This is a genomic window from Pseudomonas sp. GW821-FHT05D12 (genome assembly GCF_059419825.1).
Genome location: NZ_JBWKSN010000004.1, coordinates 1 through 227580 on the forward strand (window position 1 = coordinate 1; position 227580 = coordinate 227580).

Consider the following 227580-nt stretch of genomic DNA (forward strand, 5'->3'; position numbering starts at 1 on the left):
GTCATCGTCAAGATTAAATTCCAGAACCCCTGTTTGCTAACGCAGACAGGGGTTTTGTTTTGGGCGGTCGAAAAGTACGCCCGGTAGAGGACACCGCGTTCCCCGGTCACGAATAGACGTCCTGATCTGAAAGTCTTGCTGAGGCTTGATCCCACACTTTCATGACAAAAAGTCGCTATCGGCATGCCGTTCGGGGAAATCGATGCAAAGTGTTTCTGCATTTTTGGTATGGTGCAGCACATTTTCACAAGGACTGATCTTTATCCGCAGGATGCGGCGTCGACCTTCTTCAACGAGATGCTGTAGAAATGCCTGAACCAATACCCATCAAGGATCACGAAAAAGAAAACCGCCTGGTCAACAAGCGCCTGCTCGCCTGCGCGCTGCTGGTGATCGGCATCACCTGTGCCCTGGTGGGCCGCATGTATTTCCTGCAGGTGGTGCAGTACGACTATCACTCGACGATTTCCGAGAATAATCGGGTCCACGTCCTGCCGATAACACCGACTCGCGGGTTGATCTACGACCGGAATGGCGTGGTGCTCGCCGACAATCGTCCCAGCTACAACCTGACCATCACCCGGGAGCGCACCACAGACCTCAAGGGTGAGCTGGACGCCATCGTCAACCTGCTGCACCTGCCTGCTGAAGACCGTGCGGTGTTCGACAAGGCCTTGAAGCAGGCACGCCATCCTTTCGTCCCGGTGACATTGTTTTACGAGCTGACCGAAGAGCAGATCGCGGTCCTGGCCGTGAACGAGTTTCGCTTGCCTGGCGTCGACGTAGAGCCGCAGTTTGTCCGGCACTACCCGCTGGGTGCACACTTTGCGCACTCCATCGGCTATGTCGGGCGCATCAACGAGAAAGAGTCCAAGGCTCTCGACTCGGTGGAGTACCGCGGTACACAGTCCATCGGCAAGACCGGCATCGAGCGTTTCTACGAGTCCGAACTGCACGGCCACGTCGGTTACGAAGAGGTCGAGACCAACGCCCAGGGGCGTGTGCTGCGCGTGCTCAAGCATACCGACCCGATCCCTGGCAAAAATATCGTGCTCAGCCTCGACGTCCACCTTCAGGAAGCCGCCGAGGAAGCCCTGGGCGATCGCCGTGGCTCGGTGGTCGCACTCGACCCGCAAACCGGCGAAGTCCTGGCCATGGTCAGCAAGCCGAGTTTCGACCCGAACCTGTTTGTCACCGGCATCAGCTTCAAGGAATATGCCGCGCTGCACGATTCCATCGACCGGCCGCTGTTCAACCGCGTCCTGCGCGGGCTCTATGCGCCGGGTTCGACGATCAAACCTGAGGTGGCCATTGCCGGGCTCGACAGCGGTGTGGTGACCGCCCAGACCCGCGTGTTCGACCCGGGTTACTACCAGCTCCCCGATTTTGATCACAAATACCGCAACTGGAACCACAGCGGTGACGGCTGGGTCGACATGGACGCCGCCATCATGCGTTCCAACGACACCTACTTTTACGACCTGGCCCACAAACTCGGCATCGACCGCCTGCACGACTACCTGGCGGAGTTCGGCCTGGGCCAGAAAGTCTCCCTGGACATGTTCGAAGAGTCAGCCGGCCTGATGCCATCCCAGGCCTGGAAACGTGCGACCCGCCGCCAGCCATGGTTCCCAGGCGAAACTGTGATCCTCGGTATCGGCCAGGGCTATATGCAGGTCACGCCATTGCAATTGGCCCAGGCGACAGCGTTGATCGCCAACAAGGGCGTGTGGAATCGCCCGCACCTGGCCAAGACCATCAACGGCGTGCCGCCCGTCGACGAGAACCCGATGCCGAATGTGGTCCTCAAGGACCCGCGTGACTGGGAGCAGGTGAACCATGGCATGCAGTTGGTGATGCATGACCCGCGCGGCATCGCTCGGGCCGCCGCGCAAGGTGCGCAATATCGCATCGCCGGCAAGAGTGGTACTGCGCAAGTGGTCGCGATCAAACAAGGTGAGCGCTACAACCGCGACAAGACTCTGGAGCGGCATCGCGACAACGCCTTGTTCGTCGGCTTTGCCCCGGCCGAGCATCCGAAAATCGTGATCTCGGTCATGATCGAAAACGGCGAAGCCGGTGGCCGGGTGGCAGGCCCGGTGGTGCGGCAGATCATGGACGCCTGGCTGCTCGACCAGGAAGGTCACCTCAAGCCGCAGTATGCGACCCCGGCTAAAGCACCGGGTGACCCGCACGTCTGAGTCACACCTGCCACTCGTCCCACTGGTCTACGCCCGTGTAGGCCAGCCAGGGCACGTCATGCGCCTTCCAGATGTGCGCGGTGGGCCGCACGCCCGGATCATCGTCCAGCGTCGCCACCCGCACAATCACATGCGGCTGGTGCCCACGCTCGGCCATCAGGTGTGAGCCGCAGCGCGAGCAGAAATGCCTGAGCTTGCCCGGCGAAGACTCGAATGACGACAACAGACCCTCGCCTTGCGTCCAGCGAAAATGCTCACGCATCACCCCGGCTGTCGCTACAAACGCGGCCGCGTGCACCTTGCGGCAGCTGTCGCAGTGGCAGTGGCTGATGGGCATGTCCAGGCGCTCCACCTGGTAGCGGACGGCCTTGCAGAAGCAACTTCCATTCAACGCGTCAGTCATAACGTAAATGCCGGGTCAAGGATGGGGTCATCATCATCGCGCACAACCCAAGGTTGCGCATTGTTCGATGTCGCCTACTGTCAATGGAGGAGGTGACTTATGCACGTATTAGATCGCATAGAACGAAAAGTCCTGCTTAACGTTTCACGCAAACACGTCTGGGAAGCACTCACCGATGCCGAGCAATTCGGCAACTGGTTTGGAATTGCCCTGAAGGGCAAAACCTTTGCAGCGGGGGAAACCATCAAGGCACCGATCACTTATCCGGGGTACGAGCATGTGATCTGGAATGCCAAAATCGAACGTATCCTGCCGCAGACACTGTTCTCTTTCTGGTGGCACCCCTTTGCGGTGGACGAGGGCGTCGACTACGACCAGGAAACCCCGACACTGGTGGAGTTCACGATCGAGGATCGCGCGCCGGGCATTTTGCTGCGGGTCGTCGAATCCGGTTTCGATAAAGTGCCCGAAGCCCGTCGGCAGAAAGCCTTCAAGATGAACTCCCGGGGCTGGGACGAGCAGATGAACAACATCGAAAACTATTTGACCCAGGCCCGCCAGGCCTGACCCCAACGGGCATCATCACTGATGCCCGCGTTGATAACTGTCAGCCTTCGTGAGCGGTGGTGATTTCCAGGGTGTCGGTAAACGTCACCAGCACACTCTGACCGACCTTGAGGTTCTTGAGGCCCGCACGAATCTCCGGTTTCTCGACATTCAACACTTTGCTCGCACCGGCTGGGTTTTCCAGGGTGACCTGGTTTTTCTTCAAGTCGATGTGCGTGATCTTCAGTTGCACCTGTACCTGACGGAACGCTGCGCCGCCGGGGCTGGGATTATCGGCGGTCGCGCGGATCACACCGGTTTTTTCGCTGGCATCCGGCGCACTTTTGTCCACGTCGGTGTCCAGCACGGCGGCGACGGAGTGCGTGGTCAGCACTTTGACCTGGTCGCCGACCTTGAGATTACCCAGGTCCTTGGCGGCGTCGGTAAGTTGCACATGCACCTCGCCACCGTCGGCGCCTTGCAGCACCACCTGGTGCTTGGCGGCATCCACGGCCAGCACTTTGGTGGTGACTTCGTCGGCTTCCAGGGTCTTGGACAGCGGGATATCGGCAGCGAAGGCCGTGAGGTTGCCGGCGGCCAGCAGTGTGACCAGGGCGATGACGTGGCGAAGAGGGCGCGTTACTTTCATTTAAGGCACTTCCATGTAAGAGGAACTCCTGAGTCTAGTGGAGGGGCGCAGATACACAAATGCGCTGCAGGTTGGGTGTTTTAACGATTGCAATGTGCCAGAGTCTGCGCAGATAATGAGATGAATTATCATTAGCGTCTGGCAGTGTTGCGTGTCCACATCTACTGATCCCAAGGCCCTTTTAGCCGCGCTCTACGACGATAACCATCGGTGGTTGCGTGCGTGGTTGTATCGTCAGTTGAAGTGCCCCCAGGATGCCGCAGACCTGACCCAGGACACCTTCATCCGCGTGCTCGATGCGCGCCAGCTCACCCAACTTGAGGAGCCGCGGGCGTTTTTGAGCACGGTTGCACGCCGACTGTTGTTCAGTTTCTGGCGGCGCAAGCGCCTGGAACAAAGCTACCTAGACAGCCTGGCTTTACTGCCGGAGTGCTACAGCCCTTCCGAAGAAGACCTTGCATTGGTTCGCGAAGCGTTGGAAAGCATTGACCGGCTGCTCAACGGCCTGCCGGCGCGGGTACGCCAGATCTTTATCCTGAGTCGTCTCGAAGGCTTGACCCAACCTCTGATCGCGCAGCAACTGAATGTCTCCCTGGCGACTGTCGAGCGCGATTTGCGCAGGGCGTTCCTGCATTGCCTCGCGGAATCGGCGGAGCTGGCATGACGCAGCCCAAGGTGGATGCCTGTACCCGCGAGGCCGTCGATTGGCTGCTGCGCCTCGAGGCGGCTGGCGAGGACCGCGACCTGCGCCAGGCTTTCGACGCCTGGTTGCACGCCAGCCCCGAGCATGCGGCGGCCTGGCAGCGGGTGGGCAACCTGTTGCAGCAACCGATTGCCGCGCTGCACCGGGTCGAGGCGCACAGCCCTGGCCAATTGCGTGCGGCGTCCCACGCACTGATGACGCCCGACACCGTGTCGCGTCGCAAGGTGCTGCGTGGCGGCTTGGCCCTGGTGTTGTTTGGAGTCAGTGGCGCTGCGCTGCTCGACCGTGCCCAACCGCTCAACGGGTTGTGGGCCGACCGGCGTACCGCCACCGGCGAGCGCAGTACCTTCACGTTGGCCGACGGCAGCCGCTTGAGCCTCAACGCGCGCAGCTCGGTGGATATCCAGTTCACTGAGCAACGCCGCGTCGTGCATCTGCGTGAAGGCCAGGTGTTTGTCGATGTCGCCGCCGATGCCCGCCGGCCGTTTGTCATCACCACCGCGCAGGGCGAAGTCCAGGCCCTCGGCACGCAGTTCATGGTCAGCCAGGAAGCCGCCGGCAGCCTGACCTCGGTGCAACTGCACAGTGTGAAAGTCACCACTCAGGGCGGTCACCAGCGGCGCGTGGAAGCGGGGCAGGCGGCGTGGTTCAGCGAGGAATGGGTGCGGCCGGTACCGTTGTCGGCAGCCGGGCGGGTGGATTGGCGCGACGGTCGGGTCGACATTCGCGACGAGCCGCTGGGCTCGCTGATCGATGCCTTGCGCCCGTATCGCCGGGGCGTGCTGCGCATCAGCCCGCAAGCGGCGGCGCTGCGTGTGTACGGGGTGTACCCGCTGGATGATGCCGAGCAGACGCTGCAATCGCTTGCCCAGACATTCCCGTTGCGCATTCGTCGCTATGGGCCGTGGTTGACGATGATTGACGTGCAATAAACGATTATTTTCACAGGCCGTGAGGGGATCGCACGTCTCGCGAGTCAGGGTTAGAGAACGCCAACCTGACAACGAGTATCCACCCCTATGGCACCCTTGATGATTCGTCCTTGCCTGCTGACGCTGGCCATTACGCTGGCCGTCATCGGCCAACCTGCGATGGCCCAGGACACCACCCATTATTTCGACCTGCCTGCGGCCGCGCTGGGTGACACCCTCAGCCGTTTGTCCCGCGAAAGCGGGCGCACGCTGTCGGTGACCCCGGCCTTGCTGCAAGGTCGCCGGGCTGCTGCCGTCCAGGGCCAATTGACGCCGGAGCAGGCCGTGCAACAGGCGCTGGCCGGCAGCGGGCTGGGCTTGATCATTACCGACAACGGCACCTGGAGCCTGTACCTGCTGCCCGAAGGCAATTCGCTGAACCTGAGCCCCACCACCGTGACCGGGTCGGCCACGGAAAATGCCTGGGGCCCGGTAGACGGTTACGTCGCCACGCGCAGCGGCACCGCGACCAAGACCGATACGCCGATTCTGGAAATCCCGCAGACGGTCAACGTGGTCACTGCCGACCAGGTCGCGGTCCAGGGTGCACGCAACCTCACGCAGGCCCTGCGCTACACGCCGGGCATCGACACCAACGGTTATACCGACCGCAACACCATCGCCGATGAAGTCGCCAGCCGTGGCTTCGCGCCAACCCTGTTGTACCTCGACGGCGCCTACCTGCCGTACGCCGGCAGCCTGGGCGGCGCCCCGCAAATCGATCCGTACACCCTCGAGCGTATCGAAGTGCTCAAGGGCCCGGCATCCGTGTTGTACGGGCAAAACCAGCCGGGCGGGATGATCAACATGGTTTCCAAGCGGCCGACCACAGAGGCGCGGCACCAGGTCAAGTTCGGCATCGGCAGTTATGACCGGGTCAACGGTGCGCTGGATTTCAGCGGGCCAATCGATCAGGCCAAGACCTTGAGCTATCGCCTGATTGCCCTGGCCCGTGACGGCAACGAGATGGTCGACCACGCCACCGACAGCCGCACCTTGCTCGCGCCCAGCCTCACCTGGGCGCCGACCGACGAGACGGCGCTGACGGTCTACGCGCAGCTGCAGCGCGACAAGTCCCTGGCCGACTACCAGGCGCTGCCCGCCATTGGCACGCTGTACCGCAGCGCCGAGGGCCGGCATATCGACCGCGACACCTTCCTGGGCGACTCGGACTGGAACGACTACATCCGCGACCAGTACGTGCTCGGCTTCGATTTCTCCCACGCCTTCAACGACAACCTCGAATACCACTCGACGGCGCGCTACACCGACGTCAACGACCGCTACAAAGGCTTCTACCTGAACCGGTTCGTCACGCTCCCGGATAACAGCATCGACGACACCCGCGCCACCCGCACCAAGCTCGACTGGCGCCAGCACAATTCTGCCTACACGATTGATAACAACCTGCAGTTCAAATTCGCCACCGGCGCGCTGGACCATACGCTGCTGACCGGCGTCGATTACCGCCAGTTCACCCGCAAGTACCAGGGCTACAACCTGTACGGCGCAGAAATCATCGAGCTGTATAAACCCAGCAACTACCACACCCTGGGCCAGCCGACCCTCACCACCAAGTGGGACAACACCATCAAGCAGACCGGCCTGTACGCCCAGGACCAAATCAAGCTTGACCGCTTTATCCTCACCGTCGGCCTGCGTGAAGACTGGGCCGAAGTCGAGAACCGCGACCTGCTGGCCGACAGCACGGTCAGCCAGAAAGACAAGAAACTCACCCGGCGAATCGGCTTGACCTACCTCACTGATTTCGGCCTGGCGCCCTATGTCAGTTACGCCGAGTCGTTCTTCCCCAGCATCGGCAGCCAGGCCCCACAGCGCGGGGCCTCGGCGTTCAAGCCGGTGGAGGGCGAGCAGTACGAGGCGGGGGTCAAATACCAGCCCAACGACAGCTCATTGCTGACGTTGTCGGTGTACCAGATCAAGCAGAAGAACGTGCTGACCGGCGACATTGAGTACCCGGAGTATCAGCTGCAGGAAGGCGAGGTGCGCTCGCGGGGTGTCGAGTTCGAAGGCAAGACGCGTGTTGGTCAGTTCGAGGTGATTGGCGCGGTGGCCTACCTGGACTCGTTCTACACCAAGAGTAATTATGGCGATAAAGGCAACCGCAACGAGTCCCAGGCACCGTGGACCGCCAGTACCTGGGTCGACTACCACTTCGCGAGCAATGCCCTGGCAGGCCTGACCGTCGGTGGGGGCGCTCGTTACACCGGCAAGAAATACGGCGATTCGGGCAACACCTTCAAAACTCCTTCGTTTGTGGTGTACGACACGACCATCCGCTACGACCTGGGCCGTGTCAGCCCCACGCTCAAAGGCGCTGAAGCCAGCCTGAACGTGCAGAACCTGTTTGATCGCGAGTACGTTTCGGCATGCAACTATGCCTTTGGCTGCTATTACGGGCAGGAGCGCACGGCATCGTTGGCCGTGTCCTACGACTGGTAGCCTGCAACGGGTGGCAGCCCAGGCTGCCACCCGTTGACGTTTAGAAGTCCACCGTCGCCGACAACTTCGCCACGCGCGGATCGCCCTGGGTCAGGTAGCCGCCCAATGCCGATTCCCAGTACTTGGTATTGGCGACGTTCTCCACTGTGGCGCCCAGCGTCACATCCCGCTGATCGACCTTGAAGTTATAGCGCGCACCCACGTCGAACCGGTTCCAGGTCGGCAGGCTGAGGTTGTTGGCCGCGTCGGCGTACTGGCCGCCGGTGCGCAACATGCGGCCATTCACGCTCACGCCTTGCAGGCCCGGCACATCCCAATCCACCCCGGCATTGAGCTGGAACGAAGGCACGCCGATAGCGCGGTTGCCGTCGTTGGTGCCGTTGGCCGTACCGCTGACCTCGGTGTTTATCAGAGTGGCGCCGCCCAGCAGGCGCAGGCCTGGGACAGGTTCACCGAAGACATTCAGCTCCACGCCCTTGTTGACCTGGTCACCCTGGAACACATAGGTCGCGGTGCCGTCCGAATTCAGCTGGGAATAGCCCTGGGTCGGCTGCTCGATGCGATACACACCGAGTGTCGCCCCGTAGGTGCCCATGTCGACTTTGACGCCGGCTTCGGTCTGTTTCGAACGCGCGGGGGCGAAGGTCTGGCCGTTGTTGGTGACCCTGGCGTTATTGGCCGCGGTTTCCGGGGCGGTCGGTCCGGATGCCAGTCCTTCAATGTGGTTGGCGTAGAACGACACGTGGTCCCACGGCTTGAACACCAGGCCATACACCGGCGTGGTGATGCCCTTGGCGTAGTTGGCGTTGCGTGAGCCGGTGCCGTATTCATAACCCTGGACCACCAGCTCCTGGCGACGCAGGCCGGCGGTGAACAGCAAGCGGTCATCCATGAAACCGAGGGTGTCCGACACCGCCGCGCTGCGCGCGAAGGTCTTGGCGGTGATGCCCGGGTCGTTCAGGTCGCTGCCGGAGGTGAAGCCACCCTTGGCTGGCGCTGTCACATCGACGGGGTTGTAGAGGTTGGTCGCTTGCGTGCCCGAGGCAAAGTCGAAGGCGTTGCGCGCCTGGGTCCAGGTGCCGGTCAGGCCGAGGTTCAGCTTGTGGCTGACGGCGCCGGTCTGGAACTTGCCATTCAGGCCGGCCATCAGGCTGGTGTTGTCTTCTTGGTGGGCGATATTGGAGCCGCTCACGGTGGCATTGCCCTGCGCGTCGATCACGGTGAGCGACGAATAGCGGCCGATTTCGCGGGTGTGCTTGGCGCCGCCCGCGACATACGCGGTCCAATTGTCATTGAGGTCGTACTCGCCGCGCAGCATGCCAAAGGTGTCTTCCAGGCTGGTGTTGTCCCACTTCGGCGCGTAGTTGGTGTCCGCCGAGGGCGCGTTGGGGATGCTGGTCAGGCCCGGGCCGAGAAACACCGAGTTACGCCCGCCGTTGACTTGCTGCTTCTGATACACAAAGTCACCGGACAGGCGCAGGGCATCACCGCGATAATCCAGGCCGACCGAAAACAGCTTCGAACGCTGGCTCTCGTCGTCCACACCGGTATCGCCTTCGCGCTGGGAAATATTCACCCGTGCGCCAAACCGATTGTCTTCGCCAAAACGCTGGCCGATGTCCAGGTGTTCGCCGATGCGGCCATCGTTGCTGATATCGGTGCTGAAGCGGCGCAAAGGCACGTCATCGGCACGCTTGGGTTGCAGGTTCACACCGCCGCCGATGCCCGAGCCACTCGGCGTCACGCCGTTGATAAAGGCGTTGGGGCCCTTGAATACTTCGACCCGCTCCAGGGCGTCGGTGGACATCAACTGGCGCGGCAGGATGCCGTACAAACCGTTGAAGGAAATATCGTCGCCGTTGAGCGGCAGGCCACGAATCACGAACGCCTGGGATTGGTTTGCAAAGCCTGACGCCTGGCGCACGGACGAGTCATTGAGCAGGACATCACCAACCGTCTCGGCCTGCTGGTCACGGATCAGTTTCTCGGTGTAGGAGGACATGCTGAACGGCACATCCATGATGTCCTGGTTGCCCAGCACACCCAACTGGCCGCCGCGTGCCACCTGGCCGCCGGCATATACCGGGGGCAGGGCGCCGGGCGATGGGGCGTCGGCGTTGATGTTGGTGGCGCCCAGTTCCAGCGTGTTGCCATCCTGACTGTGGTTCGCATCCTGCGGGGTGGCTGGGGCTGCGGCGTGGGCGGCAAGGCTCAGGGAGCAGCAAAGGGCGAGCAGGGTCGGGCGAAACGGCACGGCGAATGGGGTACGGGTGGGCATGGTCGATCCGGACGGTGAACCGTCAGTGGTGAGGAAAAGGGCAACAACGTTGCGCGTCCTCGCTGCGCGGATACGACTCCGGTGCGAATGATAGTTATTGTTATTAATGTTCTGCAACAAAATTGTGAAGCGCGTGAGCGTGCCTGCGCGGACGGCCGACCAGCGGCCCGCGCAGTGTCCCGCTGCGCGGGTTGGCGGATAAATGCCATCGCCCATCGCGTTTGCCCGGATGCCGAGTAGAATCACGCCCTGAAAGTGATTCCTGAGGTGCGGTACGGTGGATTTACAGCAGGGTTTTGTCCTGACCCGGCATTGGCGCGATACCCCGGCGGGCACGGAGGTCAGTTTCTGGCTGGCCACCGACCACGGGCCACGGTGTATCCGCCTACCCGTGCAGACCTCGGTGATGTTTATCCCCGAGGCCCATCGCAAGCCGCTGGATTGGCTGCTCAAGGGCGAGCGCGATATCGAGTTGCGCCCGCTGCAGTTGTGCGACTTCCACCACCGCCCGGTGCTGGGCCTGTACACGCGCCAGCACCGCCAGGCGATGGACCTGGAAAAACGCCTGCGTGCCGCCGGGGTGGATGTCTACGAAGGCGACGTGCGCCCGCCCGAGCGCTACATGATGGAGCGCTTCATCACCGCCCCGGTGTGGTTCGGCGGCGTCGCCGATGCCGACGGCACGCTGCTTGAGGCGCAGATGAAACCCGCACCCGATTACCGTCCGCCGCTGAAACTGGTGTCGCTGGACATCGAGACCACCGCCCAGGGCGATCTCTATTCCATCGCCCTCGAAGGCTGCGGCGAGCGCCAGGTGTACATGCTCGGCCCGCCGAATAAAACCGACGCGGTGGACTTCAAGCTCGACTACTGCGACACCCGCGCCCAACTGCTCGAGCGCCTCAACCAATGGCTCGCCCTCCATGACCCCGATGCAATCATCGGCTGGAACGTGGTGCAGTTCGACCTGCGCGTGCTCCACGAACATGCCCAGCGCCTGGGCGTGCCGCTGTTGCTCGGGCGCGGCGGTGAACCAATGGCCTGGCGCGAGCATGGCAGCCGTAACCACTACTTCGCCGCCGCGGCCGGGCGGCTGATCATCGACGGCATCGAGGCCCTGCGCTCGGCCACCTGGAGCTTCGAATCCTTCAGCCTGGAAAACGTCGCGCAGACCCTGCTGGGCGAGGGCAAGGACATCTCCACGCCGTACCAGCGCATGGACGAAATCAACCGCATGTTCGCCGAGGACAAGCCCGCCCTGGCGCGCTACAACCTCAAGGACTGTGAACTGGTCACGCGGATTTTCGCCAAGACCGAGCTGCTCAAGTTCCTCCTCGAACGCGCCAGCGTCACCGGGCTGCCGGCTGACCGCAACGGCGGCTCCGTCGCCGCGTTCACCCACCTGTACATGCCGCTGATGCACCGCCAGGGCTTCGTTGCGCCGAACCTCGGCGACAAGCCGCCCGAGGCCAGCCCCGGCGGTTTTGTCATGGACTCGCGCCCCGGCCTCTACGAATCGGTGCTGGTGCTCGACTACAAAAGCCTCTACCCGTCGATCATCCGCAGTTTCCTGATCGACCCGGTGGGCCTGATCGAAGGCCTCAAGCATCCCGACGACAGCACCTCTGTGGAAGGCTTTCGTGGTGCGCGTTTCTCGCGTACTCGCCATTGCCTGCCGGCCATCGTCGCGCGGGTGTCCGAAGGCCGCGAAGAGGCCAAGCGCGAACATAACGCGCCGCTCTCGCAAGCGCTGAAGATCATCATGAACGCCTTTTACGGCGTGCTCGGCTCCAGTGGTTGCCGGTTTTTCGATACGCGGCTGGCGTCGTCCATCACGATGCGCGGCCACCAGATCATGCGCCAGACCCGCGAGCTGGTCGAAGCGCAGGGCTATGAAGTGATCTACGGCGACACCGACTCCACCTTCGTCTGGCTCGGCGGTGCGCATACCCAAGAGGACGCCAGCCGCATCGGCCACGCGCTGGTGCAGCACGTCAACGCCTGGTGGCGCGAGCACCTGCGCACGGCATACGGCCTGCAAAGCGCGCTGGAACTGCAGTACGAAACCCACTTCACCCGGTTTCTGATGCCGACCATTCGCGGCGCGGAGGAGGGCAGCAAGAAACGCTACGCCGGCCTGGTGGTGCGCAGCGACGGCAGCGAAGAGATGGTCTACAAAGGCCTGGAGACCGTGCGCAGCGACTGGTCGCCCCTGGCCCGGCAGTTCCAGCAGGAGTTGTACCAGCGCATTTTCCATCGCCAGCCCCATCAGGACTACATTCGCGACTACGTACGCCGTACCCTCAGCGGCGAATTCGATGAGCTGCTGATCTACCGCAAGCGCCTGCGCCGCCAGTTGGATGACTACGAGCGCAACGTGCCGCCGCATGTGCGTGCCGCGCGCCTGGCCGATGAATACAACGACCGCCTCGGGCGTCCGCGCCAGTACCAGCGCGGCGGCTGGATCAGCTACGTAATCAGCGTCAACGGCCCCGAGCCGCTGGAGGTGCGCCAGGCGCCGATTGACTACGACCACTACGTCACCCGGCAATTGCAGCCGGTGGCCGATGCGATCCTGCCGTTCGTGAATGACGATTTCGGCACCCTGGTCGGCGGGCAAATGGGCCTGTTCTAAAACACTTGCCGAGGCACTGCGCGAGCCTGCACTCTTGGTCACTGACGACCACCCGACGGCGCAGCTCCCATGACTCACATTACCTTGACCGGCACTACAGTCGAACTCCAGCCCCTGCAACCCGAACACAAGGCCGCCTTGCTCGACGCCGCCGCCGATGGCGAGCTGTGGAACCTCAAGGTCACCAACGTGCCGGGCCCCGGCACCGTCGACCAGTACATCGATACCGCGCTGGCCGGGCGTGCTGCGGGCAGCGTGATCCCGTTCACCATCGTGCGCCGCGACACCGGCCAGGTGGTCGGCAGCACGCGGTTCTGGAAGGTCGACCGGGTCAATCGCAAGCTGGAGATCGGTCACACCTGGCTGGCGCTGTCGACGCAAAAAAGTGCGATCAACACCGAAGCCAAGCTCCTGCTGCTGACCTACGCTTTCGAGGTGCTGGACTGCGTGCGGGTGCAGTTCACCACGGATGAACTCAACGAAAAATCCCGTGCTGCGATTCTGCGCCTGGGCGCCGTGCAGGAAGGCATCGTGCGCCATGAACGCATCATGCCCGACGGGCGCAAGCGCAACTCGGTGCGTTTCAGCATCATCGATTCGGAATGGCCGCAGGTGAAAGCCAACCTGCAGGCGAAGCTGCGGCGATAGGAGGAAAGGCCCATGTACACGCTCTACGGTACCGACGAGTCCGGCTCCTGCATGATCGAAATCGCCCTGGCGCGTTGCGCGGTCGAGTGGCACCGCGTGGATGCCAGTTCCTGGCAGGAAGGCCCGGGCACCGACGCCCTGGCCCGCATCAACCCGCTCAAGCAGATCCCCACGCTGGTCACCCCTGATGGCCAGGTGTTGACGGAGAGTGCGGCAATCCTGATCCACCTGGGCCTGGAATACCCCGACGCCAACCTGCTGGTGGGCAACCGTGGGCAGATCCTGCGCGGCCTGGTGTACATCGCCGCCAACTGTTATTCGGCCATTGGCATCATCGACTATCCGCAACGCTGGCTGGGCGAGGCCGAACCCGTGGTGCAGAACCAGTTGATCACCGGCACGCGGCGCTATCTGCACCAGGCCTGGGTGGTGTTTGCCGACCAGTTTGCCGACCAGTTGTTTGCGCCCAGCGGCGAGCCGAATGCGCTGGGCATCATGGCGGCGGCGGTGTCGCGCTGGGACGCGGCGCGCGAAGCGCTGGCCGCCCTGGCGCCGGGTTTTGCCCAGAGCCTTGCGCAAGTGGATGCCGATCCCGTCGTGGCCCCCGTATTCGCGCGGCATTGGCCCGCGCAATGACCGCGCTGCGGCCTGTCGCGTGGCACGTCACGCGCTGGTGCGATGACCCCTTCAGCCAGGGCGCCTACAGCGCGTTGTTGCCAGGTGGCGAGCCGAGCCTGCGGCGCCTGCTGTCAACGCCGATTGATAATCGTCTGTTTCTCGCCGGCGAAGCCTTCAACCACGATCACTCGGCCATGACCCACAGCGCCTGGGACAGCGGGCTGCGCGCCGCCAATGCGGTGATCGCGACCTCGGCTCGAACGGTGATTGTCATCGGTGCCGGTTTTGCCGGCCTCGGCGCTGCCCGCGCCTTGCAGGCGCAGGGCGTGGCGGTGCGCGTACTCGAGGCGCGTAACCGCATCGGCGGGCGAGTGCACAGCGTAGCCCTCGGTGGGCAAATGGTGGATGTGGGCGCCGCCTGGTTGCAGCAGTATGCGATCAACCCGCTGGCGCGGCGTGCCGAGCAGTTGGGCCTGGAGCGGCGCCCGACGGACTTCTCGCAGCCATTGGCCGCCGCGTGGGACGGCCCGTTGCCGGACATCAACCGCGCCTATGCCCGACTCAAACAGGCCATCGACCGTCAGCAACCGTTGGCGCCCGGCGTCGACCGCTACCTGGCCACCTTGACCACCAGCGAGCGCCGCGCGGCATGCTATGCCATCGACGCGAACCTGATCCTCGAAGCCGGTTTGCCCCTGGACCAGCTGTCGACCCAGACGCTTGACGAGGAGGGCGTCGGCCATGGCGACCAGTTTTTGCCGCGCGGTTACGGGCAACTGCTGGCAGACGCCGCCAGCGGCCTGGATATCCACCTCAACCACCCTGTGCAGCACATCAGTTGGGACGAGCACGGTGTGCGCGTGGATGATCGGGATGCCGATGCCTGCATCTGCACGGTGCCGATACCGGTGCTCAAGCAACTGAGCTTTACCCCGGACTTGCCGGCGACGTATCGCCACGCCCTGGAGCGGTTCACCATGGGCCGGCTGGAAAAAGTCGTGCTGCAGTTCGATCAGCGTTGGTGGCCGGCGTCCGAGGACGGCTACCTGCGCTGGTACGACGCGCCCGCCAATTGGGGCGAGTGGCTGGATTTGACCGATGCGGTGGGCACGCCGCTGATTGCCGGGCTGATCGCCGCAGACGCCGTGGACCGCCACTATCCAGGCAAGACCGATGAGCAGATCGCGCTGGCAGCCTGCGAAAAACTCAGCGCCTGGGCTTCCGCAATCAGAAGAAACAATGACTCCTGAACCTACCCAAACCCTTGCGTAGCGGGCGTCCTGGCCTACGCTTTCTTAAAGTGGTGTAGGAATCATCCTTGAATTTGACTGTCGCAGACATGAAACTCAAGAACCCTGCATGGAATTAAAAGGAGGTGCGCATGCTCATCCGGTCGCTGACCCTGGCTACCTTGATGGCTTTTACGGGGCCGCTGTTGGCTGCTGATGATATCAACCCGCTCAAGCAGGACTTGGGCAAGTCCCGGCCGCTGGTGGTGGTGGAGTTGGACTCCGGCAACGCCGCGCTGACGGACCTGAAGAAACAGCTGGAAGAGCCGGCCACCAAGCAAGCCTTTGAAGAGCGCAGCATGGTGTTCTACACCGTGAAGTTCGGCAGCATTGGGGCCGAGGGCGAGAAGTTCGCCAAGGACCCCAAGGACAACAAGAAACTCACGCCGCCTGAAACCAATGCGCTGATCCGTGCCCTCAAGCTGGGCGCCGGCAGCGGCACCAAGGTGATCCTGGTTGGCAAGGATGGCGAGAAGAAAGTCGAGAAGACCGTACCCCCGGATACCCTCGACCTGAAGGAATTCTTCAGCGCGATCGACCAGATGCCGATGGCCGAGAAAGAAATGGCCGCCCCGGCCGAGCCTGAACCCGCTGCCGCGCCGGCCGCGAAGCCAGGCGCCAAGGCGGCTAAGCCGGCCAAGCATGCCGCGCCGCAACAGCAACTGGATGATTGACCTGCGCCCAAGGCGCTGGCTGACCCCGCGCTGATCGAAGCGCTTAGGTAGGGAGGGAGCTTGCTCCCGCTCGACTGCGTAGCAGTCGCAAGCGTTTTGGCGGCGCTGAGTACCTCGGCCGGAGCAAGCTTCCTTGTCAAACAGGCTTCAGGTGCGCGGTTCAGAGACTTTGCGCTGCGGAAACGGAAAGTAGAAAAACCGCAAGAACGCCACGCGCTTGATCACTTCTCCGATCAACAACGGCACCCCAACCCCCACCACAAAACCGATGCAGGCCGCGACAAATGGCGGCAGGCCCAGGCGCTCCATCAGGTCAAACGTCTTGTGCTGGATCTCCCCATGGAAGATCAACAGGATCAGGGTCGACTGGCCGATATAGGTCATCACCCGCGTGATCAGCGCCGACACCATCAGCACCCGCGCCAGCGCCCAGCACACGTACACGCCAATCACCGCCAGCAGGCTGGTCCACAGCCAGTGGTCGTAGCGACGCTGCGCCAGGTCCATGGTGTCGCCCCGATAGAGGAACACGGCGGCGAACAACACCACCGACACCAGCAAGGTCAGCAGCGACCCCGCATGGGTGCGCAGCCAATTGCGCAGCAGGTAGCCGTAGATGAAACAGGCGCTGCTGATCAGGGTGATATCCAGGCTGAAGGGCAGGCCGGGCAGCACCCAGGTTTGCCCGCCCAGGGTCACCGGCAGTTGCCAGAAAAACGGCAGCATCCAGATGCCCACCAGCAACGGCACCAGGGTCAGCGCGCAACTCACCGCCAGCGGCAGGCGCTGGATCAGGCGCAACACCGCCCAACTGAACAGGATCGCCACCCAGAAGTGCGGCAGGAACCACATTGCTTGCCACGGGATGGTGTCCACCGAGGCATACAGCACGCCACCGATGTCTGGCAGCAGCGGTTGGCCACGCAGCACATCGCGCACGATCACATACACCAGCATGGTGAAGAAAAACGGCTTGAGCAGGCCATCCGCCTTGCGCACGGCCATCTCCCCGAAGGGCTGCTCCGGCTTGAACAGCACCCCGGACAGAAAGAAGAACAATGGCAGCACGAACGACGCCAGGATCGGGTACATCAGGTCCGGGGACGTCGCGACAAACCAACTGTGGGCATACACGATCACCAGGATGCCGATGCCTTTGGCGATATCCATTTGAATCCAACGATGTTTCACCTGTTCATCCTCCCTCTGTGAACCGCACAGCCCCTGGCAGGAACTGGCACGCCGTCATGCCTTGCGCCACGGCTTGAGCCATAGTCCCATCCCCAGCAACACCAGGATGCCGGCCAAGGTGCTCAACCCCAGTTGCAGCCACACGCCTTCAATACGAAACAGTGCCAGCGCCGCCAACCCCATCATCAGTGCACTGAGCAGCCATTGCCGCATCCAGGGCAGGGCGTCGAGCAATGACTGGCGCTGCATCAGCAGCAACGCGGTGCAGATCACCCCGGCCAGCGCGGCCAGCGGGATTCCGGCCAGGCCAAACACAAAGGGCAGGGCACCCAGCAGCAACACGTTGACCAGGCTCCCGAGCAACTCGCAGCGCAACGGCTGGCGCGTGTCGCCGGCGGCATAGGCGTAGCGGGCGAGCAAGGCGTTCCAGGCGCCGAATACCAACGGTACGGCGAACCAGGCCAACAGCAGCGGCAATGGCGAATCCGCCGATTGCTTGGGCAGCAGCAGCGCCACCAGGCTCGGCGCTGCCGCCACCAGGCCGACGCCGGCGGGCAGGGTCAGCACGCTGGCGGTTTCCAGGCCGCGCTTGAGCAGGGCCAGGCGCTCATCGCCCTGGCGCCGGCTCATCATGCCCAGCAGCACCTGATTGAGGCTCATCAGCGCAATCAGCGGCAGGTTCATCAGTTTGCGGGCCAGGTTGACCCAGGTCACCGCGCCTTCGCCCAACAGCGACGCCACCAGGCGCTCGATCAGGGCCAGGCCCTGGCTGGCGCCGTTGCTCAGCAACAGCGGGCCGATGCGCTGGCCCAGCTCCCGCAGCGGCGCGAAGGTCAGCTGCCAACGCCACGGCCGCCAGCCTTGGCGCCACACCGACGGCAGCAACGCCAGCGGCATCAGCAAGCTGCCCGCCAGGCAAGCCAGGGCCAGCGAGTGCGGTTGAGTCGCGGTGCCGGCGAGGGCGAGGTAGGTCACGGGCGGCAGGTTGAACAGCAACGAGCCCAGCCCCGCCAGCACAAAACGCTCGCCCGCCTGCAACGGAATGCTGAACAGCGCATGCAGCATCAACCCCGGCACGCACCAGGCGACGATCTGCAAATTGCTCGCGGCGAGGGCGGTGGCGCTGGCCGCCAAGCCGGGGCCGAGCAGCTGCACCAGCCATGGCGCGAGCAGCGTCAGCAGCAGGCTGGTGACCAGCGCGATCAGCATCAACGCCGGGAACAACACGGCCAGCCAATCCAGGCGCTCACCGTCCTTGCGCTGCAGGTACAGCGGCAGCGCGGCGGCACTCAGCACGCCACCCGCCAGGGACATGCGCAGCGCTTCCGGCAAAAACAGCGCGATCAGAAACGCATCGCTGCGCTCACCCGCGCCCCACGCCGCCACCAGCAACCATTCACGCGCAAACCCCAGGCACAGGCCCAGCAGGGTCGCCAGGGTCAGCCAAACGGCCGAGCCCAGCATCAGGGACGCGCGCCATCAAGCAGCGGCTTGCGAAACACCACTGTCTTGACCTGCGGCAGGCGCGCCGGAAACAGGCGCCGCGCCTCCAGCACATTGATGCCGACCATCAACCAGAACAGCGCCACCATCACCACTGCGAAGCTGAAGTAGTGGTCAAACAAACCGCTGACCAGCGCCGACAGAATCCCACCGGTGGTGCCCAGCCACAGGGCGTTGTCCTTGGTCAGGCGAATCGGGCCTTTTTCCGGACGGGCCTCACGCCACCAACGCACGGTCACCGCCACGAAGAACAGCATGCCGACGATGCCGATCTTGTAGATGTAGTTCAGCCACAGGTTGGAAATCCCCAGGAAATGCGTGCCCGGCACCGGCGGATCGACCTTGAAGCCGATGCCGAACGGGTAGGCCGCCACCGCCTGCGGGAACATGCGGTATTCGTCGAAACGCACTTCGGTACTGGCGTTGTCCGAAGAGAAAATCGTTGCCAGGCGCTCCTGCAACGGCGGGTAGGCAATCACCAGCGCCACGGTCAGCGCCGCGCCGATCATCAACAGGCGCCCGGTGTACGGCACGCGCCGCGTGGCCATCCACATCAGCACCAACGCCAGGCTGACCATCGCGCCGCGGCTGCTCGCCAACAGCAAGGCGGCCGCTCCCAGGCACGCCACGCCCAGGCCGAGAGCGCGTTTCCAGCCTTGTTCGGTCATGCCAAAACAGAACGCCAACGGCAGCAGCAGCGCCATGATCCCGCCGATGGCATTCGGGTGCGTCCACGGCGAGCCCATGCGCGAGGACATCGCCTCCAGGCCGAATTTGAGCATGTCGAAGTTGGCGTAGTTGAACAGCGCCAGGATCGGCGCAATCCCGGCGCCGGAGCGGGTGCGCACAAACACCGCGATCGACAGCACCAGCATCGCCAGGGTACCCAGCAGCAGGGCGATCACCAGCGCTTCCCGGTGCTTGTGGTCCACCAGCAGTTTGGCCGCGATAAACACCCCGGACAGGTTCAGCAACCAGCGCAGCCAGTTGGCCACGCCGCTGGTGTCGGCATGGATAGTGACTTGGCCGACAATGAACGGGACCACGCTGAACAGCATCAGCCACAACAGCATCTGGTCGGTGGGGCGCCGCGCCAGGCCTGGTGTATCGGGCAGGCGCGCGAGAAAGCTGTGCCACAGGATGGCGCCCCAGGTCAGTGCCAGGATCGCTTCGCTGACGGTACTGCGGATGCCCAGGTTGATCGTCGAAAACGGCATGAACGTCGCCACCAGGGCAAACAGCAACAGGCCCCAGAACGGAAAGCGCAGGATCGTCACCGCGCCCGCCAGGCCGACCACGGCGAGGAAGGCCTTGGCCGGTGACAGCAGCAGGGCGAGGGCGCCGAACAGCAGGCCGAAGAGCACCGCCACGAGGCTTGCCAGATTCACTCTCACTTCAGTTCCTCGATCAGTTCGGCCAGGCGTCGACGGTAGGCGTGATGGTTGAAACGCTCCGCCCACTGGCGCCGTTGCGCGGCGGATTCTTCAATAGGCTGCTGCGCCAGGCTGACCATCAACTGCACCAGCGCCGGGCCGTCGGTAGGCGAAAAACGTGGCGCCGACGGCGGGGTGATTTCATCCAGCGAGGTGCCGCTGGCCACGGCCACTGCCGTGCCGACGCTCAGGGCTTCGATCACCGGCAGGCCAAAGCCCTCGGCGTAAGACGGTTGCCACAGGCGCGACGCCTGCCGGTACAGCGCATGCAACTCGGCATCCGACACGCCGCTCAGCGCCCGAATCCCCGGCAGCGTGCGCTGGGATTCGGGCAGGTGTTCCAGGCTGCCCACCAGCACCAACTCCGGCACGCCGGGGGCCTGGCGTCGCGCCTGCTGCCAGGCATCGACCAGAAACGGCACGTTCTTGCGCAGCTCGCGCGTGCCCACCAGCAACCAGTAGCGCTCCGGCAGTTGGCGCGCCGACAGGTCCGCTGCCAGCTCGGCAAAGGCGTCGACCTGATTGGGCAACACGCGAATCTTGCCCGCAGCCTTGGGAAACAGCCGCGCGGTCTCATCAGCGCTGTACTGCGACGGCGTCCACACGCGGTCGGCGCTGTGCACCGCGTAGGCAATCGACAGGCGATCGCTGGTCTTGTAGATCAGCGCCTTGAGGCGGTTGGCGTGGTAGTTGTCCAAGGTGATCTGGAACAGGTCATGCAACAGCACCACGCTGCGCAGGCCCTTGGGCTTGGGCGGCAACGGCAGGCCCATATTGAAGGTGCTGATGTACAGGTCGATGTGCTGCTCACGCAAGGCGTGCGGCAAAAAACCAGCCTCGAAACGCAGGCGATTCTGCGGTTGGTGCATGGCGGTCTTGGCACAGCCCCAGGCCGGGCAATGGGCCTTCAAGCGGGTTTCGTCGCCCAGCGGCGCCACGGTAAAGCGCTCAAGCTCGATGCCTGGGAAGGTGCGCAGGGCGCTTTCCAGCGCATACACCTGGCGGCTGATGCCCGATTGCGGCGACGTGCCGACGGTGCGGTAATCCAGGCCTACACGCATGCGGGCTCCTTGTATGTGAGCGGTAAAAGGCTCGCGTACACCTGCTCCAACTGGCTGGCGGCAACGCTCCAGTCATGGGCGCGGCGTACATAGGCGCGGCCGGCTTCACCCATCGGTTCGGCGGCATCGGGGAACTGCAACAGGCGCACCACCGCGTCCGCCAAGGCGGTAGCGGTTTGCCCGCCGAGGTAGTCCAGGCCTTCCACCAGGTCCAGCCCCGACACGCCCTGTGCGGTGCTCGCCAGCGGCAGGCCGGCGGCCAGGGCTTCCAGCACCTTGAGCTTGGAGCCGCCGCCATGGCGCAACGGTGCGAGGAACACCGAACAGCTCGATTGCAGCGCCAGCAGGTTGGGCACGAAGCCTTGCCATTCGATACGCGGGTCCTGCCAGCGTTCACGCCAACTGGCCGGCATGCCGAAGCCGCAGACACTCATGCGCGCCTGCGGGCAGCGCTCCCAGACCTTGGGCAGGATGTCATCCAGGGCCCACTCGATGGCGTCCACGTTCGGCGCGTATTCGTAGTTGCCAAGGAACAGCACGCGGCGTGTCGACGGATCGGGCCGGGCGGCGGCGAAGTGGTCGCAGTCCACGCCATTGACCACCACCGGCACCGGCTTGCCGGCGATTTTTTCCAGCACCTGGGCATCGCTGTCGGTCACTGCGATTACCTGTGTGGCCTGGCGCATGACCCGGCGCTCCCAACGTGCATAGCGCCATTGATCGTAGCGAATGAACGGCAGCGCCCAGCGCGGCAGACGGTCGTAGGTGGCGGCGCCGAGGGCCGATTCGACGTTGTGCTCAGTCAGCACGAACGGTTGGGATTTGCGTGCCAGCGCATCTTCGTAAGGTTGGAAGGTGTAGGTGTGCTCGATCTGCACCACATCCCAGTGCTCATCCAGCAACCTGTTGAAGGTGTCCTGCAAGGCGCCCGACAGGCCATTCACACTGGCGAGCAGCGGGTAGGGCGCAAACAGCCCGGCCAACAGGGTCGTGGCGCTGCGCAGCGGGCGGCGCGGCAGGACGATCAGTTGCTCGAGAAACGCCTCCAGCACCTGGCGGTCGGCGAGCGACACCGGGTGCTTGTCATGCAGCAGCAAGGTGATCCGGTGCCCCCGCGCGGCGAGGCTGCGCAGCAGATGGAACTGGCGCGTCTTACCGCCGCTGGTGGCGGGCCAGGGCGAGTAGGGCAGGATCCATAAAATGCGCATGGCAGGCCTCAGTCCCATAACAGGATTTGCAGGTTCGGCTTGACCGGTACGGTCAGGCCGTTGGTGCCGCTTACCGGGGTTTGCGTACCGCGCAACGGGTCGTACAGGGTGGCGCTGGCCAGGTTGGGCAAGTGCGCGTTACCGCCTTCGGCCGACCAGAAGAACCACACCTTGCGCCCATCGGCACGCGTCCAGCCAATGCTGAACAGGCCGTCGGGCAAGGCGTCGGCGACCGGCGGGTCACCCGGGGTGAGCGACGGCCCGCTGACGTCGAGGAAATACTTCAGCGCGGTGTAGACCGGCTTGGGGTTGGCGTCGATGTCCAGCAGCCCGTAGAACTGGTCGCGCACGCTGGCGCGCTGGTCGAGGTCGCTCAAGGTGAACAGGAAGATGCGGTCGTAATCCAGCGCGCTCATCAGCGCCAGGCGCCGCACCACGTAATCGGCCTGGCCCTGCTGGGTGATGATGTCCTGGGCGTCCTTGGGCCCGGGGTAGGTCGACCAGCCCCACTCGGTGCTCCACAAGGTTTGCACGCCGCCGTTGCGCAGGGCCTGGTTGAGCTGGGTGGTCTTGGCGATAAAGTCGAGGTTGGCCGGATCGTTGCCTTCGGGCAATTGGGTGTAGGGGTGATAGGACACGACGGTGTTCAGGCTGGCCACGCCCAGCGCGGCAAGGGCGTCGAACATGGTCTGGCCGTTGGGCATTTCGCTGAAGAACGCCATGCCGGCCGCCACCACCGGGGTATTCGGGGCGACCGCGCGCAGTGCGGCGGCGCTGGCGGTGAGCAGCGTGGCGTAGCCGGCCGGGTCTGCCACCGGGCGCCAGAAGCCCAGCAGGTTCGGTTCGTTCCACACCTGCCAGGCGTTGACGCTGGGGTAACGCTGGGCCAGCAGCGCCATGCGGTTGGCGAACACGTTCGGGTCTTTGGGCGGGTACTGGTCCTGATAGGGCGCACCGGCCGGCGCGGTGGTGGCGAAGGGCGCCGAACCCACCAGGTAGAACACCGACTTGAGTTGATTGTCTTGCAGCTTGCCGACCAGTTGATCGAGGGTGGCCACCTGATACTGGTTCTGCGCCGGCTCCAACTGATCCCAATGCAGGTCCAGGCGCACCCACTCCAGGCCCAAGTCCTTGAGACGGTCGATCTGCATCTGGTATCGCTGGGGGCTGAACCACAGGAACTGTGCGTTCACGCCCAAAAAGTCCTTCCACACCACGGTCTTGTTGCCCTTGAGCACATGGCTTTCGGCATCCGCCTGGCGCCCCCACAAAACGGCGGTCAGGCCCAGCACGGCGACCACCGCAAGGCTGGCAAGGAACGTTTGTCTACGCGCCATGGCGGGCTCCTGCGATGGCCTCGGCAAACACTTCGGTGAACTTCTGCGCGGTCAGCGGCCACAGGCGTTCGCGGCCGATCTCGCCGGCGCGTTCGGCCCAGTCCCTGGCCAGCGCCGGCGTGCGGGCCAGGCGCAGCAATTGTTCGGCCAGCGCCGCCACATCGCCTTCGGGGTAGATGGCGCCATTGCCACTGGCAACTTCCTCGGCAAACGCGCGTGCGTCGGAGGTGATTGCTCCGCGCCCACAGGCGGCGGCCCAGGACAGCGCGCCACTGGTGCCGCGCTGGCGCCCGAGCAGGCCGAGTTTTTTCGATTCGCGGTAGGGCAGCACCATCACATGATGGGCCTGGATGGTCTGGGCAATCTCGTCGGCCGGCAGGTTCAGCCGCCAGTCGATGGCGTCGGTCAGGCCGAGTGCGGCGATCTGGCTGTTGAGTTGCTCCAGGTAGTTGCCGCCGGCGCCAAAGGCCATTTCCGCCGCCGTGCCGCCGGCCAGCGTCAGGCGCACGTGGCCGCGCAGTTCAGGGGCCTGTGCGAAGACATCGGCCAGCGCCTGCACCAGGTCTTCGATGCCTTTGCCGCGGTAGATGAACCCGAAATACAGCAGGCGCAGGGTGTCGAGCGCGGGCAGCGGTGCCGGTGGCACGGCGAGGTTGGCATGGTTGATCACGGCCACCTTGCCGGGCGGCAGTTGCATGCGCAGGCGCAGGCAATCGGCGCCCAGGCGAGTCAGCGTCACCAGGCGGGTCAGGCCCTTGGCGACCTGGCGTTCCTCACGCAGGGTCAATGGGTCGGCCAGCACCACGGCCGCCTGCGGCAAGGGGCTGGGCAAGCGCTCCAGCAGGTTCAGCGGAAACGGCAGGCGCTCACGGCGCCACACAATGCGCTCCGGGTCGTGCACGGTGGCGGTCAGCGGCAAGTGCGAGTAGGCCTTGCGCAACTCGCGCAGGGCCAGGAACTCACCCAGGCGCCCGCCGCCCAGCTCGGCGTGGACCAGGTCCACGGTCTGCCAGTTGAACGTCGCGACCGCGTGCTTGATCGCCTCGGAAGTGCCCGCCACCCCGGCCAACGGCGTCAGCACCGTCACCCCAAGCTGCTCCAGCGCCGTGCGAAAGTGGTTCGCGTAGTCGGCGATGCCGTTTTTTTCCGGCGGCAAGGGTGCAAGCAGGGCGATACGCATCAGAACGCTCCCCGGTACTTGGCGATGGTCTGCAGCACTTTGCTCGGCACTTCGAACTTGCGACGGTTGATGATGATGCCGTCGACCTTGCCAAACGCGGTATTGAGGATCGACAGCGCATGCTCGACCACCGGCACGGTACTTTTGCGTGCTTCCACCACCAGGCCGATCAGGTCGGCGCGGCGCAAGGTGATAAAGGCTTCGCGGTTGTCGAGCAAGGCCGAGGCGTCGAGCAGCACCACTTCGCCCGGAGCGGCGGCTTCAAGCCCGCCGACCCGTACATTGATGCCGTTCTCGCGCAACAACAGGCGCAGTTGTTCCACCACAAAGGTCACGCCTTCGCCATGCCGCGCCGACGTCAGCCCCAGGGTCAGGCCGCGTTCGGCAATGCGGTCGGGCTGCAACAGGCTGTACAGCCGGTAGATACTTGCGTTGAAGGCGTTGGCGCTTTGCGCGGTGGTGGTGTCCAGCTCCGGCAGGGTGGTCCACAGCGGCAAGCCGAACTTGCGTTCCACCAGGCCACCGTCGTGAATGCGCTGGTCGAGCAGGTAGCAGAGGTAGATCACCAGCAGGCCGACGACGATTGCAAACGGAATCGCCAACACCAGCATCAACAGGGTTTTCGGGAAGATCCGACCCGGGTTCAGGGTGGCTTCTTCGATCACCGCGATGTTGCTGATCTGGCTGTTGTCCAGCTCGCGGTCGATGCGCGATTTTTCCAGGTTGTCCACGTACAGCGCGTAGTTGCGCTCGGTGGCGCTGAGCTCACGGGACAGGCGCGCCAGCTCCGGCTCGATCTCCAGGGCCTGCTTGCGTTGGTCCTCGAGGTTGACCAGTTGCTTCTGCTGTTGAACCAGTTGGGTGCGCAGGGCCAGGTTGTTGCTCGACTCATCCAGCAGCACCCGCTGCAGGTGGATTTCCAGGGTGTTCGGCGCACGGTTCTCCGAGGCCTGCACGGTGTTGCTCTCGTTGGCGACCTGGGCCTGCATGGCGCGAATCGATGCATCCAGCGCTTTGACCGGCGGCGCGTTGTCGGTGTAGGTGCGCATCATGTCGGCGCGTTCCAGCAGCTTCTGGTTGAGCAGGCGACGCAAGTCCTGCTGCTGTGGGTTCAATGCGATCTGGCGCACCGTGGTGACTTCCTTGGGCTGCCCCTTGAGCTGGTTGCGCGTGCTCTCGATGGCGCTGTCGGACGAGGCGATAAGGCGGGTGGTATTGAAGGTCTCGCCGCGCAGCACGTTGATGCGCTCGGACAAGTCTTCCAGGCGGTCGGTGATGCTCGCCGCGCCGATCTCGTTCAGGTGCTTGAGGATCTGCTCCTTGTAGCTCTTGATCTCGGTGGCACTGGTATTCACCTGGCCTTCGTAGAAGGCATACAGGCTCTTGCGCCCCAGGGCCTGGGTGCGTTCGTTGATGTAGGTCTCGACCCAGTCCTTGACCACCGCCTGGGCAATTTCCGGGTCGCCCCAGGTAAAACTGATGTCCATCACCGTGGAGCCGGCGGCGTGGCTCACCTCAAAGCTCTTTTCCAGGCCGGCGGCAAGGCGTTCCACCGGGGTGGTTTTTTCCACCACACCGAGGGTTTCCAGGACCACGCGCAGGCCATCGAAGACTGCGCCCACGCCTTCCTTGAGGTAATGCTTGGCGCTTTTGAAAAAGCCTTGGGGCGGCGGCGCATTGTTGATCACTTCCAGGTAGTGCTCGGCCACCGCACGCACGATCGGACGCCCGGTGAGCAGGCGCTCCTCATCGACGATCGGGTCGCGCTGGGTGCTGGGCATCACCAGCGCCTGGCGGTTGCTGATCTCGATCGGCAGGGTCGAATCACGCCCCGGTTTGACCAGCAGGCGGGCGGTGGACTCGTACTTGGCCGGCAGCAGGAAAGCGCCGAGCAGGATAATCACCAGCGCTGCGATGGCCGCCAGCTTGAACTCGTGGCGGAAGATGAAAAACAGGCGCAGAAGATCACGAAAAGAACGGATCTCGATCATGGGATGTCGCTCCTTTAGTTATTGCCGCCGCTGGTTCTGGTGTAGTTGTAGCCAACCCCAATGGATTTGGTGAACGGGATCAGTTGGTTCAGGTAGGTATCCACGCCCTGGATGCGCTCGCCCACGTTGGATTTGGGCACGAACACCACGTCACCGCGTTGCAGCGGCACTTGTTTGCGCCCGTTGGGGCCGGTCTTGAGGTACTGGCTGAAGTCCAGAAAGTAGGCGTGGTAGGCGCCTTGGGCATCTTCACGCAGCAAGGCGACCATGCTCGCGTTGCCCGAGGGGTTGACCCCGCCGGCGCCGACGATTGCCTGCTCGAGTGTGTTGGCCGTGGCGATCTGGACCGCTGTCGGGTTGTTCACCGCGCCACCGACAATCACCGAGTTGCCCGGTGCCTGGTTGATGTTCACCGTCACGCGTGGCTCGCGGTACACCGGGGCGAGGCTCTTGGTCAGGTCGGCGGCGACCTCGGCGGGGGTGCGATGCGCCACCTGGATCGGCCCCAGGAAGGGGTAGTTGATCTTGCCGTCGTTCTGCACCGTATACAGCGTCAGCTCGTAGATGGTGCTGACGTTGAACGCCGACAGCGTCGGCATCTCGCCGGCATCGCGGACGATACGCAACTGGTCGCCGATGCGGATGCGTTCCACCGCCGGCGGCAGTTGGGCGAGTTGGTCGAGGGCGCGCTTGCCGTCCTCGACAGTCTGGTCGTCGGGCGGGGCGATGCGTGCCGGCGTATTGCAGGCGGACAGGGCCAGCATGGCCAAGGCGAGCACGGCGGGTTTGATCAAGCGGGACTTCCTGTGGGTCATGCTGCTCACCTCCAATAACCGGGAAACATGCTGATGCGCCGCTTGAGGGCCAGCGGCAGGCGGCGCTCAAGATGGCCCAGGCGGTAGCCGAGCAACTTGAACGCGCTGCGCACCAGCACTTCGGGTACGCGGTGCAAGGCACCGGCTTTGCGCAAGGCCGCGAGTTCGGCCAGCACGTAGCGTTTGCCTTCACCGCCGGCGTCACCAAAGGCCTGTCTGATCCACGGCTCGCGACCGTAGAACACGCCAATGTCGAAGTAGCGATGAAACTCATCCATGAGTTTGTAATCGTGGGAGTGATGCACCAGCGCCGTGGCGGCGTAGCGCACCTTGTAGCCTTCGAGCAGCATGCGCGCCGCAACGTAGGCGTCTTCGCTGCCGATCACGTCGGCGGGAAAACCGCCGACCGCCTGCAGCACGCTGCGCCGGTACACTGAAAACGAGTCGGAGCTGAAGCAGGTCTTGATCCCCAGCACGGGCGCATCGGCCAGGCTTTTGCTGCGGCTCTGCTCCGGGTAGTTGAAGTGCCGCGACTGCGCGCCCAGCACCCCGGCATCGGGGTGCGGCAGCTGGCGACCATAAGCCACGCCGTTGAGCGGGTCCTGCTGCAATTCATCCAGCAGGTTGGCGAAGGTCTGCGGGGTCGCGGGGATGGCGTCCTGGGTCATGACGATCAGCGCGTCGCCACCCACCTGTTCGCTGGCCCAGCGGCGCGTGCCGCCGTGGTTGAAATCACGCGCGTCGATGACCTCGACCCGCGCACCGAACTCGCGAAAACGCGCCACGGTGTCATCGCTGGAGGCGCTGTCGACTACCAGCATCTCGTCCGGTTGCAGGGTTTGCATCTTCAGCGCCGGCAGCAAGCGCGCCAGGTGGCTGGAGGCGTTTCGGGTCGGGATGATCAGCGAAGTGCGCATGTCATTTCTTCGCCTCGAGAGGGGCGCGCCCGTAGATGTCGTCGAAGCGCACGATGTCGTCTTCGCCCAAATACTCGCCGCTCTGCACCTCGATCATCACCAGGTCGATGATGCCGGGGTTGGTCAGCCGGTGTTTGTGCCCGGCAGGGATGTACGTGGACTCGTTGGCGTTGATCAGGAATTCACGCTCGCCGTTGGTGATCTGCGCCGCGCCGCTGACCACCACCCAGTGTTCGCTGCGATGGTGGTGCATCTGCAATGACAGCGAGGCCTGGGGCTTGACCACGATGCGCTTGATCTTGAAGCGGCTGCTTTCTTCGAGCACGGTGTAGGTGCCCCACGGCCGCGTGACGGTACGGTGCAGGCTGTACGCCGGGTGGTTCTGGCGCTTGAGTTCGGCGACGATGTAGCGCACGTCCTGGCTGCGGTTGGCGTCGGCGATCAGCAGCGCATCCGGGGTGTCGACGATGATCAGGTCACGCACGCCCACCGCGCCCAATACACGCTTGGGCGAGTCGATGTAGCAGTTGTGCACGTCATGCAGGATCGCTTCGCCGTTGACCTGGTTGCCGTGCGCATCGCTGGGCGTGAGCTGGCGCAGCGCTTCCCAGGAGCCGATGTCGCTCCAGCCGATATCGCAGGGCACCACGGCGACCTGCTGGGACTTTTCCATCAGGGCCACGTCGATGGAAATATCCGGCGCGCTGCCAAAGGCATCGGCGTCCAGCTCACGCTGGCGCGAGGTTTTGTTCTGCAGGCTCTGGCTGTGTTCCAGCGCGGCGCGCGCGGCCTCCAGCACGTCGGGGGCATGGGTGGCCAGTTCCTCCACCAGGGTGCTGGCCTTGAAGCAGAACATGCCGGCGTTCCACAGGTGCTTGCCGCCATCAAGGTAGGCCTGGGCGGTGGCCAGGTCGGGCTTCTCGACGAAGCGTTTGACCCGGTTGCCGGTGCTCAGCGGCTCACCTTGTTCGATATAGCCGAAGCCGGTTTCCGGGTGGTCGGGCTGGATGCCGAAGGTCACCAGGTAGCCGGCCTCGGCCAGGTCGCGGGCCTGGGTCACCGCCGCGGCGAACGCGACTTCATTGAGGATCAAGTGGTCGGCAGGCATCACCAGCAATTGCGCATCGCCGCCGAAATGCTCCTGCACATGCAGCGCCGCCACGGCAATCGCCGCGGCCGTGTTGCGGCCGAACGGCTCCAGCAGCAAATCCAGCGGCAGGTGCGCCTTGTTGACCAGGCGGTAGTCATCCAGGGTGCGAAACAGCAGGTCGCGGTTGGTCACCGTCAACACGCTTTCCACGCCGGGCAGCTTGGCGGCGCGCTGGAAGGTCTTTTGCAGCAGGCTCTGGCCATCGCGCATGCGCATGAACGGCTTGGGCATGTTCTGCCGGGACACCGGCCACAGCCGCGTGCCCGAACCACCGGAAATGATGCAGGGAATTAATCCGTTGAGGGTATTCATCAATAGACTTCCTTGGTGGAAAGGACGGCCGGGACCGTCATGAAGACGATGTACAAGTCAAACCACACCGACCACTTGGAGATGTACTCCAGGTCGTACTCGACACGTTTCTGGATTTTGAACAGGGTGTCGGTCTCACCCCGGTAACCATTGATTTGCGCCCAGCCGGTGATGCCGGGCTTGACCCGGTGCCGCGAGCTGTACTCGCTCACCGCCACTTCGAAGGGAATGCCCGCGGCCTTGGTGGCGGTGGCGTGCGGGCGCGGGCCGACCATGGACATGTTGCCCAGCAGCACGTTGAACAGCTGCGGCAACTCGTCGATGCTGGTCTTGCGGATGATGCGACCCACGCGGGTGATGCGCGGGTCCTGGCGGGTGGTCTGGCGCTCGGCAGTGAAGTCGCTCTGGTCGGTGAACATCGAGCGGAACTTGAACACGCGGATTTCGTTGTCGTTATAGCCGTAGCGGTTCTGGCGAAACAGCACCGGCCCCTTGGAATCGAGTTTGATCGCAATCGCGGTCGCCAGCATCACCGGTGACAACGCCACCAGGGCCAGGCTCGCCAGGAGGAAATCCTCACAGCGCTTGATCACCGGCGACCAGCCGCGCAAGGGCAATTGCGAGGTGTTGAACATCAGGATCCCGCCCACGTCGGTGATGCGGCTGTGGCCGTAGCGCAGGGCGGCCATGTCGGGCACCAGCATCACGTTCACCGACATCTGCCGCAGACGGTTGACCAGCCCGTGGATGCGTTGCTCGGCGGCCCACGGCAGGCAGATCATGACCTGGTTGACCTGCTCGGCGCGGATCAGTTTTTCCAGGTCGCGAGTGTTGCCGAGCAAGGGCAGGTTGCTCAGCTCCTTGGGGATCCGCTCGGTGCGGTCGTCGATAAAACCGATCAGGCCGGAACGGATATCGCCGTTGCGCTGCAGGTGGTCGGCAACGTGCACGGCCGTGTCGGTAAAGCCCAGGATCACCGTGCGTTGCAGGTACTTGCCGGCGCTCATCAGCCGGCGGTACAGGCGCAGCATGACCAGGCGTTCGAGGCACAGCAGGCCCAGGCTGGCGACGTACCACGCGGCCAGGTTGCGCGGGCTCAACTGCGGGAAAAACTGCAGGATCTGGTACATGAACAGCAGGATGCAAAACGCTGCGGTCCAGGCCTTGATCTTGGCTTTGAGACGCAGGCGGTTGCTGAACAGCTCCTCGGAATAGATGCCCAGGGCCTGGAACAGAATGATGGTCAGCACTGCGAAAAATACCAGCAGGCCGATGAAATGCGGGCGCAACTCAGGGGCCAACGGGTCCAGGAAAAGCACCAGGACCAGCGGCGGCAGAATGGCCGTGAGGCCATGGATCAATTTGACGAAAACGACAAAGAACTCAACAAAACCGGCGCGCGTTAAAAACAGGCTGTCGACGGACGACTTTTCTCGCATAAAACATCCCTCATTGCACTCCAGTTGCTGTTGTTCGTTGTCGCTTCAATAAAGCCGCGATGGCGTTAGAGGGCACTTCGAACTACGGCTACTCTGGGTAATACGCAACTACCAATCCAAATGCACATATCAGTGAAGCTATCCATTTGAAGGGATTTTGCGGCGATAGTGACTAAAGGAGTGTTCCCTTTTCGTGCTTAGTCAACGAATTGACGATGGTGCGGAGGTGGCGTGCTAGACAGGTTAATCAGTCTTTTTAGTGGCATTTTATTGACATTCCTTGTCCGAACACTCGGTAAATGGGTGTGTTTTTGAGTGTAGGAACAAATGTGAGATTTTTCCTGTTTAAAGGACAAACCTTTTTCCAGCGGCAGTAGGAAGGGGGGACAAAGAGGGCGTGGCAGGGCGCACTAAGTGCCCTGCCACTGGGGGTTTCGCGGGATCAGAAGTTGCCTTTCAAACTAACGGTGAAATTGCGCGGTTCACCGTAGAAGTTGCCCCATGATGCAGTTCCGACGGTGTTGTAATAGGTTTTGTCGAAGAGATTGTTGCCATTGACCGCCACGGTCCAGGTGTCGTCGAGACGGTAGGCCAGGCGCGCGCTCCAGGTCGCGTAGCCGGGCTGTTCCAGCTTGATGGTCTGTACGCGGTAATTGCTGCTCTGGGCATTGACCCCGGCACCCACGCTCCATTTCGACAGCGCGCCGTCGAGCTGGTAGTCGCCCCACATCCGCAGCATGTGGCGCGGTACGTAGCTGTTGGAAACACCGCCTTCTGCGGCGCTGTCGATGTTCTTCAGGGTCTTGGTCTGGGTGTACGTGTAGCCGCCGGACACCTGCAGGCGCTCGAGCAGTTCGCCGCTGACTTCGGCCTCCACGCCCTGGGCGCGGACCTTGCCGGTATCGGTGTAGCAATAACCATCGGCGGAGGTCGGGCAGAAACTCAGGTAGTCGGTTTCGGCGGCGTTTTTCTCGATGGAGCGAAACAGCGCCAGGGAGCTGTTGAGGCGCCCCTCGAACCACTCGCCCTTGATGCCCAGCTCATAGTTGTCGCCGATTTTCGGCTTGAGCGCGGCGCCGTCGGCGGTGGCGTAGGCGCTTTGCGGTTGGAAGATATCCGCGTAGCTGGCGTACACCGACAGGTGCTCGTTGAGGTCATAGATCAGTGCGGCAAACGGTGTGACCTCGCCGGTTTCCTTCGTGCGAGCATCCTGCAGCGACCATTCGCCCCAACCAAGGCTGTAGGACTGGCGACGGTTTTCGTACCAGCTCACGCGGCTGCCCACGATGAACATCAAGGGCTCGGCCAGGCGCAGGCGCAAGGTCGCGTAAGTGCCGTACTGGGTCGCGGTCTCCTTGATGGTGCTGCCACGGTACATGTTGGGCCAGAAGGTGTTGTCGGCCGGTTCCGGGAAGTGATGGTTGGGTTGGTAGATGCTCTGGCGCGTGGGCAGGTTCTGGATCGCGTAGATGTCGTCCTGGGTGCCACGGCTGCCGTTGGCGCCGAGGATCAGTTCGTGCTGCAGGCCGAAGGCTTCGAATTTGCCGTCGAGGTAGGCGTCGAGGCCGAAGTCCTTGTGGTCGTAATCCATCAGCGCCGCGTAGGAGACGGCGGTCGGAGCTGGGTTGTCGTAGGCAATGGTGCCTTCGCTGGCGGCGTACTTGATGTCTTGCAGGTTGCGGCTGTGCACGGCCGCGACCTTGAGTTTCCAGTCGTCGTTGAGCTGCTGCGTGAGGTCGGCGAAGTACGTGGCGCGTCGGCTCTGCCAGTCGTTCCAGGATTGGCCCAGGCAGGTCGAGCGGCTGAGCTTGGCACTCTTGCCATCGGCGTAGCGCGGCAGGCCGCCCCAGCACGGGGTGGCATCGACATCTTCATAACTGGCGCCGAGGCCGAGGGTGGTGTCGGCGCTGAGGTCGATGTCGAGGGCGCCGTAGAAGGCCTGGTCCTGGCGCTTGGCGATGTCCATGTAGGAGCCACGATTCTGCTGGCTGACCGCCGCACGACCGCGCACCGTGCCGCTGTCATTCAGCGGGCCGCCGGTGTCGACGTCGGCGCGGTAATTGTCCCAGGTGCCGGCGGACAGCGACAGGCTGGTGGTGGGGCTGGCCTGTGGCCGCTTGCGCACGAAGTTCACCGCGCCGCTGGCCGTGCCGGCGCCCTTGAGCATGCCGGCGGCCCCCTTGAGCACTTCCACACGGTCATAGATCGCCATGTTGGCGCTGAAACTGTCGGCCTGTGCGTAGTCCTTGCCCATGTCCAGCGGCACGCCGTCGTACTGGTACTGGCCGAGCATCTTGAAACCACGGGAATAGAAATACTTGCCGCCCATCGGCGATTCATAGGAGGTGATGCCGGGCGTGCGCTCCATCACGTCGTCGATGGTGGTGAGGTTCTGGTCATCCATCAATTGGCGGGTCATCACACTCACCGATTGCGGCGTTTCGCGCAGGCTGTGTTGACCTTTACCGATGGTGACTGCGCCGGTGGTGTAGGACCCGGTGCCATCGGTGGTTGCCCCCAGGCGGTCGCCGGTGACGGTGGTGGCGCCCAGGTTGAGTGCGCCGGTGTCGGCCACTTGCGGCAACAGCAGCCAGTTGCTGCTGCCCTGGCGCTGGGCTTGCAGGCCCTGGCCGCGCAGCAACTGGCCGAGGGCTTGCTCGCGGTCGAAGCGGCCACTCAGGCCCGGGCTGGCCTTGCCGGCCACGCTGGTGGCGTCGTACGACAGGCTGATCCCGGCCTGGCGGGCGAACTGGTCCAGCGCACTGGCGAGGGAGCCGGCGGCGATGTTCCAGTCGCGGGCCTGGGTGTCACTCGCCAAGGTGTCGGCCAGCACGGCCAGCGGCACGGCGCCGCCACTGAGGCAGGCACCGAGCAAGGCGGCCTGTACCGCGCGCTTGAGTGGAGAACGTTGTGAGGGGAACGCTTGCATGACCGCGGGATGCTCCTGAAGGAAGTGGACAGAACCGGCCTGTTGATCGGCCTTTCCTTACAGGTCGAGCGGCAATGAGAATTCACCTCATTTATTTTTCGAAGCGTTAAACGCGAGGGCTGACGGTCACCCAATAACGGCTGCGGTAGGTGACGTCGACCGGCAGCGATTGCGCCACCAGGCTCAGCACCTGATCGGTATCGTTCAACTGATAAGTCCCCGACACGCGCAACCCGGCCACCGCTTCACTGCAACGCAGCAGGCCATTGCGGTAGCGGCTCAACTCGCTGAGGAAGTCGTCCAGGCGCATATTGTGGGCACTGATCACGCCGTCACTCCAACCCCAGGGATCGAGGCCGTTGGCGATGGGCGCATGAACGCCGGTGTGGTCGAACAGCACCTGCTCGCCGGGCTTGAGTACTTGGCGCGCGTTGGCCTCCCGGCTGTTGGCAAATAACGCCACGGCGCCCTGTTGGACGGCGAGCAGCGTGCCCTGGGCTTCTTCACGCACCAGGAAGCGGCTGCCGAGGGCGCGCAGGTATCCGTCGCGGGTCTGTACCCACAGTGGCCGGTCGTCGACGCCCGTGTTCACCAGCATTTCGCCCCGGTGCAGGTGCACCAGGCGGCGCTCGGCACTGAACGTGGCGTCGAAGGCGCTGGCGCTGTTGAGCTGGATCTTGCTGCCGTCGTCCAACGCCACCCAACGCCGCTCACCCGTGGCGGTGCGGTAGTCGGCCATCAAGCCGGGCAGCGGTGTGTAGTCGCGACCGAGCCAGGTCAAGCCCGCTGCCCCGGCCACCAGCCCGAGCAGCTTCAAGCCTTCGCGGCGGCTGATGCGTTGACGCGCACCTTGCAGGGCATGGCGGCCGACCTGGGCCGGCAGCTGGTTGAAATCATCGTTCATGGTCGCCACCCGCTGCCACACCTGCTGGTGCTCGGCGCTGGTGTGCAGCCAGCGATCGAACGCGGCGGTGCTGGCGTCGTCGGCCACGTTGAAACGCAGCTTGATCATCCATTGAATGGCCTGGTCCACCAGGCGCGGGTCAGAGTTCGGCATAGCGCAACCGATAACAGGCGTGCAGCGCCTTGGCCAGGTCGCGCTCCACGGTAGCCTTGGACACGCCCAGGCGCAGGGCGATCTGCGCGCAGGTCAGGCCATCCAGTTGCGCCAGCAGGAAGGCTTCGCGCACCCGTGGCTTGAGCTGGTCGAGCAGGCGGTCGATGCGTTCCAGGCTGTCGAGGATCAGCCACCGGGTTTCTTCCGACGGCACCTCGACCTCGGGGAAGTGGGCGAGGCTTTCGAGGTAGGCGCGTTCCAATTCGCGGCGCCGGTATTGGTCGATCATCAGACTGCGCGCGATGCTGCTCAGGTAGGCGCGAGGCTGTTGCAAGGTCTGCTGCTTGCGCGCGTTGAGCAAGCGCACGAAGGTTTCCTGCGCCAGGTCGGCGGCATGTTCACGGCAACCGGTGCGGCGGTTCAGCCAGCCACGCAGCCAGGAATGATGGGCGTGGTACAGCTGGCCGATGGCGGCATGGTCCAGTGGGTGGTCGCTCGACATGGGCATCCTGGCGCAGCAGTCTTAATTGATAATGTTTCGCATTCTAGACGGTGGTCGTGGCCATTCGCAATTCCCGGCACGCAATGTATCCAGCACAATTTTTTGTTCGGCCGGGGTGAGCCGACTAATCTGCAGGCTTTTCCTCATGGACGGCGCGAGCATGATCGACCTTGCAACCCTGGCGGTGTTTTCCGGTGCTGTGCTGCTGTTGCTGTTATCGCCGGGGCCGAACATGGCGTTTGTCATCACCCATGGCGTGACCCATGGCTGGCGCGGGGGAATGGCCTCGGCGCTGGGCATTGGCGTGGCAGACCTGCTGTTGACCGGGTTGACCGCCTCGGGGGTCACTGCGGTGGTCGCGAGTTGGCCGCCGTCGTTCGACTTGATCCGCTTTGCCGGGGTGATCTATCTGCTGTGGCTGGTGTTCAAGACGCTGCAGAAACGTCCGGGTGGGGCGCAGGCCCAAGTCGAGCGGGTGCCGCTGGGCCGAGTGTTTTTGCAGGCCATGCTCAATAGCCTGCTGAATCCCAAGGCGCTGCTGTTCTTTGTGGTATTCCTGCCGCAATTCGTGCGCCCTGAGACGGGGTCGATCGCGATACAACTGCTGGTGCTGGGCGGCGTACTGACGGTGATCGCCGCGGTGTTTCACCTGCTGCTGGGGATTTTCGGCGGCGCAGTCAGCCGGTTTTTTGCCGGCCGTTCAGCGGGTGCGGCGTTGCAGAAATGGGGCCTGGCGACGGTGTTGACCGTGCTGGCCGTGCGCCTGGCGCTGATGTCTCGTCCGGCCTGAGCCTGTTGTGGCGAGCAAGCTCGCCACAGGTACCGCCAGCTCGCCAGGCTCAACCTCAGCCCAACCGTGCTGCCGCCCGTGCGACGATTTCCCCCCGGGTCTTGCGCGACTCGGCGGTGCGTTTGTGGGCTTCTTCCAGCACGTGCTTCGGCGCGGTGTCGGGGCTGCCCGAATCAAACGGCGGCGCCGGCGCGTATTCGATCTGCAGTTGCACCAGTTGCGCCGCCGCTTCGCTGTACAGCTCGGCCGCCAGGGTCAGGGCGAAGTCGATACCGGCGGTGATCCCGCCACCGGTGAACAGGTTGCCGTCGCGCACGACACGCGCCTGGACCGGGATCGCGCCAAGCGGGGCGAGCAGGTCGTGGTAGGCCCAGTGAGTCGTGGCCTTGCGCCCGCGCAGCAAACCCGCTGCGCCGAGCACCAGCGAGCCGGTGCACACCGAAGTCACGTAGCGCGCGGTGTGCGCCTGGGCCTTGAGGAAGTCCAGGGTGGACGGGTCTTCCATCAATGCGCCCACGCCGGAACCGCCGGGCACGCAAATCACATCCAGGGCAGGGCAGTCGGCATAAGTCATGGTCGGGGTGAACACCAGGCCGGTGCTGGACGTGACCGGTGCGAGGTCTTTCCATATCAGGTGCAGCTTCACCTCCGGCAGCGAGCCCAGCACGTCATAAGGGCCGGTCAGGTCCAGTTGCTGGATGCCGGGGAACAACAGAAAGCCAATCTGCAAGGTCATGAATGAAGCTCCGCTAAAGGGGTGGACGACTTCACTCTAGAGGCCTAGGCTTTGGCGAATACGCCATTGAGCCCACCAATCACGCCAATCATGCCCAGAATCATCCACGTCCTCGCTTTCGATAACGCCCAGGTCCTCGACGTGACCGGGCCGTTGCAGGTGTTCGCCTCGGCCAATGACCTGGCGCGCCAACGCGGCTTGCCGTTGCCGTACGCCGTCAGCGTGATCGCCGACCAGGCAGAGCCGGTCATGACCTCGGCGGGCCTGGCGTTGGTGGCGCAGCCGCTGCCCCCTGTTGACGCACCTTGCGACACCTTGGTGATCGCCGGTGGCTGGGGCGTGTATGGCGTCGCCGAAGACGCCGCGCTGGTGCAGTGGGTGCGTGAAAAATCCCGTCATACCCGGCGCATGACGTCGGTGTGCACCGGGGCTTTCCTGCTGGCCGCCAGCGGCTTGCTCGACGGTTGCCGCGTCGCTACCCACTGGACCCGCTGCGAGGAACTGGCGCGCAAGTTTCCCGCGCTGACGGTGGAGTCCAACCCGATCTTTATCCAGCAAGGCTCAGTGTGGACGTCCGCCGGTGTCACGGCCGGCATCGACTTGTGCCTGGCCCTGGTCGAGGAAGACCTGGGCCGCGCCGTGGCCCTGGAAGTGGCGCGGCACCTGGTGGTGTTCCTCAAGCGCCCCGGCGGCCAATCGCAGTTCAGCGTGACCCTGTCGCTGCAAAAAGCCGGCAGCCGCTTTGCCGAGCTGCACGCCTGGATCGCCGACAACCTCACCCTCGACCTCAACATCGCGACGCTCGCCGCCCAGGCGGGTATGAGCGAGCGCAGTTTCGTGCGTCACTACCGCGCCGAAACTGGCCAGACGCCCGCGCGCGCCGTCGAGTTGATCCGGGTTGAAACCGCACGCCGGCAACTGGCCGACAGCAGCGCATCGATCAAGCGCATCGCCGTGCACTGCGGTTTTGGCTGTGAAGAAACGCTGCGCCGCAGCTTTTTGCGCGCCCTGCAAGTCACGCCCCAGGCCTACCGTGAGCGGTTCTACGATCCGGTTTGAATGAAAACGTACACATTTGTACTGTTTCTCGAACTGGAGCGCGCCGTGACACCCCGGCACGCCGCCGCGCTGCATGTCGCCCGTGCCCTGCGTCTTCAGCTTCCGGCTTGCAGCTGCGCCCTAGCGTCGGTCGAGCAACTCAATGATCGCTGCCAGAGTCGCCTGCGGGGCTTCCTGGGGAATATTGTGGCCGACGCCGGGCAACACTTCGCGCCGGTAAAAGCCGCTGAAGTGCTCCACATCGTCGTCCTCTTCCGGCGGTGGTCCGACGCCATCATCGGCACCACACAGCGAAATGCTCGGCACCGAAATCGGCGGTTGCAGGGCCAGGGCCACTTCGATGGGCTCCAACGCCGGGTCGCCGGGTGCGTACATGAAGCGATGGCGATAGGAGTGAATCACCACCTCGACAAAGTCCGGATTGTCGAACGACGGCGCCGTCTGGTCATACAGGCTCGGCCCCTCGGCCCAGGACGGCGACCACAGTGACCAGAGCAACTTGCACAACTGCGTGCGATTGGCGGTCAGCCCATCCACGCCGCGCTGGGTATGAAAGTAGAACTGGTACCACAACCGATGCTCCGTCACGGGCGAACGCGGCTTGAGCGACTTGGCGATGTCCTGGATGTTGTAGCCGTCCCCGGTCACCAACCCCCGCACCCGCTGCGGCCACAGCGCCGCGACAATACACGCGGCGCGGCCACCCCAGTCATACCCGGCAAGCGTGGCCTGCGGGATCGACAACGCATCCATGAACTCGAGCAAGTCCTTGGCCAGCGCCGCCTGTTGCCCGGAGCGCAGCACTTGCTCATTGATAAACCGCGTCGGGCCATAACCGCGCAGGTACGGCACCAGCACCCGACACCCGCGCGCGGCCAGCACCGGCGCGATCGCGTCGTAGCCGCGCGGGTCGTAGGGAAAGCCATGCAACAGGATCACCGGGGTACCGTCGGCGGGGCCATGGGCTTCATAAGCCACGTCGAGCATGGAGGTACGTATATAGAGCAGTGCGGTCATGGGGGCTCCTGTCTGTGGGTCAGCGGTGTTGCAACTGTAGTCCACGGGCGTGACGGGATAGGGCGCACTTGAAGGCAGTAGGGTTACTTGTCCAGGTCCAGCTCGGCGCTGCTGCGCACCTGTTTGAAGTGGTGCCGCCACAGATCCACGCCCAGCTTGCCCGAGCGATCCAGCGACGAGCCGACCGTCAAGTCGCTGATCAAGGTCGGCTGCAGCCCGGCATCGAACAACGCAAACCCCGCCGCCAATACGCAGGTGTCGGTCTGGATACCGCACACCAGCACGCGCTCGGGGGCGAGGCTTTTCAGGTAGGCGATGGTTTCGGGTGTCGGCGCATAGCCGTGCTTGATGAAGACGCGATCTGCCGCGATCAGGCTGCGGTCATCCGGTGCCGGTTGCCAGCCGAGCTGGCGGGTGAAGGGCGTGATGCTTTCGTCATGGCGCTCTACGGTGGCCACTGACGGCAATCGCCCGAGCAGGGCATTGATGCCGTCCACCAGCCATTCGGGAGGGTTGAAGGAAGGTTGCACATCGATGATCAGCAGTACCTGGCGCATGGGGCTCCCGTGACGGGTCGAGGGGCGCCCCATTGTGCACAGCCCACCTTAGGGTTGCCAGGTGGTCTTCTCCCCGCTGAGCTTGCGGTCCAGGAAGGTGGCCGCGCTGATCAACGCCAGATGGCTCAAGGCCTGGGGTGTATTGCCGAGGTGGTGGGCCTGGCTGTCGAACTCTTCGGCGTACAACCCCAGCGGGTTGGCGTAGCGCAGCAGTTGCTCGAACTCCAGGTGGGCCTTCTCCACTTGCCCGGCGCGGGCCAGGCATTCGACGTACCAGAACGAGCAGGCGGCAAACGCGCCTTCGGTGCCTTGCAGGCCGTCGATCTGGCTGTCGTCGTTGCGGTAGCGGTAGACCATGCCATCGCGCACCAGGCTTTTCTGGATGGCTTCCAGGGTCGAGAGCCAGCGCGGGTCGGTGGCGGCAACGAAGCGCACCAGCGGCATCAGCAGCATCGAGCCGTCGAGCGCCGTGCTGCCGATGTGCTGCACGAAGTGTCCGCGCTCCTCGTTCCAGAAGTTGCTCCAGATGTCGGCGTAGATGGCCTGGCGCGTCTGGTCCCAGCGTGCGAACGGCGCCGGCAGCGAGCGCTTGGACGCCAGGCGGATCGCCCGGTCCAGGGCCACCCAGCACATCAGCCGCGAATGCAGGAAGTGATGCTGCTCGCCGCGCATCTCCCAGATGCCCACGTCTTTGCGGTTCCAGATCTCGCAGACCTGATCGGTGACTTCCACCGTGTGTTTCCAGCCCTCGTGGGAGATGGCCTCGCCGTACTTGTTGACCAGGTACACCGCGTCCATCAGTTCGCCATAGATATCCAGCTGGATCTGGTCGACCGCCTCATTGCCGATGCGCACCGGTTTGGCGCCACCGTGGCCGCTCAAATGCTCCAGCTGGGTTTCGGGCAGCTCCTGGCGACCGTCGATGCCGTAGAGGATATTGATCTTGGTCGGCTGGCCGCAGCAGTCGCTGACCCGGCCTTTGAGCCAACGCATATAGGCGTTGGCTTCTTCGACAAAGCCCAGGCGCATGAAGGCGTAGACAGTGAACGAGGCGTCGCGGATCCAGGTGTAGCGGTAGTCCCAATTGCGCTCGCCGCCTGGGGTTTCCGGCAGTCCGAAGGTCGCGGCGGCAATGATTGCGCCGTGTTTGCGCGAGGTCAGCAGCTTGAGCGCCAGGGCCGAGCGGTTGACCATCTCGCGCCAGCGCCCGCGATAGTTCGACTGCGCGATCCAGCCGCGCCAGAACTTCAAGGTATGGGCCAGTGCAAGGTCGGTGCAGCCGCTGTCCACGCGCTCATCGTCCTGGCCGCCGAGCACGAACTCGGCGCCTTCTTCCTGGCCCAGCTCAAAGTGCGCCACGGCGGCGTCGTTTTCGATCTGCAGCGGGTGGCTGCCGGCCAGGCGCAGGCCTGGCTGGCCATCGGCGGTGAAACACACGGTGCCGTTATCGAGGGCGGCGTGGGTGGACGCGCGCGCGTAATCATGGCGCACGGCGCAACGCAGGTGGAGGGTGGCCTTGCCGCTGACCACACGCACGCGGCGGATCAGCAGGGGCAGGTCGTCGATTTCTTCGCTGATGGTCAGCAGGTCGGTGACTTCGACCACGGCTTCGTCGCTGAGCCAGCGGGTTTGCAGCACATTGGTATCAGGCAGGTAGATCTGCTCGCGTCGCGCGTTGGGCAGGTCGGGGGTGAGTTGGAAAATCCCGGCACCGGGGGTGTCCAGCAGCGAGCAGAAGATCGACGGGCTGTCGAATTCCGGCCAGCAGAAGAAATCGATGCTGCCTTTGTCATTCACCAGGGCGGCACTGCGCATGTCGCCAATGATGCCGTGGGCATCGATGGCGCTTTGTTGCTCGTCATTCAAATCAACCATTGCCACGAAACTCCGGATAAAGGCTCATGCCGCCGTCAATAAACAAGGTGCTGCCCACTACATAGTCGGAGGCATCACTGGCCAGCCACACCACCGCGTTGGCCACGTCCTCCACATCGCCGATACGGCCGTAGGGAATCAGCTTCAGCAGCTCCTTCGCTGCCGCGCCTTCAGTGGCAGCGCGGTTGATTGCGGTGCGGATCGCGCCGGGCGCAATGCCGTTGATGCGGATGCGCTGTTCGCTGACTTCCTGGGCGAGGGTGCGCATCAACATTTCCACGCCGCCCTTGGACGCCGCGTAATTCACATGCCCGGCCCAGGGAATGAGCTGGTGCACCGAACTCATGTGGATGATCTTGCCGGCCGCCCGCGACACGCCTTCACGCAGGCCCTGGCGATTGAAGATACGCACGGCCGCGCGTGCACACAGGAACTGCCCGGTGAGGTTGACGCCGATCACGCTGTTCCAGTCGTCCAGGCTCATGTCGACCAGGTTGGCGTCCTTTTGCATACCGGAATTGGCCACCAGGATGTCGAGGTGACCGAAAGCCTCGAGGGTCTGGGCGAATAAACGTTCTACGTCGGCCTCTTTGGACACATCGGCGCCAATGGCAATCGCCCGGCCGCCTTCTGCATTAATCTCGGCCGCCAGGGCTTCGGCCGGTGCGGCCTGGGCGTTGTAATTGAGCACGACGGCGGCGCCGGCCTGGGCCAACGCCTTGGCCGCGCCGGCGCCGATTCCGGAACTGGCGCCTGTCACCAGTGCCACTTGTTGCTCCAACGAGATGTGCATTGCCCACCCGACCTTAAATTCGTGAGTTCAAGTAGCTGACTGACGCCGCGCAACGGAAGTTCATCCGTGTGATTTTAGCGACTACAACCATGGTGATAAATGGAATAAAAGAATAATAAGAAATAACCATAAGATACTAAAAAACCGCTCAAAAGCGTTTGACAGGATTTTTTGTCGCGTGTCTTATAGGCACACCTCAACCCGCTCCGTTGGTAGTTCGGATGTCATCGCGGGGCCACCTATAAGAGAAATGTATGTGCCTGTCGGCCGTTATAGGGGAACTACCAGAGCAGGAAAAACGGGCTGCGTTATTACGCGCTCCCAAGTTGATTATCTTCGATTGCGACGGTGTCTTAGTTCACAGTGAAGAAATCACCCTGTCTGTGTTGATTACCCTGCTGAATGCCCAAGTAACGGGCAGTTTCAAACTGGATGAAGAAACGTATATCGAGCGCTTCCGCGGTCGTCGCATCGCTGAGTGTTTGCGCGAGGCGCAAGGGTTATTAAACATCGAGTTGGACAGTCAGTTCGAAGCACACTTTCGACACCAGGCCCTGGCGGCACTGACACTCAACTTGAAAGCCACTGATGGAATGGTTGAAGTCCTGCAGTCCTTGACGGTGCCTTATTGCGTAGCGTCGAGTGCGCCGCGCAACAAGATAGAACATTGCCTGCGCATTACCGGGCTGTTGCCTTACTTCGAGGGGCGGATATTCAGTTGTTATGAGTTGGGCCGTTGGAAACCCGATCCGCTGGTGTTTTTAACCGCTTGTGCAACTTACAACATTGACACCGCTGACGCCTGGGTAGTTGAAGACAGTGTCACCGGCGTCCAGGCGGCGATGGCAGCGCATATAAAAGTGCTGGGGTTTGGCCCGCCCAGTCGCCACGCACAGTTGGCAGCGGCCGGGGCATTACCGTTTTCCGATATGCGTGAAGTGTTGTCCCTTATTAATCATTGACCTTACTCAGGGAGGAGGCGTTGTGAGCGTATACGGTTATAGAGAACGGCTTAAGGCCAATGACCCCGGTTCAGAAGTGTGGTGGGATTCATCGCCGGTGGTGTACGCGCCTTTTAAAAGTCACTTGCTGGACAAGTACCCGGCGGCGATTGCGCATATCGAGCAGGTGATGCCCGATGAGTTCTCGCAGGGCAGCGGCTTCAGCAGTGTGACCACCAACCCCCGGCTGGTGACCGCAGCGATTCTCGACAAGCGCGAGTATTGGTCGTCGCGCTTCAACCTGGCGAGCCTGTCGCCCGCAGAGTTGCGCAAGAAGCTCTACAACGAAGTGATAGCCGAGGGCGCCGCAGCGCTCCAGGCGCTCTGGGTGCAGTCGGGCCAGGTCGAAGGCTGGATGTGCGCGCAGGTCGACCCGGTGGATGTGCGTTGTATCGAACGCATGACGGCCCGCGGGCTGGAGCTGCAGCAGCTGGCGCCGAACGTGATGGTCAAGGTGCCCGGCAGCCTGGAGGGCATGGCTACCGTCGAATACCTGGTGGCCCGGGGCGGTTCGGTGAATATCACCTTCTGCTTCACGGTCTCGCAGTTCCAGGCCGGCCTGCAGGCCATCGAGCGGGGCATGGCGACCGCACGCAGTCACGGTATCGACACCCGTCACTGCCGGCACGTGATTACCTTCATGATCGGACGTTTTGCCTGTCAGCCGGAATTTGCGTTGCAGGCGGCGGAGCGCGGCCTGGCGCTGAGCCCGGAGGAACTGCGCTGGGCCGAACTGATGGTCTACGAGCAGATCCAGGCGCTGGTCGCGGCGTCGACGGTGCCGGTCAAGACCCTGCTGTCCAGCATCAAGATCGATGTCGACGAGCGCGGTAACAAGCATTGCTGGCACCTGGAAAAAACCGGGCTGAAGGCGACCTGCTACACGCTGACGCCGGACGTGGTGGAGTTCCTGATCGAGCGTGAGAGCCACGGCAAGCCGGTTGGCCCGGCGACGCAGCCGTTGACGCCGCCGGCGTCGATCTTCGCCAAGCTGATCCGGATTCCGTACTTCTGCGAAGCCTATTTCATCGACAGTATCGAGGCGTACGACTTCGGCAACCATGAGGCGTTTATCAACGCCTGCAACGAGGCCAACAGCGCGCACCGGCGGCTGGCCGATTACTGCGTGCGACTCTGCCCGGTGGCGAAGCCGTTCAAGCGGTCGCTCACCGCGCTGCTCGCTGCCGAATTCGGGGTGATCGCATGAACAAGATGATCGGATTGTGGGCCCACCCGCGCTCGCGCTCCACCGTGCTGGAACGGGTGTTCATCGAGCGTGGAGATTTTGAAGTGTTCCACGAGCCTTTTGCGCACATGGCGTTTACCGAGGCGTCGGCGATCCCCTCGGATGAATGGGACCACAGTTTGCCCACCACGTACGAGGGCATCAAAGAGCACCTGCTGGCGGCTAAAGAGCGCAGCAATGTGTTTCATAAAGACATGTGCTACCACTGCCTGGATGACTTGAAAGTTGATCTTGGGTTCCTCGCACAACAAGCCAACATCTTTCTTATTCGTGAACCGGCCAGCAGCATTATTTCCCATCATCGCGTCCATCCCGATATGCCTGTCCAGGCCATTGGGCATAAAGCGTTATATGACATCTTTTGCGTGGTCACCAAACTGACCGGAACAGTGCCCTATGTGATCAATGCCGATGATCTGGCGGCTGAGCCGGAACGGGTAATACGCAAACTCTGTGATTACCTGGAGATTGAATTCCTGCCTCACGCCATGACGTGGAAACGTGAATGCCCGCCCCAGTGGAAAACCTGGAGAAGTTGGCACGTGGCGGCAGAAAACAGTGAGCGGATTATTTCACCGGCTAAACATCAAGTTGATATGACAGTACTCGATCAATTTCCGAAGTTGCGGGAATTGTACGAATACCACCGCACGTTTTATGCGCGCATGAATGAATTTTGCCAATAAGGATTGTGGTATGAAGAAGTTGATTATTACCGGCGCGGCCAATGGCATCGGCCGGGCGACTGTCGAACAGGCGATTAAAGACGGTTACTTCGTTATTGCGGCCGACAAGGATCGACAGGGCCTGGAACGGCTGCAGGGGCTTCATGGCCGCGAGGTCCTGGAGACCCACGTCGCCGACTTCTCCGACCCCGCCGTTATCAAGGGGTTTATCCCCGCGCTGTATGAGCGCCATACAACGATCTACGGGCTGGTCAATAACGCCGGGATCTACCACGGCAAAAGCGTCTACGCCTATTCCGATGAGCAGATCGACGAAATCCTCAATGTGAACCTCAAGGCGCTGGTGTATCTGTCCAAGGATTTTGCCGAGCGCGAGATGAAGCACGAGGCCCCGCGCGCCATCGTCAATATTTCCTCGGTAGCGGGCGAGGTCGGCAGCTGTGACGCACTCTACGGTGCGACCAAGGCCGCGGTCATCGGCCTGACCAAGGCCAATGCCTGGAATTTCGCGCCGTTTGTGCGGGTCAACGCGGTCTCGCCGGCGCTGATCCATGAGACCGCGATCTACGACACCATCCCCGAGTACCGCCGTGTGGAGTACGCACGCCAGGAGATCCTCAAGGATCCCATCCTGCCCAGCGGCGTGGCCGAGGTGATTTTGCTGCTGATCGGTGAGGGCTTCCGGCACATGACCGGCAAGGTCATCCCCGTGGACAACGGAGCCTACCCACGGTGAGCCAGTCCCTGCGCAAGAAAAAACTGCTGCTGGTGGGCGCCGGCAACCTGTGCCTGCAGATCCTGAAGATTCTCGGGCCAAAAAACGCCTTCGAATTTGTGGTGCTGGGGCGCAACGAAGAGTCGACTGTCCGGCTGTGCAACCTGGTGGCGCTGTCCTGCGCCCAGTTGGGCCAGTACATCGCAATCAAGCCGGTGATCGCCGACCTGACGGACATCCCCAAGGTGACGCGAGTGCTGCGTGAAGAAGCGCCGGACATGCTGGTGAACTGCGCGTCGTTGCAATCGTGGCGGGTGATTACCGGCTTGCCGAGGTTATCGTTCGAACAACTCGACCAGGCGCAATTCGGTCCCTGGTTGCCTATGCACCTGACGTTGATGCATTGCCTGATGCAGGCGGTAAAAGCCTCCGGCATCTCGGCCAGGACCGTGAATGCGGCCTTCCCCGATGCCGTCAATCCGATTCTGGCCAGGGTCGGTCTGGCGCCGGATATCGGCGTAGGCAACGTGGCCAACCTGATCCCGGCCACGCAGCTTTCCATCGCGCGGTTGCTCGAATGCGCGCCTGCCGACGTGCAGGTGCAGTTGTATACCCAGCACTACTTCAGCCACTACGTGCCGCGCGGTGGGTTGCCGCCGCGTGCCAGCTACCGCTTGTTATACGAGGTGCGCGACCGGCCGCCAGTAACGCACCTGTCAGACGCAGAGATCTTCTCCACGGTGAAATCCGAGTTCCGCCGCCTGGGCGGGATCGATGGGCAGTTCCTGACGGCCTGCTCTGCGGTCACCGTCATCGAGGGCCTGTTTTCCCCCACGCCGGTGTGGGTGCATGCACCGGGCCCGCTTGGGCTGCCGGGTGGCTATCCGGTGAAGCTGCACGAGGGGCGGATCGACGTGCAGTTCAGCGAGGCCTGCCCCCAGGACGAGGCGGTGCGCATCAATAGCATCTGCCAGGGCCAGGATGGCATCGACGAAATCCACTGTGACGGATCGGTCACCTACAACCCGCAATGCATGGCCGTCATGCAGGCGCTGCTGGGGTACTCCAAGCAAACCATGTCCATCGAGCAGTCCGCCGACTTTGCCCGGGAATTGGCGAGCAAGTACCTGGCCTTCAAAAATTCAACTTGGTAGGTGTGTGATGAATCAGATGTCAGGGCGCAAACACAGCGAAGTCGCCAGTTATGCCACGCAATACTCCGCAGACTTCGTGGAGCGTTGGGACGAGTTGATCGATTGGGAAAAACGAAAGGCCGGGGAGGGCGGCTTTTTTGAAGAGCTGTTGCGCCAGCACGGTGTGCGCTCGGTGATCGATGTGTCGACGGGCAGCGGCTTCCACGCGGTCCAGCTCAAGGAAGCAGGGTTTGAGGTAGTGGCCACGGACGGCAGCAGCACCATGCTGACCAAGGCGCGGGAAAACTTCCGGCAACGCGGCCTGGAGATCGAATCGCACTACATGGATTGGCTCGCGCTGGATCCTACCGTGCTGGGCAAGTTCGACGCGGTGGTGTGCCTGGGCAGTTCGCTGTGCCACGTCTTTGAAGCCCATGATCGATTGCGGGTGCTGGAGAAGTTCAGGGCACTGCTCAAGCCGGGCGGCCTGCTGATTGTGGATCAGCGCAATTTCTTCGCGATTCGCGCGGGCAACTTCAAGGCGAGCGGCAATTACTACTATTGCGGCACCAACGCCTGCGTGACCCTGGGGCACGTCGATCAACACCTATGTGAGTTCATCTACACCTTCGATGAGACCGAACAGTATCGCTTGAAGGTGTATCCGTTGTTGCCGGGCAAGTTGGCCACCGAAGTGCTTGCGTCCGGGTTTGGCGCGCATGAGAGCTACGGTGATTTCCAGCGCGACTACGACATGATGACCTGTGATTTTGTCATCCACACCGCGCGCGCCGTCTGAGGGTCAGAGCATGAGTACACTCGTACAGAGCAACCCCCGCACCCTCGACAGTGTGGTGCTGGCGGTGGTCTTGACCGGCTTCGTGGCCAGCACCTATGGGTTCGGCGTCTACCTGTTCGCCAACCTCGTGGTGGACATGCGCCGGGACATCGGCTTCGACTACACCACGGTCGGCGTGATCACCGGCGGCGCGCAGGTCGGCTTCCTGCTGTTTTCCTCGGTCACCAGCTATATCAGCCGGTTTTTCGAGGGCTGGAAAATCAGCCTGGTGTCCACCGTGATGACCTCCCTGGCGCTGCTGGGCTTGAGTATCAGCGACAACATCTGGCTGTCCGGCGCGCTGCTGATTCTGCTCGGTGGCTGTTCCGCCTCGGTGTATATCCCGTTGGCCGAGATCGTCACCAAGGGCTTCAGCCCGGGAAATCGCTCGCGGGTCATGGGGCTGATTTCCAGCGGCACCAGCTACGGGGTGTTTATCAATGGATTGCTGGTCTCGTTTCTCACCTTGAACGGCGGCTGGCGTTCGATCTGGCTCACCGCCGGCCTGATCTCCGTGGCGTTGTGCCTGGTGGCCTGGTTTCTGTTGCGTAACCTGGGGGCGAGCCAGGATGTCGGCTTTGCCGGGGAGCACTCGGCAGTGGCGGGCGGTGATCGGCCCTGGCTGAGTCGTTCGCTGTACCTGACCTGGGCCATCGCTTTTCTCAACGGCATGGCACTGTTGCCGTTCCAGACATACCTGGCGCCTTTTCTTCGCGATGAGCTGGGTGTTTCGGTGCAGGATGCCGGGTTTATCTGGACCACCATCGGTGCCGTGGGCATGGCGTCAGGGTTTCTGGTCGGGTGGATCGCCGACAAGGTCGGCGTGCGGGCATCCCTGGCGATGTGCTTTTTGAGCGCGGGGCTTGCCGCCACCCTGGTGTTCAGTTTCAACAGCCTTCCACTGTTCTACCTCGCGGCCTTTTTGTTCGCTTTGGCGTTCTACCCGATCTTCGGGCTTGTCCCCAGTTACATCGGGCAAATCGTCCCGGTCAGCCGCCTGACCCAGGCCTTTGGCATCGCCAATGTCCTGATCGGCCTGGGGGGCGTGTGCGGTAACTTCCTCGGCGGGTTTTCCAAGGACCTGACGGGGTCGTTCTCAAGCGTCTATTGGGTGGTTGCGCTCTTGTTGTTCGCGCAATGCGTAATGGTGTTCATGTTGGGTAAACAGCCTGTTTCGATGACGGCGGGAGAGCAGCCATGAGCTATGTTGCGCAAGGTCCAGGCCAGAACCTGCATGCGTTTGCGTTCAGCCATCTACGCGCCGAACACCCGCGCATGAAGCAACGGCCGTTGGTCATCTGGATGACCGGCATCTCTGCCTCCGGCAAGTCGACCATTGCCGATGCGCTGGACATTGCCCTGCAGGCCCAGGGGCGATTTACCTGCATCGTGGACGGCGACTCCGTGCGAGGCGGGCTGTGCCGGGACCTGGGATTTACCGACAACGACCGCGAGGAGAATATCCGGCGCGTCGCCGAAGTGGCGCGGCTGATGCTGGAGGCGGGGCTGATCGTGATCGTCGCGCTGATCTCGCCGTCGGCGGCCAGCCGGCACTACGCGCGCTCGATCATCGGCAATGAGTCGTTTGTGGAAGTGCATGTGGATGCGCCGTTGGAAACCGCCGAACAACGCGACCCCAAGGGCCTGTATAAAAAGGCCCGCGCCGGGCTGATCAAGAACTTCACCGGTATTGATTCGCGGTATGACCTGCCGATCTTTCCGGAAGTCCACTTGAATACCCAGGCGCTGTCGGTCGAGCAGTCCGTCGAGGCGATCCTCGATTGGGTCGCACGTAACGACGCGCGCACGTAGCCGTTGGTCTTTGCGTCGGTATCACACTGTCAGCCTTTTCAGAAAACAAGGTAATCTGCGGCATCGCCGCAAGACCGCGTTTTCTAAGGAGCAGACATGACGCATTTTACGGGCACTGCAAAATCGATCCGTCTGATTGGCGGGGCCCGGGTGTTGGACTTTATCAATACCACCAATGGCCGGCGTCCCGGCACCACCCTCAAGGTGATCGAAGAGCGGCTGACCAGTTTTCAGTTCTTCTTCGAATGGGCGCTCCATGCCTCGTTGATCTCGGCGCAAGAGTTCGATGACTACAAGCCCATGGTGTTTGAGTCGCCGATTTCGTATCAGCCCGACCTGGACGCGATCATCGCGTTCAGGGAGTGCCTGTACGCCGTGTTCTATCCGTTGTCATTGCAACAGGCCGCGCCCGATGCGCCATTGCAGCAGATCAACCTGGCATTCCAGCAGGGCGTTGCCTGGCGACTGCTGCGCTCGGTGGATGGCAAGCCTGCCTGGGAGTGGAAACCCTGCACCACCGCGCAGGAACTCACCACCATGGTGTTGGGCCGCCTTGCCATCGAGGCCACGCACATGCTGGTGTCCGGTGATCTTCAGGCATTGAGGAGTTGCACGGCCACCGACTGCGATTGGGTGTTCCTGGACATCTCCAAGAACAAACTGCGCAAGTGGTGCCAGATGAGCGTCTGCGGCAGCCGAGAGAAGCTTAGCCGTCTCCGGCAGGTGGCCAGCCAGCCATAGCGAGTGCCACGGGCGACGGGTAGCAATTGCTCGACTTAATAGGAAGCATTACTATTCACGCCCCGCCTCCCCAGTGCTCCCGCGATGATCCCTCAGCCGCCCCGCAGAACAGGCTTTTTCGAACACTACGAAGAGTTGGTCGGGACGTGGACGCGCCGCCTGAGAAACCGTCAGCAGGCCGAAGACCTGGCCCATGACACCTTTGTGCGGGTGCTTGAGTCAAAATCTTCCGAGGTCGAGCAACCGCGCGCCTACCTGCACCAGACCGCGCGCAATATTGCAGTGGACGCTTATCGGCGCGAAGACCGTCGCGAAGCCATGGCCCTGCAAACCTGTGATCAGAGCTCGCCCCACAGCGGCGACCCGGAGCATTTCATGCACGCGATCCAGTTGGCGGACTCCATAGAACGGGCCTTGGCCGAGCTGCCCCTCAACTGCCGCAAGATTTTCATCTGGCAGAAAATCGAGGGCCTGACCCAGCAAGAAATCGCCGAACGCCTGGGGTTGTCTAAAAACATGGTGGAAAAGTATATGATCCGCACCCTGCGGCATTTGCGTGACCGCCTGGACGCGATGGCCCCATGACCCACGCCCGCTTTTTACAGGACCTTCCATGATGGATAACGTTGAACGTGCCTGCGGCAGTGAGGAGGCTCGCGATGCAGCTGCGCAATGGTTCGTACGTCTTCAAGACGCCGACCTGAGCCCTGAAGAGCGCCAACGATTCGACGCCTGGCGCAATGAGCGCGCCGAGCATCAATACGAGTTCGATGTGCTGCAGGGATTGTGGAGCGCCACCGACTTGCTGCCCAGGGCGCGCCTGCAGGCATTGTGCGAAGCACCCGCCGAGCGCCCCAAGCGCCGCGCCGTGTTGCGTTATGCGGTGGCGGCCAGTGTGGTCGCCGTGGCCGTGGGGCTGGGGCTGTTCAGCGGCCTCGACCATCCAAAACCCTACACTGCCGAGTTCAGCACCCGCCTGGGTGAGCATCGCCAGGTGGCCTTGCCGGATGGTTCCGTGATGGACCTCAACAGCCGCAGCATCGTCTCCGTGCATTTTGAAAAAGGCCTGCGCGGCGTGGAGCTCAAGCAGGGCGAGGCGATGTTCAGCGTCGAGCACGACACCAGCCGGCCCTTTGTGGTGGCCGCCGGGGCAGGGCAGGTGACGGTCACCGGCACGCGGTTCGATGTGCGTCGCGATGACGACCAGACCCGCGTAGCGGTCGAGGCCGGTACCGTGAAGGTGCAAGGGCAGGCTGCAGACACCGTGGTGACACTGACGGCGGGCCTGGGTACGCATGTCGACCGCAAGGGACAGGTGGCAACGGCCTACGCGGTGAACGCCGAGGAGCTGACAGCCTGGCGTACGGGCAAGCTGGTGTTCAACAACGCCCCGCTGGGCGAAGTCGCACGCGAAGTCTCGCGTTATCGCGAGCAGCCACTGCGGGTCAGCACACCGGCAGTCGGCAACCTGCGCCTGACCAGTGTGTTCAAGGCCAACGACACCGACGCCTTGCTCAAGGCCTTGCCACATATCCTGCCGGTGGCCTTGCGCACCTTGCCGGACGGCAGCCAGGAAATTATTTCACGCTGACATTCAGGTTTTTTCCGAGTTCTTCGTCTTCTCCTGCAACTGCAACTGGTTTGCATTAACAGCCGCGTACTTTTGCGATCACAGGACTAGGTTCGACGTGAAAAAACTTGCCGTGAACAACAATAAAATCTCTCGCTGGGCGCCACTCGCGCTGGCGCTTGCTGTCAGCGCTGCGCTGCCGGCCGCCTACGCCGCCGAGGGCATCCACATCCAGGCCCAGCCCCTGGGCGCAGCGCTGAGCCAATTGGGCCAGCAGACGTCCCTGCAAGTGTTTTTCAGCCCGGACATGGTCGCCGGCAAGCAGGCTCCGGCGGTCGACGGCAACCTTTCCCCTGAACAAGCCTTGCGCCAATTGTTGCAAGGCAGCGGCCTGGACTACCAGATCGACGCCGGTTCCGTGACCTTGCGCCCGTTGAACAGCGGCACTGGTGAAGCCGGCTCGCCGCTGGAACTGGGTGCCACCGACATCAAGGTGGTCGGTGACTGGCTCGGCGATGCCAACGCCGAAGTGGTGCAGAACCACCCCGGCGCGCGTACGGTGATCCGCCGCGAAGCCATGGTCGAGCAGGGCGCGATGAACGTTGGTGACGTGTTGCGCCGCGTGCCCGGCGTGCAGGTGCAGGAATCCAACGGCACCGGCGGCAGTGATATTTCCCTCAACGTCGGTGTACGTGGCCTGACGTCGCGCCTGTCGCCGCGCTCCACGGTGCTGATCGACGGCGTACCGGCGGCGTTCGCGCCCTATGGCCAGCCGCAGCTGTCGATGGCGCCGATTTCCGCCGGCAACCTGGACAGCATCGACGTGGTGCGCGGCGCCGGCTCCGTACGTTATGGGCCGCAGAACGTCGGCGGCGTGATCAACTTCGTGACCCGCGCGATCCCCGAGAAATTCTCCGGGGAAGTCGGCAGCACCCTGCAAACGTCCGCCCATGGCGGCTGGAAACACATCGATAACGCCTTCATCGGTGGCACCGCCGACAATGGCATCGGCGTGGCATTGCTGTATTCCGGGGTGAATGGCAACGGCTATCGCAACAGCAACAACTCCAATGACATCGACGACGTGATCTTCAAGACCCACTGGGCGCCGACCGATCAAGACGACTTCTCGCTGAACTTCCACTACTACGACGCCAGCGCCGATATGCCCGGCGGCCTGACCCAGAAGCAGTTCGACGCCAACCCGTATCAATCGGTACGTGACTGGGACAACTTCAGCGGCCGCCGCAAGGACGTGTCCTTCAAGTACATCCGCCAGATCGATGACCGTACCCAGGCCGAAGTCCTCACTTACTATTCCGACAGTTTCCGTGGCAGCAACATCGCCAACCGCGACCTGGGAAGCATCGGCTCCTACCCGCGCACCTACTACACCTTTGGCATCGAGCCGCGGGTGTCTCATGTGTTCGACGTGGGCCCGAGCACCCAGGAAGTCAGCCTGGGTTATCGCTACCTCAAGGAAGGCATGCACGAGCAAGCCACCAGCCTGAAACTGGTCGACAACGTACCGACGCCGGTCGGCTTCAATGATGGCCACGTCTATCAGGATCGCACCGGTGGCACCGAGGCCAATGCTTTCTATATCGACAACAAAATCGATATCGGCAAGTGGACCATCACCCCGGGCATTCGCTTTGAAGACATTCGTACCGAATGGCACGACCGGCCGGTGGTCGGGCTCAAGGGCGAGGCGGTGGCGGAAAAGCGCCGCGAGGTTAACAACAACGAGCCGTTGCCGGCCCTGAGCGTGATGTACCACGTGTCCGATGCCTGGAAACTGTTCGCCAACTACGAAACCTCGTTCGGCAGCCTGCAATACTTCCAGTTGGGCCAGGGCGGCACGGGCGACCAGACCGCCAACGGCCTGAACCCGGAAAAGGCCAAGACCTACGAGGTGGGGACGCGCTACAACGACAACGTGTGGGGCGGCGAGCTGACGTTCTTCTACATCGACTTCTCGGATGAGCTGCAATACGTCAGCAACGACGTGGGCTGGACCAACCTGGGTGCCACCAAGCACACCGGTATCGAAGCGTCGGCCCACTATGACCTGTCGAACCTCGACCCGCGCCTCGACGGCCTGACCGCCAACGCCGGCTTCACCTACACCAAAGCCACCTCGGAAGGTGACGTGCCGTTCAAGGGCCGCGACCTGCCGCTGTACTCCCGTGAAGTGGCGACCCTCGGCCTGCGCTACGACATCAACCACTGGACCCACAACCTGGATGTGTACGCCCAGTCCGGGCAGCGCGCACCGGGGACCACCAGTACCTATATCACCCAGGGCACGGCGGACGGCCAGTACGGTGATATCCCAGGTTATGTCTCGGTCAACGTGCGCAGTGGTTATGACTTCGGCGAGCAATTGTCGAACCTCAAACTGGGCGTCGGCGTGAAGAACGTTTTCGACCAGCAGCACTACACCCGTTCCAGTGATAACAACTCCGGGTTGTACCTGGGCGAGCCACGTACGTTCTTTGTGCAAGCCAGCGTCGGCTTCTGATCCGCATCGGTGGAGGAAAATCGCAGCTCCCTGAGGCTGCGATTTTTTTTGCCTGTTTTTCCTACACCGACACAGCGCATGTTGCTGCTCGCTCAGGAACCAATTCCGACACAGCGCCACACATGGGCTAGCTGATGGGCTTCGACATTGTGGTTGGAGCGACAGGCTGAAAATCGCGCCCACCGTAACGGAGGAACCTATGTCGGTATCGATGCTCGATAAACCCACACCTGCTTCATCAGGCCCTGAACTTTCTCAGGCCAAGTCCAGCCCCCAGGCCAAAGCCCGTGGCCCGGCGCCTGCCGCGCCAACCTTCATGGGGCAAAGCGCTGCAAGCGTCAGCTTCCAGTCTCGAGAAAGCCACGCCGGACCGGTATTCGGCGCGCCTCAGTCGGCCACGGCTACAACGACGTCTGCGGCTGACTCGAGTCGCCATGGCGGCGCAGTGGCGACGTCGAGCGCCTTGGGCCAGATCAAGCATTGGGTGGGCCAATGGTTTGGCGGGCATCGTCCACCCCTGCATCCAGGCTGGGGTAACCCACCACCGAGGCCGCATCCTGGTTGGAGCAATCCACCGCCACGCCCGATGCCGGTCATCAGTAATCCGCCACCCAGGCCTTTTCCCACCGTGCCCGGCGGGCCAGGCCTGGACTACTCGTTAATGAGTCGTAATGAGTTGGCTGCACAGTTGAGTGCCAAATACGGCGCCTTCAGGGACCCCAGGAACCCTGGGTATGTCAGCGTTGACAGTATTCGAGCCATGGCCAATAAGGGCTGGTCGCCTAACCCAGCCGTCAACGAGAACATTCGCCTGGCAAAAGCATTGCTACGGGACCCGGGGCTGATGAGTGCGCTTGATCGTCATGGTTCCACCGGTGCACTCGATGGGCTGATCGACCGGACCAGTCTCAACGCCGTCATCAATGGAACCAACTACTTCCAATTCAAGACTGACAAAGACCTGTTCGGTGAAATGCTCGAACACTACAACCAGCTCAAAGGCCGATTCGGGCGAGACCTGACCGTCAGCGATCTGCGAGAACTGGCTGGCCAAAGCCTTACCGGCGATTCCCCCAAGGATCACCTCATCCAACTGGCCCAGGAAATGTTCAAGCGTACCAATGCGCTCAACCTGGCGAGCTCCGGTAACCGTATCACCCAGGCCATGCTGCGTTATCTATCCCGCTGACCCATGTCCAGGCGCCGCACGCCGGATGCGGTGCCTGGTTCAATTGTTTCAGGAACTGTTTGCGCCAATTTGCCACACAGGCTGTACCTACCGGTTTCAATCAGGCCGGTCGCTTTCAGATTCACAGTGAGGGCTCGCCAATGACATCAACCTCGTTTCGTTCTCCCCAGCCCGGCTGCCAAGAGCTTTTTCGTACCCCGCCTGCAGAGGCGCTGACGGGGGCAGAAACGGATGCCGCAGCGCGGGATCCCATCATTGCATCGAATGCACACGCGGTCGAAACCCAGCGGATGAAAGCTTTTGTCGACCAGCGCAAATTCCAGGCACCCGTCGCGGATGATTTTTCCAGGGGCATGCAGGTCGAGGAAAAGCGCGCCCATGCTGATGCCTCCTCGCTGAAAAACACCGGCCTGCTCAATAGCCTGGCCGCTTGGTGGCGCAAGCAGAAAACCAGTTGATCTGCCGGGTCGACTGACGCCCCTTCGACGGCTCCTTCCCGATCGTTACAAACAATCAAGGTTTACTCGGGTCGATTTGGTCTTTCTCCGGAACCACTGTCTTGCGACCACCACTTAATCGCTGGCTGTTGATTTCGCGGTGTTTTCACCGATCGAACAACCAGAAGCCGATCCGTGGAATCTAACTATGCTGGAGATGAACTATGAGTTTCAGTATCAATAATCCAGGGGGCTTCTTGCCCGGGGTGAATATACCGACGGGGAATGGCCACGCCCGACCAGGGGTAGACGCGCGGGCGCTGGGCAAATCGCTGCCCACTGCACAACCTTACGATAATAAGTTCGCGAACGGTGCCCAGCGGCATTTCGACGGCCAAAACCTCTACGGCGGCATGTCGAGCGCGGGGAACCCTTATGTCAGCTCGGACGACCACCTGTTGGCGACCCAACTGAGTAACGTTTATTCGATGTTGGGTGATTTCAAGAAAGATGGTCGCCTGACCCTGAGCTCATTGACGGACATAGCTAAAGAACAACCCGGCGAGAGTAAGGTCCACGATCGGACAATCATGCTGGCCCGGGAGATACTCAATCGCCCGCGACTGGGCGAGGGCATTGTTGGCAAGGGCGGTGAAATCACCCTGGACAGCCTTGAAAAAGCCACCAGTTTGATTATTGGTAATACCAACCCCAACACCCAGAGCCTCGACCCCTTCCATGCGAAAACCAACGCGCAGGTTGTAGAGGCATTCAGGGGCATGTTTGATGATCTGCGGGACACGTCGGAAGACCGCACCTTCTTTTTCGAGAAGCACCGGTATGTGAAGAAAGATACGATCATCGAGATGAGCAAGGACCCTGACGAAATCGACAAAAATGGTCAGGTGGTGCGGGACATGGCCACTGGGTTCCCGAAGAAAAAATACAGCGAACAGCAAGTATATGTGGCCAAAAACCTGGTCGAACGACCAGGATTGTTGGCCTCGCTGGACAGCACCAAGGCTAACGGAACCAACATCTTCGGCAGCCATAACGATGATGGCTGGTTGAAGAACTACAGCCTCGATCGCTGGTTGAAGAACGACAAGGAAGAAAAGGGCAGATAAATCATGCATGGGCTTCCTGACAGACTCGGGAAGCTCATGTTTTCTTCCTTCATACCCGCAGTATTTTGCCGCTGACCGCCACCACGACCAGCAATCCTCCGATCAACAGGAACGCCGTTGCCAGGCTGCTGCCATGCGCAATGAACCCGATCACGGCAGGCCCGGTCAGAATACCGGCATACCCCAGGGTGGTAATGGCCGGTACGGCAATGTGCTCCGGCATGACGTTCTGCTTGCCGACGGCGGTGTAGAGCACCGGAACGATATTTGAACACCCGGCGCCGACAAGGGCGTAGCCCAGCAACGCCATTTCCCAGGCGGGGGACAGCGTGGCGATAAAGATACCGGCCGCCGCCAGCGCGCCACCGGCGACGATCACCCAGGTCGCGCCCAGGCGCCGCACGATGGCGTCACCGGTCAAGCGCCCGGCCGTCATCGTCAAGGCGAAAGCCGCGTAGCCCAGGCCGGCGTAGGCTTCATCCAGGTCGCGCTCGGCGCTGAGGAACACCGCGCTCCAGTCGAGCACCGCGCCCTCGGCCAGAAACACGATAAAACACAGGCAGCCGATAAACAGCACCACGCCATGGGGAACCGCAAAGGCCGGCCCTGAGCTTTCACTGCCATAGGGCAACAGGTGTGGGCCGGCCTTGAGCAGCGCCACCACCATCACCGCGATCACCACCCAGGTCGCCTGCAAGGGTGACAGGCCGAGCCCGAGCAACCCGGCGACACCGGCCGCACCGACGATCCCTCCCAGGCTGAACAACCCGTGAAACCCCGACATCATGGTTTTTCCGCTGGCTCGCTCGACAATCACCGCCTGCAGGTTGACCGTGGAATCTACCGTGCCCAGGCCGGCACCGAACAGGAACAAGCCAGCCATCAGCAACGGAATCGAAGTGACCGTGGCCAGCATCGGCAGGGCCAGGCAGATCATGATGGTGCCGGCTGTCAGCACCCGCCGGCAGCCAAAGCGCGACGCCAGTGCGCCCGCTGCCGGCATGGCGATGATCGAGCCCACCCCCAGGCACAACAGCAACAGCCCCAGCGTGCCTTCGCTCAGTTGCGCGCGCGCCTTGGCATACGGCACCAAGGGGGCCCAGGCGGCGATACCGAAACCGGCGATGAAGAAGGCGATACGGGTCGACATTTGCTCCAGTCGCCCGGGAACCACGGGCGCTGAGGTGGGGATGGCAGTCATGAAAAATCCTTGGTTTTGCGTTCAACGAACGATGTCCGGCGTGACATCGTTGCACATCAGGCCTTGAGGAGCGAGCCGGGTTCCGTTGGGATGGGCGGTTGGGAATTTTCTTTTTACAGTCGCGGAACGCAATCAAGGTGGGTAACCACACAGGGATTATCGAGTGCGTAGGAGACGGCCTTGAAGGTGTGTAATCCCTGCGGGAACTGGTGAACCCCGGGTCTCTTGCGGTGGATTACCACCTTCCAGGCCGTCTCCCACAAACGTCAGGTTCTGTAATACGCTGCCGAGCGTATAAGCAGGCAACCAGACGGATAAACCGATGAACATTCTCAGGCACGCAGCGCTATGACGCTGTTCTACGACGCACGCGGCAACATCTATGCCGTGGTCAGCCCGGCCTTTTTACGTACCCGAGGCGTGGATGTACCCGACAGTGCGGGCCAGGCAGCGGCTGCGCGCACGGGGTGGACGGCGGCGGCTATCGCGTCCGAGTGTGGCTGGGGGGCGAGTCCCAAGCCTGCGCACGCCAAGGCCCACCGTTGCGATGGCCTGCTGGTCGGGCCGTTTCAGGCTGACCCGCCGTTCGATCTGTTGATCGTCAACACCGATGGCTCGCTAGCCGAGCGCAGTGGCAACGGCTTGACGATCTTCGGCCAGGCGCTCACGGATCAGGGCTTGATGACGCAAGCCTGTGAGTTGCGCGTGCATCACGATAAGTCGGATGTGCCGACGCCCACCGCGACCCGAATCGAACCTGCAGTCCATGAGCAGAAGGCGGGGTTCTGGCTGGCGTTGGGGCTGCCCGAGTTCGGGCCATCGGCCGTGGGCGCGCAGGGGGTTGAATCGACCTTTTTGAATGGCGCTGAAATGAGCCACGTGAGCGAGTTGTCGGCACTCAATGCGCAGTGGGCACGCAGTCAGTTTGTGCGGGTGGGCAATCCCCATTGTGTGACCCTGGTCGAGCAGGTGTCGGGCTTGCCGGACAATCTGCAGATGCAACAGCCAGGGTTGTTCCAGGCGCTGAAGGCGATTGCCTTCGCGCCCCCTGCGGGAGGCGGGCAGCCGTGTGCGGCCGGGGTCAACTTGCAATGGGTTGTACGCGAATCCGCCAATCGGCTTATCGCACGGGTATTCGAGCGGGGCGAAGGGCCTACCGCGTCCTCCGGGACCAGCGCGAGCGCGGTCGCATGTGCGGCGTGGCGTGCGGGGTGGGTCGGGAGTGGTGATGTCACGGTGGTGATGCCGGGTGGCACCGCGCCAGTGCGTTTGCAGGCTCAGGCTGAAACGTTGCTGAGCGTCAGCCTCTTCGGGACGGCCCGCGTGCAGACGTAAGTTTTTCAAACGCCCGACATAGGCATAAGGTGTCGGGCGTTTCTCTATTGCTTAGTTATGCGGGCTAAGTTGTTGTAGGGCATTTCTTGATATTAAGAAGTGGCCATTTGGCTCATGTTTTTATCTTGTAAAAGATACTTCCAGATTCATTGTGCGAAACTTCTTTTTTGTTTTCGCATGGTCTGTCTTTCCCCCGAAATCGCTAAGCTTCAAGGCGTTCAGGTACTTTTTCTCGGCGATCATTCGGCCTTTTGAAGAGAGAAAGTCTTTCAGCGCATGAGTGGATGGCGGGTAACAGCGGATGGTCGAGGCGTTTGTCGAATCACGTTTCAAATTGATTCTTTCAGGTATGAATACCGACTTCCAGGTGCTGGCGTTTAAAGGCACTGAAGTCCTGGATCAGCCGTTTTTCATCCATGTGGAGTTGATCAGTGAAAATCCTTCGGTCGACCTGGAGGAGCTGCTTCACCAGCCAGCCTATCTGGACTTCGCACAGGAGAGCGCAGGCTTGCACGGGCAGGTCTATGCCATTGGCCGGGATGATCCGGGTCGGCGGCTCACCCGCTACCACCTGACCCTTGCACCGCGCCTGGCCAATCTCGCCCATCGGTTCGACCAGCGAATTTTCCAGCACCGCAGCGTGCCGCAGATCATTGCAGCCGTTCTCGAACACCACGGCATCCTGGCGGACGCCTACGTGTTCGAGCTGGGCCCCGTGGTGTATCCGCCACGCACGTTCTGTGTGCAATACGCGGAAAGCGACCTGCACTTCATCCAGCGACTGTGTGAGGAGGAGGGCATTCACTATCATTTTCGCCACAGCGCCGACGCTCACCTCTTGGTATTCGGCGATGACCAGACGGTATTTCGCCGCTTGCCCGCGCAGCGCTACAGCGCGGCCGGCGGGCCACAGGCCGAGGCGCAGGTTATCCAGCGTTTCGATAGGCGCCTGGCCACACGCAGCCAGAAAACCGTGCGCCGCGATCGCGACTTCGAACACCCTGCACTGCGCCTGCAGGAGTACGCGGGGCCAGCCTCGGCGAACCCCCTCGAGGACTATCGCTACCCGGCGGGGTTTACCGGGTATGCCCACGGCCGACGATTGGCGCGTCGGGGGCTGGAGCGTCAGCAACGCGACCGCCATCGGGTGCTCGGCAAGAGCGATCAACCAGCGTTGCGCAGTGGGCATTTCCTCGAGTTGCGCGATCATCCCGATCCCGTGTGCAATGACCTGTGGCTGATCACGTCGGTACGTCATGAGGGGCGTCAACCGCAGGTACTGGAGGAGGCGACCTCAGAGGCTGAGCAATTTACGGGCTACCGCAATCGCTTCACCGCGACACCTTGGCGAGCGGTGCACCGGCCGCCCCTCAACCATTCCAAACCGCTCCTTAACGGCAGCCAGACGGCAACTGTTACCGGGCCTGCCGGTGAAGAGGTCCACTGCGACATGTATGGCCGGGTGAAAGTACGCTTTCATTGGGACCGGCTGGACAAGAACGATGACAAGAGCAGTTGCTGGGTCCGGGTAGCGTCCAGTTGGGCCGGTGACGGATTTGGCGCCATGATGATCCCGCGAGTCGGCATGGAAGTGCTGGTGACGTTTCTTGAAGGTGACCCGGACCAGCCCTTGATCAGCGGTTGCCTGCCGAATGCGGCGAACAGGCCGGCCTATCCGTTGCCGCAGCACAAGACCCGCAGTGTGCTGCGCAGCCGCAGCGTCGTCGGCGACTCAGGTTCCAACGAGCTGTACCTCGAAGACCGGCGTGGCGAAGAACTTATCTACCTGCGGGCCCAGCGCGACCTGGAGCAGCAGGTTGGCCATGACAGCCGTCTGGAGGTGGCGGGGGAGCGACATGAAATCATCCGGGGCTTAAGCACCACTCAGCTGGAAAGCGAGGAGCATCGTCACGTTACCGGTGATCGCAAGGTTGTCCTCAAAGCGAGCGATCACCTGGAGGTGCAGGGTGATAGCCGCACTCACATTGGCCGGACCGTGGTGATCGAAGCTGGGCAACAACTGCAACTGAAGGCGGGTGCCAGTCTGGTTATCCAAGCCGGCGCACAGCTGAGCTTCCAGGCAGGTGGGGAGCACCTGGTGATTCAGGCGGGCGGCATTTTCAGCAGTCGCCCGATCACCCTCGGCGGCTCGCCGTCCGCGATTCAGTCGGCGGCTTCTGGAGAGCACGTGGACGCGCCGAAAGCCAGTGCGGAGCAGGGCGTGATGATGGCCTTGGCGCGCCAGTTGGGGGCCGATTTCTGCCCCGTCTGCGAATGTTGCCGTGAAAGCCCGTGTGATGTTCCGGGGAGGGCTGCTTGATGTCGAGCATCCCAGGCCAATGGATCGCCGAACAGCAGCAGGCCGGACGCCGGCTGTGCCTGATTCTCGAGGGCGACCACACGGCGCATCAACCCCTGCTATCAGTGCGCAGCCTGTTGCAGTATCGCCGCGTCTACGCCGAGACCACCGTGGCGCAATTGGCGCAGACAGGTCCGGTGATCGTGCTGCTGGAGTACATGGACGAGCCCGCCTTACTCAACCTTCTACAAACGCCTGAAACGAACTGGGGCTGGCTGGGCAGCTTGCCGGACGAGGACTTGGTGTGCGTGACAGCCCATTGGCGCGAGCGCCTGTTGATCGGACCGAAGGCCGCCCAGGCGTTGTATCGCTTTCACGACAACCGCACGCTGGCACGCGCATTGGATCATTTGCCGGCGGAGGACTGGCCGGCATTCCTCGGCCCAGTGGTCAGCCTGTGCTACTGGCACGAAGGCGGCTGGCGCTGCCGCGACAATCCAGCCCCCGGTGACTACCTGGTACCCGATCCAGCCCCTTGGCTGAACACGCCAAATCCAAACATCAGGGCCATCCTCCACGCCAATATCCTGCGCTACCTGTTGGCTGAACACAGTGAAGACCTGGCGGCATTGGTGGAATTCCACGACCCGAAAGACTGGTTGAGCCAAGTGCTTGAGCAAGCACGCGCATGGCAGTGGGACAGGCCGCAACAGCTGGAATTTCTCGTCGTGAGGCGCTTGGCAGAAACCATTCGTAGCAGCGTTTTCCAATGGTCGCCAAGGGTGGGTGAAACGCCCGTCGAGCACTTTGACCGCATGGTGAATCAGTGGCGTTTGATGGAGCAGCAGGATGTTTAGGCAAATCTGCAGGGCAGGGCTGGCGCTCTGTGTGATGGGGCTTTGGGGGTGTACGGCGAGGCCGGTGGACAGTTTCACGCTGGAGGTGGACTTGCCGGCGGAATTTGAACTTAAAACGGCCGCCAACTATAGGCCTGCCACAGGAGAGCTCTGCACCTTGCCACGGCGTCGAGGCAAGAGGCCGGAGCGAAAGGTGTTCTTTACCGAGTTCACGCCCGTGGCCAGTCGTGTGAGCTACCAGCTTCCCCTTACTGAAACGGTCGACGGTTGCCCACTGGTATTGCGCAATGTGGCGTTTGATTTCAATGCGAAGTGGGGGAAGCGCAGTACGGATGTCGGCGGGGCTTTTGGCGGCATTTCCATCCGCGATCACTCGGAGAGGGATAGGCCGGGGATGCCGGAATCGGGCGTCCAGGAGCTGTCCGGGCAATGCCAATGGTTGTTTCGAACGGCAGGGCCACAGCACGCGATTATCAAGGTTCTTAAATGCGACCCTTTGAGTGCAGTCGATCCACCGGATAAATCCCGCACGGGCGGTGGTTTGGTACGAGGTGAGCTGGCAGGGAAAAAGGTACGGGTAAAGATAGGCCTGGCCGCCGAGGAACTGCCTTACATGGGCGACAATTGGGTTCGCTTTCCTAATGGATGGAAACGCTGCCTGGGAGACAATTTTGAGGACCTGTACGCTTTCTGCAACGGCAATACCGTCGACTTCAAACCCATAAAAATGCCCGATGGGCGAATTTGCGAGCTATATCCAACTTGTACTGAATAAGGATATCCAGTCATGGTGATAGAACGATCGAAGCACTCTTTTTTCAATGAAAAAATGCCCGTTTGCGCACTGAGTGGCGCTTGGCTGAGCTTCTGTCTGGTGGATGAGTCAGGGGATGGAAAACCCTACGGAGGACTCAGGTATGAAGTTTTTGACAGTGCCGGGGGATGTTACAAAGGGCGTTTGACTGAAGGGGGAGTTGCTAAGTTAGAGGGGCTTTGTAAAGGACCCGTCGTGTTGGTTTTTGATGCTTCATCCGAAACGCGAGTTGGCTATTATTCGACATTGCAGCAGCGTAAAACCTACCCATTACCCATCACTGACTTGCAGATCCGCGCTGAACAAACACGCTTCTCAAACACGAATGGCCGCCCAACCGAGCGTCACCCTGCCGGGAATAAAGCAGACCAGTTTTATCAGGTAGAAGTCAGCGATCTGGTTCGGCATATCGCGCATCTTCCCCCGGTGACACCCACGCCCCACCGCCCCAAGCGTCACGCACTGAAAATGATGGCCGACCTGGGCTTCGGCCCACCCCAGCCTAGCTTCGCGGGAGTCGTGCTGTTCCCCGACAGGCACACTGTCCTCGAAGTGCGCCCGTTGCGAGCCCTGCGCCCGATCCTGTCCACGCAAGACGAATTCTGTGCCTTGAACCTGTATCAATTGGCCTTGTTCGCGGCGTTGAGTTACTGCGATTTCGGTCAGGCACCGCCGAATCATCCCGTGGATGAAGTTCATTTTCCACTCGATCCCAGTGTCGGAAATCTATTCGCCGAGCAGTTGGCGGGCTACCAGGAAGCCTGGCGGATCGACCCGGACCACCCGCAGCGCTTTTATCCGCTCTATGAGGACGTACCTTATTCCCGGCGATTCGAGATCCTGCCTTTTGATCCTGAGTTGTACCCACAAAATCGTCCGGCGCTTGGGGACGAGCAGGAGCACCCCGCGCGCTTACACTTTTTCGATGATGAAAAATTCGGCACTGACACCCAGGCCTTCATCACTCACCACGAGGAGGTGATCCTGATTTCCGTGCGAGGCACCGTCAGCAATGCAGACGTACTGCGGGATGCGAACGCCCATCAGGTGGCGTTCGCCGATGGTGTCGGCAAGGCCCATGAAGGTTTTTATCAGGCTTATCGGGCCATGCGTGATTTCGTGCTGCATTACCTCGGCCAATTTCACATCGGGCAACGCGTGATCATTTGCGGCCATAGCCTTGGAGGGGCAATAGCGTTGCTGCTGGCAGAAGGGCTGCGCCGTACTCCCGATCGTACCTACAACATCCTTCTCTACACCTACGGCGCCCCCCGTGCCGCGGATGCCGAGTTCACCCACGGCGCTTCGACCCTCGTCCACCACCGTATCGTCAACCACAACGACCCGGTGCCCAGCGTCCCGGCACCGTGGATGAACACCACCGCAAAACTCTGGGTTCCCGGCGCCATCACGCTATTCAGCCTGCCCACACCGGGCGGGCTGCTGTTCGCGGCTGGCCTGGTGCGTTTTGGCGGTAACCCCTACCAGCACCATGGTGAGCAGCAACACTTCATGCCGATCGTGCTGCCGGATGGCACGCACTCTTCCGTGTTGTGGAAGCCGGGTTGCGAGTCGATCCAGGAAGCCGGCTGCAATCGTGCGCTGCAACTTCATGGCGACATGCCTGATCGTGACAACCTGTTAAAACAGCTGTTCCAGGCCAGTCAGCACTTCATGACCGCAAGCTACATTCCTGCCGCTTGGGCGACGTTGCGCCGCTGGCAACAAGCCGTCGACAGCAATAGCCCGCTGGTGACCGCGCGGGAGTTCGAATGGCTCGACCATGCGCTGGAGACCATGCGTCAGCAACTGCGCGACAAACGCCGCGAGCTCGCCCGTCGCCAGCCGATCAACGCCCGTGCCTATGAGCACCACGAGCCGTTGAACGCCGAGATCGACCGTTTGCACACCAGCCGCGAGCGCCTCGAAACCCTGCGCTGGCGACGCCTGGAAGCGCGCGATGTCTACGGCAGTCAGGCCCAGGCCGCCCACTTGCAACCCAGCCTCAAGCGTTGGTTCAGCCACCGTGAAAACCACGCGCTGCCGCAAGTCGCGAGCATCCCTGCTCCCACGCAAACTGAGTGGGGCAGGGCGCAGCCGCTGGATATCGACGCCATCGTTTGAGCCGGGCCTTTACATAAACTCCACTTGGGCGGGCTGACGTTTCATCAACACTTGGCCATTGCGAATCGAGTACAGCGGCAGGCCCTGGCTGCGAATGACTTCGTAGTCGCTGTTGGCCGAGAGGATCAACAGGTTGGCCGAGCGCCCCGCTTCAAGGCCGTAACGGTCACCCAGGGCCATGGCCTTGGCGCTGTTGTCGGTCACCAGGTCGAGTGCGCTCTGCAGGTTACGGTAGCCGAGCATATGGCAGATATGCAGCCCGGCTTCCAGCACGCGCAGGATATTGCCGTTGCCCAGCGGGTACCACGGATCGACGATGGAGTCCTGGCCGAAACACACGTTCATGCCGGCTTCCAGCAGCTCGTTGACCCGGGTCACGCCACGACGTTTCGGGAAGGTGTCGAAGCGGCCTTGCAGATGGATGCTCTCGGTGGGACAGGAGACGAAGCTGATGCCCGAGTGCCCCAGCAGGCGGAAAAGTTTGGCGCAGTAGGCGTTGTCGTAGGAGCCCATGGCCGTGGTGTGACTGGCGGTGACGCGGGCGCCCATGTCGCGGCTGCGGGCTTCTTCGGCCAGCACCTCGAGAAAGCGCGAGTGCGGGTCGTCGGTTTCGTCGCAGTGCACATCCACCAGGCAACCCGTGCGTTCGGCCAGGTCCATCAGGAACTTCACCGAGCTCACACCCTGGTCGCGGGTGTATTCAAAGTGCGGGATGCCGCCGATTACGTCAGCGCCGAGGCGAATGGCTTCTTCCATCAGCTCGCGGCCATTGCGATACGACTCGATGCCTTCCTGGGGAAAGGCGACGATCTGCAGGTCGATCAGGTGCGTGCTTTCTTCGCGCACTTCGAGCATGGCCTGGAGCGCGGTGAGATCCGGGTCGGTGACGTCGACGTGCGTGCGCACGTGCTGGATACCGTGGGCGGCCAGGGCCTGAATGGTCTTTTTGGCGCGAGTCTTGGTGTCTTCCTGGGTGATGGTGGCTTTGCGCTCACCCCAGCATTCGATGCCCTCGAACAGGGTGCCGCTCATGTTCCAGCGCGGCTCGCCAGCGGTCAGGGTGGCATCGAGGTGAATGTGCGGTTCGACAAAGGGCGGGATCACCAGGTTGCCGCCGGCGTCGAGGTCGTCGACGCCGACTGCGGGCACGCTGGTTTGCGCGGTGATGCTGGCGATCCGGCCGTGTTCCAGGTGCAGATCATGCAGGCCTTCACGGTTGCGCAGGCGGGCGTTGATGATGTGCATGGGCAAGTTCCTCTTGGATAACAACAATCAGGCAGACAGCCGCCAGATCATCAGGGCGATACCGATGTCCAGGCGGTCGTAGGCATTCTCCAGCGTCAGGCCACACAGGGCTTCGATTCGCTGGACGCGGTGTGTCAGGGTATTGCGGTGCACGGCGAGGCGCTGGGCCGCGGCCACAAGGTTACCATTCTCATGAAACCAGGCCTCCAGGGTCGGCATCAGGCTGGGGCCATGGTGCAGGTCGTGGCGCAGCAGCGGGCCCAGGCGTTCATTCAGGAACTGGTCGAGCAGCGCGCGATCACGCACACCGCTGAGCAGCTTGAGCACCCCCAGTTCGTCATACACGCAGAGCCCGGCGCGTTCGCTGAACCGGCGTGCCGCCGTCAACGCCTGGCGCGCCTCATCGTGAGCCTGGGCCAGGCGAGCAGGTGGGTGCGCGGCAGCGCTCAGGCCGATAAACACTTTCAGCGGCGCCAGGCGCAGGTTCAGCGGGTTCAGCCAGTTGACCAGTTGCTGGCGATTGGCCAAGGCGGCGACGGCATCCGCGGCCGGCAGCAGCAGCGTCCACTGTCCGGCGCGGCCGAGTACCGGCAACACCGGCGACAGCTGGCGCAAGCGTCGACTGATGGCGTCGTGCTGCCGGGCCAACTGGGCCTCCACCTGCGCCGCGTCGTCCTGGGCAAACAGCAACTCGCTGCCTTCGAGCTGCAGTTGGGCCACCTGCCAGTGCCCGGCCAGCGACATGCCCAATTGCACGGCGCGGTGCAGCAATAGATCCAGGGATTGGTAATCGCCGGTCAGCAAACGCTCGAGTACATCGTGGCGCGAGCGGCCCAATTGTTCGGATTGAATCAACGCCGAACCGATCGCCTGGGTGACCAGCACCATCTTCAGCGAGTAGGGCTGCTCGATCAGCGGCATACCGGCGGCCTCGGCGGCGTCGAGTAAGCGCTGGGGTATCGCCTGGATATACGCCGGCCCCGTCAGGATCACCAAGCCGGCCACCTGCCGCTGACAGGCTTCATCCAGCAGTTGCAGCAAGTTGGCTTCATCCCGAGGGTGATTGATACCGGTGACGAACACCAGCTCACCGCCCAGCACCCACTCGGCGATCCCGCTGTTTTCCGCCACATACGGCCAGCGTACGACGTTGTCCAGGCCTGCCTCTGCGGCGCGCAGACGCATGGACGCAAGACCCGGCAAGGCCAGTACATCGGCAATCGTCAGGCTCATGCCGGGGCATCAGCCAGCGGTGCGCGAGCGCGCAGCACGGAGGTCAGCAGCATGTAAGTCAGCGATGCGGCCACGATGCCCACCAACGGCGCGACCCACGGCGAATTGAACGCCAGCACGGTGCCCACCGCATACGCGGCCAGCCCCGGCCAATTGAAAGCCGGCAGGCGTGCATCTGCCAGGCGCGGGTAGTGGCCGCGCCAGCGGTAGAAGAAGTCCGCCATGATGACCCCGCCGATCGGTGGAATCACGGTGCCCAGCAGAATCAGGTAGGGCACCAGCATGTCGTACATGCCCAGCAGCGCCAGCAGGGTGCCGATCACTGCTCCCGCCAGGGTCACGGTCTTGCGGCGTTTGGTGCGCAACAGGTTGCAGCCGGCCACGGCGAAGTTGTAGATGGTGTTGTCCTGGGTGCTCCAGATATTCAGCAACAGCATGGCCATTGCTGCCATGGCGAAGCCTTGCAGCAGCAACACTTCCACCACGTCGGGCTGTTGGTAGACGATCGCGCCATAGGCACCGATCAGCACCATCAAGCCATTGCCGACGAAGAAACCGATCAGGCTGGCCAGCACCGCGACCCGGGCCGAGCGCGAGAACCGCGTCCAATTGGTCGCCTGCGTCGCGCCGCTGACAAAAGTGCCGAATACCAGCGTGATCGCGGTGGACAGGTCCAGCTCAGCGGTCGGCACCACCGCCAGCAGTCCGTCCAACCCGCCGACTTTTACCGTGGCCACCCACATCGACAGAAACAGCAGGATGCCCATGGCCGGTACCGCGATGTAGGAAAGAATCTCCAACCCGCGATAACCCACGTAGGCGGTGGCACAAAACACCAGGCCGAACAGCACCATCAATGCCAGCACACTGCCCTGGCTCAGTTCGAAATACTTGCCAAGCACCACGGCGGCGGTGGCGGTGCCCCAGGCATACCAGCCAATCTGAGTGAAACCGAGGATCAAGTCGCTGAGTTTGCTGCCCACTTCGCCAAAGCAGAAGCGCCCCATCAACACGGAGTTCAACCCGCTCTTGAACGCGATGTAACCCAGGCCTGCGGCGTAAATACCCAGCAGCAGGTTACCCAGCGCCACCACGCCGAGCATATCGGTGAAGCTGAACGCGACCCCCAGCTTGCCGCCGGCGAACATGGTCGCGGTAAAAAAGGTGAAGCCCAGCAGCACCATGGCGGTAGACGCCAGGCCTTTGCGCGCATGCATGGGGACTTCGCTTAAGGGGTAGTCGTTGCCCGGTTCTTGCTGCGTCATGTCGGTACTCCCTGAATGAGTGACGCAGGCGTATTGCACCGCGCGTGCCAAATCACTCCCAGTGACAGGCGCACGGTCTGCACTGTGCAGCATGCACAGTATTTATAGCCAAACAGGCATAAAAAGCGGGCGAGGGTGTTCGCTGTGCCCAGTCAGGCACGAAAGCGGTGCAGCCGTGATACAAATTGGATCAGTCGAACAGCGTGTGGGTGGTTTCGCCGCGATGAAAGGCAAATGCCGCCGCCAGATCACTCTCGATGGTGCGCCCCCGGGACAGCGGCGGCAGATCATCCAGGGCGAAAAAGCCCACGTCGGTGGTCTCGAACCCGGCCATTGGCGCCGCTTGGTCCACCCGTTCACACAGGAAATACAGCTTGTAGAAGTCGCGCACATCCGGCCGATACAAACCCTTGGCCTTGTGGGTGACGCTGTACAGTGCCCGCGCGGTAACGCTCAAGCCGGCTTCCTCGCGGATTTCCTTGATGATGTTTTCCGCTGCCGACAAGCCGATATCGGCATAACCGCCCGGCAGCGCCCAGCAGCCATCGGTCAGTTCGCGCACCAGCAGAATCCGGTCGCCCTCAATGACCGCGCCGCGCACGTCGATCATTGGCGTGGAATAGCGCTGGGCAAAATCCGACACCAAGCCGGTGATGCGCTCCAGCGGCACGTTACCGAGTTGCGCCAACATGCTGTGGGCAATCTCGGCGATTTCCTCCAGGCGCTCGCGTTCGAAATCATCGGTGCAAAAATGCAGGCCCGTGGAGGCCAGCGCCTGCAGGCGTTTGGCTTGGGCCAGCCAGGTGTTTTCCATGCCTGTCTCCTAAAGGTGCTTGGCCATGTACACCCGGCGCAGGCCCTGTTCCTCGGCCCGGTGGGTTTCCACGTAACCCCGGCGGGTGTACAGCGCAAGGTTCTCGGTCATGGCTTCATTGGTGTAGAGGCGTATGGCGCTGTAACCCGCGTCGATGGCCTGGCGTTCGGCGAAGTCCATCAATACGCGGCTAAGACCAAGGCCCTGGGCCTGCGGGGCGACCGCCAGGTTATCCAGCAGCAGGGCGCTGTCGGTGTCTTGCAGGATGATAAAACCCTGGATCTGCCCGTCGTTGTCCAGTACATGCACACCACCGACCTCGACTCGCCGGCCGTAGTCTTCAAGCATCGGCCCGGGTTTGCGGCCGATACGCTCGATGTACGGTGAATAAGCGGCCTCGACGATGGCTTCAATGGCGGCAACATCATGGGGCGTGGCGGGGCGCAGCATTGCGGCGTGCTCCTGGTCGGCTGGAGCCACGACTGTAAGGGAGCAGGGCATAAAAAAACCACCGCCAGGGTGGTTTTTTCATCTCGCCGGCTTACTCGCCGCGATAGATGCAGCCGCTGGTGCAGGTTTCATGGATGCGGATCGCACTGAGTTCCGGCAGCAGGGGTTTGAGCTCATTCCAGATCCATTTGGCCAACACTTCGCTGGTCGGGTTTTCCAGGCCGGGGATGTCGTTGAGGTAGTTGTGGTCGAGGCGTTCGTAGAGCGGCTTGAAAATCGCCTTGATCTCCGAGAAGTCGCGAATCCAGCCGGTATGCGGATCCAGGTCGCCGCTCAGGTGGATCGCCACCTTGAACGAATGCCCGTGCAGGCGCCCGCATTTGTGGCCTTCGGGTACGTGGGGCAGGCGGTGGGCGGACTCGAAGGTAAACTCTTTGAAGATTTCCACAGTATTTTCAGCTCGGTCAGTATCTGGCAGGCGGCGAGTTTAACAGTTTGATTCGCCGCCGCGCATACCGCTGGGTCAAAGTGGCTGCAGGTGTTCGCCCAGCTCGCCGTTATCGGCCAAGCGCAGAAACTCATCGCCGAGCCGCCGGCTCTCGCTCATTGCGGTTTGCCAGTATTTGTTGCGGCTCGGGTCGTCGCCCATGAAACGCTTGAAGTCGCTGCGGTCCGGCAGTTTGCCGTGGGGCAGGCGTGCCAGGTAATCCCGGGACGGCGCCAGCAGCAACACATCCTGCAAGCCTTGTTGATTGCTGCGCCGCCACGGCAGGCCCTTGTCGAACCAGCCGGGGATGACCCGGTCGGTGAAGTGCGGGTACAGCACAATGTCGTCGCCGTGGTAGGGCAGGTCGAGGTGGTAGTCCAGCAGGCCGCCGTCGCGGAAAGTGCCGGCACCCGCGCCGGGCAGGTCGCGCACGCCTTGCATGACCATAGGGATGGAGCCCGACGCCAGCAGCGCCTGGCGCAGGTTGCCGAGTTCCAGGTTGACGAAGCGCGACGGGAAATCCTTCAACGCATGCACCGGCGGCGCCTGGCGTGGGTCGTGGATGATCAGCCGCTCGAAGTGCCGCGCCAGCCGCGCCCGCCCGCGCAGATTGTCGGCAATCACCGACGACAGGCCCAGGCCCAGCCGTCCGCGATGGTCATCGGCGAGCAGGCCATGGCTCTTGACCACCATGATGTTCAGGCGATAGTCGGGGTTGTCCAGCACCCGCGCGTCGCGGCCGGCCAGCAGGTCGTCGAGCATGCGCTGGCAACTGCGGCTGACCTCGGCCATGGTCACGCCCTTGGCAAAGCGCTGTTCGTTGTAGAGGCGGCCAAGGTCCAGCAGGCCTTGCACCGGGTCGGGCAGGCAGGCACTGGCAAACCGCCAGGAGCCAATCGACGCACCGATCAGCGCGCGCTCGCGAGGCGCGCGTGGCAGCCAGTCGCCGAACAGCGCCAGGTCCAGGCCCTGGATTCCGAGCGCCTTGGGCCCGCCGGCCGCACCGGGGAGGATGCCCACATCCGCAGGCGCCAGGCCCCGTTCACGAATGCGCGCAAAGGCGCGGGTGCCGGCCTTGAGCGTCAGGGCGGGGAATTTGATGTGGATGGCTGTCATACCGGTCTCTGTTGAAGCAAGCAGGGCATTATAGGAAATCTCAGCCGATGTGGGAAAAACGCAGTCCGGCGAAATTGCCATGGTGGCAATTCAGTTTCAGTTAAGTTGCAGCAGGTACCGTTACCGGCGTAGGAAAAACATCGTGTAACGGAGACTCCTCATGAAGCGCCTCACAGCTCTGGCCGCCGCCGTTATCATCGCCATCGCGGCGAGCCGGGCCGGAGCCGTGGACCCGGACAAACCACTGACCGTGCCCGCCACTGTTACAATTGTCGCTTTCGATCAACTCGACGCCACGGCGCTGGCCCTGCACCCCGGCTCGACGCTGCTGGACACCGATCTGGACGAGGCCTACGGCAAGTTTGTCTACGAGGTCGAACTCAAAGATGCCGACGGCATTGAATGGGATATTGAATTGGACGCGCTCACCGGGCAGGTTCTCAAGAATCATCAGGATACGTAATGAAGGTAAATTTACCCGCCGGCAGTCGAGTGGCACTGGTGCTCATGGTTTTCTGCTCGAGCCTGGCGGCCCGCGACCTCAATCAGGATGAAGCCCTGGCGCTGCGCCAGCAGGGCGTGATCCTGCCGCTGGAGCAACTGTTGCAGCAGGCCATGGCGCGCTACCCCGGCTCGCGGCTGCTGGAGGCTGAGCTGGAGAAAAAGCATGGCAAATATGCCTATGAAGTCGAACTGGTGACCACCGAAGGGGTGGTACGCGAGATCAAGCTGGACGCAAGTACCGGTGTGCTGATCAAAGACGAGGAAGACTGATGCGCCTGCTCCTGGTGGAAGACAACGTACCCCTGGCCGATGAACTGCTCGCCGGCCTGCAGCGCCAGGGCTATGCCGTCGATTGGCTGGCCGATGGCCGCGACGCCGCCTATCAGGGCCGTAGCGAACCCTATGACTTGATCATCCTCGACCTCGGCCTGCCGGGGCTGCCCGGGCTTGAAGTACTGGCGCAATGGCGTGCCGCCGCGCTGGCTACCCCGGTGTTGATTCTCACCGCCCGTGATTCCTGGGCCGAGCGTATCGAAGGGCTCAAGGCCGGCGCCGACGATTACCTGAGCAAACCTTTTCACCCCGAAGAGTTGCACCTGCGCATCCAGGCACTGTTGCGCCGTTCCCATGGGCAGGCCAACCAACCGACCTTGCAAGCCGCCGGCCTGCATCTGGATGAAGGCCGTCAATGCGTGCTGCGCGATGGCGACGAGATCCAGCTGACCGCCGCCGAATTCCGCTTGTTGCGCTACTTCATGCTGCACCCCGAACAGATCCTCTCGAAAAGCCACCTGGCCGAGCACTTGTATGACGGCGAAACCGAGCGCGACTCCAACGTGCTGGAAGTGCACGTCAACCACCTGCGCCGCAAGTTGGGGCGCAGCGTGATTGAAACCCGGCGTGGCCAGGGTTATCGATTTGGCGCCAGCCCTGCATGAAGTCGATCCAGCGACGCCTGAGCCTGGGCTTGATCAGCGTGATGGTGATCGTCGGCGTAGTGCTGGCGCAGACCAGCCTGTGGTTGTTCGAAGCCGGCTTGCAGCGCTACCTGGAAGCGGGCCTGCGCAACGACGCCGAGAACCTGCTGGTGGCGCTGGTGCGTGGGCCCAACGGCGTGCAGCTGGATGAACAGCGCCTGTCGCCGGCTTACCAACGGCCGTTTTCCGGGCATTACTTTCGGATCGACTTTGCCGATGTCCACTGGCGTTCGCGCTCGTTGTGGGACCAGGAACTGCCCCAACTGCCCGAGGCCGGACTCAAGGGCAATCTGCAACTGGGGCCGGAAGGCCAGCAACTGCTGGTGCTGCGTTCGGACTACAAACGCTTTGGCCAGCCGATTTCCATCAGCGTGGCCCAGGACTACACGCCGGTGCGCGAAAGCTTTCGCCTGATGCGTCAGATCGGCCTGGTACTCGGGCTGGCGGCGCTGCTGCTGGTGTTGATCCTGCAACGCGTCACCGTACGTCGCGCCTTGCGCCCGCTGGAAACCGCGCGCAACCAGATCGCGCAATTGCAGCAAGGCCAGCGTTCGCAGCTCGACACCCAGGTGCCGCTGGAGCTGGAGCCCCTGGTGGCGCAGATCAACCACCTGCTGGCGCATACCGAAGACAGCCTCAAGCGTTCGCGCAACGCCCTTGGCAACCTTGGGCACGCCCTGAAAACCCCGTTGGCGGTGCTGTTGAGTGCCGCTTCAAGCGAGGCGCTCAAGGATCATCCCGAACTGAGCAAGCTGCTGCGTGACCAGTTGGAGCAGGTGCAGCAACGTCTGAATCGTGAACTCAATCGCGCGCGCCTGGCGGGTGAAACCCTGCCCGGTGCGTTGTTCGACTGTGAAAAAGAACTGCCCGGCCTGCTCGCCACCCTCAACATGATCCACGGCGAGCACCTGGACCTCAGCTACCAGGTGGCCCCAGGCCTGCATTTGCCCTGGGACCGTGAGGACCTGCTCGAACTGCTCGGCAATTTGCTGGACAACGCCTGTAAATGGGCGGATGCCGAAGTGCGGCTGAGCATCAGTGAGACTCCGCAGAGTTACCTGCTGGCGGTCGAAGATGACGGCCCCGGCATTCCGGAAACCCAGCGTGACCAGGTGTTCAGTCGTGGCGCGCGCCTGGATGAGCAGATTGACGGCCATGGCCTGGGGCTGGGGATCGTGCGCGATATCGTCGAGGTGTGGGGTGGGGTGTTGCAACTGCAGGAGTCTGAGCTTGGCGGGCTCAAGGCGCTGATCGAATTGCCCAGACGCCAGGGCTGAGGCATACCCAGGATCCTCCTGTGGGAGCGGGCTTGCCCGCGAAGGCGGTGTGTCAGGTGATGCATTCGGTGGCTGACCCACCGCTTTCGCAGGCAAGCCAGCTCCCACATTTGATCTTCATACACCCGGGACCCCGAGTCATATCCGGATCCCCTGTGGGAGCGGGCTTGCCCGCGAAGGCGGTGTGTCAGTGGATGGATTCGGTGGCTGACCCACCGCTTTCGCAGGCAAGCCAGCTCCTACCTTTGATCTTCATACACCCGAGAACCCCGAGTCATACCCCACAGCGGATCTACTTCAACCTTCAGACCCGGAATTGATCCATCAACCCCTGCTGCTGGTTCGCCAGGCTGTTCAGTGCCTGGCTGACGCGCGCGGATTCATTGGCCTGCTCGGACAGCGACTCGGTCACATCGCGAATCGTCGCCACGTTGCTGTTGATCTCCTCGGCCACCGCGCTTTGCTCTTCGGCGGCGCTGGCGATCTGCAGGTTCATGTCGCTGATCACCGTGACCGCCTCGCCAATCTGGCGCAGGGCGGTGACGGCCTCGCCGACTTGTTCGACGCTGCCCTGGGCCTGGCGATAGCTGTTGCCCATGGCGCCGACCACATCGGTGGTGCCGCTCTGCAATTGCTCGATGACCAGGCGGGTTTCTTCCACCGATTCCTGGGTGCGGCGTGCGAGGTTTCGCACTTCATCGGCGACCACGGCAAATCCGCGACCGGCCTCACCGGCGCGGGCGGCTTCGATGGCGGCGTTGAGCGCCAGCAGGTTGGTCTGCTCGGCAATGCCGCGAATCACTTCCAGCACCGAGCCGATTTTCTCGCTGTTGGCGGCCAGGCCTTCGACCTGGGTCATGGCGGTGCTCATGTCTGCCGCCAGGTGCCCGATATTGGTGGTGGTGCGGTCGATCACCGTCAGGCCTTCGCGGGTCGCCTGGTCGGCATCGCGTGCGGCCTGGGCGGCCTGGGCAGCGCTGCGGGCGACGTCCTGGGCGGTGGCGCTCATCTCATGGGAGGCAGTGGCCACCTGGTCGACCTGGCGGTATTGCTGCTCCATGCCGGCGCTGGTTTCGGTGGCGATTGCGGCGGACTGGTCGGCCGTGCCACGTGCATCCTGCACCGAGCGTTTGACCTCGGCGATGATCGGCTGCAGCTTGTCGAGAAAGCGGTTGAACCAGCCCGCCAGTTGGCCCAGTTCATCTTTCTTGTCGTAGGCCAGGCGCCGGGTCAGGTCGCCTTCGCCACTGGCGATGTCTTCGAGCATGTGCGCTACGCCGAGGATCGGGCGAGTCACGCTGCGGGCCATCAGCCACACCAGGATCAGGCCGAGCACGGCGGCGAGCAGTCCCAGGCTCAGTTCCAGCAAGGTGCCCCGGGTGTTGTCGGCGTCCATCTGGGCTTTCAGCGCTTCGGCAGGGCCGACCAGGACTTTTTCCGGCACATCCAGCAACACACCCGACGGCTTGCCGTCGGGAATCGGTGCAAACGTTGCCAGTACCTTGAGTTGGTGGTCGGTACGCAGGCTGCGGATCTGCGTGCTGCTGGCCAGGGCGCTGATCAGTTGCGCACCGCTGGCGCTGTCGACCTGGTCCAGGCGCTGGCTGAGTTTGCTGGCGTCCGCGCTGTAGCCGGCGAGCAGGCCGGTCGGGCTGAGGATGCTGACTTGGGTCTGGCCGTCGTAGAGCTTCTGGCTGGCGCGTTGGCTGATGGCCTGCAGGCTATTGAGGTTGATGTCCACCGACAACGAGGCGATGACTTTGCCGTTGACCATCAAGGGGAACACGATGCTGGTCATCAGCACGTTCTGCCCGTCGATCACATAGAAGTAGGGCTCGATCACGCAGGGCTTGAGCGTGGTGCGCGGGCAGGTGAACCAGGCGTTGGCCTTTTCACCGCTGGGGCCGACGGAGGTGTCGGACATGTCGCTTTCCGGCAGCGGCATCGAGGTCAGCTTGCCGGGCGTCGGTTGCGACCAATACAGGGCAAAGCGGCCCTTGTCGTTGCTGCCCAGTTCAGCCTGGTTGGCGAACAGTTCGTCCTTGCCGTCCAGCGCATTGGCTTCAAACACCAGCGACAGGCCGAGCAGGTCCGGGTTGGCCTGTAGCGCGGCCTTGACCTGGCGGGTCAGGTCTTCGCGGGTGTCGAAGGCGTCGAGGAAGCGCTTTTCGGCCTGCTCGCGCAAAAACAGTACCTGACGGGAAAAACCATGGCCGTATTGATAGGCGTCCATGAATTGCTGGCGGATGCCCAGCGCCTGCACTTCACCCTGAGCCTCGATGCGCGCCTGGGCGGCCTCATCGAGCATTTGCATGCTGGAGGCTTTGACCTGCTCGGAGCTCTGCGCCATGCGATACAGCGACAGACCCACCAGCAGGGTCACGATCCCCAACAGGCAAAGGCCGGCGAGCAGGGTGATTTTCCATTGAATGGACAGCTGTCTGAGGGACATCGAGGAGCATCCTTAACCTGAAAACACAGAGAGCCTTTGTATCGGCCGCCGTGGAACTTTCTTTATTCAAACGTTCAATTTAAACCTTAAACCGGCGTCGTTTTTTGACATGCAGCCCTGCCTGCTGCAAAGTGCGCGCCCTCTAATAAGACCTCCTTCAAGCCTGCACGCTGGCAGCCATCCCTTGGCCGCCCGGGCGCGGGCATGCCTGTTTTTTATGTTTCTGCTTGAGGTAACCATGATTAACGCAGTCATCGCCGCGGTCGGCACCATGCTGGTGCTCAGCTTGTCCCGCGTGCATGTGGTCATCGCCATCATCGTCGGCGCCCTGGTTGGCGGGCTTACCGGTGGCCTGGGTATCGAGGCCACCCTCAAGGCCTTCAATGGCGGCTTGGGCGGCGGCGCGACTGTGGCGTTGTCCTACGCCTTGCTCGGCGCTTTCGCGGTGGCGATTGCCAAATCCGGCCTGGCCCACGCCTTGGCAGACAAGGCCCTGCTGCTGGTCGACCGCCAGGAAGCCACCGGCGGCAGTCACGTCAAATGGCTGTTGATCGGCCTGCTGTGGGTGGTGGCGATTGCCTCGCAGAATATTCTGCCGATCCACATCGCGTTTATCCCGCTGCTGGTGCCGCCGCTGCTCTACGTGTTGACCAAGCTGCAACTGGACCGCCGCCTGATCGCCTGCGTGATGACTTTCGGCCTGATCACCCCGTATATGTTCCTGCCGGTGGGCTTCGGCAATATTTTCCTCAACCAGATCCTGCTGGCCAATGTGGCCAAGAGCGGCGTGGATATCAGCCAGGTCAACGTCACCCACGCCATGGGCTTGCCCGCGCTGGGCATGGTCGTTGGCCTGCTGGTGGCGGTGTTTGTCAGCTACCGCAAGAAGCGCGTGTATGACCTGGAGAAAATCGAGCGGGTCGAGCAGGTCGCGGTGCAGTACAACCCGCTGACCCTGCTGGTGGCTGGCCTGGCGATTGCCGCGGCGTTCATCATCCAGCTGTGGCTGGACTCGATGATCATCGGCGCCCTGGCCGGGTTCCTGATTTTCTCGGTGTCGGGCATCGTGCGCTGGCGCGACACCGACGACCTGTTTACCGAAGGCATGAAGATGATGGCCATGATCGGCTTCATCATGATCGCCTCGTCGGGGTTTGCCGAAGTGCTCAAGGCCACCGGCGACGTGCGTTCGCTGGTGGAAGCCTCGGCGGCGTTCATCGGCCATAGTCGTGGCGTCGGCGCGTTGTTGATGTTGCTGGTGGGGCTGCTGGTGACCATGGGCATCGGCTCGTCGTTTTCCACGGTGCCGATCCTGGCCGCGATCTTCGTGCCTCTGTGTGTGCAACTGGGCTTCAGCCCGCTGGCCATCGTGTGCATCGTCGGCACCGCCGGGGCCCTGGGCGATGCCGGTTCGCCTGCCTCGGATTCAACCCTCGGCCCGACCTCCGGCCTGAACATCGACGGCCAGCACCACCATATCTGGGACACCGTGGTGCCGACGTTCCTGCACTACAACATCCCGCTGCTGGCGTTCGGCTGGCTGGCCGCGATGACCCTCTGACACACCGCCGTTCCGTAGGAGCCGGCTCCTACAGATCCCAGGCGCATGGCCGATAACCTCTCAAGTCGCCACTAATAAGAGAGAAAAGCCATGCGTCTGAGTTTGAAGGCCAAAGTCCTGTCCCTCGCCGTTGTGCCGGTGTTGCTGTTTGCCGTGGTGATCAGCCTGACCACCGTGTGGATCCTGCAAGGCCAGGCACGCAACGAAGTGGATGAAACCCGCCAGCGCCTGCTCAACGACGCCAAGGCGACCCTGCAGAGCTACGTCGAAGTGGCCATGACCACCATCAAGCCGCTCTACGACGCGGCGGCTCCCGGCGACACGGCCGCGCGGGCCCAAGTGGTCAAGCTGCTGTCCAACACCAGCTACGGCAAGGACGGCTACTTCTTCGGCTACGACTCCGAGACCATTCGCCTGTTCAAGGGCAACAGCCCCGACGGCGTGGGCAAGAGCTTCAAGGACAACCGCGACCCCAACGGTGTCTACGTCAACCGCGACCTGGTCAAGGTCGGCAAGGACGGCACGCACTACCTGCAATACAGCTCGACCCAGCCCGGCCAGACCGAACTGGTGCCCAAGCTCGGCTACACCGAATACCTGCCGAAGTGGGACATGGTCATCGGTACTTCGGTGAACCTGGACGGCATCGAGGCCCAGGTGGCGGTGGTCGAGGCCAAGGTGAAAACGCGCATGGAAGGCGTATTGCTGAGCATCCTCGGCGTGGCCGTGGTGGTGCTGCTGGTGATCGCTGCCGTCGGCATGCTGCTGGCCAACGCTATCCTGCGCCCGCTGCACTTGATGAAAGCCAACCTCGACGACATCGCCGCCGGTGAGGGCGACCTGACCCGCCGCCTGGCCATCACCAGCCAGGATGAACTGGGCGACCTGGCCGGCGCGTTCAACCGCTTTGTCGACAAGATCCACGGCCTGGTGCGCCAGATCACCGAGATGACCAGCCAACTCACCGGCCTGGTCAGTCAGGTCTCCGACCAGGCCCAACGCTCGGAACAGGCCATGGAGCGCCAGCGTCACGAGACTGACCAGGTCGCCACCGCGATCAATCAGATGTCATCCGCCGCCCAGGAAGTCGCGCGCAGTGCCCAGGGCGCCTCGGTGGCCGCGCAGCAGACCGATGTCGAAGGCCAGGCCGCCAAGCGCGTGGTGGATGGCAGCATTGCGCAGATCCATGCGCTGGTGAGCGACATCCGCAGCAGCGGCGTATCCCTCGACAGCCTGCAGCAGGACGTGTCGTCGATTGTCAGCGTGCTCGGCGTGATCCGCTCAATCGCCGAACAGACCAACCTGTTGGCGCTCAACGCAGCGATTGAAGCCGCGCGAGCAGGCGAGGCTGGGCGCGGGTTTGCGGTGGTCGCCGACGAAGTGCGTGCACTCGCCAGTCGCACCCAGACCAGCACCCAGGAAATCCAGGGCATGATCGACCGTCTGCAAAAAGGCACCGTGGCTGCCGTCGACGCCATGCGCCGCTCCAGCGATGCGGGCGACGGCACCTCGGCCCAGGCCAATGAAGCCGGGGCGTCGCTGGACACCATGGCCCAGTTGATCGGCACCATCAATTCGATGAACGCGCAGATTGCCAGCGCCGCCGAAGAACAGACCGCCGTGGCCGAGGAGATCAACCGCAGCGTGCATCAGATTGCCGTGGCAGTCGACAGCGTGGCCGATGAAACCCAGCGGGGCGCCCAGACCTCGCGCAGCCTGGCGGATTTGGGCCAGCGCCTGGGGCAACTGGTGGGGCAGTTCCGCATCTGAGCAACCATAGCTTGGGCGTATGTCTGCCTAACGTTAATACGAATATACCCATCACAGCGCCTCAGTGAGACTTGAGCCCCAACCACAACAGGGGCTCATCTCATGTCACCTCTCGACCCGCTTCAGCGCCTGGCTGAACTCGACACCAACACCGTCTCCGACGCCCTCGACTTCCTGCAACTGCCGGGCGCCGTGGTGGGCATCCGCCCGTTGTGGGACTGCCCAAAGGTGGTCGGCCGCGCCAGCACGGTCAAACTGGCACCCAAGACCGACGCCGTGCCCGGCGTGCACCTGATCTCGCCGGTGATCGACGCAATCACTACGGATGATCGCGTGCTGGTGATCGCCGGGGGCCTCGATGGCATCTCGTGCTGGGGTGACATCATCGCCAATGCCGCCGTGACCAAGGGCATTCGCGGCTCGGTGATCGACGGTTTCAGCCGCGATATCGACGGCAGCGCGTCCATCGGCTACCCGGTCTACGGACGTGGAGTGACCATGATGAGCGCGCGCAATCGCGTGGTGCAGGTCGATTCCGGCGTGACCATCCGCGTCGGCGGCGTGGACGTTGCGCAGGATGACTACGTGATCGCCGACCGCTGCGGCAGCGTGTTTATCCCGGCTGCGGTGATCGACCAGGTGCTGGCGTTGAGCGAGCGCATTGCCGCCCGTGAGGCGGGGATGATCGATGCCGTGCGCAGCGGTCGGTCGGTCGCCGACGTGATGCATGACCGCCAATTTGAAGCCATCCGCGTGGAGCCTGCCCAATGAACGATCAACAGCTTGTCGCCCTGTTCGAGGGGCTCGACACCCCGGGCGTCTCGGATGCCATGGACAAACTGGGCATCGCCGGCCAATGCCTGGGAATCGCACCGCTGGATAATTACCCCGGCACCGTGGTGGGCCCGGCGTTCACCGTGCAATACGTACCGGCCAGCATGCCGCCGGGTTCGGTGGGCGACTTTATCGAGGACGTGTTGCCGGGGGATGTGGTGGTGATCGCCAACGCCGGTCGCACTGACTGCACTGTGTGGGGCGACATCATGACCCAGTACGCCGGCAGCCGTGGCATCGCGGCGACGGTGATCGATGGCGTGTGCCGCGACGTCAGCAAGGCCTTGGGCGACGGTTACCCGCTGTTTACCCGAGGCCGCTACATGCGCACCGGTAAGGACCGTGTGCAAGTCCTGGCGGTGAACCAGCCGGTGGCTATCAGCGGCGCCCGCGTGTGTTCGCGAGACATCGTGGTGGCCGATGCCAATGGCGTGCTGGTGGTGCCCCGGGCGCGTGCCGAGGAAGTCGCGCGTACCGCCCGCCAGATCGAGGCCGTCGAGTCGCAGATCCGGGCGCAGATCGAAGCCGGCAAGACCCTCAGGCAGGCCCGTGAATCCCTGGGCTATCACACCTTGCAGAGGAAGGACGCGTGAATACACTGAACAAGCGCCTGGCCCAGGCCAAGCCTTCCGCCACGTACCGCATCATCGACCGCGTGGCCGCCCGCCGTGCCGAAGGTGCGAAGATCATCTCGCTGTGCACCGGTGAGCCGGATTTCGACACGCCGGAGCACATTCGCCAGGCCGGTATCGACGCGATCCGCAACGGCCAGACGCGCTACACCCAGGTCGCCGGTGTACGCGCCTTGCGTGAAGCCGTGGCGGATAAATTCCGCCGTGAAAATGGCCTGGACGTGAACTGGCAGGACACCCTGGTGAGCAACGGCGGCAAGCATGTGATCTACAACGCGCTGGCGGCCACGCTGAACGAAGGCGACGAGGTGATCGTGCCCGCGCCGTATTGGGTCAGTTACCCGGAAATGGTCGAGTTGTGCGGCGGCACGGCGAAGATCGTGGCGTGCAGTGCCGAAGACGCTTTCAAGTTGACGCCCGCCGCGCTGGACCAGGCGATCACCCCCAGCACGCGCTGGCTGATCCTCAATTCGCCGTCCAATCCGACCGGCGCGGTGTACAGCCGCGAGGAGCTGCAGGCCCTGGCGCAGGTGGTGTTGCAGCATCCCCATGTGCTGGTGTTGGCGGACGATATCTACGAGCACTTGCTGTTCGACGGGCAAACCTTCCACACCCTGGCGCAAGTGGAACCTCGGTTGGCACCGCGCGTGCTGACCATGAACGGCGTGTCCAAGGCCTACGCCATGACCGGCTGGCGCATCGGTTTCGCCACCGGGCCGCGCTGGTTGCTGGAGGCCATGGAAAAACTCCAGGGCCAGCAGACCTCGGGAGCCTGTGCGATTTCCCAGCAGGCCGCCATCGCGGCATTGAACGGCCCGCAGGCTTTTATCCAGCAGTCGCGGGCGGTGTTCGAGGCGCGTCGGGACTGGGTGGTGGCTTTTCTGAATGCCACACCGGGTTTGGAGTGCCTGAAACCCTCGGGTGCGTTCTACGCCTTCGCGTCCTGCGCCGGCCTGCTCGGTCGTACCACACCTGCCGGCACGCTGCTGCGCACCGATGAAGACGTGGCGCACGCGCTGCTCGACGAAGCCAATGTGGCGGTGGTACACGGCAGTGCGTTCGGCCTGGCGCCGTACCTGCGCATTGCCTATGCGCTGGATGAGGATTCCTTGCGCCAGGCGTGCGAAGCGATCCGCCGATTTTGCCTGGCGACCCGCTAGAGGTCGCGCATCAGCAGGCCAAACTGCAGGTCCATCTCGGCGGGCAGGGGCACATACACCGTGTGCCCATCCCCCGGCGCTACTTCGATGGCTTCGCCCTGGGCGTTGTGCAGGGTGGCCAGGTCAAAGTGAAAGTTGCCGGTGGGCGTCATCAATTCCAGGTGGTTGCCCACGGCAAAGCGATTCTTGACCTTGACCTCGGCCAGTTCGCCGCGCCGCTCGCCGGTCAACTCGCCGACAAACTGCTGGCGTTCCGAGACTGAGCTGCCGTTCTGGTAGTTCTGGTATTCGTCGTGCACGTGGCGGCGCAGGAAACCTTCGGTGTAGCCGCGCTGGGCCAGCGACTCCAGGTCGGTCATCAGGCTGCGGTCGAATTCACGGCCGGCCACCGCATCATCAATGGCGCGGCGATACACCTGGGTGGTGCGCGCGCAGTAGAAGTGGGATTTGGTCCGGCCTTCGATCTTCAGCGAATGCACGCCCATCCGGGTCAGGCGCGCCACATGCTGCACCGCGCGCAAATCCTTGGCGTTCATGATGTAGGTGCCGTGTTCGTCTTCGAAAGCGGGCATCTGCTCATCCGGACGGTTAGCTTCCTGCAGCAGGAAGACCTGGTCGGTCGGGGTGCCGATCCCCAGCGTCGGTTCGAATGCCTGGACGATATCGCCGGTGGTATTTTCCACGGCCGGCGTGGCCTGGTACTTCCAGCGGCAGGCATTGGTGCAGGTGCCCTGGTTGGCGTCGCGTTTATTCATGTAGCCCGAGAGCAGGCAGCGCCCGGAATAGGCCATGCACAGGGCACCGTGGACGAACACTTCCAGCTCCATGGCTGGCACCTGCTGGCGGATTTCGTCAATTTCCTCCAGGGAAAGCTCACGCGACAAAATGATCCGGCTGATGCCTTGCTGCTGCCAGAACTCCACGCTGGCCCAATTCACTGTGTTCGCCTGCACCGACAGGTGGATCGGCATCCACGGGTAGTTGCGGCGCACCAGCATGATCAGCCCCGGGTCGGACATGATCAGCGCATCCGGGCGCATGGCGATCACGGGCGCGAGGTCCTTGAGGAAGGTCTTCAGCTTGGCGTTGTGCGGCGCGATATTCACCACCACGTAGAAGCGCTTGCCCAGCGCGTGGGCTTCCTCGATACCCAGGGCCAGGTTGGGGTGATCGAACTCGTTGTTGCGCACGCGCAGGCTGTAGCGCGGCTGGCCGGCATAGACCGCATCGGCGCCGTAGGCGAAGGCGTAGCGCATGTTTTTCAGGCTGCCCGCGGGGGCGAGCAGTTCAGGGGCTGGCAGTGGGGAGGCAATCGCAGGGAGCATGGGCGTGGGTCGCAAAAGGGCGCGAGGGTAGTGCAGGTGGGCCGGCGGTTTATTGATCCAGGTCGTCCTTTGGCGATTTTGTATCGCTGTGTATCGCCAGCTGGGTGTGGACACAGACCTGATACCTCAGGGGCGTTCAATGGCGCTCCCCATCTCCACAAGGTCATCCCCATGCGACTTATCACGGCCGTGTTTGCCGGCCTGCTGCTGGCTTTTGCGCTGATTTCCAGCCAGGTGGCAGGTAATGAGAGCAACGAGCCCCAGGGCGCCATGCCGTCGCTGGCCGGGGCGGTCGAATGGCTCAACTCACCGCCGCTGACACCCGAGATGCTCAAGGGCAAAGTGGTGCTGGTGGATTTCTGGACCTATGACTGCGTCAACTGCCGCCGGGCGCTGCCGCACGTCAAGGCCTGGGCCCAGCGGTATGCACGGGACGGCCTGGTGGTCATTGGCGTGCACACCCCGGAATATGCCCACGAGCACATCATCACGAATGTCAGGGAGCAGGTGCGCAAGCTGGGCATCACCTACCCGGTCGCGATCGACAATAACTATGCGATCTGGCGCAATTTCGATAATCAGTATTGGCCCGCGCATTACCTGATCGATGCCCAGGGCCAGGTGCGCTACAGCCACTTCGGCGAGGGCCGGTATGACGCGCAGGAGGCCATGATCCAGGCGCTGTTGCGTGAGGCGGCGGGTCATTGAAGATTGCGGTCTATGCTGGTGGGATAAAGGATGGCACTCCCAGGTTTCGCAGTGGACTAAGCAACAGGGCCTACACAGGCCCTCTGCTTTTCTGACATGGACCGGACATGAATCAATCCAACCTGCAATTCAAAACCCTGCTGTTACTGCTGGTCCTGGTGACCATCGCCTTCATCTGGATATTGCTGCCGTTCTACGGCGCAGTGTTCTGGGCGATCATCCTCGGCATCATCTTCGCCCCGATGCAGCGCCGCCTGCAGCAGCGCTTCGGCTGGAACCGCAACCTGACGTCCCTGACCACCTTGGCGGTGTGCCTGGTGATCGCGATTTTGCCGGTGATCATCACCAGTGCCTTGCTGGTGCAAGAGGGCGCCACGCTGTACAAAAACGTCGAGAGCGGCAAGCTCGACGTGGCCGGCTATATCGAGCAGTTCAAGAACTTTTTGCCGCCGTACTTCCAGCACCTGCTCGACCGCTTCGGCATGGGCAACCTTGAAGGGCTGCGCGAGAAGATCGTCAAGAGTGCGATGCAGGGCAGCCAGTTCTTTGCGTCCCAGGCATTCAGTTTTGGCCAGGGCACGTTTGATTTCCTGGTGAGCTTTTTCATCATGCTGTACTTGCTGTTTTTCCTGCTGCGCGACGGCCCTGATCTGGTGCGCAAGGTGCGCACGGCAGTGCCGTTGGCCGAACCGCAGAAGCGCCGCCTGCAGCTCAAGTTCAATCGGGTGGTGCGCGCGACGGTCAAGGGCAACGTGTTGGTGGCCGTGACCCAGGGCGCGCTGGGTGGCCTGATCTTCTGGTTCCTGGACATTCCCAGCGCGTTGCTCTGGGCGGTGCTGATGGCGTTTTTGTCACTGCTGCCGGCAGTCGGTGCCGGGATTGTCTGGGGGCCGGTGGCCGTGTACTTCCTGCTGAGTGGTTCGATCTGGCAGGGCGTGGTGCTGGGCTTGTTTGGCGTATTTGTCATCGGCCTGGTGGACAACGTGCTGCGCCCGATCCTGGTGGGCAAGGACACGCGGATGCCGGACTACCTGATCTTGATCTCGACCCTTGGCGGCCTGTCGGTATTTGGCCTGAACGGCTTTGTGATCGGCCCGCTGGTGGCGGCGCTGTTCATGTCGACCTGGGCGCTGTTTGTCGAAAGCAAGCCGCGGGTCAAGCTGCCCTTGCCTTGAGTTTCAGGCGTGGAGCCTGAAGCTCGACGCCTGTCGCAGTTGCTGTTCGGCGGCGGACAACGAGGTGAGCGGGCCGCTGATGGCCTCGCCATCGCGTACCAGGTACCAGCAGGCGAGCAACCCCAGTTCCCGCAGAGGGGCGGGGACGGCGCTGCCGATAACGGACATGATTTGAACAGTGGGCATAAGAACCTCCAATCGCTATGGAGGTCACCTTACGGTGCCGGGAGCCGTAGGAAAAATCACCTGGCTCGATAGTCGACATCGACGTGAGGCGTCAGTCCACTACCTGATCGAGCATGTTCACCACTTCCTGTTCACTGAGCAGACCCTTGTGCACCAGGTTTTCAGCCAGCAGCGCGAGGAACTTGGCGCTGCGATGGCCCTCCAGGTGCTTGAGCTCGGTGAGGGCGCTATAGACCTTGCTGGACGTGCACAGGCCAGCGGTGCGATGTGGGTTTTGCGTGGGCATGGTCAGCCGTCCTTGTTGTTATTGAGTGGACAGGATCGATAGTGAGAGTGTGTCGTGACACAAACATGACAGCGCGAGGCCCCATCAAGCAAGTAGACATTGGCCTCAATCATGTGCGATTTCACCCACGTCATTGTCCTCAGAGCGACCTTGGCCGCATAAATTCGGACGTTGCACGCAAAAAAAAGGCCCCGCGTATAAGCGAGGCCTGTTTCAGACAGGACGATTGGCCGTTACCAGCCGCGGCCGTAATAGCCGTGGGGAGGGCCGTAGTAACCACGCGGTGGACCGTAGTAGACCGGTGCCGGGCGGTAGTAAACCTGCTGTTGCACATACACCGGCGGTGGCGGTGCGTAGTAGACGGGCGGTGGGGCGGCATACACCGGTTGAGGTTGCACATATACCGGTTGCTGCACATAGACTTCGCGGGGCTGGCTGGCAACCACGGAGCCTACGACGGCTGCGCCGACTAACGCACCCAAGACAGCCGGGCCACCCCATCCACCACCGTGGGCGGAGGCTTGGCCGGCCATAGCGAGTGCACCGATAAGCAAGGCGATCTTGGGGATTTTACGAATCATGGTCATTCCTCGGTTAGCCCCTGCGCTTGTGGTCTGCAATCAATAGACTCAAGTAATGTCGCGGGGATACTTTTAAGACAACGTATTTCTGAAAAACAGCACGGCCGCTAGGTAAAGGTTGTGTAAGGTCTGTACCGATTTGCTTACTCAAAGGAGTTTTCCATGCAGATGCACCCCAACAAGGACACCCAGCTGTGCATGTCACTGTCGGCGCGTCCCGGGAATTTTGGCCTGCGATTCCATAACCACCTGTACGAACAGCTGGGTCTGAACTTCTACTATAAAGCTTTCAGCAGCCATGATTTGCCCGGCGCGATAGGTGGTATTCGCGCGTTGGGCATACGTGGTTGCGGGGTTTCCATGCCGTTCAAGGAAGCCGCCATTGCCTTGGTGGACGAACTCGACGATTCGGTTCAAGCCATCGACTCTCTGAACACCATCGTCAACACCGACGGCCATCTCAAGGCCTACAACACTGACTACATCGCCATTGAACAACTGCTGAAAAAGCATGCGGTGCCGAAAGCATCGACCTTCGCCCTGCGCGGCAGCGGCGGTATGGCCAAGGCCGTTGCCAGTGCCTTGCGCGACGGCGGTTATGCCAATGGCGTGATCGTGGCGCGCAACGCTGCAGCCGGCCAGGCATTGGCCCGCAACCTTGGGTACGAATGGCAAGCCGACCTGGGTGACCTGCGCCCCCAGATGCTGATCAACGTGACGCCGATCGGCATGACCGGCGGGGCCGAGGCGGATGCGCTGGCGTTCGCGGCGCAAGCGGTGGATGCCGCGCAAACGCTGTTCGATGTCGTGGCGATCCCCGCCGAAACGCCGCTGATCGTGCGCGGTCGGGCACAAGGCAAGCAAGTGATCACGGGCTTGGAAGTCATCGCCATTCAGGCGTTGGAGCAGTTTGTGCTCTACACCGGCGTGCGGCCTACGCAGGAGCAGTTTGAGGCGGCCGTAGCCTTCGCCCGAAGCTGAAAGCTGGCGCCGAGCCAAGTGTGGGGTCGGGATTGCTCGCGAATGCGGAGTATCCGTTAAGCATTCATTGACCGACACACCGCCTTCGCGGGCAAGCCCGCTTCCACAGGGGATCGTGGTATGGCTCGGGTTCCCGGGTGTATGGAGATCAAATGTGGGAGCTGGCTTGCCTGCGAAAGCGGTGGGTCAGCCGCCGAATGCATCAACTGACACACCACCTTCGCGAGCAAGCCCGCTCCCACAGGGGAGTCCGGGTATGACTCGGATTCCCGGGTGTATGGAGATCAAATGTGGGAGCTGGCTTGCCTGCGAAAGCGGTGCATCAGCCACCAAATGCATCAACTGACACACCGCCTTCGCGAGCAAGCCCGCTCCCACAGGGGGATCCTGGTATGGCTCGGGTATGCGGGGGGTATGGAGATCAAATGTGGGAGCTGGCTTGCCTGAGAAAGCAGTGCGTCAGCCACCGAATGCATCACCTGACACACCGCCTTCGCGAGCAAGCCCGCTCCCACAGGGGATCGTGGTATGGCTCGGGTATACGGGTGTATGGAGATCAAATGTGGGAGCTGGCTTGCCTGCGAAAGCGGTGGATCAGCCACCAAATGCATCAACTGACACACCGCCGCCTTCGCGAGCAATCCCGGGTATTCACATTCTAGATGGGTTCAGCCCTGTTCGAGCTGGCCCAGACGCTCTTCCAGTGCTGCAATTCGTGCTTCCAGCTCTTCTATTCGCTCTGCAGAAACCCCCGTACTGCGCTCCACCGGATTCCCGCGGGCCGCGATGATCGCTTCAATATCCGCAGGATCTCCCAGTGCATGGGTATAGCGGTCTTCCCGCTGCCCTGCCTGACGTGGCACCAATACCGCCAGCCCGCGCGCAATCAGGCGTTCGAGCTGATGCACGACCTGCTCGGCATCTTCAAAGTCATGCATGCGCCCGCTGCGCGTCAGCAGTTCGTTGACCGTCTGCGGCCCGCGCAAAAACAACAGCCCGGTGAGGATCACCTGGGCGGGCACCAGTTCCAGCGCCTTGTCCACGCGATGCTCCCAGCGATCGGCGCGGCTGCCCATCACCAGGCGGGTGAAGCCCTGACCCTCGAGCACCCGCAGGCTCTGGCCGACCTGGCCCTGGCTGAGGTTCATCACCGGCTCGCGGCTGGTCTTCTGGTTGCAGGCCAGCACCAGGGCATTGAGGGTCAGGGGGTAGGTTTCCGGGTTGGTCGCCTGTTTTTCGATCAGGCAGCCCAGGACGCGGATTTCCGTGCTGTTCAGGCGCGGCTCAGGGGTGTCGGTGTCGTGCTCGGCGGTCATCGCGCTTTCCCTATGCAGTGAGCGCTCTAGCCTAATCCTGAAAAAATAAAAGACAAGCCGCGCGCGCGGCTGGCGTGTCTATAATCGCCGCTGGTTCAAACCGTGCCATTACCCATGAGACTGCCATGACTATTTCCCTGTACGCCGCTTCCGTCCCGGTCTTCAAGCAAATGCTCACCGCCCTGAGCGATGTGCTGAACAAAGCCGAAGCCCACGCCACCGCCAAGAACATCGAGCCCAACGCCTTGCTGCAGGCACGTCTGTTCCCGGACATGTTCCAGCTGGTGCGCCAGGTGCAGATCGCCGTCGACTTCGCCAAGGGCGTTTCCGCGCGCCTGGCCGAGATCGAAGTGCCTAAATACGAAGACTCCGAAGTGACCTTCGCCGACCTGCAGGCGCTGATCGCCAAGGTCCTGGCTTTTGTCGACAGCATCAAGCCCGAGCAAATCGACGGCAAGGAAGGCATCGAAATCATCACCCGTCCAGGCACGCCGAAAGAGAAGCGCTTCAGCGGCCAGTCCTACCTGCTGACCTACGGCCTGCCGCAGTTCTTCTTCCACGTCACCACCGCCTACGCCTTGCTGCGTCACAACGGTGTGGAAGTGGGCAAGCGCGACTACATGGGCGCGTTCTAAGTCGTAACGCCGCAAAGCCCGGTCGATGCCTGCAGGCGTCGCCGGGCTTTTTCATGGGCTACACCGACACACTCTGTTAAGATTCAGCATCCTTTTTTCATCCTATCTGCCAGCGAACCTTCGGGTTGTCGTTGGTGTTGCTGTTTCTGGAGTTTTTGATGCTGTTTCCCATCCTGCTGCTGTCGGCCGCCGGCTTTACCGTGCTGACCACAGAATTCGTCATCGTCGGCCTGCTGCCGTCCATCGCCCGGGACCTGAATGTCAGCGTGTCCCAGGCCGGGCTGCTGGTGACCCTGTTCGCGTTTACCGTGGCGGCATTCGGCCCGTTCCTGACCGCCTACTTCGCGCGTTTCCCACGCAAGCGCCTGTTTATCAGCATCCTGATCCTGTTCGGCGTCGCCAACACCGTGGCCGCGCTGGCGCCGAACATCTGGGTGATGGCATTGGCGCGCTTGATCCCGGCCTTGGGCCTGCCGGTGTTCTGGGCGCTGGCCAGTGAAACGGCAGTGGATATCGTCGGCCCCGAATACGCCGGGCGCGCCATCGAGAAAATCGGCTTTGGCATCGTCTGCGCCACGGTGTTCGGCATTCCGGTGGGTACGCTGATTTCGGATATGTTCGGCTGGCGCACCGCCTTTGCCATTCTTGCCGTGGTCGCGCTGGCCAAGGCCGTGCTGCTGTTCATCTACCTGCCGGTGACGCAGCCGAAGAACGACCAGGTGACGTTGCGCTCGCAGTTCAAGATCCTGCGCAACCCGCTGATGCAGGGCCACATCCTGCTGTCGATCCTGGTGTTCAGTGGCATGTTCACCGCCTACACCTACCTGGCCGACATCCTTGAGCGCCTGGCCGGCTTCGAAGGCACCCTGGTGGGTTGGTGCCTGATGGGCTTTGGCGCGGTCGGGTTGCTCGGCAACTCACTGGGCGGGCGTGCGGTGGATCGGCACCCGCTGATTGCCTCCATGGTGTTCTGCGGCTTCATGATCGCGGGCATGGTTGCGCTGGTGCCGGCGATTCATTCCACCGTTGGCCTGGCCGCGGCGATGGCCGTGTGGGGTGTGACCCAGGCGGCGATGTTCCTGGTCAGCCATGTGCGGCTGATGAAGGCCGCGCCCCATGCGCCGGCGTTTGCGGCGTCGCTGAATATCGCCGGGGCCAATCTCGGGATCGGCCTGGGGGCGATGGTCGGCGGGCACGTGATCGACACCCTCGGCCTGGGCAGCCTGGGTTTCGCGGCTTCCGGCTTTATCCTGGTGTCGATCCTGCTGGCGTTGTGGCTGATGACCGCCAAGCCGGCAGCGACCTGCAGCTGACTCAGGTGGGCGCGGGCAGGGCGGTAAACAGCTCGCGCCGTGCCCCTTCGGTGATTGCCACGATGCCGGGGTGCTTGACCTTGCGCTCCACCGAGATCGCATAGAACGACTCGGTGACCGCGTCGGTCTGGCCCATCAACACCACGCCGTACTGGCGCACCACCTCATCGGCGATCACGCTGGGCGCGATGAAGATCCCGCTGCCGGATTGGCCAAAGGCCTGCATCAAGGCGCTGTCATCGAACTCGCCGATGATCTTTGGCTGAATCTGCTGTTCGGCAAACCAGCGTTGCAAACGGCTGCGCACCACGGTTTCCGCACCCGGAATCAACAGCGGCGCACCGTGCAGGCACTGTGGGAAATCTCCCGCATACCGGTCAGCCAACGCCCGGGTGGCGAAAAAGCTGATGCCACATTCCCCCAGTCTCTGGCTGTAGCCTTTAATGTCCAGGTGCGTAGGCATAGGGCTGTCGGAGATCACCAAGTCCAAGCGCTGGATCGCCAGATCGGCCAATAACCGTTCGAGTTTGTCTTCACGGCAGGTGATGCGGATCGGCTCGCTCAATTCCATGGTCGGCGCAATCAAGCGATAGACGATGGACTTGGGCACCACATCCGCCACCCCGACCCGGAACAGGATCTGCTGCTCATTCGGTTGCGCACGCAGCATCGTCTCCAATTCATTGCCGGTCTGGAACATCTGCTCGGCATAGGGCAGGGCGCGGCGCCCGGCTTCGGTCAGCTCCAGCTGGCGGCCGACCCGCTGAAACAGCGCGATGCCGAAGGTCTGTTCGAGCAGGCTGATCTGCCCGCTGATGGTCTGGGGTGTGAGGTTCAGTTGCTCGCAAGCGCGCACGATGCTGCCGGTCTTGGCCACGACCCAGAAATAATGCAATTGACGATAATTGAGCATGCTGTGCGTCACTTCGTAAAAATCGAAGTATACGGGAGAAAAATACGAATTTTCCTGAACTGTTCGCCTGCATAGAATGCCTCGCTATCGAGGGGCCAGTATTTGGACCCAATGGTTCTAACGAGGAATACATCATGAAACTCAATTCCCTGGGCGCGGCGGCGGTGCTTGCGCTTTCATTGGTGATGATCAGTGGTTGCGATCAAGTCGAAAAAAGCGCGCAGCAAGTGATCGGCAAAGCCACCGAGTCGGCCAAGCAGGCCATCGATGACACGCACAAGGCCGCCGAGCAGGCATTGAGTGAAGCAACCCAAGGCTTGATCAGTCCTGAAAAGCAGGAAGACGAGCAAGAAGAATCGAACAGTAACAAAGAAGCCTAATTTCCCAGCACAACGTCAGGACTGACCTATGGACTACCTTTTACAACTGGCCGCCAGCCCCACCGCCTGGGTCGCCCTGGCGACCTTGATCGTGATGGAAATCGTGCTGGGTATCGATAACCTGATCTTCATCTCGATCCTCACCAACAAATTGCCGGAAAAGCATCGTGCCAAGGCGCGTCGCATCGGCATCAGCATGGCGTTGGTGTTGCGCCTGGGCCTGTTGAGTACCATCGCGTTTATCGTGCAGTTGACCACGCCGGTGTTCGAAGTCCTCGGCCAGGCATTTTCGTGGAAGGACATGATCCTGATCGCCGGTGGTCTGTTCCTGGTGTGGAAGGCCACTACCGAGATCCACCACAGCATGGACCCTGAGCCGGAAGAAAAGGAGACCACCGGTAATGTCGTGTCCATCGGTTTTGCCGCGGCGATCGGCCAGATCCTGATGCTCGACCTGGTGTTCTCCATCGACAGCATCATTACGGCCGTGGGCATGACCGAGCACCTGCCGATCATGATCATTGCCGTGGTGACCTCGGTGATCGTGATGCTGGTGGCGGCCGAGCCGCTGGCCAAGTTCATCAACGACAACCCGACCGTGGTGATGCTGGCCCTGGGCTTCCTGATCATGATCGGCATGACCCTGATCGCCGAAGGCTTCGGTGCCCATGTGCCTAAAGGCTACGTGTATGCAGCCATGGCGTTCTCGGCCGTGATCGAGTGCCTGAACATCGCCCGACGCAACCGCCACAAGCGTTTGCTCGCTGCCCGCCAGTAATCGCTGAAACAAACCGGCCGGCTGTGCTCACCAGAGCCCAGCCGGCCTTTTGCTGTCTGCTAGAATCCGCCCACTTGATAGATTGAGGTCCACCATGAACGAGCCGATTCGCCTTACCCAGTACAGCCACGGCGCCGGGTGTGGCTGCAAGATTTCGCCGCAGGTGCTGGAAGTGATCCTCGCCGGGAGCGGTGCGCAGAACCTCGACCCCAACCTGTGGGTGGGCAACGCCTCCCGCGACGACGCGGCGGTGTATGCCATCGACGACGAGCGCGGCGTAGTGTCCACCACCGACTTTTTCATGCCGATTGTCGATGACCCCTTCGACTTCGGCCGGATCGCCGCGACCAACGCGATCAGCGACATCTACGCCATGGGCGGCGATCCGTTGATGGCTATCGCGATTCTTGGCTGGCCAGTGAATGTGCTGGCGCCGGAGATCGCCCGCGAAGTGATCCGTGGCGGTCGCTCGGTGTGCGACGAAGCCGGGATTCCGCTGGCGGGTGGACACTCCATCGACGCACCTGAGCCGATCTTCGGCCTGGCCGTGACCGGCCTCGTGCAAAAACGCCACATGAAACGCAATGACACCGCCACCGTCGGCTGCCGCCTGTACCTGACCAAGCCGCTGGGCATCGGCATCCTCACCACTGCCGAAAAGAAGGGCAAGTTGCGCGACGCGGATATCGGCCTGGCCCGTGACTGGATGTGCACGCTGAACAAGCCGGGCAGCCGCTTCGGCAAGTTGGCGGGAGTGACCGCCATGACCGATGTCACCGGTTTCGGCCTGTTGGGCCACTTGGTGGAAATGGCTGACGGCAGCGGCGTAACGGCGCGCATCGAATACGCCAAAGTCCCCCGCCTGCCGGGGATCGAGGACTACCTGGACCAGGGCTGCATGCCCGGCGGCACCTTGCGTAACTTCGACAGCTACTCAAGCAAGATCGGACGCTTGCAGGAGTTGCACAAGCGCGTGCTGTGCGACCCGCAGACCAGCGGCGGCCTGCTGATCGCGGTAACCCCGGAAGGTGACGCGCAATTCCACACCGTGGCCGCCGAACTGGGCCTGAGCCTTGAGCCGATCGGTACACTGGTTGAGCGACAGACCCACGCGGTAGAGGTGTTTTGATGGCGACTGACATCACCGACTACCGCGACATCTTCCTCAACGACCGGCCGATGATGGACACCCGCGCACCGGTTGAATTCGTCAAGGGTGCCTTTCCCGGCGTGATCAACCTGCCGCTGATGACCGATGACGAGCGCCAGCGCGTCGGCACCTGCTACAAGCAGCAGGGCCAGCAAGCCGCCATCGTGCTGGGGCATGAGCTGGTATCGGGCGCGATCAAGGCCGAGCGCATCGAGCACTGGGCGCGGTTTGCCCAGGCCAATCCTGACGGCTACCTGTATTGCTTTCGTGGCGGGCTGCGCTCGCAGATCGTGCAGCAATGGCTGAAAACCGACGCTGGCATCGATTACCCGCGCGTCGGCGGTGGCTACAAGGCCATGCGCACCTTTCTGCTGGAGACCCTTGACCAGGCGGCGGCCCAGTGTGATTTCGTGTTGCTCGGCGGCATGACCGGCACCGGCAAGACCGAAGTCCTCGGCCAATTACGCAATGCACTGGACCTGGAAGGCCACGCCAACCACCGGGGCTCGAGCTTCGGCAAGCGGGCCACGGCGCAACCGTCCAACATTGACTTCGAAAACCGCCTGGCAGTCGACCTGCTGAAAAAACGTGCGGCGGGCATCGAGCAATTTGTCGTCGAGGACGAAAGCCGCATGATCGGCAGTTGCGCGCTGCCATTACCGTTGCACAAGGGCATGCAGACCTTTGCGATGGTGTGGCTGGAGGACAGCGTCGAAGGCCGCGTCGAGCGGATCCTGCGCGATTATGTCGTCGATCTGTGCGCGGAATTTATCGCGGTGTTTGGCGAGCAGGGCCAGGCATTGTTTGCCGAGCGCCTGACGCAGAGCCTGGCCAATATCCACAAGCGCCTGGGTGGTGAGCGTTCCCAGCGTTTGCAGGTGATCATGCAAGAGGCGCTGGCGGAACAGGCGCGCAGTGGCGCCGTGGAGTTGCACAGGGTGTGGATCGAGTGTTTGCTGCGCGAGTATTACGACCCGATGTACGCCTTCCAGCGCGAAAGCAAAGGCGCGCGGATCGAGTTTGCGGGGGAGCAGGGCGCGGTGCTGGAGTATCTGCGCGAACGGGTTGCCAGACGCGCATAAAGGGCGGGCGAGAAGCCTCTTAGCCAGCAAGCCTGCACCCGCATTTGACCGGGTTCCTCCAGGGTAACCGCCGTCGAATGTAGGCGCGGGCTTGCTCGCGTTTCATTCAGACGCTAAAGAATCACCGCTCCAATCAAGCCGCATACCACCCCCACGAGCATGGTCAGCCCGGCCACCGTCACCAGCACTCGCGCGTCGAAATCCTTGCGCAGCATCAACAGCGACGGCAGGCTCACGCTCGGCAAGGTCATCAGCAGGGCCACGGCCGGGCCGGTGCCCATGCCCAGGGTCATCATGGTTTGGACGATGGGAATCTCGGCAGCGGTGGGAATTACGAACAGCGTGCCGACAATCGCCAGCGGCACCAGCCACACCAGGCTGTTGGCCATGGCGCCGTCCACATGCGGGAACAGCCACACTCGCGCCGCGCCCAGCACCAGCACCGCGAGGATATACACCGGGATGGTGCTCCAGAACAGCTGCCACAGGGTGCGCAGCCAGCGCCCGAGGAAAGGCTGCGCATCCGCCTGGCTGACGTCGGCGACTGCCTCCAGTGCCGCTTCCGGCACCTGGTCCGGCCGTGCAATGCGCTGCGCCACCAGCGACACACCGACCACCAGCACAATGCCCGCCACCAGCCGCAAGGCGGTAAAGCCCCAGCCGAGTACAAAGCCCATGAATACCAGCGTCGCCGGGTTGAGTACCGGGTTGGCGATCCAGAACGCCAGCGCCGCGCCCACCGACACCTGCTGGCGGCGCATGCCCGCCGCGACCGGTGCCGCGCAGCAACTGCACATCATCCCCGGCAAGGCGAACAGCCCGCCGCGCAGGGTCGATCCCAGCCCGGCGCGGCCAAACAGGCGCAGCAACCAGTCGCGGGGGATCAGCACCTGCAGCAGCGAGCCGAGGATCACCGCCAATACGGCGGCTTTCCAGATTGCCAGGAAATACACTTGGGCATACGCCAGCGCTGCCGCCAGCGGCGAGCTTTGCTGGTCATTGAGGATCGAGGCGCCGATGTTGTGGTTATCCGCGGCCACAAACGCCTTGAGGTAGTAGGGCGACCACTTCACGTAGTAGAGGCCGACACAGGCGACCAGCAGGAACAGCGCTGGTTTCCACCAGAAAGACCAACCCCGGGAGGGCTGGGGGGAGGTGAGATTGGGCATGGGGATGATCCGCAGATGAGTCAATAGCGGCGCATCATACGCCCTCAGCTATCGGCGCTCACCTGCGTGGGGAGCGGGCAGGTCTCTTCGCCGTTGTCCAGGCCCTGTTTATAGTTGCGGCTCAGCAGTGAGGCCTTGCCGTTGTGCCAGGTCAATGTCAGCACGTACAGCGAGTCGTAGTCGCTGCCCGACCAGTCGTCGGTGATGGTGTGTTTCTCGCCCGAGGCCTCGCTGGCCACTTTGTTGATCAACTCCGGCAGGTAGCCGTGGGACCAGGCGGTATAGATGATCGAGTTGTGGTACTTGTCCTCGACCAGCTCATCGGCAAGGGCGCTGGTGTCATTCGCCGAAAACTTGATGTTGACCGGCAGGCCCAGCTTGATGGCGCTGGGGCTGATGGTCATCAGCGGCCGAATGTAGCTGTAGGAGTTGTCCAGCTCGCCTTCCTCGACATTGCGCGTCGGGTTGGCCGCGAACACGAAATTGGCCTTGCCGAATTTTTCCGGCAATACCGTGGCCAGGTTCATCGCCCGGTTGAGGCCCTGGCAATTGAGTTGCCCGAGGCCACCGGCGGGTTTCTCTCCGTGGCGCAGGAATACCAGGGTTTGCACGCCGTCGACCTGTTCGGCGCTGCTGATGCGCGATTCCAGGGTCAGGCCGATGGCGCCGCCTACCAGCAGCAGCGGCAACATGATGTAGGAGTAGCGTTTGAGGCGCAGCGCAAGGCACAGAGGCTTGATGGTCATGAGTGTCGAGTCTTCGGTGCTTCGGATTAAGGCGGACAAGCCCGGCCCCAGTGACGCATCCGGCGTCCTGCGGTGTTCCTTGTCGATAAAGCGAGGTGCCTCCATTCACCGTAAGAGCGCACTTAAGAGTGTGCCTGGGCCTATTGGTTCGCCCATGCGGGATATTAGCCAGCGGATGTTGCGCATTGATGACCCATGCAGGACAGGTGACAGCTGGCTATCATGGAGGCTTTGCGCACAGGGACTTCCCGATGAACTCAATCGCCGCCTTCCCGATCAACAGTAAATGGCCTGCACAGCATCCGGACCGCCTGCAACTGTACTCGCTGCCCACGCCCAACGGGGTAAAAGTCTCGATCATGCTCGAAGAGCTGGGGCTGCCTTATGAGGCACACAAAGTCAGCTTCGAGACCCAGGACCAACTGTCGGCGGAATTTCTCTCGCTGAACCCCAACAACAAGATCCCCGCGATCATTGACCCGAACGGTCCCAGCGGGCAGCCGCTGGCCCTGTTCGAGTCCGGCGCGATCCTGATTTACCTGGCGGAAAAAACCAGCCAGTTGCTGTCTGAAGACCCGGCGACACGTTACGAAACCATTCAGTGGCTGATGTTTCAGATGGCCGGTATCGGCCCGATGTTCGGCCAGGTGGGCTTTTTCAACAAGTTCGCCGGCAAGGCCTACGAAGACAAGCGTCCCCGTGATCGCTATGCCGCCGAATCCCGGCGTTTGCTCGATGTCCTGGAAAAGCGCCTGTTGGGCCGCACGTGGATCATGGGCGATGAGTACAGCATTGCCGACATCGCAACCTTTCCGTGGATCCGCAACCTGATCGGCTTCTACGAATCCGGCGACCTGGTGGGCATTGCCGACTTCCCTAACGTACTGCGCGCGCTGGACGGCTTTGTTGCCCGGCCGGCGGTCATCCGTGGCCTGAACATACCGAGCTGACCCATGCAGACTTTCGATTTCAAGCAGCTGGATGTGTTCAGCAACGTCGCGCTCAAGGGCAACCCGCTGGCCGTGGTGCTCGGCGCCGACAGCCTCAGCGATGCGCAAATGGCGGATTTCGCCCGTTGGACCAATCTCAGTGAAACCACGTTTTTGCTGACGCCCCGCGATCCACGGGCGGACTACCGGATGCGCATTTTCACCACCTTGCAGGAACTGCCTTTCGCCGGCCATCCGACCCTGGGCAGTTGCCATGCATGGCTGCAGGCCGGGGGCGTGCCCCACGGCGAGGAGATCATCCAGGAATGCGAGATCGGCCTGGTACGCATCCGGCGCCAGGGCGATGAGCTGGCGTTCATCGCGCCGCCGCTGTTGCGTTCAGGTCCAGTCGACGCGCCGTTGCTGGAGCGTGTGCGCCTGGGGTTGGGCCTGGCACCGGGGGCCATCGTGCGCAGCCAGTGGGTCGATAACGGCGCGGGGTGGCTCGCGGTGATGTTGGCTGACCGCCAGCAAGTCCTGGCAGTGCAGCCGGACTTTTCGCAACTGCTGGGGCTGGCCGTGGGTGTGATCGCTCCCTGCAACCCCGCGCATGATGACGTCGACGCGCAGTTTGAGGTGCGTGCCTTTGTCGCAGGCGACGGCGCCCAGGAAGATCCGGCCACCGGCAGCCTGAATGCCGGCGTTGCCCAATGGCTGCTCGGCGAGGCGTTGGCGCCTGAGCGGTATGTGGTCAGCCAGGGCACGGCCATTGGGCGTGCGGGGCGCATTCACGTCGAGCGCCAGGGCGATGAAATCTGGATCGGTGGCGCCGTCGCGGTGTGCATCGCGGGGCGTCTACAGCTCTAGATCAATAAATTATTACGCCCCACGCAATACACTGTTGGGCCCTGGGCATTTGTGTTGCCGGGGCCTGCGGGCATAAGCTTTCGCCCCATTGTTTTCTGCCTCTACTGTTTTACACCCAGCCAGGACCGCCATGACCAGCCAGTTCCCCCAAGCCCGCCCACGCCGCCTGCGCCGCTCCCCGGAGCTGCGTGGCTTGTTCCAGGAAACCGAGTTCACCCTCAACGACCTGGTGTTGCCGATTTTCGTCGAAGAAGAAATCGACGACTTCGTGCCGATCACCAGCATGCCGGGTGTACAGCGTATCCCTGAGAAGAAACTGGCCAGCGAGATCGAGCGTTACGCCCGTGCCGGCATCAAGTCGGTGATGACCTTTGGCGTGTCCCACCACCTCGACGCCAGCGGCAGCGACACCTGGAAAGAACGCGGCCTGGTCTCGCGCATGTCCTCGATCATCAAGGACGCCGTGCCGGAAATGGTGGTGATGTCCGACACCTGCTTCTGCGAATACACCGACCACGGCCACTGCGGCGTGATGCACGGCGCGCATGTCGACAACGACGCGACCCTGGTCAACCTCGGCAAACAAGCCGTGGCGGCCGCCCGCGCGGGCGCTGATGTGATCGCCCCGTCGGCAGCGATGGACGGCCAGGTCCAGGCCATCCGCCGCGCCTTGGACGACGCCGGCTTCACGCATATCCCGATCATGGCCTACTCGACCAAATTCGCCTCGGCCCTCTACGGGCCCTTCCGCGAAGCCGGCGGCAGCGCGCTCAAAGGCGACCGCAAAAGCTACCAGATGAACCCGATGAACCGCCGCGAAGCCGTGCGCGAATCACTGCTGGATGAACAGGAAGGCGCAGACGCCCTGATGGTCAAGCCGGCTGGAGCCTACCTCGACATCATCCGCGACATCCGCGAGGCGTCGCGCCTGCCGGTGGCGGCCTATCAAGTGAGCGGCGAGTACGCGATGATCAAGTTCGGCGCCCAGGCGGGCGCGATCGATGAGGATCGGGTCGTACGTGAGACGTTGGGGTCGATCAAGCGTGCGGGGGCGGACTTGATCTTCACCTACTTCGCGATGGATTTGGCGTTGGCCGGTATCTGAAGAAACCGCACAGCCCTGTGGTGAGGGAGCTTTCTTTCCACAGGGTGGATGACTGGTGAGTGGTCATCTGGTCGAACTGTTTGTTTTTTCATAGGCGCCGATAATTCAGTTCAATCGGCGTCTATAGACACTATCCATGCTTCGTAAAATCGGCGCTGTTCCTCTGGGTCGTTGGTGAGATTCTGGTCTTCATAGTCAAATATGTGGACCAAATTTTCTCGGGTTGCGCGTTTTCCTAGCGTCAACTCATAGGCAACCAGCCCTCCGCTCATCTGCGAGGCCATGCTTGAGGGGGTGACGTTTATCTTGGCACCTTTGCAAAGAAATTGTATTGAAGGGAAGTCGGCCCTGACTTTTGCCAGGCACCTATACATGTCTTCGGCGCTATAAATTTTTTTGAAGTTGTCCGCTTCGGAAAACATCAATTTTATTTCAGTGGCGTCATACTTGAAGGTGACGTCTTTTTCTATGTTGTTAATTATTGCTTTGATTTTTTTTGTTTTCACTTTGTTTTCCTGTTCGGGTTTGGAATTGAATAGCCCGTATAGCTGCCGTCAGGGTTTACAGGTGTCATTCCTAAAACATCCTCTGGGTCTATTTTCTCATGGATGGCAAACTCCTTTTCATTTGCGAAAGGTGTCCTTTTACCAAGTTCTAAATTGACGTCATGCCCTGCGATACTTTTTATGACATACAAGTAACCTTCTCGCGTTCCGTAACCCGTTGCAAAGTCTATAGCAGTCATCCTGGAGGGCGAAGTACTTATAAAATTACTTAGCGGATCGTTGCTGTTCACGGCGTGGAGATAAAGGTCGTTGCTATTCCCTTTGCTCTTGAAGCCTTGCTTGAAAACTTTCTCTGGTGGATTTCTGTCTCCACGAAACAAATAGTCCTCTTCATCAGTTGAGTTTGGTGGTTCAGGTTCATCTTTGTGAACTTTTGCTTTTGCCGAAGGCTCGTCCGCTATGGATTCGGGTTTGCACCCGTCGCCACCTGGGCACGTATTCAAACCTAGTGGATCCACCCACCCTGTAGGGTTGGGTACGTACTGATAGCTGTTAAGTCCACCGGCCAGCTTCACCGGGTCCGGCGTCAGGTAGCGGCCAACATCCGGATTGTAGTAGCGATGGCGGTTGTAGTGCAGCCCGCTTTCCTGGTCAAAGTACTGACCTTGGAAACGCAGTGGGTTGTCGACTTTTCCGACGTCTAGGCGGCTGATTTCTCCGTAGGCGCGGTAATGCGCGGACCAGACGATTTCGCCATCCGGGGCGGTGAGTTCCTGTGGGGTGCCCAGGTGGTCGAGTTGGTAGTGGTAGGGCTTGGTGGCTTTTGGGCCGAAGCCCTCGAGCAACGCCAGCGGCCGAAAGCTGTCGGGTTCGTAGAGATAGCTGCGATGACGATCCGCGTGATGCTCGGCAATCAGCTTGTCGCCTTGCCAGAAAAACTCCGTGGTTATTTCATCAACGGTTTTGCTGATCCGCCGCCCAAACGGGTCGTAGCGGTAGCTCGCGGTTTGGCCGTTGGGTTGGGTGATTCCGATGAGGCGGTGCTGGCAGTCGTAGCGATATTCGGTGATGAGCGCGTGCCCACGGCCACGTCGTTCGCGAATCAGGTTGCCGAAGGCGTCGTAGTCGTAATGGCGGTCGCCCTGGATCATCAACCGGTTGCCGGCGACGATGTCCGGACCGGGGCGGTCTTGCATCAGCAGGTTGCCGGCCGGATCGTGGCCGAAGCGTTCTTGCACGTCCTGCGAGTGGTCAGCGCGGGTCAGGCGGGCGAGGGGGTCGTAGTGGTAGTGGTGTTCGCCTTTGTGGGTGTCGAGCAGGCGGGTGAGGTTGCCGGATTTGTCGTAGTCGTATTGGCGTTGGTAAAGGGTGTGCTGCTGTTGACTGACGGCATGGGCGTGCAGGCGCTGCTGGTCGTCGTAGTGGTAGTGACTGATCAACTGGCCTTGTTGGCGTTGGTGTTCCTGGCCGGCTTTGAATAGGTGAGCAGTAAGGACTTCACCATTCAGTTCGACGGTGGACAGGTGGCCGCCTTTGGCGTGATTGAACACCACGCGATTGTTATCGGGCAGACGCAAGTGTTGCAGCTGCCCACAGGCATCGTAGCCGTAGCGCAAGGTGCCCCAGCCCTGGTGTTCGGCGGTGAGACGGTTTTGTGGGTCGTATTCGTAGGCAAGTGCCCAGTGGCCATCGTCGACGCTAAGGAGGTTGCCTTGGCGGTCGTAGGCATAATCGACAGCGTTGCCGTCGGGCAGGGTTTTTCTTGCGAGACGGCCAGCGTGATCTCGCTCATAACGGGTAACCAGCTGACTGCCATCGTCGCCGTGCTCGGTTTTTTCCTGCAGTTTGCCGTTGAGGTCGTAGGCATAAGCCGTCCGTTGGCCGTCGAAGCCGACTTCCTGCTGGATCAGGCCATTGAGGTGATAGTCGAGTGTGTAGGTCTCGCCGACCTCGTTTTCGATCTCGGTCAGCAACAGCCGCACGTTGTCGTAACGGTATATGACCTGGCTGCCATCGGCATTGATGCGCCGGCTGATCAGGTGCAAACCGTCGGCGTATTCGTAGCGGGTGACATGCCCCAGCTCATCTCGCTCGGAGGTGATCTTTCCGTAGGGGTTGTAGCTGTATTCCCGTGCCGCACCAGCTGGCAACACGACACGAGTTAGCCGCCCGACGCTGTCCCACTGATACTCGGTCAGCGCCCCATGCTCATCCTCACGCGCCACCTGCCGCCCGAGATCGTCATAGCGGTAGCGCTTGACGCCGCCATTTGGCAGTTGTTCTTCCAGCAACTGACCACGCTCATTCCACACCAGCCGATGGCAGCTGTTGTCGGGAAACCAGACCCCGGTCAGTTGTCCCTGCTTGTCGTAGCTGTAGTCCGTTACGTTGCCGTCGGGATCAGTCTTACGAACGATATCTCCCTGATCATTACGCTCATATTTCCAGGCAGCCTCACCACGCCTTACAACCCGTACGAGCCCATTATCATGCTCGTAGGACGTCGGCTCATCGTCCCCCGGAAACACCGCCACCAAGCGTCCGGCTTCGTCGTACTGATACGCCGTCACCGCGCCCAGCGGATCCTGCTCGACCGTCAACCGGCCTTTGTCGTCGTAGGATCTGAAATGCTCGGCACCATCTGGATCAATGCGCTGCACCAGCCGCGCCCGCTGGTCATGCACGTAGACTTCCTGGCTGCCATCAGCGTTAAACACCGTGACCTGCCCGTGGTCATCCCAGGCATAACGCGTATCCATCTGCGAAAAGCTCGCCCAGTGGCGGACACAGCGCGCGGCCTTGCCAGCCCGTTCCCACGCCCAGAAAAAACTCGCGCCACCGGCCAACTGCCGCTCAAGAATGACGTGCTGATCGTCGTACCGATAAACCTCGCGTTCGCCGACGGCATTGGTCGCCGAGACCAGTCGGCCAGCGTCGTCGTAGGCGTAGGAAACAACGTTGTGTTCGGTAATCCACTCGAAGGGACCATGGCCCTTGGCGCGCTGGATCTGGTAGTCCACCGCCACGATGCGACCCAACTCATAACGCAGGAACAGCGAACGCCCGACACCGTTATCCAGCCGCTCAATGCGCCCCAAAAGATCCCGGGCAATGCGCAGGCGGTTGTCATACGCATCGCTGATCGCGGTCAGCACACCGTCGCGAAAGTGGTAGAAGCGCGACGCCTGGGCCAACACCAGCTCATCGGGCAACGTCCCCAGGTAAATCGCTGCTTCAGCCAGGCTATTGGTGATTGCTGGGCGAGAAACAGATGGCAAGGGCAGGGTGGTCGAGCGGTTTTCATGATCGGTCCACACCACCGAATCACCGGAAACACTCAGCCGATGCGCCAGCGAATGACTCCAGCCAAACCCCAACCCGCCATCCATTTCCACCGCACTGGTGCGGTACAAGCGGCGCCACTCAAACGGCAAGATTCCATCCAATGAGCCATCGGTGAGAGTGAGCAATTCCTCTCCGGTCACCATCGACACCGGGCAGCCGTTAGTGGCGGTCTTATCCGCAGGCGCCGCCGAGTCCCCGTTTGGGTTCTTGCCAGCGGCAGGCACATCGTCGACATGCTCCTGCCGAATCAATGCGGTCCGCTGCGTCTTGCCGCGAACCGCCGGCACCGGGTTGGAAACCAGCTGATCCCCAGCCTTCAACGGTACATTCGGAATCACCTTGATCGGCGTCGCTGCGCTCCTCAGCAACAACGGTTTGGCCGCCTCGACATGGCCCTGCACACGAGATTTCCCAAATTGCCTGGCCACCTGTTTCAACCACTGGCGCGCACGACGAGACTTGATGCCGTCCAGGACCTTGGCGCTCATGCCGATCGCCACGCCCATCGCACCGGTGGCGAGGGCCAGCAGCAGGTTGATCAGCACTTCGGCGCTGATTTCCCCGAGCAATTCGTTCATGTACGGCGGCGGCATCATCCGCATCCAACTGACCAATACCGACAAGTAAATGAACAGCAGCGGCTCATCGCTGAGTACCAAAATGCCTTTTGCGAGGATTTCGGCGCTGACGTTCAGGAGCTTTTCGAGTTCGGCGCGGGACAGGTAATGCAGCAGCTTCTCGGCATTCGCAAGCGGGTCCATGAGCCACTGAAGCAGCTGCTTGAGGGAATCCCAGAGTTCATACAGCGCATTGCCAAATCCCCGGGCGTAGGCTCGGTGCAGCATCAGGTAGCGCTTGAGGAAATTGGCCTCGGAGTAGTTCGCCCACAGCGGTGCAAACGTGGCGTCCCACTCGCTGCGCAGCCAGCCCTCCAGTGGCCCGATGACCGACTGATAGGAGGCATACAGCGCCTTGAAATGCTCTTGGGAGACGTTGGGGTAGAAGCTGATGCGGTACCGCTGGTTACGATCGCACTCGGTAACTTCCAGAATACCGCTGGGCCCGATGGTTTTATGGATGGGCGCCCCCAGCGGGCCGCCGTCTGGGTCGATACGCTGCAACATCACGGGCGTATTGCCGATGGGCACGAACCTCGAACTCTGGAACATGTGCACCAGCGTCAATGTGCCGTTGGCCTGGCACGCGGCGACGGTACTGCTGGGAAGGATCGAGCGGTTGATCGGCGCGACAAGCGCCACCTCACGGCCGACCTTGAATACCTGCTCGACATCCAGCGCCGAAGAGCTGAGGAAGCTTTGCGCCAAGGTTTCGTAGGAATTGAGGCAGCGCCTGAAGTCGCTGAGCACGGCTTCGACGTCACGCGTCTTGGCATCCATGGCCGTCAGCAGCAGGAGGCCGATGGTTTGGCTGGTGGCGTTGATCAAGGCGCACCCACCAAAACGGCGGGGCTATCGAAAAAAAACATCTGCAATCCCTCGCACTGTGTGATCAGGCGAGGGACTTTGCAGCGGTTTTTAAGTGATATCTGTAGTGCTTATCCGGCATTGAGGTGGGGCGTTTCGCCAAACATTGTCTGCTTGCGCCCAAGCGCCCAGTGGCTGGCTGGGCGCCCCCACGATCCAGGCAGTGTTCAGCGTTGCGCGAACGCCAAATTCAACCCCAACCCTGCAAAGGCTGCTGCAAAACTGCGGCGCAGCCAATTCTGTACGCGTGGCGATTCGATGACTGCGCGGCGAAATCCATTGGCCAGCAGGCCGTAGAGCACAAACACCGCAAACGTCATCGCCATGAATACGCTGCTCAGCACCAGCATTTGCAAGGCCGGAGCGGTGCTGCCGGGGGTGACGAACTGTGGCAGGAAGGCCAGGAAGAAAATCGTCAGTTTGGGGTTGAGAATGTTCAGCAGGAAACCGCGAATGATCAGGCTGCGCAGGGTGGCAACGATGGGCGTGTCATTCATGGCGAAGGCCGAGCGGTCACGCCAGGTGGCGTAGGCCAGATACAGCAGGTAGGCCACGCCGGCGTATTTGAGTACTTCGAACGCCAGTGCGCTGGTGTGCAGCAGCGCGGAAAGCCCGAGTATGGAAGCCAGCAAGTGCGGGAGGATTCCCGCCGTGCAGCCCAGCGCAGCGAAGATGCTGGCGCGTTTGCCGGCGGTGAGGCCGGTGGAGACGGTAAAGATCACGCCGGTGCCGGGAATCAGCACGACGATCAGGCAGGTGACGAGGAAATTCAAGCTCAGCATGGCATTCAAACTCCTTGTACGAATGGTCGATGACAGATCCTGTCACGTTTGTCTTTTGCTGGCGAGTGCAGCAGGGCGGCGAACGCCGGATAGACTTACCTGTCGATATCAGCGCTAGCTGGCCCATTGTCGTTCAAGGAAGTCCCATGTCCGCATCCCGACTGATCCTGTGCCTCACCACGCTCCTGGTGCTGGCCGGTTGCTCTACAACGCGCTCCCCGCAGCAGCCGCAGCGCAGCGAGACCGAGGTGAAGGCGCAGATCGTGCGTCTGCTGCCGGCAACCGTGAAGGACCGCAACGGCTGGGCCCAAGATATCTACACGGCTTTTGATACCCAGAAGATCTACCCCAGCACGGAAAATATTTGCGCCGTGCTGGCGGTGACCGAGCAGGAGTCCACTTATCAGGTCGACCCGCCGGTGCCGAACATGGGCAAGATCGCCCAGGATGAAATCCTGCGCCGTGCCGGCAAGGTGCATGTGCCGGCCTTTGTGGTGCGCAGCGCCTTGCAACTGACTTCGCCCACCGGCAAGACCTACGCAGAACGCCTGAGTGGCGCGCGCACCGAGAAAGACCTCAGCGGCATCTTCGATGATTTCATCAGCGTGGTGCCCCTGGGCAACACGCTGTTTGGTGGTTTCAATCCAGTGCACACCGCAGGCCCCATGCAGGTGAGCATCGATTTTGCGCAGAAACAGGCGCGAGGTTATCCCTACACGGTGGATGGCACGATTCGTCGCGAAGTGTTCACCCGGCGCGGCGGCATGTACTTCGGCATCGCCCATTTGCTCGGTTATCCGGTGAATTACGATCAGCCGCTGTACCGTTTTGCCGACTTCAATGCCGGCTGGTACGCCAGTCGCAAAGCCGCGTTTCAAGCGGCGGTCAGCCGTGTCACCGGCACCGAATTGACCTTGGATGGGGATTTGATTCGTTACGGCTCGTTGCTACCCGGCAGCACCGAGCTGGCGGTGCGCTCTCTCGGCGCGAAGCTGGATATGCGCAACCCCAGCATCCGCAGCCAACTTGAGCAAGGCGAGCAGTTGGATTTTGAAGACACCACCCTTTACAAGCGCGTGTTTGCCCTGGCTGATCAGGCGGCCGGCAAACCGCTGCCCCGGGCGATCCTGCCGGGCATTGTGCTCAAGAGCCCGAAGATCACCCGCAACCTGACGACGGCGTGGTTTGCCAACCGGGTCGATGAGCGCTATCAGCGCTGCATGAAGCGCTGATAGCGACCCTGTGGCAAGTGGACCTGTTGTGATCGGCCCTGCAGTAATAGGCACTGTGGCGAGCGGCCCTGTGGTGAGCGGGCTTGCCCCGCGTTGGGCTGCGCAGCAGCCCCAAAACAGGCACCGCGTGATAACTGAAAAACCGCATTTTGCTTGATGGGGCTGCTGCGCAGCCCAACGCGGGGCAAGCCCGCTCGCCACAAGAGCCTGACCAGACACAAGAGACTGACCAACCACAAGAGGCTGACCTGCAACAAAAGGCTGACCTGCAACAAAAGGCTGACTTGCAACAAGAGCCTGAACAGCCACAAGAGGCTGACTTGCAACAAGAGCCTGACTTGCCACAAGAGCCTGACCTGCAACAAGAGCCTGACTATCAAAAGAACCAGGCCTGCCACGACGTCCTTCTGCCACAAGCGGTCAGCTTTTCACAGAAGGCCCATCTGCCACCTTGGATCTTTTCGCCACGACCAACCGTCGCCACAGCCATACCCACAACCACAGCACGGGGAACGCCAGGACTACGAAGGGCAGCACATAACTGGCGCGTTCCAGTGCATCGGCAGTGCCGTCGACCAGGTTGTCGCCCAGGTTGCTGAACATCCGGCTGAAGCGTGACGCCTGGTTCGCGCCGTCGGAGGAGCGGAAGTTCAAGGTGACGCGGTTGGTATCGAGGCGGCGTTGCTGGCCCGCGGCGACTTGGGCCAGTGCCTGCAGTTCGTTTTCAATGCCGGCCTGCTCCTTGCTCAAGGCAATCAAGTCAGTGACGGTAATGTCCTTGCGCTTGGCCAATTCGTCGAGGCGTTGCTGCTGGGCTTGGAGGCGGTCCTGGCGGCGTTGCACATCGGCGACAGCGTCGGCCAGGTCTTCGGCAGTGGTGATGCGTTGGCCGAGCTTTCCGCCTTCCGCGGCCAGGGCAACCATCGGTTCCACGCCGGTCGGCGCGATGCGCAGGATGATTTCGCCGCCGTAGCCGTCTTCGGTGATTCCCAGAATATTGCAGGCGCCAAAGCGAGCCGACTCACAGGCTTCGCGGGTGGCCTGCATGCGCGGTGCGAGCAGGGCGCCGGGCAGTGCCAGGGTCAACTCATGTTCATAGGCCAATTGTGCGCCGGCCCGGCCTTGCTCGCCGTTGATCACGTTGGCGCGGGAGTGATCCTTGGGCGAGCAGCCGACCAGGGCCAAGCCGGCCAGCAAGAGCCATAAAAGCGCGTGAGGTTTGCCGTCCAGATGGCGCATTGCAATTCCTTGGGGTGTGCGGGGAAATTGACCGCGATTAAAGCCGGTCTGGCGGATTAACGCAAAGCATCGCGCAGGATTTGCGTAGCTGATGGTGATGGCTGCTGCGCGGGCGCTGGCGTACACCTAAGGTCTTGTTCCAAGGAAGAATCCGCCATGATCAGCCACGCCGTCCCCGAAGGTTTTGTCTCGTTGCCTCGCAGCAGCCCGCTGCTGGATTTGCTCGGCCCGGCATACTGCCGAGGTGAAGGCCTGCAGCTGGAAATCGGCCTGCGGGCCGACAATCGTCACGCCAATGGACGTGGCACCGTGCACGGCGGGGTGTTGGCGACCCTGGCGGATATCGGCATGGGCTACGCGATGGCATTCTCCAGTGAGCCGCCGCTGCCGCTGATTACCGCGAGCATGACCCTGGACTATCTGGGAGCGGTGCAGGTAGGGGAGTGGATTGTGGTGCGCTTGGAACATCACAAGCGTGGACGGCAGATGGCGTTTGCCACGGTGAGTCTGCAGGTTGGGGAGAAGGTGGTGGCACGGGCGAACGCGGTGTTTGCGGTGCCCCGTACGGACTGACAACCGGGGATGTTGGGCGCGCACGGGTACGTCAGCCCTACCGTTTTGCATTAAAGAAAAGGCCGGGCTTTTCGTGGAGCCCGGCCGTTTCCGTGTTGCTCTTATCAACGGGGGCTGTCGTGCAGCTCAACAGGAGCAAGCTCCCTCGCCACCGCGGGCGGTTTCCCCCGTTGCTGTTTGAATCAGCTGCGTTCGAGGGCGAGGGCTACGCCTTGGCCACCACCGATGCACAGCGTCGCCAGGCCTTTCTTGGCATCGCGCTTGATCATTTCATGCAGCAGGGTCACCAGCACGCGGCAGCCTGAGGCGCCGATCGGGTGGCCGATGGCAATGGCGCCGCCGTTGACGTTGACCTTGTCCGCGTCCCACTCCAGCTCTTTGCCCACTGCCAGCGATTGCGCGGCGAAGGCTTCGTTGGCTTCGATCAGGTCCAGGTCGCCCAGGCTCCAGCCGGCTTTGTCCAGGCAGCGGCGCGTGGCCGATACCGGGCCGATGCCCATGATCGCCGGATCGACGCCGGCATTCGCGTAGCTGGCAATGCGCGCCAGCACGGGCAGGCCGAGGGCCTTGGCTTTGTCGGCACTCATCAGCAGCACCGCAGCGGCGCCGTCGTTGAGGCTGGAGGCGTTGCCGGCAGTGACGCTGCCGTCTTTCTTGAACGCCGGCTTGAGTTTGGCCAGGGACTCGGCGGTGGTGCCGGCGCGCGGCTGCTCGTCCACGGCGAAGGCAATCGGGTCGCCTTTGCGCTGGGGAATCAGGATCGGCGTGATCTCATCGACAAAACGCCCGGCCTCAATGGCTGCCGCAGCTTTTTGCTGGGACGCGGCGGCAAAGGCATCCTGGGCTTCACGGCTGATGCCGTACTTGTCCACCAGGTTCTCGGCGGTGATGCCCATATGGTAGTCGTTGAACGCGTCCCACAGGCCGTCGGTGATCATGCTGTCGATCATCTTGGCGTGGCCCATGCGCAAACCGGTGCGCGCGGCAGGCAATACGTACGGGGCCAGGCTCATGTTTTCCATGCCGCCGGCGATGATCACCTCGGCATCGCCACAGCGGATAGCCTGGGCGCCCAAGTGCAGGGCCTTGAGGCCCGACCCGCAGACCTTGTTCAAGGTCAGGCTGGGGACGGCGTGTGGCAGGCCGGCGAGGATCGAGGCCTGGCGCGCCGGGTTCTGGCCGCTGCCTGCGGTGAGCACCTGGCCGAGAATCACTTCATCCACTTCTGCAGGATCCAGGCCGGTCTGCTCCAGCAGGCGACGGATCACGGCGGCGCCCAGTTCCGGAGCCGGGATGTTCGCAAGCGAACCTTGAAAGCTGCCCACGGCGGTGCGGGTGGCAGCAACAATCACGACGTCTTGCATGGAATCTGTCCTCACTGGAAGTGCATTTCTGGAACGTGGTCCGGGACGATCAGTTTACCGGCGGTCTTGCTCACAATCTCTTCAACGCTGACGCCAGGTGCGCGTTCCTTGAGGACAAAAGCGCCATTTTCGATTTCCAGGTACGCAAGGTCGGTCAGCACACGCTTGATGCAGTTGGCGCCGGTCAGCGGCAGGCTGCACTGGCTGAGCAACTTGGACTCACCGTCCTTGGACGCGTGGGTCATGATCACGATGATGTTTTCCGCGCCGGCCACCAGGTCCATGGCGCCGCCCATGCCCTTGACCAGCTTGCCGGGGATCATCCACGAGGCGATGTTGCCTTGTACGTCGACTTCAAACGCGCCAAGCACGGTGAGGTCGACGTGGCCGCCGCGGATCATGGCGAACGATTCGGCGGAGGAGAAGATCGACGCGCCGATACGCGCGGTCACAGTTTGTTTGCCGGCGTTGATCATGTCGGCATCGATTGTTTCTTCAGTAGGAAACGGTCCCATGCCCAGCAGGCCGTTTTCCGATTGCAGCATCACTTCCATGCCTTCGGGAATATAGTTGGCCACCAGGGTCGGAATGCCGATGCCCAGGTTGACGTAGAAACCGTCCTGCATTTCGCGGGCGACACGTTGAGCCATTTGTTCGCGGGTAAGTGCCATTTTTATGAGTCCTTATTGTTCGGGCTGGGGGCAGATTATTTGCGGACGGTGCGCTGTTCGATGCGCTTCTCGAAGGTGCCGCAGATGATCCGGTCGACGTAGATGCCAGGAGTGTGGATCTGCGCCGGGTCCAGCTCGCCCGGTTCGACGATTTCTTCCACTTCGACCACGGTGATCTTGCCGGCGGTGGCGGCCAGCGGGTTGAAGTTCTGGGCGGTGTGGCGATAGATGACGTTGCCGAAGTGGTCGGCTTTCCAGCCTTTGACGATGGCGAAGTCGCCGGTGATGGATTCTTCCATCAGATACGGACGGCCGTTGAATTCGCGGGTTTCCTTGCCTTCGGCAACCGGCGTGCCGACACCGGTGGCGGTGAAGAAGGCCGGGATGCCGGCGCCGCCTGCGCGCATTTTTTCGGCGAGGGTGCCTTGGGGGGTCAGCACCACTTCGATTTCGCCGCTGAGCAATTGCTTCTCGAACAGCGCGTTTTCACCGACGTAGGAGGCGATGACCTTGCTGATCTGCTTTTCTTCCAGCAGTACGCCCAGGCCAAAACCATCGACGCCGCAGTTGTTGGAAACCACGGTGAGGTCGCGGGTGCCTTTGCGCTTGATCTCGGCGATGAGGTTTTCCGGAATGCCGCACAGGCCAAAACCACCGGAGAGCACGGTCATGCCGTCTTCCAGGCCTGCCAGTGCTTCCTCGTAGGACGCCACGCGTTTATCGAAACCTGCCATATGCACCTCTATTATTGTTTGTGGGCCAGCCAATGAACCGAGTGTTGCGCCGACGGATTGATTTGTTAAGTTGTTTTTTTAGGTTGATTGATTTAGAAAACAGCACAATAAGCTTCAGTCCGTAAGCTTCAAGCATAGTCAGCGGCCGCTTTCACTTGCAGCTTTCATCTCGTCACTTGGAACGTTCCTATGACCGTCAAACAAATGCGTGCGTTTCTCGCCGTGGCCCAGACCCTGAGTTTTGCCGCCGCCTGCGAGCGGTTGCACCTCTCCCAGTCGGCGCTGAGCCTGACCATCAAGGGGTTGGAAGAAGGGCTGGGCGGGCGATTGTTCAGCCGCAATACCCGTAACGTCGCGCTGACCCCGGAAGGTGAATCCCTGCTGCCCTTGGCCCGCCGATTGATTGCCGATTGGGACAATACCGAAGATGAATTGCGCCAACGCTTCACCCTGCAGCGCGGGCGCGTGACGGTGGCGGCGATGCCGTCGTTCGCCGGCAACCTGTTGCCGCCGATCCTGAAGATATTCCGCGCGCGTTACCCGCAGGTGAATGTGACGGTGCATGACCTGATCAACGAGCAGGTCCTGGAGATGGTGCGAGATCGGCAGGTGGAGTTGGGGGTGGCGTTCGAGCCTGCCGAAGAAACATCGCTGGCGTTCACGCCGTTGTACCTGGATCGCTTCATCGCCGTGGTGCCCGCCGATTCGCCCTTGGCGCATGTGGCTGATGTCGACTGGAAAACCCTTTTGCAACACCCGTTCATTACCTTGCAGCGCCCGTCCACAGTGCGCGTGATGCTGGAAGAACACTTGGGCGCCCTGCAGATGAAACTGCCAGTGGCGTTGGAAAGCCATCAATTGGCGACCGTAGGCAAGATGGTTGCCAATGGCCTGGGGGTCAGCGCCGTGCCTGCGTTATGCGCGGGGCAGATGGAGGAGGCGGGCGCCCATTGCATCACCTTGCACGGCCCGGTGATCGAGCGGCCGATTGGGGTGCTGACCAAACCGGGGCATGAACTGTCGGCGGCGGCGCAGGTGCTGTTTGATATTTTCTGCGATGAAGCAGCGAAAGGGCGATTTCCGCTATAACCCCTGTAGCAACCGGCTTGCCAGCGGCGATGTAATCAACAAAGCAACGCCGGCACGCCGGTTCCCACAGTTAACAAGATAACGATGGCAATAAAAAAGTCCGCTCGGCGAACCGGGCGGACTTAATGTGTTAATTAGTTTTATCAGCAGTATTTATCAATCACTTTAACCTGCGATTGGCCTTTGAGGTTCTGCCATTCGGTATTAAGTGTATGGAACACTTGCTCGATAAAGTTGCGATCGGCCGCGGCTTTCTTGCCGACATAACCCTGGCCGCGGCGGTACATCTTCAGGCGCGCCGCCAGTTCACGGTTATTGCGGTCGAACTCGGCTTCTTCGGTGTGGGGCGCCAGGCAGTCAATTTGCACTTCGCCCGATTTGCCAATCCACAGGATATGGTCGTCGAGTGTGTCTTTCTGCGCTGCGAACATCTCAGCCAATTCATCGATAGTTGGTTGGTTGTTCAGATTCATGTGTAAGCCCCTTGACCAGTTGGCGATCTATCAGTTGATTCCGTTAAAACTGCTTAGTTGTCTCCGGCTTCAAAAACCGGGCGTCAGTGACGGTCTGCCGAATACGGGCAGGGTCTTGAACCTGATGCATGTAGTCTTGCTGATGAACTGCTACGCAATGGTTTCATAACGAAGACAAGCAGCGTTTGAGCTCCTTGTACCGATCCTTCCGGGCCGGTCAGCTTCATCAATCTGCCTTGTGGGCAGTGCACATCCGGAAAAAACAGCTCGGCGGTCAGACGAGCTTGTTCAAAACACGTGTTACCAACGCTCCCGATCCGGGAGACGTCTAGATCATGCAAGGACAAAAACGTTACGTCAACGGTTATGTAGTGATTTTTTTAAAGCACTACATAAATCCCTGTGAGGACGGGAGAATCCCGAAAAACGTGACTTGGGCGTCATTTTTTGGAGGGGTGGGTCGTCGATCCGAGGGAATGAAATGGGTGCGCAGCCGTGTAGGAGCGGGCATAGGGGTTATCTCAAACGATCAGCCAACAGAGGCAACAACTGCTCGCACGACGCCTCGATCTTCACCTGCAACAGCTCATCCCCACGGGTCTTGCCCAGGTTGATGGCAATCACGGGCTTGCCGTGTTCAACCATCGCCTTGCAGAGGCGAAATGCCGAATAGGCCATCAGTGACGAGCCCACTACCAGCAAGCCTTCTGCTTGCTCGACCGCCGCCATCGCCCTGGCTGCAGTTGCCGGGGCGACGTTTTCGCCAAAGAACACCACGTCCGGCTTCAGCCGTTCACCGTTGCAGTGAGGGCAGTGAGGCACCTGGAAGTGTTCTTCAAACGTCGGGTCGAGGAGGGTGTCGCCGTCTGGCGCTTGTACCGCATGCACCTGCGCAAGGTAGGGGTTATCGATTTCCATCTGCCGCTGGATCACATCGCGCGTGCTGCGCAGTTGGCAATCCAGGCACAGCACCCGGTGCAGGCTGCCGTGCAGCTCGATCACGTCATGGCTGCCGGCCTGGTCATGCAGGGTGTCGACGTTTTGCGTGATCAGCCCGCTGATGCGCTGGCGTTGCTGCAGGGTCGCCAGTGCCAGGTGAGCCTTGTTCGGCTCCGCAATGCGCACCCTCGGCCAGCCCAGCATCGCCCGCGCCCAATAACGGCGTCGTGCCTGTGGGGTGGCGAGGAATTCCTGATACATCATTGGGGCCTTGCCCCGACGTACACCTTCACTGTCGCGGTAGTCGGGGATCCCCGATGAGGTGCTGATCCCCGCCCCGGTCAGTACCAGGAAACGCCGTTCGGCCATGGCCCGGTACAAGGTGTCGAGGTGGTCTTCTTGATGTTCCAGCGTGTCGAGCATGGGTTCCCCTATTCGCCGCGAATGTACTGCTCCAGCTGTTTGATCAGGTCGGCCTGTTCGGCGATGGCTTCCTTGACCAGGTCGCCGATGGACAGCAGGCCCAGCAGTTTGCCGCCTTCGACCACGGGCAGGTGGCGCAGGTGACTGTCGGTCATGATGTTCATGCATTCCTCGACACTTTTGTGGGTGTCGACCGTTATCACCGGGGAACTCATGACTTCATCGACCCGTGTGGTGACCGACGACAGGCCCTTGAGGATGAGTTTGCGTGCGTAATCGCGTTCGCTGATGATCCCGACCACCGCGCCTTCCTTGACGACCGGCAAGGCGCCGACGTTTTTCTCCGACATCCGCACCAGCGCTTCAAACACGGTGTGGTCCCATTGGATAGTGTGCACGTCCTGGTTTTTCTGATCCTTGGCTTTGAGCACTTGTGCGACGGTTTTCATGGCGGCCACTCCGGTGTTGTTGTTAGGAAGTCAGCGGGTCCCCTACAGAATCCTAGACCGCCTACGCCGGAGCAAGGTCCAAAGCGGCGTTAAACCCGTCGAAAAACGTCATTCGCCGGATTTTTTCGGTGTTTACCCGGTATTAGTCGACTTTTTGCTGCGCTTGGGGGCGGCCGTAGTCTTGCGAGGCGCGCTTTTTCGCTTCTTTTTCCACGGTGTAGCACCCCGGCCTGCCGGGCTTGCTGGCCCGGTTATGGTCATGCGCATGCCGTTGCAGCGTGCCACTTGCTTGCTCATCCAGGCCGCTTGTTTGGCAACGAATTCCTCCAGGCTCATTTCACCGCTTTGCACCATGTCCAGCGCCTGTTCCCAGATCGCGGTGGTACCAGGGTCGGCAATCGCCCGTGGCACCGCATCGATCAGGCTGAACGCAGCCGGGGTGGCAGATAGCGCCTTGCCGTTTTTCAGCAGATAACCCCGGTCCAGCAACCCCTGAATGATCCCGGCGCGGGTGGCCTCGGTGCCGATACCGGTGGTGTCCTTGAGCTTTTGCTTGAGCAGCGGGTCTTCCACCAGCTTGGCGACGTTTTTCATCGCCTTGATCAGGTCGCCTTCGGTAAAGGGCTTGGGCGGCTGGGTCCACAGGTCCTTGAGGTTGACCTTGGCCACCGCGTAGTCCTGCCCCTGCACCAGCGTCGGCAACGCCTGCGGTGCCGGTGCCTCGCGGCCTTTTGCCGGGGCCAGGGCTTCGGGCAGGGCGCGTTTCCAGCCCGGCTCGATCACCACTTTGCCCACCGCGCGTAGAGCCTGGCCGGCACAGTCAAAATCGGCCTGGGTGCGATCGTACTCATGGTTGGGCAGGAACTGCGCCAGGTAGCGTGCGCGTATCAGGGTGTAGACCGCACGGTGCTTGCCGGTCAGTTGGCCGGCATCCTTGCCCGCACCAGTGGGAATGATGCCGTGGTGCGCACTGACCTTGGCATCGTTCCACGCCCGCGATCGGCGCTGCGGGTCGATATGCGGCATCAACGCATTCACCGCCGCATCGGCACGACCCAGCGCGGCGAGAATCTTCGGTGCCTCGCTGTGCTGGCTGAGTGGCAGATAGCCGCAGTCGCTGCGCGGGTAGGTGATGGCCTTGTGGGTTTCGTAGAGCGATTGCGCGATATCCAGGGTTTCCTGGGCGCCGAGGCCGAGCTTCTTCGAGCAGATTTCCTGCAGGGTACCGAGGTCGAAGGGCAGGGGCGCGACCTCGCGCATGCGCTCGGTGCGCAGCTTCACCAGCCGCGCACTGGCGGCGTCGGTCATGGCGTCGGCGGCCTCGCGAGCCAATTGCGGGTTGAGGCAACGGCCCTGGTCGTCACAGGCATCTTCGGCCGCGCGCCATTGGGCGGTGAAGGTCATGCGCTCATGGCGCAGGTCGACATCGATGGCCCAGTACGCCACCGGTACGAAGTCGGCGATGCTGCGGTCGCGGTCGACCACCAGGCGCAAGGTCGGCGTTTGCACACGGCCTACCGGCAACACACCTTGATAGCCGGACTGGCGCCCCAGCAGGGTAAACAGGCGACTCATGTTCATGCCGATCAACCAGTCGGCGCGCGAACGGCCCAGGGCCGAGTGGTACAGGCTGAAGGTTTCGGCCCCGGGCTTGAGCGCCGCCAACGCCTTGCGAATCGAGGCATCGTCGAGCGCCGACAGCCACAACCGCTGGATCGGCCCGCGATAGCGGCAATGCTCCACCAGTTCGCGGGCGATCATTTCGCCCTCGCGGTCGGCGTCGGTAGCGATCACCAGTTCCTGGGCTTCCCCCAGCAGGCGCTTGACCGCCTTGAACTGGCTGGCGGTCTTGGGCTTGACCTGCATCTTCCATTTTTCCGGGACGATCGGCAGGTCAGCCAGCACCCAGCGTTTGTATTTGGCGTCGTAGGCGTCGGGCGGGGCGGTTTCCAGCAGGTGGCCGATGCACCAGGTGACTGTGACCCCGTTGCCCAGCCAGCACCCGTCGCCGCGCCGGCTGGCGCCGAGCACGGCCGCGATGTCCTTGGCCTGGGAGGGTTTTTCACAGAGGTAAAGCCGCATGCTCAGCCCATTCGTTACACAGTTGAATGGGGAGCAGGATGGGCAAAAGAAGGGATTTGATCAACTGTTATCTGGATGGATATACAGCAATTTGTGTGCGCCCCCGCCCGTCAAGGACGGGGGCACGGGTCAGTCAGTTGTTATTGATGTCCACATGCCGGGTTTCCTTGAGGCAGAACAACCCGACAATCAAGCTCACGCCGGTCACTACCACCGGGTACCACAGCCCGTAGAAAATATCGCCGGTGTACACCACCAGCGCAAACGACACGGTTGGCAGGAACCCGCCAAACCAGCCGTTACCGATGTGGTAGGGCAGCGACATCGAGGTGTAGCGGATACGCGTCGGGAACAGCTCCACCATCAGCGCCGCCAGCGGGCCGTAGCACATGGCGGCAATCAGGATCAGCGCCACGATCAGCACCACCACCATCACCTTGTTGACCTGGGCTACATCCGCCGAAGTCGGGTAACCGGCCAGGGTCACGGCGCCACGCAGGGCCGCTTCGTCGTAACCGTCGATGCGCACTTCACCCACGCTCACCTGCACCGGGCTGCCCGCCGGGGCGGCGGCGCTGCTGTAGGGCAGGCCCTGCTTGACCAGGAAGGTCTTGACCTTGTCGCACGGGCTGTCAAAACGCGCCTTGCCCACCGGGTCGAACTGGAAGGTGCAGGTGGCCGGGTCGGCCAAGACGGTGATCGGTGCCTGATGGCTGGCCTGGTCCATCGCCGGGTTGGTGTAGTGCGCCAGGCCTTTGAAGATCGGGAAATACAGCGCGGTGGCCAGCAGCAGGCCGAGCATCAGCACCGGCTTGCGCCCGACCTTGTCCGACAGCCAGCCAAACAGGATAAAGAACGGCGCGCCAATCACCACGCTGATGATCAGCAGCATGTTGGCCAGGGCCGGGTCCATTTTCAGGAACTGCGTGAGGAAGAACAGCACGTAGAACTGCGCGGCGTAGAAGGTCACGGCTTGGCCGCCGTTGATGCTGAACAGCGCAATCAGCACCACCTTGAGGTTTTCCCACTTGCCGAAGGACTCGCGGATCGGCGACTTGCTGGCCTTGCCTTCCTCTTTCATCTTCAGGAATGCCGGCGACTCGTGCAGGCTCATGCGGATCCAGGTGGAAATGCCCAGCAGCACGATGGAGAACAGGAACGGAATCCGCCAGCCCCAGACTTCAAACTGATCGCCGGTGAAGTAGCGGCACGCCAGCACCACCAGCAGCGACAGCAGCAGGCCAAGGGTGGCGGTGGACTGGATCCAGCTGGTGTGCAGGCCGCGTTTGCCGGCGGGCGCGTGCTCGGCCACATAGGTGGCTGCGCCGCCGTACTCGCCGCCCAGGGCCAGGCCTTGCAGCATGCGCAACACGATCAGGATGACCGGCGCCGCGATGCCGATGCTCGCATACGTCGGCAACAGGCCGACGCAGAAGGTCGCCACGCCCATCAGGATGATGGTGACGAGAAAGGTGTATTTGCGTCCGATCATGTCGCCCAGGCGGCCGAACACCAGCGCGCCGAACGGGCGCACCACGAAGCCGGCGGCAAAGGCCATCAAGGCAAAGATAAACGCGGTGGTGTCGTTGACCCCGGCAAAGAACTGCTTGCTGATCACCGCCGCCAGGGCGCCATAGAGGAAAAAGTCATACCACTCGAACACCGTCCCGAGGGACGAGGCGAAGATGACCTTTCTTGAATCGTTGCCGGCACTCGCGGTAATCGCCGAGCCCAGGGGTTGAGCATGTTCTGACATCGGGTAGCCCTCACAGTGATTATTTATTGTTGTTCCACTGTCGGCGCCAACCTTGGCGCCGGTTGTCCTTCCTGCCGGTGTCCGGCCGGGCGATGGCGTAAAGCCAGGTGCAAGTCCTGGATGCGCTATCGCCACGCCGGACGCCTGCTGGTCATGCGGGTGCGGTCATTTCTCTCTCGGGGGCAAGGTTCCTTGTGTTCGGCGAAAGGATTAGCTGCGCGGCTTTCTCCGCGATCATCAGCGTCGGTGAACAGGTATTGCCGGAGGTAATGCGCGGCATGATCGAGGCGTCGGCAATGCGCAGGCCCGGCACGCCATGCACGCGCAGTTGTGCGTCGACCACGGCGTCCTGGTCAGTGCCCATGCGGCAGGTGCCCACTGGATGGAAGATTGTAGTCCCGATTCGCGCTGCGGCTTCGTGCAGCTCTTCTTCGGTCTGCAGCGAATCACCGGGCAGGTATTCAACCGGCTTGAATTGGCTCAAGGCCGGCGCGGCGACGATGCGCCGGGTCAGGCGAATGGCATCTGCGGCCACGCGCAGATCTTCCGGATGGCTGAGGTAGTTGGGCCGGATCAGCGGCGCATCCGCCGGGTTGGCCGAGCGGATATCAATGCGGCCACGGCTCTGCGGGCGCAGGTCGCAGACCGACGCAGTAAAGGCGGGGAACGCGTGCAGCGGTTCGCCAAAACGCTCCAGCGACAGCGGCTGCACATGGTATTCAAGGTTGGCCGAAGTCTGTTCCGGGCCCGAGCGGGCAAACGCACCCAACTGGCTGGGGGCCATCGACAGCGGGCCGCTGCGGTCGTACAGGTAGCGCAGGCCCATGCCCATCTTGCCCCACACGCTGCCGGCGATCTGATTGAGGGTGCGGGCTTTTTCCAGCTTGTAGATCAGCCGCAGTTGCAGGTGGTCCTGCAGGTTGCCACCGACGCCCGGCAGCTCGTGCAGCACCTCTATGCCCAGCGGCTTGAGGACGTTGGAGGGACCGATACCCGAGCGTTGCAGGATGCCCGGCGAGCCCACGGAGCCGGCGCACAGCACGATTTCCTTGCGCGCCCTCCAGCTCGACTGCTGGCCGTGTTGACGCCCGACGACTTGGGAGGCGCGGCCGTTTTCCAGGAGTACGCGGTCGACTTCAACGTCGGTCAGCACGGTGAGATTGGGGCGTTGACGGATGGGCTTGAGAAACGCCTTGGCCGCATTCCAGCGGACGCCGGCCTTCTGGTTGACCTGGAAGTAGCCGCAGCCTTCGTTGTCGCCCTGGTTGAAGTCGCTGATGGAGGCGATGCCGCTTTGCGCCGCGGCATCCCGAAAGGCATCCAGAATCGGCCAGTGCAGGCGCTGTTGCTCGACTCGCCATTCGCCGCCATCGCTGTGGAACTCCGAGCTGCCGGCAAAATGGTTTTCGCTCTGCTTGAACAGCGGCAGCACGTCTTTCCAACCCCAGCCTGCATTGCCCGCCGCTGCCCAACCGTCGTAGTCCTGGGCCTGGCCACGCATGTAGATCATGCCGTTGATCGACGAGCAACCGCCGAGCACCTTGCCGCGTGGATAACTCAACGCACGGCCTTGCAGGCCTTCCTGGGCCTCGGTCTTGAAGCACCAGTCGGTGCGCGGGTTGCCGATGCAGAACAGGTAGCCGACGGGAATATGGATCCAGGGATAGTTGTCGCGGCCACCGGCTTCGAGCAGCAACACGCGGTGGGCCGGATTGGCGGAGAGTCGATTGGCCAGCAGGCAGCCTGCGGGGCCGGCGCCTACTACCACGTAGTCGTATTCAGCAGTTGCAATGGACATCTGAGGTCTCGCTTGTTTTTCTTATTGGTTCCATCCTAGTTGTTAGTTTTCGTCTTAAAAATGTTAGTTTTTACCCAGCTGCTGTGCGTTTTTAAACAGTGCGACCGCTGTAGTGAGCGGGCAAGCTTGCTCGCCACAGGCACGGGGCCAGTCTTCGCGGTCGTGTAGTGAGTTATGCCCAAGGGAGGGAGGCTGAATGTTCGACTGGAATGACCTGCGGTATTTTCTCGAGTTGCAGCGCAGCGGCCGCCTGCTCACCGCCGCGCAACGCTTGAAGACGACGCATGCCACGGTGGCCCGGCATATCGAGGCGATCGAAAAGAGCCTCGGCACCGCGCTGTTCGTGCAACACGCCCAGGGCTATGAATTGACTCCGGCCGGCGAAGCCTTGCTCAAGCATGCCGAGGCCATGGAAAACGTGGCGCTGCTGGCCGAAGACGAACTCACCCATTCCGCCGCGCCCTTGGGCAAGATCCGCCTCGGCGTGGCCGAGGGCTTAGGCGTAATGTTCCTCGCCGGTCGCATGGGCGGGCTGTTTGAACGCTATCCCGGGTTGGAGGTGGAACTGCTCGCGGTGCCGCGTTTCGTCAGCATTCTCAACCGCGAAGCGGAAATCAGCATCCACCTCGAACGCCCCAGCGTCGATCAACTGGTCACGCGCAAACTCACCGACTATCGCCTCGCGCTCTACGCCAGCCGCGCCTACCTTGCGCGCAATCCGCCGATCGAAAAGCGCGAAGACCTCGCCGCCCATTCATGGATCGATTACGTCGACGATCTGTTGTTCAGCCAGGAACTGAAATTCCTCAGCAGCTTCTGTCGTAACCCCAAGGTGGTGTTCCACAGCACCAGCGTCATCGCCCAACACCAGGCTGCACGGTCAGGCTTGGGGATTGCCGTGCTGCCGTGCTTCATGGCTTCTGGCGACCCGGACCTGGTGCCGTTGCTGCCGGCAGAGAGTATCCAGCGCAGCTACTGGATCAGTTCGCGGCGTGAACTGCACAAGTCGGTGCGACTGCGGGTGTTGTGGGATTACGTGGTGGAGTTGTGTGCGCGGGAGCAGGGGTTGTTGCTTGGCGAAGCTGCCTGAAGAAACCGGCTCGAAAACGGCGGGCTTGCTCGCGATGGCGGGCTGTCAGTTGATGCATTCGGTGCCTGATCTACCGCTTTCGCAGGCAAGCCACACATTTGATCTGCTTACACCCGAGGCCCCGAGTCATACCCGGATCCCCCTGTGGGAGCGGGCTTGCTCGCGAAGGCGGGCTGTCAGTTGATGCAGTGGGTGCCTGACCCACCGCTTTCGCAGGCAAGCCAGCTCCCACATTTGATCTGCTTACACCCGGGAGCCCGAGGCATACCCGGATCCCCCTGTGGGAGCGGGGTTGCTCGCGAAGGCGGGCTGTCAGTTGATGCAGTGGGTGCCTGATCTACCGCTTTCGCAGGCAAGCCAGCTCCCACATTTCATCTGCTTACACCCGGGAGCTCGAGGCATACGGATCCCCCTGTGGGAGCGGGCTTGCTCGCGAAGGCGGGCTGGCAGTTGATGCATTCGGTGCCTGATCTATCGCTTTCGCAGGCAAGCCAGCTCCCACATTTGATCTGCTTACACCCGGTAGCCCAAGCCATGCCCAGATCCCCCTGTGGGAGCGGGCTTGCTCGCGATGGCGGGCTGTCAGTTGATGCATTCGGTGCCTGATCTACCGCTTTCGCAGGCAAGCCATCTCCCACATTTGACCTGCGTACACCCGGGTGCCTAGGCCCACTTCAATCCCCCAGTGGACCTGGGGTGTTGCGCAACCTGCGTCAGTCGCGCAATACGAAGTCAGCACTGCCCAGGCGTTCACCATTCACCATCACGTGCACGGTATGCTTGCCCGGATAGTGCTTGCGGGTGGTCAATTCGCGGATGTGTTGCTCGCGGCTGATACGTTGCTGTTCACCCGCGCCCAGCGTGAATGCCTTGAGCTTGAAGACTTTGGCCGCGCTGTGCCCGGCGCTTTTGACGTAGTCGATGGCGTAGTCCACCACCAGTTTCTGCGCGGTGGCGGCGGTGGATTCCAGGCTGAATGACAGGGTGATGCGTTCGCCCAGCGTGATCACTGCCGGCGTGACGCTCAGGTGCTGAATCTTCACGTCGGCCTTGGCGCCGGCGCCCATGATGGTCAGCGCGCGGGTGTTGCCTTGCTTGATCAGGCTGCGCAGCGCGTGGCGGGCGATCCAGGCGGTGTGGGGATTGTCGAGGTTCCAGCCCTCTATCAGGTCGAGTACCCAGTCCGGGTGGTCCTTGGTGATGTCGTTGAGATGGTTGGCGACGGATTTGCGCACATACAGGCTGCTGTCGGCCTTGAGATTATTGAGGATCGACGCGCACAGCTCGGGGTTGGCCTGCACCTTGGCCAGGCGAAACGACCAGGGCAGGCGCGGGCGCGAGCCTTCGCTGGCGAGGCGGCGCACGTGTTCGTTGTCGTCCAGCGACCAGGCTTGCATCACCGCCAGCGTGCGCGCGAAATCATTCAGCAGAAAGTGGCGGATCGCGAATTCCGCCGAACCAAACGTCGTGAAGTATTTGAGCGCGGCCATGGAACGCTTGAAGTCAGCCTGGCCGTAACTCGCCACGTAATGCGGCAGGAACAGGCTGACAAATGCGCTGTTCAGCCGCGGGGCCAGCGCGTAGAGCAGCTTGAGGGTCTGCGCATACTCCAGCGGGATCACCGCGTGCAGGCTCTCGCTGACCCGCGCCATGCGCTGCATAACCGACAACTGCGCCAGCCCGGCCTTGGCGTGCTTGAGAAAACCCTTGGCGTCGAACGCCGGGTACACCGCGCTCATCTCGCGGGCGATGTGCTGCAGGCGTTCGACGTTGAAAATTTCCTTCAGGGCCGGGGCGCTTTGGTCGGTCATCGGTTATCCATGGGGTCAGAGAAACCAGCGGTATTCGCGCGCATTGATCTCTTGCTGGAAGGCCAGGTGATCCTGGCGTTTGTTTTCGCAGTATACGTCGACAAATTCGGCGCCCAGCTTATCGCGCACGACCGGTTGATGCTGCATGGCGCGCACGGCGTCGAGCATTTCCAGGGGGAAGTCGGTGCCGCTGTTGCGGTCCTCGTTCAACGGCGCGATGGGTTCGCGCTTGGCCTCAAGGCCATGTTCCAGCCCGGCCAGGATGGCCGCCAGCACCAGGTACGGATTGGCGTCGGCGCTGGCCAGGCGGTGCTCGATGCGCAGGTTGCGCGGGTCGGATTCGGGAATGCGCACGCACGCATCGCGGTCCTCAAAGCCCCAGCTGGCGCGGGTCGCCGCGTTGACCGTGCCACCCAGGCGGCGGAAGGCGTTGTGGTTGGGCGAGAAGATCGGCATGCAGTGCGGCAGCAGTTCCAGGCAGCCGGCCACCGCATGGCGCAGCGGTTGCTGCTGATGGGCGGCCAGCAGGTTATTGCCAGCGCCGTCATACAGGCTCACATGCACATGCATGCCGCTGCCGGGGTATTGCAGGTAAGGCTTGGCCATGAAGCTGGCGCGGTGGCCATGCTTCAACGCCACGCCGCGGGTGCTGCGGCAGAACAGGGCGGCCCAGTCGGCGGCGCGCAGGCCATCGTCGAGGTGGCCGAAATTGATCTCGAACTGGCCGGGGCCGATCTCGGCCGTGATCACCGTGATGTCGATACCCTGGTCCTTGGCGGTCTGCGCCATATCGTCGAGCACTTCACTGAAACGCGAGAGCCGGTCGATATGCAGGTTCGGCTGGTCGTCGGCATCCTCGCTCAGCGGGTCGCGCGCGAATTGCGGCAGGCCGTTGTCGAGCTTTTTGTCGAACAGGTAAAACTCCAGTTCGAACGCCACCACTGGGTGAATGCCTTTGTGCTGCAGGCGCTCCAGCACCTTGGCCAGGACTTCGCGGGGCTCGAATTCGATCGGAGCGTCGGTGCCGTCGGAGGTGATCAGCATCTGGCCCAACGGCTGCGATTCCCAACTCACCGGCTTGAGCGTGCCCGGCACCAGGCGGCGGTTGGCGTCCGGATCGCCGTCATGGAAGCAATAGTCACCAATCTTGAACAGCCCGCCTTGAGTCCCCAGCAGCACGGCGTTCTGTGGCAGCTTCAGGGGGCTGCCGGCGGCGACTTTTTCGAGCATCTCTATCGGGTAGCGCTTGCCGTAGAAATGCCCTGGGATATCCAGGGCGATCAGGTCCACATACCGCACGTCGGGATGGTTCTGGCGAAAGGTCCGTACTTCGGCCAGCAACGTGGAAGATTGGCTTTTCACGGGTGTTGCTCCTAGTTGTAGACCCACAGCACGCGGGCGGGCAGATCGGTCAGGTTGGCGTAGCGGCAATGGGCAAAGCTGGCCAGGTGGAAGCTGTCACCAGGGCCGAGGGTGACCGAGTCGGCCTCACCCTCGACCCACAAGGTCAACTCGCCTTCAAGTACAAAACCGGCCTGTTCGGCACGGTCGCTCATGGTTTGCTCGCCGCTGTTGGCGCCGGGGGCCAACAGGCTGTCGAGCATCGAGAACGCGCCATTCATGCTCGGCGAGACGAGGATGTCGGTGATGCCGTTGGCGTAATACACCGTCCGCCGCTCATTGGGGCGGGTCACCCAGCTCACGGCCTTGGGTTTGGACAGGCTGTAGAAATACGTGGTGGGCACGTCGAGGGCGTGGCTGATCGCGGTCAGGTCGGCCACGGTAGGCCGCGACAAGCCGCGTTCCACTTGGGACAGGAAACCTACGGAACGCTCGATCTTCTGCGCCAATTGGGCGAGGGTGAGCTTCTTGTGTTTGCGCAGGTCGTGAATCAGGATCGCCAGGGCGTCGAGTTCTTCTTGTTGGTTCATGAAATTTATATCAAATAATTTCATGAAAAATTACAGGATTAATTTCATGGAGGCAATGGCGTCGCGCAAGTGTCTTTGAGTGATGGCGTCTGAAACCTTGCCGGCATCGGGCAGTCCAGAATGTTGGCAATCGCTCGCATCAGCTCTATTTCTTCATGGGTTATACGACCGTCGTGCTCAATACAGACAGCGATTGCGTCCATCAGGATGTCCCTATCCTGTTGCTTGAGTTCGGGCAGCCTTTTCAAGGCAATCTCTACCGCGTCCAGTTCTTCGCTGCCATCAACCCTATTCGTTGGGGGCACATGGAAGGGCAATACCTCACAGGCCCGGGAATAAGCCAGCTGCGCCTGCGCACCGCCTCTATGGCCGATGATCGCGAGTACCTTGAGCAATAGCGTGACATCCCTTTCCAACTGGCGCAGCAGATAGCGGCCTTTGGTTTTCGGTGCACCTAGAACCTGGGTATTGAGGATATGAAGCAGGGCCAGACCCATCAGATAGGTTCGGTAATCGGTTCGGATCAGTAGCGAAATATTGTGAGTAAACTGCTGGAACGAGTCGGTTTCGAGATGCTTGAGTGCGGGAGTGCACAAGTCGAACAGTGGCAAGCGCAGGTAGCCATCCAGGCCGGTCATGGGTTCGCTCAAACCCTGCAAGAACTGAACGACTTCCGGGTCGGGAACCCCTTGCAAAAAGTTCAGTTGCTGCGCTCGAGCGTCCTCATTCGCGCAGAGCAGCAACCGGTAGATCAACGCCTGTGCACCGCTAGTGTGGCGTGCAGCTGCTCTCACCTCTGCAGGAATCTTGCTCATGCTTACCTGGGTTTGGTACAGGTGCGCTGCGGTGGTTTCCTCGCCCTTTCGACGGACAGCCGTAGAGATTGCCCCGAGCTCCTGCCACCGGCGTCGATTCTCGGCGGTAGCCTCATCGCTGCCTACCAGCGAGGCCAGCGTTGGGACATACGGGTACTCGCCGTCCCAGCCCGGATCGAGGCGTTTGATGCGTTTTTCAAGTGAAGGATGGGGCGAGGCAAAATGATCTCTGAACGTTTCGAAGGGGGCTGCAAAGAACGTCGAAAGGAAAAGAGATGTCTCTTCGCCTCTGAGCAGTGACCCGTATTCATATCCTTCAATTTTCTTCAGCACACTCGCCACGCTCTGGGGGTTGCGAGTGAGCTGTGCTGCCGTGGCGTCGGCCAGGTATTTGCGCTGGCGAGCAATACGGGATGTGGCGAAAAGAACGAGTGCACACCAGCCGAATCCGAACAGTAAAAAACTACCGGCGGTTGATAGCGCCATCAGGAAAGCCAAGACCAATGCGCCCGTATCCAGCCCCACCATGCGTATATCCATGCGCATGTCGTTGTTATGAATCTGGCAGAACAAATGGGCAACCAGCGCTTGCATTTCTTCACGGTTAAGCAAAACCGTCGCGCCGTAGGTCACCGCAATGGCTGAATCCTGCGGTGTGAACCCGGGGGAAAAGGCATTGATGCCTTCTTGATCTAGAAGCACGTAAACCATGGGTACCTGGCTGCCGGAGGCAATGGCCATTTCCTCGACAATATCCAGCACCCAGCGATCACCTTCTTCTGGCTGCAGGCTGATAAGGTGCCCGCCAAAATCCATGGAAATGGAGTCGCTGCTATCACAGAACCTGTGGCTCTGGTACCAACAGGCTGCCGCCATGACGAAAATTATCACCAAGCAAAAAACCAGGTGGTAATACCAGTAGACCTTACCGAGCGATGGCACTGAATACGCCCAAAACACCGCCGGGCTTAGCACAATGGCGGCCATCAGCAGCATGCCATACCTGGCGCCGCGCCTGGCGCGGTCCTGGGTTTCGAAAAAATTCATACGGCCATCCGTGGCGGCTATCAGATAAAGGAGACGACCGGAGTATTTTGAATCTGCTCGCTGTCGGCAAACTCCAGCAAGGTGGCGTCTGCCCCATGGCCAAACGCTTCCGCCATCAGCACCGTGGGGAATTTCTGCCGGAAGGTGTTGTAGTTCATCACTGAGTCATTGAAGAACTGGCGGGCGAAGGCGATACGGTTTTCGGTATTGGTCATTTCGTAGTTCAACTGCATCATGGTTTCCGATGCACGCAGGTCCGGATACGCTTCTAGCGAGATGTTCAGTTTATCCATGGCCCTGTTGAGTCGGCCCTCGGTCTGGCCCAAGTGCACTATTGACTGCGCGCTGCCAGGTTCTGCCGCTGCGACATTGAGGCAGGCTGCGGAAGCATTGCGCGCCTCGGTGACGGCCATCAGCGTGTCGCGCTCATGGCTCATATAAGCCTTGGCGGTCTCGACCAGGTTGGGAATCAAGTCATGGCGCCGCTTGAGTTGTACTTCTATCTGGCTGAACGCATTTTTGAAACGGTTGCGCAAACTCACCAGTTGGTTGTAGAGGCTGATCAAATAGAGCGTAATCACACTCGAGACGCAGATGAAAATGACCAGGAAAACAGTGAGGATCATTGTGATGTCCTTATCGCTACAAGAAAGCCGGCGATCTTAGCTGATAAATACCGGTCAGGCTTTTCTTGCATGAATGATTTCGTGCGCCCGTGGTCCGAACCTGGGTACGCGTCATTCATTGAAGGAGCACCTATGAAGTCCAAAACCCTCGCCGCCTGCCTGCTGGTCGCTGCCAGCCTGTCCACCGCCAGTTTTGTCGCACAGGCGGGTGATACCCCCCAGGAAACCGTGCAGCCTTCCAACATCAACGCCCGCGATCTCAAAGAGGGCGACCGTGCCCCGGACATCCTGATGCGCAAGGAGTCGGCGGTCAGCGACTGGAAAAAGCGCGGCCTCAAGCAACCTGAAGCCGACAGCCAATGGGCGCGGGTCGGCGACAAGTTCGTGCTGCTGAAAACCACCAACGGCACCATCCTCGAAATCACCCCAGTCAAAAAATAGCCCGGCTTTTTTGCTTGCTCCGCGTTAAGGTAACCGGCCATAAAACGTCGCGTTACCTTTGACCGAAAGAGAGCAGGATGCTTGCCACAATAAGAAACTACCCTCGCACCGTGAACCTGTTGCTGTCCGCCACGTTGTTGCTGACGTTGGCCAAGGCCATCACCTTTCCCTACCTGGTCATTTACCTCACCAGCCACTTTGCCCTCGACATCAGTCAGGTCGGCCTGGTGATCGGCAGCTCGCTGATCGTCGGTTCGCTGCTCAGCGTGTACGGCGGCTTCCTGGTCGACCGCATCAACAGCTATCGGCTGCTGCTCGGCTTGAGCGTGGTGTTTGTGCTGGGTTTTATTGGCACGGTACTCGCGCAGAATATCTGGGCCTTCTACAGCTGCCTGATCCTGATCAACTTGGCTTACGCGGTGATCGACATTGCGGTCAAGGCCGGCTTTGCCAGCCTCTTGCCGGAAGAGGCGCGCAGCGAAGTGTTTTCGATCAAGTACACGCTGACCAACATCGGTTACGCCGTGGGGCCGTTCTTTGGCGCGATGGTGGCCAAGCTGGATATCAGCCTGCCGTTCATCCTTTCGGCGTTGCTGGGGTTGGGGTTTTTCCTGCTGTACTGGCGCTGGGGCGATCGCACCCTGGCCACCGCCGAGGTCGCGCAGAAGCCGGTGTCGTTCCTGGCCGTCGGCCGTGTGTTGCTGCGTGACCATCGATTGGTGTGCTTTACCCTCGGCGGCCTGCTCAGCGCCGTGGTGTTCGGCCAGTTCACGGCCTACCTGTCGCAATACCTGGTGACCACCACCAGCGCGGAATACACCTACACCGTGATCAGTGCGGTGCTGACCACCAACGCGGTGCTGGTGATTGCCTTGCAGTACGTGATTGGCCGGCGCATCTCGCACCGTTACCTCAGCCAATGGCTGATCTTCGGCCTGGGCATGTTCATGCTGGGGTTGATCGGGTTCGCGCTGTCCACCAGCGTGCTGTGGTGGGTGCTGGCGATGGCGGTGTTCACCGTAGGGGAAATTATCGTGTTCCCGGCCGAGTACATGTTTATCGACCGGATTGCCCCGGACCACCTGCGGGGCATGTACTACGGGGCGCAAAACCTGTCCAACCTGGGTGCAGCATTGGGGCCGGTGTTGTGCGGGCTGGTGCTGGCCAGCCTGCCGGCCCACTACATGTTCTACATGCTCGGGGCGTTCATCGTCGCGGGTGGGGTGTTCTACTTCATTGGTTCGTCGTTGAAGGCAAGTCATCCAGCGTGAGCTTGCCCATGTTGTTGCTTTGCAGTTCGTAGCGCAATTCTTCCACCATTTTTTCCACTTCTTGCGGGGTCTGCAGCCGGTTGGTGCTGATCCCCGTCACCACCAGGTCCACCCGGCCGGTCTCGGCGTCATAGACCTTGAGGGTCAATGAGGCGTCCCGGCACAGGGTGAACTCGCATGTCAGCGGCGCCAGGCCTTCTTCGATGCAATTTCGCAGTTGAGAGAGCGTAAACATGAGGGTTCCTTCAAGGTGTCGTTTCACGACGGCACAGGTTCAAAGCCCTGTGCTCACCCCTTGAAGGTTAGGGATCGGTACGCCATCCGATAAGGCGAATTCATACTAGCTGGACTAGTGCATTTGTATGTTCAGCGCTTGCTTTTAACCCTTAATTCACCGGCAAACAGCCCGCGTTCACGGGCCCAGACAATCGCCGCACTGCGGCTGTGCACCCCCAGTTTTGAGTACACCGTGGCCACATGGTTACGCACCGTATTGGGTGCCAGTTTCAGCCGCGAGGCGATTTCCTTGTCGGCCAGGCCTTCGCAGATCAGGCCCAGCACATCGCGCTCACGCGCGGTCAGGTCGGTGAAGGCCACATTGGGCAGGTTGGGGCTGTTGACGCTCTTGGCGTTGGCCAGTTTTTCGATGAGGGTCTGGCTGAACCACGAGGCGTCCTGCATCACTTCCTCGATGGCAGCCACCAGCTCCAGCTCCGAGCGCTTGCGCTCGGTGATGTTCATCATCACCAGCAGGTAGCACGGCACGTCCTGGATGACCACGGTGTCGGCGGAAAGCACGCAGTCGATCACTTCGTTGCCTTTCTTGCGCACCTTGAGGTCCTGGCCATCGAGGTTGCCGGCTTTCTCCAGGGTGGCGAACACCTGGGCGGCCGCCGGGGCGCTGTCGATGAAGTGGATCTCTTCGATGGCCTTGCCGATGAGCTCCTCACTGGTGTACCCGGTAATCGTCATGAAGGCTTCGTTGATGTCCACCACCTGCCGGTTGGCGGCGCTGCACACCAGGGTCGGCACAGGCGTCAGGCGGAACGACTTGGCGAAGCGCTCTTCACTCTGGCGCAGCGCAATCTCGGCCTTGCGGCGTGGCTCCAGGTCGGTGAAGGAAAACAGCATGCATTCCTCCTCGTTCATGTCCAGCGGCTGGCCGGCGACGATCACCAGTTTGCTGCCACCTTCGGGCAGCTTCAGCTCGGCTTGCATCTGCGGGATGGTCGCGCCTTCGCCCAGGCGCTGGATGGCCAGGTCCTTGCGATCGGCCTGCTCCAGAACGTCCAGCTCATACACCGAGCGGCCGATGACCTGGTCGCGGTTGTAGCCGGTCATCTCCAGGAAACCCTGGTTCACCTTGATATAGCGCAGGTCGCTCAGGCGGCAGATCACCGCAGGCGCCGGGTTGGCGTTGAAGGTTTTCTCGAAGCGCTGCTCGGCGCTGGCCCACTCGGTGGCGTCGCTGAGGATCAGTACCAGCAACTCGGGCTCGCCGTGGGAATCGCTGATCACCAGGCTGCGCAGGCGGTGGACCCAGGTCTTGTGTTCGTCGGCGGTGGGGGTGACTTCCACCACCACATCGCTGAATTCATCACCCGCCGCCGCACGGGCGAGGGGGTAGTTTTCCAGCGGCACGGGATGGTTGTTGCGATAGCGCAGGCTGAAGCGTTCGGCGTATTCGCGGGTATCGGCGCCCAATGCCGCGACCTCATCCACCCCATGCATGGCCAGGGCGGCATCGTTGGCCCAGAGGATGGTCTGGTCGACCTCGGCGAGGATTATCCCGTCGGACAGCCCGGAGATGATCTGCTGCAGTTGGCGACGATTGGTTTCTTTGGCGAGGACATCCTGGGTCATGGTTTCTCCGGGTTCTGGACGCATGAAAGTACGACACCCAGGCGTCAGGATAGTGCAGAGCAATTGCCTGCACCGGGGTGCGAATGCACCAGATGGCCTGGTGCATTTGCGCGGGGACGAGCGGGCACGTGGCTGGCCAGACTGAGACGGTCAATTACTGCAAAAGGATCAATCATGACCACTGTCTATGAAACCAACCGTTCGCCGTTTCGCGTGTCCTGGAGTTCCGTACTCGCGGGTAGTGCAATTGCCCTGGTGACCTACCTGGTGCTCAGTGTCCTCGGCACTGCAATTGGCGCCAGCGCCGTCAACCCGATGCAGGCGGGCAATCCGTTGAGCGGTTTCGGCACGGGCGCCGGCATCTGGCTATTTGTGTCGACGTTGATCGCCATCGCCGTGGGTGCCTTTGTGGCCGGGCGTACGGCACCGGATCGCGGCGGCCTGCATGGCGTGCTGACCTGGACCCTGACCACGTTATTCACCACCTGGCTGCTGGCAGGCCTGGCCGCGAGCGTGGTCGGTACCGCTGGCAATGTGGTGGGCAAAGGCCTGTCGGCCGCCGGTAGTGGCATCGCTGCCGCGGCGCCGGGCATCAGTGACAGCGTCAAGCAGCAACTGGACGAGCAGGGCATCCACCTGGACTGGAATAGCCTGCAAGCTCAGCTCGATACCCTGCTCAAGCAAAGCGGCAAGCCTGAATTGGACCCGGCCAATGTCGAGCAGAAAACCGATCAGGCCGCAGCGGATGGCAAGCAGTCGGCGACGGCTGCCGCGACCAATCCAGCCCTGGCCGGTGATGCGCTCAAGCAGTGGTTCGACCGCGTCAAAGCCTCCGGTGAGCCTGCGCTGAACGCGGCCGATAAAGACGCGCTGGTCAACATCGTTGCCGCCCGTACCGGCAAGAGCAAAGAGGAAGCCACGCAGATCGTCGACAACTATGCCCAGGCCTATCAGCAAGCCATGCAGAAGGTCGATGAGCTCAAGCAACAGGCCGAGCAGAAAGCCCGTGAAGCAGGCGAAGTCGCGGCCAAGCAACTGTCCCGCGCAGCCTGGAGCACCTTGGCGATGTTGCTGCTGGGTGTGGCGTTGAGTTTCTTTGTGGGGCGTATGGCGCTGACGACGCGTCGGGTGCCGTTGGCGTAAAAGCTGGGTGTGGCGAGGGAGCTTGCTCCCGTTGGGGCGCGTAGCGGTCCAAACAAGTGGTGCGTTGCGGGGGCTGCTGCGCAGCCCAACGCGGGGCAAGCCCGCTCGCCACAGGAGCGAGTACGCCAGGCCATTTTGGTTAGCGCGGCAGCGCGCGGTGCTGGACATACCCCAGCGTCTGATCGTAAAGGTCGACGCGCCGATCCCTCTGCAGGTCGTTGAGGCTATTCCAGATCGGTGCACTGCGCGCGCTGCTGAGATCAATGTCGGCGTACAGTATTTCCTCACGAGTAGCCGAGGCCACTTTGCCAATTGGCCATCCATTGGTCCCGGCGATCAACGAACACCCCAGGTAGCGCGCGTCGCGTTCTTCGCCGATTCTGCTGGCGGCGGCGATAAACACATTGTTCACGTGCGCCGCCGTCATCGTCAGGTAAGACGCCATGCATTTGCCCGCTTCGTCAAATAACGGCGCAGGTGTCCAGGCCCAGTTGTTCAGGCTGCAAATGATATCGGCACCTTGTTGGCTGAGAATGCGCGGCACTTCGGGAAACCAGATGTCCCAGCAGATCAGCAGGCCAATCCGCCCGATGGGTGTATCGAAGACTGGGAAGCCAGTGTTTCCCGGGGTGAACCATAACTTCTCGAGGTTCCATAGATGGGCTTTGCGGTACTTGCCGATCAAGCCGTCCGGGCCCAGCAGCAAAGCGGTATTGAACAGTTGCCTGCCGTCGATTTCGTTCAAGCCCGCTGCCAGGTACACCCGGTGCCGGCAAGCAAAGTCGATCCAGGCTCGCACGCTTGGGCCGTTTGGAATGACTTCGGCGTGATCAAAGGCGTCCTGGCGGTTAGCAAAGAAATAGCCGCAGCTTGATAGCTCCGGCAGCACGATCAGATTGGCGCCGCCGTTCACGGCCTCAGTGGCCAATTCCAGGCTACGCCGCAGGTTGGCAGACCGATGGTCCGTACCCACCTGGGGATCGAATTGCACAACAGAAACGCGAACGGGGCTGATGGCTTGGGGCATGACAGGTGACCTCTTGGAAAATACAACCGAAGTGGTTGGCCTTGCATAAGAGGTGATTGAGCGAAAGGTGATAAGCCAGGCGCTTCTGCGACACTTGTCAGTTAGCTCTGCAAATCGGTTGGCAGAGCCTGCACCGCTCTTGCGGTTGCAAATCCCACCCAATTCTGGGAAAACCCCACCCCTCATGCCTTCAACGAGCCCCACCATGAGCAACGACGAACTCCAGGTCACCGACATCCGCCCAGGCACCGGCAAAGCCGTGGTCAAGGGGGCGCTGATCACCACTCAATACACCGGCACCCTGGAAGACGGCACGGTGTTCGATTCGTCCTGGGAGCGGGGTAAGCCGTTCCAGTGTGTGATCGGCACCGGCCGCGTGATCAAGGGCTGGGACCAGGGCCTGATGGGCATGCAGGTCGGCGGCGTGCGCAGGCTGTTTGTCCCGGCGCACCTGGCGTATGGCGAGCGGTCGATGGGCGCGCATATCAAACCCAACAGCAATCTGTGCTTCGAGATTGAGTTGTTGGAAGTGCTGACGCGCGATGATTGAAGTGCTTTTGAACCGGGAGGCTGCATGCCGTTGATTCAAGCTATTCGCGACAGCTGGGGGTGGGTCGGCATTGATCCCGTCGAGGTCGTCGGGACCACCGCCTTTGGCAATGTGATGATCAAGGATTCGCAGGGACGCTATTGGCGGCTGTGTCCTGAAGCGCTTTATTGCGAGGTTATTGCGCAGACGCGTGCCGTGCTGGACGAGGTTTCCAGGGATCAGGCATTTTTGCGCGACTGGTATCTGCAACCCATGGTGGAGCAGGCCGAGGAGGCCCTGGGGCCGTTGGCGCCTGGCCAGGTTTATCATTGGGTTATTTCGCCGGTATTGGGCGGCGAGTACGTTATCGACAATGTGCGATGCCTGGATCATGTTGAGCAGCTTCGGTTCTGCGGTGATCTGGCACGGGAGATAAAGGATTTGCCCGACGGTGCCCAGTTGAAGCTCAGGCTTGTCGACTAGTCATTGAAAAAAGGCAGCGTTCCATCGACGTCCAGGGTGTGGCTGAATGGCCCCTCGGCGGCTTGCTGAACCCTCCCTGAAGAATCCTCTTATCCACCTTGCGGAAGCTTTCCTACGGTTTACTCCCGCGTAAACGGGGCGTAAGCTTCGCGCGTTTTCATCAATAGCGGAGACCCTCAGTGGGTACTTGTTCGAGTGACAGTAGTCGGCCGGTTTCGGTAACCGGCACATACTTGGCAAGGTAACGCGCATTTTCCTGATGCCGTTGTCTCGCCAACAAAGCGAGAAGCGGCTTCCCGACAGCAGCCAGTCCTGGCGCCTGTCCGATCCCTCTCATCGACGCTGACCAGCACCTGACTGACCTCGGGATGCTACGGACGCGCCTGCCTTTTTGCGGCAGGCGGGCCGAGCTGACTGTGCCTGTAGAACGGGCAGGGTGCAGCCGGTCGTACCTGCCTGCAGGTTTCCTCGCGCAGGAGTTACACCATGAGACTCATTCTGCTCAAAGCGTTGTTTGCCGGTTTCCTGCGGAATCGGCACATCGCCCGGTATTTCCGTCGCCTGCCGCTGATCTGCTGGCGTATATGGCGCTGATCCAGGCGGTGAAAGGCTTCTACATCCGTAAATTTGGCTGGCAGTAACGGTGCTATCGCTGGCAAGCCAGCTCCTGCAGGCGCTGGCGTTCAAGGAGATTTTTTATGCAAGCAATCAACAACATCAACCTCAATTCGCTGATCGACACTTTGGTCAGCCTCACCGCCGCGTTCATCCTCGGCGGCCTGATCGGTTTCGAGCGTCAGTACCGCCAGCGCACGGCGGGCCTGCGCACCAACGTGCTGGTGGCGGTGGGCGCGGCGATTTTCGTCGACATGGCCAACCGCCTGGGCGGCGCAGAAGGCGCGGTGCGGGTGGTGGCGTACGTGGTCTCGGGGATCGGTTTTCTCGGCGCGGGTGTGATCATGCGCGAAGAAGGCAATGTGCGCGGGCTCAACACCGCCGCCACGCTCTGGGCGTCGGCGGCGGTGGGGGCCTGTGCCGGCGCCGACCTGATCCTCGAAGCGTTGCTCGGCACGCTGTTTGTGCTGGCGGCCAATACCTTGCTGCGGCCGATCGTCAACAACATCAACCGCCAGCCGCTGGATGTGGTGTCGGCGGAGGTCACCAATATCCTCTATGTCATCGCCCGGCGTACCCAGCAGAAAGCCGTGCTCGCACTGCTGGAAGCCGAATTGGCGCGTTGCAACTACCCGGCCAGTGATGTCGATGTGCGGCCTTTCGGCACTGACGAAGTCGAAATCGAAGCCACCCTGGCGGTGACCTCGGTGGACGGTGACGAGCTGGATGCCCTGGTGGCGCGCATTTCTCTGTCGACCCTGGTGGTGCAGGCCTTCTGGAGCCCAAGCACCACGGAGTAGTACGCGGACGTCAGACTTTGCCTTGTTCAATACGGACTATGCTACTGAGAGGAAAAGTCCTACAAGTATTCGAGACTATCCCTTCATTTGAAACCACACGCCATTGTTAAGGTTGCGCGCTTGCGCCTATTTAGGAACCCAGGCGCAGCTTTACGTTTTCATCGTGTTTTTCAAAAGGAGAGGCCCGTACTGCCTGAAGTGTCACGCAGAGTACTCAGCACCGTTTGTCGGAACTGTTACTTTTCACAGGTAGATAGGACTCACGTGATATGTAAGCGTACTGATCCTCCCAGGGGAGTCTTATGAGCAACAAAGCTTTAATTGTGGATGATCACCCGTTTATACGCGCCACCGTCAAGCACCTGCTGAAGCAGGAGGGCTTCGACGCCATCTTCGAAGCAGGTAACGGCGCGGATGCCATGCAGGTTGCCCGTGAGGAGCGTCCGGACCTTGTCATTCTCGACCTGGCAATGCCCAAGCTCGGTGGGTTGGAGGTGATCAGTCGGATTAAAGCCTTGGACCTGCCTTGCAAGATACTGGTACTGACTTCGTACCTGGCCGTGTTCTTTTCTACCCGTTGCATGCGTGCCGGTGCCATGGGGTTTGTCGCCAAGACCGGCGAACTCGACGAGCTGCAGAAGGCCATCAGGGCAATCAGGTCCGGCTACAGTTGCTTTCCGAGCCTGCCTACCAGTTCGGTGCGTCGCGACGACCTGCAATCCACCGAGCAGGAGTTGGTGGAGGCGCTGTCCGATCGCGAGCTGACGGTATTGCAAAAACTGGCCCTGGGCCTGGGTAACAAGGAGATTGCCGAGGACATGCTGTTGAGTCACAAAACCATCAGTACCTACAAGACGCGGCTCAAGGAGAAACTACGTATGTCCTCGGTGGTGCATCTGTCCAAGTTCGCGCAGCGCAATCACCTGATCTGAAATGAACCCCTCACGGTTGATCAAGCTCATGGTCATCCTGCTCGTGGGGATGTTGCCTGCGGCGGTGATGGCCGTGGATGCACCGCAAAGCCTGCGGCTACTCGGCCACTCAACCCTTGAACCCACCAGCGTGATGCTCGATGAAGCCGACTGGCGCTGGCTGCGCGAGCAGCGCACATTGATCATCGGAGTCTCGGCGCCGGATTACGCGCCCTTTGACCTGAGTAACAACAAGCAAGAACTGGAAGGCATCACCGCCGATTATGCGGCGCTGATCGGCCAGGCGCTGAATATCGCGGTCACGGTTCGGCGCTACGACACGCGCGATGAAGTTATCGACGCCCTCAAGAGCGGCGCGGTGGATTTTCTCGGCTCGGCCAACGGTTATGAGTTCGCCGACCCGCAGTTGGTGCTATCGCGCTCCTACGCCAATGATCAACCCGTGCTGGTGACGCGCGCGGGTGACAACCTTGCATTGAATGCCGATCTGGCGGGCAGGCGCGTGGCGATGCTCTACCACTACATGCCGCCCGACGCCGTCCAGGCGTTCTACCCCCAAGCGCAGTTGCAGTTGTTTGGCTCGACCTTCGAGGCCATCGGCGCCGTCGCGTTTGGCCAGGCGGATGTGTACCTCGGGGATGCCATCAGCACCCGCTACCTGATCAACAAGAACCATCTCAATAATGTGCGCATGGCGGATTTTTCGGCCATGGAAGCCAACCCGTTCGGGTTCGCCCTGCGCAAGGAAAACACACGCCTGCTGAGGATCATCAACGCCGCGCTGGCCGCTGTTCCCGCCAACCAGCAGATGGAAATCCTGCGCCGTTGGAGTGCCGGTGGTATTGGTTTTCCCGAGGCCGACCGGCTGCGCTTGAGCGTCAATGAGCAGCGCTGGCTGGAGAAGCATCCGCGGGTAAAAGTGGCGGTGGTCGACAAGTTCGTGCCGCTATCGTTTTTCAATGAGAAGGGCGAGTTCGAAGGCCTGAGCGCCGAGGTGTTGTCGCGGATCAGCCTGCGTACGGGCCTTAAGTTCGACATCGAGCAGGGCACTTCACTGCCGCGCCTGGTTGACGCGGTCAGCACCGGGCGCGTCGACATGCTGGCGGCCGTGACGCCCAGCATCGAGCGGTCGGAGAAGATCCGCTTTACCCGGCCCTACCTGTCAAACCCCTATGCCCTGGTGGTGTCCGCGGACAATGAGCGCGTGATCACCCTGGAGGACATGCCCGGCAAACGCCTGGCGGTGGTCAGCGGCAACAGCCTCGCGATGCAGATTGCCGAGGACTACCCAGGCGTGGTGTTTGTCGAAGTCGAGAACACCGAGCAGGCCATGGCGTTGGTGGCCAAGGGCACCGTGGAGGCGACCGCGGTGTCGTTGATCAGCGCGCGCTACATGATCGCGCGCAATTACCGTGAACGCCTGCGCATCACCAGCACGGTCGGCCGGGAGCCGGCGCGTTTTACCCTGGGGGTCAACCGCAGTGAACTGGAGTTGTATTCGATCCTCGACAAGGCATTGCTGAGCATTACCCCCGAAGAGATGGACGAGCTGACCAACCATTGGCGCAGTGAAATCATCCTCGAAGACAGCTACTGGCTGCGGCACCGCAACGTGATTATCCAAGGCTTCGCCCTTGCCGCGCTGCTGCTGTTGGTCGCCCTGGGCTGGGTGTTCTACCTGCGTAACCTGATTCGCAAGCGCGCCCAGGCGGAGCGGGCCTTGAGCGACCAGATGCGCTTTATGAGCGTGCTGATCGACGGCACTCCGCACCCGATCTACGTGCGCGATCGCCAAGGCCGCTTGATGGCGTGCAACAACGCCTACCTCGATGTCTTCGGCTTCAAGCTCGAAGACGTCATTGGCAAGACCGTGGTGGAGACCGACACCGGCAACCCTCCCCAGGCCCAGTCGTTCCATGCCGATTACCTGCGCTTGATGGAGCAGGGCGAACCGCAGATCCATGACCGCGTGTTGAAGATTCCCGGTGGCGGGGTGTTGACCATCTACCAGTGGATGCTGCCCTACCGGGATAGCAACGGCGGCGTCGTGGGCATGATTGCCGGCTGGGTCGATGTCAGCGAGCGCCAGCGCTTGCTGGGCCAATTGCAGGAAGCCAAGGAGGAGGCCGACGCAGCCAACCGCGCGAAGACCACCTTCCTGGCCACCATGAGCCATGAGATACGCACGCCCATGAACGCTGTGATCGGCATGATCGAGCTGGCCCTGGAAAACGCCCAGCAGGGGCGTGCCGACCGCGCCGCGCTGGAGGTGGCCTCGGTGGCGTCGCACAGCATGCTGGAGTTGATCGGCGATATTCTCGACATTGCGCGGATTGAATCCGGCCACCTGTCACTGGCCCTGGAGCCCGCCAATCCGCACGAGCTGCTAGCCTCGGTGGCACGGGTATTTGAAGGGTTGGCGCGCGACAAGGGCCTGGTGTTGCAAGTGGAGCTCGACCCGCTGATCGACCATGCGGTGTTGATCGACCCGCTGCGCTTCAAGCAGGTGGTGTCCAATCTGTTGGGGAATGCGATCAAGTTCACCACCAGTGGTCAGGTACGCGTGGGGGCCCAGGGGGCATTGGTCGGCGATCAACTAGACCTGCGGCTATGGGTGGAGGACACCGGCATTGGCATCAGCGCTGTCGATCAGCAGCGCTTGTTCAACCCCTTTATCCAGGGCAGCAATAACGAACAGTCGGCACGCAGTGGTTCTGGCCTTGGACTGGTCATCAGCCGCAACCTGTGCGAGATGATGGGCGGGCAATTGCACTTGAGCAGCGTGCTGGGCAAGGGCACGCGGGTGGATGTGACGCTGTCGCTGGAAATGACCACCCGCGTGCCGGATGCATTGCCCGTCTTGCCCGTTCCGACGGCCCGGGCGTTGAGCATCCTGGTGGTGGATGACTACCCGGCCAACCGCCTGCTGCTGGCTCGCCAGTTGAGCTTCCTGGGGCACCGCATCACCACCGCCGATGACGGTGCCCAAGGCTTTGCCTTGTGGCAGGCCGGGCAGTTCGATGGGGTGATCACCGATTGCAATATGCCCTTCAAGGATGGGTATACGTTGGCGCGGGATATTCGTGCCCAGGAGCGTCAGCGCGGGCTCACGCCATGCCTGTTGCTGGGCTTCACCGCCAATGCGCAGCCACAAGAAACCGAACGCTGCCGACAATCCGGCATGGATGGCTGCCTGTTCAAGCCTACCGGGCTTGAAGACTTGCGCGCCGCGTTGGCATCGCGCGCGGTCGGCGGGGTGACACAGGCGGTCGAACCGACGTTTGATTTGAGTACGCTGATCGCGCTGACCGGTAGCGATAAGGTCGCGCTGAACGAGTTGCTGACGCCGTTACTCGACAGCCTGGAGGAAGATCGCGCCTGGCTGGGTGTTGAGCAAAATCGCACGGACTTCGCCAGGCTGCATGACCTGGCCCATCGCGTCAAAGGTGGCGCACGCTTGGTCAAGTCTCAGGTGTTGATCGCCAGCTGCGAGACCTTGGAAGACCTGTGCGAGCGGCGCGAAGGCGAGGCGTTGGACGCAGCAGTGCAGGCGGTTGAACGGGCTATCGCAGGCTTGCAACACAGCCTCGGGCAGTACTGCAATCAGGCGTGACCGAGGTAGACAGCCATTCGGTGCATTTGGGACAACTCCTACATGAAGGGGGAACATGCCTGATTTTGTCTTCGGGATATGTCTGGAAAATGGGCGACGCTCACTGACGAGCGCTGCCAGCCCAGGGGTTTGCCATGCCGAACAAAGCACTGACCATCCTGATTGCCGATGAACAGCACCTGCAACGGTTGTACATCGAAAAAATGCTCAATCAGTTGGGGTACCACCGGATCGTGCCGGTACAGACCTTCGAAGAAGTCCAGATACTCACCGCCATTCCGGCCGAACCCTTTGACGTGCTGATCATCAATGCGGGGCTGACGCTGCACAGCTGCGGGCCCCAGCCCCAGGTACGCCACGTGCTGGTCTACGACCACCTCGACCTGGGCGCACCTGCCGGCGCAACACCGGCGGTGCTGGTACGGCTGCCCGGCGTACCGGACAACGTCAACCTCGAACATTTCATGGACATCATCGACCCACCCGCAGCCACGGCGGGCCTGCGGGTATTGCCCTGGTTGCGCGAGTTATCCCGCGCACGGGTGGCCGGCGCCTAGTCCCACTTCGGCGCGATGCCCTTGGGGCTGGTCAAGCGATGGCCGCGCTCCAGGCCGGCAATCTGTTCCATGTCGGCAGCACTCAAGGTCAGTTGCAGGGCCTTGAGGTTGCTTTCCAGGTTGGCGCGTTTGGTCGAGGAGGGGATCACGGCGTACCCGAGTTGCATGGCCCAGGCCAGCGTCACTTGGGCCGGGGTGGCTTGATGGCGCTCGGCGATCTGCTGGATCACCGGGTCCTTGAGCACTTCGCCGTAGGCCAGGGTCATGTATGAGGTGATCTGGATACCGTGGGCGCTGGCGAACTCCGCCACCTTGCGATTTTGCAGGTAGGGGTGCAGTTCGATCTGGTTGGTCGCGATGTGCTCGGCGCCGACCGCTGCGATGGCCTGTTTCATCAGGTCAATGGTGAAGTTGGAAATACCGATCTGGCGCGTCAGGCCCTGGCGCTTGGCTTCCAGCAACTGGCTCATGAATTCGGCGACGGGAACCTGGTCTTCCGGCGACGGCCAGTGGATCAGGGTCAGGTCCAGGTAGTCGGTCTGGAGCTTGCGCAGGCTCTCCTTGAGGCTCGGGATCAACTGGCCTTCGGCGAAGTTGGCGATCCAGATCTTGCTGGTGATGAACAGCTCATCACGGGGCACACCGCTGTCGGCGATGGCCTGGCCGACGTCAGCTTCGTTCTCGTAGATCTGCGCCGTGTCGATGACGCGGTAGCCCAGTTCCAGGCCGGTGCTGACGGAATCAATCACCACCTGGCCCTGCAGGCGGAAAGTGCCGAGGCCGAAGGCGGGTACATTGGACGTGGGGATAGACATCAGTAACTCCTGAAGAGGTGTGAACAATGGAGTCGAGTATCCGCCCGTCGTTCCTTCGGAAAAACCGTCGAATCCGAAAAGGACTCTTTACCGCAGGTCACGAATGGGCCTGGCCTAAAATGTCGGCGGCGTAATCACCCAGATCACCACCGTCTCCACCTTGCCGGGGTTGCCATACCGATGCGGTTCGCTGCTGGCAAAGCTGAAGCTGTCACCAGCCGCCAGCAGGAAGTGCCGCTCTCCCACCCACAGCTCGAACTGTCCGCGCAACACATAGCCGGCTTCTTCGCCTTCATGGCTGTAGCTCTGCTGGCTGTAGGTGCCCGGTGGGAAACTCGATTGCAGCATTTCCAGTTGATGGTTGGGCAGGGGCGTCAGCAACTGGTCGACGATGCCGTCTTCATAGTGGATGCTCTGGCGATTGTCCTTGCGCACCACGTAGCCTGCGTCTGCCGGTGCGGGCGTGGTCTCGCTGGCGAAGAACCATTGGATCGTCACCCCCAGGCTGCGAGCGATGTTGAACAGTGCCGGAATCGACGGGTACGCCAGGTTGCGTTCCAGCTGGCTCAGGTAGCCGGCGGTCAGTTCGCTGGCCTCTGCCAGGGCGGTCAAGGTCATGCCGCTGGCCTTGCGCAAACCACGGATGCGGGTGCCGAGAAACAGTTGCTGGGGTTGGTCGTTCACAGGTTCCATGCCACCTTGAGTCCTTCGTAGATCGCCTCTTCGGCGGTGCGCGGCGCCAGGCAGTCGCCGATCCGGTCAAACGGCACCAGGCCCTGCAGCTGCGCGCCGAGAGTGTCCACCGGCTGGTGGCCCTGGCACAACACCAGCGTGTCGATATTCTCCAGCAGCATGGGCTCGCCGCTGGCGGTGTGTTGCAGGTACACCGTGGTGTCGTCGCAGCCGTACAAGCGCGCATACGGGATGATCGGAATGCCCAGCCGGTGCAGCTCGCCGGCCAGTTGATCACGCACATACAGCGGCAGATTCTCGCCACAGTGCGTGCCATTCACCGCCAGTTGCACCTGATGCCCGGCGCGCACCAGGCGCTCGGCAATGCCGGGGCCGATCCAGTCGCAACGCCAGTCGACCACCACCACCGAACGCCCCAGGGGTACTGCGTCGCGCAGCACCTGCCAGGCATCCACCACCTGCAGTTCGCCGCCTTGCTCGAAGGCCGGCCAATAGGGTTCGGCGCCGGTGGCAATGATCACGTGGTCGGGTTGCTCGCGCTCCACCAGCGCGCGGTCGACGCGGGTGTTGCGCAGCACCTGCACCCCGGCCAGTTGCATCTCGCGCTGCAGGTTGGTGCTGGCGCCACCGAACTCACTGCGCCGTGGCAGCAATTGCGCCAGCAGCACTTGCCCGCCCAACTGGGCGCTGGCCTCGTAGAGCGTCACGGCATGCCCGCGTTGCGCCGCGACCGCTGCGGCTTTCATACCCGCCGGACCACCGCCCACGACCATGATGCGCTTGCGCTTGAGTGTCGCTTGCACCTCGCCGAATTGCAGCTCGCGGCCGGTCTCGGGATGCTGGATGCACGAGATCGGCAAGCCCTTGTGAAAGTGACCGATGCAGGCCTGGTTGCAGGCGATGCACGCGCGCACATCTTCGACGCGCCCGTCGAGAGTCTTGGCGGGCATCAGCGGGTCGCAGATCAATGCGCGGGTCATGCCGCACACATCGGCCTGGCCGCGCGCGAGGATCAATTCGGCTTCCTGGGGCTGGTTGATGCGCCCGGTGACGAACAGCGGAATCGACAGGCTGGCCTTGAACGTCGCGGCCTCATCGGCGAGGTACGCGGCGGCAATCGCCATGGGCGGCACGATGTGGATTGCACCGCCCAGCGAGGCCGACGTGCCTGCGACGATATGCACGTAGTCGAGCTGGGACTGCAGGCTCTGCACGGCTTCCAGGGATTCGCTTTCGGTGAGCCCTTCGGCATCGCGTTCATCGGCAGAAATGCGCAGGCCGATGATGAAGTCCGCGTCGGTAGCCGCGCGCACGGCGGCGAGGATTTCCGTCAGGAACCGCAGCCGTTGCTCAAGCGCCCCGTTGTAGCCATCGCTGCGCCGATTGACCCGCGGGTTGAGAAACTGCGCCGGCAGGTACCCATGGCTGGCGACCACTTCGACGCCGTCGATCCCGGCCTGATGCAGACGCCTGGCAGCGGCAGCGTAACCCGCGACAATCTCATCGATCATCGCTTGGTCCAACGCACGCGGCATCACCCGGAAGCGTTCATTGGGCACCCCCGAGGCCGAGTAGGCGACCGCCAGCAGGCCATCCGCCGACTCCATGATTTCCCGCCCGGGATGAAAGATCTGCGACAGCACCACGGTGCCATGGGCATGGCAGGTTTCGGCCAGCTCGCGGTAGCCCTCGATGCACGCATCGTCGGTGGCCATCAACACATGGGAGGTGTACCGCGCGCTGTCATGCACCCCGGCCACCTGCAGCACAATCAGGCCGACACCGCCTTCGGCACGCGCACGGTGGTAGGCGATCAATGGCGGGTTGACCCGGTTATCGGTGGGCATCGAGGTGTCATGACCGCTGGACATGATGCGGTTTTTCAGGCGTTTGCCCCGCAGTGCCAGGGGCTCGAACAGGTGCGGGAAAGCAGAGGGCGACATGGTGCGGGTACTCCAGGCGCTGTTATTGTTATTTTTCTATAGGAGGCTGCCGCCAGTAAAAAATCAACTTGTTTTTTTACTGGTGTCTGGATTAGCGTCGCCTTCACCCACCCCGTGCCCGGAGAATAAAAATGCCTTACTCCACCGAACAGCACCTGCGCGAAGAGCTTGCGGCGTGTTATCGATTGATCGCGCACTACCGCATGAGTGACCTGATTTTCACGCATATCTCGGTGCGCATTCCCGGGCCCGAGCATCACTTCCTGATCAATCCCTACGGGCTGATGTTCGATGAAATCACCGCCTCCAGCCTGGTGAAGATCGGCCTCGACGGGCGCGCGGTCGAGCCGTCGTCGCATGCGGTCAACCCGGCCGGCTTTGTGATTCACAGCGCGATCCATGGCGCCCGCGAAGATGCCCACTGTGTGCTGCACACCCACACTCGCGCAGGCTGCGCGGTGGCGGCGCTGGCGTGCGGGCTGTTGCCGGTGAACCAGATTTCCATGGAGTTCTACGGCAAGGTTGCCTACCACGACTACGAAGGCGTGGCCCTGGACATGGACGAGCAGCAACGCCTGGTGCGCGACCTCGGCGACAAGCCGGTGCTGATGCTGCGCAACCACGGTTTGCTGACGGTAGGCGCAACCGTCAGCCAGGCATTCCTGCGCATGTACTACCTGGAGAAAGCCTGCGACATCCAGATCGCCGCCCAGGCCTGTGGCCCACTGGTACTGCCATCCGCCGAGGTCTGCCAGTACACCGAACAGCAATTCAACAACCCCGGCCGGCCGCTGGAGGAGGGCGAGTTGGTTGACCTGGATGCGATGCAACTGGCGTGGGCGGCGTTGCTGCGCATGTTGGATCGAGTGTCGCCGGGCTACCGCGACTGATGTAGAGTCGTGCAGCCGACTCAACCGAAGGACACCGCGCCATGACCCAGGAAACCCGTTTCTCCCGGATGGAGCCGGAATTGCGCAAGGCCAATCTGGTCCAGGCGACCCTGACTTGCCTCAAGCGTGACGGGTTCCAGGGCGCCTCGATCCGCAAGATCAGCGCCGAGGCCGGGGTCTCCGTCGGGCTGATCAGCCACCACTACTCGGGCAAGGATGAGTTGGTGGCCGAGGCCTATCGCACCATCACCGGCCAGGTCATGAGCCTGCTGCGCGAGACCATGGCCAAGGCGCCGCCCAACCCTCGGGAGCGTTTGTCGGCGCTGTTTCGGGGCTCGTTTTCCGCCGAGTTGCTCGACCCGCAGTTGCTGGACGCGTGGCTGGTGTTCTGGGGCGCGGTGAAGACGGCGCCGGCGATCAACCTGGCCCACGAACACTCCTACGGCGAATACCGCACCATCATGCGTTCGGCCCTGACCGACATGGCCCGCGAAGAAGGGTGGGAGCAGTTCGACGCCGACCTCGCGGCCATCGGCCTGAGCGCCTTGCTCGATGGGTTGTGGCTGGAGTCGGGGCTCAACCCCGGCACGTTCACCCCGGAGCAGGGGATCCAGATCTGCGAAGCCTGGGTCGACGGCCTGCAATCTGGCGGTCGCAAGCGTTACCAGCTCAAACCCTGAGCCTTCCTCGCCGCCCTGGACGCAAGGTCCTGGGCGGTTTTTCCGGCACTGAAAAAATTTAAGATTTGCCGATTGCCTCCTTACTGAACACTCGTTTAGTATCGCCCCATGTCGCACCCCTCACGCCAAATAAAATAATTCGAGGAAGCCATGACTACCGATTCGTCCGTGCTCACCCACGTGCAGGCAGGCGTTGCCTGGATCACCCTCAACCGAGGGCCGCAGCGCAATGCGCTGGACATCCCGACCCTCAAGCACCTGCACAGCCTGCTCGACGCGTTCAATCGCGACCCGGCCGTGCGTGTGGTGGTGTTGACCGGCAGCGGCCGCAGCTTCTGCGCCGGCGCGGACCTCGCCGAGTGGGCTGACGCCGAAGCACGCGGCGCCCTGGAAACCTACGGCTGGACCGAAACCGCCCACGCCCTCATGACCCGCCTGCACAGCCTCGACAAACCCACGATTGCCGCGATCAACGGCACCGCCGTCGGCGCCGGCATGGACCTGACCCTGTGCTGCGACCTGCGCGTAGCGGCCCAGTCGGCGCGCTTCAAGGCCGGCTACACCAGCATGGCGTATGCGCCGGACGCCGGTGCCAGCTGGCACTTGCCACGCCTGATCGGCAGCGAACAGGCCAAGCGCCTGCTGTTCCTTGATGAGCTGTGGAGTGCCGACCGCGCCCTGGCAGCCGGCCTGGTCGGTGAAGTGGTCGCCGATGAGCAACTGCATGCCCACACCCTCGAACTGGCGACCCGCCTGGCCAACGGCCCGACCTTCGCCTTCGCCCAGACCAAAACCCTGATCCGCGATGGCGCCGACCGCAGCCTGCCCGAGCAACTGCAAGCCGAACTGGCCGCCGGCCTGTTATGCGGACGCAGTGCCGATGGCGCCGAAGCCCTGCGCGCGTCCATGGAAAAACGCCTCCCGACATTCTGCGGCAAATAACAACAACGACACCCCCGAGCAGGTAGCGCCATGAATTTCCAACTCAGCCAAGAACAAGACATGTTGGTGGACGCGGTACGCAGTTTTGTTGCCAAGGAATTGTTGCCCCACGAGGAGGCGGTGGACCGCGCCGACGAGGTTTCACCGGAGCTGGCCGCGCAGATCCGCGACAAGGCCATCGCTGCCGGCTTCTATGCCTTCAACATGCCGGAAGAGGTCGGTGGTGGTGGCCTCGACTACTTGTCGCAGGCGTTGATCGAACGGGAATTGTCCAAGGTGTCGTGGGCCCTGCATGTGTTTGTCGCGCGCCCGTCGAAAATCCTCATGGCCTGCACCGGCGCGCAGATCGGCGACTATCTGCTGCCGTGCGTGCAGGGCAAGAAAATCGACTGCTTCGCGCTGACCGAACCCGGTGCCGGTTCGGACGCCAACGCGATCAAGACCCGCGCCGTGCGCCACGGCGACGACTTCGTGATCAACGGCAGCAAGCACTTCATCAGCCATGCCGGGCACGCCGATTTCGCCATTGTGTTTGCCGTCACTGACACCTACGAGCACAACGGCCGCCAGCGCAATGCGGTGACTTCATTCCTGGTCGACCGTGGCACGCCGGGCATGACCATTCGCCGGGGCCCCAAGTGTGTGAGCAACCGCGGTTACCACACCTACGAAATGTTCTTCGACGACTGCCGCGTGCCAGCCTCCAAGGTGCTCGGCGAAGTGGGCAAAGGCTGGGACGTGGCCAATGCCTGGCTCACCGCCGGGCGCGTGATGGTCGCCGCCAACTGCGTCGGCCAGGCCCAGCGTGCGCTGGAGGTGTCGCTGCAATGGGCAGCGGATCGCAAGCAGTTTGGCCAGCCCATCGGCACTTATCAGGGCGTGAGCTTCAAACTCGCCGACATGGCCACGCAGATACGCGCGGCTGAACTGCTGACCCTGCACACCGCCTGGAAAATGGATCAGGGCAGCATGACCGACGGCGAGGCCGGCATGGCCAAGCTGTTTGCCAGCGAAACCCTGGGCAAGGTCGCCGACGAGGCCGTGCAGATTTTCGGTGGCATGGGCTTGATGGACGAAGGGCCGGTGGAGCGCATCTGGCGCAACGCGCGGATCGAACGGATCTGGGAAGGCACTTCGGAAATCCAGCGCCATATCATCGCCCGTGAACTGTTGCGACCGCTGTTGCGCTGATCGGCGCGGAGAACGCTTATGTCCCAGGCTATTCGCGACAATCTCAAGCGCCTGCTGGCGCCCCGGCACCTGGCTTTTGTCGGCGGGCGCAGCATGGCCCGCGCCCTCAAGCGCTGTGCCGACGACGGGTTTACCGGGCCGATGTGGCTGGTCAACCCGCAGCATGACAGCCTCGACGGCATCCCCTGTGTGCGCCGCGTCGCGGACCTGCCGTGCGGCCCGGATGCGGTATTCATTGCCACCAACCGTGAACTGACATTGACCTGTGTTGCTGAACTGGCCGCCATCGGCACCGGCGGCGCGATCTGCTACGCCTCCGGCTTTGCCGAAACCGGCGCCAGTGGAGCGGCGCTGCAGCAGCAGTTGTTGCACGCCGCTGGCGAGATGGCCTTGCTCGGTCCCAACTGCTACGGCCTGCTCGACTACCTGCACAGCGCCGCCCTGTGGCCGGTGGCCCACGGCGGCAAAGCGGTGGAGAAGGGCGTGGCGGTGCTGACCCAGAGCGGCAACTTCGCCTACAACCTGTCGATGAGCGACCGCTCGTTGCCGGTGGCCTACATGGCCTCGGTCGGCAACCAGGCGCAATTGGGCGTGGCCGAATTGATGGACGTATTACTCGATGAGCCGCGCGTGACCGCCATCGGTCTGCACCTGGAGGGTTTGAAGAATGTCCCGGGGTTCGCCCGCGCTGCGCACAAGGCGCTGGAGAAGGGCATCCCGATCATCGCGTTGAAAACCGGCGTGTCGCAGATCGGGGCCGAACTGGCGTTGAGTCATACCAGTTCGCTGTCCGGCTCCGACACACTGTACGACAGCCTGTTCACCCGGCTCGGGGTGATCCGCGTGAGTGGGCCGGTGAGTTTTGTCGAGACCTTGAAAGCCGCAGCGTGCGGCAATCTGCCGGCCGGCAACCGCCTGATCGCGCTGGCCTGTTCCGGTGGCGACGCGGGACTGATCGCCGACTACGCCGAGCGCAACCAACTGGCCTTGCCGACACTCGACGAAGACCAGCGCGCAGAGCTGGCGCAGGTGCTGCCCAGCTACGCCAACCTGGTCAACCCGCTGGACTTCACCACCGCCATCTGGGGTGACCGCGAAGCCCTCGACACGATGCTCGATACCGCCCTGCGCACGGAGGCCGATGCCGCCATGCTGGTGCTGGACTACCCGGCCGAATTCACTGGCGAACGCAAGGAATGCGACCTGCTGCTCGGGCTGTTTTGCGACGCGCTCGACCGGCATGGCAAGACCGGGTTTGTCACCTCGGCGTTTCCCGAATTGCTGCCGGCCCATGCCCGCGAGCGCTTGCATGCCCACGGCATTGCTGCGCTGCAAGGCGTGGAGGATGCACTCGCGGCCTGGGGGCGGATCGCCGAGTATCAGCACAATCGGCGGACCTTGCTGGCGCGCGGCGAGTCGAGCCTCGTGCCGCTGTGCCCGCAACCCCTGCAAGGCCAGGGCCTGGCCCTGGATGAGTGGGCGTCCAAGCAAGCCTTGCGCGTGTTCGGCCTGAACACGCCGGCTGCGGTATTGAGTACACCGGGACGCGCGATTGCCGACGCCGATGTGCTGGGCTACCCGTTGGTGCTCAAGGCGGTCAGCACGCAGTTGCCGCATAAAACCGAGGCCGGTGCCGTCGCCTTGAACCTGCAGGATGGTGTGGCGCTGACGTCTGCGTTGGCGCTGATGCGCGGGCAGATCGCCGCGTATGCGCCCGGTGTAGCGTTTGACCAACTGCTGCTGGAGTCCATGGCGACCCCGCCGTTGGCCGAGCTGATCGTGGGTATCAAGCGCGAGAATGACTTCGGCCTGGCCCTGGTGATCGGCGCTGGTGGCATCCTCGTGGAACTGCTCAAGGACAGTCGCAGCCTGCTGCTGCCGACCACTGACGATGCGATCCGCCACGCCGTGCTCAGCTTGCGCAGCGCCGCGTTGCTGCAGGGCTTTCGCGGGCGCGAAATGGCGGATCTCGACGCGCTGGTCGCGGCCATCCGTGCGGTGGCCGACTACGCCTGCGCCAACGCCGCGCAATTGCTGGAGTTGGATGTGAACCCATTGCTGGTCAACGCCCACGGCGCCACGGCGGTCGACGCGTTGATTCGTCTAGGAGATCAACATGCACGATAAAACCTTGACCGGCGGCCAGGCCCTGGTGCGGTTGCTGGCCAACTATGGCGTCGATACCGTCTTCGGGATTCCCGGAGTGCACACCCTGGAGTTGTACCGCGGCTTGCCCGGCAGCGGCATTCGCCATGTACTCACCCGCCATGAACAGGGCGCGGGCTTTATGGCCGATGGTTATGCGCGGGTCAGCGGCAAGCCGGGCGTGTGCTTTGTGATCACCGGGCCCGGCGTGACCAACGCCGCAACCGCCATCGGCCAGGCCTACGCCGACTCGATCCCGCTGCTGGTGATTTCCAGCGTCAACCACACCGCCAGCCTCGGCAAGGGCTGGGGCATCTTGCATGAGACCCAGGACCAGCGCGCGATCACGGCGCCGATCACGGCGTTCTCCGCCGTGGCCTTGAGCACCGAGGATTTGCCCGAACTGGTGGCGCGTGCTTATGCGGTGTTCGACAGTGAGCGGCCACGGCCGGTGCACATTTCGGTGCCGCTCGACGTGTTGGCCGCGCCGATCCAGAGAGATTGGAGCAATGAGGTCGTACGCCGCCCAGGGCGCGGTTTGCCCTCGGCGGAAGACCTTGACCAAGCGGCGGCAAAACTCTCGGCGGCCAAGCGCCCGATGATCATCGCCGGCGGCGGCGCGCTGGCCGCCGGCGAGGCGTTGCAGCGCTTGAGCACACAACTGGCGGCGCCGTTTTTCAGCAGTGTCGCGGGTAAGGGCCTGTTGCCGATCGGGCATCGGCTGAATGCCGGCTCGACCTTGTGCGTCGAACCTGGTTGGCAATTGATCAGCGAGGCCGACGTGGTGCTCGCGGTCGGCACGGAAATGGCCGACACCGACTATTGGCGCGAGCGTTTGCCGCTGAACGGCGAGCTGCTGCGCGTGGACATCGACCCGCGCAAATTCAATGATTTCTACCCGTGTGCCGTCGCGCTGAAAGGCGATGCCCAACAGACGGTGCAAGCCCTGCTGCAACGGTTACCGCCGGCACCGCGCGACGCTGCAGCGGCGGCCAGATCAGTGGCGGCGGTGCTGCAGGCCATCGAGTCCGGACACGGTCCGTTGCAATCGATCCACCAGGCGATTCTCGAGCGCATCGAGGCCGAATTGCCGACGAATGCGGTGATCAGCAGTGACATGACCCAACTGGCCTACACCGGCAACTACGCCTACCGCAGCCGGGCCCCGCGCAGTTGGCTGCACCCCACGGGCTACGGCACCTTGGGCTACGGCTTGCCGGCCGGCATCGGCGCCAAGTTCGGCGCGCCGCAGCGGCCCGGCCTGGTGCTGGTGGGTGATGGCGGCTTTCTCTACACCGCGCAGGAATTGGCGACGGCGGTGGAAGAACTGGACAGCCCGTTGGTGGTGCTGCTGTGGAACAACGACGCCCTCGGCCAGATCCGCGACGACATGCTCGACCTGGAGATCGAACCGATCGGCGTGCTGCCGCGCAACCCTGATTTTGCCTTGTTCGCCCAGGCGTTCGGCTGCACGGTGAACCAGCCCCAGAACCTGGATGCATTGCAGACGGACTTGCGCAACGCCTTCAAACGCAACGGCGTGACCTTGATCGAGCTGAAACATGCCTGTGCCTGTTGATCTTTAGAGGAGCAAGACCATGAGCGAAAACAACAACAAAATGACTCAAGCGATGCACCGACGGGACTTCCTCAAACACAGCGCCGTGGCCGGTGCGGTGGCGGCGGCGTTTTCCCTGGGTCTGCCGCTGCACGCGTTGGCCCAGGACGCGACGCCCAAGCCCGGCGGCGTGCTGCGCCTGGGCCTGGCCGGAGGCAGCACCACTGATTCGCGCGACCCCGGTTCCTGGGTCGACACCTTCACCTTTGTCGGCTTCTCGGCGGTGTACAACACGCTGACCGAAATCGCCGTCGACGGCAGCGCGATTCCCGAACTCGCCGAGCGCTTTGAATCGACCCCGGATGCGCGCGTGTGGACCTTTCACCTGCGCCCCGGCGTGACCTTCCATAACGGCAAAAGCCTGAGCGCCGAAGACGTGGTGGTGTCGATCAATCATCACCTGAGCAAGGACTCCACGTCGGCCGCCAAGACCGTACTCGGCGACGTCGCCAGCGTCAGCGCCCAGGGCAATGATGCGGTGGTGTTCGAGCTGCACTCGGGCAACGCCGACTTTGCCTACGTGGTTGCCGATTATCACCTGGTGATCATGCCCGCCAAGGATGGTGCCGCCGACTGGAAGGCCGGCGTAGGCACCAGCGGCTACCGCCTGAAAAGCTTCGAGCCGGGTGTGCGCATGGACCTGGAGCGCAACCCCGACTACTGGAAACCCGGTCGCGCGCATTTCGCCAGCGCCGAGTTGCTGGCCATCGCCGACGGTGCCGCGCGGGTCAATGCGCTGGTCACCGGGCAGGTCGATGTGATCAACAAGGTCGACCTGAAAACCGTGGCTCTGCTCAAGCGCAACGCCAATCTGGTGATCGAAGAAACCAAGGGCGCGCAGCACTACACCTTCCCGATGCTGTGCGACAGCAACGAATTCAAGAACAACGACATTCGCATGGCGATGAAGCACGCGATCAATCGCGAAACCTTGCTCGCCTCGGTGCTGTACGGCTACGGCCTGGTGGGCAACGACCACCCGATCCAGCCCGGCAGCCGCTTTATCAACACCGCCCTGGAGCAACGCACCTACGATCCGGACAAGTCGCGCTTCTACCTGCGCAAGGCCGGGGTGGAGTCGCTCAAGGTCCGCCTGCAGGCGTCGGACGCCGCCTACACCGGCGCAGTGGACGCCTCGGTGTTGTTCAAGGAGCAGGCGCGCCAGGCCGGTATTGACATCGACGTGGTGCGCGAACCGGCCGACGGGTTCTTTTCCAACGTGTGGATGAAGCAGCCGTTCACCACTTCGTTCTGGTACAGCAGCCTGACCGCCGACCGCATGTTCAGCATCGGCTACGCCAAGGGTGCGGCGTGGAACGAGACCCACTGGGACAACCCGCGCTTCAACCAACTGCTGACCGCCGCCCGTGGCGAGATGAACGCCCCGTTGCGCCAGGAGATGTACAACGAAATGCAGGCCCTGTGCCGGGATGATGGCGGGGCCATCGTGCCGCTGTTTGCCAGTTCGGTGGCGGCGCGTTCGAACCGCGTGGCGCACGGTGCGCAGACCGCGCCGTATGGCGAGTTGGATGGGCTGAGGCTGATCGAGCGGTGGTGGCAGGCGTGAATACTTCAGAAACGCCACAAACCAAATGTGGGAGCGGGCTTGCTCGCGAATGCGCTGGGTCAGTCTCTATCTGTATTGGCTGACACACCGCTTTCGCGAGCAAGCCCGCTCCCACATTGGACATTTGTCGCCTTCGAGAACATGTCCAACTCATGAGAACCGAACATGAATAGCTTATTCAAACTGGTGCTCCAACGCCTGGCCCTCGGCCTGCTGTCTTTGTTCGCCGTGTCGGTGATCATCTTTCTCGCCGTGGGCATGCTCCCGGGGGATATCGCCCAGGCCATGCTCGGCCAGTCCGCCACGCCGGAGACCGTAGCGGCGTTTCGCGCGCAACTGGGCCTGGATCTGCCGCCGCTGACGCGCTTCGCGCACTGGCTGCTGCGTCTGCTGCACGGTGATCTCGGCGCTTCGCTGGCCAACCAGCGACCCATTGCCGAGTTGATCGGCGCGCGCCTGGGCAACACCTTGAGCCTGGCCGCGTTGGCGGCGTTGGTCTCGGTGCCGACGGCGCTGGTGCTGGGGATGCTGGCGGCGTTGTACCGCAACAGCTGGTTCGATCGCCTGCTCAACACCTCGGCGTTGAGCGCGGTGTCGTTCCCGGAGTTCTTCGTCGCGTACCTGTTAATCCTGGTGTTCTCGGTGAAGCTGGGGTGGTTTCCCAGCCTGTCCAACCTGGCCCCGGATGCCAGTTTCGGCACCATTCTCGAACGCTCGGTGTTACCGGTGGCCACCCTCAGCCTGGTGGTGATTGCGCAGATGATGCGCATGACCCGCGCCTCGCTGATCAACCTGCTGGCCAGCCCGTATATCGAGATGGCGCGCCTGAAGGGCATCCGTCAGTCGCGGATTATCTGGCGGCACGCGCTGCCCAATGCGCTGGCGCCCATCGTCAATGTGGTCGCGCTGAACCTGGCGTACCTGGTGGTGGGCGTGGTGGTGGTCGAAGTAGTGTTCGTGTACCCGGGCCTCGGCCAGTTGCTGGTGGACTCGGTGTCCAAGCGCGACATTCCGGTGGTGCAGGCCTGCAGCCTGATCTTCGCCGCCACTTATATCCTGCTCAATACCGGGGCGGACGTGTTGTCCATCGCCAGCAACCCACGCCTGATGCATCCGAAGGGGTAGACCATGAGCCTGTTGAGCCAAGTGGCCCGGGCGCCGTTGAGCGCCAAGTTCGGCCTGCTGATCATTGTGTTGTACATCGTGGTGGCGGTGTTTGCGCCGCTGCTGGCGCCCTACGGCGAAACCCAGGTGGTGGGCGAGGGTTTTGCGCCGTGGAGCGGCCAGTTCCTGCTGGGCACCGATAACCTGGGGCGCGACATGTTCAGCCGCCTGGTGTACGGCGCGCGCAATACCCTGGGCATCGCATTCCTGACCACGACCCTGGCGTTTCTGCTCGGCGGCCTGTGTGGTTTGGTCGCCGCGATCAAGGGCGGCTGGATCGACCAGGGCTTGTCGCGGGTGGTGGACATTCTCATGGCGATCCCGCAGCTGATCTTTGCCTTGCTGATTCTCAGCGTGGTGGGCACCAACGCCACCTCGCTGGTGCTGGTGATTGCGCTGCTGGATTCGACGCGGGTGTTTCGCCTGTCCCGCGCCGTGGCGATGACCGTGGTGGTGCAGGACTTCGTCGAGGCTGCCCGCCTGCGCGGCGAAGGCCTGTGGTGGCTGGTCACCCGCGAAGTGCTGCCCAACGCCGCCGCACCGTTGATTGCCGAATTCGGCCTGCGCTTCTGCTTTGTATTCCTGTTTATCAGCGCGCTGTCGTTCCTCGGCCTGGGCATCCAACCGCCCACCGCCGATTGGGGCAGCATGGTCCGCGACAACGCGGTGTTGATCACCTTCGGCGATATCAGCCCGTTGCTGCCGGCCCTGGCAGTGGCGTTGATCACCGTCAGCGTGAATTTTGTCGTCGACTGGATGCTGCATAAATCCAGCGGCCTGAAGGAGTGTTGAGGATGGACAAGCCCTTGTTGGAAATCCGCAACCTGCAGATCGAGGGGCATTACGAGGACGCCTGGCATCCGCTGATCAAGGGCATCGACCTGACCTTGCAGCGCGGCGAAGTGCTGGGGCTGATTGGCGAGTCGGGGGCGGGCAAATCGACCCTCGGGCTGGCCGCCATGGGCTATGCGCGCGACGGTTGCCGCATCACGGGCGGCTCGGTGTGTTTTGACGGCATTCAACTGCTGCAGGCCAAGCCCGAAGCGCTGCGCAAGTTACGCGGCTTGCGCATTGCCTATGTCGCGCAAAGTGCGGCCGCGTCGTTCAACCCGGCGCATCGGCTGATCGACCAGCACGTCGAAACGGCGGTGATCAACGGCGGTATCAACCGTGCCCAGGCCGAGCGCGAAGCGGTGGAGTTGTACCGCGTGCTGCGCCTGCCCAACCCGCAGACCATCGGCCAACGTTATCCCCATCAGGTTTCCGGCGGCCAGCTGCAACGGGTGATGACCGCGATGGCGATGGCGTGCCACCCCGACCTGATCATCTTTGACGAACCCACCACCGCCCTCGACGTCACCACGCAGATCGAAGTCCTCGCGGCGATCCGCGATGCGGTGAAAACCTTCGGCAGCGCCGCGCTGTATATCAGCCACGACCTGGCGGTGGTCGCGCAGATGGCCGACCGCATCATGGTGCTGCGCCACGGCAAGCTGGTGGAAGAGGCCGACACCCGCAGCATGCTCAGCCAGCCGCAGCAGGACTACACCAAGTCGCTGTGGGCAGTGCGCAGCTTTCGCACCGAGCCCAAGCCGTGCCCGGTACAGGAGCAGCCGCTGCTGGATGTGCGCCAGGTGTGCGCCAGCTATGGCCATCAACCGGTGCTGCAGGAGGTGTCGATGAAGCTGTATCGCGGCCAGACCCTGGCGGTGATCGGCGAGTCCGGCAGCGGCAAGAGCTCCACCGCGCGCCTGATCACCGGCTTGCTCCCGGCCACGAGCGGGCAGGTGCTGTATGACGGCGAGGCGTTGCCGGTGGACTTTCGCCAGCGCAGCAAGGAGCAGTTGCGGCGCATCCAGATGATCTACCAGATTCCCGATACCGCGCTGAACCCGCGCCAGCGCATCGTCGACATCATCGGCCGGCCGCTGACGTTTTACCTGGGCCTGAAAGGCAAGGCCCTGCGCGCGCGGGTCGCCGAGCTGCTGGAAATGATCGAGCTGGACCCGGCCACCTACATGGAGCGCCAGCCGCGAGAGTTGTCCGGCGGGCAGAAGCAGCGCATCTGCATCGCCCGCGCCCTGGCGGCCGACCCGCAATTGATCATCTGCGATGAGGTCACCTCGGCCCTCGATCAACTGGTGGCCGAGGGCGTGTTGAAACTGCTCAACCGCCTCCAGCAGCAACTCGGCGTGGCCTACCTGTTCATCACTCATGACGTTGCCACCGTCCGCGCGATTGCCGATGAAGTGGTGGTGATGCAGCGGGGCAGGGTGGTGGACCAGGGCAGCCGCAGCGCGATTTTCACCCCGCCGTACCAGGACTACACCGGCCTGTTGTTTTCATCCGAACCTGCGATGGACCCGGACTGGCTCGATCACTTGCTGGCCCAACGGGCGGCGCCCACTGTTTGAGGAATTCACATGAAGGTTTTGATTGTTCACGCGCATCCTGAACCGCAGTCGTTTACCGCCGCCTTGCGTGATCAGGCCATCGCCACGTTGAGCGCGCAGGGGCATGAGGTGCAGGTCAGTGATTTGTACGCAATGCAGTGGAACCCGGTGGCGTCGGCCGCGGACTTTTGCGCGCGGGAAAACCCTGACTACCTGGTGTATGCCCTGGAGCAGCGCCTGGGGGTGAAGAAGCAGTCGATCGCGGCGGATATCCAGGGCGAGTTGGACAAGCTGCTCTGGGCTGACCTGCTGATCCTCAATTTTCCGATCTTCTGGTTCTCGGTGCCGGCGATGCTCAAGGGCTGGATCGACCGGGTACTGGTGTCGGGCGTGTGTTACGGCGGCAAGCGGTTTTACGATCAGGGCGGGCTGGCGGGCAAGCGGGCGTTGGTCACGGTGACCTTGGGCGGGCGTGAACACATGTTCGGCGAGGGCGCGATTCACGGGCCGTTGGAGGACATGTTGCGGCCGATCCTGCGCGGGACCTTGGCGTATGTCGGGTATGAAGTGCTGGCGCCGTTCGTGGCGTGGCATGTGCCGTATATCAGCGATGAGGCGCGGCAGGCATTTCTGATCGCGTACGAGCAGCGGCTGCAAGGGCTGGCGGATGAGCAGCCGTTGGTGTTCCCGAAAATGGCGCAGTTCGATGAGGCGCTGTATCCCCTTTCTTGAACTTGTCACCGGCCAAATGTGGCAGCGGGCTTGCCTGCGAGTGCGGTACATCCGCTACAGATCTGTAGCCTGACACACCGCTATCGCAGGCAAGCCCGCTCCTACATTTTGAGCTTCATCAGTCAGTGCTATTGCGTTGTTCGCGCAGACGCTGCGCCGCGCTGCGCAGCAGTTGCTCGGTACCATCCCAGCCCAGGCAGCCATCGGTCACCGACACGCCGTATTTCATCGATGCACTCAGCGGTTGGCAGCCTTCGAACAGGTGGCTTTCGATCATCATGCCGACCAGCGACGTGTCGCCCTGCAAGCGCTGCTCCAGCACGTCGTTGAACACCGCCGGTTGGCGCAACGGGTCCTTGCCGCTGTTGGCATGGCTGCAATCGACCATGATCCGCGCCGCCACCTTGGACTTGGCCAGGTCGAGCTTGACCTGCGCCACGCTCTGCGCATCGTAGTTCGGCCCGCGGTGGCCGCCGCGCAGCACCAGGTGGGTGTCGGGGTTGCCTGGGGTCTGGATGATCGCCGGATGGCCCTGGCTGTCGACGCCGAAGTGGCGGTGCGGGTGGGCGGCCGAGCGCATCGCGTCGCAGGCAATCGCAACGCCGCCGTCGGTGCCGTTCTTGAAGCCCACGGGCATGCCCAGGCCGCTGGCCATTTCGCGGTGAATCTGCGATTCGGTGGTACGCGCACCAATCGCAACCCAGCTGAGCAGGTCATCGAAGTAGCCGGCGGCCATCGGTTGCAGCAGCTCGGTGGCGACCGGCAGGCCCAGGCGCAGCATTTCGCGCATCAGCTCGCGCGACAGCGTGAGGCCGGCGGCCATGTCATCGCTGCCATCCAGGTGCGGGTCGTAGGCCAGGCCTTTCCAGCCGATGGTGGTGCGCGGTTTTTCGACGTAGGCGCGGATCACCAGCAGCATCTGGTCGCTGACTTCAAGGGCCAGCTTCTTCAGATTGCGTGCGTACTCCATGGCCGATTCCGGGTCGTGGATCGAGCACGGGCCGACAATCACCAGCAAGCGCGAGTCCTGGCCATCGAGGATGGCGCGCACGGCTTGGCGATGGGCGTGGATCTGTTCATTGAGGAACGGGCTGAGGGGCAACTGGTGCTTGAGCTCAAGCGAGCTGGGCAGGCGCTGGGTCAGCGCTTCGTTGGCGCTGGTCAGGTTCGAAACGGGCAGAGCGGCGGTGGCAGAGTTCATATTCAAGGCTTCCTGGGCAAGCGGCGGGCTGTTCCCGCGCGCTTGGCCCTACTGGGGTGTTCGACAATTGGCCGTATCGGCTACGTGTGTTGGCTTGCCACCGATAGGTGACCGATCGGAGGCGGCAGGCTGTCCCGAGCGGAGCTTGCTAAATCGCCAGGCGGTGGAGGTGTCGTAGCGGTAATAGGTGGCGTAGTTCATGTCTTGATTCCTTTTTAGTGTCCGGTGTGCAACGAAATTTTCAGGGCCTGAAAAAACAAAACCCCCGGTCGGGGAGCCGACCGGGGGTTAGATTTCTCTGGTAGGCGACCCCTTGAGTAGTGGGCGCCGATTTCAGGTATCAGGCGCGCCAGTGGCTAAACCAATACCCAAAATAAAAGCTGACCAGTGCGCTCGAACCGTTCACACGGGTAGCCGACACCGAGCGCTGGGCGCTGGCAGCAGGGCAAACCTGAGGGTGGGTGAGTTGCAACATGGTATGTCTCCAAATGATGGAGCGAGCTTACTAGAGGCACACCGGTGGATTCAATCAGTAATTTCTATTGCCGCGGGGTACTTACGGCTATGAGGGACTGCCGATATGCTGGACACACCTTGTTAATGATTGCTTGGACGCGACCATGACCGCCTTGACCCTTGCTGCTGTTCAAACTGTTTCCATCGCGGGCGACGTGCCGGCCAACATCCACCGGCACCTGGCGTTCATGCGCGCGGCGGCGGACAACGGCGTGCAAGTGCTGGTCTTTCCGGAGCTGTCGCTGACCGGGTACGAGCCGCTTCTGGCGGCTGAGTTGGCCATAGAGCCCGAGGCTGTCGTGTTGGCGCCACTGCGCGAGATGGCACGCGAGCTGCGCTTGACCGCGGTAGTCGGCATGCCGGTCCGGCTGGCGTCGCAAGAGGGCGTATTGATCGGTGCGCTGGTGCTGGGAGCGGACGGTTCCCTCGGCGTCTACACCAAGCAGCATTTGCACCCCGGCGAAGCGTTGGCGTTTGTCGCCGGGCAGGGGGGCGCGGCCCTCGAGCAGGGAGATGAGCGTATTGCGTTGGCGGTGTGTGCGGACTTTTCCCACGCCAGCCATCCTCGTCGCGCGGCTGAAGCGGGTGCCACCGTGTATGCGGCGGGTGTGTTGATCAGCGAAGGCGGCTATTCGGCGGACAGCGCTTTGCTCCAAGGCTATGCCGCCGAGCATGGTTTGCTGGTACTGATGGCCAACCATGGTGGCCCATCGGGTGGCTGGGCCTGCGCGGGTCGCAGCGCGATCTGGGCGCCGGATGGCCGCTTGATTGCCGCCGCCCCAGGGGTGGGCGACGCATTGGTGATCGCCCAGGGCGAAGGTGGGCGTTGGGCTGGCCAAGTGGTAGCAGTGTAAATGAGCTTTCATCTACGGGCCGCGACGGCCAACGACTTGCCCTTTGCCCGCACCCTGACCCACGAAACCATGAGCCGCTACTACCTGCAGTACGGCTTGCTGTGGTCCAACGATGGCTTCGACGTCGCCTGGGCCGGGCGTGAGAACTGGCTGATCTGCCGCGATGACGCGGTGATGGGGTTTGTCAGCCTCAGTCGGGACAGCAAGGCCCTGTATATCCGCGAGTTGCACATGCTCGAGTGTTGTCGCAAGCAGGGCGCGGGCAGTTGGGTGCTGGAGCAGATGGCGCTGAAAGCGCGCACGCACGGCCTGGGGCTACTACGCTTGACGGTGTTCAAGACCAATCCGGCGAGAAGGTTGTATCAGCGCCGAGGCCTGAGCATCGTGGGGGAAGAGGACTGCTTCTGGCGTATGGAACTCGACTGTCGGTCAACGCTGGCGGGCGAATAGCACACTCATTCGGGCAAAACAGGCACAACGTTTCAATAAGCGCATACTGGGTCAGGACAGTACGTCCAGCTCCTGTCTCAGGGGCTCATTCTCGGCCAGGATGACGCCCTCTTTCATGCCCAGAAGGACCGCTACCTTATGGGCCTCTCCACGCCGCCCCTTTTTGCGCCCAGCGAGCACTTGATAAGTGGTTGCCGGGTCCACGCCGTGTTCCCGGGCGAACGCTTGAACTGACTTTCCTTGGTGTTCAAGCCAAGCCTTGGCTTGTGCAGCAGTGCGGATTGCGGGCATAGTTCAAAACCGTTCAAGTTTGTTTAACGAAGAGATGAGTGTGTCACCTCTTGGGGTGTGCCAATTTAGGATCATACATCCAAATGAGTGGAATCGGTTCGCGTTTAAGGCAAGAAAGAGAGCGGCTAGGGCTGTCGCAAAAAGTGTTTGGTGAAATAGGAGGCGTTGAAGCCAACGCGCAAGGCAAATATGAAAACGGCGGTCGGGCGCCCAAGGCTGACTACCTTTCCCGCGTGGCGCAAAGAGGTGTGGATATCCTGTACGTGTTGACGGGCAGCCCCACGCCGATCCAACTGGATAACCTGAGCCAGATCGAAGAAAAAGTGCTGGGCAATTATCGAGCGATGTTCAAGGAAGACCAGGATGCAATCCGCCGCTTGACCACCACGCTGGCCGAGCATTCATCCATACGCAACGGAAAACCCAAGCCGCAACCCCAGGATTCCTGACCTTTAAGCCGATAAACAGCGCGGTTCGTGCTTCGACGGGCAGGCGCAGCGCGTTGAAACTCTATATATATGACACTTGCAACTAGGTCTGCGCCTTGGTTTTTTGCTAAGGTGTTCAGCAACCTATAAGACCATATCGCGAGGTGTCTGCTTGATTAGGGTGCTAGTAGTCGATGACCATGATCTCGTTCGTACAGGCATTACACGAATGCTGGCTGACATCGATGGCCTGCAAGTAGTCGGCCAGGCCGAATCGGGTGAGGAGTCCCTGATCAAGGCCCGGGAGTTGAAACCCGATGTGGTGTTGATGGACGTCAAGATGCCCGGGATCGGCGGTCTTGGCGCCACGACCAAGTTGTTGCGCAGCCACCCCGACATCAAGGTCGTGGTGGTCACCGTGTGCGAGGAAGACCCGTTTCCCACCCGCCTGTTGCAGGCAGGGGCGGCGGGCTACCTGACCAAGGGCGCGGGCCTGGCCGAGATGGTCCAGGCCATTCGCCTGGTATTTGCCGGCCAGCGGTACATCAGCCCGCAGATTGCCCAGCAATTGGCCATCAAATCCTTCCAGCCCACCAGCGACTCGCCCTTCGACGCACTGTCGGAGCGGGAAATCCAGATTGCCTTGATGATTGTCGGGTGCCAGAAGGTGCAGACCATCTCCGACAAGCTGTGCCTGTCACCCAAGACCGTCAACACCTACCGCTATCGCATTTTCGAGAAGCTCGCCATCAGCAGTGATGTTGAATTGACCCTGCTCGCGGTGCGCCACGGCATGGTGGACGCCAGCGCCTGACATGAGCACACCGTTTGATCCAAGTGCCTTTCTCTCAACCTGCAGTGGCCGCCCTGGCGTGTACCGCATGTTCGACAGCGAGGCACGGCTGCTGTATGTCGGCAAAGCCAAGAACCTGAAAAACCGCCTGGCGAGCTACTTTCGCAAGACCGGCCTGGCGCCCAAGACCGCCGCGCTGGTGGCGCGTATCGCCCAGGTCGAAACCACCATCACCGCCAACGAGACCGAGGCGCTGCTGCTTGAGCAGACGCTGATCAAGGAATGGCGGCCGCCCTACAACATCCTGCTGCGCGACGATAAATCCTACCCGTACGTGTTTTTATCCGACGGCAACTTTCCGCGCCTGAGCATTCACCGGGGCGCGAAGAAGCAGAAGGGCAAGTATTTCGGTCCGTACCCCAGCGCGGGCGCGATCCGCGAGAGTTTGAGCCTGCTGCAAAAGACCTTCTTTGTGCGCCAGTGCGAAGACAGCTTCTACAAGAACCGCACCCGGCCTTGCCTGCAGTACCAGATCAAGCGCTGCAAGGCCCCGTGTGTGGGACTGGTCGAGCCTGCGGAGTACGCCGAGGATGTGCGCCATTCGGTGATGTTCCTCGAAGGGCGCAGCAATGCACTGACCGATGAACTCTCCGGCGCCATGGAGCAGGCCGCCAGTACCCTGGATTTCGAGCGTGCTGCTGAGCTGCGTGACCAGATTTCCCTGCTGCGCCGCGTCCAGGATCAGCAAAGCATGGAAGGCGGCACCGGCGATGTCGATGTGATCGCAGCCTTCGTCAACCCGGGCGGCGCCTGTGTGCACCTGATCAGCGTGCGGGGCGGGCGGGTGCTGGGCAGCAAGAACTTTTTCCCGCAGACCGGTATCGACGAGGAGGTCGCCGAAGTCATGGCCGCCTTCCTGGGCCAGTACTACGTCAGCAGTCCCGAGCGCGATTTGCCGTCCGAGCTGATCGTCAACGTGGTGCATGAAGACTTCCCTACCTTGATCGAGGCGATCCACGAGCTGCGCGGCCGCGAGCTGGACATCAGCCATCGTGTACGCGGCACCCGCGCACGCTGGCAGCAATTGGCCGTGACCAATGCCGAACAGGCGCTGGGCGCACGCCTGGCCAATCGACAGCACGTCGCCGCGCGTTTCGACGCATTGGCCGAAGTCCTTAACCTGGACGAGCCGCCCCAACGCCTGGAGTGCTACGACATCAGCCACTCCAGCGGCGAGGCGACGGTAGCCTCCTGCGTGGTATTCGGGCCGGAAGGGCCGATCAAGTCCGACTACCGGCGCTACAACATCGAAGGCGTGACCGCGGGCGATGACTATGCCGCCATGCACCAGGCCCTTACGCGGCGTTTCAGCAAGCTCAAGGACGGCGAGGGCAAGCTGCCCGATATCCTGCTGGTGGACGGCGGCAAGGGCCAGCTGTCCATGGCCCGTGACGTGCTCAACGAGCTGGCGGTGCCTGACCTGATTCTGCTCGGCGTGGCCAAGGGCGCCACGCGCAAGGCCGGTTTCGAGACGTTGTACTTGAATGATGCCGCCCATGAGTTCACTTTGAAGGGGGACTCACCTGCGCTGCACCTGATCCAGCAGATTCGCGACGAAGCGCACCGTTTCGCCATTACCGGGCACCGCGCCCGCCGTGGCAAAACCCGGCGAACCTCAACCCTGGAAGGGGTTGCAGGGGTAGGCCCGACACGACGCCGCGACTTGCTCAAACATTTTGGTGGCTTGCAGGAGCTATCCCGTGCCAGCATTGACGAAATAGCCAAAGCACCCGGTATCAGTAAAAAGCTCGCTGAGTTGATTTATGCAAACCTGCACAGCGAATAGAATGCCTTTCCACCTTGTAGCCAGTTGTGCCGATGAATATCCCTAATCTGATCACCGTTCTACGCGTCCTGCTCATTCCGATTTTTATTCTGTTGTTCTATTTGCCCTACGAATGGAGCTACGCGGCCTCAAGTTCGGTATTCGCCTTTGCGGCTGCCACCGACTGGCTTGACGGCTACCTGGCGCGCCGCCTGGAACAGAGCACGCCGTTTGGCGCGTTCCTCGACCCGGTGGCCGACAAACTGATGGTGGCTGTCGCTCTGGTGCTGTTGGTACAAGAACACGGCAACCTGTGGCTGACCCTGCCGGCTGCCGTGATCATCGGCCGTGAGATCGTCGTCTCGGCCCTGCGCGAATGGATGGCCGAAATCGGCGCCCGCGCCCACGTGGCCGTGTCCAACATGGGCAAATGGAAAACCGCCGCGCAGATGCTCGCGCTGGTGATCCTGCTGGCCAACCCGTCGGACTTCTCGTTCTGGGTCCTGCTCGGCTACGCCTTGCTGCTCATCGCCGCCGGCCTGACGCTGTGGTCGATGCTCCAGTATTTGCGCGCCGCCTGGCCTCACCTGCGCACCACCGTTGAAAAGAAATAAAACTTTTTTGAATCAAGGGGTTGACGGGGGTTCTGGATTCTATAGAATGCACACCACCAAGACGCGGGAATAGCTCAGTTGGTAGAGCACGACCTTGCCAAGGTCGGGGTCGCGAGTTCGAGTCTCGTTTCCCGCTCCAAACACAAAGAAAAAGCCACTCAATAGAGTGGCTTTTTTTTGCCTGCGATTTATGAAGAGAGACCTCGGTCTCTCTTTTCATTTCCTTCCGGTTCCCTGGGGTTCCAGCCCTGACACCGGTGTTCACGCGGTAAACGCGTGACTGTTCACCCACGCCTCCAAATCCTTTGCAGCCATTGGCTTGCCTATCAAATACCCCTGCGCCTCGTGGCAGCCCCACGCTTTCACGAGGTCGAAAATGTCCTGGTTTTCGACGCCCTCGGCCACCACGCGATAGCCCAGGCCGCTGGCCAGTTCAATCAGGTTTTTCACCAGGCGTTTATCTTTTTCATTGGTTGTCAGGTTGCTGATCAGGGACTGATCCAGCTTGACCGTGCTGGTCGGCAAGGTACTCAGGTAGATCCAGTTGCTGTAGCCGGTACCGAAGTCGTCGATGGCAACCTCGACTCCCATATCGCGCAGGCGTGTGAGTTGCTGAACCACTTCCGTCGGGTTGGTCATGAGGGTGCTTTCGGTGAATTCCAACTCCAGCCGGTCTGCGGGGAGTTGCTCAGCCTCAAGACGCCCGATGAGTGTGTCAACGAAGGCGGGGCTTTCCAGGTCGCCCACCGTGACGTTCATCGCGATTTTCAGCACCAGTCCCCGTTTGCGCCAGAGAGTGGCTTGATTGATCACCGCGTTCAGGACCCATGAGGTCAAGGACGGCATCAATGCGGTCTTTTCAGCCAGCGGTATGAATTCTGCGGGGCTGATGGTCCCCAGCAGTGGGTGATCCCAGCGGATAAGGGCTTCTACCGCCTCGCATCTGCCGCTGGGCAAGTTGATTTTCGGTTGAAATACCAGCCTGAGCTGATCCTCGGCGCGGATGGCCTGCGACAGCGAACTCAAGAGGGTGAAGGCCCGTTGTTGCGTGGCATCGAACGTGGGGTCATAGAGTAAATAGCCCAGGCCACGGTCTCTCGCGGCATCTGCAGCGCTGATGACCAAGCGCAGCCAGTCCTGCTCGTCGTTGCCGTTAATCGGCAGGATGCCAATGCCGACGTGCATCAGGATAGGAATACCGTGGCAATCGACGGCCGTTTTGAAGCTCTCGATAATCCGCGGGCTGATGACCTCTCGATCGACCCTGCCCGCGATCAGGAAGCCAAAACGCGTCGGGCTGATTTTATACAGCAGGCACTCGGGCGGCAGGAGGGCGTGCAAGCGCTGTTTTATCGCAAGGATCAGGTCCTGCGCAAAGCTGTAGCCCAAGGCCTTGACTACATCGTTGAGAAACTTGGGGGAGGTGACATCCACTGCGTAAATCCTGATCGCGCCCTCGCGGGTGAGCGTCTCACGGATATCCTCTTCGAACCGCAAGCGGTTGAACAGGCCGGTCGGCTGGTCAATGTAGTTCCTGGAGCGTACGCCCATGATCCGCATCATCACGAGTTCGGCCAGGTGGTTGAGCATCGCCGCGTCTTGCGCACTCATCGGCGCACGCGCAACGGTATCGATAAAGCACAGGCTGCCCAGCGATAAGCCATCGTCGGTCAGCAGCGGGGCGCTGGCGTAATAGCGGATAAACGGTGCGCCCGTCACCAGGATATTGGCTTTGAAGCGCGGGTCGCTGCGCGCATCCAGGATTTCCAGGGGCTGATTGTCCAGCAGCGAGTAAGCACAGAACGAGGCACTTCTCGGTGTGGAACACTCCTCGATACCGATGCGCGCCTTGAACCATTGTTCGTGCTTATCGACGATGGAGATCAGCGCGATCGGCGCGTTGAAGTACTCACTGGTCATCGCCACGATTTTATTGAAAACGGGATCTTCTTGAGTGTCCCGGGCGCACAGCTGCGCCACACGTTCCAATCGCGTTGATTCTGTCTGGGGAAGGGGGGCGCCGTCGTCCATGATAAAGCTCCGTTTAACCATCATCTTCAGGGACGATATCAAATTCGGACGGTGGGTTTCGACTCGAGTTGACCATCGGCGTGCTCAGCCCGTTGCGCCAATGCGGTGGGCGCAGCCCTCGAGGTTTTTCTGCAGGACCCAGATTAAGCTGGTTCGCGCAGCCGATTATTCGACATACTGATCAGGTCGAAACCCTCATTTTTCTTCGAGGCTACCCTGATGCCATCCGCGCCTGCCAATCAGCCCAACCACCCGGAAGATCGTTATCGGTTGCTCGTGGAAGCCGTGGTGGACTACGCCATCTACATGCTTGATACGAATGGGCTGATTCGTAGCTGGAACTCGGGCGCCAAGCGGATCAAGCAGTACGACCAGAGCGAAGTGCTGGGTAAGCACTTCTCGTTGTTCTACACGCCGGAGGACCTGGCATCCGACCTGCCCGGCCGGGCGCTGAAGAGCGCGGATGAGTCAGGCCGCTTTGAAGGCGAAGGGTGGCGAGTCAGGAAAGACGGCACGCGCCTGTGGGCCCTGGTGATCATCGACCCGATACGCGCAGAGGATGGCTCGCTGATCGGCTTCGCAAAAGTCACGCGCGACCTGACTGAACGCCGGGCGGCAGAGCAGGCACTGCGCCAGAGCGAGCAGCAGTTCAGTCTGCTCGTGCAAGGCGTCACCGACTACGCCCTCTATATGCTGGACCCCAACGGCATCATCACCACCTGGAACGCTGGCGCCCAGCGCATCAAAGGGTACGAGCCTGCCGAAGTGATCGGCAGGCATTATTCAATGTTTTTCCAGGCGGATGATGTCGCCAATCATGTGCCTCAGCGTGCCCTGGCCACGGTCGTCAGTGAGGGGCGATACGAAGGGCAGGGCTGGCGCGTGCGCAAGGACGGTACGCGGTTCCTGGTCCATGTGGTGATCGACCCGATCAGAAACGAGCAGGGGGACCTGATCGGCTACGCGAAAATCACCCGCGACGTGACCGAAAGCGTGCAGGCGCAACAGGAGATCAAGGAGACCAGGGAAGCGTTGTTCCAGGCGCAGAAAATGGAGTCCCTGGGTCAACTGACCGGCGGGATCGCGCATGACTTCAACAATCTGCTGATGGTTATCCTCGGCAGCCTGGAGCTAGCCAGGAAGCGCGTGCCACAGGATTCAAAAGTCCAGTCATTGCTCAATAACGCGATCGCGGGCGCTCAACGCGGCGCGACGCTTACCCAGCGAATGCTCGCCTTTGCCCGTCGTCAGGAGCTTGATCCGCAGCCTGTGGATGTGGGCGGCCTGATCAGAAACATGTCCGATCTCCTGTGCCGCATGCTCGGCGCCGGCATTCGCGTCGACACTCAGTTCCCGCTGGTCCTGCGCCCTGTGCTGGTCGACATGAGCCAACTGGAAATGGCCGTGATGAACCTGGTCATCAACGCCCGGGATGCCATGGGCGGCGAGGGGCGGATTCTGATCTCGGCAAGGGAGGATTCGTTTCCCGGCAGCCCGCCCGGTTCCGACCGGCTGATTTGCATCGCTGTCATCGACACCGGGCCGGGGATGAGTGAGGCGACCCTGCAGCGTGCGATGGAGCCATTCTTCACCACCAAAGGCGCGGGCAAAGGCACAGGGCTGGGGCTGTCGATGGTGCATGGCCTGGCGGCGCAATCCAAGGGCCACTTTGTGCTCAAGAGTGTGGTGGGCGAGGGCACGCGTGCCGAACTCTGGTTGCCGGTTGCCGAGGTGCACAGTTCGCCGGATGCCACTGAACCGGTATCAACCCAAAGCCCACCTGACACATTCCACGTGCAGCCCCTCGATATCCTGCTGGTGGATGACGACCCGCTGGTGCTGATCAGCACCGGCGCGATGCTTGAAGACCTCGGGCATCGCGTCACGCCGGCGGCGGGAGGGCAGGCTGCGTTGGCGTGCCTGACGCAGGGAGAGCGCTTCGACCTGGTCATCACCGACATGGCGATGCCGGAGATGAACGGGGTCGAGCTCGCCAACACCCTCGAGCAGCTGTTTCCGGCGCTGCCGATCATCCTTTCGTCCGGCTTCGCAGAGGTGGCTGTGGACCTCAAAAGCGCGTTGACGCGTTTGCCCAAGCCGTTTGATCAGTCCGCATTGGCCAGGGTCATCGCTGACATGCTGCGGGCCCGGAATGAGCCGCCTTGTTGAGCCTCACCGCCGCGTCCCGGGGGACCCTGAGGGGCCTCTGCCGCAGCGGCCGTGATCGCAGTATTCTGTGTGCTCAACCCTCGGCGTTTGATTCTGCGAGCAGTGACTCTTGAAGCGTAAAGCCTTGTTTATCGGGGTGGACATGGGCACCTCCAGCACGCGTGTCGGCGTCATTGACGAAAGCGGTCGAAGACGGGGCGCTGCCAGCCGTCCGGCGCGTTTGTCCAACCCCGCGCCTCGGGTCTACGAGCAGTGCCCGGACGAAATGTACGCCTCGGTCATGCTCGCCATCGCCGACGTCCTGGCCCAGCCCTCCATCAATGCGCGTGATGTGTGTGGTATTGCGATATGCGGACAAATGGCTGGCATCTCGACGATCGGCCGTCACTGGGAAGCGACCACGCCGTATGACTCATGGCTGGACATGCGGTGTGCCAGCCAGGTGCAGCGACTCAAGCCCTACGAGCAACAGATCATCGAGCGCTCGGGCGGCCCGGTGAGTGCCACTCATGCGGCGAAGTGGCTGTATTGGCGCGATGAGCAGCCCCAGGTGTATCGACGGGTCAGCAAGCTCATCATGCCCGCGGCCTATGTGGCTGGACGCATGGCCGCGCTGGAGGCCGACGCGGCCTTCATGGATGACACTTACCTGGGTTTCAACAGCTTTGCCGACAGCCGCACGCTGCAATGGAATACCTCGTTGATCGATGAGTTTCACCTTGACGCCGAACGGTTGCCCCAACTGGTGAGGCCCTGGGACCGGATTGGCGCGGTGTGCGCACGCGCGGCGCGTGACTGCGGATTGCCGGTCGGCACGCCGATTTTCGCCGGGTGCGCCGACATCGCGGCCTCCCTGCTCGGGACCGGCGCGTTCGCCAGTGGGCAACTCTTCGATATAGCCGGTACGGGAGCCGTGCTCGCGACCTTGCTCGACACCTTTGCCGTGGACGCGCAACACAAGACCCTGTCGACGTTCCGGCATTGCGTTCCCGGCATGTACTACTCGATGGCGTATGTGGGTGGCGCTGGCCTGACGCTCAAGGGGTTTGGCCTCACACCGGACGAATGCCTGCAACTGGAGGCCAGGGCGGCGGCACTGTGTGCCCGCAACAAGCTGTTGTACCTGCCTCATTGTGGCGGGCGGCATGCCCCCTTCGATGCGTCGCTGTCGGGGGCGTTTGTCGGCCTTGACTGGTCGCATGACCGCACCGACCAATACCGGGCGATGCTCGAGTCGATCGCTTATGAATATGCGCAGTTTCTGCGCTGCATGCGGGACATCGACAACGTCGCAGGGTTGGGTGGGGTGATCAGCCTGGGAGGTGGTGCCAACAGCCCGGTGTTCCGCCAGATCAAGGCCGACGTATTGGGTTTGCCTTATCACAAGCTGCCCAGCGCCGAATACGGCGTGTTGGGCGCGGCGATGCTCGCGGGTCATGGTGCCGGGGTCTTTGCCGACTTGCAGCAGACCGCCACGGATTGGCGTGCGCCGGTGCAAAGCGTTGCGCTGCCCGACCCGTCGCGCAGCGCCTTTTATGAGGGCATGCACCGCGCCTACGAACGACTGGCGGGTGCGCTCAAGCCGGTTCTGGACGACCTGCAGGCTGTGCCGCTTGGTTGAGTGCCAGGACGTGCCGGGCCGGCATGTCGAGATGCTTGAAGTACTGCACGGCGAACTCCACGAACGACTTGACCCGCTGCGGCAATTTCTTCCCGCCTTCGGTGAGCAGGTGAAAGCCGGCCGTTGGGCATTGATAGTCTTCCAGCAACGGGATCAGGCGTTTAGCCTGGATATCGTCGGCGACTTCCCAGACTGACTTCCAGATAATCCCCAGGCCCTGGATCGCCCACTGGCGCAGGGTAAAACCGTCGTTGGCGAGGCGGTTGCCCTTGACCTGGATGGTGGTCGAGACCCCGTCCTTGATGAATTTCCAGCGATCCAGTGCAAAGTCCGCGCGCAGTTGCACCAGGCAATTGTGCTGGTGCAAGTCCTCCGGCGTCAGCGGGGCGCCGTAGCGGTGGAGGTACTCGGGCGCGCAGCAAATCATCGGCCGATCGACACCCAGCGAACGCGCGATCAATGAGCTGTCCGGGAGGTCGCCGAAGCGGATCGCAATGTCTGAACCGGACTCGACAAAGTCCAGGATCCGGTCGGTGAAAAACAGGCGAACGCTGACATGCGGATTGTCGCGCAGGAAGGCATCCACCAATTGGCTGACCCATTGGCGACCCAGGTCCGTGGGGCAGGTCAGGCCGATGGTCCCCAGCAGGTCGCTGTGACCGTTCTTGATGATGTTGTCCAGGGCATCGACGTCTTCGAGAATCTTCAGCGCGTTCTCAAAAAGCAACTGACCCTCAGCGGTCGGGCTCAAGCTGCGTGTATTGCGCTTGAGCAGACGCAGGCCATAAAACTCTTCCATTGCCTTCAGCCGTCCGCTCATGGCCGCGGGCGACAGGCCCATCTGCCGCCCGGCGGTGGACAGTGAGCCTGTCTGCACGACCAGCCGAAACAATCGCATGTCCTGTAGTCGATCCACCATGATGATTCATCTCACGAGGCTGTTTTCTAATTGTTCGCAAAGTATTAAACGATTCTTCAGTTAATTCCATTAGTTAAGTAAGTCGTGAGCGCAGTTGCGCCGGCGCGAAGGCTTTGCCATGGGCGTTTCAGGGGATATGTGAACGTGATTCAAATGTCTTTGTTGTTGGCTTCATCTTACGCAGTCGGTGAAAAGTCAATTTTTTAAAAGTGAATAGAAAAGTAGGGAGGATTGCGAATAATGAATACCGAGCGTGTGAGTCACTACACAATAAGAGGGTTTCAAGATGCGTGTTAATTATCAGGAGGCTGCCCCTTCGATCGACCTGGCCGGCCCATTCAAAACCGCGATGGGACGCTTTGCCTCGTCCTTGACCCTGATCACCACACTCGACGATGAGGGCCGGCCCCACGGCCTGGCCGCCACCGCGTTTTCCTCGGTGTCGATGGACCCGGCTTCGGCCCTGATCTGCATCAACCGCACTGCCAGCGCTTCACCGGTGATCAAGCGATCCGGGCTGTTCTGCGTGAACATGCTGCAAAGCCAGCATGAGCCGATCTGCAGGATCTTCAGCCAGCCCGACCTGCGCGAACGGCGTTTTGTAGAGGGTCAATGGCGCACGGGAGCACAGGGTATCCGGTACCTGGCCGACGCCCAGGCGGCGATTTTCTGCGAAGTGGTGCAAACCCTGGAGCACGGGACGCACACCGTGTTTATCGGCAATGTCCTGGAGGTTATCACCCAGCCACTCGACGACCCACTGTTGTACATGGGTGGGCGGTACCGTCAGTTGCAAGACTGATTCGTTAGTTGCGCAGTGCTCGTTCTTATAACAATTAAATAATAAGTGGATATGGGTATGAACAATCAGTTGTTGGGCAAGTTCAGACTGGCCGGATCGCTTCCAAAGTGGGTCGGCCTGGACACCAGTGTCGCCGGCCCGTTGATCGGTCTATTGCTGTTGTGTGTTGTATTGACGGTATCGACGCATAGTTTCCTGACCGTGAGCAACTTGCTCAATGTACTCGATCAGGTCACGGTCCTCGGCATCATGGCGTTGGGCATGACCCTGGTCATCCTGATTGGCGGTATCGACCTGTCGGTAGGCGCCGTACTGGCCGTGGCAATCATGGCCATGAGTTGGCTCGGTCAGGTAGTCGGGCTGCCCATGTGGGTCGCCATGCTCGGTGCCATTCTCGTCGGGGCGGCGTGTGGTTCGACCACTGCGTTGCTGGTGGTCAAGGCCGGCTTGCCGTCGTTCATTGCCACGCTGGCAATGATGTCGGTGGCGCGAGGCCTCGCTTACATGGTCACCGATGGCGCGCAAATCAGCGGCTTCCCGGAGTGGTTCAGCAACCTTTCGGTGATTCGCTACGCTGGCGTGCTGTCACTGACGGTCGGGTGCTTCGTGGTACTCGCACTGCTGTTCTGGTTTGTCCTCAGGTTCACCGTTGCGGGGCGCAGCCTGTACGCCATCGGCGGCAGCAGCAAAGTCGCCAAGCTCGCCGGAATCCGGGTCAAGGCCTACACCAGCGCGGTGTACATCATCTCCGGAGTCTGTGCAGCCCTGGGCGGCATCATCATGACTTCCCGGCTGGATACCGCCGGGGCCGGCGCGGGCGTGGGCTATGAGCTGGACGTGATCGCTGCCGTCGTCATCGGTGGCGGCAGCCTCAAGGGCGGTGCCGGCAGCGTGGTCGGCACTCTCATCGGTGTACTGATCATCGGCGTTTTACGCAACGGCTTGAACCTGGCCGGCATTTCACCCTTCGTCCAGCAAGTGGTCATCGGCGCCGTTATCGCGTTTGCCGTGATGCTTGACCTGCTCAAGCGCAACCCTGACTGATTCCAAGCCCAAATAATAAGGATAAAAACCATGAAGCTTTCAGCGTTTCCAGTGCGTGCTCTCGCGCTTCTGCTTGGCTGCCTGATGTCGATCAGTGCGCACGCCCAGTCCAAGCCCGTGGGTGAAATCACCGTCGGCATGTCGATCCCGAGCCTGCAATGGGTGTTCTACCTGATGGTACGTGACGGCGTGACACAGCAAGCCAACGCACTCGGGATCAAGAATGTGCTGGTGGCAGACGCTCAGGCTGATCCGGCGCGGCAGGTCAGCCAGATCCAGGACATGCTCAGCAAAGGCATTGATGTGCTGCTCTATACCGCCACCGGCAGTGCGGCCTCGGCGGTGCCGGTACGCCTGGCGCGGCAGCAGGGTGTGCCCGTGATCTGCATCGACAACTTCCCGAAAAATGTCGAATGCGACGCGTACATCGCGACCGATAACCTCGCGGCGGCGGGGGAGTTGGCTCGGCAAATGATCAAGCTGACCGGTGGCACGGCTGAAATCGGCCTGCTGCAGGGCACCTTGGGCGACTCCACTGAAGTGGCCCGGGCGCAGGGCCTGGACGCGGTGTTGAAAGACGCGCCGGGGATGAAGATCGTCGACCGCAAGCCCACCGACTGGCTGCAGGACAACGGCTTCAAAGTCGCCCAGGACATGTTGCAGAAAAATCCCGGGATCAATGTGTTCATCGGCCGTTCGGATGCACCGGCGCTGGGGGCGGCACAAGCCGTCAAGGTCGCCAATATCGATCACAAGGTCTGGGTGTTCGGGTACGACGGTTTGCCCTCGGCCCTGGAGGCGATTCGCGACGGCAAGATGGACATGACCATCACCCAGCAGGCGGTGGAAATGGGCCGCACGGCGCTGCGTACCGCGCTCGACCTGCAACAGGGCAAGCCGGTGGCCAAGACGCAGTTGCTACCGGCCTTTGTCACCACCCGCGACAACGTGGCGACGTTCCTTGAGCAGCACCCGTGAACCGGATCCAGGAGGGCACGTCATGAGTACTCACCCAACGGTCCCGGCACCTCTGTTCAGGGCCACGCAGATCGGCAAATCGTTCAACTCGGTGCGCGTGCTGGAGGACATCAGCCTCGATATCGGCTACGGCGAAGTGGTGGCTTTGCTTGGGGAAAATGGCGCGGGCAAGTCGACCTTTTCCTCGATTATTGCCGGCGCCCTGACGCCGTCCAAAGGCAGCATGTTCCTGGCGGGCGAGCCCTACGCGCCGAACGGTCCGGCGGCCGCCATGGCGCTGGGGGTCAATATGATCCATCAGGAAATTCATTTGCTGGCGGACTTGAGCGTGGCGGAGAACGTGTTTCTCGGCCATCTGCCGACGCGTGGCGCAATCATCGACCGCAAGACCCTGCACCGCCAGACCGCCAAGCAATTGCAGCGCCTGGGGCTGGATATCTCGCCGCAGACGCCGGTACGGGAATTGAAGATTGCCGCCCAGCAACTGGTCGAAATCGCGCGTGCGCTGACACTCAATTCACGCTTGTTGATTCTCGATGAACCCACGGCGGCCCTCGGCAAGGAAGAAACCGAGCGGTTGTTCCAGCAGATCGAAACCCTGAAGCAGCAGGGCGTGTCGTTTATCTACATCAGCCATCGCATGGACGAGATTGCGCGGATCGCCGACAAGGTCGTGGTCCTGCGGGACGGGCACCTGATCGCTCGCCACGAGAGCGGGGCGGCCGAGGTCAGTGTGCTGGTGTCGCAGATGGTCGGACGGCCCATCGAACGGTTGTTCCCCGAGTTGCCGGCGCCGCAGGACGCCGTGGTCCTGCGCGTGGAGCAGCTGTCGGACAAGGCCGGGCGCTTTCGCGACATCTCGTTCGAGGTCAAGGCCGGGGAGGTGTTCGGCATCGCCGGCATCGTCGGGGCTGGCCGTACCGAGCTGGTGCAGGCGATTGCCGGGCTGAGCGCCGTCAGCCACGGCGACGTGCTGTTGAACGGTCGACCGCTGCCGGCCAATAACGTGCTGGCCGCGATCGGCGCCGGTGTGGTGCTGATTCCCGAAGACCGCAAATCCGAAGGTGTGGTGCTGACGCAGACCATTGCCGAGAACCTGGCGTACTGCAACCTCGACCGGCTCAGCGCCTGCGGCATCGTCGCCAACCACCGCGTGACGGCCTTCGCCCACGAGCGTATTGCCGCGCTGGGGATCAAGGGCGTGGCGGGGCAACGGCTCGACAAGCTCTCGGGCGGTAACCAGCAGAAGGTCGTGATTGCGAAATGGATCGCGCGCAATCCCAAGGTGATCATTCTCGATGAGCCGACCCGCGGTATCGACATGGGCGCGCGTGCGGCAATTTACGAATTGATCATTGAGCTGTCGAAGGCCGGCATGTCGGTGATCGTCGTGAGTTCCGACCTGGAGGAAGTCATCGGCCTATCCCATCGCGTCATGGTCATGGCTCGCGGTTGCTGCCAAGGCATCCTCGAGCGGTCGCAGATTGCGCCGGACCGCATCATGGCCCTGGCTACCGCATGATCAACGATAAACAAAGAGCAGGTGAGAACATGTCCGGACCCTATCAAGCCTTGCCTTACCAGCCCTTCGCCGGGCTGCTGGACCTGTCCGGGAAAACCGCGGTGGTGACGGGCGGCAGCAGTGGCATTGGCTTTGCCATCAGCCGGCGCCTGGCCGAAGCCGGGGCCAATGTGCTGATCGGCAGCCTGGCGCCGGAGCGCAGCGCTGAGTTGGTCGAGGCCGGTTTCAGCGTGGCGTTTCACTCGACCGATGTCAGTTGCCCGCAAGCGATCCGTCAACTGGCGGATGTCGCAGTCGAGCGTTTTGGCCGGCTGGATATCTGGATCAACAATGCCGGCGTCTACCCGCTGAAGGCGATTGATGCCATCGATGCAGGGTTCTGGGATGGGCTGCATGCAATCAATACGCGTGCGGTGTTCCTCGGTGCCCAGGCGGCGCAGCACTACATGCGCCGGCAGGGCGACGGCGGCGCGATCGTCAATCTGTCATCGGTGTGCGGCCACCGGCCAATGGCCAATCACTGCACCTATGATGCGTCCAAAGGCGCCGTGCTGGCCATGACGCGAAGCCTGGCCAAGGACTTGAGCGCGTTCAAGATCCGGGTCAACTCGATCTCGCCGGGGTTGACGGCGACGCCGGGCAACCTGGCACCACAGCTGCTTGAACAACACCGACAGAACAATGTGCTGGGCAACATCCCGTTGGGCCGCGCCGCCGAGCCCTGGGAAATCGCCGATGCCGCCCTGTTCCTGGTTTCGCCACTGTCGTCCTACGTGACCGGTATCGACCTGCTCGTGGACGGAGGCTGGCTCTTGCACGGAAGTTGAACGACTGGCGCGTCGAGCATCGCGCCGATTTGAACCCACGTTTGAACGTTGCCACTTGCAGCGCCGGCACTGGCACGCCTGCGAAACGAGTGCACGTTACGAAAACGGTGTGTTGCGTCCATGGTGTCTGCAGCACTCCGGCCACTGAAAACAGCAGGAGAACGTCATGAAACTCGCTATGTTTATGCAGCCACTTCATCACAAGGGCTGGGACTATCACGAGATGTACGACCAGGATATTGCCTGCGCCGTCCACGCCGATAGCGTCGGTTTCGATGAGCTTTGGGTCGGTGAGCACACGTCGCAGCGTACCGAGCCCATCACCAACGCGCTGCAATTTCTATCCACGCTGATCCCGCTGACCCAGCGCATGAAACTGTGCACCGGGGTGCTGAACCTGCCCCATCATTTCCCGGCGCGGATTGCCGCCGATGCCGCGATGTTCGATCACATGTCCAAGGGGCGGTTCATCATGGGGATCGGCCCGGGCGGGCTGGCTTCCGACTTCGAAGTGTATGGCAGCAACGGCAAGGATCGCGGGCAGATGATGGTCGACTGCTACGAGATGATCCGCGCGATCTGGGGCGCGGATGCCCCCTACGCGTTCACCTCCGAGCACTATCAGGTCATTCTCAAGGACGCGGTGCACCACGCGCTGGAAATCGGTTACATGCCCAAGCCGTTCCAGAAACCTTTCCCACGGGTGGCAACCACGGCGATGAGCCCGTTCTCCGGCACCGCAAAACTGGCGGGGGCCAAGGATTGGGACTTGATGTCCGCCAACTTCAACCCCACTGCCACCGTGGCATCGCATTGGCAGGCGTACTGCGAGGGGGCTAAAGGCGCTGGGATCAAGCCCGATGCCAACAACTGGCGCGTCGCCCGCTCGGTATTCGTGGCCGATTCCCAGGCCCAGGCCGAGGACTACCTGGCCCAGGAAACCTGCACCTTGCGACGCTACTTCGATTACATGATCGATAACCTCGCGACCAACCACTACACCAAGATCTTCAAGACGCGCCCGGACATGACCGACGAGGAAGTCACCGTCGATCATTGCATCAACGAGATGGTGATTTACGGTGATGTGAATTCGGTCACCGAGCAACTGGTGGCCTTCAGTGAGCAGACCGGCCCGTTCGGCACCCTGATGACCACCTTCCACGAGTGGGACGATGAAGCGCTGTGGCGCCGTTCGATGGCACTTACCGCGCAACAGGTGATGCCGCGCCTCAACGACTACATGACGCCACGTCTGAAGGCTCAGGAGCGCGCACATGACTGATTTGCACGCCACTGCCGGGCACGACTTCACGCCGACCGAACAGGAACTGGCGCGACTGCGCGAGAAGGCCCAGTTCATTCGCCTGGAAACCATTCGCCTGATCGAGATCGCCAAGGTCGGTCACTACACCTCGGTGTTCTCCGCCGCCGAGTTGTTCGCCGCGCTGTACTACGACGTGATGGACCTGCGGTTCGGCGAGCCGAAGTGGCCCGACCGTGACCGTTTCATGATGGGCAAGGGGCATGCAGCAGTCGGGCTGTTCCCGGTGTTGGTTGAATGGGGCTTTTTCGAAAAAGAGATCCTCGACAACTACACGCGCCTGGGCAACCCATTGGGGGACCACCCGGACATGCGCAAGGTGCCGGGAGTGGATTTTTCATCCGGCTCCATCGGCCATGCGTTGTCCGGCGGCTTGGGCATGGCCCTGGCCGGGCGGATGCTGGGCCAGTCCTTCACCACCTACGTGATGCTCGGCGACGGCGAGATGCAGGAAGGGCAGGTGTGGGAAGCCGCGCTCGGTGCAGCTCACCACAAGGTCCACAACCTGGTGGCGATCATCGACCGCAATGGGTACCAGCTCGACGGCAATGTCGATGACGTCATCGGCATCGAGCCGCTGGCTGACAAGTGGATTGCGTTCGGCTGGGAGACCCATGTGGTGGATGGCCATGACCTCGCGGCAGTCACCGGCTTGCTGCGTCGCCTGAAGGCCGACACTGCACGCACACAACCGGTGTGCGTCATCGCCAATACCGTCAAGGGCAAAGGGGTTTCGTACATGGAAACCGAGCCAGGCTGGCACTTGGGGTATCTGGATCCTGAAGATGCGCAACGTGCTATCGACGAAATCAAAAGCAAGGTGATCTGAGCCATGAATTCCGCTCCGCTGTCGAACAACTCCTGGCAGTACCGGCAACTGAACCAGCAGACACCCAGTTTGAGTGCCCTGTCGGATGCCCTGATTGAACTGGTCGAGCGCGGTGAGCCGGTGGTTGCCGGCACCGCTGACCTGCAGTACTCCAACGGCTTGTCGAAATTTGCCGCGCTGCACCCCGAACGCTTTGTGCAGTTCGGCATTTCCGAACAGAACATGGTATCTGCCGCAGCCGGTATGGCGGCGGTGGGCATGAAGCCGTTCGTGGCGACCTTTGCGTCGTTCCTGCCGTTGCTGTGCTGCGAGCAGATCCGCATGGACGTGGCCTACTCGGCGCTGCCGGTGCGCCTCATCGGTCACCATGCGGGTATCTCACTGGGCTTCTATGGCACCTCTCACCATGCCACCGAGGACCTCGCGATCATGCGTTCGATCGCCGATATCACGGTCGTCGCACCGGCCGACGGCAACCAGCTGAAGGCGGCGATCCTGGCATCGGCCAACTACCCACAGCCGATCTACTTCCGCATTCAGCGCGGGCGTGATCCGGTGGTATACGACACCGTACCGGACTTCGTTTTCGGCAAGGCCACCGTGCACCTGACCGGCGATGAGCTGACCATCATCGCTACCGGCTCGACCGTGCACCCGGCTCTCGAGGCTGCACGGGCATTGAATGCCGCCGGGCGTTCAGTCGGTGTGATCGACATGACCACCATCAAGCCACTGGACCGTGAAGCGGTGTTGACGGCGGCGCGCAATAGCCGCGCGATCCTCACTGTCGAAGAGCACAACATCATCGGCGGGCTGGGCGGGGCGGTGTGCGAAGTCATTGCCCAGGAGGGGATCGGCGTCAAGGTGCGGCGCCATGGCCTGTACGACGAGTACAGCCTGATCGCACCGCCGACCCATTTGTATCGGCATTACCGCCTGGATGCCGCCGGTATCGAAAGCGTAGCCCTGGAAGTACTGGGCTAAGGCACACGGGCTGTGTTCTTTTCAGGCCCGGCTGGGCCTGGCGTGCGACAAGGCGCTTGAATCAAGCGTGCTGGTCGCACGCTTTTTTTTGCCTGGGATTTTTCTGCCGGGGTTCATACGCGCGTAAAAAAGCTCACCGAAGTGAGCTCTTGATCAACCGAATGAGCGTGCAGCTGTCACCACTGCACACCACTGTTTTCGATCCACTGCAGGATCGACTCGCGCTGAGGATTCCAGCCCAGCAGGACACGCGCGTTCACCGCGCGCACGCGGCTGTTGGAACCGATCGCGAAGCGTGCCCAATCGCCCAGCTCGGCGATCGCTTCAGTGGCAGGCCAACTTTGAATATTGCCGTTGAAACCCAGGGCCTTGCTGATGGACGTGGCAATTTCAAGGAATGAGGCTTCGCCGTTTTCGGCAAAAAACAGCGAGGCCGATGGCGCTTTCTCAATGGCCAGTCGATAGAGTTCTGCAAGGTCGTCGATGTGCACATTGGACCAGCGATGCACGCCGGCACCCATGTACGCACCGGCGCCATATTTGCGTGACTGGGCGAACAGCTTGGGCAATTGATCGCTTTTCGACGCGACGCCCAGGGATTCGCCGTAGATCATCGTGGGGCAGAACACGATGCTGCGAATGCCCTGTTCGACGCCGGCGCGGCGCACGATTTGATTGATCTCGACCCGGTCCTTGCGAATGTCCATCGGGGTAAAGGGCGTCTCGTCGGTAAAAATATCCGCCCGTTCGTAAGCACCTCGTGCGTCGTCACCGACCACACTGGAGCCGGAGGTGTGCAGCAGCACTTTACCGCTGCCGCTCAACGCCTTGATGAAGGTTTCTACGGAGGCGAGGTGGTCGGAGTTTGCGGCGTTGACCACCACATCGGCCAGGCGTGCCTGTTCGCTGAGAATGCAGGCGTCATCCAGGGTCCCGAGCACCGGGGTGATACCCAGCGCCTGCAGGGCCTCGCGCTGCTGTGGATTGCGCAGCAGGCCACTGACCTCATGGCCTGCATCCACCAGGTATTTGGCGACGGAGCCGCCGATGTAGCCGGTCGCGCCGGTCACGAAAATCTTCACTGTCTTCTCCTCATTTCTTGTTTGATGACTGGCCTTCGCGGGCGCAAAGGACAGGCGCTCCAGATACTGGAACGCTTAACCATACGGTCGGTCTTGTATATGAGCTAGACTGCTTGAATGACAAATATCTGTGAATTCACTTCATGCTAAATATCAAAGACGTCAATCGTTCCGGCGAGATGGAAGTGTTCACACGGGTCGTGAATGCCGGGACGTTCTCTGAGGCAGCGCGGCAATTGGACATGTCGCCGTCGGCGGTGAGCAAATTGATCGCACGCCTGGAAACGCGGCTGGGGGCACGCCTGTTGCACCGCTCCACGCGGCGCCTGGAACTCACCGCCGAAGGTGAGCGATTCAACAGCGAGTGCCTGCGCATCCTGGAGCTGATCGACTCGGCGGAGCGCGACATCGCCAATGTCGCCAAACCCAGCGGGCTGATTCAGGTCAACGCCAACCTGCCGTTTGGGCAGCATTGCTTGTTGCCCTTGCTGCCCGGTTTTTTCGCCGCCTACCCGGACATCACCCTGAATATCGAACTCACCGACACCGTCGTCGACCTGCTGGAGCGGCGTGCCGACATTGCCATCCGTACCGGCCCGATGAAGGAGTCCAGCCTGGTGCAGCGGCGTCTTGGGGAGAGCCGCCTGCTCACCGTGGCGTCGCCTGAGTACATTGCGCGCTGCGGCCAGCCGGACAACCTGGACGAGCTGCAACGGCACAACCGGCTCAGCTTCGGCTTCCATCGGCACTCCCAGGCCTGGGTGTTCCGAGGCGCCGATGGCCAGCGCGTCGAGATCGAGCCCAAGGGCAATACGCTGGTCAGTGATGGCGAGAGCCTGCGTCGTTGTGCCCTGGCAGGGCTGGGGATCGCCCGGCTGGCAAGCTTTCATATCCAGGACGACCTGGATGCCGGGCGCCTGGTGCCGATTCTGCAGGCTTACGACAGCGGTGAAACCGAAGCGATTCATGCGGTGTTTATCGGTCCCGGCCAGCAACTGCCTCACCGCGTCCGCGTCTTTATCGACTTTCTGCTGGATAGGCTCGCGCCGCAGTTGTCGCCTCAACGGCGCTGATCGTTTCTTCAGTCTTTGCGGATTGAGTCTTCGCCAATGGTTGAAAATCCTCGCTCCTGGCTTGGGGCATGATGGTGCGCAAAACAACAAAAGAAGGCGGCACACATGGATTACCAACTGAGCGGAAAAACCGCGCTGATCACCGGTGGCGCAACCGGCATTGGCTTGGCCATTGCTCAACGTTTCATCCTTGAAGGCGCCCGCGTGGTCGTCAGCGGTCTGCATCAGGAGGAGCTCGACTCAGCGCTCCAGGAGCTGGGTGAACACAGTCGGGGGATGGTCGCGGACCTGACGGCGCAAGGTGCCCCGGAGCGCCTGGTCGCCCTGGCGCTTGAGGCGGGGCCGATCGATTTTCTGATCAATAACGTGGGTATCTTCGAGGTCCGCGATTTTTTCGAAACCGACGATGCCCAGTGGCTTCATTACTTCAATGTGAATGTGATGAGCGGGGTGCGCATGACGCGCCTGGTGATGAAGGCCATGCTGGATCGCGGGCATGGCTCGATTGTGTTTATCAGCAGTGAGTCCGCGATCAAGCCACAACCGTGGATGGTGCACTACGGCGCGATGAAAACCTGTCTGCTGGGTATCTCCAGGGCGTTGGCCGAGTTGACCAAAGGCACCGCGGTGCGGGTCAACTCAATACTGCCGGGGCCGACCAGCACCGAGGCGGTCAAGTGTTATCACCGGGAAATCGCTGCGCAGAAGGGCATCACTGCCGAGCAGGTGGTGCAAGCCTACTTCGATGAAACCGAACCGACTTCATTGATCCGCCGCATGATCGAGCCGCAGGAAGTGGCCAGCAGCGTGCTGCACCTGGCGGCCTCACCGGCGCTCAACGGCATGGCAATGCGCGTGGAGGGCGGCACGATTCGCGCCATCGTGTGAAACAAGCCCCACGCCGTGGGGCTTGAGCGGCTGTCAGGCGGCGCCGTGGAACCGGGGCAACACATATTCGGCGAGCTCTTCCATGACCTCGACGATGGGCCTGGCACTGTGACGCAAGTGCAAGCCCACATGTTGCACGCCGGCTTCGCGCAGCGCCTGCAGCTCTTCGATCAATGCGTTTCGCCCGCCACGCCCGCCGAAGCGCAAGGTTTTCATCGGTGCATGCGGGTCGGCTTCAAGGTCCAGGTGCAGGAAAGTGATGTAGGGTTTGTCGCCCCCCACTTCGCGCCACAGGCGCACACGGCGCCGGTGTTCCTGGGCGGTTCCGGGGTAGGCGAGCCAGCCCCCCATATGCTCGCCGATCCAGTTCGGCGATTGCTGGCCAAGCCCGGCCACCAGCAGCGGGAAAGCTTCCTTGCGTTGCGGCAGCAACTCGGCACCCTGGGGCAGGCGTCCGGCTCCTTGGGTCTGCAGCAGTTCGACGGCACTGCGAAAAAGCGCGCCGCGTTGCTCGTAGTCGACGCCGAACAAGGGGTATTCCATCGGCCGGTCACCACTGGCAACGCCGAGCAGCAGGCGTCCGTCACTCAGTTCATCGATGCTGTTGGCGGCCTTGAGGGTCAGCCACGGTTGACGCAAGGGCAACACCACTGCGGCGGTGCCCAACATGATGTTGTCGGTGATGCCGGCAAGGTAGCCCAGGTAAGAGAAGGTCTCGAACACCTGTGCGGCGTCGCCGAAGTGCGGGTCGTAGACCGGTACGTCGCGCACCCACAGCGCGCGGAAACCCACGGTGTCCGCGAGCTTCGCCAGTTGGGCATGCTGTTTGATGTCGGGCACGCCAAAGGGGCGTTGCTCGGTGACGCGCAGGCGCTGGCCAGCAGTGGACCAGTCATTGTCCAGTGGCAGTTCCAGGCCGATCGAGAAGTGTGTCGGGCCGAGCAAACGTTGAAAGTGCGTGTTCATCCAGTCTCCTGCGCCCTGTGCAAGGCAGGGCATTACTACGGTTGATGCGCCGTAGTATCCCTGCCGCAGGTCGGGAGAAAAATGCGCTGGCGCGCACAATACTCTTGACTGCAATGCACAGCTGGGTAGTCAGGGCCTGGCCGGCAGACGCTTGAGGATCGCCTTGCCCACATCCAGTGCCGACGCCGGATTCTGCCCCGTCACCAGCTCACGGTCGATGACCACATGGCTGGTCCACGGCGAGGTGTTGCTGCTGTAGGTGCCACCGGCGTGTTGCAGTGCCGTCTGGGGATAGAACTTCATGGCGCCGCCTTTCAGCAGGCCTTTGGCGAGTTCTTCCTCCTGGTTGCTGATGACCGTGAATTGATAGCCGGCATAGGTCCAGCCGGTCGCGGTGGCGGGGTTGCCGTTTTCCAGCTGCTGGGTGAAGGACGTCGGGTCGGACAAGGTCGAGAGCAGGGCAATCGGACCATGGCAGACCAGCGCGGTGGTTTTCTGGTTGGCATGGAAGTGCTTCAGCAGTTTGCCCAGCTCGGCACTGTGCAGCAGGTCTTGCATCGGCGCATGGCCACCGGGCACGTACACGGCATCGAACTGCTCGTAGCCGATCTGTTCGACGCGCGACAGGCTGATCACCGGCGACTCACCCGGCGAGGTGATTTTCAGGCGTTCGAGCAGCACCTTGTGCACCTGCAGGGCCGCCGCATCGTTGTTGAAATAGGCCGCGTCGGTGGAGGATTTATCCAGCGTCGGAGCCTTGCCGGTGGGCGTGGCAAAGGTCACCGAGTGGCCGGCGTCGAGCAGCAATTTCACTGGCTGCATGAGTTCGTTCAAATAAAACCCAGTGGAGAAGACTTTGTTGTCCTTGAGGTCGAGGTGGTCGGCATCGGACAGCACCACCAGCACGTTGCTGGCCTGGGCGTGAAGTGCCGTGGTGAATACCGTCATTGCAAGGGCGATTCGGCTGAGTGCGCGCATGGGCGTTCCTGATTGAGAAGAAAGGGCCGGAAGGCTGGGCGCACTATATTCATGCCTGCGGTGGCGATAAACTCGCTGGCGAGAACAGCACCTGTTCGTTGGAGGCAAAAGTGAGCCGTCGATTCGATTATCTTGCGGATGTAGAAGTCTTCGTCACCGTGGTGGAAAAAGGCTCCCTGAGCGCGGGTGCGGTATGTTTGGCGACGACGCCGTCGGTGGTCAGCCGTGCGATTTCTCGCCTGGAAACGCGTCTGGGCGTGCAGCTGTTGCGGCGCACAACTCGACGCTTGAGCCTGACCCAGGCCGGTGTGCTCTACCTCGAGCAGTCCCGCGCGGCGTTCTCGTTGATCGACAATGCCGAACGCTCGATCCAGGGCCAGGAAGGCGCGTTGACCGGCCGCGTGCGCCTCAGCGTGCCGACCACTTACGGCCACTTCAGGTTGCCGCCCCTGCTGTGCCAATTCCACCGGCAGTACCCCCAGGTCAGCGTCGAATTGAGCATCAGCAATCGCAATGTCGACCTCGTCGCCGAAGGCTATGACCTGGCCATCCGCCTCGGGGCCTTGCCCGACAGCGGCCTGATCGGGCGCAAGCTGGAAGATGCGTCGTTGTGCGTGGTCGCCGCGCCCGACTACCTGCGCCGCGTGGCCGCTCCATTGAGCGTGGATGACCTGTCTGCGCATGCCTGCCTGCCGTTCGTGATGCCCAGCAGCGGCCGCGTCGGCCCCTGGCTGTTTCGCGAACAGGGAATTGACCGAGAGTGGCTGCCCCAGGCGACTGTGCTGGTAGCCGATGATGTCCTGGGCACGGTATCGCTGGCCGAGCACGGCATGGGGATCTGCCAGACCTACGAGTTTATTGTGCGCGAGCGCATCCGGAGCGGACGGCTGGTGCCCTTGCTAGAGCAGGCGGCAGGACGTTCGCGGCCGTTCTCGGTGATCTTCGCACCACATCGCCAACTGTCGGCGGCGGCGCGGGCATTGATCGATTTCCTGACCCGTGAGGTGAATCCGTTTCACAAGACAAGTGAATAAGGCAGCGGTTTATCGGCCTCTGCCCCCCTGGCGTTTGTGATAATTTTTCACTAATCAGCCAGTGGAGCAACGAACGTGGATAACAGAGCGGGTGAAATGTCGGTGTTTGTGCGCGTGGTGGACGCTGGCAGTTTTTCCCAGGCCGCGCGCCAGATGCTGATGACGCCCTCGACCGTGAGCAAACTGATCGTTCGCCTTGAGCTGCGCCTCGGCGTGCGCCTGCTGGAGCGCTCCACTCGCAAGCTGTCGCTGACCGACGAAGGACGCATCTACTACGAGCGCAGCATCGCCTTGCTGGCTGACCTCGATGATGTGGAGCGGGTATTGGCCCAGGGCGCGCAAAAAGCCCGTGGGACCGTGCGCATCAATGCCTCGGTGGCGTTCGGCACCTTGGCCATCGAGCCCAACCTGCCGGCGTTCTGGGACGCTCACCCGAATATCCAGATTAACCTGTCGCTGTGCGATGACATCGTCGATATGTACCTGGACCGCACGGACGTCGCCTTTCGGGTTGGCGTCTTGAGTGACTCGACCCTGCGTGCCAGGACCATCGGCGTGGCGCGGCGTAAGATCGTCGCTTCACCGCTGTACCTGGAAAAGCACGGCGTGCCTGAAACCCTCGAAGCCCTCAGCGAGCACAACTGCCTGAGCTTCAACTTCCGTCGTGCCACCCCGGTCTGGCCGATGAACCAGAGTGGCCGCATCGTCGATCGCATCGTGCAGGGCAACCTGCAAGCCAACAACGGCGAGACGGTTCGGCGCATGGCTATCGCCGGTGCGGGCATTGCGCGCCTGGCCGATTTTCATATCGACGAGGACATTGCCGCGGGCCGACTCGTCGAGCTGCTGGCGCACAACGGGCATGATTGCGAGGAAGTGCACGCGTTGTACCAGGGCGGCCAGCACGTGCCCCAGCGTATTCGCACCTTCCTCGACTTCATGGTGCCGCGCCTGCAGGCGTTTATGACGCGTGGTTAAGCCTGGGCTTCGACCACGCGCTTGAGGCCTTGCAGCCCGGCGGCATACAGCGCCTCGAAATGCGCGACAACCTCAGCCTCTTCCGCGCCCTGGACGATAAAGGTGCTGGACCAGCTCGCCAGTGTGCCGCCTTTGCCATCGTCCTTGGCCGCCATCGTGCCGACATAATCGATTACCGGCGACGGGCCTTCGAGCAAGGCGTAGCTGTACTGCCGGGCGTCTTCGTCAAACGTCAGCAAGCGCTCGACAATCAGCGCGCCGTCGGCGGTTTTCAGTTGGCGCAGACGCCCACCGTCACTCAGGTTGCTGCTGGCAATGACGTCCAGCCAGCGCGGCAGCCAATTGTAGCCGCCGAGCACCGACCAGACTTCGTCGACCGGGCGTGCAATGGCAATCGAGACACGTACTTCACTCATGGTTTTACCTCTGGGTTCATGGGCGCGTCCACTCGCAGACGCAATACATGGAAGGGGGGCCGACTGTCGTCCTCGCCCGCATTGAGCAAGGGGTGACGGTGCAGTTGATTGGCGGTGATATAAAGCCAGCGGCCCTGGGCATCCAGTTCGACGCCATCCGGCCAGCCGAGCAACCGGTCGTCCTGGGCGAGGATGCGATAGCCCGCGGGGGAGGCCAGGCCGATGGCGTTGTTGGCGATGTCGGTCACGTAGACGTTGCCTTCGGCATCCACGTCAAAGCCGTCGCAACAGGGTTTTTCGCACCAGTACTCCACGGCGGCGTCCAGTCGTGCAGCATCCGCCGGTTGCGCGAGTACTGTTGCGGCGATCCGGTAGACCTGGCGCGCCGACATCGAGCCGACGTACACCCAGCGGCCCAGTGGGTCGATGGCGATGGGGTTCAGGCCGTAGCGGTAAGGGATCACTTCGCCTTCCGGGGTACGCAGGGCCAGGGTTTTTCCCCCGATTTGCAGCGGTTCATCGCCCGGCATCAAGGCTGGATGGCACTCCAGCGCACGCCATGACAACCCGGTTTGCAGGTCGACGACGATAATCGCCGGGTAGTCGCTGGTGCCCGCCGGGTTCAGCGTCATGTCGGCGATGTAGATGCGTTGCTGGCGCCAGTCGATCACGAAATCCTGGGTGAAGGAGCTGGGGCGCAGCACATTCTGCGGTAACACGATCAGGCGTTGCAGGCGGTTTTCCTGGTCGTTCCAGGCAATCAGGCGTGGCTGTTGCTGCGGGCCGCCCATGTCCAGAATCCACACGATACCCTGTGGGTCGGTGCGGATGCCGATCACCGCCGACATACCGTGGCCCTGCGCGTCGGGCTTGCCCGCCCAGCGCGCATTCGGGTAAGGCGGGTGCTCGCCGTCGGCGGTCACGGCGCGCACCGAGAACGGCGGCGCGATGATCGCCGAGACGGACACCAGCACGCGCCCATCCGGCATGACGGTCGGGTTGCCCGGCCGCTCGACCGGGAACGTCGCCACGATCTCCAGGGCCTGGGTGCTCATGTCAATGCCTGCACGAAGGAGGCGGCGGTGCCGGCGGCCGGGTCGACGAAGATGATATCGCTGGGGTCGCGTCGCGGCGTGTCGACCGAGACCATGAACAGCGGATGCTCGAGGATTTCCGGCATGCCGTGGATGGTGAACTTCTTGAAGAACAGCATCTCGCCCGAACCCACTTCGAACGGCTCGCGGTCACCCATGAAAAAGCGCGCGCGGCCGGATAGGATGATCAGGTACTCGTCACAGGTGGCGTGATAGTGCGCCGGCGTCGGGTGATACACCCGGAACACACGGCCACTGGCTTCATCTTCGTCGGTCAGGCGGGTGTCCACCAACAGGGTGTCGGCGTTCTCGGGGAAGGTCTTGACGATTGCATTCAGGTCGAACGAGGCATGGGGGGCGGCCTCGACCAGTTTTTTGCGGGGGATTGCTGCGGACATCATGAAACCCTCATGTCAGGCGCACTGTGTTCAGTGCTGTCATCGTGTGGGGTCAGCATAAGCAGTGAGCCGTGGCCGGAGAACGCTGCGCGCGGGCACAAGATTTGAGAACTCAACGCACAGCTGGCGTCCCTGGCGCGTTGCGAATTCAATTCCAAACTGCTGCGCCCGGCGATGCATTTTTGCCAGGGATCGCATGGGGCATAGTGGGGTCCATTGATTATCGATCCCGCTGCGTTGGAGACACCCTATGCAAGTCAGAACTGCTGTCCTCAGACACATGAAGGTTGCCCCGCCCTACGCCCAGAGCAAGCCGATCAGCATCGAGACCATCGAGCTGGCGCCGCCGGGGCCGGGTGAGGTGCTGGTGCGCATCCGGGCTGCCGGCCTGTGCCATTCCGACCTGTCGGTGATCAATGGCGATCGCCCGCGACCGATGCCCATGGCGCTCGGCCATGAGGCGGCCGGGGTAGTTGAAGCCTTGGGCGACGGGGTCAGCGACCTCGAGCCGGGTGATCATGTGGTCATGGTCTTCATGCCCAGTTGCGGCCACTGCCTGCCGTGCGCCGAAGGCCGCCCAGCGCTGTGCGAGCCAGGCGCCAAGGCGAATGCGGCAGGCACCTTGATCAATGGCGCGGTACGCCTGAGCAGTGCGGCCGGGCAGGTGCATCATCACCTGGGGGTGTCGGCGTTTGCCGAATACGCGGTGGTGTCACGCAACTCGGTGGTCAAGATCGACCGCGACTTGCCTTTCGTCGAGGCTGCGCTGTTCGGCTGTGCGGTGCTGACGGGCGTCGGCGCGGTGGTGAATACCGCGCAGCTGCGCGTGGGCGCCACGGCCGTGGTAATCGGCCTGGGCGGGGTGGGCCTGGCGGCGGTGCTGGGGGCGCGAGCGGCGGGGGCGAGCCAGATCATTGCGGTCGACCTGTCGCCGGCAAAACTCGCACTGGCCAGGGACGTCGGTGCGACCGCCGTGGTCAATGGCGGCGACGCGGATGCCGTCGAGCAAGTCCGCCAGCTGACTGCCGGCGGGGCCGACTATGTGTTTGAAATGGCCGGTTCCATCCGTGCGCTGGACAATGCCATGCAAATGACTCGGCGCGGCGGCATGACCGTGACCGCCGGCCTGCCGCCACCGGGCTCGGCGCTGCCGGTCAACGTCGTGCAGTTGGTGGGTGAGGAACGCACGCTCAAGGGCAGCTATATCGGCACCTGTGTACCGCTGCGTGATATTCCACGCTTCATTGCGCTGTACCGCGATGGCCGGCTCCCGGTGGATCGGCTGCTAAGTGGGCGGCTGAAACTGGACGATATCAATGAAGGTTTCGACCGTTTGCACGACGGCAGTGCGGTACGCCAGGTGATTGAGTTTTGACGCGCGGGCTTTAACCCCGGTTATTTAAAAAGGTGGCTGAGAGGCCATCTTTTTTTACCTCGGTTATTTGCCTGGGGGTCAATATTGTTTTCGTTTTAACGTGGTTTATCTAAGTCCTTGAGTCACGGAAAATTCCTTTCTATTCAAATAAATGAAAGTGGGTCACGGGTTAACTTGTTGTTCTTGATCCTCTCTTAAAACATTCCATTACGGAGCAACTGACGTGCATTCTTCTATACAGGGGAAGGGGAGCTGTTTGTCCCTGAAAAAGCCCAACTGGGTTAAAAGTGCGGCACTTTCAGGCATCAGCCTGGCCGTGTTCGCGACGTTGAGCGGCTGTGGCGCAGACCACGCGAAACCGGCATCGGTGGCCCCCACGGTAACGGTGAGCAAACCGGTGAAATCGGTGATCACCGACTGGGACAGTTTCACCGGGCGCTTCGAAGCCACCGACTCGGTGGAAGTGCGCTCGCGGGTCAGTGGCTATCTGGAAAAGGTCGCGTTCCAGGACGGTGCCATCGTCAAGAAAGGTGATCTGCTGTTCGTGATCGACTCCCGTTCGTTCCAGGCGGCGGTGGTCCAGGCCCAGGGCAAGTTGGCGCAGGTGCGTTCGCAACTGGCCTTGGCCGAGCAGGAGTTTGCCCGCGCCAAGGTGCTGATCGAGTCCAGGACGATCGCGCGCAGCCTGTACGACCAGCGCTTGCAGGCGCGTCAGGCGGCGCAGGCCGAAGTGTTGAGTGCCGAGGGGGCGTTGAGCAATGCCAGGCTGGACCTGGAGTTCACCCGCATTACTGCGCCCATGAGTGGGCGCATCAGCCGCAAGCTGATCAGCGAGGGCAACCTGGTCAACGGCGGCAACAGCAGCGCGACGTTGTTGACCACCATCGTGTCGATTGACCCGATCGATATCTACTTCGATATCGATGAGCAGAGCTACCTCAAGTACCGGCGCCAGGCGCATACCGGCGGCAACCAGAGCCAGGTGCGGATCGCCTTGCCCGGCGAAAGCGAGCCGAGCATGAGCGGGCGCATGGACTTTATCGATAACCGGCTCGACCCCTCCACCGGCACCCTGCGCCAGCGTGCTCGCGTGAGTAACAAGGACCTGCAGCTGAGCCCGGGGCAATTTGGCCGGGTGCAATTCTCCAGCCAGGCGGCCTACCCGGCGTTGCTGCTGCCGGACACTGCGATCAGTGTCGATGCGACGCGCAAAGTGGTGTACGTGCTCAACCCGCAGGACAAGGTCGAGATTCGTCCGGTGACCCTGGGCAAATTGCATGACGGCCTGCGCGAAATCGCCGCCGGCCTGCAGGAACAGGACCGCGTGATTGTCGACGGCCTGCAGCGCGTGCGCGCGGGTGATACCGCAACCGCCAGCGCGCCGCTGGAGGCACAGCGATGAACCTGGGACGTACCTCTATCGAACAGCCGGTACTGGCCATTGTGCTGTCGATTGTTTTGCTGATTGTCGGCGGCCTGGCCTACCTGGTGTTGCCGACCTCCGAATACCCGGACATCGCCCCGCCTACAGTAGTGGTCACCGCGACCTACCCCGGGGCGTCGGCGCAGACCGTGGCCGAAACGCTGGCAATCCCCATCGAGCAGGAGGTCAACGGCGTTGAAGACATGCTCTACATGTACAGCCAGGCGATGTCCGACGGCAGCCTGAACCTGACCATCACGTTCAAGGGCGGCACCGACGTGGACAAGGCCCAGGTGCTGGTGCAGAACCGAGTGGCGCTGGCCACCCCGCGCTTGCCGGAGCCGGTGCAGCGCAGCGGGGTGACGGTGCGCAAGTCGTCGCCGACGCAACTGTCGACGATTTTCATCTCGTCGCCCAAGGGCACCTACGACCAGTTGTATGTCTCGAACTTCGCGATCCGCAATGTCGCCGACGTGCTCAAGCGCATCGATGGCGTGGGTGACATCAACCCGTTGGGGGCACGCGAATATTCGATGCGCATCTGGCTCGACCCGGAGCGTGTGGCGGCGTTCAACCTGACCCCGGCCGACATCATCGCCGCAGTGCGTGCGCAGAACACCCAGGTGGCCGGCGGCGTGATCGCCCAGCCGCCGGTGGCCTCCCAGGCGTTCCAGCCGAACCTGATCTTCGAAGGGCGCCTGAAGGAGCCAGCCGACTTCGACAACATCGTGCTCAAGTCGGGGGCCAGCGGGCGCCTGGTGCGGCTCAAGGACGTGGCGCGTACGGAGATCGCCGGGCTGGCCTACGTCAACAACACCTACTACCTGCGCAATCCGGCGATTGGTCTGCAAGTACTGCAGCGTCCCGGGGCGAATGCCCTGGCGACGATGAAAGTGGTCGAGGAGACCATGCAGAAGATCGGCAAGGACTTCCCCGAGGGCATCGAATACAGCATCGGCTACAACCCCACCGCCTTCATCGCCGACAGTATCGGCGAGCTGGGCAAGACCATCTACGAAGCCGTGATTCTGGTGGTGCTGGTGATCATGGTGTTTCTGCAGGGCTGGCGGCCGTCGATCATTCCGATCCTGGCGATTCCAGTGTCGTTGGTCGGCACGTTCGCCGTGATGGCGATGCTCGGTTATTCGATCAACAACCTGACCCTGTTCGGCCTGGTGCTGGCGGTCGGCATCGTGGTGGATAACGCGATCGTGGTGGTGGAGAACGTCGAGCGGCACCTCGCCGATGGCAAGAGCCCGCTGGACGCCACGCTGGTGACCATGCAGGAAATCGGTGGCGCACTGATCGCCATCACGCTGGTGCTGTGTGCGGTGTTTATTCCGACGGCGTTCATTCCCGGCATCTCCGGTGAGTTCTTCCGCCAGTTCGGTATCACCATTGCCGTGGCCACCGCGATCTCGCTGTTCAATTCGGTGACCTTGTCGCCGGCGTTGGCGGCGATGATTCTGCGCCGGCATGCACCTGAAGCAGAGCAGGCAAACATCGGCCTGCTCAAGCGTGCGGCGAATGGGTTCAACCGTGGCTTCCTGAAACTCTCGGCGAGCTATGCCGGCAGCGTGCGCGGCCTGGTGGGGCGGACGCCATTGATGCTGGCGATCTATGCGGTGCTGATCGCCGCCACCGCGTACTTGCTGGTGTCGACGCCCAAAGGGTTCATCCCGATTCAGGATCGCGGTTACCTGGTGGTGATCGTGCAATTGCCTGACGGCGCGTCGCTGGAACGTACCAACGCGATATCCCAGCAGATCGAAGCCATTGCGCTGCAGGTGCCTGGGGTGGATCGAGTGCCGACGTTCTCCGGGTTCTCGATGGTGACTGGTACCAGTTCATCCAACTCCGCCGGCCTGGCCCCGGTGTTCCAGCCCTGGTCCGAGCGCAAGAAGCACGGGCTGACCTCGGACAAGATCGCCGCAGACCTGCGTGAGCGGCTGAAAGTTGTCAGCGGCGCCACGGTGATTGTCGCCACGCCTCCGCCGGTACAGGGGTTGGGCAGTACCGGTGGTTTCTCGATGCGCTTGCAGGACACTGCTGGCCTGGGCACCGAAGCCTTGGCCAAGGCCACCGATGCATTGATCGCGGCTGCCAACGCTACCCAGGGCATGACCGGCGTGTATTCACCGTTCTCCGCCCGCACCCCGCAGGTGTTCGTCGAACTGGACCGTGAACGCGCGGAAATGCTCGGCGTACCGAGCAGCCAGATCAACCAGGCAATCGAGACCTACTTTGGTTCGTCCTACATCAACGACTTCAACCTGGTAGGCCGTACCTATCGCGTTACGGCGCAGGCTGACTTGCCGTACCGCGTCACGCCCGAGGACCTGGCGCGGGTCAAGGTGCGCAACGACGCCGGTCAGATGGTGCCGATTGCCAGCGTGACACGCCTGCATGAGGCTCTCGGGGTGGAGCGCTTCCCGCGCTACAACCTGTTCCCGACCGCAGAAATCAACGGCGATACGTTGCCGGGGCTGGGTTCTGAATTTGGTATCAAGACCATGGAGCGCCTGGCCCGGGAAACGCTGCCGGCCGGCATCAGCTATCAGTGGACTGACCTGAGCTACCAGCAGACCACTGCCGGCAACATGGGGCTGCTGGTGTTCCCGCTGTGCGTGATCTTCGTGTACCTGGTGCTCGCCGCGCAGTACGGCAGCTGGAGCCTGCCGCTGGCGATCCTGTTGATTGTGCCGATGTGCCTGCTGGCTGCGGCCGGGGGTGTGCGCCTGATGGGCCTGGATATCAATATCCTCACCCAGATCGGTTTTATCGTGCTGGTCGGGCTGGCGGCGAAGAACGCGATCCTGATCGTCGAAGTGGCGCGGCAACAAGAGAAGGAAGGGCAGGGCATCGTCGACGCCGTGGTCGAAGCGTGTCGGCTGCGTTTGCGGCCGATCCTGATGACGTCGCTGGCGTTTGTCCTCGGTGTGCTGCCGTTGGTGATGTCCGAGGGCGCAGGTTCGGAAATGCGCCAGGCCGTAGGCGCGGCGGTGTTCTTTGGCATGATCGGCGTGACGTTGTTCGGGCTGCTGTTCACGCCGGTGTTTTATGTCTTGATCCGCCGCCTGGCCGGTGGCGAACGCTCGATCCAACTTCAACAGGGGCTGTCCCATGAATGATCTTCTACGTACGCCGGCCTTGCTGCTCGGCGCCGCACTGCTGAGCGCCTGCGCCTCACCGGTGCAGCCTCCCAGCATTGAGGCGCCCGTCGCGCAATTCGTCAACGCGCAAACCCCGCAGCCACTGGGTGTGCCGGCACAATGGTGGACGCTGTATCAGGACCCCTTGCTCAACCGCCTGGTGGCGCGTGCCCTGGCCGAAAACCTTGACCTGCAGATGGCCCTGGCCCGCATCGATGCCGGGCGCGCGCTGCGCAACATCGCTGAGGCATCCGGCAGCCCACAGGTGGACCTGGACGCCAACGCCGCGCGCCAGCGGATCTCGGCCGACCAGGCGGGGTTCAGCGACCCGCTGATCACCGAGCCGAGGTCGGTTGGCCTGGGCGCAGCCTGGGAGATCGACCTGTTTGGCCGTATTCGTGAAGGGGTGAGGGCGGCCGACGCCGATTTCCATGCCACCGAGGAGCAGGCCCAAGGGGTGCGCATTGCACTGATCACCGACGTGGTGCAGGCCTACGCCGAGGCGCGTGGCCTGGAGGAACGGCTGGCTATCGTCAAGCAAAGTGCGGCGAGCCAGGCCGAGACGCTGCAACTGACCGAGCAGTTGTACGCCGCCGGGGGCAGCCCGGAAGCCGACTTGCTGCGCGCCCGTTCGCAGTCTGGTTCCACCGCCGCGCAAGTGCCGGCGCTGCAACTCAGCTGGCAGCGCTCGCTGCATCGGCTGTCGGTGTTGCTCGCCGAGCCTGCCGAGACGCTGTACCAGCAGTTCACGGCGACCCCGGCAACGGTGGCCACGGTCTCGTTGCTTGACGCGGGTACACCGGCCGACGTGTTGCGTCGTCGCCCGGATGTACGTGCCGCTGAAGCGCGCCTGATTGGCGCTTATGCGCGCGTCGGCGTGGCCAAGGCGGACCTGATGCCGCGCCTGAGCCTGTCGGCGGCACTTGGCTCGTTGATCGACGGCGTGAGTGCGGCGAGCCTGGCCAACTCGACATTCTGGCTGGCCGGCGTGAATGCCAGCGTGCCGGTACTCGACGGCGGACGGCGACGCAACGTCGTCGACTTGCGCGATGCCGAGGCGCGGCAGGCGTTGCTGGCGTACCGGCGTACGGTGCTCACGGCGGTGTCGGAGGTGGAGTCGGCCCTGGCGGCGGCGCAGCGCAATGCTGAGCGCCAGCAGTTCCTGGCCAGTGCGGCGAGCCAGGCAAGTTCTGCGGCCGAGCAGATTCAGCGCGCCTGGCAGGCCGGGGAAACGCCGTTTCTGGATGTGCTGCAGGCGCAGCGGGTGCAGTTGGCGGCGCAGAACGCGCTGGCCCAGGTCAAGACCGCGCAATGGCAGAACCAGGCTGCGCTGGTCAGCGCACTGGGCGGCTGACGGCAGCGGGGGAGCAGGGCTTGCCTGCTCCCGTCGCCTTCAGATTTTGTCGATCGGCACGCCGTGGTTGTTCTTCCACATCAACACCACGGCGCTGGCGATGACCGCGACCACGATCAAATAGATATTGAACATCCAGCCGATATTCTCCGAGTACAGCCAGGTGGTCAGGTACGACGCCGTGCCGCCGAACACCGCCACGCCCAGGGAGATGCATACCCCGAACATGCGTGTGCGATAACGGGTGGGAATCTGTTCGGAAATCGATGCCGGCTTGCAGCCGGTGATAAACCCGACCAACAACAGGCCGGCGGTTTGCGCCACCATCAAGGTCCACGGCTCGCTGGAGATCAAGCCCCACAGCGGGAATAGCGTGGCGGCAATCCCCAGCAGCGAAATCAACGCGGAAATCTTGCGGCCCCACTGGTCCGACAGCCACCCGGAAATGGGCAGGAACACCAGGTAGATCACCTGTGCAATGCAGCTCATGGTGAAGGCGCTGCGCGGGTCCATGCCCTTGACGCTGATGGCGTAGATCGACGCCGAGGTGACCCAGGTGTAGTAGGTCAATGTCGCGCCGGCTTCATACAGGAACAGGCGCACACCGTGCTGGAGGATCTTGCCACGGCTCCACGCCGCTGCCGACGACTCGGCACCGACGCTTGGCGAGTGCTCGCTTTCCATCATGTTGCGTCGCAACCACAAGGCAAACACCGCCAGTAGGCCACCGGTGGCGAAGGGCAGGCGCCAGCCCCATTCCTGCATTTCGCTGGTGGACAGCAAGCCGGTGAGCAGTGCCATGTAGAACGTCGCGAGCAACGAGCCGGACCCTACGGCGAGAAACACCGTGCTGGACCACAGCCCACGCCGTTTCGGCGGGGCGATTTCGGCGATATAGGCATACGACGTGGTGGTCTCGCCGCCGTGGGCGAAGCCTTGGATCAAGCGGGCCAGCAACAGCAGTCCGGAGGCCCAGCTGCCAATTGACTCATAGGAGGGAATAAACGCGATCAACAGGCTGGCGCCGGCCATCAGCAGCATCGTGCTGAGCAGCACCATGCGTCGGCCCAACCGGTCGGCGAGGATGCCGAAGAAGATCCCGCCAATCGGGCGCAGTACAAAACCTGCGGCGAACACCGCCAGGGTACTGAGCAGGGCGGAAGTGGGATTGCTTTTGTCGAAGAGGGCGGCGGCGATATACACCGAGGCCACGGTATAGATGGTCCAGTCGAACCACTCCAGCAAGTTGCCAACGCCAGTGGCGACCAATGATTTTTTGCGCAGGGACGTGCGTGTCTTGCCGTGCCCGATCGCGTGATCGGACAGGGTCTCGGTGATGTTATTCATTATTGGCTCCGAGAAATGGGGTACCGCGTGGGAGCGAGCGCGCTCGCTCCCGTGGGCAGGCGTCAGGCGTTGAGGTGGGCCAGGGCGACTTCCTCGATTCCGGCGGCATCGAGTTTGTAGTGCTGGTACAGGTGCGTCGGCGGGGCGATCAGGCTGTATTCGTCGTAGATGCCGTGGCGCTTGAGCTTCACGCCGACACCTTCGTCGGCCAGCACTTCCGCCACGGCGGCGCCCAGGCCACCGAGCACGTTGTGTTCCTCGACGGTCATCATGCGTTTGCTGCGGGCGGCGGCGCGCAGGATCGCGTCACGGTCGATCGGCTTGATCGAGGCCATGTCGATCACACCCACCGAACGACCTTCGGCATTCATCTTGCGAGCTGCTTCCAGGGCGGCGTGCACAGTGATGCCGCAGGCGATAATGGTGAGCTCTTCGCCTTCGATGTGCTCATGGGCCTTGCCGAACTCGAAGACCACATCGGCGTCGTAGACCACCGGATCGCGACCTCGGCCGATACGGAAATACACCGGCTTGTCGTAGGTGGCAGACGCCTTGATCGCCGCCGCCAGTTGCGCACCATCGGCCGGCGAGACCACCGCGAGGTCGGCAATCGAGCGCATGGTGGCGATGTCTTCGGTGGCATGGTGCGAGGTGCCGTAGAAGCCCAGGGAAATCCCGGTGTGGTGGCCGATCAGGCGCACCGGCTGTGCCGAGTAGGCCACGTCCATGCGGATTTGCTCGCAGCACAGCAAGCCGAGGAACGAGGCGAAGGTTGCCACGAACGGCATGACCCCGCAGGTGGCCAGGCCGGCGGCGGCGGTGACCATGTTCTGTTCGGAAATACCGAACTGGATGTAGCGCTCGGGGTACTCGCTGGCGAACTTGTTGAGCCCGTTGGAGTACTGCAGGTCAGCGGAACCAGCCATCACCGGGTAGCCTTCGCGGGCCAGGTCGATCAGCGCGTCGGACAGGAACGACAGGCCCGGGTTCATCGCGTTGAGGCCACGGTACTGCCAGGAATTGGGGGAAAGAGGGGCGTTCATGTTCAGATCTCCATGGCTTCAATTTCAGCGATAGCGCGTTTGGCGTCTTCCGGGTCGAGGTAACCGAGGTGCCAGCCGGGCTCGGTCTCCATGTAGGAGACGCCTTTGCCCTTGACGGTCTTGGCGATGATGCAGACGGGTTTGTCGCGGCTCTCATCGGCTTTTACGCGGCGCAGGGTCTCGGTGACTTCGGCGATGTTGTGCCCGTCGATCACGTGCACTTCCCAGCCGAACGCGCGCCATTTTTCATCCAGCGGTTCGATGCCGATGACGTCGTCGACCGAACCGTCGAGCTGGAAGCCGTTGCGGTCGACAATCGCGATCAGGTGCTTGGCCTTGTGATGGGCGGCGCCCATGGCGGCTTCCCAGACCTGGCCTTCCTGCATTTCGCCGTCGCCGAGCATGACGAACACGTCATAGGTTTCGCCGGTGAAACGTTGGGCCAGGCACATGCCCAGGCCGCCGGAAAGGGCGTGGCCGATGGAGCCGGAAGAGAAGTCGATACCGGGTACTTTGCGCATGTCAGGGTGATCGCCCAGAGGGCTGCCCAGGCGGGTGTATTCATCGAGCCACTCCTTGGGGAATACGCCCAGGTCCGCCAGGATCGGGAACTGGCCCACGGCAGCGTGGCCCTTGCCCATCAGGAAGCGGTCGCGGCCCGGCCACTTCGGTTCTTCGGGGCGAATCGTCATCACGTCGTAGTACAGCGCGGCAAACAACTCGGCGGCGGAGAACACCGAGGTGTAGTGGCCGGTCTTGGCGATTTCGATCAGGCGGATGGTTTCCAGGCGAACGAATTTCGCCCGGTCCTTGAGCCGTGCAACGGTCACGGCATCGGGCACAAAATCGCTGGCGCGCCACTGTTCGAGCGTTTTTCGGGGTGCAGACATCTCTACCTCCAATCACAGGCATGAATGTGTTGAAGTCGACTTTCAGGCGCGGGGCTTGAACTTCAACGGGTGGGGTGTGGGTTCAGTTGTGGATGGCTCAGTGGGTCAATCCTTCGAGCGCGAGCATGGCCGCGATCAGGTCTTCACACGTCAGCGGGTTGCCCGAGGCCGTGGCAAAGTTGCGGGCGTGAGGCGCTTTCAAGGTGGGCTCGGCGACCTGCATCAGCACCGCGCGGTCGATAACAGGCACGCCCAGTTCGGACAAGTTGCGGGGCAGGCCGATGCGTTGATAGAAGCCCAGCATGTCGCCCAGCAGTTCAGCGTCACGGTCTTCGAGTATCAGCTGGACCAGCAAGCCATACGCGACTTGCCAGCCGTGCACCTGCTGTTGTGCGCCGGGGATTTTCGACAGGCCGCGGGTCATCGCATGGGCGATGGACAGGCCACCGCTCTCAAAGCCCAGGCCGCTCATGAGCAGCACGGCCTCGATCAGATGATCGAAGGCCACCGTCACTTCACCGCTGCCAGCCTGGGCCAGCGCCGGTTCGGCGTATTGACGGATAACGCGGTAGCACTCCTGCGCCAGTACCAACCCGGACAGCGCCGGGCGTGCACCGAACATGTTGACACCGCCAGCGTTGAAGCACTGCTCGGCTTCGAATTTCTTGGTCAGCGCATCGGCGATCCCCGCCAGCAGGAATGCGCGCGGTGCCTGGGCGATCAGCCCGGTGTCTACCAGCACGTAGCGCGGGCTGACTAACAGATGGCCGACTTCGCTGAGTTGGTGATGGGCGTCATAGACCACATAGTTTTTCGACGTGGGCGCATCGTTGGAGGCCACGGTGGGCATGGTCACCAGTGCACGGCCCGAGCTATGGGCGAGGGCCTTGCCGGCGTCGATGCACTTGCCGCCGCCGACCGCCAGGATCAGGTCAAACGCAATGCCTGCAGCGGCAGCGCGCAAACCGGCGATCCCGTCGGCGGTGATTTCGCCGTCGAAGGTGAGGTAGTGCAATGCCACGTCGGCTTCAGCGCAAGTGGCATCGAGCCGCTCGCGAATCAGGCCCAGCACGTAGCTGTCGATGACCACCACGGCAGTGCGCCCGCAGTGCGCCAGGTAGGTACCCGCCTGGGCAAGTACTTCAGTGCCCTGGACGTACCGTCCGGGCGAGCCGAAAACCAGATTCATTCAGCACCTCTCACTGTATTGCTCATTGTTATTTGAGTCTCGACGGCCAGTCGCCGCAGTCTCGATCTTATAGTGATGCATGATATATCATGTTTTTAGGCGGTCAAGCGCTCAAATAGCCAGCGTCTACTCAGGCGACGGAATACCCGCCATCGACCGGCAGCGTAGTCCCGGTGACGTAGCGCGCGTTGTCGGAGAGCAGGAACGCAATCACATTCGCCACGTCCTCAGGTGCCCCCCAGCTTTTCATCGGGATGCGGGCCATGATTCCGGCCGAACGGGCCGGGTCTTCGAACGCTCGTCGCGACAGATTGGTAAGGATCCAGCCGGGCGCCACCGCATTCGCGCGCACGCCGTCAGTCGCCCAGGCCACCGCCATGCAGCGGGTCAGCTCGGAGATCGCGGCTTTGCTCGAGGCGTAGGCGGGGGTTTTCGCCGAACCAAAAATCCCCCACATCGAGGCGAAATTCACCACCGCACCGCGTGCGGCTTTCAAACCGGGCAGGGCGGCATTGGTGATGCGCAGGACGGCGTTGAGGTTGACGTCCATGACCCGACCGAAGCCTTCCAGCTCCCACTCGCGGTTGTGGTCGATGATCCCGGCGGCATTGACGATGGCATCCACGCGTTCGAACGGGGCGAAGAAGCGGTTCACCGCGTCGTCGTCGGTCACGTCCAGTTCCTGATAGTGGATGCCGGAAATGTGTTGCTCGGGCTCGCCGAGCCCGACGGTGAACACTTCATAGCCATCCGCGTGCAGGCGTTGCGCGGTAGCCAGGCCGATACCCGAACCACCGCCGGTGACGATTGCTGTCTTTTTCATGGTCTTTCCTTGGGGAGTAAAAACGGGCGCTCAAACGCCCGCTTGGGAAAACAGAAACTCGGCGAGCAGGTCCACCTGGCCGGTGATCATGTGCGCGCCTTTATGGATGATGCAGCCACGCTCGGCCGCTGCGCTGAGCAGGGGCGTGATGTCTGGGTTCATCACCACCTCACCGACAATCGTGCCGGCGGCCAGGGTCTCGACGGGCAGCGGCAGCGGATCTCGAGCATTGAGGCCCAAGGCGGTGCCATTGATCACCACGTCAAAGCCGCTGGCATCCGCAGGGCCGGCGTTGACCCTTTTGCCGGGGAACATCAGGCGCAATTCCAGTGCCAGCGCCTCGGCTTTGGCCGGTGTGCGATTGCTGATCACCAGTTCCTGGATATCTTCGGCCAGCAACGCGTGGGCGATGCCGGTGGCCGCGCCGCCGGCACCCAACAGCAGCACGCGTTTGCGGCCCAGGTCATGGCCCTGTTTTTTCAGGCCGGCGACAAAGCCGTCGCCATCGAACATACGTCCGGTGAAGCGTCCGTCCGCCAGGCGCTTGGCGACGTTGCACACTTTCAGCAGCAGGGCAGTGCCTTTGAGTTCATCGCACAAGGTTGCCACCTCCAGCTTGTGCGGCACGGTGACGATCACCCCCGCGAGGTTTTCAATGCCGCGCAAACCTTGCCAGGCCGTGGCCAGGTTCGCCGGCGAGACTTCCCATGGCACCAGTACGCCGTCGTAGCCAAGGCGTTCCAGCAACGGGTTGAAGAATTCGGGTGTCCGCAGGTGTTTGGCGGGGTAGGTCAAGTGCACGACGACGCGCGTTTTACCGCTGATAGGCATGGCTGGATTCCTGTGTTCTAGACGTGGGCCGCAGGCAATGCGCTGCGCCCGAGGATCAGGTCGGCGGCTTTTTCGCCGATCATGATGGACGGTGCATTGGTATTGCCGGAGATCAGGTTAGGCATGATCGAGGCGTCCACTACCCGCAGGTTGCGCAGGCCGTGTACGCGCAATTCCGGGTCGACCACGGCCATGGCGTCAGTGCCCATCTTGCAGGTGCCGACCGGGTGGTAGACGGTTTTCGCGCGCTGGTTGATGTAGCTCAGCAGGTCCTCATCGCTGCGCACACTCAAGCCGGGGAATACCTCTTCGTCGGTGTAGGCGCGCATCGCCGGTTGCGCGAGGATTTCCCGCGACAGGTTCAAACCCTTGATGGCGACACGGCGGTCCTCCGGGTGTGCAAAGTAGCGGGGGTCGATCTGTGGTGGGGTGTCGGCGTGCTTGTCGGCGAGGCGGATTTCGCCTCGGCTCATCGGTCGCAAGACGCAGGTATTGATGGTCGCGCCGGGTTTCTTGATCGCCTCCTGGTCGAGGTCGAAAAACACGATGGGCACAAAATGCATCTGCGCGTTCGGCCGTTCCTGCGGGTTGTCGGTGTTGATGAATGCACAGGCTTCAGTCACGTTCGAACTCACCGGCCCACTGCCGAACATCAGGTACTGCAGGCCGTTTTTCACGGTGTTGAAAGCGTTGTCCTGGCCGTAGTAGCCGTATTTGCCATGGCAATAGGCGATGCTGCCGACTTCGGCATGGTCCTGCAGGTTCTGGCCGACGCCGGGCAACGTGTGCTGCACGGCAATACCATGACGCTCAAGCTCAGCGGCCGGGCCGATACCGGACAGCATCAGCAGCTTGGGCGACTGGATCGCGCCCGCGCTGAGCACCACTTCCTTGCTGCAGCGAGCCTGCACAACCTGGCCCTTGTGACGGTACTCGACACCGACCGCTTGATTGCCTTCGAGCACCACACGCTGCACGGTGGCGTCGGTGATGACTGTCAGGCGCTCGGATTTTTCGGCGGTGCGCAGGTACGCCACGGCGGCACTGCAACGGCGATTGTTACGTGCGGTGATCTGGTTGAAGCCGACGCCATTCTGGCGTTCACCGTTGAAGTCGGCGGTAAACGGGATGCCCGCCTGCTGCGCGGCACGCACGAAGCCGCGTGACAATTCACACACCTGCTTGAGGTCCGAAACCCCCAGCGGACCGCCTGTGGCATGAAAGCCGTTATCGAAGCGCTCATTGTCTTCAGCGCGCTTGAAGTAGGGCAGCACTTCGCGAAACGACCAGCCATTGCAGCCAGTGGCAGCCCAGTCGTCGTAGTCCTCGTGCTGGCCGCGAATGTAGATCAACGCATTCACCGAACTGCCGCCGCCCAGTACGCGGCCTTGGGGAAGAATGCGTTTGCGTCCGTCCATGGACGTCTGCGCCTGTGTCTCATGGCGAGACAGCAGGGGGCTGGAGAGCAATCGGGTAAAACCGGCAGGAATATGAATCAGCGGATGGGTGTCCCGGGGGCCCGCTTCAATCAGCAGGACCGAGGCCCCGGCCTCGATCAAACGACCCGTCAGCGCACAACCCGCAGACCCGCCGCCAATGACAATGTAATCGTGCATGTCGTCTCCGAATAACGTTGTTCTTGTTTTCATGCATCATATATCTTCGATCCCCCCAAGCGTCAATCCCTGTCTTTCACGGCGGTTTTTCATTCGAAAAAGCGGTTGGCAGATAAAAATTAAATATGATATATCATCGATCCGTCGATGGTATTGCTCCTCGACCACGTCCTCAAAGCAATAACAAAAAGCCTCCTTGATGGGGCCAGGATGAACACTGAGATGACCCAGATATTTGCCGCACCTGGTCGTTATATCCAGGGCTACAAAGAACTCGACCGCCTGGCACTGCACGTCGCCTGGTTCGGTCGCCGCCTGATGGTGATCACCACCCAAGGCCGCCTGGACAGCCTGAAGCCAACCCTGGAAAGCAGCTTCGCCAGCACCCGCACCGCGCTTCACTACGGGATTTTTTCCGGCGAAGTGACCCGCCAGGAAATCCAGCGCTTGGCGGTGTTGATGCAGGGGCTTGAGTGCGACGGTGTGATCGGTATCGGCGGTGGCAAAGTGCTCGATGCTGCCAAGGCGCTCGCCAATCAGGCGCGGGTGCCGTTGTGCATCGTGCCGACGGTGGTTTCCAACGACGCGCCTACCAGTTCGCTGTCGGTGCTGTACACCGAAGCCGGCGCGTTTGACGACGTGCTGTTTTTCCAGCGCAGCCCGGATGTGGTGGTGGTCGACACCTGGATCATCGCCCAGGCCCCGGTGCGCCTGCTGGTAGCCGGCATGGGCGATGCGCTGTCGACGTATTTCGAAGCCCGCACCTGTGTTGAAGGCTACCGCGACAACTTTCTCGGCAATGCCGGCGGCGGCATGAAGGAGGGCGGCGGCGGGGCCAAGGCCACGCTGACCTCGATGGCGATTGCCGAGCTGTGCTACCGCGTCCTGCTTGAAGACGGCGTGCAAGCCAAGCGCGCCGCCGAGCAGCGCTGCGTGACCAAGGCATTCAACCGCGTGGTGGAAGCCAACGCCTTGATGAGCGGCATCGGCTTTGAAAGCAATGGCGTCGCCACCGCCCACGCGGTGTATTGCGGTTTCAGTGAGTTGGGCCTGCGCGCCACGATGTACCACGGTGAGTACGTGGCGTTCGGCACGCTGGTGATGCTGGTACTGGAAGGCAAAACCAGCGGTGAACTGGATGCCGTGTTGCGCTTTTGCCTGAGCATTGGTTTGCCGGTGACCTTCGGCGACCTCGGCCTGGCCGATATCACTGCGCAGGAACTCGATGCTGTGGCCCGCACCGCGGCCGACCCGAACCAGACCAGCAACGTCGAGCCCTTCGCCGTGACTGTCGATGAGATGAGAGCTGCGCTGATTGCCGCCAGCGATCTGGGCGAGTTGTACAAATATGGCGGCGCGCTGCGATAAGGCCGGGCCGGTCACACATTCCAATAAGAACAAAGGTGAACTGATGAACGCATTTCAGGCAAGTCTGCCTCTCACCCTGGACTTCGAGGTCGGAGCGATCCGACGCATGGGCGACAAAGTCGCGCCGTTCGGCACCAAGGTGTTCCTGATGGTCGACCCGTTTCTCGAGGGCAGCGAGTGGGTCGCGCAGGTTACTGCCAGCTTTATCGAGCGCGGTATCGAATATCTCGAGTTCTACGACATCGTGCCCAACCCCCGTCACACCACGATTGATCGCGCGGTCGATCAAGTACTTCGCGCAGGCTGCGACGTGGTCGTGGCCATGGGTGGCGGCAGTGCGATCGATTCGGCCAAGGCCGTGGCGTTCGTCGCCGTGCATGGTGGCAACTGCTGGGATTACACCGAGCGCCTCGGCGAAGAGGTGCGCCGGCCGCAACGCCGTGGCCTGCCGCTGCTGGTGGTGCCGACCACCTCCGGTACTGGCACCGAAGCCACGCCTTTTGCGGTAATCAACAACCCCGAGCTGGGCCTCAAGTGCGCCATCGTCAACCCGTTCATCTACCCTGACGTCGCGTTGATCGACCCGCAGATCCTGGTGTCGAAACCGCCCAAACTCACCGCGCTGACGGCGGTCGATACCTTCTGTCATGCACTCGAAGCCTATATCAGCATCCATTGCACACCCTGGGTGGAAATGGTGGCCTTGCAAGCCATCCGCCTGTTTGCGGCGAATGCCCAGCGCTGCGTGGAGCACGGCGCTGACCTGGAGGCACGCGCCAACATGGCATTTGCCTCGACCCTGGGCGGCATGGCTATCGCCGGTGCCGGGGTGACTGTGTCCCATGCCTTGGGCCAGCCCTTGGGCGCAATGACCGACGCGCCCCATGGCGGCACGGTGGCGGCGAGCACCCCGCATGTCATCCGCTGGACCTTGCCGGTCGCCGCCGAAAAGTTTGCCACCGTGGCCGGGATCCTGTGCCCGGAAACCCTGGGCCTGTCGATCAACGAGCGCGCGGAGCGCCTGCCCGTAATCCTCGAACAGCTCTTCACCACCCTGGGGGTCACCGACACGTTTTGCAGCTACGGTTTGCGCCCTGAGCAAGTCGATGAATTTGCCCACACCGTCTGGACCAGTTTCAACCAGGACCTGGCCTGCCACCCTAAGCCGATCAACAACCAGGAGGAGGTCGCCGCCATCGTGAGGATGTGCTTCTAACCGACGTTTCAGTCACACCGCGTTAACGCTGTTGCTTCACCGACCCGTCAGTTGGGTTGGCGGGATTCTGCATGCTCGAAAAACACTAAGACCAACAATAAAAACAGTTTCGGGAACACTGACAATGACCAATAAAACCATCGTTGCCGCAGGACTTCTAAGTGCGTGTGTAGGCCCTGGCGTGTTTGCCGCCAGTTATTCGCCGGACAACTTTCTGCTTGGCGACTGGAACGGTGAACGCACGCGCCTGCATGAGCAGGGAGTGGACTTCCAGCTGACGTACGTCAACGAGCTGGCCTACAACACCCAGGGCGGCGACACGCACAAAGGCACCTACAGCGATCAGCTGATGATCGACAGCAACTTCGACCTGCAAAAGCTGCTCGGTTGGCAGGGCGCGAGTTTTCGCATGACCTTCAGCAATCGCAACGGCGAAAGCCTGACGGCCGAGGCGGGCACTCACACCTTGCTGGCCGCCCAGGAAATCTACGGCTACGGCAGCGTCACGCGGCTGGTGCAGTTCTATTACCAGCAGCAACTGCTCGACGACCGACTGGTGGTCAAGCTCGGCCGCTTGCCCATGAGCGGCGATGTGTTCCCGTTTTCCTGCAAGTTCCAGAACCTGACGTTCTGCGGCACGGTGCCGGGCTACATCACCCCCAACTGGTTTACCTGGCCGGTCAGCCAGTGGGGCGCGGCGGTGGCGGGCAAGTTGACCGATGAGCTGACCGTCAACGCCTCGCTGTATCAGGTCAACCCGCGCTTTACCGAGAACGGCCAGGGCCTGAATTTCGGCAGTCCCTCGGGCACTACCGGCTACCTCGCCGTGGGCGAACTGGCCTGGACGCCGAGGCTCAACGGCCTGCCTGGCACCTACCGCGTGGGCGTCTGGCGCAACACCGGTGATTTCAACGACGTGTACCGCGATCTCGATGGCCAGCCGATCGGCCTGACCGGCAACGCCCCCGACCAGCACGATTCAGCCCGCGGCTTCTACGCCATGGTCGATCAACGCGTGTACCAGGACCCGGACAACAGTGCCCGCGGCCTCAATCTGTTTGCCAACTTCATTCAGTCGGACCGCGACGTGTCCTACGTGGAAAACGTCTGGCATGCCGGTGCCTTTATCAGCGGTCCGTTTGCCGCACGCCCGCAGGATGAAATCGGCCTGGCGCTGGGCCGCCTGGAAGTGAATGAAAAATCCGCCAGGCGCATCCGCCAGACCAGTGGCTACACCGTGGCGGCACCGCACACCGAATACCCGATGGAGCTGTACTACGGCGTCAGCGTGACCCCGGCCCTGACACTGCGGCCCAACGTGCAATACGTGGTCAACCCCGGCGGATTGAGCGGGGACAAGAGCGTGGTGGTGTTCGGCCTGAAAACCGAAGTCAGCTTCTAACCCCTTGAACCAGACAGGAGATACAACAGCATGAATACACTCGTGGATATCGCTGCGGTCCAGCAGCGTGTCGCCGCCCTGGACCTGCCAGGCCAGGCCTTCATCAATGGCCGCTTTGTCGATGCACTGAGCGGCGAGACCTTCGCCAATATCTCTCCGCGCAACGGCCAGGTGCTCAATCACGTCGCGTCCTGCCAGGCTGAAGACGTCGACGTTGCCGTCCAGGTGGCGCGCCAGGCGTTCGACAGTGGCGTGTGGTCGCAGCGTCCGCCCAAGGAGCGCAAGAAAGTCATGCTGCGCTTCGCCGCGCTGTTCGAGCAGCACATGACTGAACTGGCCCTGCTCGAAACCCTGGACATGGGCAAGCCGGTCGCGGAAAGCAGTGGTTTTGACGTGCACGCGGTACTCGAATGCCTGCAGTGGTACGCCGAATGCTGTGACAAGGTCTACGACGAAATCGCGCCCTCCGGGCCGGGTGCGCTGGGCATGATCACCCGCGAAGCCATCGGCGTGGTGGCGGCGGTCACGCCCTGGAACTTCCCGATGCTGATGGCCATGTGGAAGGTAGCCCCGGCCCTGGCGATGGGTAATTCGGTGATCCTCAAGCCGGCCGAGCAATCGCCCTTGACCGCGCTGCGCATCGCCGCGCTCGCGGCCGAAGCGGGCATTCCGCCAGGCGTGTTCAACGTGCTGCCGGGTTTCGGCCCTACCGCTGGCCGCGCGCTGGGCCTGCATATGGATGTGGACACGCTGGTGTTCACCGGCTCCGGCGAAGTCGGCAAATTGTTCCTGCAATACGCGGGGCAATCGAACATGAAGCGGGTCTGGTTGGAGTGCGGCGGCAAGACCCCGAACATCATCCTCAATGACTGCCACGACCTGGAAAAAGCGGCGGCCACCGCCGCGAAATCGATGTTTTTCAACCAGGGTGAAGTCTGCGTAGCGCCTTCGCGGCTGATCGTCGAGGCGGGTATCCGTTCCGAATTCGTCGCCGAGGTCCTGAAGGTCGCGCGCGGTATCAGCGTCGGTGACCCTCTCGATCCGGCCACGCAACTGGGCGCCATGGTCGACAAGGCGCAAATGGACCGCGTGCTCGGCTACATCCGCACCGGTGCAGAGGAGGGCGCGCAGATCATCCTCGGCGGTGAACGTGCCGGTGGCGCCCTGGCCGACGGGTTCTTCATCCCGCCGACGATCTTCGACAACGTCACCAACGACATGACCATTGCCCGCGAAGAGATCTTCGGGCCGGTCCTGTCGGTGATCACCGCCACGGATCACCTGCACGCGGTGCGCATTGCCAATGACTCGCCCTATGGCCTGGCTGCCAGCCTGTGGACCAGCAACCTCAGTCGCGCCCACTCGATGATCCGCGCCCTGCGCGCCGGCAGTGTGTGGGTCAACTGCTTCGACGGCGGCGACATCACCATGCCGTTTGGCGGCTACAAGCAGTCGGGCAACGGTCGCGACCGTTCGCTGCATGCCTTGGACAAGTACTCCGAACTCAAGTCGGCCTGGATCGATTTACAGGCCTGAGCCCACACCACGGCGCTGTCGAGGACGGCGCCGGCATCACCGATCCCATCAGCGCACTGGAGAACAATAATGATGAAGAAGCGTTTGATCACCACCTTCGCCCTGGCGGCCCTTATCGGCGGCCAGGCCTGGGCCGCCGGCAAGCATGAAATCTACAGCTTGATGCCCAATACCGCGCTGTCGGGCGTGATTGACCCCGATATGCCGGATCGCACGGCGATCAACAAGGCATTGCCGTTGAAAAAGAAAGGCGAGCGCCTGCGTATCGGCTGGACCGAGATCACCCTGGGCAATCCCTGGTTCGTGTCGATGCTCGACGACGCGAAAACCATCGCGAAAAAGTACAACTACGATATTGAGCTGCAAGTGGCGGACAGTGACGTCGCCAAACAAAGCGCCCAGGTCGACAACTTCATTACCCTGGGCGTCGACCTGATCGTGATCGATCCCACCGACGTGCTCGGCTCGGTGTCGGATGTGGAACGCGCCGTGGCAGCCGGGATTCCGGTGATTACCGTGGGCACTGCGCCAGATGCCCGGGCTCCGGTGATCACCACCAGCACCGGCAACCCCTACGGCAGTGGTTTCGAGGCGGGCCGCTATGTGATCGCCAAGACCGACCCGGCCAAGGTGATCAACGCCGCCATGGTTATCGGCGTGATGGGCAACTCCACCTCCGAAAGCCGGCTCAACGGCATGATCTCCGGGATTGTCTACGCGCGTTCCGAGGAGCGAAAGCTGGGCCTGTCCAAGGAGGACGCGATGCTCAAGGGCTTCAAGTTGTTCCAGCAGATCAAAGCCAAAGGCAGTTTCAGTTGGCCGGAAGGTGGTTTCAACGTGTTGGCCTGGGGCCGGGGTGACTGGACCGAAGAGGGCGGGCTTGCGGCCACCGAAGACATCCTGGCGTCGCAGGGTGACAAGCTGAACCTGGTGCTGGCGGAAAACGACTTCATTGCCATCGGTGCAATCAACGCCCTGGAAAACGCCGGCAAGAAGGCCCAGGTGACGGTCGCCTCCGGCGCGGGCAACTTCCGTGTGGCGCTGGACTTGATCAAGCAGGGCAAGTTGCTGGTGAGTGCCACCAACAGCGGATCTGAAACCGGCGTGGCCGCGATTGAGCTGATTCACCAGATCCTCGACAAAGGCCTGGATGCCAACAACCTGCCGCTGGCGTCGTATTTCCCGGTCACGCTGATTACTCCGGACAACGTCGACACCTATATCAAGGCTGACAGCCTGCCGCCCTCCACCGACAACGTGCCGCCGTTCCGCTCCATCGAGCAGATCAAGGCGGCCCTCAAGTAACGCCCGCCAAACAGCCCGCGCCAACGGGGGCGGGCTGTTCGGCGACAGTCAATAGAGGGTGAAGAACATGAATGCGATGCACACACCAGCCGTAGAGATGCGCGATATCTCGAAGAAATTCGGTGGCATCAGTGCACTGAGCAACGCTGGGTTTTCGGCACATGCCGGGGAAATCCATGCGTTGATGGGCGAGAACGGCGCGGGCAAGTCGACCCTGATGAAAATCCTTGCCGGGGCCTACGTACGGGATACCGGCACGGTCAGCCTGAATGGTGAACCGGTGGATATCCGCAAGCCGGGCGATGCACTCAAGCTGGGTATCTCGATTATCTACCAGGAGTTTGCCCTGGCCCCGCACCTGTCGGTGGCGGAAAACATCTGCATCGACGACCTGGGCAAGAGCCGTGGTGTTGTGCGGTGGGCTGCGATGCGCAAAAAGGCCCGGACGATTCTGGATGAGCTGGGTTTCAGCGATATCGACGTGCGCCAAGCGGTCGGCAGCTTGCCGGTGGCGTACCAGCAGGCCGTGGAAATCTGCAAGGCGTTGTCGCGCAATTCCTCGGTGCTGGTGTTCGATGAGCCCACCGCCGTGCTGACCTCGCATGAAGCGGAAAAGCTCTTCAAGATCCTCGACGAGCTGCGCCGCAAGGGCGTGTGCATTGTGTACGTGTCGCACCGCATGGATGAGATTTTCCGCATCTGTGACCGCGCGACAGTGCTCAAGGATGGCAAGACCGTCGGCACCCTGGCCCTGGCGGATGTCACCGAGCGCGGGCTGATCGAGATGATGATCGGCCGTGAACTCAGCGACCTGTTCCCGCCGCGCAACGTGCAGATCGGCGAGGTGCTGCTGGAGGTGGATCAGCTGTGTGCCGGGCGGCTGGTGCGCAACGTGAGCTTCAACGTGCGTGCCGGTGAAGTACTGGGCTTCTGCGGCCTGGTGGGGGCAGGGCGCACGGAGACGATGCGCGCGATCTTCGGCGCCGACCGCAAGACCTCCGGGACCCTGCGCTTGAATGGGCGCGAACTGCACAATCGCACGCCGCGCGAAGCCATCGCCAATGGCATTGGCCTGCTGCCCGAGGACCGCAAGCAGCAGGGCGTGCTGCTGGAAATGTCGATCCGCGTCAATGGCGCGCTGCGCCCCGCCAGCCCCTACACCGGACGCATGGGCTGGATCGCCAGCGGCAGGGAGACCCAGGGCATCGAGGCCCTGCGCAAGCAACTGTCGGTGAAGACGCGTTCCATCGAGCAACGGGTCGGTGACCTGTCGGGTGGCAACCAGCAGAAAGTCGCGCTGATGAAGTGGGTCGATGCGGGCTGCCGCGTGTTGATTCTCGATGAGCCGACACGCGGCGTGGATGTGGGTGCGAAAACCGAAATCTACCGGGTGATCAATGCCCTTGCCGAGCAAGGGGTGGCAATCATCATGGTGTCTTCGGAAATGATCGAAGTGATCGGTATGTGTGACCGCGTCGTGGTCATGCGCGAAGGTGCGATCGCCGGTGAGCTGGTGGGCGAGCGCATCAAAGAACAACAGATGATTTGCCTGGCGATGGGAGTCGAGCACCATGAATAACCCTGATTACAAACTGGCTGCGGCCGAACCGCTGCAACACGACAGCCACGCCGATGCCGGGCGTGCGCACCGGCGCTCACTGCAACGCCTGTTTCTTGAGCACAACGCGCTGGTAATGCTGGTACTGCTGGCGATTGTCGCCAGCGTCTTGTCCGCGGATTTTTTCACCTATCAGAACCTCGGCAACCTGTTGCGCCAATTGACGCCGCTGTTGCTGGTGAGCATCGGCATGTTGATCGTGATTCTGACGGCGGGGATCGATTTGTCCGTGGCGTCGGTGGCTGCCGTGGGCGGGATCGTGGTGGCCATGACCCTGAACGTGATGCCGGTCGAAGGGGGACTTGGCCTGCTGCTGGCGGTGACGGTCGCGGTCGCATCCGGTGTCTTGATGGGCTTGGTGACAGGCACGTTTATCGCCTACTTCCGCATGGCACCCTTTATCGCCACGCTGGCGATGATGACGGTGGGGCGCGGCCTGGCCTTTATTTTGTCGAACGGACAGCCGCAACGGCTGGATGACAAGCTGACCAGTGCCCAGTGGTTGCGCGATTTCGGGCGCCTGGCCGATAGCGTGCTGGGCATTCCCTGGCCCGTGTGGCTGGCGATCCTGGTGACGGTCGTTTTTGCGCTGATCCTGCGTTACAACACCTACGGACGACTGACGATTGCCAGCGGCAGCAACGAAACCGCCGTGCGCCTGGCCGGGATTGCGGTGGAACGCTACAAGTTGGCGGCCTATGGCATCTGTGGTGGGCTGGCGGCATTGGCCGGGGTGGTGATTGCGTCGCGCTCGGGTGTTGCGGCGCCCAGCGCGGGCATGGCGCTGGAGCTCGATGCAATTGCGGCGTGCGTCATCGGCGGCGCGCTGCTGAGCGGCGGCAAAGGCACGATTTTCTACACCGTGGTCGGCGTGCTGGTGCTGGGGCTGATCGGCAATATCATGAATCTGCTGAGTGTGCCGGCCTACCCACAGCAGATTATCAAGGGGGCGATTATCGTGATTGCCGTGCTGTTGCAGGGCGTAGGACGGCGCGACGCACGGATTTGAAGGACGCGCCTGCCGGAGTGGCAGGGGTAAAATGATGATGTATGATGCGTGATCTGCGCCCCTGCCGCAGGCGTCGAGGCCTGCCGGGCGCACGTCATCGACCATGGAGATCGAGTAACAGTGACCGTGCATAAGCCCATTGATAAAGGCAACTTGAGTGAGCGGGTGTATTCCATTATTCGCACGGCGTTGATGGACGGCCAATACCAGCCCGGCGATCGCCTGCGCATCAGCACCCTGGCCGAAGAGTTCGGGGTCTCGATCACGCCGGTGCGCGAGGCGATCTTCCGGCTGGTCAGCGACCATGCGCTGGACATGAAGGCCGCGACGTCCATCTATGTGCCGGAGTTGTCGGTCAGCCAGCTCAGGGAAATCCAGTTGATCCGTCATCTGCTTGAGGGTGAGGCCGCCGGTGCCGCCGCGCAGCGCATTACCGTGCCGGAACTGATCAAGCTTGAAGGTATCCAGGATGCGTTTCAGAAGGCGGTTTCGGTCGACCATCGGCAGGCGGCATTGCTCAACCGCGAGTTTCACTTCGGCCTGATCAGCGCGGCGCGCATGCCTGTGGTGTCCAAGACCCTGGAGAACATGTGGGTCATTATGGGGCCGCTGCTCAGCCGCTTCCACGCGGAAGTGCCGAAGTTGGAACTGGCGAGCGCCCAGCATAAGCACTTTGAAGTGCTTGAAGGCCTGCGCACGCGCGACTCGGGCAAGGCCAAGGCCGCGCTGCAGGCCGATATCGCCTGGGGAGAGTTGATGATCGAGTGGTTGGAGAAGAAGGAAAGCCTGGCCGAGGTTTAGTCGGCGAGGCGCGCTACCCATTTGCCACTGCTGGAACCTTGCTTGAGGGCACGAAGCGCTTGCGGCAGCTCATGGAAGTCGAAGACCTGCTGTCCAGGTACCCGCAGTTTGCCGTTCAGGACCGCGTCGAGGAGCCGTTCGCCGTGTTGGCGCAAGGTCTGCCGATCACTCAGGCTGGCGTAGGCGTGAAAGCTGTTGAGCGCCACCTCGTGCAGTGAAATCGCAGTGCTGAAAGCCGGCAATGGCGCGCTTTCCTGGCGGTCCTGGATGCACACCAGGTGCCCGTTGTAGCCGAGCAGGGGCGCGAGTGTGGCTGCATGCGCACCGCTCACGGTGTCGAACACGGCGTCAAGGCGACGTTCGCCCAGGGCTGACTGAAGTGCCTGCTGCCAGCCGGCGTCGCGGTAATCGAATACACCGACCACGCCCAATGCCTTCAGGTGGGCATGATGAGCCGTGCTCGCCGTGGCCCACACACGCAACCCACGCTGTACCGCCAACTGCGCCAACAGCAGGCCCACCGCACCGCCCGCGCCGACCACCAACACCTCGCCGGCACTGCCCGGAATCTTTTCCAGCGCCTGCCAGGCCGTCAAGCCGGGGCAGGGCAGTGAGGCCGCCCAGGCATCATCGAGGGCCGCCGGCACGGTCATCACCGTCGCCGCATCGAGTATGCAGAACTCGGCAAAACTGCCGTCGCGATCCAGCGACTGATGGTAGGCCACGCGCGTACCGGGTTTGATCGGCACTCCGGCACCGCTCGCAACCACCACGCCCATGCCATCCACGCCCGGCACATGTCCGGTTTTCCACGCCGCATGACCCCACTCGATGATCTTCCAGTCCACCGGGTTCAAGGCGATGGCACGATTGGCGATGAGCACCTCACCCGGTCCGGGCTGATCCAGGCTTTTGCGGACCACCTGCAAACCGTCGATCCCTGCACCTGCAGTCCAGGACCAGGCAGCGAAATCTGTCTTCATCATCAGTGTTTATCCCTAAGGCGAGAGTCGCGCAGTATCACCTGGGACGTGCTGGCGATAAATGTGCCTTCTGGAATGAGTGTTGTGAGAAAGAATCAACAATCATCAAGGCGCGGGGCTGATCCTCCCGCGTGTGCAGCGGGGGGATGTGCTGACGTCGGCCACAGTAACCTGCGGGGCCGGCGACATCGCGTGACGCTCACGACTCGATCAACTCCCGCACCCGCGCCGTCAACGTGTCCAGCGCAAACGGCTTGGTCAGTATCTGCATGCCAGGCCCCAAGCGCGTGTCGCCAATGATGGCGCCTTCGGCGTAGCCGGTGATGAACAGGGTTTTCAGCGCGGGCCGTACTTCGCGGCCGGCGTCGGCCATCTGGCGTCCGTTCATGCCGCCGGGCAGGCCGACGTCGGTGATGAGCAGGTCGATGTGCACGTCGGAGCGCAGGATCTTGAGCCCGGTAATGCTGTCACTCGCTTCGATCAGGCTGTAGTCGAGGCCGCCGAGTACATCCATCAACAGCGTGCGCACACTGGGTTCATCGTCGACGATCAGGATGGTCTCGCCGTACTCCGCCGGCGCGGCACTGGTACTGTCCTGCTCGGGCGTGGGCTCAATGGTCTGTCCATAATAACGTGGCAGGTAAAGGCTGATGGCGGTGCCGCGTCCGACCTCGGAGGCAATGCGCGCCTGCCCGCCGGACTGTTTGGCGAACCCATAGATCATCGACAGCCCGAGACCCGTGCCCTGGCCGATGGGTTTGGTGGTGAAGAACGGGTCGAATGCCTTCGCCATGACATCGGGCGTCATGCCGGTACCGGTGTCGGTGACGGTCAGCGTCAGGTATTCCCCTGCGCTCAGGTCTTGGGCGCTGGCAGTGGCAGCGTCCACCCGCACATTGGCGGTCTCGATGCTGATGCGCCCGCCATCGGGCATGGCGTCGCGGGCGTTGATGCACAGGTTGAGCAGGGCGTTTTCCAGCTGGCTGGCATCCACCAGCGTCGGCCATACGCCACTGGCGCCGAGGGTTTCCACGCTGATGCTGGGACCCACGGTGCGCTGGATCAGCTCGCCCATGTCGTCCATCAGCAGGTTTACATCGGTGGGCCGTGGGTCCAGGGTCTGCCGGCGCGAGAAGGCGAGCAGACGGTGGGTCAGCGCCGCCGCGCGCTTGGCCGCACCCTGGGCGGTGGTGATGTACTTGTCGACTTCCGCCCAGCGACCCTGCGCGATGCGCAGCACTGTCAGTTCGAGTGCGCCGGAGATCCCCGCCAGCAAGTTGTTGAAGTCATGGGCGAGGCCGCCGGTCAGTTGGCCCACCGCTTCCATTTTCTGCGACTGGCGCAGCTTCTCCTCGGCCTGGATCAGCTCGACGGTGCGCTCGGCCACGCGTTGCTCGAGGGTTTCGTTGAGGGCGCGCAGTGCGGCGGTCGCGCGGTCGCGCTCGGCTTCCACGGAGCGCCGGCCCTCGACGTCGATGACCACGCCCGGCAAGGTCAAGGGCGTGCCATCTTCGGCAAGTTCGACCCGGCCGTTGGCCTCGATCCAATAGTATTTGCCGTCGGCGCGAAGCACGCGGTACTGGTGCGCGTAGGCGCCGCCACGGGCAATCGCGGCATTGATGGCGGTGGTCAGCCCGTCGCGGTCTTCCGGGTGCACCGAGGTGATCACCTGCGCCAGGCTCAGGCCTTCATGGCCCAGGGCCGGGTCCACGCCAAAGGCGCGGGCGAACGCGTCGTCGATGGTGAAGCGGTCGCTGGGCAGGTCCCAATGCCAGGTGCCGATGATCGCACCGGCGGCCAGCGCCAGTTGCACGCGCTCGACGTTTTGCCGCGCCACTGCTTCGCTGATGCGCAGGCGCTCCTGCGCGTTGCGCCGCTCGGTGACGTCACTGAAGATAATCGCGATCTGCCGGTCGGCCGGGTCGCCGACACGCACCGCGCGCACGTCGAACCAGCGCTTGAACGCTTCAGCGTAGCTTTCGAAAGTGGCTGGCTCGCCGGTCTTGGCCACGTGCCCGTAGGTCTCGAACCAGAAACTTTCCAGGTCGGGGGCGAACTCGGTGACCCACTTGCCGCGCAAGTCGACCCCGGCCTGGCGCTCGAACGCCGGGTTGGCCTCGACAAACCGGTAGTCGATCGGCCGATCATCGGCATCGAACTTGACCTTGACGATGGCAAACGCCGACTCGACCGTCTCCAGGATGGTGCGAAATCGCTCTTCGCTCTGGCGCAATGCGACGTGCGCGGAGCGCATGTTCGACATGTCGAGCAGCGCCTGGCGATAGCGTGCCTGGGTGTCTTCGAAGGAATTCGGCGGTACATCTTCGCTGCGCGCGCCTGACATGGGGTCGACGCCCGCCTCTGTCAGCAGGGCACGCAGGCGCAGGACTTGCGCCTCCAGCTCTTCACGAGTCAGGTCTTTCACTGCTGTTTCCATCGATGTGTGAGAGGGAGCAACCAAGCCGCTAAGACCCGCGCGCCCGCCAGAGGGTTCAATCAGGGGGGAGAGGGGCTTTGCGAGAAGTAAAGCCGGCTTTTCGGGGGCTGGCTACTTTTTCAGCGCGGCGCGCGAAGCGTCCTAGTCGCATTTTGTTACGAACCAATGACCGCTAAAGGCCACATTGAGACGGTAAATGGGGACAAGCGCGTGGTTTGCCATTCAACTTTCATAAAAACGTAACAACTCTGCTGCACAGTTCGGGAGCCCGTAATTACAAGGATTCTCCTGAATGAAACGTCTGATGAAGTCTGCTGCACTCGCCGTTGCGGTTTCGCTGGGGGCCACCTCGGTATTTGCTGCCGAGAACGTCCGTCTGACCGGTTCAGGCGCCAGCTTCCCTGCACCGATCTACCTCACCTGGTTCAAGGATTTCAGCAAGAAAAGCGCAGGTGTCACCGTGGATTACCAATCCAAGGGCAGCGGCGCAGGTGTGCAGGACTTCCTGAATAAAACCGTCGATTTCGCCGCCAGTGACTCGGCGATGAAAGACGAAGACATCGCCAAGGTCGCCGAAGGCGTGCAGTTGCTGCCGATGACGGCGGGCGAAATCGTGCTGGCCTACAACCTGCCGGGCAACCCCAAGGGCCTGAAGCTGCCACGCGAGGTTTATTCCAACATCTTCCTGGGCAAGATCACCAAGTGGAACGACCCACAGATCGTCGCCGCCAACCCGGACCTGAAACTCACCGACACGCCAATCACCGTGGTCGTGCGTGCTGATTCCAGCGGTACCACCGCCGTCTTCACCAAGCACTTGGCGGCGATCAACCCGCAGTTCCAGAAGGACCTGGGTGAAGGCAACACCGTCAACTGGCCAGCCAGCGACAAATTCATCAAGTCGCCGAAGAACGATGGTGTGACCGCCACCGTACGCCAGACCCCGGGCGCCATCGGCTACATCGAGTACGGCTTCGCCAAACTGGCCAAGGTTGACTTCGCCCAGTTGCAGAACAAGGCCGGCCATTACGTCGTGCCGAACGCCGAAAGCGGTGCCGAGGCCCTGGCCGCGGTGAAAATGCCGGAAAGCCTGGTGGCCTGGCTGCCGGACCCGGATGGCGCCAAGTCCTACCCGATCACCTCCTACACCTGGATGATCTTCCGCAAGGACAACGGCAACCCGGCCAAGGCCAAGGCCATGCGTGAAATGGTCGAGTACAGCCTGACCGAAGGGCAGAAGATCGCTGATTCGATGGGCTACATCCCGCTGCCGCAATCGGTTGTCGATCAGGTTCGCAAGGCTTCCGCCAACATCCAGTAACACCCGTGTGGTCTCTCTCGGTGTGTGCGTCGAGCCGCGCCGAGGGAGTTTCCCCCCTGTTCCGGAATTAGCCAATGAACACACCTTTTGTCGTACCGGTTAACCCGGATTCTGCCTGCCAGCCGCCTTCCACGAAGGATTTCCTGGTTGACCGCACCTTCCGTGCCCTTGCGCGAATTGGGGTGGTGCTGATTCTGGCGTTGGTCTTCGCCTTGGTATTCGAGGTGGGACGCAAGGCCCTTCCGGGCATGGAAAAGCACGGTTTTGATGTGCTTTTCGGCAGTGTCTGGGACGTTAACCAAGGCAAGTACGGCATTCTGCCGGCCATTTGGGGCACGCTGTACAGCGCCCTGATTGCCTTGCTGATCGCCGGTTTCTTCGGTGTCAGCATGGCCATTTTCCTCACCCAGGATTTCCTGCCGGCGAAGCTGGCAGCGGTGTTTCGCACCATTGTCGAGCTGCTCGCGGCCATCCCCAGCGTGGTTTACGGCCTGTGGGGGATCTACGTGGTGATCCCGGCGATTCGGCCACTCACCGCCTGGCTGAACAGCGAACTGGGCTGGATTCCTTTTTTCGGCACGTCCCTGAGCGGGCCCGGGTTGCTTCCGGCCGCGCTGGTACTGGCCATCATGATTCTGCCGACGATTGCGGCAGTGTCGCAGGACGCGCTCACTGGCGTGCCGATGAAAACCAAGCAGGCCGCCTACGGCATGGGCACCACCCACTGGGAAGCGATTCTCAAGGTGATGGTGCCTTCGGCGGCGACTGGCATTTTCGGCTCGCTGGTCCTCGGCCTGGGTCGCGCGCTGGGTGAAACCATGGCGCTGGCGATGCTGGTGGGCAATGCGAACAACATTTCGCTCTCGCTGTTTGCGCCGGCCAACACCCTGGCCGCGCTGTTGGCGCTGAACTTCCCCGAAGCCGGCCCCAATGAAATCGAGGTGTTGATGTACGCCGCGCTGGTGCTGATGTTTATCACGCTGCTGGTGAACATCCTCGGCTCCATGATCATGCTCTACGCCCAGCGGGGGAACAAATAATGACTGACCTCACTTCGCCTGCGAGCAGCTTGACCTCGCCGGCCGGCGCCATGCCCAGCCTGCAGCGCAAGTTCGAAGGGCGCGCCCTGCGCAGCCTGGTGCTGACCACGTTGGTGTGGACGGGTGCGCTGATCGCCAGCGTGCCGCTGATTTCCGTGTTGTACATGCTGATCACGCGCGGCGGGGCACGGCTGAGCCTGGAAGTGTTCACCGAATTGCCGCCTACCGGTTTCGAGACTGGCGGCGGCTTCGGCAACGCCATGGCCGGCACCTTTGTGATGGTCGGCATTGCCGCCGCCATTGCCGTGCCGGTCGGCATCATGGCCGCCGTCTTCCTCGCTGAACTGGGGCCCGACAGCAAGCTGGCAAACGCTGCGCGCTTTGCCGCCAAGATGCTCACCGGGCTGCCGTCCATTCTGGCCGGCGTGTTCGCCTACGCCCTGGTGGTGATGACCACCGGCACCTACTCGGCACCGGCCGGCGGTGTCGCCCTGGCGGTGTTGATGCTGCCGATCGTCGTGCTGACGGCTGAAGAGTCGATGCGCATGGTGCCCAAGATCATGAAGGACGCTGCCTACGGCATGGGCTGCACGCGCTCGCAGGTCATCTGGAAAATCATTTTGCCGACCGGCATGCCAGCGATTCTCACCGGCGTGATGCTGGCCGTGGCACGTGCTGCGGGCGAAACCGCGCCATTGCTGTTTACCGCGTTGTTCAGCAACTACTGGATCTACCACGACGGCAGCCTCGCGGTGATGAACCCGACGGCATCGCTGGCCGTACTGATTTACAACTTCTCCGGCATGCCCTTCGACAATCAGCTCGAACTCGCATGGGCGGCTTCGCTGGTGTTGGTGATGATCGTGCTGGTCGTGAACATTGTCAGCCGCATTTTCGGCAAGCCCAAGTACTGAACAAGGGAGCATCTGAATTTTGAACGTATCAACTGCGCAAATAGCCGCTCCGTTTACCACCCAGGCGCCTGTGGTCATGGACTGCAAGCTCGACAAGATTTTCTACGGCAACTTCATGGCCGTGCGCGACAGCCACGTACCCATTGAGAAAAACAAGATCACCGGCTTTATCGGGCCTTCCGGTTGCGGCAAGAGTACTGTGCTGCGCAGCCTCAATCGGATGAATGACCTGGTCAAAGGTTTCCGCTTCGAGGGGCACGTGCATTTCCTCGGGCAGGACGTGTATGGCAAAGGCGTGGACCCGGTGGTAGTGCGCCGCTATATCGGCATGGTGTTTCAGCAGCCGAACCCGTTTTCGATGAGCATTTTCGACAACGTCGCGTTTGGCCTGCGCCTCAACCGCTACAAGGGCGACCTCGGCGATCGCGTCAAGCATGCGCTGCAGGGCGCCGCGCTGTGGGATGAGGTCAAGGACAAGCTCAAGGTCAGTGGCCTGTCGCTTTCCGGCGGCCAGCAGCAACGGCTGTGTATCGCCCGCGCCATCGCCACCGAGCCGGAAGTGCTGTTGCTCGACGAGCCGTGTTCGGCGCTCGACCCGATCGCCACGCGCCGGGTTGAAGAGCTGATGGTCGAGTTGAAAAAGGACTACACCATCGCGCTGGTGACCCACAACATGCAGCAGGCCATCCGTGTGGCTGACACCACTGCGTTCTTCTCGGTGGATATTTCCCAGGGCACGCGTACTGGCTACCTGGTAGAGATGGGCCCGACCACCCAGATTTTCGGCAGCCCCCGCGAAAAAATGACCGAGGACTACATCAGCGGCAAGTTCAGCTGATCGACCTTTCCACCGTTTGCCAGGATTGCCAATGTCTGCAACACGTCGTCTTGATTTGCCCGCGATCGAACGCGCTCTGCGTAAAGTACAGAGCCGCTTTGCCGAGCTCAGCCGCCACTTTACCGAGCCGCGCGATCCGTTCACGGACGAGGTGCTGGAAAATGTGCTGGAAGGCTATGCCCTGATTGATGACTATGTCGCTCGCGGCGTCGACCTGTTTGACCTGCAGCAACTCAACCTGATGCTGGAGATCAATGCCACCGTGCTCTGCGGCAAGGACCCGGTGCGCCGGCTGGAATACGCCCAGCACCTGGCGGCGACCGAGCAGCACTTTTTCAACAATGTCGAGGGTGGCATCAAGGACTTGTACAACTGGTATTGCGCCTACCGCAGCGAGTCGGTCTGGAAGCGTGCAGCCGGTGTCTACGTGCGCATCCTCAGCAAGCCGCAATTGTTCATCGAGGGCAATAACCGCAGTGGTTCGCTGATTGTCAGCTACCTGCTGATGCGCGCGGGACTGCCGCCGTTCGTGCTCACGCTGGAAAACGCCGAGGGCTATTTCAACCCGTCCTCGGTCATCCGTAACTCCGCCAAGCATGGCGTCAAGGCCCTGTACGAATTGCCCAAGATCAAGAAAAAATACGCGGCATTCCTGGAAGATCAGGCCCCGGATCCCAGTGAGTTCTTCCTGGGCGACACACCCGTGCCTGCCGCTCGGGGAGGCCTGTGATGGGAGGGTATCCAGTGCTCGACAGCGTTCGGCGTCTGTTCAATCGCCCGCGTATCCGCATTTCGTTCGACATCGACGACACGCTGGCCTGCCAGCTTCACCACAGTGCGGTCGAACACAGCCGGCTGCCGGCCTGTGTCCACCGTTGGCTGGGCGAACCGCTGCGCGTGGGGACTCGCTCGCTGACCCGTGAACTGCGCCGCCAAGGCTGCAGCATCTGGGTCTATACCTCGTCCGGGCGGACCCCGTCCTACATCCGGCGTTGGCTGTTGCTGTACGGCATTCGTGTCGACGGCGTGGTAAACAGCGTGCTGCACAACCGTGCGCTCAGCGTGCGCGGGCTGTCGAACGCACCCTCCAAATTCCCACCGGCCTTCGATATCGACCTGCATGTCGACGATTCCGAAGGTGTGCGCAGTGAAGGCCATGACCACGGCTTTCGCGTGGTAGTGGTCGACCCGCAGGACGAGCAGTGGGCACAGCGCGTGCTCGACGCGGTCGCGCACGTCCAGGCGCAACTGGCCCGCCAGCAACCGCTCAGTTTTGCGCCGCCGACACGGCGGCGTCCGCAGGTGTTTTCGTCCTGAAACCCATCCCCTCTAACGTGGGTTGGCCAAACCGTCAGCCAGCGACCGGTGCCTGACACAAGCCTAGGTAGGGTGAATCAACTTACAGCGTTGCTTTGGATTTGGCCGATCTGGAGGTGCCCAGCACCCGATTCAATTCTCCGGCGACCGCGATGAGTTGTTGTTCCAGGGCTTCAACCTCAGACAGGCTGATACCGCTATTGAGGACTTTCAGGGGTTTGGCCCGCTTCTTCGGGGCAGGCGCCAGGTTGTGCGCTTCCTGAGAAACCAACGCCTGGCGCAACAGGTTGTTGATTACGGTTTGATAGCCCGTGCCGGCGCTTTGCGCGCGCTCACGGGCAGCGTCGATCACTGCATCGTCAAGCATTATGGTGATGCGGGTCTTGCCCTTGTTGCTGGCGACAGCACCGCGCTTACCGTTGGTGAAATCGTATTCGTCTTTCATGGTTCAAGCCTCCAGGTACTGGCGCCGTTCATTTCTTGAGGCAAGCCTGGCGCTGATAATGCGCACGAAATGTGGGTCGCGGTAGGTATAAGCAACTACCAAAAATGCGTCCTTTGCGTCAGTGCCGATGGTCACCCAGCGTTCTTCGTCATGATCGTGGTTTTGTATCGTCAGGGCCGCTCCGTCGTAGAACACGGGTTCTGCGTCGGCCAGGCTGATGCCTTTGTGCTTTTGCTGATTGGCGATATTTTTCGCTTCATCAAATTGAATCCTGAACGTTCTCATTATGCATACTTTATATGTATAAAAAAGCCAAGGGAGAAACCGTCAGTCAGGAAGATGGCCTGCCATTGATAACCGTAATGTTTGCCATGTTCTGCGCGGTGGGGTGGGTCTCGATCTTGCCGAGGTTGCGCGCCTGTTTCTGTGCGCAATGGCGAGTGCGTTGCGTAAAAGGGTTCTGATTTGTGTGTCAGACGAGGCGAACGGGAGCAGGCGAACGCAGGGAAGTGTCAACGTGCGCTGAGCCCGTTCAAGACAGCTTGTGTTCACCTGGCGATTGGGTTCCTGGCGCGCTCACTTCGGTGACCACGCCAGGGAGGGGGGAGGGGTGCCGTCTTTCAGCGCATTTGCAAAATGATCGGACTGGCACTGGCCGGATCGGTATGCCCGCGCAGTTTGCCGACGGCCTTGGCGTCGACTGCGTCAGCGTGGTTGCCCCACGTGCTGCGCACATACGTCAGCACCTCAGCGATTTGTGTATCGGACAATTGCTCGCGGAAGGCCGGCATGCGGTAGGCATCCGGTACGCCGGCGGCGACGATGCGTTGCGAGCCGTTGAGGGTGATGTTGATCGCCGAGGCGTTTTCCTTGGCGAGGGCGGAGGTGGCGCCGGCCAGCGGCGGCATCCACTCGGGCTGGCCTTTGCCGTCCGAGCCATGACAGGCGGCGCAGCGGGTCGCGTAGGTGTGGGCGCCGGGAATGTCCTGGCGGGTATCAGCGGCCACGTATTGCCACGGGGGGCCGTCGCGCTGCGGGTCGCCGGGCAGTGACTTGAGATACCGGGCGATGGCGGCCAGGTCGTCGTCTGCCATGAACTGCGTGGAGTTGTTGAAGGCTTCGGTCATCGAGCCATAGACCACCGCATGCTGATTGCGCCCGGTCTTGAGGAATTGCACGATGTGCGCCTCGCTCCAGCGGCCCAGGCCGGTGTTGTGATCCTGGCGCAGGCTCGGGGCGTACCAGCCATCGAGCAGGCCACCGGCGAGGTACGGCGCGCCGGACTCGTCCAGGGCCTTCTCGTTGAAAGCCAGGCCGCGTGGCGTGTGGCAACTGCCGCAATGGCCCGGGCCCTGGACGATGTAGGCGCCGCGGTTCCACAACGCATCCTGATTGGGCTTGGCCGCATACGGCGCGGTGGGAGCGAACACGCCGTTCCACAACGCGATGGGCCAGCGCAGGTTGAGCGGCCAGGGGATGTCGCTGGGGATATTCGCCTGTTTGTCCGGTTGCACGCCGTGCATGAAAAACGCATACAGCGCGCGGATGTCATCGTCACTGAGCTTGGCATACGAAGGGTAGGGCATGGCCGGGTACAGGCGCTTGCCACCCGGCGCCACGCCGTGGCGCACCGCGCGGTCGAAGTCGGCCAGGCTGTAGGTGCCGATGCCGGCGTCGCGGTCAGGCGTGATGTTGGTGGCGTGGATGTTGCCCAGCGGCGTGGCCATCTCCAGGCCGCCGGAGAAAGGCGCCTTGCCCGCCAGGCTGTGGC

General features: G+C 62.1%; 200 protein-coding genes, 1 tRNA gene and 2 pseudogenes (1 of these 203 only partly in view). 116 read left to right on the forward strand and 87 right to left on the reverse strand.

Translation table 11 applies throughout. The annotated features are described in order from the left end of the window. The first annotated feature begins 308 nt into the window (after positions 1-308). Positions 309-2201 (forward strand): penicillin-binding protein 2, encoded by a 1893-nt coding sequence (gene mrdA / locus AC07SI_RS08075; protein ID WP_065907300.1) that lies wholly within the window; start codon positions 309-311, stop codon positions 2199-2201. Between the two features lies 1 nt (position 2202). Here mrdA and AC07SI_RS08080 read toward each other — a convergent pair whose 3' ends face one another. Beyond that, entirely contained in the window at positions 2203-2604 is a 402-nt protein-coding gene (locus tag AC07SI_RS08080) for a GFA family protein (protein WP_495005501.1), read from the reverse strand. Positions 2605-2703: 99 nt separating this feature from the next. On the opposite strand from AC07SI_RS08080, the gene AC07SI_RS08085 reads away from it, so the two are divergent. Continuing rightward, positions 2704-3171 carry an SRPBCC family protein gene (locus tag AC07SI_RS08085; RefSeq protein WP_495005502.1) on the forward strand — a complete coding sequence of 156 codons (468 nt, stop codon included), beginning with the start codon at positions 2704-2706 and terminating at the stop codon, positions 3169-3171. Between the two features lie 40 nt (positions 3172-3211). Here AC07SI_RS08085 and AC07SI_RS08090 read toward each other — a convergent pair whose 3' ends face one another. After that, positions 3212-3799: a hypothetical protein gene (locus AC07SI_RS08090; protein ID WP_495005503.1), complete on the reverse strand. Its 588-nt coding sequence runs from the start codon at positions 3797-3799 to the stop codon at positions 3212-3214. A 151-nt stretch (positions 3800-3950) separates the two neighbouring features. Between AC07SI_RS08090 and AC07SI_RS08095 the strand changes: the two genes are divergently transcribed. The 3 genes from AC07SI_RS08095 (at position 3951) to AC07SI_RS08105 (ending at position 7936) form a co-directional block, all read left to right on the forward strand. Further along, positions 3951-4463, forward strand: coding sequence for a sigma-70 family RNA polymerase sigma factor (locus AC07SI_RS08095; protein ID WP_262135188.1), 513 nt, complete (start codon positions 3951-3953; stop codon positions 4461-4463). Further along, positions 4460-5434 (forward strand): FecR family protein, encoded by a 975-nt coding sequence (locus AC07SI_RS08100; RefSeq protein WP_495005504.1) that lies wholly within the window; start codon positions 4460-4462, stop codon positions 5432-5434. The genes AC07SI_RS08095 and AC07SI_RS08100 overlap by 4 nt, the downstream gene beginning before the upstream one ends. Positions 5435-5521: 87 nt before the next feature. Next, entirely contained in the window at positions 5522-7936 is a 2415-nt protein-coding gene (locus AC07SI_RS08105; protein WP_106804625.1) for a TonB-dependent siderophore receptor, read from the forward strand. Between the two features lie 40 nt (positions 7937-7976). Here the strand turns inward: AC07SI_RS08105 and AC07SI_RS08110 are convergent, their stop codons facing one another. Beyond that, positions 7977-10214 (reverse strand): TonB-dependent receptor, encoded by a 2238-nt coding sequence (locus AC07SI_RS08110; protein ID WP_495005505.1) that lies wholly within the window; start codon positions 10212-10214, stop codon positions 7977-7979. A 277-nt stretch (positions 10215-10491) separates the two neighbouring features. Between AC07SI_RS08110 and AC07SI_RS08115 the strand changes: the two genes are divergently transcribed. The 5 genes from AC07SI_RS08115 (at position 10492) to AC07SI_RS08135 (ending at position 16078) form a co-directional block, all read left to right on the forward strand. Beyond that, positions 10492-12849: a DNA polymerase II gene (locus tag AC07SI_RS08115; protein WP_495005506.1), complete on the forward strand. Its 2358-nt coding sequence runs from the start codon at positions 10492-10494 to the stop codon at positions 12847-12849. 69 nt (positions 12850-12918) lie between these two features. Then, positions 12919-13497 (forward strand): GNAT family N-acetyltransferase, encoded by a 579-nt coding sequence (locus AC07SI_RS08120; RefSeq protein ID WP_106804622.1) that lies wholly within the window; start codon positions 12919-12921, stop codon positions 13495-13497. Between the two features lie 12 nt (positions 13498-13509). Next, entirely contained in the window at positions 13510-14133 is a 624-nt protein-coding gene (locus tag AC07SI_RS08125) for a glutathione S-transferase N-terminal domain-containing protein (RefSeq protein ID WP_065907272.1), read from the forward strand. Further along, positions 14130-15365: a flavin monoamine oxidase family protein gene (locus AC07SI_RS08130; protein WP_495005507.1), complete on the forward strand. Its 1236-nt coding sequence runs from the start codon at positions 14130-14132 to the stop codon at positions 15363-15365. The genes AC07SI_RS08125 and AC07SI_RS08130 overlap by 4 nt, the downstream gene beginning before the upstream one ends. A gap of 131 nt (positions 15366-15496) precedes the next feature. Beyond that, positions 15497-16078: a DUF4174 domain-containing protein gene (locus AC07SI_RS08135; RefSeq protein WP_065907266.1), complete on the forward strand. Its 582-nt coding sequence runs from the start codon at positions 15497-15499 to the stop codon at positions 16076-16078. A 147-nt stretch (positions 16079-16225) separates the two neighbouring features. On the opposite strand, the gene AC07SI_RS08140 is transcribed toward AC07SI_RS08135, so the two are convergent. The 15 genes from AC07SI_RS08140 to AC07SI_RS08210 form a co-directional block, all read right to left on the reverse strand. After that, entirely contained in the window at positions 16226-17248 is a 1023-nt protein-coding gene (locus AC07SI_RS08140; RefSeq protein ID WP_315417076.1) for an acyltransferase family protein, read from the reverse strand. 75 nt (positions 17249-17323) lie between these two features. Beyond that, positions 17324-18733: a lipid II flippase MurJ gene (locus AC07SI_RS08145; RefSeq protein WP_495005508.1), complete on the reverse strand. Its 1410-nt coding sequence runs from the start codon at positions 18731-18733 to the stop codon at positions 17324-17326. Further along, positions 18733-20160: an O-antigen ligase family protein gene (locus AC07SI_RS08150; RefSeq protein WP_495005674.1), complete on the reverse strand. Its 1428-nt coding sequence runs from the start codon at positions 20158-20160 to the stop codon at positions 18733-18735. Before AC07SI_RS08150 ends, AC07SI_RS08145 begins: the two co-directional genes overlap by 1 nt. 2 nt (positions 20161-20162) lie before the next feature. Then, entirely contained in the window at positions 20163-21266 is a 1104-nt protein-coding gene (locus AC07SI_RS08155) for a glycosyltransferase family 4 protein (RefSeq protein ID WP_065907256.1), read from the reverse strand. Beyond that, positions 21257-22474: a glycosyltransferase family 4 protein gene (locus tag AC07SI_RS08160; RefSeq protein ID WP_065907254.1), complete on the reverse strand. Its 1218-nt coding sequence runs from the start codon at positions 22472-22474 to the stop codon at positions 21257-21259. The genes AC07SI_RS08155 and AC07SI_RS08160 overlap by 10 nt, the downstream gene beginning before the upstream one ends. A gap of 8 nt (positions 22475-22482) precedes the next feature. Beyond that, complete coding sequence (locus AC07SI_RS08165) at positions 22483-23811, reverse strand: GH39 family glycosyl hydrolase (protein ID WP_106804614.1); 1329 nt, start codon at positions 23809-23811, stop codon at positions 22483-22485. Next, positions 23801-24991, reverse strand: a complete 1191-nt coding sequence (locus AC07SI_RS08170; protein ID WP_106804613.1) for a glycosyltransferase — start codon at positions 24989-24991, stop codon at positions 23801-23803. The genes AC07SI_RS08165 and AC07SI_RS08170 overlap by 11 nt, the downstream gene beginning before the upstream one ends. Next, on the reverse strand, positions 24991-26982 hold the full coding sequence (locus AC07SI_RS08175; RefSeq protein ID WP_262135179.1) for a GumC family protein: 1992 nt from the start codon (positions 26980-26982) through the stop codon (positions 24991-24993). The genes AC07SI_RS08170 and AC07SI_RS08175 overlap by 1 nt, the downstream gene beginning before the upstream one ends. A gap of 14 nt (positions 26983-26996) precedes the next feature. Next, positions 26997-27797: a polysaccharide biosynthesis/export family protein gene (locus AC07SI_RS08180; RefSeq protein WP_495005509.1), complete on the reverse strand. Its 801-nt coding sequence runs from the start codon at positions 27795-27797 to the stop codon at positions 26997-26999. Between the two features lie 5 nt (positions 27798-27802). Then, entirely contained in the window at positions 27803-28714 is a 912-nt protein-coding gene (locus AC07SI_RS08185) for a glycosyltransferase family 2 protein (protein WP_065907241.1), read from the reverse strand. A 1-nt stretch (position 28715) separates the two neighbouring features. Further along, positions 28716-30176: a mannose-1-phosphate guanylyltransferase/mannose-6-phosphate isomerase gene (locus tag AC07SI_RS08190; RefSeq protein WP_106804610.1), complete on the reverse strand. Its 1461-nt coding sequence runs from the start codon at positions 30174-30176 to the stop codon at positions 28716-28718. After that, the gene (locus AC07SI_RS08195; RefSeq protein WP_065907235.1) at positions 30176-31615 is read right to left on the reverse strand and encodes an undecaprenyl-phosphate glucose phosphotransferase; all 1440 of its coding nucleotides are present in this window, start codon (positions 31613-31615) and stop codon (positions 30176-30178) included. Before AC07SI_RS08195 ends, AC07SI_RS08190 begins: the two co-directional genes overlap by 1 nt. Before the next feature lie 442 nt (positions 31616-32057). Then, on the reverse strand, positions 32058-34544 hold the full coding sequence (locus AC07SI_RS08200) for a TonB-dependent siderophore receptor (RefSeq protein ID WP_495005510.1): 2487 nt from the start codon (positions 34542-34544) through the stop codon (positions 32058-32060). Positions 34545-34650: 106 nt separating this feature from the next. Further along, on the reverse strand, positions 34651-35601 hold the full coding sequence (locus tag AC07SI_RS08205) for a FecR domain-containing protein (protein WP_495005511.1): 951 nt from the start codon (positions 35599-35601) through the stop codon (positions 34651-34653). After that, positions 35588-36103: a sigma-70 family RNA polymerase sigma factor gene (locus AC07SI_RS08210; RefSeq protein ID WP_106804607.1), complete on the reverse strand. Its 516-nt coding sequence runs from the start codon at positions 36101-36103 to the stop codon at positions 35588-35590. Before AC07SI_RS08210 ends, AC07SI_RS08205 begins: the two co-directional genes overlap by 14 nt. Before the next feature lie 160 nt (positions 36104-36263). On the opposite strand from AC07SI_RS08210, the gene AC07SI_RS08215 reads away from it, so the two are divergent. Continuing rightward, positions 36264-36893, forward strand: coding sequence for a LysE family translocator (locus tag AC07SI_RS08215; protein ID WP_201143893.1), 630 nt, complete (start codon positions 36264-36266; stop codon positions 36891-36893). A 55-nt stretch (positions 36894-36948) separates the two neighbouring features. Here AC07SI_RS08215 and inhA read toward each other — a convergent pair whose 3' ends face one another. Next, the gene (inhA, locus tag AC07SI_RS08220) at positions 36949-37629 is read right to left on the reverse strand and encodes an isonitrile hydratase (RefSeq protein ID WP_065907219.1); all 681 of its coding nucleotides are present in this window, start codon (positions 37627-37629) and stop codon (positions 36949-36951) included. 90 nt (positions 37630-37719) lie between these two features. Here inhA and AC07SI_RS08225 point away from each other — a divergent pair, with 90 nt between their 5' ends. Further along, positions 37720-38688 (forward strand): GlxA family transcriptional regulator, encoded by a 969-nt coding sequence (locus AC07SI_RS08225; protein ID WP_495005512.1) that lies wholly within the window; start codon positions 37720-37722, stop codon positions 38686-38688. 120 nt (positions 38689-38808) lie between these two features. Here AC07SI_RS08225 and AC07SI_RS08230 read toward each other — a convergent pair whose 3' ends face one another. The 4 genes from AC07SI_RS08230 to AC07SI_RS08245 all read right to left on the reverse strand — a co-directional run bounded on the left by AC07SI_RS08230 (position 38809) and on the right by AC07SI_RS08245 (position 42930). Then, a complete protein-coding gene (locus AC07SI_RS08230; RefSeq protein WP_495005513.1) occupies positions 38809-39705 on the reverse strand; it encodes an alpha/beta fold hydrolase in 897 nt (298 codons plus the stop codon). Between the two features lie 83 nt (positions 39706-39788). Next, a complete protein-coding gene (locus AC07SI_RS08235) occupies positions 39789-40262 on the reverse strand; it encodes an isochorismatase family protein (protein ID WP_495005514.1) in 474 nt (157 codons plus the stop codon). 48 nt (positions 40263-40310) lie between these two features. After that, the gene (locus AC07SI_RS08240; RefSeq protein WP_495005515.1) at positions 40311-42137 is read right to left on the reverse strand and encodes a glycoside hydrolase family 15 protein; all 1827 of its coding nucleotides are present in this window, start codon (positions 42135-42137) and stop codon (positions 40311-40313) included. Beyond that, entirely contained in the window at positions 42130-42930 is an 801-nt protein-coding gene (locus tag AC07SI_RS08245; protein ID WP_106804602.1) for a glucose 1-dehydrogenase, read from the reverse strand. The genes AC07SI_RS08240 and AC07SI_RS08245 overlap by 8 nt, the downstream gene beginning before the upstream one ends. A gap of 254 nt (positions 42931-43184) precedes the next feature. Between AC07SI_RS08245 and AC07SI_RS08250 the strand changes: the two genes are divergently transcribed. The 15 genes from AC07SI_RS08250 to AC07SI_RS08320 all read left to right on the forward strand — a co-directional run bounded on the left by AC07SI_RS08250 (position 43185) and on the right by AC07SI_RS08320 (position 57949). Beyond that, the gene (locus AC07SI_RS08250) at positions 43185-43892 is read left to right on the forward strand and encodes an HAD family hydrolase (RefSeq protein WP_065907202.1); all 708 of its coding nucleotides are present in this window, start codon (positions 43185-43187) and stop codon (positions 43890-43892) included. A 169-nt stretch (positions 43893-44061) separates the two neighbouring features. Further along, positions 44062-45138 (forward strand): transaldolase family protein, encoded by a 1077-nt coding sequence (locus AC07SI_RS08255; protein WP_495005675.1) that lies wholly within the window; start codon positions 44062-44064, stop codon positions 45136-45138. Continuing rightward, complete coding sequence (locus AC07SI_RS08260) at positions 45135-45863, forward strand: sulfotransferase-like domain-containing protein (protein ID WP_495005516.1); 729 nt, start codon at positions 45135-45137, stop codon at positions 45861-45863. The genes AC07SI_RS08255 and AC07SI_RS08260 overlap by 4 nt, the downstream gene beginning before the upstream one ends. Positions 45864-45873: 10 nt before the next feature. After that, positions 45874-46599: an SDR family NAD(P)-dependent oxidoreductase gene (locus AC07SI_RS08265; protein ID WP_106804600.1), complete on the forward strand. Its 726-nt coding sequence runs from the start codon at positions 45874-45876 to the stop codon at positions 46597-46599. Continuing rightward, positions 46596-47732 (forward strand): hypothetical protein, encoded by a 1137-nt coding sequence (locus AC07SI_RS08270; RefSeq protein ID WP_213553561.1) that lies wholly within the window; start codon positions 46596-46598, stop codon positions 47730-47732. Before AC07SI_RS08265 ends, AC07SI_RS08270 begins: the two co-directional genes overlap by 4 nt. Before the next feature lie 7 nt (positions 47733-47739). Beyond that, positions 47740-48510: a class I SAM-dependent methyltransferase gene (locus AC07SI_RS08275; RefSeq protein WP_213553559.1), complete on the forward strand. Its 771-nt coding sequence runs from the start codon at positions 47740-47742 to the stop codon at positions 48508-48510. A gap of 10 nt (positions 48511-48520) precedes the next feature. Next, positions 48521-49750 carry an MFS transporter gene (locus tag AC07SI_RS08280; RefSeq protein WP_495005517.1) on the forward strand — a complete coding sequence of 410 codons (1230 nt, stop codon included), beginning with the start codon at positions 48521-48523 and terminating at the stop codon, positions 49748-49750. Then, a complete protein-coding gene (gene cysC, locus AC07SI_RS08285) occupies positions 49747-50361 on the forward strand; it encodes an adenylyl-sulfate kinase (protein ID WP_065907185.1) in 615 nt (204 codons plus the stop codon). Before AC07SI_RS08280 ends, cysC begins: the two co-directional genes overlap by 4 nt. A 96-nt stretch (positions 50362-50457) precedes the next feature. Beyond that, positions 50458-51102 carry a CGNR zinc finger domain-containing protein gene (locus tag AC07SI_RS08290; RefSeq protein ID WP_495005518.1) on the forward strand — a complete coding sequence of 215 codons (645 nt, stop codon included), beginning with the start codon at positions 50458-50460 and terminating at the stop codon, positions 51100-51102. 84 nt (positions 51103-51186) lie between these two features. Beyond that, positions 51187-51687 (forward strand): sigma-70 family RNA polymerase sigma factor, encoded by a 501-nt coding sequence (locus AC07SI_RS08295; protein WP_065907182.1) that lies wholly within the window; start codon positions 51187-51189, stop codon positions 51685-51687. 31 nt (positions 51688-51718) lie between these two features. Continuing rightward, positions 51719-52693, forward strand: coding sequence for a FecR family protein (locus AC07SI_RS08300; RefSeq protein ID WP_495005676.1), 975 nt, complete (start codon positions 51719-51721; stop codon positions 52691-52693). Between the two features lie 97 nt (positions 52694-52790). After that, positions 52791-55196 (forward strand): TonB-dependent siderophore receptor, encoded by a 2406-nt coding sequence (locus AC07SI_RS08305; RefSeq protein ID WP_120448062.1) that lies wholly within the window; start codon positions 52791-52793, stop codon positions 55194-55196. A 199-nt stretch (positions 55197-55395) separates the two neighbouring features. Beyond that, positions 55396-56385, forward strand: a complete 990-nt coding sequence (locus tag AC07SI_RS08310) for a type III secretion effector protein (RefSeq protein ID WP_495005519.1) — start codon at positions 55396-55398, stop codon at positions 56383-56385. Between the two features lie 59 nt (positions 56386-56444). Then, the gene (locus AC07SI_RS08315; protein WP_256595130.1) at positions 56445-56843 is read left to right on the forward strand and encodes a type III secretion protein; all 399 of its coding nucleotides are present in this window, start codon (positions 56445-56447) and stop codon (positions 56841-56843) included. 203 nt (positions 56844-57046) lie between these two features. Beyond that, positions 57047-57949, forward strand: a complete 903-nt coding sequence (locus tag AC07SI_RS08320; protein WP_495005520.1) for a hypothetical protein — start codon at positions 57047-57049, stop codon at positions 57947-57949. A gap of 49 nt (positions 57950-57998) precedes the next feature. Here the strand turns inward: AC07SI_RS08320 and AC07SI_RS08325 are convergent, their stop codons facing one another. Beyond that, the gene (locus AC07SI_RS08325) at positions 57999-59150 is read right to left on the reverse strand and encodes an MFS transporter (protein WP_065907177.1); all 1152 of its coding nucleotides are present in this window, start codon (positions 59148-59150) and stop codon (positions 57999-58001) included. 348 nt (positions 59151-59498) lie between these two features. Between AC07SI_RS08325 and AC07SI_RS08330 the strand changes: the two genes are divergently transcribed. The 5 genes from AC07SI_RS08330 (at position 59499) to AC07SI_RS08350 (ending at position 66579) form a co-directional block, all read left to right on the forward strand. Further along, complete coding sequence (locus AC07SI_RS08330; protein WP_495005521.1) at positions 59499-60485, forward strand: diaminopimelate epimerase; 987 nt, start codon at positions 59499-59501, stop codon at positions 60483-60485. A gap of 301 nt (positions 60486-60786) precedes the next feature. Further along, entirely contained in the window at positions 60787-62805 is a 2019-nt protein-coding gene (locus AC07SI_RS08335) for a type VI secretion system Vgr family protein (RefSeq protein ID WP_495005522.1), read from the forward strand. Beyond that, the gene (locus AC07SI_RS08340; protein ID WP_495005523.1) at positions 62805-63641 is read left to right on the forward strand and encodes a DUF4123 domain-containing protein; all 837 of its coding nucleotides are present in this window, start codon (positions 62805-62807) and stop codon (positions 63639-63641) included. The genes AC07SI_RS08335 and AC07SI_RS08340 overlap by 1 nt, the downstream gene beginning before the upstream one ends. Further along, positions 63634-64416 carry a hypothetical protein gene (locus tag AC07SI_RS08345; RefSeq protein WP_495005524.1) on the forward strand — a complete coding sequence of 261 codons (783 nt, stop codon included), beginning with the start codon at positions 63634-63636 and terminating at the stop codon, positions 64414-64416. Before AC07SI_RS08340 ends, AC07SI_RS08345 begins: the two co-directional genes overlap by 8 nt. Before the next feature lie 12 nt (positions 64417-64428). Next, complete coding sequence (locus AC07SI_RS08350) at positions 64429-66579, forward strand: lipase family protein (RefSeq protein ID WP_495005525.1); 2151 nt, start codon at positions 64429-64431, stop codon at positions 66577-66579. Positions 66580-66588: 9 nt separating this feature from the next. Here AC07SI_RS08350 and codA read toward each other — a convergent pair whose 3' ends face one another. From codA to AC07SI_RS08385, 7 genes are all read right to left on the reverse strand, one after another. After that, positions 66589-67824, reverse strand: coding sequence for a cytosine deaminase (gene codA, locus AC07SI_RS08355; RefSeq protein ID WP_495005526.1), 1236 nt, complete (start codon positions 67822-67824; stop codon positions 66589-66591). Between the two features lie 27 nt (positions 67825-67851). Continuing rightward, entirely contained in the window at positions 67852-69057 is a 1206-nt protein-coding gene (locus AC07SI_RS08360; protein WP_065907163.1) for a PucR family transcriptional regulator, read from the reverse strand. Next, a complete protein-coding gene (gene codB, locus AC07SI_RS08365; protein ID WP_120448070.1) occupies positions 69054-70322 on the reverse strand; it encodes a cytosine permease in 1269 nt (422 codons plus the stop codon). The genes AC07SI_RS08360 and codB overlap by 4 nt, the downstream gene beginning before the upstream one ends. 190 nt (positions 70323-70512) lie before the next feature. Then, on the reverse strand, positions 70513-71136 hold the full coding sequence (locus AC07SI_RS08370) for an NUDIX hydrolase (protein WP_065907157.1): 624 nt from the start codon (positions 71134-71136) through the stop codon (positions 70513-70515). 9 nt (positions 71137-71145) lie between these two features. Beyond that, positions 71146-71586 (reverse strand): GNAT family N-acetyltransferase, encoded by a 441-nt coding sequence (locus AC07SI_RS08375; protein ID WP_495005527.1) that lies wholly within the window; start codon positions 71584-71586, stop codon positions 71146-71148. 91 nt (positions 71587-71677) lie between these two features. Beyond that, entirely contained in the window at positions 71678-72034 is a 357-nt protein-coding gene (gene queD, locus AC07SI_RS08380; protein ID WP_003190259.1) for a 6-carboxytetrahydropterin synthase QueD, read from the reverse strand. A 75-nt stretch (positions 72035-72109) separates the two neighbouring features. Next, on the reverse strand, positions 72110-73189 hold the full coding sequence (locus AC07SI_RS08385; protein WP_065907154.1) for a patatin-like phospholipase domain-containing protein: 1080 nt from the start codon (positions 73187-73189) through the stop codon (positions 72110-72112). 160 nt (positions 73190-73349) lie between these two features. Here AC07SI_RS08385 and AC07SI_RS08390 point away from each other — a divergent pair, with 160 nt between their 5' ends. From AC07SI_RS08390 to AC07SI_RS08405, 4 genes are read left to right on the forward strand one after another with little or no spacing between them, the layout of a single operon-like run. Then, positions 73350-73652, forward strand: a complete 303-nt coding sequence (locus tag AC07SI_RS08390) for a PepSY domain-containing protein (protein ID WP_495005528.1) — start codon at positions 73350-73352, stop codon at positions 73650-73652. Beyond that, positions 73652-73963 carry a PepSY domain-containing protein gene (locus tag AC07SI_RS08395; protein ID WP_065907150.1) on the forward strand — a complete coding sequence of 104 codons (312 nt, stop codon included), beginning with the start codon at positions 73652-73654 and terminating at the stop codon, positions 73961-73963. Before AC07SI_RS08390 ends, AC07SI_RS08395 begins: the two co-directional genes overlap by 1 nt. Beyond that, positions 73963-74631 carry a response regulator transcription factor gene (locus AC07SI_RS08400; RefSeq protein ID WP_027603141.1) on the forward strand — a complete coding sequence of 223 codons (669 nt, stop codon included), beginning with the start codon at positions 73963-73965 and terminating at the stop codon, positions 74629-74631. Before AC07SI_RS08395 ends, AC07SI_RS08400 begins: the two co-directional genes overlap by 1 nt. Then, the gene (locus AC07SI_RS08405; protein WP_495005529.1) at positions 74628-75947 is read left to right on the forward strand and encodes a sensor histidine kinase; all 1320 of its coding nucleotides are present in this window, start codon (positions 74628-74630) and stop codon (positions 75945-75947) included. The genes AC07SI_RS08400 and AC07SI_RS08405 overlap by 4 nt, the downstream gene beginning before the upstream one ends. A 304-nt stretch (positions 75948-76251) precedes the next feature. Here the strand turns inward: AC07SI_RS08405 and AC07SI_RS08410 are convergent, their stop codons facing one another. Together AC07SI_RS08410 and AC07SI_RS08415 are read right to left on the reverse strand one after the other, a co-directional pair. Then, positions 76252-77007, reverse strand: coding sequence for a methyl-accepting chemotaxis protein (locus tag AC07SI_RS08410; protein ID WP_371920707.1), 756 nt, complete (start codon positions 77005-77007; stop codon positions 76252-76254). 102 nt (positions 77008-77109) lie between these two features. Further along, positions 77110-78399, reverse strand: a pseudogene (locus tag AC07SI_RS08415) (methyl-accepting chemotaxis protein); the annotation flags it as partial. A gap of 241 nt (positions 78400-78640) precedes the next feature. On the opposite strand from AC07SI_RS08415, the gene AC07SI_RS08420 reads away from it, so the two are divergent. The 5 genes from AC07SI_RS08420 to AC07SI_RS08440 all read left to right on the forward strand — a co-directional run bounded on the left by AC07SI_RS08420 (position 78641) and on the right by AC07SI_RS08440 (position 84356). Next, positions 78641-79960 (forward strand): Na+/H+ antiporter family protein, encoded by a 1320-nt coding sequence (locus AC07SI_RS08420; protein ID WP_162946149.1) that lies wholly within the window; start codon positions 78641-78643, stop codon positions 79958-79960. Positions 79961-80050: 90 nt separating this feature from the next. Continuing rightward, positions 80051-81730, forward strand: a complete 1680-nt coding sequence (gene ctpM, locus AC07SI_RS08425) for a methyl-accepting chemotaxis protein CtpM (protein WP_106804514.1) — start codon at positions 80051-80053, stop codon at positions 81728-81730. A gap of 102 nt (positions 81731-81832) precedes the next feature. Then, positions 81833-82501: an RraA family protein gene (locus AC07SI_RS08430; protein ID WP_495005530.1), complete on the forward strand. Its 669-nt coding sequence runs from the start codon at positions 81833-81835 to the stop codon at positions 82499-82501. Beyond that, positions 82498-83157, forward strand: a complete 660-nt coding sequence (locus tag AC07SI_RS08435) for an RraA family protein (protein WP_495005531.1) — start codon at positions 82498-82500, stop codon at positions 83155-83157. Before AC07SI_RS08430 ends, AC07SI_RS08435 begins: the two co-directional genes overlap by 4 nt. Next, positions 83154-84356 carry a pyridoxal phosphate-dependent aminotransferase gene (locus tag AC07SI_RS08440; RefSeq protein WP_495005532.1) on the forward strand — a complete coding sequence of 401 codons (1203 nt, stop codon included), beginning with the start codon at positions 83154-83156 and terminating at the stop codon, positions 84354-84356. The genes AC07SI_RS08435 and AC07SI_RS08440 overlap by 4 nt, the downstream gene beginning before the upstream one ends. On the opposite strand, the gene trhP is transcribed toward AC07SI_RS08440, so the two are convergent. Further along, on the reverse strand, positions 84353-85681 hold the full coding sequence (gene trhP, locus AC07SI_RS08445) for a prephenate-dependent tRNA uridine(34) hydroxylase TrhP (protein ID WP_495005533.1): 1329 nt from the start codon (positions 85679-85681) through the stop codon (positions 84353-84355). The genes AC07SI_RS08440 and trhP overlap by 4 nt on opposite strands. A gap of 261 nt (positions 85682-85942) precedes the next feature. Here trhP and AC07SI_RS08450 point away from each other — a divergent pair. Next, positions 85943-86389 (forward strand): annotated as a pseudogene (locus AC07SI_RS08450) (thioredoxin family protein); the annotation flags it as partial. A 107-nt stretch (positions 86390-86496) separates the two neighbouring features. After that, positions 86497-87564: an AI-2E family transporter gene (locus tag AC07SI_RS08455; protein ID WP_065907130.1), complete on the forward strand. Its 1068-nt coding sequence runs from the start codon at positions 86497-86499 to the stop codon at positions 87562-87564. 3 nt (positions 87565-87567) lie between these two features. On the opposite strand, the gene AC07SI_RS08460 is transcribed toward AC07SI_RS08455, so the two are convergent. From AC07SI_RS08460 to AC07SI_RS08470, 3 genes are all read right to left on the reverse strand, one after another. Further along, positions 87568-87750: a hypothetical protein gene (locus AC07SI_RS08460; RefSeq protein ID WP_065907128.1), complete on the reverse strand. Its 183-nt coding sequence runs from the start codon at positions 87748-87750 to the stop codon at positions 87568-87570. Positions 87751-87841: 91 nt separating this feature from the next. Then, complete coding sequence (locus tag AC07SI_RS08465; RefSeq protein WP_065907127.1) at positions 87842-88036, reverse strand: hypothetical protein; 195 nt, start codon at positions 88034-88036, stop codon at positions 87842-87844. Positions 88037-88269: 233 nt separating this feature from the next. Next, positions 88270-88623, reverse strand: a complete 354-nt coding sequence (locus tag AC07SI_RS08470) for a hypothetical protein (RefSeq protein ID WP_065907126.1) — start codon at positions 88621-88623, stop codon at positions 88270-88272. A gap of 156 nt (positions 88624-88779) precedes the next feature. On the opposite strand from AC07SI_RS08470, the gene AC07SI_RS08475 reads away from it, so the two are divergent. Then, a complete protein-coding gene (locus AC07SI_RS08475) occupies positions 88780-89598 on the forward strand; it encodes a shikimate 5-dehydrogenase (RefSeq protein WP_495005534.1) in 819 nt (272 codons plus the stop codon). Between the two features lie 668 nt (positions 89599-90266). Here AC07SI_RS08475 and AC07SI_RS08480 read toward each other — a convergent pair. Next, complete coding sequence (locus AC07SI_RS08480) at positions 90267-90914, reverse strand: YceH family protein (RefSeq protein WP_495005535.1); 648 nt, start codon at positions 90912-90914, stop codon at positions 90267-90269. A 125-nt stretch (positions 90915-91039) separates the two neighbouring features. Between AC07SI_RS08480 and AC07SI_RS08485 the strand changes: the two genes are divergently transcribed. Further along, positions 91040-91549 carry a DUF1993 domain-containing protein gene (locus AC07SI_RS08485; protein ID WP_065907120.1) on the forward strand — a complete coding sequence of 170 codons (510 nt, stop codon included), beginning with the start codon at positions 91040-91042 and terminating at the stop codon, positions 91547-91549. A 158-nt stretch (positions 91550-91707) separates the two neighbouring features. Further along, on the forward strand, positions 91708-92862 hold the full coding sequence (locus tag AC07SI_RS08490) for an MFS transporter (RefSeq protein WP_495005536.1): 1155 nt from the start codon (positions 91708-91710) through the stop codon (positions 92860-92862). 1 nt (position 92863) lies between these two features. Here AC07SI_RS08490 and nhaR read toward each other — a convergent pair whose 3' ends face one another. Beyond that, a complete protein-coding gene (gene nhaR / locus AC07SI_RS08495) occupies positions 92864-93775 on the reverse strand; it encodes a transcriptional activator NhaR (RefSeq protein ID WP_495005537.1) in 912 nt (303 codons plus the stop codon). Between the two features lie 134 nt (positions 93776-93909). Between nhaR and AC07SI_RS08500 the strand changes: the two genes are divergently transcribed. From AC07SI_RS08500 to mnmH, 4 genes are all read left to right on the forward strand, one after another. Continuing rightward, positions 93910-94155 (forward strand): hypothetical protein, encoded by a 246-nt coding sequence (locus AC07SI_RS08500; protein WP_495005538.1) that lies wholly within the window; start codon positions 93910-93912, stop codon positions 94153-94155. A gap of 28 nt (positions 94156-94183) precedes the next feature. Then, positions 94184-94933, forward strand: a complete 750-nt coding sequence (locus AC07SI_RS08505; protein ID WP_065907112.1) for a TerC family protein — start codon at positions 94184-94186, stop codon at positions 94931-94933. 94 nt (positions 94934-95027) lie between these two features. After that, positions 95028-96062, forward strand: a complete 1035-nt coding sequence (gene selD, locus AC07SI_RS08510) for a selenide, water dikinase SelD (RefSeq protein ID WP_495005539.1) — start codon at positions 95028-95030, stop codon at positions 96060-96062. Next, complete coding sequence (gene mnmH, locus AC07SI_RS08515; protein WP_065907109.1) at positions 96062-97165, forward strand: tRNA 2-selenouridine(34) synthase MnmH; 1104 nt, start codon at positions 96062-96064, stop codon at positions 97163-97165. Before selD ends, mnmH begins: the two co-directional genes overlap by 1 nt. A gap of 113 nt (positions 97166-97278) precedes the next feature. On the opposite strand, the gene AC07SI_RS08520 is transcribed toward mnmH, so the two are convergent. Continuing rightward, entirely contained in the window at positions 97279-98334 is a 1056-nt protein-coding gene (locus AC07SI_RS08520) for a permease (RefSeq protein WP_065907107.1), read from the reverse strand. Between the two features lie 44 nt (positions 98335-98378). Further along, positions 98379-99080 carry a histidine phosphatase family protein gene (locus AC07SI_RS08525; protein WP_120448085.1) on the reverse strand — a complete coding sequence of 234 codons (702 nt, stop codon included), beginning with the start codon at positions 99078-99080 and terminating at the stop codon, positions 98379-98381. 251 nt (positions 99081-99331) lie between these two features. Between AC07SI_RS08525 and AC07SI_RS08530 the strand changes: the two genes are divergently transcribed. The 3 genes from AC07SI_RS08530 to hemB all read left to right on the forward strand — a co-directional run bounded on the left by AC07SI_RS08530 (position 99332) and on the right by hemB (position 101981). Continuing rightward, positions 99332-100030, forward strand: coding sequence for a glutathione S-transferase N-terminal domain-containing protein (locus AC07SI_RS08530; RefSeq protein WP_065907103.1), 699 nt, complete (start codon positions 99332-99334; stop codon positions 100028-100030). Between the two features lie 3 nt (positions 100031-100033). Continuing rightward, complete coding sequence (locus AC07SI_RS08535; RefSeq protein ID WP_495005540.1) at positions 100034-100876, forward strand: PhzF family phenazine biosynthesis protein; 843 nt, start codon at positions 100034-100036, stop codon at positions 100874-100876. A gap of 130 nt (positions 100877-101006) precedes the next feature. Next, positions 101007-101981: a porphobilinogen synthase gene (gene hemB, locus AC07SI_RS08540; RefSeq protein ID WP_282396348.1), complete on the forward strand. Its 975-nt coding sequence runs from the start codon at positions 101007-101009 to the stop codon at positions 101979-101981. A gap of 110 nt (positions 101982-102091) precedes the next feature. Here hemB and AC07SI_RS08545 read toward each other — a convergent pair whose 3' ends face one another. The 3 genes from AC07SI_RS08545 to AC07SI_RS08555 form a co-directional block, all read right to left on the reverse strand. Further along, on the reverse strand, positions 102092-102487 hold the full coding sequence (locus AC07SI_RS08545; protein WP_282396347.1) for a hypothetical protein: 396 nt from the start codon (positions 102485-102487) through the stop codon (positions 102092-102094). Next, the gene (locus AC07SI_RS08550) at positions 102484-107229 is read right to left on the reverse strand and encodes an RHS repeat-associated core domain-containing protein (protein WP_495005677.1); all 4746 of its coding nucleotides are present in this window, start codon (positions 107227-107229) and stop codon (positions 102484-102486) included. Before AC07SI_RS08550 ends, AC07SI_RS08545 begins: the two co-directional genes overlap by 4 nt. Before the next feature lie 254 nt (positions 107230-107483). After that, positions 107484-108098: a LysE family translocator gene (locus AC07SI_RS08555; protein WP_495005541.1), complete on the reverse strand. Its 615-nt coding sequence runs from the start codon at positions 108096-108098 to the stop codon at positions 107484-107486. 146 nt (positions 108099-108244) lie between these two features. Between AC07SI_RS08555 and AC07SI_RS08560 the strand changes: the two genes are divergently transcribed. Then, entirely contained in the window at positions 108245-109330 is a 1086-nt protein-coding gene (locus AC07SI_RS08560) for a DUF1615 domain-containing protein (RefSeq protein ID WP_495005542.1), read from the forward strand. Between the two features lie 420 nt (positions 109331-109750). On the opposite strand, the gene AC07SI_RS08565 is transcribed toward AC07SI_RS08560, so the two are convergent. Beyond that, positions 109751-110569: a DUF4349 domain-containing protein gene (locus AC07SI_RS08565; protein ID WP_495005543.1), complete on the reverse strand. Its 819-nt coding sequence runs from the start codon at positions 110567-110569 to the stop codon at positions 109751-109753. 156 nt (positions 110570-110725) lie between these two features. On the opposite strand from AC07SI_RS08565, the gene AC07SI_RS08570 reads away from it, so the two are divergent. Beyond that, the gene (locus AC07SI_RS08570) at positions 110726-111142 is read left to right on the forward strand and encodes a PaaI family thioesterase (protein WP_065905546.1); all 417 of its coding nucleotides are present in this window, start codon (positions 110726-110728) and stop codon (positions 111140-111142) included. A gap of 182 nt (positions 111143-111324) precedes the next feature. On the opposite strand, the gene AC07SI_RS08575 is transcribed toward AC07SI_RS08570, so the two are convergent. The 3 genes from AC07SI_RS08575 to AC07SI_RS08585 are packed head-to-tail and all read right to left on the reverse strand — an operon-like array spanning position 111325 to position 113911. After that, the gene (locus AC07SI_RS08575; RefSeq protein WP_065905547.1) at positions 111325-112506 is read right to left on the reverse strand and encodes an acetyl-CoA C-acetyltransferase; all 1182 of its coding nucleotides are present in this window, start codon (positions 112504-112506) and stop codon (positions 111325-111327) included. An 11-nt stretch (positions 112507-112517) separates the two neighbouring features. Continuing rightward, positions 112518-113177 (reverse strand): CoA transferase subunit B, encoded by a 660-nt coding sequence (locus tag AC07SI_RS08580; protein ID WP_003211625.1) that lies wholly within the window; start codon positions 113175-113177, stop codon positions 112518-112520. A 35-nt stretch (positions 113178-113212) separates the two neighbouring features. Continuing rightward, the gene (locus AC07SI_RS08585) at positions 113213-113911 is read right to left on the reverse strand and encodes a CoA transferase subunit A (RefSeq protein WP_010211319.1); all 699 of its coding nucleotides are present in this window, start codon (positions 113909-113911) and stop codon (positions 113213-113215) included. A gap of 189 nt (positions 113912-114100) precedes the next feature. Here AC07SI_RS08585 and AC07SI_RS08590 point away from each other — a divergent pair, with 189 nt between their 5' ends. Beyond that, complete coding sequence (locus AC07SI_RS08590) at positions 114101-115000, forward strand: LysR family transcriptional regulator (RefSeq protein WP_065905549.1); 900 nt, start codon at positions 114101-114103, stop codon at positions 114998-115000. Positions 115001-115143: 143 nt separating this feature from the next. Here AC07SI_RS08590 and AC07SI_RS08595 read toward each other — a convergent pair whose 3' ends face one another. From AC07SI_RS08595 to AC07SI_RS08620, 6 genes are all read right to left on the reverse strand, one after another. Next, entirely contained in the window at positions 115144-115473 is a 330-nt protein-coding gene (locus AC07SI_RS08595; protein ID WP_065905550.1) for a hypothetical protein, read from the reverse strand. A 516-nt stretch (positions 115474-115989) separates the two neighbouring features. After that, positions 115990-116835, reverse strand: coding sequence for an NAD-dependent protein deacetylase (locus tag AC07SI_RS08600; protein WP_495005544.1), 846 nt, complete (start codon positions 116833-116835; stop codon positions 115990-115992). Between the two features lie 8 nt (positions 116836-116843). Then, complete coding sequence (locus AC07SI_RS08605) at positions 116844-117284, reverse strand: CBS domain-containing protein (RefSeq protein ID WP_065905552.1); 441 nt, start codon at positions 117282-117284, stop codon at positions 116844-116846. A gap of 132 nt (positions 117285-117416) precedes the next feature. Continuing rightward, positions 117417-119366 (reverse strand): DNA topoisomerase III, encoded by a 1950-nt coding sequence (locus tag AC07SI_RS08610; protein WP_495005545.1) that lies wholly within the window; start codon positions 119364-119366, stop codon positions 117417-117419. Between the two features lie 133 nt (positions 119367-119499). Continuing rightward, the gene (locus AC07SI_RS08615; RefSeq protein WP_106804489.1) at positions 119500-121122 is read right to left on the reverse strand and encodes an MFS transporter; all 1623 of its coding nucleotides are present in this window, start codon (positions 121120-121122) and stop codon (positions 119500-119502) included. A 151-nt stretch (positions 121123-121273) separates the two neighbouring features. Next, the gene (locus tag AC07SI_RS08620; RefSeq protein WP_120448094.1) at positions 121274-122920 is read right to left on the reverse strand and encodes a GMC family oxidoreductase; all 1647 of its coding nucleotides are present in this window, start codon (positions 122918-122920) and stop codon (positions 121274-121276) included. Positions 122921-123116: 196 nt separating this feature from the next. Between AC07SI_RS08620 and AC07SI_RS08625 the strand changes: the two genes are divergently transcribed. Next, a complete protein-coding gene (locus tag AC07SI_RS08625; protein ID WP_120448095.1) occupies positions 123117-124010 on the forward strand; it encodes a LysR family transcriptional regulator in 894 nt (297 codons plus the stop codon). Between the two features lie 713 nt (positions 124011-124723). On the opposite strand, the gene AC07SI_RS08630 is transcribed toward AC07SI_RS08625, so the two are convergent. From AC07SI_RS08630 to AC07SI_RS08650, 5 genes are read right to left on the reverse strand one after another with little or no spacing between them, the layout of a single operon-like run. Further along, positions 124724-125821, reverse strand: coding sequence for a DNA alkylation repair protein (locus AC07SI_RS08630; RefSeq protein WP_495005546.1), 1098 nt, complete (start codon positions 125819-125821; stop codon positions 124724-124726). Positions 125822-125836: 15 nt separating this feature from the next. After that, complete coding sequence (locus tag AC07SI_RS08635; protein ID WP_065905558.1) at positions 125837-127183, reverse strand: glutamine synthetase family protein; 1347 nt, start codon at positions 127181-127183, stop codon at positions 125837-125839. Between the two features lie 11 nt (positions 127184-127194). Beyond that, positions 127195-127752 (reverse strand): helix-turn-helix domain-containing protein, encoded by a 558-nt coding sequence (locus AC07SI_RS08640; protein WP_065905559.1) that lies wholly within the window; start codon positions 127750-127752, stop codon positions 127195-127197. A gap of 44 nt (positions 127753-127796) precedes the next feature. After that, positions 127797-129614, reverse strand: coding sequence for a M48 family metalloprotease (locus AC07SI_RS08645; RefSeq protein ID WP_495005547.1), 1818 nt, complete (start codon positions 129612-129614; stop codon positions 127797-127799). Between the two features lie 20 nt (positions 129615-129634). Then, entirely contained in the window at positions 129635-130240 is a 606-nt protein-coding gene (locus AC07SI_RS08650; protein ID WP_495005548.1) for a LemA family protein, read from the reverse strand. Between the two features lie 132 nt (positions 130241-130372). On the opposite strand from AC07SI_RS08650, the gene AC07SI_RS08655 reads away from it, so the two are divergent. Both AC07SI_RS08655 and AC07SI_RS08660 read left to right on the forward strand, forming a co-directional pair. Next, positions 130373-130681 carry an RcnB family protein gene (locus AC07SI_RS08655; protein ID WP_065905562.1) on the forward strand — a complete coding sequence of 103 codons (309 nt, stop codon included), beginning with the start codon at positions 130373-130375 and terminating at the stop codon, positions 130679-130681. A gap of 77 nt (positions 130682-130758) precedes the next feature. Then, positions 130759-131952, forward strand: coding sequence for an MFS transporter (locus tag AC07SI_RS08660; protein ID WP_120448101.1), 1194 nt, complete (start codon positions 130759-130761; stop codon positions 131950-131952). Here AC07SI_RS08660 and AC07SI_RS08665 read toward each other — a convergent pair. After that, a complete protein-coding gene (locus AC07SI_RS08665; protein WP_065905564.1) occupies positions 131915-132187 on the reverse strand; it encodes a DUF1652 domain-containing protein in 273 nt (90 codons plus the stop codon). The two genes, AC07SI_RS08660 and AC07SI_RS08665, sit on opposite strands and share 38 nt — an antisense overlap. A gap of 131 nt (positions 132188-132318) precedes the next feature. After that, on the reverse strand, positions 132319-133815 hold the full coding sequence (locus AC07SI_RS08670) for a PAS domain S-box protein (RefSeq protein ID WP_120448102.1): 1497 nt from the start codon (positions 133813-133815) through the stop codon (positions 132319-132321). Positions 133816-133989: 174 nt separating this feature from the next. Here AC07SI_RS08670 and AC07SI_RS08675 point away from each other — a divergent pair, with 174 nt between their 5' ends. Further along, positions 133990-134958, forward strand: coding sequence for a hypothetical protein (locus tag AC07SI_RS08675; RefSeq protein ID WP_495005549.1), 969 nt, complete (start codon positions 133990-133992; stop codon positions 134956-134958). Positions 134959-135097: 139 nt separating this feature from the next. On the opposite strand, the gene AC07SI_RS08680 is transcribed toward AC07SI_RS08675, so the two are convergent. Then, a complete protein-coding gene (locus AC07SI_RS08680; protein WP_495005550.1) occupies positions 135098-135985 on the reverse strand; it encodes a nitrilase family protein in 888 nt (295 codons plus the stop codon). 205 nt (positions 135986-136190) lie between these two features. Between AC07SI_RS08680 and AC07SI_RS08685 the strand changes: the two genes are divergently transcribed. The 6 genes from AC07SI_RS08685 to AC07SI_RS08710 all read left to right on the forward strand — a co-directional run bounded on the left by AC07SI_RS08685 (position 136191) and on the right by AC07SI_RS08710 (position 143514). Continuing rightward, positions 136191-136535, forward strand: a complete 345-nt coding sequence (locus AC07SI_RS08685; protein WP_106804481.1) for an FKBP-type peptidyl-prolyl cis-trans isomerase — start codon at positions 136191-136193, stop codon at positions 136533-136535. Between the two features lie 24 nt (positions 136536-136559). Beyond that, positions 136560-136997, forward strand: a complete 438-nt coding sequence (locus AC07SI_RS08690; RefSeq protein WP_495005551.1) for a T6SS immunity protein Tdi1 domain-containing protein — start codon at positions 136560-136562, stop codon at positions 136995-136997. Positions 136998-137695: 698 nt separating this feature from the next. Continuing rightward, positions 137696-138412, forward strand: a complete 717-nt coding sequence (locus tag AC07SI_RS08695) for an MgtC/SapB family protein (protein ID WP_065905570.1) — start codon at positions 137696-137698, stop codon at positions 138410-138412. A gap of 302 nt (positions 138413-138714) precedes the next feature. Beyond that, the gene (locus AC07SI_RS08700; protein WP_495005552.1) at positions 138715-139344 is read left to right on the forward strand and encodes a response regulator; all 630 of its coding nucleotides are present in this window, start codon (positions 138715-138717) and stop codon (positions 139342-139344) included. Between the two features lies 1 nt (position 139345). Then, positions 139346-142957 (forward strand): transporter substrate-binding domain-containing protein, encoded by a 3612-nt coding sequence (locus AC07SI_RS08705; protein ID WP_495005553.1) that lies wholly within the window; start codon positions 139346-139348, stop codon positions 142955-142957. 134 nt (positions 142958-143091) lie between these two features. Beyond that, positions 143092-143514 (forward strand): ANTAR domain-containing protein, encoded by a 423-nt coding sequence (locus AC07SI_RS08710; RefSeq protein ID WP_065905573.1) that lies wholly within the window; start codon positions 143092-143094, stop codon positions 143512-143514. On the opposite strand, the gene dkgB is transcribed toward AC07SI_RS08710, so the two are convergent. The 3 genes from dkgB to AC07SI_RS08725 form a co-directional block, all read right to left on the reverse strand. Further along, a complete protein-coding gene (dkgB, locus tag AC07SI_RS08715; protein ID WP_106804478.1) occupies positions 143511-144329 on the reverse strand; it encodes a 2,5-didehydrogluconate reductase DkgB in 819 nt (272 codons plus the stop codon). The two genes, AC07SI_RS08710 and dkgB, sit on opposite strands and share 4 nt — an antisense overlap. A 114-nt stretch (positions 144330-144443) precedes the next feature. After that, positions 144444-145022: a cupin domain-containing protein gene (locus AC07SI_RS08720; RefSeq protein ID WP_065905575.1), complete on the reverse strand. Its 579-nt coding sequence runs from the start codon at positions 145020-145022 to the stop codon at positions 144444-144446. Next, positions 145010-146965: an oxidoreductase gene (locus tag AC07SI_RS08725; RefSeq protein WP_495005554.1), complete on the reverse strand. Its 1956-nt coding sequence runs from the start codon at positions 146963-146965 to the stop codon at positions 145010-145012. Before AC07SI_RS08725 ends, AC07SI_RS08720 begins: the two co-directional genes overlap by 13 nt. A gap of 131 nt (positions 146966-147096) precedes the next feature. On the opposite strand from AC07SI_RS08725, the gene AC07SI_RS08730 reads away from it, so the two are divergent. The 11 genes from AC07SI_RS08730 (at position 147097) to AC07SI_RS08780 (ending at position 160287) form a co-directional block, all read left to right on the forward strand. Beyond that, positions 147097-147855, forward strand: coding sequence for a class II aldolase/adducin family protein (locus tag AC07SI_RS08730; RefSeq protein WP_495005555.1), 759 nt, complete (start codon positions 147097-147099; stop codon positions 147853-147855). A 41-nt stretch (positions 147856-147896) separates the two neighbouring features. Then, complete coding sequence (locus tag AC07SI_RS08735; protein WP_065905578.1) at positions 147897-148535, forward strand: TetR family transcriptional regulator C-terminal domain-containing protein; 639 nt, start codon at positions 147897-147899, stop codon at positions 148533-148535. Positions 148536-148685: 150 nt separating this feature from the next. Next, positions 148686-149477 (forward strand): enoyl-CoA hydratase/isomerase family protein, encoded by a 792-nt coding sequence (locus AC07SI_RS08740; protein ID WP_262134731.1) that lies wholly within the window; start codon positions 148686-148688, stop codon positions 149475-149477. A gap of 30 nt (positions 149478-149507) precedes the next feature. Continuing rightward, entirely contained in the window at positions 149508-150668 is a 1161-nt protein-coding gene (locus AC07SI_RS08745) for an acyl-CoA dehydrogenase family protein (protein WP_065905580.1), read from the forward strand. Positions 150669-150686: 18 nt separating this feature from the next. Continuing rightward, complete coding sequence (locus tag AC07SI_RS08750) at positions 150687-152795, forward strand: acetate--CoA ligase family protein (protein WP_495005556.1); 2109 nt, start codon at positions 150687-150689, stop codon at positions 152793-152795. Next, positions 152785-154392, forward strand: coding sequence for a 5-guanidino-2-oxopentanoate decarboxylase (locus AC07SI_RS08755; RefSeq protein ID WP_495005557.1), 1608 nt, complete (start codon positions 152785-152787; stop codon positions 154390-154392). The genes AC07SI_RS08750 and AC07SI_RS08755 overlap by 11 nt, the downstream gene beginning before the upstream one ends. A 19-nt stretch (positions 154393-154411) precedes the next feature. Then, positions 154412-155998, forward strand: a complete 1587-nt coding sequence (locus tag AC07SI_RS08760) for an ABC transporter substrate-binding protein (protein ID WP_495005558.1) — start codon at positions 154412-154414, stop codon at positions 155996-155998. Between the two features lie 165 nt (positions 155999-156163). Next, on the forward strand, positions 156164-157123 hold the full coding sequence (locus tag AC07SI_RS08765; RefSeq protein ID WP_065905584.1) for an ABC transporter permease: 960 nt from the start codon (positions 156164-156166) through the stop codon (positions 157121-157123). Positions 157124-157126: 3 nt separating this feature from the next. After that, on the forward strand, positions 157127-157954 hold the full coding sequence (locus AC07SI_RS08770; RefSeq protein ID WP_065905585.1) for an ABC transporter permease: 828 nt from the start codon (positions 157127-157129) through the stop codon (positions 157952-157954). A gap of 2 nt (positions 157955-157956) precedes the next feature. Beyond that, on the forward strand, positions 157957-159576 hold the full coding sequence (locus AC07SI_RS08775; protein ID WP_106804471.1) for an ABC transporter ATP-binding protein: 1620 nt from the start codon (positions 157957-157959) through the stop codon (positions 159574-159576). Between the two features lie 9 nt (positions 159577-159585). After that, positions 159586-160287 (forward strand): NAD(P)H-dependent oxidoreductase, encoded by a 702-nt coding sequence (locus AC07SI_RS08780; RefSeq protein ID WP_120448112.1) that lies wholly within the window; start codon positions 159586-159588, stop codon positions 160285-160287. Positions 160288-160405: 118 nt separating this feature from the next. On the opposite strand, the gene AC07SI_RS08785 is transcribed toward AC07SI_RS08780, so the two are convergent. Further along, entirely contained in the window at positions 160406-161488 is a 1083-nt protein-coding gene (locus AC07SI_RS08785; RefSeq protein WP_495005559.1) for a 3-deoxy-7-phosphoheptulonate synthase, read from the reverse strand. A 620-nt stretch (positions 161489-162108) separates the two neighbouring features. Here AC07SI_RS08785 and AC07SI_RS08790 point away from each other — a divergent pair. Both AC07SI_RS08790 and AC07SI_RS08795 read left to right on the forward strand, forming a co-directional pair. Next, positions 162109-162858, forward strand: coding sequence for a carbon-nitrogen hydrolase family protein (locus tag AC07SI_RS08790; RefSeq protein WP_495005560.1), 750 nt, complete (start codon positions 162109-162111; stop codon positions 162856-162858). Further along, positions 162859-163308 (forward strand): GNAT family N-acetyltransferase, encoded by a 450-nt coding sequence (locus tag AC07SI_RS08795; RefSeq protein ID WP_495005561.1) that lies wholly within the window; start codon positions 162859-162861, stop codon positions 163306-163308. Positions 163309-163359: 51 nt separating this feature from the next. Here the strand turns inward: AC07SI_RS08795 and AC07SI_RS08800 are convergent, their stop codons facing one another. Then, positions 163360-163599, reverse strand: coding sequence for a DNA-binding protein (locus AC07SI_RS08800; protein WP_120448115.1), 240 nt, complete (start codon positions 163597-163599; stop codon positions 163360-163362). A gap of 83 nt (positions 163600-163682) precedes the next feature. Here AC07SI_RS08800 and AC07SI_RS08805 point away from each other — a divergent pair, with 83 nt between their 5' ends. The 5 genes from AC07SI_RS08805 (at position 163683) to AC07SI_RS08825 (ending at position 167398) form a co-directional block, all read left to right on the forward strand. Next, entirely contained in the window at positions 163683-164048 is a 366-nt protein-coding gene (locus tag AC07SI_RS08805; RefSeq protein WP_065905592.1) for a helix-turn-helix domain-containing protein, read from the forward strand. A 151-nt stretch (positions 164049-164199) separates the two neighbouring features. After that, complete coding sequence (gene gacA / locus AC07SI_RS08810; protein ID WP_003190387.1) at positions 164200-164841, forward strand: response regulator transcription factor GacA; 642 nt, start codon at positions 164200-164202, stop codon at positions 164839-164841. A 1-nt stretch (position 164842) separates the two neighbouring features. Next, complete coding sequence (uvrC, locus tag AC07SI_RS08815; protein ID WP_106804466.1) at positions 164843-166666, forward strand: excinuclease ABC subunit UvrC; 1824 nt, start codon at positions 164843-164845, stop codon at positions 166664-166666. A 32-nt stretch (positions 166667-166698) separates the two neighbouring features. After that, entirely contained in the window at positions 166699-167259 is a 561-nt protein-coding gene (gene pgsA, locus AC07SI_RS08820) for a CDP-diacylglycerol--glycerol-3-phosphate 3-phosphatidyltransferase (RefSeq protein ID WP_016968866.1), read from the forward strand. A 63-nt stretch (positions 167260-167322) separates the two neighbouring features. Beyond that, a tRNA-Gly gene (locus AC07SI_RS08825) sits at positions 167323-167398 on the forward strand. Positions 167399-167520: 122 nt separating this feature from the next. Here AC07SI_RS08825 and AC07SI_RS08830 read toward each other — a convergent pair. Further along, on the reverse strand, positions 167521-169290 hold the full coding sequence (locus AC07SI_RS08830; RefSeq protein ID WP_495005562.1) for a sensor domain-containing phosphodiesterase: 1770 nt from the start codon (positions 169288-169290) through the stop codon (positions 167521-167523). A gap of 219 nt (positions 169291-169509) precedes the next feature. Here AC07SI_RS08830 and AC07SI_RS08835 point away from each other — a divergent pair, with 219 nt between their 5' ends. Further along, a complete protein-coding gene (locus AC07SI_RS08835) occupies positions 169510-171459 on the forward strand; it encodes a hybrid sensor histidine kinase/response regulator (RefSeq protein WP_495005563.1) in 1950 nt (649 codons plus the stop codon). A gap of 109 nt (positions 171460-171568) precedes the next feature. Next, positions 171569-173080: an FGGY family carbohydrate kinase gene (locus tag AC07SI_RS08840; RefSeq protein ID WP_240435291.1), complete on the forward strand. Its 1512-nt coding sequence runs from the start codon at positions 171569-171571 to the stop codon at positions 173078-173080. Here AC07SI_RS08840 and AC07SI_RS08845 read toward each other — a convergent pair. Then, positions 173037-173999, reverse strand: a complete 963-nt coding sequence (locus AC07SI_RS08845) for a LysR family transcriptional regulator (protein ID WP_177343950.1) — start codon at positions 173997-173999, stop codon at positions 173037-173039. The genes AC07SI_RS08840 and AC07SI_RS08845 overlap by 44 nt on opposite strands. Positions 174000-174285: 286 nt before the next feature. Between AC07SI_RS08845 and AC07SI_RS08850 the strand changes: the two genes are divergently transcribed. The 8 genes from AC07SI_RS08850 (at position 174286) to AC07SI_RS08885 (ending at position 182309) form a co-directional block, all read left to right on the forward strand. After that, positions 174286-174801: a flavin reductase family protein gene (locus AC07SI_RS08850; RefSeq protein WP_065905597.1), complete on the forward strand. Its 516-nt coding sequence runs from the start codon at positions 174286-174288 to the stop codon at positions 174799-174801. Between the two features lie 57 nt (positions 174802-174858). Beyond that, on the forward strand, positions 174859-175845 hold the full coding sequence (locus AC07SI_RS08855; protein WP_065905598.1) for an ABC transporter permease: 987 nt from the start codon (positions 174859-174861) through the stop codon (positions 175843-175845). Positions 175846-175875: 30 nt separating this feature from the next. Next, positions 175876-176823 (forward strand): sugar ABC transporter substrate-binding protein, encoded by a 948-nt coding sequence (locus tag AC07SI_RS08860; protein WP_201143949.1) that lies wholly within the window; start codon positions 175876-175878, stop codon positions 176821-176823. A gap of 22 nt (positions 176824-176845) precedes the next feature. After that, positions 176846-178345, forward strand: coding sequence for a sugar ABC transporter ATP-binding protein (locus AC07SI_RS08865; RefSeq protein ID WP_495005564.1), 1500 nt, complete (start codon positions 176846-176848; stop codon positions 178343-178345). Positions 178346-178374: 29 nt separating this feature from the next. Then, a complete protein-coding gene (locus AC07SI_RS08870; protein ID WP_083221424.1) occupies positions 178375-179172 on the forward strand; it encodes an SDR family NAD(P)-dependent oxidoreductase in 798 nt (265 codons plus the stop codon). A gap of 166 nt (positions 179173-179338) precedes the next feature. Then, entirely contained in the window at positions 179339-180457 is a 1119-nt protein-coding gene (locus tag AC07SI_RS08875; RefSeq protein WP_065905601.1) for an LLM class flavin-dependent oxidoreductase, read from the forward strand. Next, positions 180450-181325, forward strand: coding sequence for a transketolase (locus AC07SI_RS08880; RefSeq protein WP_065905602.1), 876 nt, complete (start codon positions 180450-180452; stop codon positions 181323-181325). The genes AC07SI_RS08875 and AC07SI_RS08880 overlap by 8 nt, the downstream gene beginning before the upstream one ends. Before the next feature lie 3 nt (positions 181326-181328). Further along, the gene (locus AC07SI_RS08885) at positions 181329-182309 is read left to right on the forward strand and encodes a transketolase family protein (protein WP_495005565.1); all 981 of its coding nucleotides are present in this window, start codon (positions 181329-181331) and stop codon (positions 182307-182309) included. 176 nt (positions 182310-182485) lie between these two features. Here AC07SI_RS08885 and AC07SI_RS08890 read toward each other — a convergent pair whose 3' ends face one another. Continuing rightward, entirely contained in the window at positions 182486-183391 is a 906-nt protein-coding gene (locus tag AC07SI_RS08890) for an NAD-dependent epimerase/dehydratase family protein (RefSeq protein ID WP_065905604.1), read from the reverse strand. A gap of 143 nt (positions 183392-183534) precedes the next feature. Between AC07SI_RS08890 and AC07SI_RS08895 the strand changes: the two genes are divergently transcribed. Both AC07SI_RS08895 and AC07SI_RS08900 read left to right on the forward strand, forming a co-directional pair. Continuing rightward, entirely contained in the window at positions 183535-184464 is a 930-nt protein-coding gene (locus AC07SI_RS08895; RefSeq protein ID WP_065905605.1) for a LysR family transcriptional regulator, read from the forward strand. 105 nt (positions 184465-184569) lie between these two features. Further along, on the forward strand, positions 184570-185352 hold the full coding sequence (locus AC07SI_RS08900; RefSeq protein ID WP_495005566.1) for an SDR family NAD(P)-dependent oxidoreductase: 783 nt from the start codon (positions 184570-184572) through the stop codon (positions 185350-185352). A 33-nt stretch (positions 185353-185385) separates the two neighbouring features. Here AC07SI_RS08900 and AC07SI_RS08905 read toward each other — a convergent pair whose 3' ends face one another. Next, positions 185386-186318, reverse strand: a complete 933-nt coding sequence (locus tag AC07SI_RS08905; RefSeq protein ID WP_495005567.1) for a TIGR03571 family LLM class oxidoreductase — start codon at positions 186316-186318, stop codon at positions 185386-185388. Between the two features lie 129 nt (positions 186319-186447). After that, positions 186448-187296, reverse strand: a complete 849-nt coding sequence (locus AC07SI_RS08910; RefSeq protein ID WP_495005568.1) for a type 1 glutamine amidotransferase domain-containing protein — start codon at positions 187294-187296, stop codon at positions 186448-186450. Positions 187297-187406: 110 nt separating this feature from the next. On the opposite strand from AC07SI_RS08910, the gene AC07SI_RS08915 reads away from it, so the two are divergent. Beyond that, the gene (locus tag AC07SI_RS08915; RefSeq protein ID WP_213552284.1) at positions 187407-188330 is read left to right on the forward strand and encodes a LysR substrate-binding domain-containing protein; all 924 of its coding nucleotides are present in this window, start codon (positions 187407-187409) and stop codon (positions 188328-188330) included. A 75-nt stretch (positions 188331-188405) separates the two neighbouring features. Further along, the gene (locus AC07SI_RS08920) at positions 188406-189308 is read left to right on the forward strand and encodes a LysR family transcriptional regulator (RefSeq protein WP_201143956.1); all 903 of its coding nucleotides are present in this window, start codon (positions 188406-188408) and stop codon (positions 189306-189308) included. Here the strand turns inward: AC07SI_RS08920 and AC07SI_RS08925 are convergent. From AC07SI_RS08925 to AC07SI_RS08935, 3 genes are read right to left on the reverse strand one after another with little or no spacing between them, the layout of a single operon-like run. Then, positions 189305-189724 (reverse strand): SRPBCC family protein, encoded by a 420-nt coding sequence (locus AC07SI_RS08925; RefSeq protein WP_120448126.1) that lies wholly within the window; start codon positions 189722-189724, stop codon positions 189305-189307. The genes AC07SI_RS08920 and AC07SI_RS08925 overlap by 4 nt on opposite strands. Next, complete coding sequence (locus AC07SI_RS08930) at positions 189721-190779, reverse strand: L-dopachrome tautomerase-related protein (RefSeq protein ID WP_495005569.1); 1059 nt, start codon at positions 190777-190779, stop codon at positions 189721-189723. Before AC07SI_RS08930 ends, AC07SI_RS08925 begins: the two co-directional genes overlap by 4 nt. After that, positions 190776-191219: a cupin domain-containing protein gene (locus AC07SI_RS08935; protein ID WP_495005570.1), complete on the reverse strand. Its 444-nt coding sequence runs from the start codon at positions 191217-191219 to the stop codon at positions 190776-190778. Before AC07SI_RS08935 ends, AC07SI_RS08930 begins: the two co-directional genes overlap by 4 nt. Positions 191220-191466: 247 nt before the next feature. On the opposite strand from AC07SI_RS08935, the gene AC07SI_RS08940 reads away from it, so the two are divergent. The 4 genes from AC07SI_RS08940 (at position 191467) to AC07SI_RS08955 (ending at position 198520) form a co-directional block, all read left to right on the forward strand. Further along, the gene (locus tag AC07SI_RS08940; protein ID WP_065905613.1) at positions 191467-192591 is read left to right on the forward strand and encodes a zinc-dependent alcohol dehydrogenase family protein; all 1125 of its coding nucleotides are present in this window, start codon (positions 191467-191469) and stop codon (positions 192589-192591) included. Positions 192592-192847: 256 nt separating this feature from the next. Then, positions 192848-193993, forward strand: coding sequence for an efflux RND transporter periplasmic adaptor subunit (locus tag AC07SI_RS08945; RefSeq protein ID WP_065905614.1), 1146 nt, complete (start codon positions 192848-192850; stop codon positions 193991-193993). Further along, positions 193990-197145 carry an efflux RND transporter permease subunit gene (locus AC07SI_RS08950; RefSeq protein ID WP_282395701.1) on the forward strand — a complete coding sequence of 1052 codons (3156 nt, stop codon included), beginning with the start codon at positions 193990-193992 and terminating at the stop codon, positions 197143-197145. The genes AC07SI_RS08945 and AC07SI_RS08950 overlap by 4 nt, the downstream gene beginning before the upstream one ends. Next, entirely contained in the window at positions 197138-198520 is a 1383-nt protein-coding gene (locus AC07SI_RS08955; protein ID WP_495005571.1) for an efflux transporter outer membrane subunit, read from the forward strand. Before AC07SI_RS08950 ends, AC07SI_RS08955 begins: the two co-directional genes overlap by 8 nt. A gap of 39 nt (positions 198521-198559) precedes the next feature. Here AC07SI_RS08955 and AC07SI_RS08960 read toward each other — a convergent pair whose 3' ends face one another. From AC07SI_RS08960 to AC07SI_RS08990, 7 genes are all read right to left on the reverse strand, one after another. Beyond that, a complete protein-coding gene (locus AC07SI_RS08960; protein ID WP_065905617.1) occupies positions 198560-199867 on the reverse strand; it encodes an MFS transporter in 1308 nt (435 codons plus the stop codon). A 62-nt stretch (positions 199868-199929) separates the two neighbouring features. Then, on the reverse strand, positions 199930-200910 hold the full coding sequence (locus AC07SI_RS08965; protein ID WP_201143960.1) for a transketolase family protein: 981 nt from the start codon (positions 200908-200910) through the stop codon (positions 199930-199932). Between the two features lie 2 nt (positions 200911-200912). Next, on the reverse strand, positions 200913-201800 hold the full coding sequence (locus tag AC07SI_RS08970) for a transketolase (RefSeq protein ID WP_065905619.1): 888 nt from the start codon (positions 201798-201800) through the stop codon (positions 200913-200915). Positions 201801-201897: 97 nt separating this feature from the next. Continuing rightward, positions 201898-202989, reverse strand: coding sequence for a glycerol dehydrogenase (locus tag AC07SI_RS08975; RefSeq protein ID WP_495005572.1), 1092 nt, complete (start codon positions 202987-202989; stop codon positions 201898-201900). A 130-nt stretch (positions 202990-203119) separates the two neighbouring features. Further along, positions 203120-203812, reverse strand: a complete 693-nt coding sequence (locus AC07SI_RS08980; RefSeq protein ID WP_495005573.1) for an SDR family NAD(P)-dependent oxidoreductase — start codon at positions 203810-203812, stop codon at positions 203120-203122. A gap of 30 nt (positions 203813-203842) precedes the next feature. Then, positions 203843-204643 (reverse strand): shikimate dehydrogenase family protein, encoded by an 801-nt coding sequence (locus tag AC07SI_RS08985; protein ID WP_120448132.1) that lies wholly within the window; start codon positions 204641-204643, stop codon positions 203843-203845. A 17-nt stretch (positions 204644-204660) separates the two neighbouring features. Continuing rightward, positions 204661-206259: a GMC family oxidoreductase gene (locus tag AC07SI_RS08990; protein ID WP_495005574.1), complete on the reverse strand. Its 1599-nt coding sequence runs from the start codon at positions 206257-206259 to the stop codon at positions 204661-204663. A gap of 222 nt (positions 206260-206481) precedes the next feature. Between AC07SI_RS08990 and AC07SI_RS08995 the strand changes: the two genes are divergently transcribed. The 8 genes from AC07SI_RS08995 (at position 206482) to AC07SI_RS09030 (ending at position 216514) form a co-directional block, all read left to right on the forward strand. Further along, complete coding sequence (locus AC07SI_RS08995) at positions 206482-207627, forward strand: glycerol dehydrogenase (protein WP_065906092.1); 1146 nt, start codon at positions 206482-206484, stop codon at positions 207625-207627. 43 nt (positions 207628-207670) lie between these two features. Further along, a complete protein-coding gene (locus tag AC07SI_RS09000) occupies positions 207671-208843 on the forward strand; it encodes an iron-containing alcohol dehydrogenase (RefSeq protein WP_495005575.1) in 1173 nt (390 codons plus the stop codon). A gap of 124 nt (positions 208844-208967) precedes the next feature. Continuing rightward, positions 208968-210245 (forward strand): carbohydrate porin, encoded by a 1278-nt coding sequence (locus AC07SI_RS09005; protein ID WP_495005576.1) that lies wholly within the window; start codon positions 208968-208970, stop codon positions 210243-210245. Positions 210246-210275: 30 nt separating this feature from the next. After that, positions 210276-211781 (forward strand): aldehyde dehydrogenase, encoded by a 1506-nt coding sequence (locus tag AC07SI_RS09010; protein ID WP_213552296.1) that lies wholly within the window; start codon positions 210276-210278, stop codon positions 211779-211781. 69 nt (positions 211782-211850) lie between these two features. Beyond that, positions 211851-213086: a sugar ABC transporter substrate-binding protein gene (locus AC07SI_RS09015; protein WP_120448137.1), complete on the forward strand. Its 1236-nt coding sequence runs from the start codon at positions 211851-211853 to the stop codon at positions 213084-213086. A 67-nt stretch (positions 213087-213153) separates the two neighbouring features. Next, the gene (locus AC07SI_RS09020) at positions 213154-214665 is read left to right on the forward strand and encodes a sugar ABC transporter ATP-binding protein (protein ID WP_495005577.1); all 1512 of its coding nucleotides are present in this window, start codon (positions 213154-213156) and stop codon (positions 214663-214665) included. Beyond that, the gene (locus tag AC07SI_RS09025) at positions 214658-215713 is read left to right on the forward strand and encodes an ABC transporter permease (RefSeq protein ID WP_495005578.1); all 1056 of its coding nucleotides are present in this window, start codon (positions 214658-214660) and stop codon (positions 215711-215713) included. Before AC07SI_RS09020 ends, AC07SI_RS09025 begins: the two co-directional genes overlap by 8 nt. A gap of 126 nt (positions 215714-215839) precedes the next feature. Beyond that, a complete protein-coding gene (locus AC07SI_RS09030) occupies positions 215840-216514 on the forward strand; it encodes a GntR family transcriptional regulator (protein WP_226940005.1) in 675 nt (224 codons plus the stop codon). Here the strand turns inward: AC07SI_RS09030 and AC07SI_RS09035 are convergent. Together AC07SI_RS09035 and AC07SI_RS09040 are read right to left on the reverse strand one after the other, a co-directional pair. After that, a complete protein-coding gene (locus tag AC07SI_RS09035) occupies positions 216511-217497 on the reverse strand; it encodes a zinc-binding dehydrogenase (protein WP_495005678.1) in 987 nt (328 codons plus the stop codon). The genes AC07SI_RS09030 and AC07SI_RS09035 overlap by 4 nt on opposite strands. A gap of 199 nt (positions 217498-217696) precedes the next feature. Beyond that, positions 217697-219922 carry an ATP-binding protein gene (locus AC07SI_RS09040; protein ID WP_065905628.1) on the reverse strand — a complete coding sequence of 742 codons (2226 nt, stop codon included), beginning with the start codon at positions 219920-219922 and terminating at the stop codon, positions 217697-217699. Positions 219923-220226: 304 nt separating this feature from the next. On the opposite strand from AC07SI_RS09040, the gene pstS reads away from it, so the two are divergent. From pstS to AC07SI_RS09070, 6 genes are all read left to right on the forward strand, one after another. Next, a complete protein-coding gene (gene pstS / locus AC07SI_RS09045) occupies positions 220227-221255 on the forward strand; it encodes a phosphate ABC transporter substrate-binding protein PstS (protein WP_065905629.1) in 1029 nt (342 codons plus the stop codon). Positions 221256-221329: 74 nt separating this feature from the next. Beyond that, the gene (gene pstC, locus AC07SI_RS09050) at positions 221330-222295 is read left to right on the forward strand and encodes a phosphate ABC transporter permease subunit PstC (protein WP_065905630.1); all 966 of its coding nucleotides are present in this window, start codon (positions 221330-221332) and stop codon (positions 222293-222295) included. Then, on the forward strand, positions 222295-223209 hold the full coding sequence (gene pstA / locus AC07SI_RS09055) for a phosphate ABC transporter permease PstA (protein WP_106804463.1): 915 nt from the start codon (positions 222295-222297) through the stop codon (positions 223207-223209). Before pstC ends, pstA begins: the two co-directional genes overlap by 1 nt. 76 nt (positions 223210-223285) lie before the next feature. Continuing rightward, positions 223286-224047 (forward strand): phosphate ABC transporter ATP-binding protein PstB, encoded by a 762-nt coding sequence (gene pstB / locus AC07SI_RS09060; protein ID WP_065905635.1) that lies wholly within the window; start codon positions 223286-223288, stop codon positions 224045-224047. A 31-nt stretch (positions 224048-224078) separates the two neighbouring features. After that, positions 224079-224777, forward strand: coding sequence for a hypothetical protein (locus tag AC07SI_RS09065; protein WP_495005579.1), 699 nt, complete (start codon positions 224079-224081; stop codon positions 224775-224777). After that, positions 224777-225364, forward strand: a complete 588-nt coding sequence (locus AC07SI_RS09070; protein ID WP_065905639.1) for a hypothetical protein — start codon at positions 224777-224779, stop codon at positions 225362-225364. Before AC07SI_RS09065 ends, AC07SI_RS09070 begins: the two co-directional genes overlap by 1 nt. An 82-nt stretch (positions 225365-225446) precedes the next feature. Here the strand turns inward: AC07SI_RS09070 and AC07SI_RS09075 are convergent, their stop codons facing one another. The 3 genes from AC07SI_RS09075 to AC07SI_RS09085 all read right to left on the reverse strand — a co-directional run. Further along, positions 225447-225809: a BrnA antitoxin family protein gene (locus tag AC07SI_RS09075; RefSeq protein ID WP_065905641.1), complete on the reverse strand. Its 363-nt coding sequence runs from the start codon at positions 225807-225809 to the stop codon at positions 225447-225449. A 3-nt stretch (positions 225810-225812) separates the two neighbouring features. Then, a complete protein-coding gene (locus tag AC07SI_RS09080) occupies positions 225813-226094 on the reverse strand; it encodes a BrnT family toxin (protein WP_495005580.1) in 282 nt (93 codons plus the stop codon). A gap of 335 nt (positions 226095-226429) precedes the next feature. Beyond that, positions 226430-227580: the 3' portion of a c-type cytochrome gene (locus AC07SI_RS09085; protein WP_495005581.1), read on the reverse strand. 190 nt of this gene lie beyond the right edge of the window; only the last 1151 of its 1341 coding nucleotides appear in the window; the start codon falls outside the window, past its right edge — the gene reads right to left on this strand; its stop codon occupies positions 226430-226432.

Excerpts from the sequence above, each read along its gene's own strand:
- AC07SI_RS08210 (WP_106804607.1), bottom strand. The coding sequence starts at position 36,103 with ATGTCGAGCGACCACCCACTGGACCATGCCGCCATCGGCCAGCTGTAC.
- AC07SI_RS08615 (WP_106804489.1), bottom strand. The coding sequence starts at position 121,122 with ATGTCAGAACATGCTCAACCCCTGGGCTCGGCGATTACCGCGAGTGCC.
- AC07SI_RS08700 (WP_495005552.1), top strand. The coding sequence starts at position 138,715 with ATGAGCAACAAAGCTTTAATTGTGGATGATCACCCGTTTATACGCGCC.
- cysC (WP_065907185.1), top strand. The coding sequence starts at position 49,747 with ATGAGCTATGTTGCGCAAGGTCCAGGCCAGAACCTGCATGCGTTTGCG.
- AC07SI_RS08295 (WP_065907182.1), top strand. The coding sequence starts at position 51,187 with ATGATCCCTCAGCCGCCCCGCAGAACAGGCTTTTTCGAACACTACGAA.
- AC07SI_RS08690 (WP_495005551.1), top strand. The coding sequence starts at position 136,560 with ATGCCGTTGATTCAAGCTATTCGCGACAGCTGGGGGTGGGTCGGCATT.
- AC07SI_RS08475 (WP_495005534.1), top strand. The coding sequence starts at position 88,780 with ATGCAGATGCACCCCAACAAGGACACCCAGCTGTGCATGTCACTGTCG.
- AC07SI_RS08995 (WP_065906092.1), top strand. The coding sequence starts at position 206,482 with ATGACCCAGATATTTGCCGCACCTGGTCGTTATATCCAGGGCTACAAA.
- AC07SI_RS08345 (WP_495005524.1), top strand. The coding sequence starts at position 63,634 with ATGTTTAGGCAAATCTGCAGGGCAGGGCTGGCGCTCTGTGTGATGGGG.
- trhP (WP_495005533.1), bottom strand. The coding sequence starts at position 85,681 with ATGCTCCCTGCGATTGCCTCCCCACTGCCAGCCCCTGAACTGCTCGCC.
- AC07SI_RS09010 (WP_213552296.1), top strand. The coding sequence starts at position 210,276 with ATGAATACACTCGTGGATATCGCTGCGGTCCAGCAGCGTGTCGCCGCC.
- AC07SI_RS08105 (WP_106804625.1), top strand. The coding sequence starts at position 5,522 with ATGGCACCCTTGATGATTCGTCCTTGCCTGCTGACGCTGGCCATTACG.
- AC07SI_RS08525 (WP_120448085.1), bottom strand. The coding sequence starts at position 99,080 with ATGACCATCAAGCCTCTGTGCCTTGCGCTGCGCCTCAAACGCTACTCC.
- AC07SI_RS08985 (WP_120448132.1), bottom strand. The coding sequence starts at position 204,643 with ATGCCTATCAGCGGTAAAACGCGCGTCGTCGTGCACTTGACCTACCCC.
- mnmH (WP_065907109.1), top strand. The coding sequence starts at position 96,062 with ATGGCGACTGACATCACCGACTACCGCGACATCTTCCTCAACGACCGG.
- AC07SI_RS08455 (WP_065907130.1), top strand. The coding sequence starts at position 86,497 with ATGAATCAATCCAACCTGCAATTCAAAACCCTGCTGTTACTGCTGGTC.
- AC07SI_RS08135 (WP_065907266.1), top strand. The coding sequence starts at position 15,497 with ATGCTCATCCGGTCGCTGACCCTGGCTACCTTGATGGCTTTTACGGGG.
- AC07SI_RS09025 (WP_495005578.1), top strand. The coding sequence starts at position 214,658 with ATGAATAACCCTGATTACAAACTGGCTGCGGCCGAACCGCTGCAACAC.
- AC07SI_RS08805 (WP_065905592.1), top strand. The coding sequence starts at position 163,683 with ATGAGTGGAATCGGTTCGCGTTTAAGGCAAGAAAGAGAGCGGCTAGGG.
- AC07SI_RS08480 (WP_495005535.1), bottom strand. The coding sequence starts at position 90,914 with ATGACCGCCGAGCACGACACCGACACCCCTGAGCCGCGCCTGAACAGC.
- AC07SI_RS08705 (WP_495005553.1), top strand. The coding sequence starts at position 139,346 with ATGAACCCCTCACGGTTGATCAAGCTCATGGTCATCCTGCTCGTGGGG.
- AC07SI_RS08720 (WP_065905575.1), bottom strand. The coding sequence starts at position 145,022 with ATGGAACCTGTGAACGACCAACCCCAGCAACTGTTTCTCGGCACCCGC.
- AC07SI_RS08990 (WP_495005574.1), bottom strand. The coding sequence starts at position 206,259 with ATGCACGATTACATTGTCATTGGCGGCGGGTCTGCGGGTTGTGCGCTG.
- AC07SI_RS08775 (WP_106804471.1), top strand. The coding sequence starts at position 157,957 with ATGGACAAGCCCTTGTTGGAAATCCGCAACCTGCAGATCGAGGGGCAT.
- AC07SI_RS08175 (WP_262135179.1), bottom strand. The coding sequence starts at position 26,982 with ATGATCGAGATCCGTTCTTTTCGTGATCTTCTGCGCCTGTTTTTCATC.
- AC07SI_RS08405 (WP_495005529.1), top strand. The coding sequence starts at position 74,628 with ATGAAGTCGATCCAGCGACGCCTGAGCCTGGGCTTGATCAGCGTGATG.
- AC07SI_RS08730 (WP_495005555.1), top strand. The coding sequence starts at position 147,097 with ATGCCTTACTCCACCGAACAGCACCTGCGCGAAGAGCTTGCGGCGTGT.
- AC07SI_RS08195 (WP_065907235.1), bottom strand. The coding sequence starts at position 31,615 with ATGCGAGAAAAGTCGTCCGTCGACAGCCTGTTTTTAACGCGCGCCGGT.
- AC07SI_RS08780 (WP_120448112.1), top strand. The coding sequence starts at position 159,586 with ATGAAGGTTTTGATTGTTCACGCGCATCCTGAACCGCAGTCGTTTACC.
- AC07SI_RS08310 (WP_495005519.1), top strand. The coding sequence starts at position 55,396 with ATGTCGGTATCGATGCTCGATAAACCCACACCTGCTTCATCAGGCCCT.
- AC07SI_RS08430 (WP_495005530.1), top strand. The coding sequence starts at position 81,833 with ATGTCACCTCTCGACCCGCTTCAGCGCCTGGCTGAACTCGACACCAAC.
- AC07SI_RS08250 (WP_065907202.1), top strand. The coding sequence starts at position 43,185 with ATGTGCCTGTCGGCCGTTATAGGGGAACTACCAGAGCAGGAAAAACGG.
- AC07SI_RS08465 (WP_065907127.1), bottom strand. The coding sequence starts at position 88,036 with ATGCCCACGCAAAACCCACATCGCACCGCTGGCCTGTGCACGTCCAGC.
- AC07SI_RS08620 (WP_120448094.1), bottom strand. The coding sequence starts at position 122,920 with ATGTCCATTGCAACTGCTGAATACGACTACGTGGTAGTAGGCGCCGGC.
- AC07SI_RS08725 (WP_495005554.1), bottom strand. The coding sequence starts at position 146,965 with ATGTCGCCCTCTGCTTTCCCGCACCTGTTCGAGCCCCTGGCACTGCGG.
- AC07SI_RS08675 (WP_495005549.1), top strand. The coding sequence starts at position 133,990 with ATGACCACTGTCTATGAAACCAACCGTTCGCCGTTTCGCGTGTCCTGG.
- AC07SI_RS08680 (WP_495005550.1), bottom strand. The coding sequence starts at position 135,985 with ATGCCCCAAGCCATCAGCCCCGTTCGCGTTTCTGTTGTGCAATTCGAT.
- AC07SI_RS08230 (WP_495005513.1), bottom strand. The coding sequence starts at position 39,705 with ATGACCGCACTGCTCTATATACGTACCTCCATGCTCGACGTGGCTTAT.
- AC07SI_RS09035 (WP_495005678.1), bottom strand. The coding sequence starts at position 217,497 with ATGAAGACAGATTTCGCTGCCTGGTCCTGGACTGCAGGTGCAGGGATC.
- ctpM (WP_106804514.1), top strand. The coding sequence starts at position 80,051 with ATGCGTCTGAGTTTGAAGGCCAAAGTCCTGTCCCTCGCCGTTGTGCCG.
- AC07SI_RS08710 (WP_065905573.1), top strand. The coding sequence starts at position 143,092 with ATGCCGAACAAAGCACTGACCATCCTGATTGCCGATGAACAGCACCTG.
- AC07SI_RS08530 (WP_065907103.1), top strand. The coding sequence starts at position 99,332 with ATGAACTCAATCGCCGCCTTCCCGATCAACAGTAAATGGCCTGCACAG.
- AC07SI_RS08610 (WP_495005545.1), bottom strand. The coding sequence starts at position 119,366 with ATGCGGCTTTACCTCTGTGAAAAACCCTCCCAGGCCAAGGACATCGCG.
- dkgB (WP_106804478.1), bottom strand. The coding sequence starts at position 144,329 with ATGTCTATCCCCACGTCCAATGTACCCGCCTTCGGCCTCGGCACTTTC.
- AC07SI_RS08400 (WP_027603141.1), top strand. The coding sequence starts at position 73,963 with ATGCGCCTGCTCCTGGTGGAAGACAACGTACCCCTGGCCGATGAACTG.
- AC07SI_RS08275 (WP_213553559.1), top strand. The coding sequence starts at position 47,740 with ATGAATCAGATGTCAGGGCGCAAACACAGCGAAGTCGCCAGTTATGCC.
- AC07SI_RS08575 (WP_065905547.1), bottom strand. The coding sequence starts at position 112,506 with ATGCAAGACGTCGTGATTGTTGCTGCCACCCGCACCGCCGTGGGCAGC.
- AC07SI_RS08180 (WP_495005509.1), bottom strand. The coding sequence starts at position 27,797 with ATGACCCACAGGAAGTCCCGCTTGATCAAACCCGCCGTGCTCGCCTTG.
- AC07SI_RS08940 (WP_065905613.1), top strand. The coding sequence starts at position 191,467 with ATGCAAGTCAGAACTGCTGTCCTCAGACACATGAAGGTTGCCCCGCCC.
- AC07SI_RS08490 (WP_495005536.1), top strand. The coding sequence starts at position 91,708 with ATGCTGTTTCCCATCCTGCTGCTGTCGGCCGCCGGCTTTACCGTGCTG.
- AC07SI_RS08390 (WP_495005528.1), top strand. The coding sequence starts at position 73,350 with ATGAAGCGCCTCACAGCTCTGGCCGCCGCCGTTATCATCGCCATCGCG.
- AC07SI_RS08190 (WP_106804610.1), bottom strand. The coding sequence starts at position 30,176 with ATGAATACCCTCAACGGATTAATTCCCTGCATCATTTCCGGTGGTTCG.
- AC07SI_RS08850 (WP_065905597.1), top strand. The coding sequence starts at position 174,286 with ATGCGTGTTAATTATCAGGAGGCTGCCCCTTCGATCGACCTGGCCGGC.
- AC07SI_RS08245 (WP_106804602.1), bottom strand. The coding sequence starts at position 42,930 with ATGCACATCTCGTTGGAGCAACAAGTGGCACTGGTGACAGGCGCCAGT.
- AC07SI_RS08185 (WP_065907241.1), bottom strand. The coding sequence starts at position 28,714 with ATGCGCACTTCGCTGATCATCCCGACCCGAAACGCCTCCAGCCACCTG.
- AC07SI_RS08560 (WP_495005542.1), top strand. The coding sequence starts at position 108,245 with ATGTCCGCATCCCGACTGATCCTGTGCCTCACCACGCTCCTGGTGCTG.
- inhA (WP_065907219.1), bottom strand. The coding sequence starts at position 37,629 with ATGACCTTGCAGATTGGCTTTCTGTTGTTCCCCGGCATCCAGCAACTG.
- AC07SI_RS08255 (WP_495005675.1), top strand. The coding sequence starts at position 44,062 with ATGCCCGATGAGTTCTCGCAGGGCAGCGGCTTCAGCAGTGTGACCACC.
- AC07SI_RS08460 (WP_065907128.1), bottom strand. The coding sequence starts at position 87,750 with ATGCCCACTGTTCAAATCATGTCCGTTATCGGCAGCGCCGTCCCCGCC.
- AC07SI_RS08500 (WP_495005538.1), top strand. The coding sequence starts at position 93,910 with ATGAAACTCAATTCCCTGGGCGCGGCGGCGGTGCTTGCGCTTTCATTG.
- AC07SI_RS08860 (WP_201143949.1), top strand. The coding sequence starts at position 175,876 with ATGAAGCTTTCAGCGTTTCCAGTGCGTGCTCTCGCGCTTCTGCTTGGC.
- AC07SI_RS08265 (WP_106804600.1), top strand. The coding sequence starts at position 45,874 with ATGAAGAAGTTGATTATTACCGGCGCGGCCAATGGCATCGGCCGGGCG.
- AC07SI_RS08870 (WP_083221424.1), top strand. The coding sequence starts at position 178,375 with ATGTCCGGACCCTATCAAGCCTTGCCTTACCAGCCCTTCGCCGGGCTG.
- AC07SI_RS08225 (WP_495005512.1), top strand. The coding sequence starts at position 37,720 with ATGCCCAGAATCATCCACGTCCTCGCTTTCGATAACGCCCAGGTCCTC.
- mrdA (WP_065907300.1), top strand. The coding sequence starts at position 309 with ATGCCTGAACCAATACCCATCAAGGATCACGAAAAAGAAAACCGCCTG.
- AC07SI_RS08410 (WP_371920707.1), bottom strand. The coding sequence starts at position 77,007 with ATGGAGCAGCAATACCGCCAGGTCGACCAGGTGGCCACTGCCTCCCAT.
- AC07SI_RS08435 (WP_495005531.1), top strand. The coding sequence starts at position 82,498 with ATGAACGATCAACAGCTTGTCGCCCTGTTCGAGGGGCTCGACACCCCG.
- AC07SI_RS08970 (WP_065905619.1), bottom strand. The coding sequence starts at position 201,800 with ATGTCTGCACCCCGAAAAACGCTCGAACAGTGGCGCGCCAGCGATTTT.
- AC07SI_RS08110 (WP_495005505.1), bottom strand. The coding sequence starts at position 10,214 with ATGCCCACCCGTACCCCATTCGCCGTGCCGTTTCGCCCGACCCTGCTC.
- AC07SI_RS08895 (WP_065905605.1), top strand. The coding sequence starts at position 183,535 with ATGCTAAATATCAAAGACGTCAATCGTTCCGGCGAGATGGAAGTGTTC.
- AC07SI_RS08695 (WP_065905570.1), top strand. The coding sequence starts at position 137,696 with ATGCAAGCAATCAACAACATCAACCTCAATTCGCTGATCGACACTTTG.
- pgsA (WP_016968866.1), top strand. The coding sequence starts at position 166,699 with ATGAATATCCCTAATCTGATCACCGTTCTACGCGTCCTGCTCATTCCG.
- AC07SI_RS08585 (WP_010211319.1), bottom strand. The coding sequence starts at position 113,911 with ATGGCAGGTTTCGATAAACGCGTGGCGTCCTACGAGGAAGCACTGGCA.
- AC07SI_RS08580 (WP_003211625.1), bottom strand. The coding sequence starts at position 113,177 with ATGGCACTTACCCGCGAACAAATGGCTCAACGTGTCGCCCGCGAAATG.
- AC07SI_RS08120 (WP_106804622.1), top strand. The coding sequence starts at position 12,919 with ATGACTCACATTACCTTGACCGGCACTACAGTCGAACTCCAGCCCCTG.
- AC07SI_RS08655 (WP_065905562.1), top strand. The coding sequence starts at position 130,373 with ATGAAGTCCAAAACCCTCGCCGCCTGCCTGCTGGTCGCTGCCAGCCTG.
- AC07SI_RS08950 (WP_282395701.1), top strand. The coding sequence starts at position 193,990 with ATGAACCTGGGACGTACCTCTATCGAACAGCCGGTACTGGCCATTGTG.
- AC07SI_RS08565 (WP_495005543.1), bottom strand. The coding sequence starts at position 110,569 with ATGCGCCATCTGGACGGCAAACCTCACGCGCTTTTATGGCTCTTGCTG.
- AC07SI_RS08975 (WP_495005572.1), bottom strand. The coding sequence starts at position 202,989 with ATGAATCTGGTTTTCGGCTCGCCCGGACGGTACGTCCAGGGCACTGAA.
- AC07SI_RS08900 (WP_495005566.1), top strand. The coding sequence starts at position 184,570 with ATGGATTACCAACTGAGCGGAAAAACCGCGCTGATCACCGGTGGCGCA.
- AC07SI_RS09015 (WP_120448137.1), top strand. The coding sequence starts at position 211,851 with ATGATGAAGAAGCGTTTGATCACCACCTTCGCCCTGGCGGCCCTTATC.
- AC07SI_RS08485 (WP_065907120.1), top strand. The coding sequence starts at position 91,040 with ATGACTATTTCCCTGTACGCCGCTTCCGTCCCGGTCTTCAAGCAAATG.
- AC07SI_RS09020 (WP_495005577.1), top strand. The coding sequence starts at position 213,154 with ATGAATGCGATGCACACACCAGCCGTAGAGATGCGCGATATCTCGAAG.
- AC07SI_RS08685 (WP_106804481.1), top strand. The coding sequence starts at position 136,191 with ATGAGCAACGACGAACTCCAGGTCACCGACATCCGCCCAGGCACCGGC.
- AC07SI_RS08835 (WP_495005563.1), top strand. The coding sequence starts at position 169,510 with ATGCCATCCGCGCCTGCCAATCAGCCCAACCACCCGGAAGATCGTTAT.
- AC07SI_RS08505 (WP_065907112.1), top strand. The coding sequence starts at position 94,184 with ATGGACTACCTTTTACAACTGGCCGCCAGCCCCACCGCCTGGGTCGCC.
- AC07SI_RS08855 (WP_065905598.1), top strand. The coding sequence starts at position 174,859 with ATGAACAATCAGTTGTTGGGCAAGTTCAGACTGGCCGGATCGCTTCCA.
- AC07SI_RS08360 (WP_065907163.1), bottom strand. The coding sequence starts at position 69,057 with ATGAGCCTGACGATTGCCGATGTACTGGCCTTGCCGGGTCTTGCGTCC.
- AC07SI_RS08830 (WP_495005562.1), bottom strand. The coding sequence starts at position 169,290 with ATGGACGACGGCGCCCCCCTTCCCCAGACAGAATCAACGCGATTGGAA.
- AC07SI_RS08520 (WP_065907107.1), bottom strand. The coding sequence starts at position 98,334 with ATGCCCAATCTCACCTCCCCCCAGCCCTCCCGGGGTTGGTCTTTCTGG.
- AC07SI_RS08290 (WP_495005518.1), top strand. The coding sequence starts at position 50,458 with ATGACGCATTTTACGGGCACTGCAAAATCGATCCGTCTGATTGGCGGG.
- AC07SI_RS08555 (WP_495005541.1), bottom strand. The coding sequence starts at position 108,098 with ATGCTGAGCTTGAATTTCCTCGTCACCTGCCTGATCGTCGTGCTGATT.
- AC07SI_RS08745 (WP_065905580.1), top strand. The coding sequence starts at position 149,508 with ATGAATTTCCAACTCAGCCAAGAACAAGACATGTTGGTGGACGCGGTA.
- AC07SI_RS08300 (WP_495005676.1), top strand. The coding sequence starts at position 51,719 with ATGGATAACGTTGAACGTGCCTGCGGCAGTGAGGAGGCTCGCGATGCA.
- AC07SI_RS08235 (WP_495005514.1), bottom strand. The coding sequence starts at position 40,262 with ATGCGCCAGGTACTGCTGATCATCGATGTGCAACCTTCCTTCAACCCT.
- AC07SI_RS09070 (WP_065905639.1), top strand. The coding sequence starts at position 224,777 with ATGGGAGGGTATCCAGTGCTCGACAGCGTTCGGCGTCTGTTCAATCGC.
- AC07SI_RS08790 (WP_495005560.1), top strand. The coding sequence starts at position 162,109 with ATGACCGCCTTGACCCTTGCTGCTGTTCAAACTGTTTCCATCGCGGGC.
- AC07SI_RS08665 (WP_065905564.1), bottom strand. The coding sequence starts at position 132,187 with ATGTTTACGCTCTCTCAACTGCGAAATTGCATCGAAGAAGGCCTGGCG.
- AC07SI_RS08875 (WP_065905601.1), top strand. The coding sequence starts at position 179,339 with ATGAAACTCGCTATGTTTATGCAGCCACTTCATCACAAGGGCTGGGAC.
- AC07SI_RS08160 (WP_065907254.1), bottom strand. The coding sequence starts at position 22,474 with ATGCGCATTTTATGGATCCTGCCCTACTCGCCCTGGCCCGCCACCAGC.
- AC07SI_RS09075 (WP_065905641.1), bottom strand. The coding sequence starts at position 225,809 with ATGAAAGACGAATACGATTTCACCAACGGTAAGCGCGGTGCTGTCGCC.
- AC07SI_RS08280 (WP_495005517.1), top strand. The coding sequence starts at position 48,521 with ATGAGTACACTCGTACAGAGCAACCCCCGCACCCTCGACAGTGTGGTG.
- AC07SI_RS08330 (WP_495005521.1), top strand. The coding sequence starts at position 59,499 with ATGACGCTGTTCTACGACGCACGCGGCAACATCTATGCCGTGGTCAGC.
- AC07SI_RS08935 (WP_495005570.1), bottom strand. The coding sequence starts at position 191,219 with ATGATGTCCGCAGCAATCCCCCGCAAAAAACTGGTCGAGGCCGCCCCC.
- AC07SI_RS08590 (WP_065905549.1), top strand. The coding sequence starts at position 114,101 with ATGACCGTCAAACAAATGCGTGCGTTTCTCGCCGTGGCCCAGACCCTG.
- AC07SI_RS08880 (WP_065905602.1), top strand. The coding sequence starts at position 180,450 with ATGACTGATTTGCACGCCACTGCCGGGCACGACTTCACGCCGACCGAA.
- AC07SI_RS09080 (WP_495005580.1), bottom strand. The coding sequence starts at position 226,094 with ATGAGAACGTTCAGGATTCAATTTGATGAAGCGAAAAATATCGCCAAT.
- AC07SI_RS08130 (WP_495005507.1), top strand. The coding sequence starts at position 14,130 with ATGACCGCGCTGCGGCCTGTCGCGTGGCACGTCACGCGCTGGTGCGAT.
- AC07SI_RS08535 (WP_495005540.1), top strand. The coding sequence starts at position 100,034 with ATGCAGACTTTCGATTTCAAGCAGCTGGATGTGTTCAGCAACGTCGCG.
- AC07SI_RS09000 (WP_495005575.1), top strand. The coding sequence starts at position 207,671 with ATGAACGCATTTCAGGCAAGTCTGCCTCTCACCCTGGACTTCGAGGTC.
- codB (WP_120448070.1), bottom strand. The coding sequence starts at position 70,322 with ATGACGCAGCAAGAACCGGGCAACGACTACCCCTTAAGCGAAGTCCCC.
- AC07SI_RS08100 (WP_495005504.1), top strand. The coding sequence starts at position 4,460 with ATGACGCAGCCCAAGGTGGATGCCTGTACCCGCGAGGCCGTCGATTGG.
- AC07SI_RS08755 (WP_495005557.1), top strand. The coding sequence starts at position 152,785 with ATGCACGATAAAACCTTGACCGGCGGCCAGGCCCTGGTGCGGTTGCTG.
- AC07SI_RS08200 (WP_495005510.1), bottom strand. The coding sequence starts at position 34,544 with ATGCAAGCGTTCCCCTCACAACGTTCTCCACTCAAGCGCGCGGTACAG.
- AC07SI_RS08980 (WP_495005573.1), bottom strand. The coding sequence starts at position 203,812 with ATGAAAAAGACAGCAATCGTCACCGGCGGTGGTTCGGGTATCGGCCTG.
- AC07SI_RS08325 (WP_065907177.1), bottom strand. The coding sequence starts at position 59,150 with ATGACTGCCATCCCCACCTCAGCGCCCGTGGTTCCCGGGCGACTGGAG.
- AC07SI_RS08750 (WP_495005556.1), top strand. The coding sequence starts at position 150,687 with ATGTCCCAGGCTATTCGCGACAATCTCAAGCGCCTGCTGGCGCCCCGG.
- AC07SI_RS08760 (WP_495005558.1), top strand. The coding sequence starts at position 154,412 with ATGAGCGAAAACAACAACAAAATGACTCAAGCGATGCACCGACGGGAC.
- pstC (WP_065905630.1), top strand. The coding sequence starts at position 221,330 with ATGAACACACCTTTTGTCGTACCGGTTAACCCGGATTCTGCCTGCCAG.
- AC07SI_RS08145 (WP_495005508.1), bottom strand. The coding sequence starts at position 18,733 with ATGCTGGGCTCGGCCGTTTGGCTGACCCTGGCGACCCTGCTGGGCCTG.
- AC07SI_RS08335 (WP_495005522.1), top strand. The coding sequence starts at position 60,787 with ATGGTCGAGGCGTTTGTCGAATCACGTTTCAAATTGATTCTTTCAGGT.
- AC07SI_RS08640 (WP_065905559.1), bottom strand. The coding sequence starts at position 127,752 with ATGAACCAACAAGAAGAACTCGACGCCCTGGCGATCCTGATTCACGAC.
- AC07SI_RS08910 (WP_495005568.1), bottom strand. The coding sequence starts at position 187,296 with ATGCGCGCACTCAGCCGAATCGCCCTTGCAATGACGGTATTCACCACG.
- AC07SI_RS08670 (WP_120448102.1), bottom strand. The coding sequence starts at position 133,815 with ATGACCCAGGATGTCCTCGCCAAAGAAACCAATCGTCGCCAACTGCAG.
- AC07SI_RS08885 (WP_495005565.1), top strand. The coding sequence starts at position 181,329 with ATGAATTCCGCTCCGCTGTCGAACAACTCCTGGCAGTACCGGCAACTG.
- pstB (WP_065905635.1), top strand. The coding sequence starts at position 223,286 with ATGGACTGCAAGCTCGACAAGATTTTCTACGGCAACTTCATGGCCGTG.
- selD (WP_495005539.1), top strand. The coding sequence starts at position 95,028 with ATGAACGAGCCGATTCGCCTTACCCAGTACAGCCACGGCGCCGGGTGT.
- AC07SI_RS08125 (WP_065907272.1), top strand. The coding sequence starts at position 13,510 with ATGTACACGCTCTACGGTACCGACGAGTCCGGCTCCTGCATGATCGAA.
- AC07SI_RS08845 (WP_177343950.1), bottom strand. The coding sequence starts at position 173,999 with ATGGTGGATCGACTACAGGACATGCGATTGTTTCGGCTGGTCGTGCAG.
- AC07SI_RS08650 (WP_495005548.1), bottom strand. The coding sequence starts at position 130,240 with ATGATCCTCACTGTTTTCCTGGTCATTTTCATCTGCGTCTCGAGTGTG.
- AC07SI_RS08795 (WP_495005561.1), top strand. The coding sequence starts at position 162,859 with ATGAGCTTTCATCTACGGGCCGCGACGGCCAACGACTTGCCCTTTGCC.
- AC07SI_RS08595 (WP_065905550.1), bottom strand. The coding sequence starts at position 115,473 with ATGAATCTGAACAACCAACCAACTATCGATGAATTGGCTGAGATGTTC.
- AC07SI_RS08605 (WP_065905552.1), bottom strand. The coding sequence starts at position 117,284 with ATGAAAACCGTCGCACAAGTGCTCAAAGCCAAGGATCAGAAAAACCAG.
- AC07SI_RS08375 (WP_495005527.1), bottom strand. The coding sequence starts at position 71,586 with ATGCTGCGCCCCGCCACGCCCCATGATGTTGCCGCCATTGAAGCCATC.
- AC07SI_RS08630 (WP_495005546.1), bottom strand. The coding sequence starts at position 125,821 with ATGACCGACCAAAGCGCCCCGGCCCTGAAGGAAATTTTCAACGTCGAA.
- AC07SI_RS08090 (WP_495005503.1), bottom strand. The coding sequence starts at position 3,799 with ATGAAAGTAACGCGCCCTCTTCGCCACGTCATCGCCCTGGTCACACTG.
- AC07SI_RS09065 (WP_495005579.1), top strand. The coding sequence starts at position 224,079 with ATGTCTGCAACACGTCGTCTTGATTTGCCCGCGATCGAACGCGCTCTG.
- codA (WP_495005526.1), bottom strand. The coding sequence starts at position 67,824 with ATGCACATCATCAACGCCCGCCTGCGCAACCGTGAAGGCCTGCATGAT.
- AC07SI_RS08340 (WP_495005523.1), top strand. The coding sequence starts at position 62,805 with ATGTCGAGCATCCCAGGCCAATGGATCGCCGAACAGCAGCAGGCCGGA.
- AC07SI_RS08955 (WP_495005571.1), top strand. The coding sequence starts at position 197,138 with ATGAATGATCTTCTACGTACGCCGGCCTTGCTGCTCGGCGCCGCACTG.
- AC07SI_RS08965 (WP_201143960.1), bottom strand. The coding sequence starts at position 200,910 with ATGAACGCCCCTCTTTCCCCCAATTCCTGGCAGTACCGTGGCCTCAAC.
- AC07SI_RS08960 (WP_065905617.1), bottom strand. The coding sequence starts at position 199,867 with ATGAATAACATCACCGAGACCCTGTCCGATCACGCGATCGGGCACGGC.
- AC07SI_RS08740 (WP_262134731.1), top strand. The coding sequence starts at position 148,686 with ATGACTACCGATTCGTCCGTGCTCACCCACGTGCAGGCAGGCGTTGCC.
- AC07SI_RS08140 (WP_315417076.1), bottom strand. The coding sequence starts at position 17,248 with ATGGATATCGCCAAAGGCATCGGCATCCTGGTGATCGTGTATGCCCAC.
- AC07SI_RS08625 (WP_120448095.1), top strand. The coding sequence starts at position 123,117 with ATGTTCGACTGGAATGACCTGCGGTATTTTCTCGAGTTGCAGCGCAGC.
- AC07SI_RS08660 (WP_120448101.1), top strand. The coding sequence starts at position 130,759 with ATGCTTGCCACAATAAGAAACTACCCTCGCACCGTGAACCTGTTGCTG.
- AC07SI_RS08170 (WP_106804613.1), bottom strand. The coding sequence starts at position 24,991 with ATGCGTATCGCCCTGCTTGCACCCTTGCCGCCGGAAAAAAACGGCATC.
- AC07SI_RS08350 (WP_495005525.1), top strand. The coding sequence starts at position 64,429 with ATGGTGATAGAACGATCGAAGCACTCTTTTTTCAATGAAAAAATGCCC.
- pstS (WP_065905629.1), top strand. The coding sequence starts at position 220,227 with ATGAAACGTCTGATGAAGTCTGCTGCACTCGCCGTTGCGGTTTCGCTG.
- AC07SI_RS08320 (WP_495005520.1), top strand. The coding sequence starts at position 57,047 with ATGAGTTTCAGTATCAATAATCCAGGGGGCTTCTTGCCCGGGGTGAAT.
- uvrC (WP_106804466.1), top strand. The coding sequence starts at position 164,843 with ATGAGCACACCGTTTGATCCAAGTGCCTTTCTCTCAACCTGCAGTGGC.
- AC07SI_RS08370 (WP_065907157.1), bottom strand. The coding sequence starts at position 71,136 with ATGGAAAACACCTGGCTGGCCCAAGCCAAACGCCTGCAGGCGCTGGCC.
- pstA (WP_106804463.1), top strand. The coding sequence starts at position 222,295 with ATGACTGACCTCACTTCGCCTGCGAGCAGCTTGACCTCGCCGGCCGGC.
- AC07SI_RS08865 (WP_495005564.1), top strand. The coding sequence starts at position 176,846 with ATGAGTACTCACCCAACGGTCCCGGCACCTCTGTTCAGGGCCACGCAG.
- AC07SI_RS08395 (WP_065907150.1), top strand. The coding sequence starts at position 73,652 with ATGAAGGTAAATTTACCCGCCGGCAGTCGAGTGGCACTGGTGCTCATG.
- hemB (WP_282396348.1), top strand. The coding sequence starts at position 101,007 with ATGACCAGCCAGTTCCCCCAAGCCCGCCCACGCCGCCTGCGCCGCTCC.
- AC07SI_RS08165 (WP_106804614.1), bottom strand. The coding sequence starts at position 23,811 with ATGGCGCGTAGACAAACGTTCCTTGCCAGCCTTGCGGTGGTCGCCGTG.
- AC07SI_RS08800 (WP_120448115.1), bottom strand. The coding sequence starts at position 163,599 with ATGCCCGCAATCCGCACTGCTGCACAAGCCAAGGCTTGGCTTGAACAC.
- AC07SI_RS08470 (WP_065907126.1), bottom strand. The coding sequence starts at position 88,623 with ATGACCATGATTCGTAAAATCCCCAAGATCGCCTTGCTTATCGGTGCA.
- AC07SI_RS08570 (WP_065905546.1), top strand. The coding sequence starts at position 110,726 with ATGATCAGCCACGCCGTCCCCGAAGGTTTTGTCTCGTTGCCTCGCAGC.
- AC07SI_RS08925 (WP_120448126.1), bottom strand. The coding sequence starts at position 189,724 with ATGAGTGAAGTACGTGTCTCGATTGCCATTGCACGCCCGGTCGACGAA.
- AC07SI_RS08385 (WP_065907154.1), bottom strand. The coding sequence starts at position 73,189 with ATGACAGCCATCCACATCAAATTCCCCGCCCTGACGCTCAAGGCCGGC.
- AC07SI_RS08930 (WP_495005569.1), bottom strand. The coding sequence starts at position 190,779 with ATGAGCACCCAGGCCCTGGAGATCGTGGCGACGTTCCCGGTCGAGCGG.
- AC07SI_RS08085 (WP_495005502.1), top strand. The coding sequence starts at position 2,704 with ATGCACGTATTAGATCGCATAGAACGAAAAGTCCTGCTTAACGTTTCA.
- AC07SI_RS08905 (WP_495005567.1), bottom strand. The coding sequence starts at position 186,318 with ATGAACACGCACTTTCAACGTTTGCTCGGCCCGACACACTTCTCGATC.
- AC07SI_RS08785 (WP_495005559.1), bottom strand. The coding sequence starts at position 161,488 with ATGAACTCTGCCACCGCCGCTCTGCCCGTTTCGAACCTGACCAGCGCC.
- AC07SI_RS08770 (WP_065905585.1), top strand. The coding sequence starts at position 157,127 with ATGAGCCTGTTGAGCCAAGTGGCCCGGGCGCCGTTGAGCGCCAAGTTC.
- AC07SI_RS08215 (WP_201143893.1), top strand. The coding sequence starts at position 36,264 with ATGATCGACCTTGCAACCCTGGCGGTGTTTTCCGGTGCTGTGCTGCTG.
- AC07SI_RS08735 (WP_065905578.1), top strand. The coding sequence starts at position 147,897 with ATGACCCAGGAAACCCGTTTCTCCCGGATGGAGCCGGAATTGCGCAAG.
- AC07SI_RS08205 (WP_495005511.1), bottom strand. The coding sequence starts at position 35,601 with ATGCCGAACTCTGACCCGCGCCTGGTGGACCAGGCCATTCAATGGATG.
- nhaR (WP_495005537.1), bottom strand. The coding sequence starts at position 93,775 with ATGCTCAATTATCGTCAATTGCATTATTTCTGGGTCGTGGCCAAGACC.
- AC07SI_RS08080 (WP_495005501.1), bottom strand. The coding sequence starts at position 2,604 with ATGACTGACGCGTTGAATGGAAGTTGCTTCTGCAAGGCCGTCCGCTAC.
- AC07SI_RS09005 (WP_495005576.1), top strand. The coding sequence starts at position 208,968 with ATGACCAATAAAACCATCGTTGCCGCAGGACTTCTAAGTGCGTGTGTA.
- AC07SI_RS08765 (WP_065905584.1), top strand. The coding sequence starts at position 156,164 with ATGAATAGCTTATTCAAACTGGTGCTCCAACGCCTGGCCCTCGGCCTG.
- AC07SI_RS08260 (WP_495005516.1), top strand. The coding sequence starts at position 45,135 with ATGAACAAGATGATCGGATTGTGGGCCCACCCGCGCTCGCGCTCCACC.
- AC07SI_RS08600 (WP_495005544.1), bottom strand. The coding sequence starts at position 116,835 with ATGCTCGACACGCTGGAACATCAAGAAGACCACCTCGACACCTTGTAC.
- AC07SI_RS08645 (WP_495005547.1), bottom strand. The coding sequence starts at position 129,614 with ATGAATTTTTTCGAAACCCAGGACCGCGCCAGGCGCGGCGCCAGGTAT.
- AC07SI_RS08155 (WP_065907256.1), bottom strand. The coding sequence starts at position 21,266 with ATGCGTGTAGGCCTGGATTACCGCACCGTCGGCACGTCGCCGCAATCG.
- AC07SI_RS08240 (WP_495005515.1), bottom strand. The coding sequence starts at position 42,137 with ATGGTTGATTTGAATGACGAGCAACAAAGCGCCATCGATGCCCACGGC.
- AC07SI_RS08550 (WP_495005677.1), bottom strand. The coding sequence starts at position 107,229 with ATGGATGCCAAGACGCGTGACGTCGAAGCCGTGCTCAGCGACTTCAGG.